This is a genomic window from Saonia flava, assembly GCF_011927795.1.
Lineage (GTDB): Bacteria > Bacteroidota > Bacteroidia > Flavobacteriales > Flavobacteriaceae > Saonia > Saonia flava.
In genome coordinates this window covers 692,056-922,741 of the sequence record NZ_JAATJJ010000002.1, presented here as the reverse complement: position 1 = coordinate 922,741, position 230,686 = coordinate 692,056, and the positions used below count along the sequence as shown (strand labels likewise).

216 protein-coding genes, 1 tRNA gene and 1 other RNA gene (2 of these 218 running past the window's edge) are annotated in these 230,686 nt (G+C 35.8%); 147 read left to right on the top strand and 71 right to left on the bottom strand.

The features are described 5' to 3' along the window. The 8 genes from GGR42_RS16315 to GGR42_RS16280 all read right to left on the bottom strand — a co-directional run. On the bottom strand, positions 1-789 hold the 5' portion of the coding sequence (locus tag GGR42_RS16315) for an alginate export family protein (RefSeq protein ID WP_167966324.1). 501 nt of this gene lie to the left of the window's left edge; the window shows 789 of its 1,290 coding nt (coding positions 1-789); it begins with the start codon at positions 787-789; its stop codon lies beyond the left edge, outside the window. Between the two features lie 38 nt (positions 790-827). Beyond that, positions 828-1,661 (bottom strand): ABC transporter ATP-binding protein, encoded by an 834-nt coding sequence (locus tag GGR42_RS16310; RefSeq protein WP_167966322.1) that lies wholly within the window; start codon positions 1,659-1,661, stop codon positions 828-830. Positions 1,662-1,679: 18 nt separating this feature from the next. Beyond that, positions 1,680-2,519 (bottom strand): ABC transporter ATP-binding protein, encoded by an 840-nt coding sequence (locus tag GGR42_RS16305; RefSeq protein WP_167966320.1) that lies wholly within the window; start codon positions 2,517-2,519, stop codon positions 1,680-1,682. 20 nt (positions 2,520-2,539) lie between these two features. Next, positions 2,540-3,646 carry an ABC transporter permease gene (locus GGR42_RS16300; RefSeq protein WP_167966318.1) on the bottom strand — a complete coding sequence of 369 codons (1,107 nt, stop codon included), beginning with the start codon at positions 3,644-3,646 and terminating at the stop codon, positions 2,540-2,542. A 23-nt stretch (positions 3,647-3,669) separates the two neighbouring features. After that, positions 3,670-5,046 (bottom strand): CmpA/NrtA family ABC transporter substrate-binding protein, encoded by a 1,377-nt coding sequence (locus GGR42_RS16295; RefSeq protein WP_167966316.1) that lies wholly within the window; start codon positions 5,044-5,046, stop codon positions 3,670-3,672. 244 nt (positions 5,047-5,290) lie between these two features. Next, positions 5,291-5,956 carry a Crp/Fnr family transcriptional regulator gene (locus GGR42_RS16290; protein WP_245201491.1) on the bottom strand — a complete coding sequence of 222 codons (666 nt, stop codon included), beginning with the start codon at positions 5,954-5,956 and terminating at the stop codon, positions 5,291-5,293. A 107-nt stretch (positions 5,957-6,063) separates the two neighbouring features. Next, the gene (locus tag GGR42_RS16285) at positions 6,064-7,479 is read right to left on the bottom strand and encodes an MFS transporter (protein ID WP_167966312.1); all 1,416 of its coding nucleotides are present in this window, start codon (positions 7,477-7,479) and stop codon (positions 6,064-6,066) included. Between the two features lie 234 nt (positions 7,480-7,713). Then, positions 7,714-8,079 carry a group I truncated hemoglobin gene (locus GGR42_RS16280; RefSeq protein WP_167966310.1) on the bottom strand — a complete coding sequence of 122 codons (366 nt, stop codon included), beginning with the start codon at positions 8,077-8,079 and terminating at the stop codon, positions 7,714-7,716. A 462-nt stretch (positions 8,080-8,541) separates the two neighbouring features. Here GGR42_RS16280 and nirB point away from each other — a divergent pair, with 462 nt between their 5' ends. From nirB to moaC, 7 genes are read left to right on the top strand one after another with little or no spacing between them, the layout of a single operon-like run. After that, positions 8,542-11,058, top strand: a complete 2,517-nt coding sequence (gene nirB, locus GGR42_RS16275) for a nitrite reductase large subunit NirB (RefSeq protein WP_167966308.1) — start codon at positions 8,542-8,544, stop codon at positions 11,056-11,058. 20 nt (positions 11,059-11,078) lie between these two features. After that, positions 11,079-11,456: a nitrite reductase small subunit NirD gene (gene nirD, locus GGR42_RS16270; protein ID WP_167966306.1), complete on the top strand. Its 378-nt coding sequence runs from the start codon at positions 11,079-11,081 to the stop codon at positions 11,454-11,456. A 24-nt stretch (positions 11,457-11,480) separates the two neighbouring features. Continuing rightward, positions 11,481-12,071, top strand: coding sequence for a DUF4202 domain-containing protein (locus tag GGR42_RS16265; protein WP_167966304.1), 591 nt, complete (start codon positions 11,481-11,483; stop codon positions 12,069-12,071). 30 nt (positions 12,072-12,101) lie between these two features. Next, positions 12,102-13,937 (top strand): sensor histidine kinase, encoded by a 1,836-nt coding sequence (locus GGR42_RS16260; RefSeq protein ID WP_167966302.1) that lies wholly within the window; start codon positions 12,102-12,104, stop codon positions 13,935-13,937. Next, the gene (locus GGR42_RS16255) at positions 13,924-14,508 is read left to right on the top strand and encodes a precorrin-2 dehydrogenase/sirohydrochlorin ferrochelatase family protein (RefSeq protein WP_167966299.1); all 585 of its coding nucleotides are present in this window, start codon (positions 13,924-13,926) and stop codon (positions 14,506-14,508) included. Before GGR42_RS16260 ends, GGR42_RS16255 begins: the two co-directional genes overlap by 14 nt. After that, complete coding sequence (locus GGR42_RS16250; RefSeq protein WP_167966297.1) at positions 14,509-14,874, top strand: DUF7009 family protein; 366 nt, start codon at positions 14,509-14,511, stop codon at positions 14,872-14,874. A gap of 6 nt (positions 14,875-14,880) precedes the next feature. After that, the gene (gene moaC / locus GGR42_RS16245) at positions 14,881-15,306 is read left to right on the top strand and encodes a cyclic pyranopterin monophosphate synthase MoaC (protein ID WP_167966295.1); all 426 of its coding nucleotides are present in this window, start codon (positions 14,881-14,883) and stop codon (positions 15,304-15,306) included. 41 nt (positions 15,307-15,347) lie between these two features. Here the strand turns inward: moaC and GGR42_RS16240 are convergent, their stop codons facing one another. From GGR42_RS16240 to GGR42_RS16220, 5 genes are read right to left on the bottom strand one after another with little or no spacing between them, the layout of a single operon-like run. Next, positions 15,348-16,913: a glycosyl hydrolase gene (locus GGR42_RS16240; RefSeq protein ID WP_167966293.1), complete on the bottom strand. Its 1,566-nt coding sequence runs from the start codon at positions 16,911-16,913 to the stop codon at positions 15,348-15,350. A 1-nt stretch (position 16,914) separates the two neighbouring features. Then, positions 16,915-18,099 carry an AGE family epimerase/isomerase gene (locus tag GGR42_RS16235; protein ID WP_167966291.1) on the bottom strand — a complete coding sequence of 395 codons (1,185 nt, stop codon included), beginning with the start codon at positions 18,097-18,099 and terminating at the stop codon, positions 16,915-16,917. Further along, entirely contained in the window at positions 18,099-19,298 is a 1,200-nt protein-coding gene (locus GGR42_RS16230) for a glycoside hydrolase family 130 protein (RefSeq protein ID WP_167966289.1), read from the bottom strand. The genes GGR42_RS16235 and GGR42_RS16230 overlap by 1 nt, the downstream gene beginning before the upstream one ends. Then, positions 19,289-21,121, bottom strand: coding sequence for a sodium:solute symporter family protein (locus tag GGR42_RS16225; RefSeq protein WP_167966286.1), 1,833 nt, complete (start codon positions 21,119-21,121; stop codon positions 19,289-19,291). Before GGR42_RS16225 ends, GGR42_RS16230 begins: the two co-directional genes overlap by 10 nt. A 6-nt stretch (positions 21,122-21,127) precedes the next feature. Then, entirely contained in the window at positions 21,128-22,246 is a 1,119-nt protein-coding gene (locus GGR42_RS16220) for a glycoside hydrolase family 26 protein (protein ID WP_167966284.1), read from the bottom strand. Between the two features lie 545 nt (positions 22,247-22,791). Here GGR42_RS16220 and GGR42_RS16215 point away from each other — a divergent pair. The 6 genes from GGR42_RS16215 to GGR42_RS16190 all read left to right on the top strand — a co-directional run bounded on the left by GGR42_RS16215 (position 22,792) and on the right by GGR42_RS16190 (position 31,975). Next, complete coding sequence (locus GGR42_RS16215) at positions 22,792-25,890, top strand: SusC/RagA family TonB-linked outer membrane protein (RefSeq protein ID WP_167966282.1); 3,099 nt, start codon at positions 22,792-22,794, stop codon at positions 25,888-25,890. Between the two features lie 11 nt (positions 25,891-25,901). Next, positions 25,902-27,467 carry a RagB/SusD family nutrient uptake outer membrane protein gene (locus GGR42_RS16210; RefSeq protein ID WP_167966280.1) on the top strand — a complete coding sequence of 522 codons (1,566 nt, stop codon included), beginning with the start codon at positions 25,902-25,904 and terminating at the stop codon, positions 27,465-27,467. An 18-nt stretch (positions 27,468-27,485) separates the two neighbouring features. Beyond that, entirely contained in the window at positions 27,486-28,571 is a 1,086-nt protein-coding gene (locus GGR42_RS16205; RefSeq protein WP_167966278.1) for a hypothetical protein, read from the top strand. A gap of 46 nt (positions 28,572-28,617) precedes the next feature. Further along, positions 28,618-31,122, top strand: a complete 2,505-nt coding sequence (locus GGR42_RS16200; protein ID WP_167966276.1) for a glycan-binding surface protein — start codon at positions 28,618-28,620, stop codon at positions 31,120-31,122. A 137-nt stretch (positions 31,123-31,259) separates the two neighbouring features. Continuing rightward, positions 31,260-31,334: transfer RNA gene (locus GGR42_RS16195), tRNA-Val, on the top strand. A gap of 227 nt (positions 31,335-31,561) precedes the next feature. Next, positions 31,562-31,975, top strand: coding sequence for a hypothetical protein (locus tag GGR42_RS16190; RefSeq protein ID WP_167966274.1), 414 nt, complete (start codon positions 31,562-31,564; stop codon positions 31,973-31,975). A gap of 16 nt (positions 31,976-31,991) precedes the next feature. Here GGR42_RS16190 and GGR42_RS16185 read toward each other — a convergent pair whose 3' ends face one another. Continuing rightward, positions 31,992-33,266: a UDP-N-acetylmuramoyl-tripeptide--D-alanyl-D-alanine ligase gene (locus GGR42_RS16185; RefSeq protein WP_167966272.1), complete on the bottom strand. Its 1,275-nt coding sequence runs from the start codon at positions 33,264-33,266 to the stop codon at positions 31,992-31,994. A 62-nt stretch (positions 33,267-33,328) separates the two neighbouring features. Then, positions 33,329-34,999: a gliding motility lipoprotein GldJ gene (gene gldJ, locus GGR42_RS16180; RefSeq protein WP_167966270.1), complete on the bottom strand. Its 1,671-nt coding sequence runs from the start codon at positions 34,997-34,999 to the stop codon at positions 33,329-33,331. Between the two features lie 377 nt (positions 35,000-35,376). On the opposite strand from gldJ, the gene porV reads away from it, so the two are divergent. The 9 genes from porV (at position 35,377) to GGR42_RS16135 (ending at position 44,825) form a co-directional block, all read left to right on the top strand. After that, positions 35,377-36,519 (top strand): type IX secretion system outer membrane channel protein PorV, encoded by a 1,143-nt coding sequence (gene porV, locus GGR42_RS16175; protein ID WP_167966265.1) that lies wholly within the window; start codon positions 35,377-35,379, stop codon positions 36,517-36,519. A gap of 73 nt (positions 36,520-36,592) precedes the next feature. Further along, positions 36,593-37,078: a cytidine deaminase gene (gene cdd, locus GGR42_RS16170; protein ID WP_167966263.1), complete on the top strand. Its 486-nt coding sequence runs from the start codon at positions 36,593-36,595 to the stop codon at positions 37,076-37,078. A gap of 163 nt (positions 37,079-37,241) precedes the next feature. Continuing rightward, on the top strand, positions 37,242-38,240 hold the full coding sequence (gene pdhA, locus GGR42_RS16165) for a pyruvate dehydrogenase (acetyl-transferring) E1 component subunit alpha (protein WP_167966261.1): 999 nt from the start codon (positions 37,242-37,244) through the stop codon (positions 38,238-38,240). Between the two features lie 4 nt (positions 38,241-38,244). After that, positions 38,245-39,864, top strand: coding sequence for a pyruvate dehydrogenase complex dihydrolipoamide acetyltransferase (locus GGR42_RS16160; RefSeq protein ID WP_167966259.1), 1,620 nt, complete (start codon positions 38,245-38,247; stop codon positions 39,862-39,864). A gap of 90 nt (positions 39,865-39,954) precedes the next feature. Next, positions 39,955-41,007 (top strand): M28 family metallopeptidase, encoded by a 1,053-nt coding sequence (locus GGR42_RS16155; RefSeq protein WP_167966257.1) that lies wholly within the window; start codon positions 39,955-39,957, stop codon positions 41,005-41,007. Then, complete coding sequence (locus GGR42_RS16150; protein ID WP_167966255.1) at positions 41,007-41,687, top strand: SDR family NAD(P)-dependent oxidoreductase; 681 nt, start codon at positions 41,007-41,009, stop codon at positions 41,685-41,687. The genes GGR42_RS16155 and GGR42_RS16150 overlap by 1 nt, the downstream gene beginning before the upstream one ends. Then, complete coding sequence (locus GGR42_RS16145; RefSeq protein ID WP_167966253.1) at positions 41,688-42,290, top strand: SprT-like domain-containing protein; 603 nt, start codon at positions 41,688-41,690, stop codon at positions 42,288-42,290. Positions 42,291-42,299: 9 nt separating this feature from the next. Then, positions 42,300-43,379, top strand: a complete 1,080-nt coding sequence (locus GGR42_RS16140; protein WP_167966439.1) for a mannose-1-phosphate guanylyltransferase — start codon at positions 42,300-42,302, stop codon at positions 43,377-43,379. Positions 43,380-43,382: 3 nt separating this feature from the next. Then, positions 43,383-44,825 carry a DUF389 domain-containing protein gene (locus tag GGR42_RS16135; RefSeq protein ID WP_167966251.1) on the top strand — a complete coding sequence of 481 codons (1,443 nt, stop codon included), beginning with the start codon at positions 43,383-43,385 and terminating at the stop codon, positions 44,823-44,825. A 1-nt stretch (position 44,826) separates the two neighbouring features. On the opposite strand, the gene GGR42_RS16130 is transcribed toward GGR42_RS16135, so the two are convergent. Then, positions 44,827-45,594 carry an ABC transporter ATP-binding protein gene (locus GGR42_RS16130; protein ID WP_167966249.1) on the bottom strand — a complete coding sequence of 256 codons (768 nt, stop codon included), beginning with the start codon at positions 45,592-45,594 and terminating at the stop codon, positions 44,827-44,829. Further along, positions 45,594-46,331: an MlaE family ABC transporter permease gene (locus GGR42_RS16125; RefSeq protein WP_167966238.1), complete on the bottom strand. Its 738-nt coding sequence runs from the start codon at positions 46,329-46,331 to the stop codon at positions 45,594-45,596. The genes GGR42_RS16130 and GGR42_RS16125 overlap by 1 nt, the downstream gene beginning before the upstream one ends. Before the next feature lie 112 nt (positions 46,332-46,443). On the opposite strand from GGR42_RS16125, the gene pafA reads away from it, so the two are divergent. Together pafA and GGR42_RS16115 are read left to right on the top strand one after the other, a co-directional pair. Continuing rightward, positions 46,444-48,132, top strand: a complete 1,689-nt coding sequence (pafA, locus tag GGR42_RS16120) for an alkaline phosphatase PafA (RefSeq protein ID WP_394352769.1) — start codon at positions 46,444-46,446, stop codon at positions 48,130-48,132. Positions 48,133-48,267: 135 nt separating this feature from the next. Next, positions 48,268-49,374, top strand: a complete 1,107-nt coding sequence (locus GGR42_RS16115) for a serine hydrolase domain-containing protein (RefSeq protein WP_167966233.1) — start codon at positions 48,268-48,270, stop codon at positions 49,372-49,374. On the opposite strand, the gene GGR42_RS16110 is transcribed toward GGR42_RS16115, so the two are convergent. From GGR42_RS16110 to gcvP, 4 genes are all read right to left on the bottom strand, one after another. Next, positions 49,375-50,220: a glycosyltransferase gene (locus GGR42_RS16110; protein WP_167966229.1), complete on the bottom strand. Its 846-nt coding sequence runs from the start codon at positions 50,218-50,220 to the stop codon at positions 49,375-49,377. It lies immediately after the preceding gene. Positions 50,221-50,231: 11 nt separating this feature from the next. Next, a complete protein-coding gene (locus GGR42_RS16105) occupies positions 50,232-50,756 on the bottom strand; it encodes a class I SAM-dependent methyltransferase (protein WP_167966227.1) in 525 nt (174 codons plus the stop codon). Position 50,757: 1 nt separating this feature from the next. Further along, on the bottom strand, positions 50,758-51,813 hold the full coding sequence (locus tag GGR42_RS16100; protein ID WP_167966225.1) for a 3-oxoacyl-ACP synthase III family protein: 1,056 nt from the start codon (positions 51,811-51,813) through the stop codon (positions 50,758-50,760). A gap of 163 nt (positions 51,814-51,976) precedes the next feature. Further along, positions 51,977-54,928 carry an aminomethyl-transferring glycine dehydrogenase gene (gcvP, locus tag GGR42_RS16095; protein WP_167966223.1) on the bottom strand — a complete coding sequence of 984 codons (2,952 nt, stop codon included), beginning with the start codon at positions 54,926-54,928 and terminating at the stop codon, positions 51,977-51,979. A 129-nt stretch (positions 54,929-55,057) separates the two neighbouring features. Here gcvP and GGR42_RS16090 point away from each other — a divergent pair, with 129 nt between their 5' ends. Beyond that, positions 55,058-55,885: a UbiA prenyltransferase family protein gene (locus tag GGR42_RS16090; protein WP_167966221.1), complete on the top strand. Its 828-nt coding sequence runs from the start codon at positions 55,058-55,060 to the stop codon at positions 55,883-55,885. A gap of 226 nt (positions 55,886-56,111) precedes the next feature. On the opposite strand, the gene GGR42_RS16085 is transcribed toward GGR42_RS16090, so the two are convergent. After that, positions 56,112-56,666 (bottom strand): sigma-70 family RNA polymerase sigma factor, encoded by a 555-nt coding sequence (locus tag GGR42_RS16085; protein WP_167966219.1) that lies wholly within the window; start codon positions 56,664-56,666, stop codon positions 56,112-56,114. 71 nt (positions 56,667-56,737) lie between these two features. Between GGR42_RS16085 and GGR42_RS16080 the strand changes: the two genes are divergently transcribed. Next, positions 56,738-57,085 carry a rhodanese-like domain-containing protein gene (locus GGR42_RS16080; protein ID WP_167966216.1) on the top strand — a complete coding sequence of 116 codons (348 nt, stop codon included), beginning with the start codon at positions 56,738-56,740 and terminating at the stop codon, positions 57,083-57,085. Here GGR42_RS16080 and GGR42_RS16075 read toward each other — a convergent pair whose 3' ends face one another. Genes GGR42_RS16075 through GGR42_RS16060 form a run of 4 tightly spaced genes read right to left on the bottom strand, consistent with a single transcriptional unit; the run spans position 57,086 to position 61,185 of the window. After that, positions 57,086-59,116 (bottom strand): M3 family metallopeptidase, encoded by a 2,031-nt coding sequence (locus tag GGR42_RS16075; protein ID WP_167966214.1) that lies wholly within the window; start codon positions 59,114-59,116, stop codon positions 57,086-57,088. Then, positions 59,113-59,514 carry a hypothetical protein gene (locus tag GGR42_RS16070; protein ID WP_167966212.1) on the bottom strand — a complete coding sequence of 134 codons (402 nt, stop codon included), beginning with the start codon at positions 59,512-59,514 and terminating at the stop codon, positions 59,113-59,115. The genes GGR42_RS16075 and GGR42_RS16070 overlap by 4 nt, the downstream gene beginning before the upstream one ends. Positions 59,515-59,537: 23 nt before the next feature. Further along, positions 59,538-60,026 carry a 5-(carboxyamino)imidazole ribonucleotide mutase gene (gene purE / locus GGR42_RS16065; protein WP_167966210.1) on the bottom strand — a complete coding sequence of 163 codons (489 nt, stop codon included), beginning with the start codon at positions 60,024-60,026 and terminating at the stop codon, positions 59,538-59,540. 4 nt (positions 60,027-60,030) lie between these two features. Then, positions 60,031-61,185, bottom strand: a complete 1,155-nt coding sequence (locus tag GGR42_RS16060) for a 5-(carboxyamino)imidazole ribonucleotide synthase (RefSeq protein ID WP_167966208.1) — start codon at positions 61,183-61,185, stop codon at positions 60,031-60,033. A 131-nt stretch (positions 61,186-61,316) separates the two neighbouring features. Here GGR42_RS16060 and GGR42_RS16055 point away from each other — a divergent pair, with 131 nt between their 5' ends. Genes GGR42_RS16055 through GGR42_RS16045 form a run of 3 tightly spaced genes read left to right on the top strand, consistent with a single transcriptional unit; the run spans position 61,317 to position 64,058 of the window. Continuing rightward, positions 61,317-62,426 (top strand): adenylate kinase, encoded by a 1,110-nt coding sequence (locus GGR42_RS16055; protein ID WP_167966206.1) that lies wholly within the window; start codon positions 61,317-61,319, stop codon positions 62,424-62,426. Positions 62,427-62,473: 47 nt separating this feature from the next. Continuing rightward, positions 62,474-63,475: a GTPase ObgE gene (gene obgE / locus GGR42_RS16050; RefSeq protein WP_167966204.1), complete on the top strand. Its 1,002-nt coding sequence runs from the start codon at positions 62,474-62,476 to the stop codon at positions 63,473-63,475. Between the two features lie 58 nt (positions 63,476-63,533). Beyond that, the gene (locus GGR42_RS16045; RefSeq protein WP_167966202.1) at positions 63,534-64,058 is read left to right on the top strand and encodes a DUF4136 domain-containing protein; all 525 of its coding nucleotides are present in this window, start codon (positions 63,534-63,536) and stop codon (positions 64,056-64,058) included. 13 nt (positions 64,059-64,071) lie between these two features. On the opposite strand, the gene GGR42_RS16040 is transcribed toward GGR42_RS16045, so the two are convergent. The 3 genes from GGR42_RS16040 to GGR42_RS16030 all read right to left on the bottom strand — a co-directional run bounded on the left by GGR42_RS16040 (position 64,072) and on the right by GGR42_RS16030 (position 66,142). Beyond that, on the bottom strand, positions 64,072-64,908 hold the full coding sequence (locus tag GGR42_RS16040) for an endonuclease/exonuclease/phosphatase family protein (RefSeq protein WP_245201489.1): 837 nt from the start codon (positions 64,906-64,908) through the stop codon (positions 64,072-64,074). 96 nt (positions 64,909-65,004) lie between these two features. Then, positions 65,005-65,790, bottom strand: a complete 786-nt coding sequence (locus GGR42_RS16035; RefSeq protein ID WP_167966200.1) for an SDR family oxidoreductase — start codon at positions 65,788-65,790, stop codon at positions 65,005-65,007. Positions 65,791-65,824: 34 nt separating this feature from the next. Then, entirely contained in the window at positions 65,825-66,142 is a 318-nt protein-coding gene (locus GGR42_RS16030) for a cupin domain-containing protein (RefSeq protein WP_167966197.1), read from the bottom strand. Positions 66,143-66,247: 105 nt separating this feature from the next. On the opposite strand from GGR42_RS16030, the gene GGR42_RS16025 reads away from it, so the two are divergent. Both GGR42_RS16025 and GGR42_RS16020 read left to right on the top strand, forming a co-directional pair. Continuing rightward, the gene (locus GGR42_RS16025) at positions 66,248-67,606 is read left to right on the top strand and encodes a UDP-N-acetylmuramate--L-alanine ligase (RefSeq protein WP_167966195.1); all 1,359 of its coding nucleotides are present in this window, start codon (positions 66,248-66,250) and stop codon (positions 67,604-67,606) included. Between the two features lie 58 nt (positions 67,607-67,664). Beyond that, positions 67,665-67,829: a hypothetical protein gene (locus GGR42_RS16020; protein WP_167966193.1), complete on the top strand. Its 165-nt coding sequence runs from the start codon at positions 67,665-67,667 to the stop codon at positions 67,827-67,829. Positions 67,830-67,834: 5 nt separating this feature from the next. On the opposite strand, the gene GGR42_RS16015 is transcribed toward GGR42_RS16020, so the two are convergent. After that, positions 67,835-68,278, bottom strand: coding sequence for a DUF1569 domain-containing protein (locus tag GGR42_RS16015; protein ID WP_167966191.1), 444 nt, complete (start codon positions 68,276-68,278; stop codon positions 67,835-67,837). Positions 68,279-68,341: 63 nt separating this feature from the next. Between GGR42_RS16015 and radC the strand changes: the two genes are divergently transcribed. From radC to GGR42_RS15985, 6 genes are read left to right on the top strand one after another with little or no spacing between them, the layout of a single operon-like run. Continuing rightward, positions 68,342-69,040: a RadC family protein gene (gene radC / locus GGR42_RS16010; RefSeq protein ID WP_167966189.1), complete on the top strand. Its 699-nt coding sequence runs from the start codon at positions 68,342-68,344 to the stop codon at positions 69,038-69,040. After that, a complete protein-coding gene (locus GGR42_RS16005; protein WP_245201488.1) occupies positions 69,040-70,359 on the top strand; it encodes a polysaccharide deacetylase family protein in 1,320 nt (439 codons plus the stop codon). The genes radC and GGR42_RS16005 overlap by 1 nt, the downstream gene beginning before the upstream one ends. Beyond that, a complete protein-coding gene (locus GGR42_RS16000; protein WP_167966187.1) occupies positions 70,352-71,041 on the top strand; it encodes a YjjG family noncanonical pyrimidine nucleotidase in 690 nt (229 codons plus the stop codon). The genes GGR42_RS16005 and GGR42_RS16000 overlap by 8 nt, the downstream gene beginning before the upstream one ends. 56 nt (positions 71,042-71,097) lie before the next feature. Continuing rightward, entirely contained in the window at positions 71,098-71,643 is a 546-nt protein-coding gene (locus GGR42_RS15995) for a hypothetical protein (RefSeq protein WP_167966185.1), read from the top strand. 2 nt (positions 71,644-71,645) lie between these two features. Beyond that, positions 71,646-73,067 carry a DUF5723 family protein gene (locus GGR42_RS15990; RefSeq protein ID WP_167966183.1) on the top strand — a complete coding sequence of 474 codons (1,422 nt, stop codon included), beginning with the start codon at positions 71,646-71,648 and terminating at the stop codon, positions 73,065-73,067. 10 nt (positions 73,068-73,077) lie between these two features. After that, positions 73,078-73,932, top strand: a complete 855-nt coding sequence (locus tag GGR42_RS15985) for a hypothetical protein (RefSeq protein WP_167966181.1) — start codon at positions 73,078-73,080, stop codon at positions 73,930-73,932. Here GGR42_RS15985 and GGR42_RS15980 read toward each other — a convergent pair. Beyond that, positions 73,929-75,206 (bottom strand): replication-associated recombination protein A, encoded by a 1,278-nt coding sequence (locus tag GGR42_RS15980; protein WP_167966179.1) that lies wholly within the window; start codon positions 75,204-75,206, stop codon positions 73,929-73,931. The genes GGR42_RS15985 and GGR42_RS15980 overlap by 4 nt on opposite strands. A 91-nt stretch (positions 75,207-75,297) precedes the next feature. Here GGR42_RS15980 and GGR42_RS15975 point away from each other — a divergent pair, with 91 nt between their 5' ends. Then, on the top strand, positions 75,298-76,050 hold the full coding sequence (locus GGR42_RS15975; protein ID WP_167966177.1) for a rhomboid family intramembrane serine protease: 753 nt from the start codon (positions 75,298-75,300) through the stop codon (positions 76,048-76,050). Here the strand turns inward: GGR42_RS15975 and rlmB are convergent. The 9 genes from rlmB to GGR42_RS15930 form a co-directional block, all read right to left on the bottom strand. After that, entirely contained in the window at positions 76,047-76,784 is a 738-nt protein-coding gene (gene rlmB / locus GGR42_RS15970) for a 23S rRNA (guanosine(2251)-2'-O)-methyltransferase RlmB (RefSeq protein WP_167966175.1), read from the bottom strand. The genes GGR42_RS15975 and rlmB overlap by 4 nt on opposite strands. A gap of 67 nt (positions 76,785-76,851) precedes the next feature. Next, positions 76,852-77,604 (bottom strand): hypothetical protein, encoded by a 753-nt coding sequence (locus tag GGR42_RS15965; RefSeq protein ID WP_167966173.1) that lies wholly within the window; start codon positions 77,602-77,604, stop codon positions 76,852-76,854. Between the two features lie 141 nt (positions 77,605-77,745). Then, complete coding sequence (locus GGR42_RS15960) at positions 77,746-78,495, bottom strand: hypothetical protein (RefSeq protein ID WP_167966171.1); 750 nt, start codon at positions 78,493-78,495, stop codon at positions 77,746-77,748. Between the two features lie 68 nt (positions 78,496-78,563). After that, on the bottom strand, positions 78,564-81,920 hold the full coding sequence (locus tag GGR42_RS15955) for a VCBS repeat-containing protein (protein ID WP_167966169.1): 3,357 nt from the start codon (positions 81,918-81,920) through the stop codon (positions 78,564-78,566). Between the two features lie 85 nt (positions 81,921-82,005). Continuing rightward, entirely contained in the window at positions 82,006-83,370 is a 1,365-nt protein-coding gene (locus GGR42_RS15950) for an aryl-sulfate sulfotransferase (RefSeq protein ID WP_245201487.1), read from the bottom strand. Positions 83,371-83,697: 327 nt separating this feature from the next. Next, positions 83,698-84,594, bottom strand: a complete 897-nt coding sequence (locus GGR42_RS15945) for a hypothetical protein (protein WP_167966167.1) — start codon at positions 84,592-84,594, stop codon at positions 83,698-83,700. A gap of 105 nt (positions 84,595-84,699) precedes the next feature. Further along, a complete protein-coding gene (locus GGR42_RS15940) occupies positions 84,700-85,671 on the bottom strand; it encodes a hypothetical protein (protein WP_167966165.1) in 972 nt (323 codons plus the stop codon). Positions 85,672-85,680: 9 nt separating this feature from the next. Further along, positions 85,681-87,366 carry a SusD/RagB family nutrient-binding outer membrane lipoprotein gene (locus GGR42_RS15935; protein ID WP_167966163.1) on the bottom strand — a complete coding sequence of 562 codons (1,686 nt, stop codon included), beginning with the start codon at positions 87,364-87,366 and terminating at the stop codon, positions 85,681-85,683. A gap of 26 nt (positions 87,367-87,392) precedes the next feature. Continuing rightward, on the bottom strand, positions 87,393-90,635 hold the full coding sequence (locus GGR42_RS15930) for a SusC/RagA family TonB-linked outer membrane protein (protein ID WP_167966161.1): 3,243 nt from the start codon (positions 90,633-90,635) through the stop codon (positions 87,393-87,395). Between the two features lie 436 nt (positions 90,636-91,071). Here GGR42_RS15930 and rpsL point away from each other — a divergent pair, with 436 nt between their 5' ends. The 39 genes from rpsL (at position 91,072) to GGR42_RS15735 (ending at position 116,122) form a co-directional block, all read left to right on the top strand. Next, complete coding sequence (gene rpsL, locus GGR42_RS15925) at positions 91,072-91,446, top strand: 30S ribosomal protein S12 (RefSeq protein ID WP_013305196.1); 375 nt, start codon at positions 91,072-91,074, stop codon at positions 91,444-91,446. A 22-nt stretch (positions 91,447-91,468) separates the two neighbouring features. Next, complete coding sequence (gene rpsG, locus GGR42_RS15920) at positions 91,469-91,945, top strand: 30S ribosomal protein S7 (protein WP_167966159.1); 477 nt, start codon at positions 91,469-91,471, stop codon at positions 91,943-91,945. 12 nt (positions 91,946-91,957) lie between these two features. Next, a complete protein-coding gene (gene fusA / locus GGR42_RS15915) occupies positions 91,958-94,084 on the top strand; it encodes an elongation factor G (protein WP_167966157.1) in 2,127 nt (708 codons plus the stop codon). 13 nt (positions 94,085-94,097) lie between these two features. Next, entirely contained in the window at positions 94,098-94,403 is a 306-nt protein-coding gene (gene rpsJ, locus GGR42_RS15910) for a 30S ribosomal protein S10 (protein ID WP_007094989.1), read from the top strand. A gap of 162 nt (positions 94,404-94,565) precedes the next feature. After that, entirely contained in the window at positions 94,566-95,183 is a 618-nt protein-coding gene (gene rplC, locus GGR42_RS15905) for a 50S ribosomal protein L3 (RefSeq protein WP_167966155.1), read from the top strand. Beyond that, positions 95,183-95,812: a 50S ribosomal protein L4 gene (gene rplD / locus GGR42_RS15900; RefSeq protein WP_167966153.1), complete on the top strand. Its 630-nt coding sequence runs from the start codon at positions 95,183-95,185 to the stop codon at positions 95,810-95,812. The genes rplC and rplD overlap by 1 nt, the downstream gene beginning before the upstream one ends. 7 nt (positions 95,813-95,819) lie before the next feature. After that, the gene (gene rplW / locus GGR42_RS15895; protein ID WP_167966151.1) at positions 95,820-96,110 is read left to right on the top strand and encodes a 50S ribosomal protein L23; all 291 of its coding nucleotides are present in this window, start codon (positions 95,820-95,822) and stop codon (positions 96,108-96,110) included. A 9-nt stretch (positions 96,111-96,119) separates the two neighbouring features. Further along, a complete protein-coding gene (gene rplB / locus GGR42_RS15890; protein WP_167966149.1) occupies positions 96,120-96,944 on the top strand; it encodes a 50S ribosomal protein L2 in 825 nt (274 codons plus the stop codon). A gap of 13 nt (positions 96,945-96,957) precedes the next feature. Continuing rightward, positions 96,958-97,236, top strand: coding sequence for a 30S ribosomal protein S19 (gene rpsS / locus GGR42_RS15885; protein ID WP_167966147.1), 279 nt, complete (start codon positions 96,958-96,960; stop codon positions 97,234-97,236). Between the two features lie 3 nt (positions 97,237-97,239). After that, the gene (gene rplV / locus GGR42_RS15880) at positions 97,240-97,647 is read left to right on the top strand and encodes a 50S ribosomal protein L22 (protein ID WP_167966145.1); all 408 of its coding nucleotides are present in this window, start codon (positions 97,240-97,242) and stop codon (positions 97,645-97,647) included. A 9-nt stretch (positions 97,648-97,656) separates the two neighbouring features. Next, a complete protein-coding gene (gene rpsC, locus GGR42_RS15875; RefSeq protein ID WP_167966132.1) occupies positions 97,657-98,376 on the top strand; it encodes a 30S ribosomal protein S3 in 720 nt (239 codons plus the stop codon). A 19-nt stretch (positions 98,377-98,395) separates the two neighbouring features. Continuing rightward, complete coding sequence (gene rplP, locus GGR42_RS15870; protein WP_167966130.1) at positions 98,396-98,815, top strand: 50S ribosomal protein L16; 420 nt, start codon at positions 98,396-98,398, stop codon at positions 98,813-98,815. A 19-nt stretch (positions 98,816-98,834) separates the two neighbouring features. Next, on the top strand, positions 98,835-99,026 hold the full coding sequence (gene rpmC, locus GGR42_RS15865; protein ID WP_167966128.1) for a 50S ribosomal protein L29: 192 nt from the start codon (positions 98,835-98,837) through the stop codon (positions 99,024-99,026). Positions 99,027-99,039: 13 nt separating this feature from the next. Further along, the gene (gene rpsQ / locus GGR42_RS15860; protein ID WP_167966126.1) at positions 99,040-99,297 is read left to right on the top strand and encodes a 30S ribosomal protein S17; all 258 of its coding nucleotides are present in this window, start codon (positions 99,040-99,042) and stop codon (positions 99,295-99,297) included. A gap of 2 nt (positions 99,298-99,299) precedes the next feature. Continuing rightward, positions 99,300-99,668: a 50S ribosomal protein L14 gene (gene rplN / locus GGR42_RS15855; RefSeq protein WP_167966124.1), complete on the top strand. Its 369-nt coding sequence runs from the start codon at positions 99,300-99,302 to the stop codon at positions 99,666-99,668. A gap of 18 nt (positions 99,669-99,686) precedes the next feature. Beyond that, positions 99,687-99,998 carry a 50S ribosomal protein L24 gene (gene rplX, locus GGR42_RS15850; RefSeq protein ID WP_167966122.1) on the top strand — a complete coding sequence of 104 codons (312 nt, stop codon included), beginning with the start codon at positions 99,687-99,689 and terminating at the stop codon, positions 99,996-99,998. Between the two features lie 2 nt (positions 99,999-100,000). After that, positions 100,001-100,552 (top strand): 50S ribosomal protein L5, encoded by a 552-nt coding sequence (rplE, locus tag GGR42_RS15845; protein ID WP_167966120.1) that lies wholly within the window; start codon positions 100,001-100,003, stop codon positions 100,550-100,552. 1 nt (position 100,553) lies between these two features. After that, positions 100,554-100,823: a 30S ribosomal protein S14 gene (rpsN, locus tag GGR42_RS15840; protein ID WP_167966118.1), complete on the top strand. Its 270-nt coding sequence runs from the start codon at positions 100,554-100,556 to the stop codon at positions 100,821-100,823. Between the two features lie 20 nt (positions 100,824-100,843). Continuing rightward, positions 100,844-101,242 carry a 30S ribosomal protein S8 gene (rpsH, locus tag GGR42_RS15835; protein ID WP_167966113.1) on the top strand — a complete coding sequence of 133 codons (399 nt, stop codon included), beginning with the start codon at positions 100,844-100,846 and terminating at the stop codon, positions 101,240-101,242. Positions 101,243-101,262: 20 nt separating this feature from the next. Beyond that, positions 101,263-101,805 carry a 50S ribosomal protein L6 gene (gene rplF / locus GGR42_RS15830; protein WP_167966086.1) on the top strand — a complete coding sequence of 181 codons (543 nt, stop codon included), beginning with the start codon at positions 101,263-101,265 and terminating at the stop codon, positions 101,803-101,805. 10 nt (positions 101,806-101,815) lie between these two features. Next, entirely contained in the window at positions 101,816-102,172 is a 357-nt protein-coding gene (gene rplR / locus GGR42_RS15825; RefSeq protein WP_167966082.1) for a 50S ribosomal protein L18, read from the top strand. 9 nt (positions 102,173-102,181) lie between these two features. Continuing rightward, a complete protein-coding gene (gene rpsE / locus GGR42_RS15820; protein WP_167966079.1) occupies positions 102,182-102,706 on the top strand; it encodes a 30S ribosomal protein S5 in 525 nt (174 codons plus the stop codon). A 6-nt stretch (positions 102,707-102,712) separates the two neighbouring features. Continuing rightward, positions 102,713-102,892, top strand: coding sequence for a 50S ribosomal protein L30 (rpmD, locus tag GGR42_RS15815; RefSeq protein WP_167966077.1), 180 nt, complete (start codon positions 102,713-102,715; stop codon positions 102,890-102,892). 14 nt (positions 102,893-102,906) lie between these two features. After that, the gene (rplO, locus tag GGR42_RS15810; RefSeq protein WP_167966075.1) at positions 102,907-103,359 is read left to right on the top strand and encodes a 50S ribosomal protein L15; all 453 of its coding nucleotides are present in this window, start codon (positions 102,907-102,909) and stop codon (positions 103,357-103,359) included. A 14-nt stretch (positions 103,360-103,373) separates the two neighbouring features. After that, on the top strand, positions 103,374-104,717 hold the full coding sequence (secY, locus tag GGR42_RS15805; RefSeq protein ID WP_167966072.1) for a preprotein translocase subunit SecY: 1,344 nt from the start codon (positions 103,374-103,376) through the stop codon (positions 104,715-104,717). Positions 104,718-104,720: 3 nt separating this feature from the next. Further along, positions 104,721-104,936: a translation initiation factor IF-1 gene (gene infA / locus GGR42_RS15800; protein WP_011710675.1), complete on the top strand. Its 216-nt coding sequence runs from the start codon at positions 104,721-104,723 to the stop codon at positions 104,934-104,936. A 1-nt stretch (position 104,937) separates the two neighbouring features. Next, the gene (ykgO, locus tag GGR42_RS15795; protein WP_013621733.1) at positions 104,938-105,054 is read left to right on the top strand and encodes a type B 50S ribosomal protein L36; all 117 of its coding nucleotides are present in this window, start codon (positions 104,938-104,940) and stop codon (positions 105,052-105,054) included. Positions 105,055-105,056: 2 nt separating this feature from the next. Then, positions 105,057-105,431 (top strand): 30S ribosomal protein S13, encoded by a 375-nt coding sequence (gene rpsM / locus GGR42_RS15790; protein ID WP_167966070.1) that lies wholly within the window; start codon positions 105,057-105,059, stop codon positions 105,429-105,431. A 12-nt stretch (positions 105,432-105,443) separates the two neighbouring features. Beyond that, on the top strand, positions 105,444-105,836 hold the full coding sequence (gene rpsK / locus GGR42_RS15785) for a 30S ribosomal protein S11 (RefSeq protein ID WP_167966068.1): 393 nt from the start codon (positions 105,444-105,446) through the stop codon (positions 105,834-105,836). Between the two features lie 96 nt (positions 105,837-105,932). Next, a complete protein-coding gene (gene rpsD / locus GGR42_RS15780; RefSeq protein ID WP_167966058.1) occupies positions 105,933-106,538 on the top strand; it encodes a 30S ribosomal protein S4 in 606 nt (201 codons plus the stop codon). 15 nt (positions 106,539-106,553) lie between these two features. Further along, positions 106,554-107,546: a DNA-directed RNA polymerase subunit alpha gene (locus tag GGR42_RS15775; RefSeq protein WP_167966046.1), complete on the top strand. Its 993-nt coding sequence runs from the start codon at positions 106,554-106,556 to the stop codon at positions 107,544-107,546. 59 nt (positions 107,547-107,605) lie between these two features. Beyond that, positions 107,606-108,106 carry a 50S ribosomal protein L17 gene (rplQ, locus tag GGR42_RS15770; RefSeq protein WP_167966044.1) on the top strand — a complete coding sequence of 167 codons (501 nt, stop codon included), beginning with the start codon at positions 107,606-107,608 and terminating at the stop codon, positions 108,104-108,106. Positions 108,107-108,202: 96 nt separating this feature from the next. After that, positions 108,203-109,315, top strand: coding sequence for a glutamine-hydrolyzing carbamoyl-phosphate synthase small subunit (carA, locus tag GGR42_RS15765; RefSeq protein WP_167966042.1), 1,113 nt, complete (start codon positions 108,203-108,205; stop codon positions 109,313-109,315). Positions 109,316-109,435: 120 nt separating this feature from the next. Beyond that, positions 109,436-110,728, top strand: a complete 1,293-nt coding sequence (gene eno / locus GGR42_RS15760) for a phosphopyruvate hydratase (RefSeq protein WP_167966032.1) — start codon at positions 109,436-109,438, stop codon at positions 110,726-110,728. Between the two features lie 114 nt (positions 110,729-110,842). Then, positions 110,843-112,384 carry a glycogen synthase gene (locus GGR42_RS15755; RefSeq protein ID WP_167966029.1) on the top strand — a complete coding sequence of 514 codons (1,542 nt, stop codon included), beginning with the start codon at positions 110,843-110,845 and terminating at the stop codon, positions 112,382-112,384. A gap of 110 nt (positions 112,385-112,494) precedes the next feature. Continuing rightward, on the top strand, positions 112,495-113,778 hold the full coding sequence (locus tag GGR42_RS15750) for a citrate synthase (protein ID WP_167966027.1): 1,284 nt from the start codon (positions 112,495-112,497) through the stop codon (positions 113,776-113,778). A gap of 87 nt (positions 113,779-113,865) precedes the next feature. Further along, on the top strand, positions 113,866-114,780 hold the full coding sequence (locus tag GGR42_RS15745) for a dimethylarginine dimethylaminohydrolase family protein (RefSeq protein ID WP_167966016.1): 915 nt from the start codon (positions 113,866-113,868) through the stop codon (positions 114,778-114,780). 1 nt (position 114,781) lies between these two features. Then, positions 114,782-115,714: a citrulline utilization hydrolase CtlX gene (ctlX, locus tag GGR42_RS15740; protein WP_167966014.1), complete on the top strand. Its 933-nt coding sequence runs from the start codon at positions 114,782-114,784 to the stop codon at positions 115,712-115,714. 12 nt (positions 115,715-115,726) lie between these two features. Further along, positions 115,727-116,122 carry an ACT domain-containing protein gene (locus tag GGR42_RS15735; RefSeq protein WP_167966012.1) on the top strand — a complete coding sequence of 132 codons (396 nt, stop codon included), beginning with the start codon at positions 115,727-115,729 and terminating at the stop codon, positions 116,120-116,122. A gap of 40 nt (positions 116,123-116,162) precedes the next feature. Here the strand turns inward: GGR42_RS15735 and GGR42_RS15730 are convergent, their stop codons facing one another. Beyond that, positions 116,163-117,653, bottom strand: a complete 1,491-nt coding sequence (locus GGR42_RS15730) for a BCCT family transporter (RefSeq protein WP_167966010.1) — start codon at positions 117,651-117,653, stop codon at positions 116,163-116,165. A gap of 124 nt (positions 117,654-117,777) precedes the next feature. Between GGR42_RS15730 and argS the strand changes: the two genes are divergently transcribed. Further along, a complete protein-coding gene (argS, locus tag GGR42_RS15725; RefSeq protein ID WP_167966008.1) occupies positions 117,778-119,565 on the top strand; it encodes an arginine--tRNA ligase in 1,788 nt (595 codons plus the stop codon). Here the strand turns inward: argS and GGR42_RS15720 are convergent, their stop codons facing one another. The 3 genes from GGR42_RS15720 to GGR42_RS15710 all read right to left on the bottom strand — a co-directional run bounded on the left by GGR42_RS15720 (position 119,566) and on the right by GGR42_RS15710 (position 123,676). After that, positions 119,566-122,127 (bottom strand): TonB-dependent receptor, encoded by a 2,562-nt coding sequence (locus GGR42_RS15720; RefSeq protein WP_167966006.1) that lies wholly within the window; start codon positions 122,125-122,127, stop codon positions 119,566-119,568. Then, the gene (locus GGR42_RS15715) at positions 122,108-123,019 is read right to left on the bottom strand and encodes a FecR family protein (RefSeq protein WP_167966004.1); all 912 of its coding nucleotides are present in this window, start codon (positions 123,017-123,019) and stop codon (positions 122,108-122,110) included. Before GGR42_RS15715 ends, GGR42_RS15720 begins: the two co-directional genes overlap by 20 nt. A 159-nt stretch (positions 123,020-123,178) precedes the next feature. After that, the gene (locus GGR42_RS15710; RefSeq protein ID WP_167966431.1) at positions 123,179-123,676 is read right to left on the bottom strand and encodes an RNA polymerase sigma factor; all 498 of its coding nucleotides are present in this window, start codon (positions 123,674-123,676) and stop codon (positions 123,179-123,181) included. Positions 123,677-123,800: 124 nt separating this feature from the next. Here GGR42_RS15710 and GGR42_RS15705 point away from each other — a divergent pair, with 124 nt between their 5' ends. From GGR42_RS15705 to GGR42_RS15695, 3 genes are all read left to right on the top strand, one after another. Continuing rightward, positions 123,801-125,555, top strand: coding sequence for a hypothetical protein (locus GGR42_RS15705; RefSeq protein WP_167966002.1), 1,755 nt, complete (start codon positions 123,801-123,803; stop codon positions 125,553-125,555). A 140-nt stretch (positions 125,556-125,695) separates the two neighbouring features. Continuing rightward, a complete protein-coding gene (gene ffh, locus GGR42_RS15700) occupies positions 125,696-127,024 on the top strand; it encodes a signal recognition particle protein (RefSeq protein ID WP_167966000.1) in 1,329 nt (442 codons plus the stop codon). A gap of 34 nt (positions 127,025-127,058) precedes the next feature. Next, positions 127,059-127,943 carry a bifunctional 5,10-methylenetetrahydrofolate dehydrogenase/5,10-methenyltetrahydrofolate cyclohydrolase gene (locus tag GGR42_RS15695; protein ID WP_167965998.1) on the top strand — a complete coding sequence of 295 codons (885 nt, stop codon included), beginning with the start codon at positions 127,059-127,061 and terminating at the stop codon, positions 127,941-127,943. Between the two features lie 6 nt (positions 127,944-127,949). Here GGR42_RS15695 and GGR42_RS15690 read toward each other — a convergent pair whose 3' ends face one another. Continuing rightward, on the bottom strand, positions 127,950-128,090 hold the full coding sequence (locus tag GGR42_RS15690; RefSeq protein WP_167965996.1) for a hypothetical protein: 141 nt from the start codon (positions 128,088-128,090) through the stop codon (positions 127,950-127,952). A 125-nt stretch (positions 128,091-128,215) separates the two neighbouring features. Between GGR42_RS15690 and GGR42_RS15685 the strand changes: the two genes are divergently transcribed. The 4 genes from GGR42_RS15685 to GGR42_RS15670 all read left to right on the top strand — a co-directional run bounded on the left by GGR42_RS15685 (position 128,216) and on the right by GGR42_RS15670 (position 132,133). Continuing rightward, positions 128,216-128,584 carry a VOC family protein gene (locus tag GGR42_RS15685; protein WP_167965994.1) on the top strand — a complete coding sequence of 123 codons (369 nt, stop codon included), beginning with the start codon at positions 128,216-128,218 and terminating at the stop codon, positions 128,582-128,584. Between the two features lie 124 nt (positions 128,585-128,708). Continuing rightward, entirely contained in the window at positions 128,709-129,464 is a 756-nt protein-coding gene (locus tag GGR42_RS15680) for a DJ-1/PfpI family protein (protein ID WP_167965992.1), read from the top strand. A gap of 198 nt (positions 129,465-129,662) precedes the next feature. Beyond that, positions 129,663-131,090 carry an MFS transporter gene (locus tag GGR42_RS15675; RefSeq protein WP_167965990.1) on the top strand — a complete coding sequence of 476 codons (1,428 nt, stop codon included), beginning with the start codon at positions 129,663-129,665 and terminating at the stop codon, positions 131,088-131,090. A gap of 8 nt (positions 131,091-131,098) precedes the next feature. Next, positions 131,099-132,133: a glycoside hydrolase family 43 protein gene (locus GGR42_RS15670; protein ID WP_167965988.1), complete on the top strand. Its 1,035-nt coding sequence runs from the start codon at positions 131,099-131,101 to the stop codon at positions 132,131-132,133. A gap of 7 nt (positions 132,134-132,140) precedes the next feature. Here GGR42_RS15670 and GGR42_RS16860 read toward each other — a convergent pair whose 3' ends face one another. The 6 genes from GGR42_RS16860 to GGR42_RS15640 all read right to left on the bottom strand — a co-directional run bounded on the left by GGR42_RS16860 (position 132,141) and on the right by GGR42_RS15640 (position 138,373). Then, positions 132,141-132,563: a VOC family protein gene (locus GGR42_RS16860; RefSeq protein WP_209024003.1), complete on the bottom strand. Its 423-nt coding sequence runs from the start codon at positions 132,561-132,563 to the stop codon at positions 132,141-132,143. A 74-nt stretch (positions 132,564-132,637) separates the two neighbouring features. Continuing rightward, positions 132,638-132,985, bottom strand: coding sequence for a hypothetical protein (locus tag GGR42_RS15660; protein WP_167965986.1), 348 nt, complete (start codon positions 132,983-132,985; stop codon positions 132,638-132,640). A 10-nt stretch (positions 132,986-132,995) separates the two neighbouring features. Next, positions 132,996-134,564: a PepSY-associated TM helix domain-containing protein gene (locus GGR42_RS15655; RefSeq protein ID WP_167965984.1), complete on the bottom strand. Its 1,569-nt coding sequence runs from the start codon at positions 134,562-134,564 to the stop codon at positions 132,996-132,998. Positions 134,565-134,566: 2 nt separating this feature from the next. Beyond that, positions 134,567-134,869 carry a hypothetical protein gene (locus GGR42_RS15650; RefSeq protein ID WP_167965982.1) on the bottom strand — a complete coding sequence of 101 codons (303 nt, stop codon included), beginning with the start codon at positions 134,867-134,869 and terminating at the stop codon, positions 134,567-134,569. A 355-nt stretch (positions 134,870-135,224) separates the two neighbouring features. Beyond that, complete coding sequence (locus GGR42_RS15645) at positions 135,225-135,941, bottom strand: DUF4198 domain-containing protein (protein WP_167965980.1); 717 nt, start codon at positions 135,939-135,941, stop codon at positions 135,225-135,227. A 95-nt stretch (positions 135,942-136,036) separates the two neighbouring features. Further along, on the bottom strand, positions 136,037-138,373 hold the full coding sequence (locus tag GGR42_RS15640; protein ID WP_167965978.1) for a TonB-dependent receptor: 2,337 nt from the start codon (positions 138,371-138,373) through the stop codon (positions 136,037-136,039). A gap of 80 nt (positions 138,374-138,453) precedes the next feature. Here GGR42_RS15640 and GGR42_RS15635 point away from each other — a divergent pair, with 80 nt between their 5' ends. Further along, a complete protein-coding gene (locus GGR42_RS15635; RefSeq protein WP_167965976.1) occupies positions 138,454-139,440 on the top strand; it encodes a helix-turn-helix domain-containing protein in 987 nt (328 codons plus the stop codon). A 2-nt stretch (positions 139,441-139,442) separates the two neighbouring features. Here GGR42_RS15635 and GGR42_RS15630 read toward each other — a convergent pair whose 3' ends face one another. Continuing rightward, positions 139,443-140,279: an alpha/beta fold hydrolase gene (locus GGR42_RS15630; RefSeq protein ID WP_167965974.1), complete on the bottom strand. Its 837-nt coding sequence runs from the start codon at positions 140,277-140,279 to the stop codon at positions 139,443-139,445. Positions 140,280-140,378: 99 nt separating this feature from the next. Here GGR42_RS15630 and GGR42_RS15625 point away from each other — a divergent pair, with 99 nt between their 5' ends. Beyond that, a complete protein-coding gene (locus GGR42_RS15625) occupies positions 140,379-140,807 on the top strand; it encodes a winged helix-turn-helix transcriptional regulator (protein ID WP_167965972.1) in 429 nt (142 codons plus the stop codon). 62 nt (positions 140,808-140,869) lie between these two features. On the opposite strand, the gene GGR42_RS15620 is transcribed toward GGR42_RS15625, so the two are convergent. The 7 genes from GGR42_RS15620 to corA all read right to left on the bottom strand — a co-directional run bounded on the left by GGR42_RS15620 (position 140,870) and on the right by corA (position 148,163). Then, positions 140,870-142,387, bottom strand: coding sequence for a TolB family protein (locus tag GGR42_RS15620; RefSeq protein WP_167965970.1), 1,518 nt, complete (start codon positions 142,385-142,387; stop codon positions 140,870-140,872). 108 nt (positions 142,388-142,495) lie between these two features. After that, positions 142,496-143,455 (bottom strand): YybH family protein, encoded by a 960-nt coding sequence (locus GGR42_RS15615; RefSeq protein WP_167965968.1) that lies wholly within the window; start codon positions 143,453-143,455, stop codon positions 142,496-142,498. 77 nt (positions 143,456-143,532) lie between these two features. Then, entirely contained in the window at positions 143,533-144,510 is a 978-nt protein-coding gene (locus GGR42_RS15610; RefSeq protein ID WP_167965966.1) for a YitT family protein, read from the bottom strand. Between the two features lie 59 nt (positions 144,511-144,569). After that, complete coding sequence (locus tag GGR42_RS15605; protein WP_167965964.1) at positions 144,570-145,124, bottom strand: hypothetical protein; 555 nt, start codon at positions 145,122-145,124, stop codon at positions 144,570-144,572. 98 nt (positions 145,125-145,222) lie between these two features. Next, complete coding sequence (locus tag GGR42_RS15600) at positions 145,223-146,728, bottom strand: helicase HerA-like domain-containing protein (protein ID WP_167965962.1); 1,506 nt, start codon at positions 146,726-146,728, stop codon at positions 145,223-145,225. A gap of 120 nt (positions 146,729-146,848) precedes the next feature. Then, positions 146,849-147,043 (bottom strand): cold-shock protein, encoded by a 195-nt coding sequence (locus GGR42_RS15595; RefSeq protein WP_167965960.1) that lies wholly within the window; start codon positions 147,041-147,043, stop codon positions 146,849-146,851. A 55-nt stretch (positions 147,044-147,098) separates the two neighbouring features. Beyond that, positions 147,099-148,163, bottom strand: a complete 1,065-nt coding sequence (gene corA, locus GGR42_RS15590) for a magnesium/cobalt transporter CorA (RefSeq protein ID WP_167965958.1) — start codon at positions 148,161-148,163, stop codon at positions 147,099-147,101. Between the two features lie 129 nt (positions 148,164-148,292). On the opposite strand from corA, the gene GGR42_RS15585 reads away from it, so the two are divergent. Continuing rightward, positions 148,293-148,925, top strand: coding sequence for a 7-carboxy-7-deazaguanine synthase QueE (locus tag GGR42_RS15585; protein ID WP_167965956.1), 633 nt, complete (start codon positions 148,293-148,295; stop codon positions 148,923-148,925). Between the two features lie 47 nt (positions 148,926-148,972). On the opposite strand, the gene GGR42_RS15580 is transcribed toward GGR42_RS15585, so the two are convergent. Then, positions 148,973-149,860: a hypothetical protein gene (locus GGR42_RS15580; protein ID WP_167965954.1), complete on the bottom strand. Its 888-nt coding sequence runs from the start codon at positions 149,858-149,860 to the stop codon at positions 148,973-148,975. A 43-nt stretch (positions 149,861-149,903) separates the two neighbouring features. Continuing rightward, the gene (locus tag GGR42_RS15575) at positions 149,904-150,617 is read right to left on the bottom strand and encodes a class I SAM-dependent methyltransferase (RefSeq protein ID WP_167966429.1); all 714 of its coding nucleotides are present in this window, start codon (positions 150,615-150,617) and stop codon (positions 149,904-149,906) included. 53 nt (positions 150,618-150,670) lie between these two features. Here GGR42_RS15575 and GGR42_RS15570 point away from each other — a divergent pair, with 53 nt between their 5' ends. The 3 genes from GGR42_RS15570 to GGR42_RS15560 are packed head-to-tail and all read left to right on the top strand — an operon-like array spanning position 150,671 to position 152,532. Continuing rightward, entirely contained in the window at positions 150,671-151,186 is a 516-nt protein-coding gene (locus tag GGR42_RS15570) for a DUF2059 domain-containing protein (protein ID WP_167965952.1), read from the top strand. Between the two features lie 2 nt (positions 151,187-151,188). Then, positions 151,189-151,680, top strand: a complete 492-nt coding sequence (locus GGR42_RS15565; RefSeq protein WP_167965950.1) for a YkgJ family cysteine cluster protein — start codon at positions 151,189-151,191, stop codon at positions 151,678-151,680. Positions 151,681-151,704: 24 nt separating this feature from the next. Next, entirely contained in the window at positions 151,705-152,532 is an 828-nt protein-coding gene (locus tag GGR42_RS15560) for a sterol desaturase family protein (RefSeq protein ID WP_167965948.1), read from the top strand. A 98-nt stretch (positions 152,533-152,630) separates the two neighbouring features. Here the strand turns inward: GGR42_RS15560 and GGR42_RS15555 are convergent, their stop codons facing one another. After that, entirely contained in the window at positions 152,631-153,872 is a 1,242-nt protein-coding gene (locus GGR42_RS15555) for an exo-beta-N-acetylmuramidase NamZ family protein (protein ID WP_167965946.1), read from the bottom strand. A 3-nt stretch (positions 153,873-153,875) separates the two neighbouring features. Between GGR42_RS15555 and GGR42_RS15550 the strand changes: the two genes are divergently transcribed. From GGR42_RS15550 to GGR42_RS15450, 21 genes are all read left to right on the top strand, one after another. Continuing rightward, positions 153,876-155,117, top strand: a complete 1,242-nt coding sequence (locus tag GGR42_RS15550; RefSeq protein WP_167965944.1) for an ABC transporter permease — start codon at positions 153,876-153,878, stop codon at positions 155,115-155,117. Between the two features lie 20 nt (positions 155,118-155,137). Further along, positions 155,138-156,430 carry a M20/M25/M40 family metallo-hydrolase gene (locus GGR42_RS15545; protein WP_167965942.1) on the top strand — a complete coding sequence of 431 codons (1,293 nt, stop codon included), beginning with the start codon at positions 155,138-155,140 and terminating at the stop codon, positions 156,428-156,430. Positions 156,431-156,433: 3 nt separating this feature from the next. After that, positions 156,434-157,213: an aldose epimerase family protein gene (locus GGR42_RS15540; protein WP_167965940.1), complete on the top strand. Its 780-nt coding sequence runs from the start codon at positions 156,434-156,436 to the stop codon at positions 157,211-157,213. A 2-nt stretch (positions 157,214-157,215) separates the two neighbouring features. Beyond that, positions 157,216-157,857 (top strand): Crp/Fnr family transcriptional regulator, encoded by a 642-nt coding sequence (locus tag GGR42_RS15535; RefSeq protein ID WP_167965937.1) that lies wholly within the window; start codon positions 157,216-157,218, stop codon positions 157,855-157,857. 19 nt (positions 157,858-157,876) lie between these two features. Then, a complete protein-coding gene (locus tag GGR42_RS15530; RefSeq protein WP_167965935.1) occupies positions 157,877-158,335 on the top strand; it encodes a tRNA (cytidine(34)-2'-O)-methyltransferase in 459 nt (152 codons plus the stop codon). A gap of 23 nt (positions 158,336-158,358) precedes the next feature. After that, a complete protein-coding gene (locus GGR42_RS15525; RefSeq protein ID WP_167965932.1) occupies positions 158,359-159,471 on the top strand; it encodes an MBL fold metallo-hydrolase in 1,113 nt (370 codons plus the stop codon). Between the two features lie 55 nt (positions 159,472-159,526). Next, positions 159,527-161,257, top strand: a complete 1,731-nt coding sequence (locus GGR42_RS15520; RefSeq protein ID WP_167965930.1) for a SulP family inorganic anion transporter — start codon at positions 159,527-159,529, stop codon at positions 161,255-161,257. 66 nt (positions 161,258-161,323) lie between these two features. Continuing rightward, positions 161,324-162,733 carry an MBL fold metallo-hydrolase gene (locus tag GGR42_RS15515; protein ID WP_167965928.1) on the top strand — a complete coding sequence of 470 codons (1,410 nt, stop codon included), beginning with the start codon at positions 161,324-161,326 and terminating at the stop codon, positions 162,731-162,733. A gap of 171 nt (positions 162,734-162,904) precedes the next feature. After that, on the top strand, positions 162,905-163,111 hold the full coding sequence (locus tag GGR42_RS15510) for a YgaP family membrane protein (RefSeq protein ID WP_167965924.1): 207 nt from the start codon (positions 162,905-162,907) through the stop codon (positions 163,109-163,111). A 10-nt stretch (positions 163,112-163,121) separates the two neighbouring features. Further along, entirely contained in the window at positions 163,122-163,637 is a 516-nt protein-coding gene (locus GGR42_RS15505) for a GNAT family N-acetyltransferase (protein WP_167965922.1), read from the top strand. 233 nt (positions 163,638-163,870) lie between these two features. Beyond that, positions 163,871-165,169, top strand: coding sequence for an L-fuconate dehydratase (locus tag GGR42_RS15500; RefSeq protein WP_167965920.1), 1,299 nt, complete (start codon positions 163,871-163,873; stop codon positions 165,167-165,169). Positions 165,170-165,197: 28 nt separating this feature from the next. Then, complete coding sequence (locus tag GGR42_RS15495) at positions 165,198-166,526, top strand: alpha-L-fucosidase (RefSeq protein WP_167965918.1); 1,329 nt, start codon at positions 165,198-165,200, stop codon at positions 166,524-166,526. Between the two features lie 4 nt (positions 166,527-166,530). Further along, complete coding sequence (locus GGR42_RS15490) at positions 166,531-167,307, top strand: SDR family NAD(P)-dependent oxidoreductase (RefSeq protein ID WP_167965916.1); 777 nt, start codon at positions 166,531-166,533, stop codon at positions 167,305-167,307. Positions 167,308-167,376: 69 nt separating this feature from the next. After that, positions 167,377-168,231, top strand: coding sequence for a fumarylacetoacetate hydrolase family protein (locus GGR42_RS15485; protein ID WP_167965914.1), 855 nt, complete (start codon positions 167,377-167,379; stop codon positions 168,229-168,231). Next, on the top strand, positions 168,232-169,059 hold the full coding sequence (locus GGR42_RS15480) for an amidohydrolase family protein (RefSeq protein ID WP_167965912.1): 828 nt from the start codon (positions 168,232-168,234) through the stop codon (positions 169,057-169,059). It abuts the gene before it with no gap. Then, complete coding sequence (locus GGR42_RS15475; RefSeq protein WP_167965910.1) at positions 169,056-171,413, top strand: glycoside hydrolase family 95 protein; 2,358 nt, start codon at positions 169,056-169,058, stop codon at positions 171,411-171,413. The genes GGR42_RS15480 and GGR42_RS15475 overlap by 4 nt, the downstream gene beginning before the upstream one ends. 28 nt (positions 171,414-171,441) lie before the next feature. Continuing rightward, complete coding sequence (locus tag GGR42_RS15470; RefSeq protein ID WP_167965908.1) at positions 171,442-172,221, top strand: L-fucose dehydrogenase; 780 nt, start codon at positions 171,442-171,444, stop codon at positions 172,219-172,221. A 16-nt stretch (positions 172,222-172,237) separates the two neighbouring features. Beyond that, positions 172,238-173,557, top strand: a complete 1,320-nt coding sequence (gene fucP, locus GGR42_RS15465; RefSeq protein ID WP_167965906.1) for an L-fucose:H+ symporter permease — start codon at positions 172,238-172,240, stop codon at positions 173,555-173,557. Between the two features lie 59 nt (positions 173,558-173,616). Next, positions 173,617-173,952 (top strand): L-rhamnose mutarotase, encoded by a 336-nt coding sequence (locus GGR42_RS15460; protein ID WP_167965904.1) that lies wholly within the window; start codon positions 173,617-173,619, stop codon positions 173,950-173,952. Between the two features lie 35 nt (positions 173,953-173,987). Continuing rightward, positions 173,988-175,115 carry a lactonase family protein gene (locus GGR42_RS15455; protein WP_167965902.1) on the top strand — a complete coding sequence of 376 codons (1,128 nt, stop codon included), beginning with the start codon at positions 173,988-173,990 and terminating at the stop codon, positions 175,113-175,115. Positions 175,116-175,124: 9 nt separating this feature from the next. Next, on the top strand, positions 175,125-177,416 hold the full coding sequence (locus tag GGR42_RS15450) for an FdhF/YdeP family oxidoreductase (RefSeq protein WP_167965900.1): 2,292 nt from the start codon (positions 175,125-175,127) through the stop codon (positions 177,414-177,416). Positions 177,417-177,472: 56 nt separating this feature from the next. Here GGR42_RS15450 and GGR42_RS16980 read toward each other — a convergent pair whose 3' ends face one another. Continuing rightward, complete coding sequence (locus GGR42_RS16980; protein ID WP_317169701.1) at positions 177,473-177,643, bottom strand: DUF6747 family protein; 171 nt, start codon at positions 177,641-177,643, stop codon at positions 177,473-177,475. A 581-nt stretch (positions 177,644-178,224) separates the two neighbouring features. On the opposite strand from GGR42_RS16980, the gene GGR42_RS15445 reads away from it, so the two are divergent. The 29 genes from GGR42_RS15445 to glsA all read left to right on the top strand — a co-directional run bounded on the left by GGR42_RS15445 (position 178,225) and on the right by glsA (position 215,969). Then, entirely contained in the window at positions 178,225-179,538 is a 1,314-nt protein-coding gene (locus tag GGR42_RS15445) for an MraY family glycosyltransferase (protein ID WP_167965898.1), read from the top strand. Between the two features lie 90 nt (positions 179,539-179,628). Then, positions 179,629-180,684 carry a dTDP-glucose 4,6-dehydratase gene (rfbB, locus tag GGR42_RS15440; protein ID WP_167965896.1) on the top strand — a complete coding sequence of 352 codons (1,056 nt, stop codon included), beginning with the start codon at positions 179,629-179,631 and terminating at the stop codon, positions 180,682-180,684. 3 nt (positions 180,685-180,687) lie between these two features. After that, positions 180,688-181,572, top strand: a complete 885-nt coding sequence (rfbA, locus tag GGR42_RS15435) for a glucose-1-phosphate thymidylyltransferase RfbA (protein ID WP_167965894.1) — start codon at positions 180,688-180,690, stop codon at positions 181,570-181,572. Further along, positions 181,569-182,132 carry a dTDP-4-dehydrorhamnose 3,5-epimerase gene (rfbC, locus tag GGR42_RS15430; RefSeq protein ID WP_167965892.1) on the top strand — a complete coding sequence of 188 codons (564 nt, stop codon included), beginning with the start codon at positions 181,569-181,571 and terminating at the stop codon, positions 182,130-182,132. The genes rfbA and rfbC overlap by 4 nt, the downstream gene beginning before the upstream one ends. A 2-nt stretch (positions 182,133-182,134) precedes the next feature. Then, the gene (gene rfbD, locus GGR42_RS15425) at positions 182,135-182,998 is read left to right on the top strand and encodes a dTDP-4-dehydrorhamnose reductase (RefSeq protein ID WP_167965890.1); all 864 of its coding nucleotides are present in this window, start codon (positions 182,135-182,137) and stop codon (positions 182,996-182,998) included. Between the two features lie 36 nt (positions 182,999-183,034). After that, positions 183,035-184,351 carry a flippase gene (locus GGR42_RS15420; RefSeq protein WP_167965888.1) on the top strand — a complete coding sequence of 439 codons (1,317 nt, stop codon included), beginning with the start codon at positions 183,035-183,037 and terminating at the stop codon, positions 184,349-184,351. A 7-nt stretch (positions 184,352-184,358) separates the two neighbouring features. Further along, the gene (locus GGR42_RS15415) at positions 184,359-185,465 is read left to right on the top strand and encodes a glycosyltransferase (protein WP_167965886.1); all 1,107 of its coding nucleotides are present in this window, start codon (positions 184,359-184,361) and stop codon (positions 185,463-185,465) included. A 35-nt stretch (positions 185,466-185,500) separates the two neighbouring features. After that, positions 185,501-186,940 (top strand): lipopolysaccharide biosynthesis protein, encoded by a 1,440-nt coding sequence (locus tag GGR42_RS15410; RefSeq protein WP_167965884.1) that lies wholly within the window; start codon positions 185,501-185,503, stop codon positions 186,938-186,940. Further along, the gene (locus tag GGR42_RS15405; RefSeq protein ID WP_167965882.1) at positions 186,937-188,022 is read left to right on the top strand and encodes a DegT/DnrJ/EryC1/StrS family aminotransferase; all 1,086 of its coding nucleotides are present in this window, start codon (positions 186,937-186,939) and stop codon (positions 188,020-188,022) included. Before GGR42_RS15410 ends, GGR42_RS15405 begins: the two co-directional genes overlap by 4 nt. After that, complete coding sequence (locus tag GGR42_RS15400) at positions 188,022-188,723, top strand: WbqC family protein (protein ID WP_167965880.1); 702 nt, start codon at positions 188,022-188,024, stop codon at positions 188,721-188,723. The genes GGR42_RS15405 and GGR42_RS15400 overlap by 1 nt, the downstream gene beginning before the upstream one ends. Further along, positions 188,720-189,133 (top strand): GNAT family N-acetyltransferase, encoded by a 414-nt coding sequence (locus tag GGR42_RS15395; protein ID WP_167965878.1) that lies wholly within the window; start codon positions 188,720-188,722, stop codon positions 189,131-189,133. Before GGR42_RS15400 ends, GGR42_RS15395 begins: the two co-directional genes overlap by 4 nt. Continuing rightward, on the top strand, positions 189,130-190,080 hold the full coding sequence (locus GGR42_RS15390) for a glycosyltransferase family 2 protein (RefSeq protein ID WP_167965876.1): 951 nt from the start codon (positions 189,130-189,132) through the stop codon (positions 190,078-190,080). Before GGR42_RS15395 ends, GGR42_RS15390 begins: the two co-directional genes overlap by 4 nt. 494 nt (positions 190,081-190,574) lie before the next feature. After that, positions 190,575-191,393: a hypothetical protein gene (locus GGR42_RS15385; RefSeq protein ID WP_167965874.1), complete on the top strand. Its 819-nt coding sequence runs from the start codon at positions 190,575-190,577 to the stop codon at positions 191,391-191,393. Then, positions 191,383-192,312: a glycosyltransferase family 2 protein gene (locus GGR42_RS15380; protein ID WP_167965872.1), complete on the top strand. Its 930-nt coding sequence runs from the start codon at positions 191,383-191,385 to the stop codon at positions 192,310-192,312. The genes GGR42_RS15385 and GGR42_RS15380 overlap by 11 nt, the downstream gene beginning before the upstream one ends. A gap of 8 nt (positions 192,313-192,320) precedes the next feature. Then, the gene (locus tag GGR42_RS15375) at positions 192,321-193,427 is read left to right on the top strand and encodes a glycosyltransferase family 4 protein (protein WP_167965870.1); all 1,107 of its coding nucleotides are present in this window, start codon (positions 192,321-192,323) and stop codon (positions 193,425-193,427) included. Then, a complete protein-coding gene (locus tag GGR42_RS15370; protein WP_167965868.1) occupies positions 193,424-194,494 on the top strand; it encodes a DUF1972 domain-containing protein in 1,071 nt (356 codons plus the stop codon). Before GGR42_RS15375 ends, GGR42_RS15370 begins: the two co-directional genes overlap by 4 nt. A 164-nt stretch (positions 194,495-194,658) precedes the next feature. After that, positions 194,659-195,786, top strand: coding sequence for a glycoside hydrolase family 5 protein (locus GGR42_RS15365; protein WP_167965866.1), 1,128 nt, complete (start codon positions 194,659-194,661; stop codon positions 195,784-195,786). A gap of 125 nt (positions 195,787-195,911) precedes the next feature. Further along, the gene (locus tag GGR42_RS15360; RefSeq protein ID WP_167965864.1) at positions 195,912-198,248 is read left to right on the top strand and encodes a GumC family protein; all 2,337 of its coding nucleotides are present in this window, start codon (positions 195,912-195,914) and stop codon (positions 198,246-198,248) included. Positions 198,249-198,545: 297 nt separating this feature from the next. Continuing rightward, positions 198,546-199,091, top strand: coding sequence for a carboxymuconolactone decarboxylase family protein (locus GGR42_RS15355; RefSeq protein ID WP_167965862.1), 546 nt, complete (start codon positions 198,546-198,548; stop codon positions 199,089-199,091). Positions 199,092-199,163: 72 nt separating this feature from the next. Continuing rightward, positions 199,164-199,616 carry a DUF2938 domain-containing protein gene (locus tag GGR42_RS15350; protein ID WP_167965860.1) on the top strand — a complete coding sequence of 151 codons (453 nt, stop codon included), beginning with the start codon at positions 199,164-199,166 and terminating at the stop codon, positions 199,614-199,616. A gap of 102 nt (positions 199,617-199,718) precedes the next feature. Continuing rightward, positions 199,719-200,138 (top strand): nuclear transport factor 2 family protein, encoded by a 420-nt coding sequence (locus GGR42_RS15345; protein WP_167965858.1) that lies wholly within the window; start codon positions 199,719-199,721, stop codon positions 200,136-200,138. A 7-nt stretch (positions 200,139-200,145) separates the two neighbouring features. Next, on the top strand, positions 200,146-201,027 hold the full coding sequence (locus GGR42_RS15340) for a helix-turn-helix domain-containing protein (RefSeq protein WP_167965856.1): 882 nt from the start codon (positions 200,146-200,148) through the stop codon (positions 201,025-201,027). 528 nt (positions 201,028-201,555) lie between these two features. After that, positions 201,556-203,967, top strand: a complete 2,412-nt coding sequence (locus tag GGR42_RS15335; protein ID WP_167965854.1) for a thrombospondin type 3 repeat-containing protein — start codon at positions 201,556-201,558, stop codon at positions 203,965-203,967. Next, positions 203,964-205,838, top strand: a complete 1,875-nt coding sequence (locus GGR42_RS15330; RefSeq protein ID WP_167965852.1) for a hypothetical protein — start codon at positions 203,964-203,966, stop codon at positions 205,836-205,838. The genes GGR42_RS15335 and GGR42_RS15330 overlap by 4 nt, the downstream gene beginning before the upstream one ends. An 11-nt stretch (positions 205,839-205,849) precedes the next feature. Beyond that, positions 205,850-210,901 (top strand): YCF48-related protein, encoded by a 5,052-nt coding sequence (locus GGR42_RS15325; RefSeq protein WP_167965849.1) that lies wholly within the window; start codon positions 205,850-205,852, stop codon positions 210,899-210,901. Then, positions 210,898-211,626, top strand: coding sequence for a hypothetical protein (locus GGR42_RS15320; RefSeq protein WP_167965847.1), 729 nt, complete (start codon positions 210,898-210,900; stop codon positions 211,624-211,626). The genes GGR42_RS15325 and GGR42_RS15320 overlap by 4 nt, the downstream gene beginning before the upstream one ends. 192 nt (positions 211,627-211,818) lie before the next feature. Continuing rightward, a complete protein-coding gene (locus GGR42_RS15315) occupies positions 211,819-213,492 on the top strand; it encodes an alpha/beta fold hydrolase (RefSeq protein WP_167965845.1) in 1,674 nt (557 codons plus the stop codon). A gap of 154 nt (positions 213,493-213,646) precedes the next feature. Next, positions 213,647-213,982, top strand: a complete 336-nt coding sequence (locus tag GGR42_RS15310; RefSeq protein WP_167965843.1) for a hypothetical protein — start codon at positions 213,647-213,649, stop codon at positions 213,980-213,982. A 406-nt stretch (positions 213,983-214,388) separates the two neighbouring features. Next, on the top strand, positions 214,389-215,969 hold the full coding sequence (glsA, locus tag GGR42_RS15305) for a glutaminase A (protein ID WP_167965841.1): 1,581 nt from the start codon (positions 214,389-214,391) through the stop codon (positions 215,967-215,969). 229 nt (positions 215,970-216,198) lie between these two features. On the opposite strand, the gene ssrA is transcribed toward glsA, so the two are convergent. Then, positions 216,199-216,594: a transfer-messenger RNA gene (ssrA, locus tag GGR42_RS15300) on the bottom strand. A gap of 269 nt (positions 216,595-216,863) precedes the next feature. On the opposite strand from ssrA, the gene GGR42_RS15295 reads away from it, so the two are divergent. Together GGR42_RS15295 and GGR42_RS15290 are read left to right on the top strand one after the other, a co-directional pair. Beyond that, entirely contained in the window at positions 216,864-218,069 is a 1,206-nt protein-coding gene (locus GGR42_RS15295) for an NAD(P)-dependent oxidoreductase (RefSeq protein WP_167965827.1), read from the top strand. Positions 218,070-218,154: 85 nt separating this feature from the next. Then, positions 218,155-218,418 (top strand): hypothetical protein, encoded by a 264-nt coding sequence (locus GGR42_RS15290; RefSeq protein ID WP_167965825.1) that lies wholly within the window; start codon positions 218,155-218,157, stop codon positions 218,416-218,418. Positions 218,419-218,421: 3 nt separating this feature from the next. Here the strand turns inward: GGR42_RS15290 and GGR42_RS15285 are convergent, their stop codons facing one another. Continuing rightward, positions 218,422-219,534, bottom strand: a complete 1,113-nt coding sequence (locus tag GGR42_RS15285) for an Sb-PDE family phosphodiesterase (protein ID WP_167965822.1) — start codon at positions 219,532-219,534, stop codon at positions 218,422-218,424. A gap of 90 nt (positions 219,535-219,624) precedes the next feature. On the opposite strand from GGR42_RS15285, the gene GGR42_RS15280 reads away from it, so the two are divergent. Next, the gene (locus GGR42_RS15280) at positions 219,625-219,999 is read left to right on the top strand and encodes a DUF1801 domain-containing protein (protein ID WP_317169700.1); all 375 of its coding nucleotides are present in this window, start codon (positions 219,625-219,627) and stop codon (positions 219,997-219,999) included. Positions 220,000-220,008: 9 nt separating this feature from the next. On the opposite strand, the gene GGR42_RS15275 is transcribed toward GGR42_RS15280, so the two are convergent. From GGR42_RS15275 to kdsA, 3 genes are all read right to left on the bottom strand, one after another. Next, on the bottom strand, positions 220,009-221,958 hold the full coding sequence (locus GGR42_RS15275) for a DUF3857 domain-containing protein (RefSeq protein WP_167965820.1): 1,950 nt from the start codon (positions 221,956-221,958) through the stop codon (positions 220,009-220,011). 246 nt (positions 221,959-222,204) lie between these two features. Further along, the gene (locus GGR42_RS15270) at positions 222,205-223,386 is read right to left on the bottom strand and encodes a serine hydrolase domain-containing protein (protein ID WP_167965819.1); all 1,182 of its coding nucleotides are present in this window, start codon (positions 223,384-223,386) and stop codon (positions 222,205-222,207) included. Positions 223,387-223,507: 121 nt separating this feature from the next. Next, positions 223,508-224,326, bottom strand: coding sequence for a 3-deoxy-8-phosphooctulonate synthase (gene kdsA / locus GGR42_RS15265; protein WP_167965818.1), 819 nt, complete (start codon positions 224,324-224,326; stop codon positions 223,508-223,510). Between the two features lie 74 nt (positions 224,327-224,400). Here kdsA and GGR42_RS15260 point away from each other — a divergent pair, with 74 nt between their 5' ends. Beyond that, entirely contained in the window at positions 224,401-224,991 is a 591-nt protein-coding gene (locus GGR42_RS15260) for a hypothetical protein (protein ID WP_167965815.1), read from the top strand. Positions 224,992-225,104: 113 nt separating this feature from the next. Then, on the top strand, positions 225,105-226,904 hold the full coding sequence (gene typA / locus GGR42_RS15255) for a translational GTPase TypA (RefSeq protein ID WP_167965813.1): 1,800 nt from the start codon (positions 225,105-225,107) through the stop codon (positions 226,902-226,904). A 95-nt stretch (positions 226,905-226,999) separates the two neighbouring features. Here typA and ppgK read toward each other — a convergent pair whose 3' ends face one another. The 3 genes from ppgK to GGR42_RS15240 all read right to left on the bottom strand — a co-directional run bounded on the left by ppgK (position 227,000) and on the right by GGR42_RS15240 (position 229,308). Further along, on the bottom strand, positions 227,000-227,749 hold the full coding sequence (ppgK, locus tag GGR42_RS15250) for a polyphosphate--glucose phosphotransferase (RefSeq protein WP_167965811.1): 750 nt from the start codon (positions 227,747-227,749) through the stop codon (positions 227,000-227,002). Between the two features lie 63 nt (positions 227,750-227,812). Continuing rightward, a complete protein-coding gene (locus GGR42_RS16975) occupies positions 227,813-228,628 on the bottom strand; it encodes an NUDIX hydrolase (protein WP_209024002.1) in 816 nt (271 codons plus the stop codon). Further along, the gene (locus GGR42_RS15240) at positions 228,625-229,308 is read right to left on the bottom strand and encodes a cell division ATP-binding protein FtsE (protein WP_167965809.1); all 684 of its coding nucleotides are present in this window, start codon (positions 229,306-229,308) and stop codon (positions 228,625-228,627) included. Before GGR42_RS15240 ends, GGR42_RS16975 begins: the two co-directional genes overlap by 4 nt. 153 nt (positions 229,309-229,461) lie before the next feature. Here GGR42_RS15240 and GGR42_RS15235 point away from each other — a divergent pair, with 153 nt between their 5' ends. Then, a protein-coding gene (locus GGR42_RS15235) for a tetratricopeptide repeat protein (protein ID WP_167965807.1) crosses the window boundary here: on the top strand, positions 229,462-230,686 show its start. 1,796 nt of this gene lie beyond the right edge of the window; 1,225 of the gene's 3,021 nt are visible here — the first part of the coding sequence; it begins with the start codon at positions 229,462-229,464; its stop codon lies beyond the right edge, outside the window.

The window sequence follows — 230,686 nt, the reverse complement described above, 5'->3', positions numbered from 1 at the left end:
ATAGGCGCCGCCAACATCTACACTTCCTTGCCTTTCGCCCATTTGCAAATAGGCATTGGCATCCAATCCAAAACTGCCTTTTTTGTACCCTAAATGGGTTCCCAGTGTTTGCAGGTTGCTAAGACCATCTGGAATTGTGGTGTCTGTTGCATCAAAGTTTTGGAATCCATTGTTCAAGAATAACAAGCTTCCCGAAAAATTTGACCAAGCTTGTTTTAAGTATAAGTACTGCATTGTTTTATAGGAAAAGAAACCTGTGGTGTTATAGGCCGTTCCAACAGAGTTGAAACCCGTAGGATGGCTAAAGTCTTGGTTGAATGCCAAACCAAAATCTATCATAAACTTGTCCTTGGTGTATTTTAAAAGAGCTGCATCATGGCTTCTTGCCTGTTGTGCCCATCCTACAGAACCCATAATGCGTTGGTCGTCATATACCAATGTTTGTCTACCAAGTTTTGTTGAAAAGCCCTCTCCCAAGTTAAGGCTGGCCCATGCTTCAAAAATTGAAAAGGAATTGTTACTGTCTTCCGGTTTTAATTGCCTGTTCTCTCCCCATACCATGACATCTTGAAGGCTAACATGAAATTTATAGGCATCAACTGCATAGCCAGCATTAATTCTTACCCTTGTAGATGTGGCAAAACCCGCATCCGCATCCTCGGGAATTAGGTTGCCAAATCCGTTTCTATATTCTGTCCGTGGACGAAATTCCCCATCTAAGGTGAATTGGGCAAATGACAAGTGAACAAAGAATAATGCCATGCCTACTAGTAAATACTGCTTTTTCATAATTGTAATTGTTTAAGTAATAATTGGTTTTTGAGTTGTTAGTGTTCTAAAAAATCTATTAGGTGTTTTCTATATTTGTAATAATCTGGGTGCTCTAAAACAGTTTTTCTTGTTCTGGGCCGTTCAAAATCTATTGATAGGGTATCTCCAATTTTTGCTCTAGGGCCACTGGTCATCATAACTACCCGGTCTGCAAGGAAAATTGCCTCATCTACATCATGGGTAATCATGACTGCGGTAATTTTTTCCTTATTCCAAATTTCTATAAGGGTGTCTTGGAGTTCTCCTCTGGTAAGTGAATCCAACATGCCAAAAGGTTCGTCCAATAAAAGTACTTGTGGCTTTATGGCAAACGCTCTAGCAATGCCAACACGTTGTTGCATTCCTTGGGAAAGTTCCGTGGCTTTTTTGTTGAATGCTCCTTCTAAACCTACTTTTTGCAAGTAATATTTGGCAATATCCTTACGTTGTGCTTTTGTCGCATGTGGAAACACTTGGTTTACTCCTAGCATTACGTTCTGTAACGCTGTCATCCATGGCATAAGACTTGGGGATTGAAAAATGACTCCTCTATCTGGTCCAGGTCCTTTTACGGGATTTCCCAGAACAGCAATGTTTCCTCCAGAAATAGGATTAAGCCCTGCTATCATGGACAGCATGGTAGTTTTTCCGCAGCCAGAGTGGCCAATAATGGTAACAAATTCCTCTTTCATAATCTGAAGGTTCAAATGTTCCAGGACAACATAATCACCTTTGGGTGTAGGATACACTTTCTTTAGGTCGTGAAGGTCCAGCATTACCTTAGAAGGAAAAAGGATTCCATTTTCTAGTTCGTCGGACTGTGGCTTTTGAGTTATGGTTTGTGTGCTCATATTTAGTATTTTAAGTGATTATGCCACAAAACTTTTGGGACTTAAATCTGGTAATACATACTCCGTTTTAGCTTCGGATTTTCTTTCATTTCCTATATCCATCAAATATTCTATAATAGCATTTCTGGTCTTCTTATAATTTGGATTATCGTTTAAGGCAGTTTTGTCCCTCGGACGGTCAATATCAATTTTAAATTCTGGACCTAATGTTGCATTGGGCCCTGGTCTTAGGGGAATAATTCTATCGGCCATATAAATACCTTCATCTACATCATTGGTTATAAGAAGGGCGGTTCTTTTATCAACGCTCCAAATATTTAATATTTCGTCCTGTAAATTTCCACGGGTCAAAGCATCCAAGGCACCGAGTGGCTCATCCATTATAATCATCTCAGGTTTCATGGCTAGGGCACGGGCAACTGCCACACGCTGTCTCATTCCTCCAGAAAGTTCTTTAGGTCTTTTATTGATAGCGGGAGTAAGCCCCACCATTTCTACATAATTGTTTACTCTTTTGGAAATTTCACCCTTTTTTTCTTTTGGAAAGGCCTCTTTTACTGCCATTTGTACATTTTGACCTACCGTTAGCCATGGTAAAAGGGAATAGTTTTGAAAGATTACACCCCTTTCATGGCTTGTGCCCACAACTGGATTTCCTTTGAACAAAACTTCACCACTTGTTGGTTGTAAAAGACCATTGATTAGATTTACCAAAGTGGTTTTCCCACTTCCAGTAAAGCCGACTATGGCGACAAATTCCCCCTCTTCTATTTTTAGGTTGATGTTGGATAGTACTTTAGTGCTTCCAGCTCCCTGTCCATAGGTCTTACATATATTTCGAAGTTCTAAATATGACATCTCTAATTTGCTTTTAGGGTTTATAATCCTTCATTTTTATTGAACGAAACCATTTTTTGGATGGTCAGCATAATTCTATCCAAGAGAAATCCAATAAGCCCAATCACGAACATGGCCACTATTATTTTGGAGTTTGAATCATTGGCTCCATTTTGAAATTCTTCCCACACGAATGACCCCAATCCTGGGCTTTGGGCCAATAGTTCTATTGCGATAAGGACCATCCATGCCACAGACAATGTTATTCTTAGACCTGTAAAGATTAGAGGCAAAGAGGAGGGCAGGATTACCTTAAAAACTTTTTGAAAGGCCCCTAGTTTTAAAACTTTGGCCACATTTATATAATCCTTGTCCACGGATGAAACTCCCATTGCCGTATTTACCAATGTGGCCCACATAGAACACAGCCCCACACTTATGAAAGAAATAATAAAGGCACTGTCTTGGTTGGAGTCTTTGGTCATTGTTTTTACAATCATAAAGACCAACAATAGCCATACCACCGGAGACACGGGCTTAAATATTTGTATCAACCAGTTAAAGGAGCTTCTTAAAGTTTCGCTTAACCCAATAACAATCCCTATCGGTACAGCAATTAACAATGCCAGTAAGAAGCCTGCAAATACTGTTTTTAAACTTGTGAAAATTTGGTCTACAAAAGAAGGTCTTCCTGTATAGGTTATTGGGTCCTGACCAGCCGCAACTCGTTTTTCATTCATGGCAGCGGTTTTCTCTTTAAAAGCTAGTTTGTCGGCACTTATAACTTTATGGTCCTTTAATAATGTTTGAAAAGATGCCCAAACCTGTGTTGGTGATGGTAGCGTATTTGGTTGACAACTTATATCACCAGATGCAATACAGGCTTTCATTTCATTTGCTGCCTTTTGGCCTTGGTCGGTAAGTGCCTTTTCAATTTTATAGTCCGCTTCCATGTTAAAAAGCGCCCTAGAACCAGCATGCCATAATCCGATAAATAAGAGGATAGATGCTATTGGAACGATAAACTTTTTAAGAATGGTGAGTATGTCTTCTTTTTGCACTTTTCCAGTAAAAAGGGCGGTGAAAGGTTTAAGGGTTCCAAAACCCATAAACCTTGTTACTTTGTTCAATGTTAAACTTTGCTTCATTTTTTTGGATTTAACAGTGTTGATTAATCTTTGTTTCCTATTGAAAAGCTATTTATATACCCAATAGGGTCTTTAGCGTCATAGGTGTTTCCGTCAATAAAATCTGCAGTTACAGGCTTGTATCCGTCAGTGGCTGGAATATCCGTAGCTGGAATATGTCCTTCAGATACTAGAAGATCAGCAGCTTTTTTCCATATGTCTGGTCTGTAAATGTCTTTAATGGTTGTGTCATACCAGTCAGCAGTTTTCGCTTCAGGGATTTGTCCCCATCTTCTCATTTGGGTCAAGAACCAAACGCCATCAGAATAAAAGGGATAGGTTGCATTATACTTGTAGAATACATTAAAGTCGGGCATAGAACGTTTGTCTCCCTTTTCAAATTCAAAGGTCCCAGTCATTGAGTTCGCCAAAACCACTTCATCTGCGCCAACATATTGGGGCATAGAAAGAATTTTTACTGCTTCGGGTCTATTCCCAGGCTCATCCAACCATTTTCCTGCTCTTATTAAAGCTTTGGTGACCGCAATGGCCGTGTTTGGATTTTCCTCAACAAACTTTTTAGTCATAACAAATACTTTTTCAGGATTGTTTTTCCAGATGTCGTAGTTTGTGGTTACGGGAACTCCAATTCCTTTGAAAACAGCTTGCTGGTTCCATGGTTCACCTACACAATATCCATATATGGTTCCGGCCTCCAGAGTTGCTGGCATTTGTGGTGGTGGAGTAACGGATAACAAAACTTCTGCATCAATTTGACCTTGTACATTGTCTGCTGTATACATCCCTGGGTGGATACCAGCGGCAGCCAGCCAGTACCTTATTTCATAGTTATGGGTGGATACTGGAAAAACCATGCCCATTTTAAATGCATTCCCATTATTTTTATACTCTGTGATTACAGGTTTTAGAGCATCAGCTTTTATAGGATGAATGGTTTTTCCATCTGCATCTTTTGGCACATTTGGTTTCATTTTGGACCAAACATCATTGGATACTGTGATGCCGTTTCCATTTAGGTCCATTGAAAATGGCGTTACAAGTTCGGCTTGTCTTCCGAAACCTGCGCCGGCGGCAATTGGCTGACCGGCTAACATATGGGAGCCATCCAATTGACCGTCTATTACTCTATCCAGTATATTCTTCCAGTTGGATTGGGCTTCTACAGAAACAAAAAGACCCTCTTCCTCAAAAAAACCTTTTTCTTTGGCAATAGCTAATGGAGCCATGTCTGTAAGCTTTATAAAACCGAATGTTAGCTGCGGTTTTTCTATGGCTAAAACGGCAGTTGCTATTTCAGCTTCTTCAGACCCTGAAGTGGATTTTTTTTCTTTGCCGCCACATGAGGTAATTATTATGGAAAGCAGTGTTAAAATTGAAATTTTAAAAAGTTGTGGTTTCATATCATATTGGTTTTAATATTCTACGTATTAATACTTATTTTAAGCAAATATATACGTATGTGAATGAAACTTTTATGACAATCAACATCTTGAAAACTCTTTTTCATCATGTTAAAACATGCCAAATAACAGGAAATGACTGTAAGTTTTTAATAATCAATAGCATATAATTACGTAGAGTGTGTGGAGAAGTACGTAGAAGTGTAAAATTGTTGGGCAGTTTGGTCTAAGTGCTAAAGACTCTTTATGAGTCCAGATAGAAGTTATGTTCTGAGATTTCTTTTTTTAATAATTGAACATCTCTGATTCCAATAAGTTTTGCTTTTGCAATAATGAGTTTCTCTTTTTTAAGAGTTGAAAAAACACGGATTACTTGTTCTTCTGTGGTCCCGGCATAATCGGCATATTCTTTTCTTGTTAAAGGAAGATTAATATAGCCGTTCCTATCACCAAATTTTCTATGCACAAACAGGAGTGTGTCTATTACACGTTCTCGAACGGTCATTTGGGAAAGTAATTTTACCTTGGCCTCGCTATTATTTAATTCATTGGCATAAAAAAGCATTAAATCATAAGTAAAGGTTGGGTCCGATCGTAAAACCTGTTGCAGGGCGTTTTTGGAAAAATAACATAAAATAGTATCCTCAATGGCAATCGCAGCTATGGAATAGTATTCTTCACTGCCAAATCCTCGATGGCCAATTATCTCACCATTTTTAGCGAAGCGGACTATCTGCTCTCGGCCATTAATACCAGTTCTAAAGACTTTTACTTTACCGTTTAATATAAAGAATAAACCATTTACTGGAGCACCTTCAATAATGAACTGTTGTCCTTTTTTACACTTAATCTCACTTTTCTTGGCAGTTAGTTTTGAAACAATCTCAGATTTTAAATTTCGTTGAATCAAACACTTTGTATTTGTACATAGGTTACAAGCAATTTTTGAGGGTGTTATTCTCCTATTCTTGCTGGAATATATGCTGTGATTAAAAGATGTCATCTATCTGAAGTTTTTTATTTGTCTGCGATGGTCAAATTGGTTTTAGGATTTAAAATAGCATTCTTTTTTTCATCTACTGTAACAAATTTTATTGTTAATGATAATAATGCGGCGGCAACTACAAAACCTCCAATTAGGAAATAACCACTGGATACAGCGCCTGAAGCAGCGACCGTTTGCGCTGTTTTAACAGCTTCTTCACCTAATGTTTTGGAGGATTCAATAGCGGCACTTTCTGCAGTAGCTGATTTGGTCTTTAATAATAAGGCAGCTAAAAATGCCCCAACATTACCGCCAGCGCCAACTATACCGGATATAGATCCTATAGCTTTCTTATTGATAAATGGTACGACTGAGAAAGTTGCTCCTTCTGCCATTTGTACCGTAATACTAAAGGCTACTAAAAAGAAAATTCCAATAGCCAAACTTGTGGTCAAGGAGAACACGGATAGCATAACACCCTCTGCAGCAAGAATACAGGCAAGGAAAAGCACCCTTCCACGTAAACCTTTTAATTTTCCAAATTTGTCTCCAAAAAAGCCTCCCAATGTTCTGGCGAAAATGTTCATTAATGCGAATGATAAAACTAAGTTTCCTGCCGTAGACCTTTCTAGGCCAAATCTATTTTGAAGATAATCGTCCATTGTTCCATATACGGTCAATTCCATTCCAAAACTTGCCGCATAGACTAAGAATAATATCCATACCCTATAATCCTTCAAAGTACTTAGGAAGGAAACTTCATCTTTTTTGAAAACGGGCATTGCGCCTCGTTCTTTTAATTCCTTATAGTTTCCTTGTGGTGTGTCTTTCGTGAAAAAGTAATAGACAAGGCCCATGGTAAAACAAATTATACCTGCAATGACCATAGAGTATCTCCAGGCAATCTCATCGGCAACACCAAAACTTACCACAGCCGCGGCAATTAATGGCATTCCTAATCGGTTAGCACCTCCTCCTAGATTTCCCCAGCCGGCAGAGGTTGCATTGGCTGTTCCTACAATATTGGGTGCAAACATGATAGAGGTGTGGAACTGTGTAATAACAAAAGATGCTCCAATGAATCCTATAAACAATCTACAAATAAGAAATTGTAAGGGTGTTTGCACAAAACCTATTAGGATAACAGGGATTGCCCCCAAAACCAATAAATAGGTATAGCATAGTCTGGGTCCATACTTGTCACACAATTTTCCTATTAATAATCTTGCAAAAACAGTCCCTGTTACCGCAAGTATAATGGAGTTCCATTTTTGCGATGGGGTAAGCCCTAAATCCTTTACCACATCGGGCATGAAGGGTACAATTCCAAACCATGCAAAAAAACAGGTGAAAAAGGCGATTGAGGTTATCCAAAAAGTGCGCATAGGCACACTTTTGAAATCTTTTAAATTAAGCTTAGTTGCTTGGGGAGTTGTTAATGTGCTCATTGTGATATGTTTTGCTTCGTTGAACAAACAAAACTAGGTATAAATACGTAGCATAAATACGTATCACATGTATTTAGCATATTTTTACGGTATTCTAGGAATGTTACGGGCGCAAATATGATATTTTAAAAAAGCGGGTTATTTTTTTAATGATATGATAAAGATGCTTACTGTTTAGAATACGCAATGGGTTGGTAAAATGCTTTTCTTAATATTGTGTGGGTTTACCCTAAGTTAAGAATTTACAATGTCATTCTTCGTGCTCAAAGCTATTTCTATGACCTCATCTATTTGATCTTGTTTAACGTTAATATCCCTGAGTGTGTCAATTAAGTGTCCAGCAATGGCATTAAAATGCTCTTCGGTAATTTTCATGCTTGCATGGGCGTCTTTCATATTTTTTCCAGAATAATTTAATGGTGCTCCAAAAGCATAGGCTAAAAAAGCTTTTAATTTACCCGCTTGTGTATCCATATCTATTGATTCAAAGAAATGATTAACACTAGTGTCAGTAAGGACTTTGTCGTAAAAAATGGTAACAGCTATATCTACAGCTTCCATTCCTCCAATGCGGTCAAATAAACTTTCTTCTTTTTCCATTTGTCATGTATTTAGTTGGGTTAGTAGTGGTTCAGGTAATTCTAAATGTAGAAATACTTTGGCTTCTTAAGTACAATTCAAGGGATTAGAGATTCATTTTTACGAAGGCGGGTAAATTGAAGAGTGAAAACTAAGGGATTGAAAAAAAATGATAGGCGCATTTGCTAATTTATAAATGGGATTATAAGATGTAATAGTCATTTATTCATTGATGCACAGTGTTTTGTTTTTGAAAATGAAGGTGTTGAGAATTGTATAGGCCTTTAGATATTTGCAAGAATATATTTTGATATTTCACATTCTTGCAAATCCTCTTTTTGGAGCTTAATCCAAATGGAAAACTTACGTTTATAATATGAAAATTGCTAAATCCACAATTTAACTACGTATTTATTTTGATATAGTCATATAAAAATTACGTAATTATACGTAATTTTGATTCTTATTCTAAGGATTATAGATATGAAAACCATAATAGTTGTTGGAAATGGAATGGTCGGATATAAGTTTTGTGAAAAATTTATTTCAAAGAAAGGAAGTGAAAATTACAAACTTATTGTCTTTGGTGAAGAGCCAAGACCTGCCTATGACCGTGTTCATTTAAGTGAGTTTTTCGAAAATGAAGATGCGAAAGCATTAGAACTTGCCCCAGTAAGTTGGTATGTTGATAATAACATTGATTTAATAACCAATGAGAGAGTAACTGACATTCATAGGAGTGGAAAAACCATTACTACCGCAAAAGAAAGAGAGTTTTCCTATGACTATCTAGTTTTGGCTACGGGATCTGTTCCTTTTGTACCTCCGATAAAAGGGGTTGAAAAAGAAGGGGTGTTTGTTTATAGGACTATTGAGGACTTAGAAGGAATGCTTGCGTACGCGGCTAAACTCAAAAAAACTAAGCCAAATGCAAAGGCAGCTGTTCTGGGGGGTGGATTATTGGGTTTAGAAGCTGGAAAGGCGGTAATGGATATGGGATTGGAACCACATGTGGTGGAATTTGCCCCTAAACTTATGCCAAGACAGTTAGACTCTAGAAGTAGTAAGGTGCTCCAATTAAAATTGGAATCAATTGGAATCAATATTCATTTAAGTAAAGCTACCAATCAGATATTAGGTAATGGAACAATTACTGGAATGGAGTTTGGTGAGGATGATACATTGAATGTGGATATGTTGGTCGTTTCAGCAGGAATAAGACCGAGAGATGAAATTGCGAAAACCTGTGACTTGGAAATGGGTGTTCGTGGAGGAATTGTTGTTAACAATAAAATGCAGACTTCCGATGAGGCCATATACGCCATTGGGGAAGTTGCATTATACAATCAAATGATTTATGGACTGGTTGCGCCTGGATATGAAATGGCAGAAGTGGCTGCTGAACACATACTTGGAAAAGATACCGTGATGAGCTCCGAAATTGATATGTCGACAAAATTAAAATTAATAGGCGTGGATGTAGCAAGTTTTGGCGAGCCTTTTATGCCTGCGGCAAAGGGTCATTCCATTTTATTTGAGGATAAGACCAAGAGCCTGTACAAGAGAATTAATGTGAGTCATGACGGGAAAAAATTGTTAGGAGGTATTTTGGTAGGTGATGCAACAGATTATAATATGCTACATCAAATTTATCTCAATGGAATGGCAATTCCAGAAAACCCAGAGGATTTGATCATTGGTGCTCGTGGTGAAGGTGGGGCTTCATTTGGTAGCGCCATGGATTTACCGGATACTGCCCAAATCTGTTCTTGTGAAAATGTAACCAAAGGAACAATTTGTGGTGTTATTGAAAATGGAAGTTGCGAAAATTTTGCCGAAGTTGCTAAATGCACCAAAGCAAGTACCAGTTGCGGTGGTTGCAAGCCAATGGTGGTTGACTTAGTGAACGAAACGCTAAAATCATTAGGTAAAGAAGTTAAAAATAGTGTTTGTGAGCACTTTGATTATACGCGTCAAGAACTGTATGGTATTATTAAGGTAAAAAGATTGACCTCTTTTGATGAAACATTGGATGCCTGTGGAAAAGGTGATGGTTGTGAGGTGTGTAAACCAGTTGTTGCAGCAATTTTTGCAAGCTTATACATGGATACTGCCAATAAAGAAGATGTTATACAGGATTCCAACGATAAATTCTTGGCGAATATTCAGCGAAATGGAACCTATTCTGTTGTTCCAAGAATTCCGGGAGGTGAAATTACCCCAGAAAAATTGATTATAATCGGCGAGGTCGGAAAGAAATATAATTTGTATACCAAAATCACTGGGGGACAGCGAATAGATTTATTTGGAGCTGAGTTAAATGATTTACCTGCAATTTGGAAGGAGCTTATTGATGGTGGTTTTGAAAGCGGACATGCCTATGGAAAAGCATTGCGTACCGTCAAAAGTTGCGTTGGCTCCACTTGGTGCCGTTATGGATTGGACGAAAGTGTAAGTTTTGCAATAGAGCTAGAAGAAAGATATAAAGGACTGCGTTCTCCCCATAAACTAAAAGGAGGGGTTTCGGGGTGTATACGTGAATGTGCCGAAGCACGAGGAAAGGATTTTGGAGTAATTGCAGTTGAAGGAGGTTGGAATCTTTATGTATGCGGCAATGGTGGAGCCACTCCAAAACACGCTCTGCTTCTTACTGAAAAAGTGGATAATGAAACATGCATCAAATATTTGGATCGGTTTTTAATGTATTATATACGAACCGCGGCACCCCTTATGCGCACTGCCGCATGGTTGGATAAATTGGAAGGTGGTATGGAACAATTAAAAAAGATTGTTGTTAAGGATAGTTTGAATATTGCCGATGAATTGGAAAGAGAAATGCAATTTTTGGTCGATGCCTATGAATGCGAATGGAAGCAGGCCATTGAAAATGAGAACACAAAAAAACGGTTCAATCATTTTGTAAATTCTGATGATAGGGATGATAATTTGGTATTTGTGCCAATGAGGGAACAAAAAATGCCAGAACATTGGGGAAATTAGAAATTACTAAGAAAAAGTCTATGGAGTCAATCTTATCAAAATATATAAAGGTATCACCAAATGAAGTAAAAGTATGGTTCAAGGCAGCCTCAGTTGGTGATTTTCATGAAAATGGTGGCGCCTGTGTAAAGTATAGGGACAAGCAAATAGCTGTTTTCAATTTTAAAAGAAAAGGACAATGGTTTGCCTGTCAAAATCTATGTCCACATAAAATGGAAATGGTTTTGTCAAGAGGAATGTTGGGGGATGAAAATGGAATACCTAAAATTGCATGTCCCATGCACAAGAAAACATTTTCTCTAGAAACTGGGGAAAACCTAAACGGGGATTTGGATGCCATTGCTACCTATCCGGTAAAAATTGAGAACGACTTTGTTTATATTGGGTTTTCTGAATAGCTTTGGTAAAAACTACATATAGCTATGGAAGCTTCCGAAAAATTAGTTGCTGCATTTAAATATTTTGATGAGGCAAATAGCAAAGACCCCAATAAAGAAACATATTTAGGAAAGGAATATCCAAAAGAGTTACTGTATGCCATAAGAATGACGCAAAAGTTACAGGATTTTGTTCCAAATGCGTCAGAAGCACTTCAACTAACTGCCCGTTGCCAACATATTTGTAGATGGGAAATTCCTAGGGATTCGTATCCAATGGATAGAGTTGGATACTTAAAATGGCGTCAGGATTTAAAAAAATTCCATGCAAAAAAGGCATCAGAAATTTTAGAAAAGGTTGGCTACGATGATGAAATTATTAATAAAGTAGCTTTTTTATTGGAAAAGAAGCAACTAAAAAAGAACCATGAAACCCAAACTTTGGAAGATATCATCTGCCTAGTTTTCTTAGAGTTTTATTTTGAAGATTTTGCTAAGAAGTATTCGGAGGAAAAAATGATAGATATTGTGCAGAAAACATGGAGAAAAATGTCTAATAATGGCCAAGAAGCTGCTTTAAAATTACCCTTGTCCAAAGATTCCCTAGACCTTATTTCCAAGGCGGTTGTGGGTTGATGACTTATCTTTACCTTGTAATGGCATATTATGACAAATAGTAAAAGGCAACAACCTCTGGACACCTCTGCTTTTCAAAGGATGCGAAAATGGTATCTCTTTGCCTTGGCAGCCATTGCCATTGCCATTATTGTTGCCCAAATACTTATCCAACTACATTTAAATTCGCAATTGGACGATTCTAGGGTAATTAATGTTGCGGGAAGACAGCGTGCATATAGCCAAAAATTGGTCAAGGAGGCTCTATTGCTCAAAACAGCAAATTCTGAAGGGGAAAAAAAAATCATAGTATCAGAGATTGATAATACGTTGCGAATATGGAAAGAATCGCACGACGGCTTGCAGTATGGAAATATGCCACAGGGTTTACCAATCGAAGATGATAAGGAAATTGTTGAATTGTTCAAGCAAATTACCCCACACCACAATGCCATGGTTGCTGCTGTAGAAAGCATTGTAAAAGATGGTTTGTCTGAAACTTATGAAGAGAATATTACTGTTCTATTACAAAATGAGCGCACTTTTCTAGAGTTGATGGATAACATTGTTAATGAATATGATGAGCGTAGCAAGGAGCAATTACAAAAATTGAAGTTTAAGGAATATTTGCTTTTGGCCATTTCTTTGGGAATACTTTTGCTAGAAATGTTTTTCATTTTTAGGCCCTTGTCCATACACATAAGAAATACCATAAAGGACTTACTCAAAAGCCGACAGAGGTCAGATCAGAATGCAAATGAAATTAAAAGACTTTATGCCGAGAAGGAGAAGTCACTAGAAGAACTTAAAGAACTTAATTTTGTGATAGACAATGCAGCACTTTTTGCCAGTGCCAAAAATGATGGGAGTATTGTTTTTATAAGTAAAAAATTTAAGGAGCTTTTAGGGCTTACCAATTCTGACTTAAGTTTGCCCTTGGCAGAAGCCTTAACAGTAGAAGAAGGTGAACGGCAATATTTAAGAGAGGTTTTAAGGGCGCGCAGGAAACATATTCGCAATGAGGAAATCAATGTTAAAACAAAGACAGGAGAGAATCTATGGTTAGATATGTCCATAGTGCCAATGCATATGAGCAGTATGCAACAAAGCATTTTGATCTTATGTTCGGATATTACCCAAAGAAAAATAACACAACTTAAAATAGAGCAGTTAAGTAAAGAAAAATATGAGGAAAGTTTGCGCCAGAAACAAGAACAGGCAGGCCAGATAGTAGAAGGGCAAGAAGAAGAGAGAAAACGAATTGCAAAAGATATCCATGATGGAATAGGGCAAATGCTTACAGCGCTCAAGTTTAATATTGAGTCCATTAATTTAGATCAAAAGGATAAAACCGTTGAAAAAATTGCTTATATAAAACAACTTACATCAGACTTAATAAAAGGAGTGCGTACGGCCACTTTTAATTTAACTCCACCAGAGCTTAGTGATCATGGTATTTTTCCGGCACTACAGAAAATGACATCGGAACTGGCAAAGTTAACAGGTAAGAATATTTTGTTTGAGAACAAGGCGAAAGAAAATATTAGATTTGATTCTTTGGCAGAAACCAATATATATAGAGTATCACAAGAGGCCATTAACAATGCAATAAAATATGCTGATTCCAATTATATTTTGCTCACAATAAACTATTCGGATAATATTTTGAGCATAGTAGTGGATGATGATGGAAAAGGTTTTGATGATTCAATTTTGAACCAATTACCTACAAATACAAGTGAAGGTGGAATGGGACTCTTTTTTATGAAAGAACGTATGGGTTATATTAATGGTAGGTTGTTTATTAACTCTGAACCTGGAAAGGGAACAAGGGTTACCATAAATTATCAAACTAAAAATGCAAAAGTGCTACATGGAACGGAATAATTTATATCCTATTTTTTTAAAAACCTCCCAATTGAATATTTTAATTGTAGGTGGGGGAAATGTTGGGCTGGAGAAAATGACATTTTTACTTAAATCCAGTCCGGATGCTACAGTGCAAATGGTGGCGAAAGATTTTTTGGAGGAGACTTTAATGTTGGCCAAAACAGGAAATGTGAAAATAGTTCGAGATGCATATGATAAAAAATATTTAGAAGGAAAACATATGGTTATTGCTTGCACTGATGATGTTCCTATTAATGAACAGGTCTATCATGATTGTAGGGAAAGGAATATTTTGGTTAATGTTGCTGACAACCCACCTTTTTGTGATTTTTATATGGGAGGTATTGTAACTAAAGGGAATGTAAAAGTGGCCATTTCTACAAATGGAAAATCACCTACAACCGCGAAACGTTTGCGTCAATTTTTTGAAGAGGTACTTCCTGAGAACATAGATGACTTGGTTAAAAACCTAAACGAATACCGTAAGACAATTAAAGGAGATTTTGAAGAAAAAGTGGAAACCCTAAACAAAGTTACACAAGGGTTGATCAATAAAAGAGAAGATTAAATGAAGATTAGAATAAAAGGTAATTATGTAAGGTTTAGACTTACTAAAACAGAGGTTGAAGCCTTTTGTGAGAATGGTTATTTTGAAGAAACAACACAGTTTAGAGAAAAAAAGCTCATTTATGCAATAAAGGCTAAAGATGGATTAAACGGATTGGATGTGGAGTTTATTAATGATGCTATTATCTTATTGGTGCCTTCTAAAGAACGGAATACATGGGCAACAAGTGATCTTGTCGGGTATGAGAATACAGTTAGTCTTGGAAAAGGGAAAGATATTAAACTACTTTTGGAAAAGGATTTTGTTTGCTTGGATGAGGTAGAAGAAGATCAATCAGATAATTATCCCAATCCTAGAGTTAAATAATAAGATATGGTTGATATTACACATAAAAAATCCACATTAAGAACAGCAATTGCGCAGGCAGTGGTATTGGTAAGCTCTCAAAATACTGTGGAGGCCATTAAAAATGATGAGGTTCCAAAAGGAAATGTATTTTCTATGAGTAAGGCTGCGGGTTTGCTGGGTGTAAAAAAAACACCGGAACTTCTACCGGATTGCCACCCATTACCCATTGAATATACAGACATATCCTATAAAATTACTGGATTGCAGATAACTGTTCTTGTAACAGTCAAGACGAACTATAAAACTGGAGTAGAGGTAGAGGCTATGCACGGTGCCAGTGTGGTCGCTTTAAATATGTACGATATGTTAAAACCTATTGACAAAGGCATTGAAATACAGAACATAAGACTTCTAAAGAAGACAGGGGGAAAATCAGATATTGGCGAGTAAAAAATCCGCAAAATATATTGGTTCTGCGGATTGTGATTTTTTTAGTCGCTCGGCAATATGTACATATTTGGAATCTCATCTTGTAATAGAATCCCTGGCTTCTCTACAAATGTATTAAAATCTTGTGCTGCTGTTGATTCACTTGGAGGAGGTGTACAGTAAGTATCGCCATAATTGTTCCAAAACATAAGAAAACCAAGTTCTACATCATTATTGGTTATTGCATTATACATGTTTTCAGCATAGAAGTCTGGAATGGCATTGTTTTGTCCTGGGGTAACAAAATAGCCTGTTTCTGTAAGTGCGGCAATTTTTCGACGCTCTTTTGCAAGATTGGAAATAATCTCCAATTTGTTGTTGGCATTGTTTACTCCAGTTTGCCCTTGATTGTTGAAATCCCCATAATTGTCCATTCCCAAGATGTCAACATAATTGTCTCCTGGGTACCGACTTAAATAACCAGCCTCGGTTGAATAACTGTTATCTGGGGAAAATGCAAAAAGAATATTGTTTACACCTTTAGTGTCCCTTAGATATTCAACAGTGAACTGCCATAGGGTCTTAAATTCTTCGGGAGTACAATATGCAGCCCCCCACCAGAACCAGCTGCCATCAAACTCATGGAAAGGCCTAAAAATGAAGGGAATTAATTTGCCATCTGTTCCAATAAGGTTACCCGCCACTTCCACAACTTTATCTAATTTTTCCAAATAATAATCATGATTGGCACCTCCCGGCAAAATACTCTTGAAGGCATTTTCCCTTTGGAACTGGGTCATATCCTCCGCATAAAAGTGCTCACCATCATATGGCTCCCTAAAATGCCATGCAAAAGTGTTGATCATTCCTTTGTCATAAGCTTCAATTACATCTTCAATGACCATTTGTTCTTGTTGATAAAACCAGTTAGTGGAGGTTCCATCATTTTGATTGTCAGTTATAAAAATAAAGTCAGAACCCAAAAGACCTGGGTCACTGCCTGTTGTCTTTTTTATGTCGGAATCCCCAATTTGATCATTATAAAAAACGCTAAAAGCATCTTGTTGCCCCACTACAATACTTGTTTCTGATAATATTTTTAAGTTATAAAATAAAGCGACTGTTTCTTCAGTTGAATTTGGGTTTGTCATATAAGAGGCTGCTTCGGATGGAAGGAATGACATGGACTCTGGTTCATCTTCAATAGTCACCGTTGCCGTATTGGATGTGCTTATTTTGACATTGCTGCTACTACTGGCAGTTAAGGTTATTATTACTGTTTCTGTCTCTTCAACCTCGAAATCTGATAGTACAACTACGGGTATTGTTACACTGGCCGTATTTGCCGGAATATTAACAGATGTTGCTACAGTTTCATAATCCGTGCCATTTGTTGCAGTTCCAGTTATTATGTAGTCTATGGTCACATCACTGCTTATAGCTTTGTTTAATGCTATTGTGAATTGACCATTTGTTCCCGGTTCTGCCGCTGAACGGGAGGTAGCTGAAATACTAACAGCAAAGGATTCGGGTTCTGGCGTTGGTGGAGTAGAAGTATCGTCTTTGGAACATCCTACAATCAAAAACATAAAAAACAAAATTTTATAACCTACAAATGTCTTTTTCATATCAATTTTCATTTAATAAAATGCATGCCCTAACCGCATGGTAAGGTGCTTTCCACATACTAACTTTGTCCTCTTCTGTGTATGCATTTCCGTTTCTATTAACTCTAAAATGCCATTCACCATTTTTTTTATCTATTAAGTTTTTCTTGGTGTAATCCCAAATGGCAAGGGAACTTTTTATGTATTCTTTTTGTGGTTCTATTTTATATGCATATTTAAGGCCGATCAGAGCTTCTACCTGTGGCCACCAATGTCTGTCATAATCAATTTCATTGGTAGTGAGGTTTTTTTCATTAATAACCGATCCATCATTATCTATTGCTTCTTCCAAAAAGGTATTTGCAACTTTTATAGCGATATTTTGTGCGTTTTTTAATAATTCCACATCCTCTATTGCTTTGGCGGCCTCTATGACCAACCAAGCCGTTTCAATATCATGGCCATATGAAATAGAATTGCTCATTAGATTCCAATCTTCATCAAAAAAAAGATGGTAATGGTTATTTGGAGTAAGGAATTTTTTTAGAAAAATTTCTACTAAATCCCTAAGGGATTTCTTTAACTCATTGTTTTTGTATATTTTAAGTAGTGAAGTATATGCCTCAAGAACATGTAAATGTGTATTCATAGTTTTGGCCGCATTCATATCTTTCTCACTTAATCTCATGTCCGCAATAACATCCCAATTTTCACTAAAGGCTTCTAAATACCCTAATTTTACTTTGTCTTTTGCATGTTTTTCCAAAAGTTCAAAAAGCTCTATTGCCCATGTTTTGGCATCTTTGTTTTTACTGAACAAATAATATTCTACTAGGGCGTATATGGCAAAAGAATGTGCATATACTTGTTTTCTTACGCTAATGGGCTTGCCGGAAAAACTTAGTTCCCAATAAACGCCTCCATAGATTTTGTCCCTAAAATAACTCTCTAAATAATGGTATGCCCTATCACATTCTAACTTATAAGCATTGGATTTTAAGTGATTTGAAGCGGCGGAATAAGACCAAAGAATTCTGGCATTTAAAATAATTCCTTTTGAAGCTTTATGGACCACTTCATTATAATGGTTTCTTTTTCCTAAAAAACCACCATGCTCATAATCCAAGGTGTTTTCGGACCAATACTTTAAAATATTAATTAATTCAGAGCCAAGTTCAGATTTTAACTCCTGGTAATCATTCGTCATTAATACAATCCCTTATTTTTTTCAACAAGATCAATAATAGTTTGCACGGAACCAGCAGATGTAAATGTATCCTCAGGGGAATTTGTGACATAATCCACCAACCTTTCAACCGATGAAACGGCAACGTGCATGCGCGTATCTGAAGAAGCGTAATAGATAAAAACAGTGCCATCCTTATCCTCAATCCACCCATTTGTAAACAGAACATTCGACACATCACCTACTCTTTCATCATTGAATGGGGCCATAAAATAACCAGCCGGCTGGTGTATTACTTTAGATATATCTTTTAAATCTGTCATGAACATATATAGAGTGTAACGAAGACCGGCAGCAGTATTCCTTACCCCATGTGCAAGATGCAACCATCCTATTCTTGTTTTAATAGGTGCAGGTCCTAAACCATTTTTTAACTCATAAACTGTGTGGTATGCTTTGTTGCTCATAATCCTTTCATCATTAACAACTGGATTGGTCATATCATCTACATAACCTAAACCAATTCCACCACCATTGCCAACACTTATAAAGCCATCTTGTGGACGAGTGTATACCGCATATTTACCATTTACAAATTCAGAATGCAATACTACATTTCGTTGTTGGCCTGTATTTGAGATTAAATCTGGGAGGCGTTCAAAATTTACCAAGTCCTTTGTTCTAACAATTCCCGCATTTGCTATAGCAGAGCTAGTGTCACCAGCAGGGGCATTGGGGTCTTTACGTTCTGTGCAGAAGATACCATATATCCAGCCATCTTCGTGCTGTACTAAGCGCATGTCGTATACATTAGTATCTGGATTACCTTCTATTTGTGGGATAATACATGGCTTGTCCCAAAATTCAAAATTATCCACACCATTAGGGCTTTCTGCAATAGCAAAGAAAGATTTTCTGTCGTTTCCTTCCACACGCACACAGAGAACATAATTCTCTCCCCATTTCATTGCTCCAGCATTAAATGCAGCATTAATACCAATCCTCTCCATTTCATTGGGATTGGAGGCCTTGTTTAAATCGTATCTCCAATGCACTGGTGCATGTTCTGCAGTTATAACTGGATATGTATATCTTTGATAAACACCATTGGATTTTGATTCAGGACTGTTTTTTCTATGAATTAATTGATTGTATTCTTCTTTAACCTTCTCAAGATTGTGAAGTGCCATTTTTGCTTCGTTGGTTAGTGTTAATTCCATTTTTCGTTTAATTTGTTCCACCAGAACTTTTTTAATAAGAATATGCATACTACCAATACTATTACAGATATATATGCAGGAGTACTTTGTCTAAATATTATATACATAGGAAGAATTACCAATGTTGTCTGTGCAACTATACCGATGGCAACATTGAACATATCCATGCCAAAACTTTCATTTTTCTTGAAACTGGAATCTTCAGCCACTAATTTGTCATGGACTGGTTTCCAGAATCCCCATGGTCTTACATTTTTATAAAAATCTTTTAATACAGCTTCATCGGTTGGAGGTGCCGAATAGGTACCTACTATACTTCCTATTAATGAAACAACCAATAGAATGGGGAATAAGTAGAGCTCGTTTACATTTGGAAAAATATAGGATGGAACAATCCAGGCCGTTAATAGTCCAGCAACCATTCCCCAGAAAAATCCTTCTCCATTAAATCTCCACCAGTGCCACTTTAAGATGTTGGCCCCCACATAACTTCCATAGAGGACGGATACAATAATGTTCAATACAGAATTTACGTCTTCGGCAAAAATTCCGAGCACAATACTCACCAGTACAACAGTAATACCGGTTAGATAATTCATATTTTTTATTTGCTTTGTAGATGCATTTGGTTTCGTGTACTTCAAATATATATCGTTTACCAAATAGGCTTGTGCGGCATTCAAAGTTCCTGCGAAGGTGGACATAAAGGCAGCGATTAACCCAGCCAATAATAAACCTAACAGGCCTACGGGTACAAATTCTCTGATTGCCGCTGGAAGAATCAGTTCAAAATCGATACTTCCTGTCGCGGTAAGTAAATCTAACTTATCATAATAGATTAATGCTAAGGCAGCAAAACCAGCGATCATTAAATACCTGATTGGCATTAATATTACTGAAACAAATCCACTCATTTTGGAAGCCTCAGCTGGTGATTTAGTAGATAAAATTTTCTGCATGTCATATGTTGGTGCTGGCCCAGCGACACTTACAAGAATTCCTTTGAACAACATCATGGATAGGAAAATGGTGAACAACCCATAGCCATCACTTTTTATTTTTTCCGTGACTTCCGGAATAATTCTGCTCCAATCCATATCCAATCCTCCTTTGAAAGGATTCATCCATCCATCAGGAACATTCACTCCAGAAATTCCAACGGCTTGCCATCCCAAATAACCAATTACCAATGCAGCTATGGTCATAATGCTAAATTGGAGTACATCTGCCCAGACAATGCCGGACATACCGCCCAATAAAGAATAAAATACCGCGAAACAGGTGAATACAGTCCCATAAAAATGAGGCACGTATTCTGGAGAAATTTCAAAAGGGATATAGGTACTAATCGATTCCCAGGGTATAAATATTTCGATGAATTTTCCTAACCCAATAAAACCATAAGCCAAATAACCTAAGCAAACAACCAAAGCAAATACTACTACAATGATATGCGACATTTTTGCTCCCTTGCCAAATCCAAAACGAGTTCCTATCCATTCCGCACCAGTTGTGGCATTGGAACGTCTTAACCATTTGGAAAGATAAACCATTAAAAATATCTGATTAAAAACAGGCCACAACCAAGGAATCCAGGCACTTTTAATACCATAAACAAACATTAGGGTAACTAACCAAATGGTTCCAGAAATATCAAACATTCCTGAAGCATTGGACAATCCTAACATATACCATGGAATTGATTTGCCTCCTAACAAATAATCATCTTTACTGCGCTGGGCTCTTTTTCTCATGACCAAACCTATCAATATGGTCGAAAGCAAATAGACTAAGATTATTGCGATATCTATGGATGTCAACATACGGGTTTAATATTTTAAGTTATTCATATCCTTTTGGAACAGTGTTTGGGGCAGTTCTTTAAATTTTTTAAAATCCTCCTCGCTTATATGTCCTCTGTAAGACATATAATGATGGTCTAAACGGGCATTTCTCCAAAATAAAACCCAAGCAATGCCTGAGTTTGCAATGTTTGGGTATATCACTTCCGTGAACCAGTTGGGTGTTTGTATTTTTTCTATCCCAGTTTCTGTAAAAGCATATAGTTTATTTTTTTCTTTTGCTATTTCTCTTACCAAATTTAAATCGTGGTTCAGAGATTTTATATAATCTTCTGCATTGTTAAAATCATATATATCTATTCCTAATATATCCACATAGTCATCTCCAGGATAATACTTTAGATAATCATCATTGGGGTTTAGTTTGTTGGGGGAATAAGCATACATAATATTATGCAATTTATGTTTATCTCTTAATAAATGGACTGTTTCTTTCCATAAAGTTTTGTAATCCTCTGCGGAGCAATTAGACTCTCCCCACCAAAACCATGCGCCATTCATTTCATGAAAAGGTCTGAATATGACTGGAATTTTTTTTCCTTTATAACTTAAAGATTTAATAAACTGGGCCAACCTGGAAATCCATAAGTTATACTTTTCTTTTTCTGATCCGCCACTAATGATGGATGAAACAGCCGAAGTGGGATCCCAAGAATCTCCACCAGTTACCGGATTGTCTAAATGCCAGCTTAAAGTAATGATGCTTCCATTTTTATGGGCTTCAATGATTAATTTTCGCATGGTATCAAAATCAACATCATCTAAATTTGCTTTATGTGCAAGCTCTATATGTCCAATGTCATACCCATAAACAGCAGGGAAGTCACCCACAAGGTCATTGACATCGCTTCTTATTTTATTAGGATTGTCAGAATAGTTCCACCCAATTCCATAAGATGTTGCATCTTGGTGTCCTATAGCAAATCCATTAGTTGAGGTGTAATAAAGCTTTTTATGCAATTTTTTTACAGATAAGGATACTTTATCATCTGTCAAATCTGGTTTAAAGTATTCTTTGTTGTAAAGGGATTTACAAGAACTGAGAGCAATAACAGAACACAGCACCAAAACATATTTTTTTTTCATGTTTAAATTAATAATATGTTAAATGTCCACATTTCGATAATTAATGATTTGTTTTGTTGTGCATAATTCAAAAAACAAATCAAATAAATATAAAATATGCAATCAACAAAATTAAGAATACACTCCCTAGGCAAATAATCTTATTTTGTCATTAAGCAATAGTATTCTAACAATATTTTAACATTAAGGTTGCTGCTGTATTAAGTATTGATTTTTAATTGATTTGTAGTAGTATTTCTAGGTAAACCTTAATTGATGCAACTTCAACTAACAATAATGGTTCTAAATTGAATGATTATAATTATTTGCCAATTATTTTGCTTTTATGCAAGATAAATGTCTATTTTTTAGTAGAAAAGGAAATATTCTTCATTATATATTAATATTTTGTTAGGAAATGACAAAATAAGATTAACGTTTGGTTAACTCTTCGCATAACTTTGAAACCTTGAAAAATATGTATGCTTTTTTGTGTATATGTTAATTAAAGCAACTTAATAATGTTATATAATTAAAAACTAACTAGTTCAAACTCACCAAAAAGTATGCGAAATTTTAAAATTAAGAATAGTTGTCGTGGTGTAAAACACTGCTATTTACTGCTGCTCTTTTGTTTTGTCGGTCAAAGCATTTGGGCTCAAAATCAAGTAAGTGGTGTTGTAAATGACTCCAATGGGACACCACTTCCAGGAGTTAACATTGTAGAGAAAGGGACCAGCAATGGGGTGGTTTCCGATTTTGATGGAAATTATAATATCTCAGCTCCAAGTAATGCTACTCTAGTATTTAGTTACTTGGGGTTTCAAACATCAGAAATAGCTGTAAATGGTAGATCTACCCTCAATGTATCCTTAACCGAAGATACTCAGCAATTGGATGAGGTAGTGGTCATTGGTTATGGTTCACAATTAAAAGAAGATATAAGTGGTGCAGTGGCATCGGTCAATACAGAGGCTTTGGAGACCATTCCCCAAGTAAGTGTTGATCAGATGATACAAGGTCGAGCTGCTGGTGTAAGTGTAACAACCAACTCAGGTAGGCCGGGTAGTTCTGTTTCTGTAAGGATTCGTGGTGTTAATACCATATCTGGATCAAGTGAGCCATTATATATCATAGATGGAGTTCCTGTTTCTGGTGATGGAGGAGGAGGAGTAAGTCCTTTGGCTTCCATTAATCCAAATGACATTGAATCAGTGGATATTCTCAAAGATGCCTCAGCAACGGCAATCTATGGGTCTAGAGGTTCTAATGGGGTTGTACTGATTACAACCAAAAAAGGTAAAAAAAATGATAAGGGTACACTTTCATATAATTCTTATATAGCCGTTCAGCAGCCTACTAATATTATTGATGTAATGAACTTACAGGAATATGCGGTGCTTCAGAATGAAATCAATGAAATATATGGATTACAGGAAAATTTGGCTTTTTTACGACCAGAACTTTTGGGTGAAGGCACTAACTGGCAAAAGGAGATTTTTGATACTGCTTTGCTAGAAAGCCATCAAGTTTCCTTTGCAGGAAATAAAGAAGGAACCAATTTTTATTTATCTGCCGGTATCTTAAATCAAGATGGAACGGTCATTGCTTCAGATTTTAAAAGAGCTACTGTCCGTGCGAATGTAGATTCTAGATTAAACGATTGGCTAGATGTTGGACTTACATTGACTGCAAGTAGAACAAAGCAAAATGTTACATTGAATGGTAATAGTGGTGGTCTTATAGGATTGTCATTATTGAACAACCCTGCAACGGCTGTATACAACCCGGATGGTACATTTGCGGGTCCTACAAATGATGATTTTAGAAATCAAAATCCAATAGCCAACGCATTGAGCTTAAAAAATGAGCAAACCAATAACCGTTTGTTGGGCAATATTTTTGTCAATTTTAAATTGGGTAATAACCTTAGCTTTAGAACAGAGTTTGGTGGCGATTTTGGTTTCGGACTTACCGATCAATTTACACCTACTTATCAATATGGAGATGATGGAATAGATGTTAATACAGCTAGAGTCACTAGAACTAATAATGATTTCTGGATAATTAAAAATTTATTGACCTATCAAAATAATTTTAATGACCAACATAATGTAACCGTACTTTTAGGGCAAGAATCTCAAGAAGCAAAATATGGAGGTATAACAGCTTCGGATGGTGCTTTTGTAGGTAATGAGGTGCCAATTCTGGGCACAGGTGATGCTGATGACAATGTTAGTCAATTTAAGGGCAGTAATTCTTTAAGCTCTTATTTTGGAAGGTTGATATATTCATTAAATGACAAATATAATCTCACTGCTTCGTTTAGAGCAGATGGTTCTTCACGATTTGCCGAAGGAAATAAATGGGGTTATTTTCCATCTGCTTCTGTTTCGTGGAAACTTTTTAAAGAGGATTTTATGGATGGGTCTCCAATAGAGAATCTTAGAATTTATGGAGGTTATGGAGAAGTGGGTAATCAAAACATACCCAATTTTGCCTATGGGGCAAGATTAACTCCAGCAGCAACAGGGTTGGGTACCGGTTTCTTGGTTGCAAATTTTGCAAACCCCGATTTGACTTGGGAATCTTCGACACAAACAAACCTGGGGCTGGACTTCACCATATTGGACTCAAGGTTAAAAACAACAGTGGAAGTATATAATAAAGTGTCCAAGGACTTTTTGTTTCAGTTTGCGGCAACCGACTTTATTACCGGTGGTAGCTCAGTGGGTGCCATCCAAGCTCCATGGGTTAACTTGGGTGAAATGGTCAACAAAGGTATTGATGTGAACATAGGGTATAGAACTTTGGGTAATACGGATTTTTCTTGGGAATCTAACTTAACAGTGTCCCATTACAAAAATAAGGTGACCCAATTAAATGAAGTTCCACAAATTTTTGGAACCATGAACGTGAATTATGACGGTGAGCAAAATATTTCCATAACACGTGAGGGTCAACCAATAGGGTTATTTTATGGTTATGAAGCTGAAGGTTTGTTCCGAACCCTAGATGATATTCAAGGAGCACCAGTGCAGTTTGACCTTCCTTTTGAAGATAATTTGTTTGCGGCAACCTGGCTGGGAGATGTTAAATACAAAGATCAAAATAATGACGGGGTTATTGATGAAAATGATTTAACCGTCATTGGAAATCCCCATCCAGACTTTACTTTTGGGTGGCAAAATACTTTTGGATACAAGAACTGGGATTTAGCAGTATTTGTGCAGGGTTCTTACGGTAATGATGCTTTTAATGCAATTGGAAGACTTTTGACCGCAGGGAATAGAACATACACAAATCAATTACCTGAAATTTTAGATTTTTGGTCTATTGACAACCCCGACGCTACCTACCCTAGATTTTCTAGAAACGATACTAGGAACCTTGAAATTTCAGATAGATATGTAGAAGATGCATCCTATCTAAGGATTCAGAATGTAACTCTGGGATATTCATTGCCCGGGGAACTAATGGATAAAATAGGTATCAGTAGAGTCAAGCTTTATGGAAGTATTCAGAACCTGTATACTTTTACAAAATATAGTGGTTATGACCCAGAGATTGGGGTTTTCCAACAGACACCTACGTTGATGGGTATTGATGCGGGTAGATATCCTTCCCCGAGAACATTTACATTAGGTGTTAATATAGATTTATAAAAAAATTAGCTATGAGTATTAATTTATTAAGAACACGATTTATTTTAAGTGCAGTAGTTACACTGGCATTGTTTTCATGTAGTGATGAGTTTTTAGATCGTCCTACTGAAGATTCATACAACGTTGACGATTTTTTTAAGACAACCGATCAGGTGGTTGCAAGTACAAATTCTTTGTACTCCAATCCATGGTTTAATTTTAACGCAAACACCATCTGGACTATTGGAGAGCTAAGTTCGGGAAATGGACGTACTTGGGATCCCAGAAATGCGGATTTTACAAATTTTGCTATAAACGGAAACCACTCCACACTAACACAGGCTTGGGAATCTTTATACTCTGTAGTGGGTCAATCTAATACGGTAATTAATACCTTGCCAGAAGCTGTTGGTGAAGAGGTGCCTACATCTGTAGTCAACAATGCAATTGGCGAAGCAAGATTTATTAGAGCTACGGCATATTTTTATTTGGTTCGCATTTTTGGTTCTGTTCCTATTATTGATGATAATAACAAATATGTATTGGAGCCTATTGTTCCACGAAATACGGTATCAGATATTTATAGGTTTATTTCTGAAGACCTTGAATATGCTGTTGATAACCTTACAAGTACTAAAGCTTCAGATCCAGGTAGAGTTTCATCAAACGGGGCAAAAGCAATGTTGGCCAAAGTCAATTTGTATTTGGGTAACAATAATGAGGCTTTTCAGATGGCGAGTGAGGTAATCAATAGTGGAGAATTTATGCTCTATGGTGGAGATTCGAAGTTTGCAGACAGTGATGCTTCAGGAAGTTATTATGATTTGTTCAAGGGTGAAAACGACAACAATACGGAGTCAATTTTTGCATTGCAGTGGACGGCTTCACCAAGTTATGGAGAGGGGAATGGTCTTCAGTCACTTTTTGGTCCATCAAGTTTTACAGGTGGAGGAGACGGTTGGTCTGCAATTGGCCCATCACCAGATATTTTAGCTGCTTATGAGGATCAAGATGAGGATGTACGCTATTATGCAACCTTTATGAGAAGAGGGGCAGAATATCCAGATGTAAATGGGGGGTATGTTGTGCCGGACAATGCGGACGCTCAGGGCAGTGACCATTTTGTTAAGAAATATGTGGTTGGCTCTGCTGAAGCTACTTTACGTGATGACGGAAGTGGACAAACAACCACTTTTGGTAATACATATATATTAAGATATGCAGACTTGTTGTTGATACATGCTGAAGCTGCCCTTAAAGGTGGAGGTTCTATTGCTGATGGTGTGGATTCATACAATAAAGTTAGGTTAAGAGCTGGTCTTGATGAAGACCCTAGCCCAGATTTGGATGATATTTTTAGAGAAAGAAGGCTGGAATTGGCTTTTGAGTTTGAATTCTGGTATGATGTTGTAAGACTAGGGCCAGCTGCGGCAGTTGAATTCTTGAGCAATAGTGATCGTGGAACTATTGACAATGACACTGGTGAGGTAGTTTCGGAGTTATTTACGGCAACTGAGGCTGATTTGTTGTTTCCCTACCCAACAACAGAGACACAAAACAATCCTGCATTGTTAGAAGCACCTGTCCCATTTTATTAATTCAAAAAATTATTGATTATGAAAAATAATAGTACAATAAAAATTAACTTGAATAAGGTTTTTATGTCCCTATTGGGATTGGCTTTGTTAATTTCTTGTGGAAGTGAATTTAATGATGTGGATCCAATACTTAGGGGAGATGCAGGTCCTCCAAAAATTAACAGTGTTAGTGAAGCAAGAGAAGATCAAGCGGTTACACAAGGAACTTTAGAAGGAACTTATATCATTAGGGGTGAAAACCTGGAAACAATTAAATCAATTACTTTTAATGGTTTTCCAGGATTTTTTCAACCAGCTTTATCAACCAATACGGTTGCCTTTGTATCTATTTCAAGGGAAACACCTTTTTTAGGCCAGAACAATATTATGAGATTGGAGACCGAGGGGGGTATAATAAACTACCCCTTCTCAATCTTGACCATTGAGACCTTTGAGGAATTGACCTATGAAGGGCAGAAGGCGGTTAAATTAATTGGAGGTGATTTTACCAACACAACAGATGTAAGTTTTAATACTGGAAATGAAGAAGATGGTAATTTAGTCGAAAGACCTGCGGACATATTGGATATAACTGCCGGCGAGGTTATCGTTGCAGTACCTGCCGGAGTGGAACAGGCTTTTATTTTTTTAACTACCTCTGGTGGCGCAACTGCTCAGTCAGAATCTTACGGGTTTAACTATTCAATCTATATTGATGGACTAAATGCAGATTGGAGTACTGGAGAATGGGGAGGAACACATGATTTGCTTTCAACAGAACAAGCCACAGGTACTACATCTATTAAAAGTATAAGAGAACCGTGGTCTGGATTGACTTTTTACCCACCAGCAGGATTTGCTTTTGATGATTATGATTCAATTACGGTTTCTATTTATGGAACTGGAGCACCGGGAGATTCAGTGAACTTGGCATTAAATGATTTTGATGCAACTGTTAATTTAGTATTAGTGCCTGGGGAATGGACAAAATTTGTAATTCCTTTATCGGAATTTTATCCTAGCGGCGGCGCTCCGGATAATATTACAAGAATGGATTTTCAAGAATCATCTAATACTGGCTTGCCACAATATATTTTCTACGTTGATGATTTTGGATTCCTATAAAACTTATATGTAGTAAATAAAAATATAACTAACTATTAAAAAAAATATGATGAAAATATCCAAAATTATATATGGGTTTTTATTTGTGGCGGCAATAGGATTCTTTGTTACTGCTTGTAATGAAGATGACGAAGCTTTTTTCGCCCCCACAGGTGAAATTAACCCCTTGACAATTGCAGAATTGACAGCCGAAAATACTCAGCTATCTAATTTGTCCGGAGCATTGGGTCAATCAGGTGTTGATTCCATACTAAGGACAACAACAACATATACATTTTTTGCTCCTCAGAATGAGGCCTTTAATGGTGTAGATGTTTCAGGTATGAGTGAGGCTGAGCTTGATAATTTTTTGATGAATCATGTTGTGCCTACGGTAACCGCCGACTTTGTTGCCTCTATGGCAACAGGATATGTGACAACAATGGCTATTGGTCCAGATGAAACCAACCTTAGTATGTTTGTAAATGTTGATTCTGGTCTGTTGGTTAATGGTGTTGCCTCAGGTGTGGATGGTATGACCGACATTGGCGCCACCAATGGTGTTTTACATGTTGTGAACGGCCTTTTGGCACCTGCAACGGTTGTTGATCATGCCATGGCCAACCCAGATTTTTCCAGTTTTGCTGAAGCATTGGAGCTTTCTGGTATTGATGAAACCTTGAACGGAGCAGGACCATTTACTCTTTTTGCTCCCAACAATGCAGCTTTTGAATCTTTCATGGCCATTGTAAATGGAGCATTTGGTTGGGCAAGTCTTAGTGACGTGCCAACGGAAGTTTTGGAACGAGTAGTTATGTACCATGCCCTAACAGGTGAGAATATGTTGGCCGAATTGGTTGATGGTGACCTTACAACTATGCAAGGTGAAATGTTTAATGTTACAGATGGTACAATAGACGATGCTTCCTATGATAATGGAAGTATTGTCTTAACAGATGTCCAAGGAGTAAACGGTGTTGTACATGGTATTGATAAGGTATTACTGCCTGAGGCCGTTTTCCAATCTGTATTGAGTGCTAATTTGAATTTGGTCGAAAGGTCAGAAGATAGGGGTTTCTCCACCTTTGTAGAGGCTGCTGAACTTGCAGGTTTAACGGATGTATTAGCAGCGGAAGATGCCGATTTAACAGTTTTTGCACCAAATAATGATGGTTTTGTTGCTCTTTTTGCATTGATTGGTAATTTTGAAAGTTTAGCTGACTTTGATACTCCAGAGGAGATAGCATTGCTAAAAGACTTATTGGAATATCAAATGGTTTCAGGACAGTTAATGTCAAGTAATTTAATTGATGGAGGTGTTGTGACCACAATATATGGGGATGGATTTACCGTAGATTTAAGCGGAGATGAACCAAGATTAAAACCCTCTTTTGAAGAAGCAATTCCTTCGGGTTTGGTAAATGCTAATATTGGTGCTTCCAATGGTATTATCCATGAAATTAATAGAGTTATGGTTCCAGATGCACTGGTAAGTGCCCTTGGAATTGAAACTGATAGTTGTAGCGGTCCTCATCCTGTAGGTGATCCAGATTTAGTATTCTTCGATTGGGATGCCAATGGTGCATGGTGGGGTGCAGTTGCTGCTGAGAGTGATGCATCTATAAGTATAGATGGGTCAAGTTATGGTAGGGCTAATTTAACCACATCAGGTGGTGGATGGAACGACATGTTCTGGAGGAATGATGCAGGTACATTTAATGGTGCGAGCACAGTAGGTTCTAACTTGGATGATTATGTATTGAAATTTGACATCAATACATTGACTCCAATTTCTGAAGGAACTTTTAAATTAAGATTTCATAGCGATGCTGTAGACGCATTCTATGACTGGGCTCCATGGAGTGATACTGGTGAAGCTTTGGATACAGAAGGTAATTGGATTACCGTTGAAATTCCTTTATCTGTTCTCGGTCAACCAGATTTCAGCCAAGTTAATCAGGAGTTTGGTATGGCTTTCGATGATGGTGAAGCTCCAATATTGTTGAATTTTGCCATTGACAATGTAAGGTTTGATGCTCCAGGTTATAGTTGTGGAGGTCCTGACCCTGTTGCAGATACAGATTTGGTATTTTTTGATTGGGATGCCAATGGCGCATGGTGGGGAGCAGTTGCTGCGGAAAACGATGCATCAATAAGTTTGGATGGATCATCTTATGGTAGAGCTAACCTTACTTCATCCGGAGGGGGATGGAATGATATGTTCTGGAGAAATGATGCTGGAACATTCAACGGAGCTAGCACAGTGGGTACAAACATAGATGATTATTCATTGAAGTTTGATATATATACACTGGAACCGATATCTGCAGGCACTTTTAAAATAAGGTTCCATAGCGATGCTGTGGATGCTTTTTACGATTGGGCGCCTTGGAATGACACCGGGGAGCCATATGATACAGGTGGTTGGACCACGGTTACTATTCCCCTATCTGTACTTGGACAACCAGATTTTGGTGCTGTCAATCAAGAGTTTGGTATGGCATTCGATGATGGTGAAGTGGCAATGTTATTAAATTTTGCAATCGATAATGTAAGATTTGAGGCTAACTAGTTAAGCACAACTTTAAATAATAAATTTAATCCCTGTAGGAATTCCTACAGGGATTTTTGGTCTAAGATTTCATTTATTAATATATAATTGGGATATTAGCCAAGTCGGTTGTTAGACAACTAAATTAAGTTTTGTTTGGAGTGTTAGCTCAGTTGGTTTAGAGCACCGCCTTGACAGGGCGGGGGTCGTTGGTTCGAATCCAATACACTCCACTAAGAGGCATGATTATGCCAAGGTTGAGGTCATTAGTTCGAATTCATTTTCTTTTCTTCAAAATTTTAAAATGACATCCCTAAACTCTTAAAAGTCATTTTTTTTATAAAAAAAGCTTTTTAAGGACTTTCTTTGTTGTATTTTTGCGCCCTCAAAATAATAAATCGATACGCTTGTATTTAGTTTAAATTCAATTGATTAAAGCGTTGGTTTAAAAATTTTATCAATGAAAAGTGTAGAGTTGAATCCAGTAGGAAATTTTGATCCGTGGGAAGTAAGTAGGCTTAACGAGCTTCGAAAAAGTTATTTAAGTATATCACTTGGGCAGAAACTTTTATTTGAAGATGACTGTTTTAAACTTTGGAGTATAAACCTTTATCCTGGTGAGAGACTTCCTTTTAGAATTCAGAATTTAAATTATAGTTGGGCATGTTTAAATGGTGGTATGGCAATTTCCAGAATTGCCAATGGTTGTATTAAGTTTTTTAATTTAGAAAAAGGAGATACGGGTTACTTTGAATTTGAGGGGAAAAATTTTATATGTGATTTTGAGAATGTTGGCGAAGATGTTCTAGAATTGAATGCTGTAGAATACAAAAAAAATCTAAATAATAAAGCGACAAAAGAGTTAGCATATTAGTATAATATTCACTGTTCTAAAGAAAGTCCAAAATTCTCTCCAAAGCCATTCCACGTGAACCTTTAATAAGAATGGTGTTGTTTTTTAAAATAATGCTTTTCAAGGCCTCCCTTAAATCATCATAGGATTTAAGTTTTGTGAAAGTAGAGTTGGTCTTGTGAAAATTCTCTCCTATTAAAAATACTTTTTCAAATTTTAGTTTGGTAATTAAATCTACTATAGCTTGATGTTCTACTTCTGCATATTTACCAAGTTCGAACATGTCTCCTAAAAACAATATTTTATTTTCCCTATCTATATTGTAAAAATTTTCTAATGCAACCTTCATGCTGGATGGATTGGCATTATATGCATCTAAAATAACATGATGCCCATTCTTGTTGATTATTTGTGATCGATTATTTTTTGGATTATACTCTTCGATTGCACTTCTAATATCATTAAGGGGGATGTTAAAATATTTACCAATTAAAATAGCGGCACAACAATTGGTGAAATTATAGTTTCCAATTAGTTGGGTATTAACTATGGTGTTTTCAAATTGTAAGGATATAAATGGACTGGAATCCTGTAAAGTTATAATGTAGTATTTCTGATTATGGGCGCTGAACCCAATTTTTTTAATATAATTTCCTAGCTTTTCTTTCTGAATAGGATCATCTCCATTTAAGAAGATATTTTTCTTGCCAGATATTAAATGATTATATAATTCACTTTTCCCTTTTATTACACCCTCTATGCCTCCAAAGCCTTCTAAGTGTGCCTTTCCAAAATTTGTGATATAACCATAGTCAGGCTTTGCTATTTTACATAAAAATTCTATTTCCCCCAAATGATTTGCACCCATTTCCACAATGGCGATTTCTGTATTGGGAGTAATTTTAAGTAGCGTCAATGGTACTCCAATATGGTTGTTTAAATTGCCTTCTGTAGCTATTGTTTGGTACTTTTTTGAAAGTACGGAGTTAATCAACTCCTTGGTAGTTGTTTTTCCATTGCTACCGGTCAAGGCAATTATTTTGGCTGTACAATGATTTCTATGATACTCCGATAGTTCTTGAAGGGTTTTTAATACATTGTTCACTAATATGGTTTTGTCTGAAACCATGTATTCCTCCTCATCTATAATTGCGTATTCAGCGCCGTTTTCAATGGCTTTTAAGGCAAATTTGTTTCCATTGAAGTTCTCACCAGTGAGAGCAAAAAAAATGCTGTTTTTCTTTATTTTTCTCGTGTCCGTACAAACGGTTGGATATTCTAAAAAAAGGTTGTGCAGATTATCTATAGTCATAAATCTAAGATATAAAAAAAGCCCTTTTAGAAAAGGGCTTTTTATTCTTATGTTAAAAAACTTTATTTAGCTTTTTTTCCTCTTACTGTTTTGTTTTTTGTTTTGGATTTTGAGCCTACCCTAGACATGGCACATCTAAAACCTATATAATCTGTTGCCATATATTGTGGTAAATATCTTCTTTGTGCTGGGTCTAGCCAATATGCTCTATCTCTCCATGAACCACCTTTGAAGACTCTTACTTCATCGTTTATCAATGTAGTTCTATTGTTAGATTTGTCATATTCACGTATTAAATTACCCAAGGAATCCTTTTCAACTCTATGGCTTGGAGAATTGTACATTTTTCTTTGGTTCTGAGGGTCTTCATCTTCATCATTAAATCGATCATAAAATCTAGAAGAACCAGGCTCACCATCTCTATATCCTCTGTTGTCACTGGAAGAGAAATTAGTTCTAAGGTAAGTCTCTTCTTCGCCTACGGGAACCATTTTAATTTCACCAGGTAGGTTTAAGGCAACTATCTTGCCATTGGGCAAAGTGTCATATACAATATTATCCTTTAGAACATCAACTTTACCATCTTCGCCAATGGCTGTTTTCATATAAACATTTCCTCTGTAGTAGTTAAAGTCACTTACTTCGTCATCAACAATAGGTCTGTATACATCGGCAACCCATTCCGAAACATTTCCAGCCATATCATATAAGCCTAAATCATTTGGTTTGTACGACTTTACTTCGGCAGTAATATCCGCTCCATCATCAGACCATCCCGCAATTCCACCATAATCTCCTTTTCCTTGTTTAAAATTGGCCAATTGGTCCCCTCGGCCAACACGTTGACCATTACGGGTGTAATCACCTTCCCATGGATATTTTTTTCTACCTCTATAGTTGTTATATTCTCTTGAGCCAACTTGTGCTTGAGCTGAGTATTCCCACTCAGTTTCTGTTGGAAGTCTATATTCTGGTAAAATAACACCACTACTTCTTTTTGCATAAACAGATAAAGAATCTTTTTTCTGTTTTCCTTGGAGGGAATCAATCATTCCGCCATAAACGGCATCTGGCCTATTCAAATAAGTTTCAGTGTTAAAAGCAATATCAGTTTCACCACCCAAAGCTTTGTATTTTGCATCAGAGGTTAAATATCCTTCTCTTTCTAACATGACCTCATTGACACGATCTGTACGCCATTCGGCAAATTGGGTTGCTTGAATCCAATTAACCCCAACAACTGGATATTCGGCGTATGCGGGGTGTCTTAAGTAATTATTGGTCATGGTTTCGTTGAATCCCAATCGGTTTCTCCATACTAAGGTGTCAGGAAGAGCTCCTTTGTATATATTGGCATATTTTGGGTTATCTGGAGGATATACCGCTTTCAAGTAATCCAAATATTCCAAATACATTACATTGGTCACCTCAGTTTCATCCATATAAAAGGATTGAACATGTTGAGATGTAGCCGTGTTGTTCCAATCGTGCATTACATCATCTTGTACTTTACCTTTTGTAAATGTACCTCCCTCAATAAAAACAAGGCCTGGTGCAGTTTCTTGTTCTTTGAAGTCAGAATTATACTGAAAACCGCCTTCTTTGGCATTGATTTTCCAACCTGTGGCTCTTGAGACATTTTTAGACGATCCTGAAGAGGAGTTTTTACAACTTGTAAAACTCGCAGTAATCACTGCACAAGAAAGTATAACTTTAATAAATGGTTTTTTCATAATTAGGACTTGAGTTCAATATGTTTACTGCCCAATGGCTAGCTTGATTTTTATTTATTTATAACACTTTCGGCATATAAAACGACTATTTAGGCATAATATTTTATCAATTAAAAAAATATTTTGGTAAATAATCATGCACAATAGCACATCATTTCTAAAAACATAACGGCATAAGATGTTTTCTAGTATGGACAGGGTAGTTAAAATGAAAAAATCATCAAAGATCAAGGGTATTATATCGAGTTTTTGAAAATATATTCGCCTTACACATAAGATAATGTTAAAAACGTCGTTTACTGGTAATACATCTAAATTATTTGATTTATAATCATTAGTTTATGTTTTTTGCATAACAAATTTTTTTAAGACCATACATGAAAAAAATATTGACATTGGCTTTATTGGTTATCGCTTGCAAGATAACGGCCCAAGAAGATAGAGTAATCACAACGGCAGTCCCTTTTTTAACTATAGCTGCTGACGCCAGATCTGCAGGTATGGGAGATATGGGGGTGGCTACATCAATGGATGCATTTTCCCAACAATGGAACCCAGCCAAGTTTGCTTTTGCTGAAAGTAAAATGGGTGTAGGCGTTAGTTATACACCTTATTTGGAAAGTATAGTGACAGATATTTCCTTATTGAATGCTAATTATTTCAATAAATTAAATGATAGAAGTGCTTTTGCTGTGAGTCTTAGGTATTTTGGTCTTGGTGAGATTGAATTGAGGCAGACAGTGGATGAGACTGCTAGAATAGTAAAGCCAAACGAATTTGCATTGGATGGTTCTTACTCCTTAAAATTAAGCCCAACATTTTCTATGGCTGTTGCCGGTAGATTCATTAGTTCTAATCTTAAGTTTCAAGAAAGTGCTAGTGATTCTCAAGCGGCAAACGCTTTTGCTGTGGATGTGGCAGGTTTTTATCGTTCTAGGGAAATAGCGTATAATAGCTTTGATGGTCGCTGGAGAGCTGGTTTTAATCTTTCTAATTTGGGAGGTAAAATTCAATATGACGAAGGAGGGCAACAAAACTTTTTGCCAACCAATTTAAAATTTGGAGGAGGGTTTGATTTTATTTTTGACCCCGATAATAAATTGGGATTGACTACTGAGTTCAATAAACTTTTGGTGCCCACTCCAAGAGATTTTGATGGTGATGGTGATATAGATTCTGAAGATAACACAGAGTATCAAAATATAGGGTTCTTGAATGGTGTTTTTGAATCTTTTGGGGATGCCCCAGATGGATTTAGTGAAGAATTAAAAGAATTTACATGGGCTTTTGGTGCGGAATATTCTTATCAAGATGCATTTATGCTTAGAACAGGGTATTTTAATGAAAGCGAAGAAAAGGGCTCTAGGAAGTTTTTTACTTTGGGAGCTGGATTTAAGTTTAAAGCTGCGCAAGTGGATTTATCATACTTGTTCTCAACATCACAAGTTAGGAACCCCTTGGAGAATACACTAAGATTTTCCCTTACTTTTAATTTAGGAGAAGAATTTATAAATGATTAATTCACTTAATAATATACAATAACAAAACCTGCCAATTGGCAGGTTTTGTTATTTTTGGAAACTAATCATTGATATGAAAAAAGTAAAATCAGTTTTTGAGTATATAATTTTTAATTCATTGAATGAACTACCAATTGGTAATCAAGAATTAATGAATACTGCGGTGAAAGCAAGAGAAAGTGCATACGCCCCCTATTCAAATTTTAAAGTCGGTGCGGCTGTCCTATTGGAAAATGGAAAGGTGGTGATTGGCAGCAATCAAGAAAATGCATCTTATCCATCAGGTCTTTGTGCAGAACGGGTTGCCATTTTTCAAGCAGGAGCTTTATATCCAGGAGTAAGGATTGATTCATTGGCAATAACAGCTACATCTGTAAATTATGTTGTGGATAGGCCAGCGGCTCCTTGTGGTAATTGTAGACAATCTATTGCTGAGTATGAACAAAAACAAAAAAGCTCGATATCTATTTTTATGATGGGTGAGACAGGTGAAATTATAAAATGTAATTCTCTTTCAGATATCCTTCCTTTTGCCTTTGATAATTCCTTTTTGAAATAGACAATATACTTCATATTTCACAAAATTTTTAGAATATTTTATTTTTTTTTAGAGGGCTGATTTAGAATAAAAGCTTTTCAATCAATTTTTTTTCGCTATTGATTTAATGTGTATTTTTGTTTTTCGTTTCAGCAAATATTCTACAAAATAAATTTAAAGATTAATGGAAAAAATCACCAAAGAAGTTTATCTAAAGTGGTATGAGGATATGTTGTTCTGGAGGAAGTTTGAAGATAAACTTGCCGCAGTGTACATACAACAGAAGGTTAGAGGATTTCTTCACTTGTATAATGGACAAGAAGCTGTTTTGGCTGGTGCATTACACGCTATGGACTTATCCAAAGATAAAATGATTACGGCATATAGAAACCATGTACAGCCTATCGGTATGGGTGTGGACCCTAAAAGAGTTATGGCCGAACTGTATGGAAAGGTTACCGGAACATCACAGGGAATGGGAGGTTCCATGCATATTTTTTCTAAGGAGAAAGGTTTTTATGGAGGCCATGGTATTGTTGGTGGGCAAATTCCCTTAGGTGCGGGATTGGCATTTGCCGATAAATACTTTAAACGAGATGGAGTAACTATTTGTTATATGGGTGATGGTGCTGTTAGACAGGGTTCTTTACATGAAACTTTTAACTTGGCAATGTTATGGCAATTGCCTGTGGTTTTTGTTTGTGAGAATAATGGTTATGCAATGGGAACATCAGTTGCACGAACTTCATATTCAACTGAAATATGGAAATTGGGATTAGGGTATGAAATGCCTTGCGGACCTGTTGACGGGATGGATCCAGTGACAGTTGCAAAAGAGATGAGTAAAGCTATAGAAAGAGCAAGAAGTGGTGGCGGACCTACTTTCTTGGAAATGAAAACCTATAGGTATAGAGGTCATTCCATGTCGGATGCTCAACATTATAGAACAAAAGATGAGGTTGAGGAATACAAAAAAATAGATCCTATAACTCAAGTTTTGGATATCATTAAAGAAAAGGAATATGCTTCTGATGATGAAATCAAGACAATTAATAAAAGGGTCAAAGATAAAGTTTCTGAGTGTGAGAAGTTTGCCGAAGAATCAGAATATCCGCCAATAAGCCAACTTTATGATATGGTTTATGAACAAGAGGACTATCCATTTTTACAACATAAATTATAAGTAGATGGCTGAAGTAATAAATATGCCGAGACTTAGTGATACCATGGAAGAAGGTACTGTGGCTAAGTGGTTAAAAAATGTTGGAGATAAGGTTGAAGAGGGAGATATATTGGCCGAAATTGAAACTGATAAAGCTACAATGGAATTTGAGTCATTCCATGAAGGAACCCTATTGCATATTGGTATCCAAGAGGGGGATGGGGCACCGGTAGATTCTCTTTTAGCAATTATTGGTGATGAAGGAGAAGATATTTCTGGGCTTTTAAATGGTTCGGCTTCAGTTGAAACCAAAGAGGAAACTCTAAAAGAAGTTGAAGTTGCCGAGGAAAAATCTGAAAGCGCAAATTCTACTGTTATTCCCGAAGGTGTGGAGATTATAAAAATGCCACGTTTGAGCGATACCATGGAAGAAGGTACGGTTGCTTCATGGCTAAAAAAAGTGGGTGATGCGGTTGAAGAAGGAGATATATTGGCCGAAATAGAAACGGACAAAGCAACAATGGAGTTTGAATCTTTTTATTCTGGAACTTTGTTGTACATAGGAATACAAGAAGGGGAATCTGCTCCGGTTGATTCTGTATTGGCTGTGATTGGTCCTGAAGGGACAGATGTGGATAGAGTATTAAGTGCAAAACCATCTGAAGGCAAGAAGGAAATTTCATCTAATGAAACTCCTGCAGCAGTTGCGGAAACAAAACCAGAAGCTCCGGTTGCTGTTGTTGCAACATCTAGTAGTGGAGGTCGTATTTTGGCATCACCATTGGCCAAGAAAATAGCTCAGGAGAAAGGAGTGGACCTATCTAAAGTTAATGGAACAGGTGACCATGGAAGAATAATCAAAAAAGACATTGAAAATTATCAGCCTTCGAAAGCAGTTGCTGTTTCAGAAAGTAAGGAAAATGTAAGTGCTGCAATAGCACCAATATCTTTGCCTGTTGGTGAAGAAATCACCGAAGAAGTTAAAAATTCACAAATGCGTAAGGTGATAGCCAAACGATTGAGTGAATCAAAGTTCAGTGCACCCCATTACTATTTGACTATTGAGGTGGATATGGACAATGCAAAAGCATCAAGGGCTCAAATAAATAGTTTGCCAGACACCAAGGTGTCTTTTAATGATATGGTCTTAAAAGCCTGTGCAATGGCTCTTAAAAAACACCCCCAGGTAAATACTACATGGAGTGCTGATGCCATGATATACAATCGCCATATACATATGGGTGTGGCCGTGGCTGTGCCGGATGGTTTAGTTGTACCAGTAGTGAAATTTGCGGATCAATTGGGATTAATGCAAATTGGTGCTACTGTGAAGGATATGGCAGGAAGGGCAAGAAATAAAAAATTGACTCCAGCGGAAATGGAAGGCAGTACATTTACTGTGTCCAATTTAGGAATGTTTGGAATTTTAGAATTCACTTCAATTATCAATCAACCTAATTCGGCAATTTTATCTGTTGGAGCTATAGTGGAAAAACCAGTAGTGAAAAATGGGGAAATTGTTGTTGGTAGTACTATGAAAGTTACTTTGGCTTGTGATCATAGAACGGTAGATGGTGCCACCGGCGCTCAATTTTTGCAAACATTAAGGGCATTTTTGGAGAACCCGGTAACGATGTTGGCCTAGTTGTTTATATAGAAGATTATAGTATATTTAAAAAAGCATCTCATTGGGTTTGAGATGCTTTTTTTATCTTTAAAAACTAAAATTTAGTAGATGAAAAAAATAATAGGAATATGGGCCTTGACGGTTTTAATGTCTTGTGGCTCGTCTAACATGGTTAAAACCGATGTAGAGAATATAGCAGCTGAACCGAATCCCACGATGACAGTTCAGGAGCAAAAGGCGGAAAGTTTTATTCCTGTCACTTCAAAGTATAAAAAGGGTACACCTTCTGTTTTGGAATTTTCAAATAAGGCAAAAGTCAGTGAAATTATTGGCTTTTTGGCTTCAGATGAATTAAAAGGAAGGGATTCTGGAAGCGAAGGGATAGAAAAAGCCGCAAGTTTTATAGAAGGTGTTTTCAAAACCAATCATATTGCACCTTATTTTTTGTCTTACAGAGACACGTTGTCAAATTTTGAAAAAACGGCTTTCAATGTTGTTGGTGTGGTCGAAGGGAATGACGAAGAGCTAAAGAAAGAATTCATAATTATTGGAGCACATTACGACCATATTGGAGAGATAGGTGCAGAAAATGGAGATACTATTGCCAATGGCGCAAATGATAATGCATCTGGAACCACAACAGTTCTGGAATTAGCAAGATATTTTGGAAATGCCAAAAGTAATAAGCGAAGTATTATTTTTGCTTTGTTCAGTGCAGAAGAGAAAGGTCTATTGGGCTCCAAGCATCTCGCACAAAAGCTAAAGAAACAAAATCTTGATTTGTATGCCATGCTCAATTTTGAAATGGTCGGTGTTCCTTTGGTTGACAAAGATTATTTTATGTACGTAACGGGCTATGAAAATTCGAATTTAGCAGAGGTTAGCAATAAGTATGCAGAAAGCAAACTGGTTGGATTTTTGCCTACGGCAAAGGAGTTCAATTTATTTCAACGTTCAGATAATTATCCTTTTCATCAAGAATTTGGAGTTCCTTCACAAACATATTGCACTTTTGATTTTACAAATTTTGACCATTACCATAAAGTGGGTGATGAAGTTTCCTTAATGGATTTTAGGCATATAGCCGAACTAGTAAACAAAGCTGTTCCTGTGATTGAAGGAATAGTCAATTCTAAAATTAAAGAAGTAAAATATTACTAATGGCTAACATCGTAATAACGGGGACCAGTAGAGGGATTGGTTTTGAGCTCACTAAACTTTTGGCAAATGATGGGCATAAAGTATTGGCACTATCCAGAAATGAAGAACCTATAAAAAATTTAAAGGATCCTAACATTGTGAGCTTTCCTTTTGATTTGTCCGTTCCCGAACATTTGGAAAAATTGAGTGATTTTTTGGAAACGTTTATGCCTACTGTGGATGTACTAATTAATAATGCTGGTAAGTTAACTAGCAAACCTTTTTCTGAAACCTCTTTGGAGGATTTTATGAGGGTATATGAAGTGAATGTTTTTGGAGTAGCCGAAATCACCAAAAGGGTATTGCCTAAAATGGGAGAAAACGGACATGTTGTAAATATAAGTTCTATGGGTGGTGTGCAAGGAAGTTTAAAATTTTCTGGATTGTCCGCTTATAGCTCTAGTAAAGGAGCTTTAATAACGCTTACGGAGTTATTGGCAGAAGAATACAAAAGTACGGGCCCATCATTTAATGTACTGGCACTTGGAGCAGTACAAACAGAAATGTTGGAAGAGGCTTTTCCAGGGTATCAGGCGCCAACGACGGCATTGCAAATGGCAGAATATATAAAAGAATTTGCCTTAACAGGGCATAAACTTTATAATGGAAAATTGCTACAGGTAAGTAATAGTACACCTTAAATGGAGGGAACCCTTCAAAAATATATTCCAGAAAGAGCAGTGGAACCATGTTTTGGACTCATTAAGCAGTATGAGGTCAATCTTAAGATTGTGAACCAAAGGGTTACTAGACATGGTGATTATAGAAGGTTGCCCAATGGACTTCACCAAATAACAGTAAATGCGACTTCCAATAAATATAGTTTTCTAATTACATTGATTCATGAAATTGCACATTTGGTGGCATTTGAGAAATATGGAAGAAAAATAAAGCCCCATGGATTGGAATGGAAACGGACGTTTCAATATTTAATGCTGCCATTTATAAGACCAGAGGTCTTTCCATCCAAGTTATTGCCCATTTTGGCAAATCATTTTAGAAATCCTAAGGCAAGTAGCGGAACAGATGCCAATTTATCTTTAGCTTTGAAACAGTTCGATGTACAACATAAAGAAAAATCCTACGTTTTTGAATTGCCTTTTGGAAGTATATTTCGAATTTATAATGGGAAAACATTCAAAAAAGGAAATAAGAGGGTTAAAAGATATGAGTGTATGGAACTGGCGACGGGAAAATTATATTTATTTCAACCCAATGCAGAAGTGGAATTAATATCAGATTAAAATAAAATGATGAATAAAAATTATTATGCAGTTCTAATGGCCGGGGGCGTTGGCTCAAGATTTTGGCCTGTAAGCACATCAGAAAACCCTAAACAGTTCCATGATATGTTGGGAACTGGCGACACCTTAATTCAAAAAACATTTAAAAGGCTCAATAAATTTGTTCCGTCAGAAAATATATTGATTCTAACCAATGAACGATACAACGAATTGGTATTGGAACAATTACCTATGGTGGAACAGAGACAAGTGGTTTTGGAGCCTGCCATGAGAAACACAGCGCCTTGTATATTGTATGCAGCCTTAAAAATTCAAAAAGAAAACCCAAATGCAGTGATGATTGTGGCACCAAGTGATCATTGGATTGAAGATGAGGATGCCTTTGCCAAAGATGTAATTACTTGTTTTGCCAAATGTGAAAATGAGGAAGTTATATGTACACTGGGAATTAAACCAACTTTTCCGAACACAGGATTTGGTTATATAGAGTTTGAAAAGGAAAGTGCCTCTGAATTAAAAAAAGTAAATCAGTTTAGAGAAAAGCCGAATTATGAAACCGCAAAAGATTTTTTGGCCCAAGGTAATTTTTTATGGAATGCAGGGATTTTTATGTGGAGTGTAAATTCTATCGTAAATGCATTTAAAGAATATCAACCAGAACAATTTAGGCTATTTGAAAAAGGAATGGCTTATTATAATACATCTGAGGAACAGGTTTTTATAAATGAAAATTACCCTAAAGCAGAGAATATTTCCATAGATTATGCTATCTTGGAACAGTCCAAATCAATTTATGTACTACCTGCAACTTTTGACTGGAACGACTTGGGAACTTGGGGCTCTTTGTACGATAAATTGGATAAGGACAAAAGCAACAATGCGGTTGTAAACTGTAAAGTCTTATGTGAAGATGCCCAAGGGAACATGATTCGTTCTCCAAAGGGGAAAGTAGTAGTGGTAGATGGGTTAAATGACTATATTATTGTTGATAAAGAAGAAGTATTGTTGATTTATCCCAAGTCTAAAGAGCAAGACATTAAAAAAGTGTTGGGTAAAGTCAAAGACACATTTGGTGACCAGTATGCGTAATATATGAGTGAAGGTTTAAACAAAAGTTTCACTAATCCGGAAGATAGTGGAGAGGAAGTAAAAAAAGATTTTGAAGGATTGTTGGGGAGTTCCAGGAAATTTCTAACGGAACTTTTGGACATAAGAAAAAATACGGATCAGGATACTACCAAAGAATCCATTATTGCCGATATTCCCTTTAAAGGTCACACCTCATGGATTCTGATTTGTTCCATTTTTATTGCCTCAATAGGGTTAAATGCCAACTCAACAGCTGTAGTTATTGGTGCTATGTTAATTTCCCCTCTCATGGGACCTATTTTGGGAATGGGAATGTCCCTTGCTATAAATGATATTGATACTCTTAGACGGTCATTAAAAAACTTTACGGTTATGGTTGTTCTGAGTGTTATTACGGCCTATTTGTTTTTTGCTTTATTTCCTTTGAGGGATGAGTCATCGGAACTATTGGCACGTACCGCACCAGATATAAGAGACGTATTGATTGCCTTTTTTGGTGGATTGGCCTTGGTAATTGCTAGGGCAAAAAAAGGAACCATTGCCAGTGTTATTTTTGGTGTAGCCATTGCTACTGCATTGATGCCACCTTTATGTACAGTAGGTTTTGGATTGGCAATAGGAAATTGGGAATATGCCCTTGGAGCCATGTACCTCTTTACTATAAATACCATTTTTATTGGTTTGGCCACTTTTTTGGTCATTAAGTTTTTACGATTTCCAATGGTGCGTTATGCTAACTCCAAAAGAAGAAGATTAATAGGGAGATTAGCTTCTTTATTGGCAATATTGGTAATGGTTCCAGCTGGTGTAACTTTTTATCAGGTATTTCAGCAATCAAGATATATGGCTCAGGCGCGTCAATTAATTAACGAAACAATAGGGGTGTATCAATTTAAAGATAGGGGTAGATATATGGACAATCTTACACAGATTGACTATAATGAAAATGGAGATTCTGTTATAGAATTGGTTTGCATGGGGGATGAATTGATTCCAGAAAATGTTATAGATACGTGGAGGGCTCAAAAAGCAAATTATTCTAAACTGGTAAATACTGAGTTAAAAGTTGTTCAAGGAGGCAGGGATGATTCTGAGGAGAAGTTTAATTACGTGAATGAACTGTACGAGTCCAAAAAAGCCGAATTGCTCAACAAGGATGAAAGAATTCGCTTGTTGGAGGAGGAATTGTCTGGATTGAGCAAATTGGCATCAAGCCAGATTCCATTTCCAGAAATTAGTGCAGAGGCAAAAGTGAATTATGAAAACCTGGAATCTTTAGGGTTTTCCAGAACTATTAAAACTGATTTTAAAAAAATTGATACAGTTCCTGTCTTTGAGGTTAAGTGGAAAAATATATCAAATAATAAAAAACTAAGTGAGGATACAAAAAAACTAAGTGATTGGTTAAAACTACGTTTAAAAGACAGTACTATACAGGTTAAATAAACTAATTACGCTCCTCAATGTACATTTGGCGAACTTTTTTAAAGAGCTCAGATGAGTACACAAAATTCGTCACAGCTTCGTTATCGGTTTTAAAAATTTCATTTTTAGAGCCTTCCCATTCCTTTATGCCATTTTTTAGGAATACAATCTTTTCCCCAATTTCCATGACAGAATTCATATCATGAGTATTGATGACCGTAGTAATGTCATATTCTTCTGTGATTTCTTTGATTAGGTTGTCAATAAGAATAGCAGTTTTTGGGTCTAAGCCAGAATTGGGTTCGTCACAAAATAGGTATTTTGGGTTCATTACAATGGCTCTGGCAATGGCCACCCTTTTTTGCATTCCACCTGATATTTCGGAAGGGTATTTATGATGTGCGTCAATAAGATTTACCCTTTTTAAGACAAAGCCCACCCTATCTTGCATTTCAGATTTAGACTGTTTGGTAAACATTCCCAAAGGGAACATAACATTGCCTTCAACAGTCATAGAATCAAATAGGGCACTACCTTGGAAAACCATGCCCATTTCTTGTCTTAAATCCCTTTTTTCCGCACTTGTAAGTTCAGAATAGGTTTTTCCATCATAATCTATACTTCCCTCCTCTGGGGTAAAAAGCCCCAACAGACATTTTAAGAAAACTGTTTTTCCAGAACCGCTTTGACCAATGATTAGGTTGGTTTTTCCAGTGTCAAAAGTTGTAGATATTCCCTTGAGAACATGGGTGTCTCCAAAAGTCTTGTGTATGTTTTCTACCGTTATCATTAGCCTAAAAGGAGTTGTGTTAGAATATAATTTAGAATAATAATCACCACGCTGGTCCATACAAAGGCAGTAGTACTTGCTTTACCAACTTCCAAAGCTCCGCCTTTCATGTAATAACCATGAAAAGAAGGTACAGTTGCAATGACCAAGGCAAACAAAATGGTTTTGATGAAGGAGTATACCACGTGGTAGGGAATAAAATCTAGTTGTAGCCCCTCAACAAAATCTGCACTAGAACTAAATCCTCCAAAAACCCCTGCGATCCATCCTCCCAAAATACCCACATACATGGCAATTGCAATGGCAAAAGGGTACATAAGCATGGCAATAATTTTAGGAAATACTAAATAATTTAGGGAATTGACACCCATTACTTCCAAAGCGTCAATTTGCTCTGTAACCCTCATGGTGCCTATGCTTGATGTGATATAGGAGCCTACCTTTCCTGCCATAATAATGGACGTGAAGGTTGGTGCAAATTCAAGAATTACAGATTGTCTTGTCGCAAAGCCAATTAGGTTTCGCGGTATTAAAGGATTTGTAATATTTAATGCAGTTTGTATGGAAACAACACCTCCAATGAAGAAGGAAATAAAAATAATGATGCCCAAAGAACCATATATAAGCTCATCTATTTCCTTCAATATCAATGACCTCATTATTGGCCATTTTGTGGGTTTTTTAAAAACCTCCCATATCATTATAAAATAGCTGCCTATAGATGCTATATAACTCATTTAGTAAAAATATACTTCTTGGCGTAAAAATAACAATAATGGGTGGTATTTAACCTTCATTTAAACTTTTAAACTTTTATTTAATTAATTTTACTTCGATAAGAATTCTATGATGACAAAACACAAATTCCTTGTATATTTATTGGCTTTTTTCTTGACCATTTCAACGAATGAAGTCACGGGGCAAAGAAAATCAAAGAACAAGACTAAGCCCATAATTGAAACTAAGACAACTTTAGTGGCTTCTCCAAAATTGGTCGTTGGTATTGTTGTGGACCAAATGAGGTATGATTACCTAACTAGATTTTGGAGCCACTATGGAGAAGGCGGATTCAAGCGAATGGTAAATGAAGGGTTTATCTGCAAAAACAACCATTTTAATTATGCTCCAACAAGTACCGGTCCTGGACATACATCTGTTTATACCGGGACCACTCCTGCCACGCATGGAATTATAGGTAATAATTGGTATGATAAGGAAATTGATAAAGAGGTGTATTGCGCTTCGGATGATAGTTATACTTCCATTGGTACAATGACAAATGCGGGGCAAATGTCTCCCCATAGAATGAATGTAACAACTATTACCGATCAACTTAGGTTGCATACCCAAATGCGGGGCAAAACCATTGCCATTGCTTTAAAAGATAGGGGAGCGGTATTGCCAGGTGGACATACAGCAAATGCAGCCTATTGGTTTTATGGAGAAAATGAGGGGAATTGGATTACCAGTTCTTACTATATGAATGAATTGCCCAAATGGGTCAAAGATTTTAATGCCAAGCGAAGTGTTGATGAGTATAAAAAACCTTGGACTACTTTAAAAGATATTAATACCTATTTAGAAAGTGGAGTTGATGCCAATAGGTATGAAGGTTTGTTTGAAGGAGAGACTAAATCCACCTTTCCCCATGACGTGTCGAGTTTGTGGGATAAAAATGACGGGTATGATATGTTAAAGGCTACAGCATACGGAAACAGTATTACGGCGGATTTTGCTTTGGAAGCATTAAAATCTGAAAGCTTGGGAATTGATGGTATAACAGATTTTTTAGCTGTGAGTTTTTCTAGTACGGATTATGTTGGTCATAAGTTTGGAGTGAATTCAAAGGAGGTCCAGGATACCTATTTAAGATTGGATAAGGACTTGGAGCGACTTTTTAATGCCCTGGATGCCCGAGTGGGGGAAGGGGAATATACCGTATTTTTAACGGCTGACCATGGGGCTATAGATGTTCCAAACTACTTAAAAGATAATAAGATACCAACCAGCAATACAGGTATGGGCTCTATGAAGGATACCTTTATGGAGTTTCTAAAGTTTAAGTTTGGAACTACGGATGTTGTAAAAAACATTTCTAATGGGCAAGTTTTCTTGGACCATAAAGTAGTGGATAATTTGGATATGGATTTGGATGATGCCCAGGAAACTATAGCCATGGAACTTTTGAATTATGAGGCGGTGGACAGGGTATACACAGCGGAACAAATGTGGGCAAACCAATATACAAGTGGAATTCCTTATATATTACAAAATGGTTATAATCAAAAACGCTCTGGAGATGTTCTAATGGTTTTAAAACCAGGTTATATAGACTATTCAGAGACAGGGTCCACACACGGATCAGCACAAATATATGATACCCATGTACCCCTATTGTTCTTTGGGAAAGGAATTAAAAGTGGCAGTACTGTAGCGCGTACGGAAATTCCTGATATTGCCCCAACCATAGCAGCTCTATTGGGTATTGCTTTTCCAAATGGAACCACCGGGAAACCCATTGTTGAGGTCTTGGAATAAGAACAAATTCTATAAGGTATTACAATACTCCTCCTATCGGAATTTGAGAACCACTTTATCATTTAAAGTGGTTTTTTGTAACCATAACTTTTATATTGACGTCTTACTTTAGAATCCTAAAGAAGATAATCAAATATGAAAGTATTTCTTTTTTCAAAACCCTTTGTAATTGTAGCGACAATACTTTTTTTTCAATTCTGTCATACAGCTAATTCACAATTTTTAGAATCTAAAATAGATAGTTTATTAGAATCAAAATACAGATCAACAGCTCCTGGAGCTGCTTTTTTAGTTGCAAAAAATGGAATTCCTATATATAGAAAAGCTTTTGGTAAAGCCAATCTAGAGTTAAATGTTCCAATGAGGCCAGAGAATGTTTTTGAAATAGGTTCAATGACAAAACAATTTACGGCAATAGCTATTCTAGTGCTTGTGGAAAAGGGCATGTTGGATTTGGATGATGAAATTTTAAAATTTATTCCAGACTATCCATCTCATGGAAAAAAAATAACAATACATCATTTGCTGACTCATACTTCTGGAATAAAAAATTTTACGAACATGAAAGCTCTCCGGGATATTTCAAAAAAAGATTTAACGCCTTTAGAGCTTATCGATTTTTTTAAAAATGAACCAATGGATTTTAATCCTGGGGAAAAGTTTAAGTATACTAATTCAGGATATTTTATTTTGGGGTATATAATAGAGTCAGTTTCTGGGATTACTTATAAAGATTATATTGAGAAAAATATTTTTCAAAAAATTGGCATGGAATCATCACTATATGCCAGTCACAGCAAGGTAATCAAAAACAGAGCCTCAGGGTATCACTATAGAGATGATTATATCAATAAAATGTATATCAGTTTGACCTTGCCTTACGCATCAGGCTCAATCATGTCTACAGTAGATGACCTGTTAAAATGGCAAGAAGCATTGAACCAGAATGTGTTGGTAAGTCAAAATACGATAAATAAGGCATACACCAACTACACTTTAAATGACGGGGAATACATAGATTATGGTTATGGATGGCATCTAAAAAAAATTAATGGAGTTTTAAGTATGGAACATGGGGGCAGTATATTTGGTTTTAAATCAATGGGGGTGTATATACCAAGTGAAGATGTCTATGTTATTGGTTTGAGCAATTGCGATTGTAATTCACCTACAAAGATTACTAAGGAAATAGCAGCATTAGTTATTAATGAAATCTATTTAAATAATGGGAATAAAAATTAATTAAAGCAGCTTTTTCCATATCCCTTTCCATCTATGCTTTCTAATAAATGAACCCTCTTCTTTTGTGATAAATCTTGGAGTTTTTTTTAGGCAGGCATTTACATACCCAAAAACCGTATAAAAATAAAGTGAGGGACTTTTGGCCTGCCAGGCCATTTTAAGGGCGGCCAGTTTAGCTAAAGGAAGATTATATCTCATTTTGTATAAAGCTTCCCCTTTAGCATATTTGTTTTTATTGGAATAGGATTGCCCAGTAGGTCGGAGGTGTTTTACATGTAGCGAAGTATCAGTTAGGGTTTCAAAGCCATGGTACTTGGCCAAAAGTATGTCTACAGTATCCCAACCTACTGCAGGCCGCAGGCCCCCTATTTTATTAAAACAGGCTTTGTGGTATAGCTTTATGGGACCACGGATATGGTTTTTATCGGCAATATTTTCATAGACCCAATCATTGTCTTTTTTTATATACAAAAGACCAGAACACATCCCCAATTTCCAATTGCTTTGAAAATGATTTCGCATAATTTCAAAATAATTGGGCGGGAGAATAATATCGGCATCAAATTTTCCCAATAAATCATATTCAGAGGCATATTTCAAACCAAAATTAAAGGTGTCAACCACTTTTTTCCCTGGAATATGTTCATTGGTAGAATTGTTTTGCAGAACCTTGATCCAATTATATTTTTCTGCAAATTTTGTAGCAATGGTGAACGTGGAGTCATTGGAATTATCATCGACTACAATAAGTTCATTTGGAGGAGTCGTTTGGGACACAAAGGAATCCAAACAAGCTTTTAGATATACTTCTTCATTATGAGCAGGAATGATAATGGTTATTTTCATCTAGAAAAATTTCAATTTTTCTTGCGCTCGGCATATACAATGTAATATCTAGGTGTAAAAAACCTTAATAAAGGTCTTATTCCTATTTTCTTAACAGGATTGGTCCATTTATGGGTTGCTTTAATTTCCCAACCAGCTTTTTCCAATAGCCAATCAAACTGCCAATCTTCAAATTCATGGTAATGCCTGTCCCACATATCAGTTTTACTTCTATAGGCGGTTGAAAACCATAATCGCATAGGGATACTGGCCACTAACTTATTAGCTTTTACTTCTTTTAAAACATTTAACGGAGCTAACAGGTGTTCAAAAATTTCAAAAGCGGTAATTACTTGTGCATTGGATGAAGTAACAGAGGAAAAATTAACATCTAAGTCCTCACCTTTTGTATTGGTAACAGAATATCCCTCTTCTTTCATGATTCTAGAAAAAGGATTTTCAACCCCCAAATCCAATATGGATTGATCCTTGGGGATGTGTTTTTTAAGAAATTCTAAGGTGTTTTTATATCTTTTGCTCGGGTATACTTTATACATGCTAGTATCTATAGACAATGGCGTTGATGTTCATCCCAGCGCCAACACTGGCAAAGATAACAACATCTCCCTTTTGCACGTCTTGATTTTCTAACTTTCCACGCCTTACCATATCAAAAAGTGTCGGAATGGTCGCTACAGAATTATTACCCATTTTGCTGATGTTCATGGGCATTATGCCTTTTGGAACTTCTTTTTCGTACAATTTGTAAAAACGTTTTACAATGGCTTCATCCATTTTTTCATTTGCCTGATGAATGAATATTTTTTTTACATCGTCTATACCAATACCACTGCCATCCAAACATTCCTTTAATGCCTGGGGTACATAGGTTACTGCAAACTCATAAATTTTTCTACCAAACATTTTAATGTATTTGGTGTCTTCTTTAGTATCTTGATTGTAGGTTTCGCCAAAATAAAGGTAATATGCTTCCCCATTGGCATATGTGGCTGAGGTATGATTGAGAATGTTTCCATCACTGTTTGCCTCCACTATGGTAGCCCCAGCACCATCAGAATAGATCATACTATCTCTATCATGTGGATCGGTAACTCTGGATAAAGTTTCTCCCCCGATAACGAGACATTTTTTTGCCATGCCACTCTTAATAAATGCTTGCGCTTGTATTACACCCTCTACCCATCCTGGACAGCCAAATAATATATCATAGGCCACACATTTGGGGTTTTTTATACGTAGGTTGTGTTTTACCCTTGTGGCAAGGCTTGGTAGCATATCGCCTTGTATTGTGCCATAGACAATATCGCCAAAATTATGTGCAAAAATTATATAATCTAGGTCTTCTTTATTAATCTTGGCATCCTCAATAGCCTTTTCTGCAGCCAGTGAGCCTAAATCTGAAGTTTTTAAATCTTTCTCAGCATATCTTCTTTCAGCAATCCCAGTAATAGATTTGAATTTCTCAATAATGACCTCATTGGAGTTGCCAAAAGCAGTGCCATCTGCATTTAAAAACTCATTTTTGTTAAAATCTGTATTATCAATTTTAATGGAGGGAACGTAACAACCAGTCCCAGTAATGCCAATATTCATATAGTTGTATTATATCTCTTAAAATTATCGAAAAAATAATTTAGGCGACTAAAATTTGCATAATCAATACGATGTTCAACAAGAAAACAATGCCTATTTTTTCATTTAGAAATGGGAAACTAAAAATGGGAAAACACCTATTTTTTGTATGTTTTGAGATCTTTTAAACTTCTGCATAAGCCTCAATAGGCGTGCATGTGCAAATTAAATTACGGTCTCCATAGGCATCATCCACTCTTCTTACACTCGGCCAAAATTTGTTTTCAGAAACATAGGGCAATGGAAAAGCAGCCTCTTGTCGACTATAGGGAAAATCCCAGTGGTCATTGGTTAACATATCCATTGTGTGTGGTGCATTTTTTAATACATTATTGTTGTTCTCTGTTGCGTTTTCAATTTCTTTTCTAATAGAAAGCATGGCATCGCAGAAGCGATCTAATTCTGCCAAACTTTCACTTTCTGTGGGTTCTATCATTAAAGTTCCAGCAACGGGGAATGATACAGTTGGAGCATGGAAGCCATAATCCATTAAACGTTTAGCAATATCCGTCACCTCAATCCCATTTTCCTTAAATGGTCGACAATCAATAATCATTTCATGTGCGGCCCTGCCCTTTTCTCCAGTATAGAGAACATTATAACCACTACTTAACCGATTTTTTATATAGTTGGCATTTAGAATGGCAATTTTAGTGGATTGGGACAAACCATATTCACCAAGCATTTTTATATAGGCATAGGAGATTAAGCACACCAAGGAACTTCCCCAAGGAGCGGCGGAAATTGCTGTAATAGCATTTTCGCCTCCAGTTTTGATTACAGGATTGGTCGGAAGAAACGGCACCAGTTGTTCTGCCACGCATATGGGACCAACTCCAGGACCACCACCACCATGTGGAATGGCAAAAGTTTTATGAAGGTTTAAGTGACAAACATCAGCTCCAATAGTGGCAGGATTGGTAAGGCCAACTTGCGCATTCATATTAGCACCGTCCATATATACTTGTCCACCATTGTCATGGATGATTTTTGTTATTTGCTTAATGGATGATTCAAAAACCCCATGTGTTGATGGATAAGTGACCATTAACGCGGATAAATTTTCTTTATGTAGAAGTGCTTTTTCTTCTAAATCGGCCACATCAATATTTCCTTTTTCATCTGTTTTTGTAACAACTACCTTCATTCCGGCCATAACAGCTGAGGCGGGGTTGGTGCCATGTGCGGAAGCGGGAATCAAACAGATATTTCTATAACCTTCTCCTCTTGACTCATGATAAGCCCGTATTACCATTAATCCTGCAAATTCTCCTTGCGCACCCGAATTGGGCTGTAAAGAAGTGCCGGCAAACCCAGTGATTGTATTTAGGTCTTTTTCGAGCTCTTTGAGGATTGTTTGGTAGCCTTCAGCTTGCTCAATTGGAGCAAAAGGATGAATATTTCCCCATTTAGGGGAGCTTAAAGGCAACATTTCGGTTGCGGCATTCAATTTCATGGTACAGGAACCTAATGAAATCATGGAATGATTGAGTGCCAAATCTTTACGCTCCAATTTTTTGATATAACGCATCAACTCAGTTTCAGAATGATAGGAATTGAAAACTTCAGCTTCTAAAAAAGGAGTGTTTCTTTGGAGGGAATTGGGGATCAATTTTTCATCAGGGATTTTAATGAAAGATTCTTTTAAAATTTGAGTAAATCCTTCAGAATCTTTAACCATTGATTTATCGGTATCGGTATCGGTATCGGTATCGGAATCAGAATGCTTTCTGATGGGCAGACCATCTTCATTATAATTGCTCAATGAATGAAAACATCTTGAAAGGTCGCAGATGTCTTTTGAGGTTACTGCTTCGTTTAAAGAAATTGAAACAGTAGTTTCATCAATATAGTTAAGGTTTATTTTTAAAGAAGCAGCTATTTTTTTTAAAAAATCAATATTATCGATGGAAAGTCTAATTGTATCAAAGTAACATGAATTTAATTGCTTAATTCCATATTCTTTTGCAACTTCGGCTATTAATCTAGCAGAATCATGTATTTTTTCCGCCACATACTTTAACCCTTTCGGCCCATGATAAACGGTATACATGCCAGCCATAACTGCCAATAAGACTTGTGCTGTGCAAATGTTGGAAGTGGCTTTATCCCTTTTTATATGTTGTTCCCTTGTCTGTAATGCCATACGTAGGGCACTTTTACCGTCCATGTCTTTGGTGACACCAATAATTCTTCCCGGAATGTTTCTTTTATATTCTTCTTTGGTGGCGAAAAAAGCAGCATGTGGCCCACCATATCCCAATGGAATTCCAAAACGCTGCGTGGTGCCTACTACAACATCAACCCCAAATTCACCGGGAGCTTTTAATAGCACTAGGCTAAGAATATCGGCTGCAACTGCTACTTTAATACCATTTTCTTTTGCATTGGCAACAAAACCTGAATAGTCATAAACCTGACCATGTTTCCCTGGGTATTGTATAAGGGCACCATAGAAGTCATCATTAAAACCAAATTCTTCATGGTTGCCCACGACCAATACAATTCCCAAAGGGATGGAACGGGTTTGTAACAACGATAATGTTTGAGGTAAGACTTCTTCCGAAACAAAGAACTTTACTACGTCATTTTTCTTTTGTTCTCTACTTCTAACATTAAAAAGCATGGTCATAGCTTCAGCCGCTGCCGTACTTTCATCTAAAAGCGAGGCATTTGCAAGTTCCATTCCTGTGAGATCGGTTACCATTGTTTGGAAGTTCAAGAGGGCCTCTAGGCGACCTTGTGCGATTTCCGCTTGGTAGGGTGTGTAGGCAGTATACCAACCTGGATTTTCCAAAATATTTCTTTGTATAACAGATGGAACTATGGCCTCATGGTATCCCAATCCAATATAGGATTTAAAGACTTTATTTTTTTCGGATAGATTTTGAATATGGGTGAGGAACTCATGCTCACTTAGCGCTTTAGAAAGTTTTAAGGGTTCTTTTAACCGAATATCATTGGGAATGGTCTCCTGTATTAACTGCTCCAAATTCTCGGCACCAATGGTTTTAAGCATGTGTTCTTTATCTTCCCAAACACCTATATGGCGTAGTGCAAATACATCTGTCATCATAAATATCGTATAAAAAAGTGCATCAAAAATAGCCAATTATTATGTCAAATTTCATCCAGAACAAGTCTCTATGGACTAAAGTTTTTAACCAAAACGTTACCTTATTAACAGTTTGGCTATTTTTGCTTGATGAAATGGCCAAAAATACTTTTTGACTTTTATCTGGATGCCAGTATCCATGTAGCTTTTTCTGTATTGGCCCTTTTTCACATCACTCATTATTTTTTGGAGCTACCGTTACATATCCATCTTTCTTTTTTTGTTTTTTTTAGCACAATAGCATGTTATAATTTTATCAAATATGGGGTAGAGGCGGAGAAATATATATTGGTGGCAAATAGGTATCACAAGAATATTCAGTTTGCCAGTTTTATCGCTGTTTTGTTAGCTTTATATCATGCATATTTTTTACCTATCGAAATATGGAAGGTTCTGGGAATCATGGCTATATTAACTGGGCTTTATGCATTACCAGTTTTTCCGAAGGCAAAAAATCTTAGAAGTTTAGGTGTGCTAAAGGTATTTTTGGTTGCTCTTGTATGGGCAGGTACAACCGTAATTTTGCCAGTTGTGGCTGCTCAGAAGACTGCTCTGAATTGGGATGTGTGGATAGAAACAATTCAGCGGTTTGTTTTGGTGCTTATATTATTGTTGCCCTTTGAAATTAGGGATTTACAATATGATTCTCCTAATTTAAAAACGTTGCCCCAACGTTTTGGAGTTGCAAAAACTAAAATTTTGGGCTCATTTGCAACAGTGCTTTTTTTTGCTCTTACTTTCTTTATTGATAGTCTTTCCATTTTGGAAACAATTGCTAAAGGAATATTGTTTCTGACCTTGGGAATAATGATGTATACCACTAAAAGAATTCAAAAAAAATATTTTGCTTCATTTTGGTTAGAAGCCGTCCCCATATTTTGGTGGGGGATAATTTGGGGATTGAATAACTGGATTTAAAGCTCAGGCTTTATTTTTTCTTTCATTTCCACTTTTTCAGACTCAGATAGACAACGAAGATCTGCTTTGTCACAAAGTGATGTGAGTTGTGTATTCTTTTTACTAAACTTAGAACATGTGTTACAAAATAAAATGTGAAGTTTAAGTCTCAACTTCTCCAGCAAGGGAGCTTCGTTGTACTGCGCTTTGTTACATATTTTTGCCGCTTCTTCGCAAGAAATCATATTTAAAACCAATTTTCATTAAGGCAACCCATAAGAGCAGTTCTAGCTCTATGGACCATTACCCAAAGGTTAGACGGATTAATTCCAAGCTCTTTACAAATATCTTCTGTACTTACACCTTGGATAGTTTTCATGTTAAAGACCAACGATTGCTTTTTAGGAAGTTTGGATATACATTCTTGTATCGCAAGTCCCAGTTCCTCATTTTCTATAAAATCATTTTCTAAAGTGCTAAATGGATCGGCTACCTGCTCCTCTAGCCAATCCCCATCCGAATCGGAATTGGAGCTATAATTGATACGAACTTCTGCCTTTCCCTTTTTAGAATTTATTTTTCTATAATGGTCAATCACCTTCCTTTTTAAAATAGCAATGAGCCATGTACGCTCTGTGGCGTCGCCTTTATAGTTTTTGGCAGATTTTAACCCTGCAAAAAAGGTTTCTTGTACCAAATCCTTGGCAGTTTCTGCATCGCTCACTCGAGCTACTGCATAATTAAAAAGGTAGTCAGCATAAAGATCTACCCATTTATCTGGATGTAATAGATTTGTTGTCATTTTTCTTCGATATCAAAAGTAATGGAATTTTTATCATTAAATATGATTAGCTTTGGTAAAAACAAGTATTTATGAAACGGTTTCTTCTTCTTTTTTTATTGATTATTGGTCAGGTGGGGTGTTCACAAAAAAAGGAAATTCCTATCACAGAACTATCACAAAAGGATATCGACAAAGGTATTTTGGTTGATGTTAGAACGCCCGAGGAATATAACATGGGGCATTTGGACAGTGCTATGAACATTAATTGGTTTGACGAAGATTTTGCAAAGCAATTTGAATCCATTGATAAAAACAAGACGCTTTACCTCTATTGTAAAATGGGGGGCAGGAGCGCTAAAGCCAGTGAATTACTGGAATCCAAAGGTTATAAAACAGTAAATCTTCTCGGAGGTTACGATGCCTGGAAGGAAAACTAGCTAGACTACTTTCTTAATCAGTCCCGCCCTTTCCAATAAGGGCTCAATTTTGGGTTCTGCACCTCTAAAGCGTTTGTAGAGTTCCATTGGGTCCTCGGTACCTCCTTTAGAAAGTATATTTTCTTTAAACTTTGTGGCTACCTCTTTGTTAAAAACCCCTTTTTCCTTAAAATAGGCAAAAGCGTCCGCATCCAAAACCTCGGCCCATTTATAGCTATAATAACCAGAAGAATACCCGCCTTGGAAAATATGTGCAAACGCAGTGCTCATACAAGTCTCAGGAGTATCTGGATATAAGTTGGTACCTTTAAAAGCTTTCGTTTCATGAGCTTTCACATCTTTAATGTTGGACGGGTCTGCACCATGCCATGACATATCCAATAAACCAAAACTCAGTTGTCTTAGGGTAGCCATTCCTTCCTGAAAGGTAGAGGACTCCTTTATTTTTTGTACCAGTTCCATAGGAATTACCTCTCCCGTTTTATAATGGGTTGCAAACAGCTCCAAGGCCTCTTTTTCATAACACCAGTTTTCCAATATTTGACTTGGTAACTCCACAAAATCCCAATAAACAGAAGTTCCAGACAAGCTTGGATAGATTGTGTTGGCCAACATACCATGCAATCCATGTCCAAATTCATGGAATAGAGTAGTAACTTCATTAAAAGTTAATAAGGAAGGTTTGCTTTCTGTGGGTTTGGTAAAATTGCAAACATTGGAAATATGTGGGCGTATATTATTTCCATTTTGCACATACTGTGTTTTGTAAGAAGTCATCCATGCTCCACCACGTTTTCCGGGCCTAGGATGAAAATCCGCATAAAAAAGAGAGATAAAATCGCCTTTTTTGTCATAAATCCTATATGTTTTTACATCTTCATGGTACTTGTCAATATCAAAAACCTCTTTAAAGTTTAACCCATATAATTTTTCTGCTACCTTGAAAACACCTGTAATAACATTCTCTAATTTAAAATAGGGCTTTAGTTTTTCATCATCCAGGTCAAAGAGTTTTTGCTTTAATTTTTCTGAATAAAAACTTCCATCCCATTTTTGTAATTGGTCAATTCCATCTAACTCTTTTGCATAATCTTGCAATTGTTTAAATTCTCTTTCAGCGGCTGGTTTTGCTTTTTCCAACAATTCATTTAGAAAATCATATACTTTTTCAGGGGTTTTTGCCATTCGCTCTTCCAAAACAAAATGGGCGTGGGTTTTATATCCCAGTAAATTTGCCCTTTCATGCCTTAAGTTGGCAATCTTTATTACATTTTCTTGATTGTCCAGTTCATCTCCCTTAAAACCCTTACTTCCAAAAGCTAGAGACAACTCTTTGCGCAGTTCTCTGTTTGTGGCATATTTCATAAAGGGAATGTAACTAGGGTAGTCCAAAGTAATTAGCCAACCCTTTAATTCCTTTGATTTTGCCAATTGGGCAGCAGCTTCTTTTGCCCCGTCAGGCAATCCATCCAAGTCTGCTTCATTGGTTAAATGCATTTGGTATTTATTGGTCTCAGCCAATATGTTTTCACCAAAAGTGAGTTTTAGCTTGGCTGACTCTGCATCAATCTCCCTTAAGCGTTTCTTTTTGCCTTCATCTAAATTGGCACCATTACGACTAAAACTCTTGTATTTTTTATCTAAAAGTGTTTCTTGTTCAACAGTTAGGTCTAATGAATCTTTACCATCATAAACCAATTTTATTCTTTTGAACAGTTCCTCATTTAAGGTAATATCATTTCCAAATTCAGAAAGAAGGGGAGAAACTTCCTGGGCTATTTTTTGGATTTCTTCATTGGTCTCAGCAGAATTTAAATTAAAAAACACACTGGAAATCCTATCCAATTGTTGGCCGGAAAAATCCAAAGCTTCAATGGTATTTTCAAAAGTAGGTGCCTCAATGTTGCTGGTAATGGCATCAATTTCTGCACGGGCCATTTCAATGGCCTTAAAAAAAGCAGGTTTAAAATGCTCGTTTCTAATTTTAGAAAAAGGAGCGATATCAAAAGGAGAAAGAAGTGGGTTGTTCATTTTTTAAACAGTATTTTTTTTAGTTTTAAACGTGTTTGAATTAAATCAACTAGTAGAATCAAACTAGAAATAATCAAAGAAAAAACGGCTCCTGTAAGAAATGCAAAATTTCTTGCTGTATCACTAATGAATCTTTGACTTGCAATTTTATATTCTTCGGTGTATTCATTCCATTCCATATTGCCATTGCTATTTAAATCATAGGCAAGAATTTGATTTTCAAGATAGTTCCATCGAAGCGCAACAGTGGTTAAAATCAAAATATATAGTACAAAGAAGGTGAGGGAACTTCTCCAAAGACATTTTAAGTACGGATTATGAATCTTAGTTTTAAATATTAATAAGAGTACTATTCCAAGAACGCTTAAAATGCAACCAATGATTGAAGGGTAATTCATTTTAATTATTTAGAAATAGGAGGTTATTTATTTTTCATTTTCTCTGCTCCTTTAATCACTTTTTCTTTAAGTCCTTCTTTGTAGAATATAATTTTATCCAAAACACATTTATCCGAGCTTCCAATAATTTGGGCAGCAAGAATCCCTGCATTTTTGGCGCCATTTAAAGCTACCGTTGCAACAGGTACTCCTCCAGGCATTTGAAGAATGGAAAGGATAGAATCCCAGCCATCTATGGAATTGCTGCTCTTTACGGGTACCCCAATTACGGGCAATGGAGATAAGGATGCCACCATTCCCGGTAAGTGTGCTGCACCACCCGCACCAGCAATAATAACCGAGTAGCCATTTGTATGGGCATTTTTACTAAAATCGAATAATTTTTCCGGGGTACGGTGTGCAGAAACAATGTCCACATCTACCTCAATATCAAAACCCTTTAGAATATCAATGGCTTCCTGCATTACTGGGAGGTCGCTTGTGCTGCCCATAACTACTGCTACTTTGCTCATAGTTTTATTTACTTATTACCTTTATTGTTTCTTTTACTCGTTGTGCAATTTTTCTTGCCGTATCAATATCCTTGTTGACTATGGTTACATGGCCCATTTTCCTGAAAGGGCGGGTTTGTTTTTTACCATAAACATGTGGTGTAACTCCATTCAATTTCAAGATATCTTCTATGTTTTCATAGACTACATCGCCTGTATGGCCTTCCGCACCTACCAAATTTACCATAATTCCCGCAACTTTACTTTCTGTATTTCCCAATGGGAGGTTAAGAATAGCTCTAATATGCTGCTCAAATTGATTGGTATAACTAGATTCTATAGTATGGTGTCCACTATTGTGTGGTCTTGGAGCCACTTCGTTCACCAAAATTTTATCCTCCTTGGTTTGGAACATTTCTACGGCCAAAAGTCCCACATGTTTCATTTCATTGGATACTTTTAAGGCAATTTCCGTTGCCTTTTTGGCTACGGCCTCATCTATGCGAGCTGGGCAGATGACATATTCCACTTGGTTGGCTTCTGGATGAAATTCCATTTCTACCACAGGATATGTAACCACATCGCCATTTAGATTTCTTGCGACAATAACAGCCAATTCGTTTTTAAAAGGAATCATATCCTCTGCAATACATTCGCCGTTAGGTAAATCATCTAAATCTTTAACGGAGCGTACTACTTTTACGCCTTGTCCATCATAGCCAAATTGGGCGGCTTTCCAAACAAAAGGGAATTGTAGCCCGCCATTGGCAATGCTATCCTCAATTTCACTTTTGTAGGCAAAACGAGAAAAAGGAGCCGTTGGAATATTATGGTCTGTATAGAATAATTTTTGCGTGGCTTTGTTTTGTATAGTTCTTAAGGCCTTGGTAGGTGGATAAACCTGTACGCCCTCATCTTCCAACTTTTCTAGGGCTTCAATGTTTACATTTTCGATTTCTATAGTTAAAATATCAACATTTTTTCCAAATTTATATACCGTATCAAAATCCAATAAATCACCTTTGAAAAATTTATTACATGCAATCTTACAGGGAGCTTCATTTGATGGGTCTAGAACATGTGTGTAGATGTCTAATTTCCGAGTTTCGTATAACAGCATTTTTCCCAATTGTCCGCCACCAAGGATTCCTAGTATGAAATCAGAAGAAAAGTAGTTCATATAAAAATTTATTTCAAAGTAAAATACCTTGATTTTACAACAAAAATACAGCTAAATCTCAAAACCAATGTCTTAAATACAAAAACAGCGTTCAAAATGTTATCTTTGCCAACCTATTAATCTTTTGAGACTTGATAAAGCTTCACGATACATACTTTAAACCATTTCTTAGTGAGGAAGAAATTCTGTCTGCAGTACAAAATATTGCAGATAAAATTGCTATCGATTATAAGGATGAAACTCCTGTTTTTGTGGGGGTGTTAAATGGTGCTTTTATGTTTGTTTCGGATTTTTTGAAAGCCTATCAACATCCATGTGAGGTATCTTTTGTAAAACTAAGCTCATATCGGGGGTTAACTTCTACAGGCATTGTTGAGACCTTGTTGGATGTGCCAGAAAATATTGATGGGAAAAGTGTAATTATTTTGGAGGATATCATTGATACTGGTCGCACTTTGCAGGAACTGGTGCATTTATTTTCCAACACCAATGTAAAAGAATTTAAAATAGCTTCTTTATTTTACAAACCGGATATTTATAATGGGGAATATACCATTGACTATGTAGGAATGGAAATCCCAAATAAATTTATTGTGGGTTATGGCCTAGATTACAAAGAACTGGGTAGAAATTTAAAAGAGGTATACCAATTAAACCAACGCCATATGATCAACCTTGTCCTTTTTGGAAAACCAGGTGCCGGAAAAGGTACCCAAGCTTCATTTTTAAAAGAAAAATATAATTTAAAGCATATTTCTACCGGAGATGTATTTCGTTATAACATTAAAAATGGAACGGAGCTTGGAACTTTAGCAAAATCTTATATTGATAGAGGGGAATTGGTTCCCGATGAGGTTACCATTAAAATGTTACAGGAGGAAGTTGAAAAAAACCCAGAAGCAAGTGGTTTTATTTTTGATGGTTTTCCTAGGACTACAGCTCAGGCAGAGGCTTTGGACACATTTTTGGAATCTAGGGATATGGAGATCAATGCAACCATAGCCTTGGAGGCCAATGATGAGGTGTTGATTGAACGTCTTTTAGAGAGGGGTAAAGTCAGTGGACGGTCTGATGACCAAGACGAAGCAAAAATTCGAAATCGTTTTGATGAGTACAATGAAAAAACCGCTCCTTTAAAAGATTTTTATGAAGACATGGGCAAATTCCATAGTGTAAATGGAATTGGAACTATAGAAGAAATTACAGAGCGTTTAAAGAAGGTGATAGAAGAGTTAGATTAAAATAAATCTAATCTTTAGCCCAAATACGTTTAACCCAAAACTTAAAAATGACCGAAGGCAACTTTGTAGATTATGTAAAAATGCATGTTTCTTCAGGAAATGGGGGCAAGGGTTCTGTGCATTTACATCGTGAAAAATATATTACCAAAGGAGGGCCAGACGGGGGTGATGGTGGTCGTGGCGGCCACGTTATTGTAAAAGGGAACAAAAATCTTTGGACACTAGTCACCTTTAAACATAGAAGACATTTTAAGGCAGAGCATGGCGCACACGGTAGTAAGAGTCGCAGTACGGGTGCAGATGGTGCGGATGTTTATATGGAAGTTCCTTTGGGTACCGTGGTCAGGGATACGGAAACCAATAACATTCTATTTGAAATTACAGAGGATGGCGAAGAAAAAATTGTAGCCAAGGGTGGAATGGGTGGCCGGGGTAATTGGCATTTTAAAAGCTCTACCAACCAAACGCCAAGATATGCACAGCCGGGGATTCCAGGTGAAGAGCTTCATATTACATTGGAGTTAAAAGTTTTGGCCGATGTTGGCCTAGTTGGCTTTCCCAATGCAGGAAAATCTACTCTATTGTCTGTGATGACATCTGCTAAACCAAAAATTGCGGATTATGAATTCACGACCATGAAACCTAATTTAGGGATTGTGGAATATCGCGATTTTAAGAGCTTTGTAATGGCAGATATTCCTGGAATTATTGAAGGAGCTGCTGAAGGCAAGGGTCTGGGACATTATTTTTTAAGGCATATTGAGCGCAATGCAACTCTTTTATTCTTGATTCCGGCGGATAGTAAGGATATCAGTCAGGAATATGAGATTTTATTGAATGAACTGCGCAGGTATAATGCTGAACTTTTGGACAAAGAGCGATTAATCCTTATTTCCAAGGCTGATATGTTGGATGATGAATTGATGGACGAAATGAGAATTGAACTTGACAAGGATTTTAAGGGCACCCCATATATGTTTGTGTCCTCAGTAGCACAACTAGGATTACAAGAGCTAAAAGATAGGCTTTGGGCGATGTTGAACGAATAAATCTTTCTTTCCCACTAGCATACCTCAAAATTTGTTATTTTTATTTAAATAGATAACAATGAATAGGTTAGTAATTTTTGTATTCGTTTTATTTTTAACTGCATGTGGTGCAGTACATGTTAATTATGACTATGATAGGGAAACAAATTTCTCTAACTACACTACCTATAACTATTATCCTGATATAGAAACTGGATTAAGTGAATTGGATGCCAAACGTTTGATTAAAGCAATTGATTCTAAACTATTGGGAAAAGGGTTTTTACTTTCTGAAGAACCAGAATTTTACATCAATATTTTGAGTGATGCGTATAGAAACCCAAGTGGAAATGCTGTTGGGGTAGGAGTTGGTGGTACAGGGGGTAATATCGGTGGTGGGGTTTCCATAGGATTGCCTATTGGTCGTTCTGGTATAGAGCGTCAAATTCAGTTCGATTTTATAGATAGCCAAAAGGACTTCCTTTTTTGGCAAGCCGTCAGTGAAAGTGCCTATAGAGATAATGCCTCGCCAAATGATAGGGAAGCTATATTACGGCAAGTTGTGGAGAAGGTTTTTTCTAAATATCCGCCAAGGAATAAATAATAGATATACGTATTTAAAACTCCAATTTAGCAAATACGGGTAGATGATCAGAAATAAAAAAACCATCCTTTCTTCTATCATTTACGTGTGTATGGGAAGTAACCTTTATATCCTTAACAAAAACATAATCAATTCGGTTATCCAGCTCCCTTTCAGGGTCAAATCCATTAAATGTTCCAATGGGCCCTTCATGTACTTTTTCAAGAATAGCAAAAGTATCTTCCAATTCAGGTAAAATAGTCTGTATAGGTTCGCTATTGGGAGTACTATTTAAATCACCCATCAAGACAACGGGAAATCCTTCTTCGTTTAATTCCTTTATTTTAGAAAGAATAAGCTTTGAAGACATTATTCTTGCCATTGGACCAATATGATCATAGTGGGCATTGAACACCCATATTTTGTTTCCCAACTCTTTATGTTCAAACAATCCGTAAGTGCATATTCGTTCCATAGATGCATCCCACCCTACAGAGGGCTTGTTACTTTTCTCTGATAGCCAAAAAGTGGATTGATCCAACAATGTGTATTTGGTTACATTATAAAAAATAGCACTGTACTCTCCTTTTGTTTTGCCATTGTCCCTGCCAACACCAATATATTGGTATTGGGACAAAGAATCATCTAGGTATTCCACCTGATGGTGTAGACCTTCCTGAATTCCAAAAATTTCTGGTTGGTAGGTATTTATTAAATCTTCGACCGATTCCTTTCGATTTTCCCACCAATTGGCACCATCCTTTGGATTGTCATATCTAATATTGTAAGACATTACAGAAGTGGTTTGTCCAAATGAAAAAAAGGAAACCAACATCATCAATAGAAAAGGAAATTTATGATAAATTTTCATGTTCAAGAATTTGCATTACTAAAGTACCAAATCTTCAAAACATGGATAGACAACTTAAAAATTAATAATCAAAAGATAACTTAAGGGTAATATTTTTTATAATGATTTTAGCAAACCACCATCAATTGGGATATTGGTTCCAGTAATGTATGCTGCCCTGTCCGAAGCTAAAAAAGCAACTAGGTAACCATATTCCTCAGGTTTTCCAATCCGCTTTGCAGGAACTTGTTCTTCCATGTTTGATTTTACTTCTTCAATAGGAATACCCAGTTTTTTGGCCTTGGTCTCATTAAGGTCATGTATGCGTTCCGTATCAAAATAACCAGTGAGAATACTGTTGACAGTAATTTGATGTTGTGCTACATCAGTGGCCAATGATTTTGCCCATGTAACCACAGCTGCTCTAATAGTATTGGACAATGCCAAATAGGAAAGAGGCTCTTTTACAGATACCGAGGCTATGTTGATAATGCGACCCCATTCATTTTTTATCATTTGCTCTAGAGCAAGTTCAGTTGTGAAAACAACAGATTTAAATAGAAGGTCAAAAGCATTCTGGTAGTCATCTACTTTTTTTTCCAATGCTCCACCTGCCGATGGACCTTGGGTATTATTAACAAGAATATCAACACTGTTTTTTTTAAAGTAGTCCAAGATTGTACTTTTATACTTTTTAAAATCAGTAAAATCTACTAAAAGATATTGGTGTTTTTGTCCAGATTCAACAGGAAGTTCATCTATGACATTCTTTAATTTATCCTCACTGCGAGCCATAAGGGTAACACTGGCACCACTATTTGCCAATTGCTGGGCAATAGCTTTGCCAATGCCACGACTACTGCCTCCAACCAATGCTTTTTTTCCTTTGAGCGATATATTCATTTTTTTAGTTGTTATCTCCAATGGAGTTGAGAGATCATTTGTATTCTTCCCTTACAGGGCTAAAAACGTCCAATAACTTGCAAGCAGTCAAAGCCTTTCCGCTATGGGTTGCAAAGGAGGGGATTATAACTAAATCACCAGCTTCATATATTTTTGTTTCTCCGTCCAAAGTAAATTCAAACGTACCTTCCACAACATGCATTATTTGTTCGTGCATATGGGAATGTACTGGTACCTCAGCACCTTTTTTTACATCCCAGAAAGCTAAGCTCATATTTTTGCCATGAACCATTTTGGCCAAATATCCTGGCATAATTTCCTTGGGGTCAATATTGGATAAGTTAAGGGTCATTGTTAAATGTTTTTAATTATTTAAATATATAAATATCCTTTGGGTTATATCTTTGATTGGGAAAGCTTTTTTCAATCCCTATCTTTACCCTATAATTAATACTACATGAAAATTCACTTTATTGCCATTGGTGGTAGCGCTATGCACAATTTAGCCTTGGCATTGGAACATAAAGGGTATGCAGTTACTGGAAGTGATGATGTTATCTATGAACCATCAAAAGGAAGATTGCTAGCAAAAGGACTTTTACCTAAAGAATTTGGTTGGTTTCAAGAAAAAATAACTCTTGATTTAGATGCAGTTATTTTGGGTATGCATGCCAAACCAGATAATCCTGAACTTTTGAAAGCCCAGGAATTGGGATTAAAGATATATTCCTATCCAGAATTTCTATATGAGCAATCCAAAAATAAAACTAGGGTAGTGATAGGGGGAAGCCATGGAAAAACGACCATTACTTCCATGATTTTGCACGTGCTAAATTATCATAATATACAGGTAGATTATATGGTTGGGGCCCAGCTTGATGGTTTTGACCGCATGGTTCATCTTACAGAAGAAAATGATTTTATAGTCTTGGAGGGGGATGAGTATTTATCTTCACCTATTGATAGACGACCTAAATTTCATCTATACAAGCCCAATATTGCGTTGTTGAGTGGTATTGCTTGGGACCATATTAATGTATTTCCCACTTTTGACAATTATCTGGAGCAATTTCAAATTTTTGTAGATAGTATAATAAAAGGGGGGAGTATTAGCTATAATGAGGAAGATATTGAGGTCAAAAAGGTAGTGGAAGCATCCGAAAATCCCATTAGAAAATTAGCTTATAAAACACCAGAATATATAGTTGAAGATGGGCAAACATTGTTGTTAACTCCAGAAGGTCCCATGCCAATAGAGGTTTTTGGAAAGCATAATCTAAGTAATTTGTCAGGAGCCAAATGGATTTGCCAAAATGTGGGTGTGGATGAGGATGATTTTTACGAGGCCATTGGTACTTTTAAAGGAGCATCAAAAAGGCTCGAAAAAATAGCTGAAGGAAAAACAACTGTGGCTTACAAAGATTTTGCGCATTCACCAAGTAAAGTTGAGGCTACCACCAATGCTGTTAAAGAGCAATACCCCAATAGAAAATTAATTGCCTGTTTGGAATTGCATACATATAGCAGTCTTAACGCAGATTTTCTTAAAGAATATAAAGGCGCCTTGAATAAGGCAGATGAAGCCGTTGTTTTTTATTCCCCACACGCTATAAAAATTAAACAATTGGAGGAAGTTTCCGAAAAGCAAATTGCGGAAGCCTTTGGCAGGGATGATTTACAGATTTATACCAATCCAGATAGTTTCAAAGAAAATTTATTCAACAAGAATTTTTCAAACTCCGCGTTGCTTCTTATGAGCTCTGGGAATTATGGGGGATTAAATTTTGATAGTATTAAAGAAGTGATTGGTAATTAATTAGAGGAAAATTTGTCAGTTATTTTATAATTGGAATGCTATTTGAAATATGGAAAATATGTTTCTGAAAAGATTTTTTAAATTTCTAAAAAGAAGAGCATCAATTCTTATGATAGCGTTTATGTTGGGTATTTCCAACGTTATTTTGGAAGAAACCAGAATGGTAAATGATACCAAGGCAAAAATTGAACATCAAGAAATTCAATCAGAAGAAACAGAATAGTTGGTCTAAACCCCAAATTGTCTTAAATGATGGTCTAAATGCTTGTATTGCATTTGGCCCCATTGTTCTCTAGTAAGATGCCCAAAGAGAGGGTGAGGGTTCCATTCCTTTCTCTCTTTAACAGCGTGACACTTATTAACCAATTCTTGTAATTTTTGTACTTCATAGGTAAAGTTTTTTTCTTCTGAAGTTTTTAATTGTGGTGCAGTGGGCAGGTTTTTTTTCCAATGTTTGTCATTGTACATGGATTTTTTAAAGAACCATCTAAAAATGGGGTTTCCCTTTACCTTTTTTGATTTGTTCTCAACAGCAATTTTTAGTGGATATTGGCAGTGCCATGCCATTTGTCCTACCGACATTTTTCCCCAACCTCTTTTAGAATTTTCATTTAGCTTTCCCAAGCGTTCCGTAATTTCATTATAGGAAGATTCATCAAAAATTGACTTCATAGAGTTGTGCTAAAAGTTAAACATTGAAATTTACAATATTTTTTTGTTTGTTATCTTTAGCAAATGCAAGAAAACTCCACTTCTTTTTCTATTAAAAACTGGTCAGATGATGATAAGCCCAGAGAAAAATTAATCAATAAGGGGAAGTCCGTTTTGTCCGATGCGGAGCTTATAGCCATTCTTATTGGTTCCGGTAATAGAAATGAAAGTGCGGTGGAACTTTCTAAACGTATTTTGGCATCTGTAAACAATAATTTAAATGAACTTGGTAAGCTTTCAATAAAACAATTAATGCAATTTAAGGGTATAGGGGAGGCAAAAGCCGTGACCATTGCAGCTGCTCTGGAAGTGGGAAGGAGGCGTAGAGGTGAAAATGCAGTCAAAATCACTAAAATTTCTTCTAGTAAGGACGGTTTTGAGCTATTGCAGCCCATTATTGGGGAATTACCTCATGAGGAATTTTGGATAGTTTATGTAAATAATTCCAACAAGGTGATACATAGGGCACAATTGAGTAAAGGGGGTATTACGGGAACTTTGGTAGATGTGCGTTTGGTATTGAGACAGGCCTTGGAACTAGGTGCTGTTGGTCTTATTTTAGCCCACAACCACCCTTCTGGAGGCTTAAACCCCAGTTCTGCAGATAAGCAAATAACTACTAAATTAAAGAAAGCTGCAGAGGCTTTGGATATTAGGGTTTTAGATCATCTGATTATTACACAGATGAATTACTTTAGTTTTGCAGACGAAAACATTTTGTAATGGAGGCAATTGAAAATGAACATAACTTATTGGTCTATACCCATAAAATAACCCCTCGCTTCACATATATCATGAAGCATATTTTTATTCGAATTTTGGGGATAGAAGTTGCCTTTACTATTAAAATAGAGGATTTTATTAAGCATTCTGGACCAAAAATCACATATACCAAACAGCCCCTGCAAAATGAATTTTTTATCAGAAGCAATGACCTTTTGTTTGAACAGGGAATAAATGACCTTCAAATTAAAGTTTCTAACTGGGATGATATCCCCTGTTTTTTTGATGCCGGTGAGCGTAGCAATATTCCTTTTGATATTTTTTCTGCCAGTTTTTTTCTTTTGAGCCGTTATGAGGAATATTTACCTCATGTTAAAGATTCTCATGGAAGATTTCAAGCAAAAGACAGCTTGGCCTATAAAAACAAATTTCTGGAAAAGCCGGTAGTGGATATTTGGGCCTTTAAGCTCTTGGAAGGTTTAAAAGAAAGGTTTCCAGAAATAATTGAAAAAAAAAGAAATTATAAATTTACTTCAATAATAGATGTTACTACATCCCATTGCTATTCACATAGGGGAGTGGTAAGAAGTCTGTCAGGTTTACTGTTGGATATTGGTTCCTTAAAGTTTAGGAGATTTGGTCAAAGAATTTTAGTGGGCTTAAAATTTAAAAAAGATCCCTATGATAATTTTTCTGAGCTTATAGAAATACATAAAAAGTACAATTATAGGAGTATGTTCTTTTTTCAGTTTGCGGAATATTCAAACTATGATAAGAATATATCCACGAACAATAATAAATTTAAGTATCTCATAAAATCAGTAGCAGATTATAGTATTGTTTCATTGAGTGCTTCTTACAGTTCTTTTAATGATCTGGAATTGTTAAAAGAAGAGAAAGAAAGGCTTGCGGGTGTTATCAATCGACCAATTACCTATTCCCGAACCAGATACAATCGTATCAATGTTCCAGAAACATATCGTAATCTACTAGAGGCAGAATTCACAGATGATTATACAATGGGGTATTCTCATGATATTGGTTTTAGGGCAAGTACGTGCATTCCTTTTTATTTTTACGATATAAATTTGGAAGTGCAGCAACCTATTAAAGTTCATCCATTTGCAGTGCACGATTATTCGTTGATCTCCTTAAAGACAAAAAAAGAAATATTGGAGAGATTGAACAAACTGTACAATGAAGTAAAAAAAGTAAATGGGGATTTAACTATAATTTTTTCCAATGAGCTTCTGGGTGGTGAAAGCAGGTTAAATTGGTTGAAATTATACAATACAGTTATTAAGAAATATTATGTTTAGGGATATTATAACAGATGTGTTTTTTGATTTGGACCATACCTTGTGGGATTTTGAAAAAAACTCTGCCCTTACTTTTGGTAAAATCCTTTCAGAGAATAGAATTAATGTAGATTTAGCTTCTTTTTTAGAAGTATATGTCCCCACCAATTTGGCTTATTGGAAATTGTACAGAGAAGAAAAAGTAACCAAAGAAGAACTTCGTTACCAAAGGCTTAAAATAACTTTTGATTCTCTAAATTGTTCAGTTTCGGACGGAGATATTAATTTATTGGCCGAAGAATATATTATTCATTTATCGTCCTATAATCATGTATTTGATGGCACACTTGAAATATTGGAGTACTTAAAGCCAAAGTACTCCCTGCATATTATTACGAATGGATTTCAAGAGATTCAGGAAAAGAAGATGAAGAATTCCAAAATACATGCCTATTTTGATCAAATTATAGATTCTGAAATGGCAGGAGTTAAAAAACCAAACCCAATTATCTTCAAACTAGCTTTGGACAAATCAGGTGCAAATGTTAGTAAATCACTTATGATTGGGGATAATTTAGAAGCAGATATTCTTGGAGCTAGAGCGGTGGGCTTCCATACTTTACATTTTAATGCCCATAAAGAACCTAATCATGGACATTGTGAAATGATTCATGAATTAAGGGAAATAAAATCTTTTTTATAGAGTTATATTAAGCAAGTGGAGTAGGGTTTGTACTACTTTGGGTTGTTAATGTATACATGAAAAAGCATATATTTTATATTTTTTTAGGAGTTTTTCTTTTGTTTATGACTTCCTGTATGGAAGAACAGAACTTTGATCAGATTGATGATTTAAGTATTACCCCAACCATAGAGTCCAGTATTATTTATGTTGAATCCCCAGAAAGACTTATCAACTTAGCTTCTGGAATAAGCTTTTATACGGCTGCATTTAATTTTGATGCTTTTAGTCAGGCTTATTTTGCTGAAAGAGTTTTGGACGGTTCCATTACATATGAGTTGGAAAATACAACCAGCAAGGAAATGGAAATTTTGTTCGAGTTTCTTGATGAAGGCGGTAATAGTTTGGACAGTGAACAATTTTTTCTGGAACCCGAATCTACGGCTGTTCTACAAAGAGAGGTTTTTTACGGCGGTACTGGACGTAGTTTGGACATTATTGCGAATACATCCAGTTTAAGCGTAAGTGTTAGAAACTTAGGTAATAGCACTTCAATTTCTTCCATTCCTAGTCCTAAAATTGTTTTAAGGTCCAGTGCTAAATTTAGGGTTAGATTAAAATGAGAATGGTTAAAATATTTTTTGCTATTCTTTTTTTTGGTAATCTGTTGAATGCCCAAAATAAACAATTGCTTTATGATTTCATAGAAATCCCACAGGCATTGATTGTAAACCCTGGAATGGAAACGGGTTTTCAATGGCATGCCGGGATTCCCATGCTTTCTGGACTATCTTTTCATACGGGAACCAGTGGAGTGTCTGTAAATGACTTATTTGCGAATGATGGGTTGGATTTTACACAAAAATTTACAGAAAGAGTTTTGGATGGTTTGAGCCATAGAGATGAAATAAGCACTAATTTTCAAATTGAAGTATTCAGTGGTGGTTTTAGAATTGCCAATAAACCGGACCAATATTACTCATTTGGTATGTATGTAGAATCCGATTTTATAAATTATTGGCCCAAGGATTTAGCTATTTTAGGTTTTGAGGGGAATGCGGATAATCTAAATAGGGAATTTGATCTTGGACACTTAAAAACGAGGGGGGAATTATTGAGTGTCTTTCATATAGGTATAAATAAAAAAATAGATCGAAACTTAACAATAGGAGCTAGGGCTAAATTGTATTCCAGTATTTTTAACCTAAATTCAACTAGAAATAAAGGGTATTTTGTGACCACAGAGGGGCAGAATAATATTTATTCAAATACCTTGGATGCCGATATGGAATTAAGGTCCTCTGGAATACAGGAAATTTTGGATGATGATTCCCTTGACCTTTCAAGAACACTTACCAAACGAGCCCTTTTTGGAGGAAATTTAGGTTTGGGACTGGATATTGGTTTTACTTATAGCTTAACGGATCAAACCGTTTTTACCGGAAGTATTTTGGATATTGGTTTTGTATACCATAATAAAGATATTAAGAACTACACACTTAATGGTAGGGCAACTGTTGAGGGTATAGAGATTATTCTTCCACAGGCATTGGCAAATCCCAATGCTGACTTTTGGCAGGATTTAGTTGATGAAATAGAAGAAATAGTTCCCTTTGACAACAATGAAAATGGTTTTGTCACTTTTAGGCCAACCAAATTAAATGCATCTATAAGATATAATTTTGGTGAGCCGTCCTTATCTACTGAGGATTGTAATTGTGGACCAGATACTTACCTAAATGATTCAAGAATTAAGTATGTGAACAGTATTGGAGGTCAGATTTTCGTTATAAATAGACCACGAGGTCCGCAGGCTGCTTTAACTGCTTTCTATCAAAGAAGGTTTGGAAAATCATTGGCATTAAAAACCACTTATACAATAGACAAGTTTTCTTTTTCCAATATTGGTGTAGGGATTAATAGTCAGATTGGACCAGTCAATTTTTATATTATGGCAGATAATCTATTGGCATATAATAATATAGCGGACACACATTACGCTTCTTTTCAATTAGGATTAAATATCATATCTTGGGAGAAGAAATGATATGATTACTATGAAAAAATTAAGTTTCCTGTTCCTTTTGATTATGTGTTCCTCAATTTATGGCCAGAATCAACTAAATGAATATAAATATATTATTGTACCTGTAAAGTTTGAAAGCTTTAAAGAAAACAATCAATATCAAACCAGTACTTTGTTGAAACATCTTTTTGACCAAAAGGGGTTCAATGTGGTTTATAGTGACAACTTGCCAAAAGATTTATCCAATAACATGTGTCTGGGTTTACTGGCGGATATTAAGGATGATTCCAACATGTTCACAACTAAAACAGTCATAGTTTTAAGGGACTGTACTTTTAAAGAAATTTTTACTTCGCAGGAAGGTAGGAGTAGACTAAAGCAGTATAGACCTGCTTACGCCGAGGCAATCACAAATTCATTTAAATCTTTTGCTGGGATGAATTATGATTACATGCCCAAATCGGAAAGTAAAGAGCCAATTACAGTAAGTTTTAAGAATGATGTAAAAAAACTTGAGGAAGAGGTTGTTGAAATTGAAAAGGATAAAGAAAAGGTAGAAGCACTGGAAGTTGAAGAAAAAAAGAGTGAAACTGTTAACGAAATAGCTCCAATTGTTGAGGTTAAGGAAGAACAATTGGCAGAGACTAAGCCTGTTGTAATGGAATCACCGAACATTTTGTATGCTCAGGAAATAGCAGAGGGGTATCAATTGGTAAATAGTAAACCCAGTATTAGGTTAAAAATGTATAAAAGCTCTTTGCCCAATGTGTACCATGCCAATGATGATGGCATTAATGGATTGGTTTTAAACAAAAATGGAAAATGGTTTTTTGAGTATTACAAGGATAACAAATTAACAGTTAAGGAACTAAATATTAAATTCTAGGTGCTATACTTGTTTTTCCACCTATTCTTTAAGAATTCTTCTATGGACTTTTCTCTTGGATTTTTTCCTGGGGTATAAAAAGAAGTTCCAGATAACTCATCTGGTAGAAATTCCTGATTTACAAAATTATTTTGATAATCATGGGCATATTTATAATCCTCTCCATAGCCTAAATCCTTCATTAATTTCGTAGGTGCATTTCGTAAATGAAGCGGAATGGACAAGTCCCCTGTTTCCCTCACTTTTTGCTGTGCATTTTTTATGGCCATATAGCTGGCATTGCTTTTGGCTGAGGTTGCCAAATAAATGGCACATTCACTTAGGATAATCCTCGCCTCTGGATAACCTATGGTAGTTACGGCTTGGAAAGTTGTGTTGGCAATGACCAATGCCGTTGGGTTTGCTAAACCAATATCCTCTGATGCAGAAATCAACATTCTACGGGCAATGAACTTTACATCTTCTCCACCTTCTATCATTCTTGCTAACCAATAGACCGCTCCATTGGGATCACTTCCCCTAATCGATTTTATAAAGGCAGAAATAATATCATAATGCTGTTCACCGGTCTTGTCGTAAAGTACCGTATTTTTTTGTACTTTACTCATTACCAATTCATCGGTAACCGTAATTACATCTTTCTCTTCAGAAAATATGACCAATTCAAAGATATTAAGCAGTTTTCTTCCATCTCCGCCAGATAGGTGCAACAACGCCTCAGTTTCTTTTAATTTTATTTTTTTGGCTTGGAGTAAAGAATCTTCTTTTATGGCCCTTTTCAATAAAGCTTCCAAATCCTCTTTTCCAAAAGGATTTAATATATACACTTGGCATCTAGATAAAAGAGCAGGAATTACCTCAAAACTGGGATTCTCTGTAGTAGCTCCAATAAGTGTTACCCAACCCTTTTCTACTGCTCCCAAAAGGGAATCTTGCTGCGATTTGCTAAAACGGTGAATTTCATCAATAAAAAGAATGGGGTTTTTAGCCGTGAACAACCCCCCACTTTGTTTTGCTTTTTCTATGACTTCCCTTACCTCTTTAACACCACTGCTAATAGCACTTAATACATAGAATGGTCTATCACTTTCATTTGCAATGATATGTGCCAAGGTTGTTTTTCCAGTTCCAGGCGGTCCCCATAAAATTAATGAAGGAATAATTCCTTTTTTTATTTGATGTGTCAATGAACCTTTTTCACCCACCAAGTGGTGCTGACTAATATAATCTTCCAATGTTTTTGGGCGCACCCTTTCTGCCAAAGGTTCATTCATTTTATAAAAGTAAAACAAAATTTAGGATGACAATTTGTACTATTTTAGAAAAGTGGTAAATATTTTGTAGATAAAGGATTAAATTCAGTTTATGTCGGATTCAAATTATTTTAAATTTTCCAATAAAGTGTTGGTAGCACCTATGCTTTTGGTAATTTTTATATGGACTATTTTTTTAATTGAAGTTAGATTAGGTTTGAATTTTAATAACCACGGTATATATCCTAGAACATTTTCCGGTCTACAGGGCATTGTGTTTTCTCCTTTTATTCATGGGTCAATGGAACATTTGTATAATAATACCATCCCTATAGCCATCCTTACCGCTTCCTTGTTTTATTTTTATAACAAGATTGCTTTAAAAGTATTGTTATTGGGTGTTTTGCTTTCGGGATTGTTTACTTGGTTTATTGGTAGACCATCATATCACATAGGTATTAGCGGTCTTATTTATGTTCTTGCCAGCTTTATTTTTTTTAAAGGTATTTTTACTAAACATTACAGGCTCATAGCACTATCTCTATTTGTTGTTTTTATATATGGTAGTTTGTTATGGTATATTTTTCCTATTAAGGACGGTATTTCTTGGGAGGGACATTTGTCAGGTTTGATAACGGGATTAATTTTAGCAATTCTGATACAAACAAAAATACCGATACTTAAAAAATACAAGTGGGAAAGGGAAGACTATAATGAGGAAGAAGATGATTTTTTAAAACATTTTGATGAAAATGGGAATTTTATAGAAAACAAAGAAACCCCAATTGAGAAACCGGAAAATATATCCTTTAAGATTAACTATCATTATACAAATAAAGAGAAGGGGGATAATTCTTTGGATTAACTAAGCCTTTGTCTTACCACTTCATATAAAAAGACCCCACAGGCAACAGATACGTTTAGAGAACTTATTTCTCCCAATAAAGGCAACTTGGCTTTATAATCCACTGCTTTAAGAACCGAAGGGGATATTCCTATATCTTCGGACCCCATAACAATAGCAATAGGACCTAGTAGTGGAACCTGATATATTGTGTCTTCTGTTTTTTCAGTTGCTCCTATTACTTTTACACCACAAGCTTGCATATAAAAAACGGCATCTTTAATATGGTCTACTTTTGCAATAGGTATTTTAAATGCAGCGCCTGCTGAAGTTTTTATCGTGTCTGCCGTTACCGGAGCTGCTCCTTTTTTTGGTATAATAATACCGTCTACACCTGTACATTCAGCAGTTCTTATAATAGCTCCAAAATTTCGAACATCGGATAATTGATCTAATAAAAGAAAAAGGGGATTCTCTTTCTCTTGGATGATTGGTTCCACTAATTCCTCAATTGTGTGAAATTTAATGGGAGAGATACTTGCAATGGCACCTTGGTGATTATTTTTGGTAAGCCTATTGAGTTTTTCAATGGGTACATAGGATGATGAGATTCCTTTTTTGCGAATGAGGGTTTCCAGCTCTTTGGAAAGACTTCCCTGCAATCCTTTTTGTAGGAATACTTTATCGACTGTTTCATCGGAATTTATGGCTTCAATGATTGCCCTTATGCCATAAACCTGATTTTTCTTTTCCATCGGACAAAGGTAAATAAAAAACCATCCACAATTGGTGGATGGTTTTTATATAAGTATCAGTTTTATTTTAAGTCTTATTCACAAATTCAAAAACTTTTATTAAGTCTTTCTCTTTCTTAAGGTTCAATTTATTTTCTTTTATGAAGTTCTTTACCCTTACTTTTTCATCACCATTGAAAAGATTAATAATTTTTCCATTGTTTAAGGTTATTTCATCAATTCTACTAGCACCATTTGGCTGATAATAGTATTCGGTGAACTGGGTAAATTTATTTGGTACAGCTTTTACAAAAGAATTTTGGGCTTTTTGACCTTCTTTATAAGTTACCTTAATTCTGCGATAAAGGTTGTATTTGTCATTTTCCACTAGTGAGGTAAGATAGCCGTTGAGAGTTTTTCCCTTACGATCAATAAAAGTCTTAAACCCCATCTTTGAACCATCTATAAGAATACTTATAGATTTGTCTTTTCTTAGCCCTTTAAGGGTTTCGCCTGGAATAGTAGTTTGTTTTGTTTCAACTTCTTCATTATAAGCATTATATCTATAATAGACTTCTCCAATTTTATCATTCTCATAAAACATTACGGCTGGTTTAAACTCATTTGAAGTATAAGGGGAGCCTTGGAAATCATCAACTACGGCTTTATCAGATAGTTTTGCATAATGTCCTTCAATATTGCCTATAGCTTTATCTATAAAAGCTTGACTGACTCCTGCGCCACCTCCTTTGGATGAGGCTACTGCAACTTGACCAGCGTACTGCGCCATAGATATATTTGTCAAAAATGCGGTAATTGTAAATAATAGGATTTTTTTCATAATGTTTATATTTAAAACTGAGAGCATATACATTTACCATCAGTTAATTTTATTTATAAAAATGTAATGTATTGACATAAAGTTATATAAAAAAAGCCACCCTTTCAAAAGGATGGCTTTTTTTAGTATTAAATTATAAAATTACACTTTGTTCAAAAACTCAAAAACTTTTATCAAGTCGTTTTCATCCTTAATATTTAAATCATTTTCTTTTAAAAATACTTTTAACTTTTCCTTATCCTCTTCCTTTACCAATTTTAAAAGCTTTCCATTTTTTAATGATATTTCATCCATTCTGTTAACACCCTTTTGTTGAAAATAGTATTCTGTAAAATGTGAAAATCTATTTGGGATTGCTTTTATAAAAGAGTTCTGGGCTTTTTGACCTTCGGTATACTTTACATTAATCCTTCTATATAAATCATAGGTTTCTCCTTGGACTAATTCGGTAAGATAACCGTTAAGTGTCCGCCCTTTTACATCTATAAACGTTTTGAATCCCATTTTTTTACCATCAACTAAAATTTTCAGAGCTTTGTCCCTTCCTAAACTTTTAATTTTTTCTTCAGGTAGAATGGTTTTTTTGATTTCCACTTCTTCATTAAAGGCATTGTACCGATAATATACCTTGCCTAAGAATTCATCACCATAAAACATGGAGGTTGGAGCAAAATCATTTGAAGTATATGGAGATCCATGAAACTCTTTTATACTCGAGTTCATTCTTCTTGTACCCATTTCATTAATTGATCCATCTAAGGTGGCAATAGCTCCTGCACTGGCTGTTTGTGCTCCTGCACCAGCCATATTGCTAGCAACTTGACCAGCATATTGAGCTATTGAAAAATTAAAAAATAAACCTAGCGTAAAAAATAAAAGTACTTTTTTCATTGTAAAAATTTATAAGAGTCTAAGATACTGATTATATAACATTGTCAAATATTTTTGTGTTAATCTATTCAATTATTACGACCTGTGAATTTATGAACCACTATTTTTTCATTATTTGCCGTATTCAATACTAAAATTTCATTTTTTGTTTTCAGCACTTCAATGTCTTTAACGTTCCCATCTAGATATAATCCACTTTCTTGATGCATTTTGGGATAATAACCATCCTTGCCATTGGATATAAGAACCAATCCAGAAATTGCATCCAAGCGAGGTGTTTCCACTTCTGTGTCATATATATTGCCAGCAATAATGCAATCTTGATACCCATCATCATTTAGATCATAAAATACTAAATCCATAATGGGTGAATATTGTGCTTCTATAGGTAGTATTTTTTTTTCAAAATTGCCATTTCCTCTATTGATCAGCATTATTGATCTAAATTCCGTTACCTCGTTTTGATATGACTGACTAAGTTTTTCGCCATAGACATCGGTCAAAGTTGCATTTGCAAAATCATTGTATGTTGGGAATTTTTCTTGTATAAATGGCATTTGTTGAGAGGAACATTCTCTTCCCCTAACAGGTACATATTCTCCATGGTATTTTTTAGTTAAAACAATATCCGGTGTGCCATTATTATCAAAATCGTTTGCATAAATTTTAAGGGGTTTGTCAGCACTAGCCTTAAATTTTAAGTTCAAACCTACATTTCCAACCAAATAATCTTTTAAGCCATCATTGTTTATGTCAGTTTCACGAATTGTGTACCACCATCCCTTTTCATTTAATTCTGGAATATCATTAGATATGTTGGTAAAACTTCCTTTTTTGTTTTCATAAAAACCAATGGTAGTCCATTCTCCCACTGCTATGAAGTCGTCCCAACCATCATTGTTAAAGTCTGTTGTGATTATACTGTTTATTATTCCAAAATCTAATAGTCCTTTTGCCTTTTCTTGTGTTACATCTTTTAATATGCCATTTGTGTTTTCATATAAAGTAGATGTAGTTGGTTTGGGGTAATTCTTTGGAACAATGCGATTCCCAATTAGTATATCATTATCACCATCTTTATCAAAATCTAGAATGGCTATTGATTTTCCACTTTTTGGATTTTCCTCTAATGCCTGGCTTTTTAGTTTGGTAAACTCCCCGTGTCCATTATTAATGTATAATCTGTCAGTATAATAGGATGAATTTTCATCAAATTCGTTACCTCCGCTGACCACATAAAGATCTAAATCATTGTCACCGTCAAAATCAAAGAATTTTGATTCCATATCTTCATGGCCTTTATCATTTTCCAAAATGGGAGAAATCATTTTTTTGAATCCGTAGGAGGTCTGAACATATAATTCACCTGCCTGTCCAGATGCGCCACCTATATATATATCTTCCAACATATCGCCATTTATATCACCTTTTGATATAAAAGGTCCTATTGTGGATTGTTTATATGGCAAAAGAATTTCTTTTTCAAAATCATCATAGAAATTTTCTTTATGTGAATAACTGATGTTATAATTTGATGGATTTATTTTGGAAAATAGAGCCTTCGTTATTTTGGATTTTCTTTTCTGGGCTGTGGCATTTTTTTCTTCAAAAGTCAAAAATGAATTTGCAGGGACATTATATTTTTCTTCAATTTTACCACTTGGCCATTCAATAGCAATTGTATCCACTTTTTTCTCATCTCCTAGTCCGAAGTAGGCAATATCATCTTGTGAAGACCTATAACCACGTACTCTTCTACATTCCACGAACTGGGATTTACCGTTGTAGGATATTTTAATTTTGGGGTAGGACTCAGAAAGATTTCCAATTCCTTTTACTTTTAAATAATTGCCCAAATTATTTTCTACGGATAGATTTTTGTAGAGAAATGAATTTTCGTCCATGTTGTTGACTACTAAGTCCAAATCACCATCATTGTCAAAATCCCCTTGCGCAGCACCATTACTAAAGGAAAAGTCATCCAAGCCCCAATTAGATGCAGTGTTAGAAAATTCTAATCCTTTTTTATTTTCATAAAGTATATTTGGTAACTTTTCCGATGGCATTTCTGCATAAAGCTGTTTTTTTACTTCTAAAGGAATGTTGCCCCCATAGCTTGTTTTGGCATCAAATACTTTGTTCTGTAAATCATTATCCAATGCATATTTTCTATAGCCATTGGTAATATAAATGTCTTTATCTTCATCTAAATCATAGTCAGACATCAATACGGACCAACTCCAATCGGTATTTGCAGTTTCTGTTAATTGGGCAACATTATTGAATTTATTGTTACCAATATTTAATTGTAACGAGTTGTACATGTACTGATAGTGAAAATTTGCTTTGTTTACCAAATAATCAAATCTTGATGTGCTCATGGAGGCCATTAATGTTTTGGACCTAACATGATCATTGGCGGCCATATCCAAAACAAAAATATCTTGTTTGTTATCATTGTTTATATCAGCTACATCCAGGCCCATGCCATAATATGATATTTGATTGGTGAACGTTTTAATTTGGTCTGAAAAGGTTCCATTTCCATTGTTAATAAATAGGGCATCTGGAATATAATAGTCACTGGCAATATAAAAATCCAATAATCCATCTTCATTAATATCAGTTATTGATAATCCAAGGCCAAAAATGGGCCGCTCTATACCTGCTTGTTTTGTTACATTTTTAAATATGCCATTTTCATTACGATATAGGTGAGAACTGTTAAAATGCATGGTTTCCTGATTGCCTTCAACCAATTTGTAAAGACTAATAGGGTCTACACCATATAATTCATTTTCGTTCATAACTATACAATCCAAATCTCCATCATTGTCATAATCAAAAAATGCAGATTGTGTACTTATGCCCATATCTGCTAAACCGTAGGATTCTGCTTTTTCACTAAAAGTTCCATTTTTGTTATTGATGAAAAGTAGATTTTTTCTATTTAATCTTTGATTTGGACCTCCTTGTGAGATATAAATATCTTTCCAGCCATCATTGTTAATATCTACAAATGTTATACCATTGGACCAGTTTTTACCATCATTGATATTGGCAGTTTCGCTTATATCTTCAAATACAAAATCTCCCTTATTTATATATAGTTTGTTGTTGACCTGGTTTCCACAAAAAAATATATCCAGTAACCCATCATTGTTAATATCCTCTACACCTACGCCAGCACCATTATAGAAATAATCAAAGTTGAATAAATTATCCAGCGTTTCCACATTCTCTGTGATAGTATTTGAGAAAATCAGATTACTCTTATCAATTCCTACTTTTTCAAATACTTTTGAAGATGATGATAGAAGGGTATTGTCTTGCTGAGCTGCACTTTTGTCATCAGGCTTATTTTTATTAATACATGAAAAAGTAAGAGAAGCAATTATTAATGGAAAAAAAATATTTTTTTTCATTGAATTAATTATGTAGAAGGCAACTTCTGATTTCATATATAGGTTTGAAAATGTTCTTTAAGTATTTTGAAATCAAATATTAGGATTAAAGCCCTAATGTTTTTATCTCAGGAGAATCCTTACTATGATGATATCCTCTCCAGAAAAAGCCTTGAGAATTACACTTCCAAACCACTTCCTTATCGCGTGTTACTTCCCAAAATCCAAAATCTCCTTCGGTTATTAGAATATTACCGTTGGGAAGCTCTACCGCGCCCGAGACTTTAGGAGAATAGAGATCGGGATCAGTAAAACTCCATGTCACTTTCAGTTCATTATTAGTATTGGGCTTTAAATCATATACCTCTGGAAGCTCTAGCTCGTAAACGGTTGATTGATTTAGACCATTTCCATTGGAAAAAATAAGTAATTTCCCTTGATTATCACCTTTGAGTAAGTTGGGAAAATGATTATTATGGAATATACGGTTTCCTTGAGTGTTCCTATAGGTTTCAGGATTTCCAAAACGATATATTAAATCTCCTCCTTTACCATAATTTCCACCAGTATTGGAAGAAGCTTCTTGTGTTGTTGTACTGTGGTCTATTACCCATACTTCTGAATAAAAGTTTACACTTAACAACATAACATCATTTTCTTCGTCATAGGCGATTGCATTGGCATGCATAATATCTCCTTTAACATCTGATAGGGTCCCAGATATAGGAAGGTAATTAATGTCTATTAGCTCAGGATGGTCTACAACTTGGCCATAATTTTCTTTGGTATTGTCATAATCTTGGATTAGATGATCCCATGAATGCCATTCCCATACTATTTCACTTGTAGTTGGGTTTATCTCTATTATTGATTCGGGAAATATATCTTCATCCAACATAAATCCAGCCTGGGCAGCCTCTGCAGCAGATACTCTCTGCCAAACCATGGCAATTATATTACCGTTGGGCAACAACTCAACATCATGATGGGTTTCTCCCTCCAACGTAGAATAAATAAAATCCCATTCAACAGTTTCATCTGGTGATACTATTTGAAGTCTTCCACCTTTTCCTCCTAATTTAATTGTGGGGTCATCGGATTCTAGGGATGCTAATAAATTTCCATTTGGTAATAATAATACATCATTGCCAATGTTATTTGTTAAACTCCATTCATGCAGTAAACGGGCTTCTTTATCCATAAGATAAACGCGGTTTCCTCCTGCATCATTGACTAGTATGTAATTGTCATCTATTTTTTCGGCATTAAATACCTCAACTATTCCTTCGGGAGTAAAATCAGGTGTCTCTTCAATTTCAGGCTCTTCTTCAGTTTCTTCTGGAACTAATTCATCAATGATTACTTGAGTCTCCTCCGCAACCACATTGTCACTTGTACAAGAGGACAAGAATATTGTTAATGTCCATAATATTGTCATCAAAGAAATGGCCCAACTTAATTTATTTTTCATTGATTATTTTTTTGGAATTCCCATTAGTTATTTGAGTAATGGACTATTATTCTAATAATCCAATGTCTTTTTTTAATAAAATTACTAATGTCTATAAATACTTTTTTTTTTCAAAATATTAAACAAATTTAACATTGTATTTTGGGTATTATAAAGGAATTGGGGCTAGATGGTATTAGGTTGTTTAAGGAACCAACCTGGATTTCTTTATTCAGTCATATGAGGACTATGATATGTAATTCTTGAAAGCCCACGGGTTGCAAAGATTATTATATAAAAAAGGCCCAAATTTAAATTGGGCCCTTTTTTTAAAAAATCTATAAACTATTAATAGTTCTTTACGCAATAATTTATGAGTTCCACCCCAGGAGTGGGAGTAGTATCCGCATAGGCCTCTTGTGTAAGTATTACATTGCCATTGGCAGAAGTAATAGTATAGCCTATTTCCCCATCCCAATTACCAGAAGTAAATCTAATAGAGATTACCTCAGCATCAGTCGGTACTGTAAGCGTTTCTAAAGAAGCACCACCTTCTGATCCATCTACGAGGAATTCCATTTCCTCACCATCCAAGGTTACCGTCAATGAAGCTCCATTCCATCCATCGCCATAGGCATCAGTCATGTCAAAAATCCAATCACCAGCTGCTGGAGGAGAAGGAGGGCAAACAATAGTCGCCCCGTACAAGAAAGGAGAACTAAAGAAAGAACCCGTTAAAGTACCAGAATTATCAGCAAAAGAAAATCTTCTACCATCAGAAAGAACTAATTCGAAACGAACTCGAAACTCATCACCACCATCAATATCACTTTCAGAAACACCGGTGATAGCCAAAAGTTCTGGTAAGGTTATTTGATAGGTGAATCTAGGTAAATCAAATTCGCCAATAGTAAATGTTGAACTGGCAATATTCTCAACAAAAGATTCAGGAGTGGTTGCGCCAACACCATTGTCCGGCGTGTTATCTTGAAAATTGGCGAATACATCAATAGATTGAACCAGCGCTCCATTTTCAGAATCTTGTACCTCTAAGTCAACTCCAAAAAATCCATCTGCCTCCCCAATAGGCAATTCATTGGAAACAACATTTACTGTTCTTAAAATAGCACCTCTTGTTGTATTGTCCACAACATCGTCCACAATTGCATCACCTTCATCACAGCTAGTTGAAGCTAACAAAAGCATTACAGGAATAATTAAATAAGATTTAAAATTTAATTTCATGTTAATCATATTTTATATAAGAAGTTATTGTAATGTTAAACTGCATTAAAGTTCAATGAAATGTATTTAAACCACCCGTTTAACGGGTGGTTTATAATAACCTTCTTATTGTTTAACTAATTCGGCAATAACATTTGCACCGCCTCCACAATCATCGGCTTCATCTTCAAAGAAAGCAAATGTTAAAACACTATCATCAGTGATAGCTACATCATATGTGCCATTGGGCTCACCTTTTGGAGGTCCAAAGCTAATGCCAGCAACACACTGTAATCCACTACTTTGCCCTGTTGGTATAATGATTTCACCACAAACTAAATCCATTACGAACTCAGCAGGGCCATTTCCAATTGCAAATTGTGGTAAATAAGTGGCAGAGAAAACTCTCTGTGTACTTACTTCACCAACAGACAAAGTAACTTCTGTACCTTGGCCCCAAGTGGTTCCAAAGGGTCCACCGGTAACATTGCTTAAGATGTAGGTCCCAACAAATTTATCTTCAGGAACCAAACAAACCACTGTTGGAGTGTATAAAAATGGTGAGCTGAAGAAAGAACCTGTTAAGGTACCAGAATTGTCAGCAAAAGAAAACCTTCTACCATCAGTCAGTACCAATTCAAATCTTACGGTAAATTGATCTCCACCATCGATATCGGTATCACTTAATCCCAAAGAGGACAGCATATCGGTCAACGGTATTGAATAAGATGTTCTTGGTAGATCAAATTCACCAATGGTAAAACTTGAACTAGGCAATGTTGTTGCCAGTATTTCATCTTTATCCAAATCAGGACCTCCATCATCTGAATTATCCCTGAACCCTAAGTAAACTTCGATATTGTCAACTAATGCACCGTTTTCTTCATCTTGAACCTCAAGCTCAACTGAAAATTCGGCATCTGCAACTCCAATAGGTAATTCATTGGAAATTAAGTTTACCGTCCTCAATATGGCTCCTCTTGTTGTATTGGCAACCACATCATCTACTACTGCATCCCCCTCATCACATGCATTAAATAGCATGGTAACAAAGGCAAGCATTGTTAGAATAAGTTTATTATTAATACTTTTCATCATCTTACTTTTTTAGTTAGCTACTGGAAAAGTAGGACTTGAAGGATTGGTATCCCAAAATACTTGCTGTGTCAAATCCGTTTTTTGATCCAAATTTGGGTTAGTGATAACCTCATTTTGTGGATACAAAAATGTTCTTGGAAATGCTCCTGGATTAGGCTCCCAGTTTGGCATTAAAGTCGTTGGGAACCCTGTTCTTCTATAAAAATTATAGGCTTCCGTTGCACCACCAAATAATGTTACAAAGTATTGCTCGGCTAGAACATTCATTTTATCATCACCAGTTGATGATGTAAATGCAGCAACTTGCGCATCAATGAATGCTGTTACCTCTGTTGCAGTTGCTCCAACTGATAAATCTGCTGAACCATCCAAGTCACCAAAACTTTGAACTTTGGCTATTGATTTAACCAAACCATCTTCCATGTGACCGCTTACTACTGCATCAGCTGCTCCGGTTGCCATAGCTACTTCCGCTTCCCAAAAGTCTACATAGGAAGCCAATAGGATAGGCTCTATACCAGCACCACCACCACCAAGTCCAAGACCAACTACATCAAAGCTGTCATCATCAAAACGTCCACCTGCAGGATAAACACCGTTAGCTGTTCTTTGGAAACCATCTGGAGGAGTACCTTCATCATTTCCGTGAGATCTACCCCAGTAACCGTTGGTAACACTACAGTATGTAAAACCACCATCTATATAATGCTGTGGAGGAACTACTAAAGAACAAGCCAATAATTCCTCGTCTGGAGCGGCATCTGCGCCTGGAGTGGCATCTTCCTGTCTGTAGAAATAATATCTAATTCTAGGATCGCCATTAAGCAACATTTGCTCCATTAACCAGTTTGACTGGTATATATTGGCACCACTTGTTGTATAATCAGTGGCATAATCTGGATGTCTGGTATCTGGAGATAATTCTCTAGTTCCATACTGCCATTGAAAATCATCAGCACTATCTGCTATGTAGTTTCCACCGGAAATAATATTGTTGAATGCAGCGGTGTTTCCTGTCGTTACATAGGCCTTTAAGCGAATGGTATTGATTAATTTGATCCATTTAGAAGTGTCACCTCCATAGAAGAAATCAGCGGCGCCATTTGTTGAAGGTCCTGAAGCAAGCAAACTTTGCGCTTCATCCAACAATGCCAATGCACCAGCATATACCGTTGCCCCATCATCTAATAAAGGTGCAGGGAACTCAGATGGATTTCCTGCTTGGGTCAATGCTGCTTCACCTAAATAATCCACTAACAATAAGAGCATATGTGCCTTTAAAGTTTGCCCAACACCAATATGAAAAGAGTAATCCACATCGGTAACAGCATCGATTTGTTTTAGGTTTTCAACATTGGTAAACATACCTACGTTAACATTGCCATCACCATTACCATTTAATCCACTACTATAGGTTCTTGACCATATGGTATTGAATGTTGTACCCGCATAATTGTTGAAATAATCCCTACCGTTCATATAATCTATACGAGTCAACTCTGCTCCTCTATCACTTATTACTGACATATTGGTTGAATAAGCCAATTGTATTGAATTCAATAACAAGTTAGGATCTGCTTGATCAGAAGCAAGGTCGTTTGGACTAACAAGTAAGTCCAAGTCCGTTGTTTCGCATGAGTTGAAAAAACCACCCACTAAAAAAACAACTGTTAAATATTTTACTATTTTTTTCATAATATCTATGCAATTATTTATTTATCTTAAAATGTAGCCTTAACACTTAAACCATATCTTTTTGAACTAGGTCCATTAAGGAAATCAAATCCTTGGCTATTTCCTACACCTACACCTTGAACGTTAGGATCAAAATTAGCTCCATCAGGCGTATTGTAAGCGTTATACCATAGGTTGTTACCTTGTAAGGTAAATGTCAATGAACCAAAAGGCGTCTTGTCCAAAAATTTAGATGGGAAAGAATATGCCAAAGAAACTTCCTGTAAACGAACTACGGATGCATCATATATTTTTGCCTCAGCAGGACCAAACAATAAGTTGCTGAAGAAGTACGTAGAGTTGTTCAACTGAATGTTATTAGGCTCACCAGTACTTTGTCTAACACCTGGAAGGATAAAAGTATTTTCCCTATCCTGAGTTTCTACGATCAAACCTCTTCCTAGAAGTGTAGCAATTGTACTAGACATAATATCCCCTCCTTTTATGTGGTTGAATTGAAAGCCTAAATTCCAGTTTTTATATGAAATGCTATTAATTAAGTTCATCGTATAGTCAGGATTTGGATCACCAATAACTGGTACATTTCCATCTATATCTTGCTCAGTACTTATATAGTTACCAGCATCATTTATTAATAGATTGCCTGCTTCATCTCTTTGGAACGCAGTACCTACAATTGAACCTAGTGGCTTGCCTTCTATTGCAGCGTTACCACCAACAAAAAGTGCTGTACTTCCTGCATAGATAATGATATCTTGCTCTTGCTCAGTCACAACAGGATTGTATGTAGAGAAATTAACCCTAGTGTTCCAATTAAAGCCATCCGATTCATTGCTTCTAAACCAATCAATAGCTGCATCAACTTCAATACCATCTCCTTCAATTTTACCTACATTACTTTGCGTAAATGTAAAACCTGTGGATGGTGAAAGGGGTTCACGAACAATCAAATCCTTGGTTGTACGGTCAAAATAGGTAAAGTCAAGAGAAACTCTATTGTCCAAGAACCTAGATTCAAACCCAACTTCAAATTCTGATAACAATTCTGGCTTTAAGTTTGGATTTGCTTTAAATCCAGCAACTTGGTTCGTTGTAACCTCACCACCTTCTCCGTTCACCTGCGTGCTTTGTTCAACAATACTAACAGTTGGGTATGCCGATGGGAATGTAGCTGATTGTCCTACACCTGCTCTCAATTTTAAGAAATTAAGTCCATTCTGTGATTGCAATCCACGGAAAGCGGTAGTTGGCAAAAATGACAAACTAGCACTTGGATAGGTCTTACTGTTATTCTCTGTAATAAGGTTAGATACCCAGTCAGTTCTTGTTGATGCTGTTAAAAACAACATGTTGTCATAATCAAAGGTTGCTTGACCCAATACACCTGCAATATTTCTTCTCTCCGTATATTGAATAGGTGATTGATTGGAATAGTTAAAGTGTCTTGCAACACCATAAACTATTTGTCCTGTACTTGCCACACCTTGTTGGTCAAAAGTTGTTGACCTTGTTGTAGCACCAACATTAAAGGACATTCCCAATTTTTCTGATAGGTCATAATTACCATTCAAGGCTAAATAATGATCCCATATTGTATTGGTATTATCATAAGTATTCAAGAAACCAAAAATTGCGGCATTAAAGTTTACACCACCTTTATTGGAATACTGAACGTTTCTTTCATTATAAAAGTCCATACCTGCACGGTAGGTAAGGTCTATGTTGTCGTTTAATTCATATGTCATGGATGCATTCCAAAAGAACCTGTTGGTCAACTGCGAATTTTTAACATTTTTTTCAATCCATCTAGGGTTGATAATGTCATTTCCATTTCTATAATATACACTGGACTTATCGATAGGATTTTCAAAAGGAAGTCCCATTAAATCAACACTACGAGGCGTAAAGAATACGTTTGCAAAAAGAGAAAGCCCTAAGGTTCCGTTACCTCTACTTGCTGCAATAGGTGGTGTTCTGTAATCGGTTCTCGCATAGTTCATAGTTGCGGCAACTGTAAACTTATTAGATAGTCGAGAACGACCACCAACAGAAACAGTGGCTCTGTTTAATGAGTTGCCCGGAACAAAACTATCCTCATCCAAGTAACCAAAGTTTACATTGTAAGAAGTATTTCCATCGGCAGTACCTCCATTGATGTTTACGGATGTATTGCTGATACCTGCTGGTCTAAAAAAGTCTCCAACTGAATTGTATGGCTTCCAATCATATCTGGCACCTTGCAATTCAGGAAAAGCATCTCGTGTTGCTGCCACGGCAGTTGTGGAATATGGGTGTTCCAAAGTTCCTTGGTCATCAATGGCAGCTTGATTGCCCCATCCAGAAACTCCACCACGATCAAAACTGGGACCCCAGTTACTAAAGAACCAACCAAATGATTGGTCAAAACCGTTACCATATTGATTTTGGTAGTCTGGCATTGATGCAAAAGCATTGACAAAGTATGATTGGTTAACGGTAATTTCACTCTTTTTAGCTCCACCAGTACCTGCTGCAGCTTTCGTAGTGATTAAAATAACACCATTTTTACCTTGCGTACCATATAAGGTAGCAGCTGCCAAACCTTTAAGCACCTCTACATTGGCAATATTGTTTGGATCTAAATCCAAGAAACGTGAAGAACCAGTATTTCCATCCAAGAAGCTGGAAGCATTTCCACTCTGGGATTCTGCATTGGTATCACTACTAAAAGGCACACCATCTACGACAAACAAAGCTTGGTTACTGCCACTAAATGAACTTAGACCCCTGATTACCACATTGGTACCAGAACCAGACATACCACCTGCGGAAGTAATATTTACACCAGACGCTTTACCGGACAAGACTCTGGCGATATCACCTTCAGCTCTTTGTTCCAGGTCTTCTTCACCAACAGAAGATACTGCATACCCTAAGGCTTTCTTTTCACGCTTAATACCTTGGGCGGTTACAATAACCTCTTCCAAAGCCTGGGCATCTTCTTCCATTTGGACATTCATGGTGCTACTAGCCCCAACTACACTTCTAATGTCTTTTTGTCCTATGTAAGAAAAAAGTAGGGTTTGACCTTCACTAGCACTTATGGCGTAGTTTCCGTCAAAATCGGTTTGAGTACCTGTAGTAGTACCCTCTACAACGATGTTAACTCCAGGCAAGGGAAGACCGTCTTGGTCTGTAACGTTACCTGAAATCGTTTTTTCTTGTGCAAAAGACAAATGCACAATAAACGCCAATAACAGCGTTAAGATTCCATTTGATTTTGTTCTCATTTTTTAAATTATTTGAATTAGCTATCGGCAAAAGTGATAATTTCACCTTAATATTCCAAACGAATTTTAATAAAACTTTAAGAGTATGTAAAATAATATAACTTTCCCATTAGCCTTTGTTAAAAAATCGAATATGCGCAGTTTTCCATATTTATATTAAAGAATCCTCAAATTTTAGATGTTTTTTAACATTTTAAAATTGGGGGAAAATTTTAAATTGAAACATAATATTAAGTTGTATATAGGTAAAGATAATCCAAACTTTGGGCATTGTGCAATTATGGGAATCTTGCAAAATAATTGATGTTCAACAGGGTCGTATTCCCATTCTTAAAAAAAAAGTAAAAAATTAATCCCCTAGTGTTTGAAATACTGTGAATTATTACTACATTTGCCAGCCCTTAAAAGAGGGTAAGTTTATACATTTATATATAGTATGCCAACAATTTCACAATTAGTACGAAAAGGAAGGGCCACAATTACTAAGAAGAGTAAATCGGCTGCTTTGGATTCGTGTCCTCAAAGAAGAGGTGTTTGTACGCGTGTTTACACAACTACTCCAAAGAAACCAAACTCAGCAATGCGTAAAGTTGCAAGGGTTAGGTTAACTAATGGAAAAGAAGTGAACGCTTACATACCTGGTGAAGGACACAATTTGCAAGAGCACTCGATAGTATTAGTAAGAGGCGGAAGGGTAAAAGATTTGCCAGGAGTGCGATATCATATTGTTAGAGGGGCTTTGGACACAGCAGGTGTTGCAGGCAGAACTCAGCGAAGATCTAAGTACGGAGCAAAACGACCTAAAAAGTAATTAAAACTTTTAAAGAGAAGACATGAGAAAAAAACAAGCGAAAAAAAGACCGCTTTTACCAGATCCAAGATTTAATGATCAGCTGGTAACTCGTTTTGTGAACATGATGATGTGGGATGGAAAGAAATCGATCGCTTTTAAAGTATTCTACGATGCAATAGATATTGTTGAGGAGAAAAAGACCGATGACGAGAAAACAGCTTTGGAAATATGGAAAGATGCATTGTCGAATGTAATGCCCCATGTGGAAGTAAGAAGTAGAAGAGTGGGTGGAGCTACATTTCAAATTCCAATGCAGATTAGACCAGATAGAAAAATATCTACTGCTATGAAATGGCTTATCAGTTTTTCAAGAAAGAGAAATGAAAAGTCTATGGCGCAAAAATTAGCTTCAGAAATATTGGCTGCTTCCAAAGAAGAAGGCGCTGCAGTTAAGAAAAGAGTGGATACCCACAAAATGGCCGAAGCAAATAAAGCATTCTCTCACTTTAGATTTTAATCAGATATAGAAATGGGAAGAGATTTAAAGTACACAAGAAATATAGGTATTGCTGCGCATATTGATGCTGGTAAGACAACAACAACAGAGCGTATACTTTTTTATACAGGAGTGAGTCATAAAATTGGGGAGGTGCATGATGGTGCTGCAACAATGGACTGGATGGAGCAAGAACAGGAGCGTGGTATTACTATTACTTCTGCTGCTACAACTTGTACATGGCAATTTCCTTTAAAAAATGCACTGCCTACTCCAGAAACTAAAGGATACCATTTTAATATTATTGATACTCCCGGTCACGTTGATTTTACAGTCGAGGTGAACCGTTCTTTAAGAGTTCTTGATGGATTGGTTTTCTTATTTAGTGCGGTTGATGGTGTTGAGCCTCAATCTGAAACTAACTGGAGATTGGCCGATAACTACAAAGTGCCAAGAATTGGGTTTGTTAACAAAATGGATAGACAGGGAGCTAACTTTCTTATGGTAAATAAGCAGGTTAAGGAAATGTTGGGGTCTAATGCGGTGCCAATTGTTTTGCCTATTGGTGATGAAGCTGATTTTAAAGGTATTGTAGATTTAGTTAAGAATAGAGCCATTGTTTGGCACGATGATAATTTTGGGGCAACTTTTGATGTGGTTGATATTCCAGAGGAAATGAAGGATGAAGTTAAGGAGTACAGGGCTGCTTTAATTGAAGCTGTGGCGGAGTACGATGAAAACTTGATGGAAAAATTCTTTGAGGATGAAGATTCTATAACAGAAGATGAAGTGCATGCTGCACTAAGGGCTGCTGTTATGGATATGAGTATCATACCAATGATATGTGGTTCCTCATTTAAGAATAAAGGTGTTCAATTTTTATTGGATGCTGTTTGTAGATATTTACCTTCTCCGACTGATAAGGATGCAATTGTTGGGATTAATCCTGATACAGAGGAGGAAATTTCAAGAAAACCAGATGTAAAAGAGCCATTTGCTGCTTTGGCATTTAAGATTGCCACGGATCCTTTTGTTGGTCGCTTGGCATTTTTCCGTGCATATTCTGGTAGGTTGGATGCTGGGTCATATATATTGAATAACAGATCTGGTAAAAAAGAACGTATTTCTCGTATCTATCAAATGCACTCCAATAAACAAAATGCTATTGATTATATTGAGGCAGGTGATATTGGTGCAGCAGTTGGGTTTAAAGATATTAAGACTGGAGATACCATGTCTGATGAAAAACATCCAATTGTTCTGGAGTCTATGGATTTTCCTGATCCAGTAATAGGTATTGCAGTTGAGCCAAAAACAAAGGCAGATGTGGATAAATTAGGTATGTCTTTGGCTAAATTGGCTGAAGAAGATCCTACTTTTCAGGTTAAAACGGATGAGGCGTCTGGCCAGACTATTATCTCTGGTATGGGTGAGCTTCACTTGGATATAATTGTTGACCGATTAAGACGTGAGTTTAAGGTGGAGGTAAACCAAGGTCAACCTCAGGTTGAATATAAAGAAGCTCTTACAGCAACTGCTAATCATAGGGAGACTTATAAGAAGCAATCTGGTGGTCGTGGTAAATTTGCTGACATCGTATTTACTATGGAACCTGCAGAGGAAGGTAAGTCTGGGTTGGAGTTTGTGAATATAATTAAAGGGGGTAATATCCCTAAAGAATATATTCCTTCTGTGGAAAAAGGGTTTAAAGAGGCTATGAAAAATGGTCCTTTGGCTGGATTTGAAATGGATAGTATGAAGATTACCTTAAAGGATGGTTCTTTCCATGCGGTGGATTCTGATTCATTGTCTTTTGAATTGGCTGCCAAAATGGGATACAAGGCGGCGGCTAAAGCAGCACGTGCTGTACTTATGGAGCCTATCATGAAATTGGAGGTTATAACACCAGAAGAAAACATGGGTGATATTGTAGGTGATTTGAACCGAAGAAGAGGTCAAGTTAACGATATGTCAGATAGAGCTGGAGCCAAAGTTGTTAAAGGTGAAGTGCCGCTTTCAGAAATGTTCGGTTATGTTACATCATTAAGAACGTTGTCTTCAGGTAGGGCAACTTCTACAATGGAATTTTCACATTATGCTGAAACTCCTTCCAATATTGCGGAAGAAGTTATTAAGGCAGCTAAAGGTGTAACCGCTTAAACTAATTAGTAAGATGAGTCAAAAAATTAGAATAAAACTAAAATCATACGATCACAATTTGGTGGATAAATCCGCTGAGAAGATTGTAAAGACAGTAAAGACTACTGGTGCGGTGGTTACGGGTCCAATTCCTTTACCAACACACAAAAAGATATTTACAGTATTGCGTTCACCGCACGTAAATAAAAAGTCTAGAGAGCAATTCCAGTTAAGTTCGTATAAGAGATTATTGGATATATATAGCTCTTCATCTAAAACAATCGATGCTTTAATGAAGCTTGAATTGCCAAGTGGAGTAGAAGTAGAGATTAAGGTGTAGTGCTTTAATGTTGAGGGCTTAGCCTTCAAATACATGTCCGGAGCGTTTCGCAAAGGAAAAATGGAAAAAAAATATATTCGGGGTCGAATTATTTTTGGCCCTGTTTTTTTGTCTAAAAATTGACAATTTAGAAAAAAGTTTTAGTAATTAATAAATATAAATATGTCTGGGTTAATAGGAAAAAAAGTAGGTATGACCAGCATTTTCGATGAAAATGGGAAAAATGTCCCATGTACAGTAATCGAAGCTGGACCATGCGTAGTTACCCAAGTCAGAACCGAAGAGGTAGACGGGTACAGTGCCCTTCAACTTGGTTTCGATGACAAGGCAGAAAAACGTGCTAATAAACCCGAATCGGGTCATTTTAAAAAGGCAGGTACTTCTCCTAAAAAGAAAGTCGTAGAATTCCAAGGTTTTGAAGGTGAATACAAATTAGGTGATTCCATAGGGGTTGATCTTTTTGTAGAAGGAGAATTTGTAGATGTTGTTGGAACATCTAAAGGAAAAGGTTTTCAAGGTGTTGTTAAAAGACATGGCTTTGGAGGTGTAGGACAGTCAACGCACGGTCAGCACAATAGATTAAGAGCTCCAGGTTCCATTGGTGCCGCATCTTATCCTGCGAGAGTATTCAAAGGTATGAGGATGGCCGGTAGAATGGGCGGTGAACGTGTATCTGTTCAAAACCTAAGAGTTTTAAAAGTAGTTCCAGAAAAGAACCTTCTAGTTGTTAAAGGTTGTGTTCCTGGTCATAAAAACGCTTACATAACTATTGAGAAGTAATGAAAGTAGCAGTTTTAGATATTAAAGGAAAAGAAACAGGTAGAAAGGCAGACCTTTCTGACGATGTTTTCGGAATAGAGCCAAATACTCATGCTATTTATTTAGACGTAAAGCAGTATCAGGCACATCAGAGACAAGGTACTCATAAGTCGAAGGAAAGAGCTGAGATTGTAGGGAGTACTAGAAAGATTAAAAAGCAAAAAGGTACGGGTACTGCTCGTGCTGGTAGTATCAAATCTCCGGTTTTTAGGGGTGGTGGTAGAATCTTTGGCCCAAGACCTAAAGATTATACGCAAAAGCTTAACAAAAATGTGAAGCGCTTGGCTAGAAAATCAGCTTTGAGCATTAAGACAAAAGAGAAGGCAGTTTTGGTGGTTGAAGACTTCAATTTTGAAGCTCCAAAAACACAGGATTTTATCCAGGTTTTGAAGTCTTTGGGATTGGAAAACAAAAAATCTTTATTTGTGTTGGGCGATTCAAATAATAATGTATATTTGTCGTCACGCAATTTAAAGCGTTCCGAAGTTGTAAACAACTCAGAATTAAGTACTTACAAAATATTAAATGCAAATAATATTGTGCTTTTAGAAGGGTCTTTGGAAGGAATAGAAGCGAACTTAAAAAAGTAGGTAAATCATGAGTGTGTTGATAAAGCCAATTATTACAGAAAAAATGACAGCGGATAGCGAACTTTATAATCGTTATGGCTTCATGGTGGATCCAAAAGCAAACAAGCTTCAGATTAAAGAAGCGGTAGAGGCTGCTTATGGTGTTTCTGTTGAGAAAGTTCGTACCATGAATTATGGGCCAAGTCGTAAATCCCGATACACTAAAACAGGTGTGCAACATGGGAAGACAAATGCTATTAAAAAGGCAATTGTGGATGTGGCAGAAGGAGATATTATTGATTTTTACAGTAATCTATAAAGACAAAAAATGTCAGTTAGAAAATTAAAACCAATCACTCCTGGACAGCGTTTTAGAGTAGTAAACGGATTTGACTCGGTTACTACTGATAAGCCGGAGAAAAGCTTGCTTGCTCCGTTAAAAAAGTCCGGAGGTAGAAACAGTCAAGGAAAAATGACCATGCGCCATAGAGGTGGAGGTCATAAAAGAAGGTATCGTATTGTTGATTTTAAACGTGAGAAGCAAGATGTTGCTGCCGAAGTTAAATCTATACAATACGATCCAAATAGAACAGCTTTCATTGCTATGGTAGAATATGCCGATGGTGAAAAGAGGTATGTTGTTGCGCAAAATGGATTGCAGGTTGGGCAAAAAGTATCTTCTGGGGAAAATGCAGCGCCGGAAATAGGAAATGCACTTCCATTATCTAACATTCCTTTAGGGACAATTATATCCTGTATAGAATTGCGTCCAGGTCAAGGAGCTGTTATGGCAAGAAGTGCTGGTACATTTGCTCAGTTAATGGCTAGGGAAGGAAAATTTGCCACGGTAAAATTACCTTCTGGTGAGACCAGGTTGGTTTTGGTGAACTGTTTGGCTACCATTGGTGCAGTTTCTAATTCTGATCATCAGTTATTGGTGTCTGGTAAAGCTGGTAGAAGTAGATGGTTGGGTAGAAGGCCAAGAACTAGGCCGGTAGCTATGAACCCTGTTGATCACCCAATGGGTGGTGGAGAAGGTAGAGCTTCTGGTGGTCATCCAAGATCTAAAAATGGTATACCTGCTAAAGGCTTTAGAACTCGTTCTAAGACTAAGAGCACTAATAGATATATAATAGAACGTAGAAAGAAATAAAAAGTAGAAAGAAATGGCACGTTCACTAAAAAAAGGACCTTTTGTTCATCACAGTTTAGATAAAAAAATTCAGCAAAATGTTGAGTCTGGAAAGAAAACTGTCATCAAAACATGGTCTAGAGCATCAATGATAACTCCAGATTTTGTAGGGCTTACAATTGCAGTTCATAATGGAAGACAGTTTGTTCCTGTGTATGTAACTGAAAATATGGTAGGTCACAAATTGGGTGAGTTTTCACCAACCAGATCTTTTAGAGGTCATGCTGGTGCAAAAAACAAAGGTAAAAAGTAAGCTATGGGAGTTCGAAAAAGACAGATGGCCGAAAAGATTAAGGCTGAAAAGAAGCAAATTGCTTTTGCTAAGTTGAATAACTGCCCAACCTCACCAAGAAAAATGCGTTTGGTTGCAGATCAAGTAAGAGGAGAGCAAATTGAAAAAGCGTTGGCTATTTTAAAGTTTAGTCCTAAAGAAGCTTCTCGTAGACTGGAGAAATTATTGCTTTCCGCAATAGCTAACTGGCAGTCTAAAAATGAGGAGGCTAATATAGAAGATGCAGATCTTTTTGTAAAGGAGATAATGGTAGATAGCGGTAGTATGTTGAAAAGACTAAGACCAGCTCCTCAAGGTAGAGCACATAGAATAAGAAAACGTTCCAACCATGTTACATTGGTTTTGGGATCTAACAATAACATCGAAAGCTAGAGCAATAGTATGGGACAGAAAACAAATCCAATCGGCAATCGTCTAGGTATTATCAGAGGGTGGGAATCCAACTGGTATGGAGGAAATGACTATGGTGATAAATTGGCTGAAGATGATAAGATAAGAAAATATGTTCATGCTCGTTTGGCTAAGGCCAGTGTTTCTAGAGTAATTATTGAGCGTACCTTAAAGCTTATAACTATCACAATTACCACTGCAAGACCAGGTATTATTATTGGTAAAGGTGGTCAAGAGGTGGATAAGTTAAAAGAGGAGCTTAAAAAGATAACCGATAAAGAAGTTCAAATCAACATCTTTGAAATTAAGAGGCCAGAGTTGGATGCTAATCTTGTAGCGGCTAGTGTTGCCCGTCAAATAGAGAGTAGAATTTCTTTTAGACGTGCTATTAAAATGGCTATCGCAGCAGCAATGAGAATGAATGCTGAAGGAATTAAAATTCAAATTTCTGGGCGTTTGAACGGTGCTGAAATGGCGCGCTCTGAGTCTTATAAAGATGGTAGAATTCCATTGTCAACTTTTAGAGCGGATATAGATTATGCGTTGCATGAGGCTCATACCACTTATGGTAGATTAGGAATTAAAGTGTGGATCATGAAAGGCGAGGTTTATGGTAAGAGAGAGCTTTCCCCATTAGTTGGAATGACTAAAGGTCAAGGAAAAGGTGGTGGAAAACAAGATGGAGGTAGAAAACCACGTCGTAGAAAGTAATTTGTTAAAGTAGAGAAAAATGTTACAGCCGAAAAGAACAAAATTTCGTAAAGCCCAGAAGGGACGTATGAAGGGTAATTCCCAGAGAGGACACCAACTTTCCAATGGTATGTTCGGTATAAAATCATTGGATTCGCACTTCATTACTGCTCGTCAAATAGAAGCAGCTCGTATTGCTGCTACCAGATATATGAAAAGGCAAGGACAAATGTGGATTAAAATTTTCCCGGACAAGCCCATTACAAAGAAACCTCTTGAGGTGCGTATGGGTAAAGGTAAGGGTGCTCCAGAATATTTTGTGGCCGTTGTTAAGCCGGGAAGAATTATGTTTGAGGTTGCTGGTGTGCCAATGGATGTGGCTAAAGAAGCATTGCGTTTGGCTGCACAAAAATTACCAGTGAAAACTAAGTTTATTGTTGCAAGAGATTATTCGGCTTAATTTTTAAGGTTTTAAAATTATGAAACAGACAGAAGTAAAAGAATTATCGATTGAGGAGCTTAAAAGTAAATTAGCTGAATTTAAGAAGCAACATGCGGATTTGAAGATTGCCCATTCAGTTACACCATTGGAGAATCCTCTTCAAGTAAGAAAAGTAAGAAGAACTGTGGCAAGATTGGCAACAGAATTAACAAAAAGGGAATTACAATAATTGATTCTGCCTTATGGAAAATAGAAATTTAAGAAAAGAAAGAATAGGCGTTGTCACCAGCAACAAAATGGAGAAATCAATTGTGGTTTCCGAAGTAAAACGAGTTAAACATCCTATGTATGGTAAGTTCGTTTTAAAAACAAAGAAATACGTTGCTCACGATGAAAAGAATGATTGCAACGAAGGTGATACCGTTAAAATTATGGAAACAAGACCATTGAGTAGGACTAAATGTTGGAGATTGGTTGAAATCCTGGAAAGAGCTAAATAATTATGTTACAGCAAGAATCTAGATTAAAGGTAGCGGACAATACAGGTGCAAAGGAAGTTTTAACTATCCGTGTGCTTGGAGGTACAAAAAGAAGATACGCATCTATTGGTGATAAAATAGTAGTTACAGTAAAAGAAGCTACTCCTAATGGAGCCATTAAAAAAGGAGCTGTATCAACTGCAGTTGTCGTTAGAACAAAAAAGGAAGTAAGGAGGCCAGATGGTTCTTACATCAGGTTTGATGATAACGCATGTGTACTTCTTAACCCAACAGGGGAAATGAGAGGAACAAGGGTTTTTGGACCAGTTGCTAGAGAACTTAGGGATAAACAATTTATGAAAATTGTATCTCTTGCGCCTGAAGTACTTTAATATTTATTTGGTAAGAAGATGAAATTAAAAATAAAAACAGGAGATACGGTAAGAATTGTTGCAGGTGACCATAAAGGTGCCGAAGGTAAGGTAATGACTGTTGACCGTGAAAAGAACAAAGCGATAGTAGAAGGTGCTAACATGGTTTCTAAACATGAGAAACCAAGTGCAAAGAACCCTCAAGGAGGTATCGTTAAGAAAGAAGCTCCCATCCATATTTCCAACTTGGCATTGATAGATTCCAAATCTGGTGATACAACAAGGGTTGGGTATGAGACAAGAGATGGAAAAAAAGTAAGATTTTCCAAAAAATCCAATGAAGTAATTTAGTTATGGGGTACGTTCCAAGATTAAAAGAAGAATATAAAGAGCGCATAGTGACTGCTCTTAAGGATGAGTTTGGTTACAAAAATGTAATGCAAGTTCCTAAACTGCAAAAAATTGTGGTTAGTAGAGGTGTTGGTGCTGCCGTTGCCGATAAAAAATTGATTGACCATGCTGTTGATGAGTTGACCAATATTACAGGGCAAAAGGCGGTTTCAACTATGTCTAAAAAGGATGTTGCTGCATTTAAATTACGTAAGGGAATGCCAATTGGTGCAAAAGTGACCTTGCGAGGAGAAAGAATGTATGAATTTCTTGATAGATTAATAACTTCTGCTTTACCAAGGGTTAGAGATTTTCAAGGGATTAGGGCTACAGGTTTTGATGGTAGGGGTAATTATAGTCTGGGTGTTACAGAGCAGATTATCTTTCCTGAAATAAATATAGACAAGATAAACCGTATCAATGGAATGGATATTACGTTTGTAACTTCCGCTGAAACGGATAAGGAGGCAAAATCATTATTAACAGAATTAGGATTACCTTTTAAAAAGAACTAGTATGGCTAAAGAATCAATGAAAGCCCGCGAGGTTAAAAGAGCTAAAACTGTAGCTAAATATGCTGAGAAAAGAAAGGCTTTGAAAGAAGCTGGTGATTATGAAGCATTACAGAAATTGCCAAAAAATGCATCACCTATACGTATGCACAATCGTTGTAAATTAACGGGTAGACCAAAAGGTTATATGAGAACTTTTGGAATTTCTAGGGTAATGTTCAGAGAGATGGCGAATAAAGGTTTGATTCCTGGAGTTAAAAAAGCAAGTTGGTAAGACTTTAAAAGGTAAAAAAAATGGTTACAGATCCTATAGCAGATTACTTAACAAGAGTTAGAAATGCCAGCAGCGCGGGGCATAGAGTAGTAGAAATACCTTCTTCTAATTTAAAAAAGGAAGTTACTAAAATATTATTTGATCAAGGATATATTTTAAGTTACAAATTTGAAGAAGCAGAAGTACAGGGAACAATTAAGATAGCTTTAAAATATGATAAAGTTACCAAAGAACCTGTGATTAGAAAAATACAACGAATTAGTAAGCCAGGTTTGCGTAAGTATGCTGCTTCTGATGAGTTGCCAAGAGTTCTTAATGGTTTGGGAATAGCTATTGTGTCCACTTCACATGGAGTAATGACCAGTAAACAAGCTAAAAAGGACAATGTTGGTGGCGAAGTTTTGTGTTACGTTTATTAATAAGAGCAAAGAGTTAAGAAATGTCTAGAATAGGTAATAATCCAGTAGCAATCCCAGAGGGTGTAAACGTTGATGTAAAAGACAATGTTGTAACCGTTAAAGGTAAATTAGGGGAGTTAACCCAAGAATTTTCTGGAGTGGCAATAAAGGTTGAAGATGGACAGATTTCTGTTGCGAGACCTTCAGATTCCAAAGAACATAAAGCGAAGCATGGTCTATATAGATCATTGGTGACCAATATGGTTGAAGGAGTTTCCAAAGGATGGACAAAGGAATTAGAATTGGTTGGTGTAGGATATAGGGCCAGCAATCAAGGTCAAAAATTAGAATTGGCACTTGGTTTTTCCCATAACATTGTAATTGATATTGCTCCAGAGGTTAAAGTGGAAACTACCTCTGAAAAAGGAAAGAATCCTACAGTTAAATTAACATCACACGATAAGCAATTGGTGGGACAAGTTGCTGCCAAGATTAGGTCTTATCGTAAGCCAGAACCTTATAAAGGAAAAGGTGTGAAGTTTGTAGGTGAACAATTAAGAAGAAAAGCAGGTAAATCAGCTTAATATTAGTAGTATGGCATTATCGAAGATAGAAAGAAGACAGAGAATAAGAAATAGGATTAGAAAAGTTTCCTTTGGAACGGCTGATAGGCCAAGACTATCTGTTTTTAGAAGTAATAAAGAGATTTATGTTCAATTAATAGATGATAATTCTGGAGCCACATTGGTATCAGCATCATCTAGGGATAAAGAACTTAGTTCTTTAAAAGGAACGAAAATAGAGATTGCCAATGCTGTTGGAAAGGCAATAGCTGAAAAGGCTAACAAAGCGGGTATTGAAACGGTTGCTTTTGATAGGGGCGGTAATCTTTACCATGGAAGAATAAAATCATTGGCTGAAGGAGCAAGGGAAGCAGGGCTTAAATTCTAAAATAAAAGTATGTACCAAAAATATAGAAACGTAGAAACTGTTAAACCTGGAGGTTTAGATTTGAAAGACCGTTTGGTTGGTGTTCAACGTGTTACCAAAGTAACAAAAGGGGGTAGAGCATTTGGTTTTTCTGCCATAGTTGTTGTAGGTGATGAAAATGGGGTTGTAGGACATGGATTGGGTAAATCCAAAGAAGTGGCAACGGCTATTGCTAAAGCTATTGAAGATGCCAAAAAGCATTTAATAAGAATACCTTTGAACAAAGGTACTTTACCTCATGAGCAAAAAGGAAAATTTGGTGGAGCTAGGGTATATGTTCAACCTGCATCACATGGTACAGGAGTAATAGCTGGTGGTGCTGTGAGAGCAGTATTGGAGGCTGTGGGAGTTCATGATGTATTGTCTAAATCTCAAGGCTCATCTAACCCTCACAATGTAGTAAAGGCTACTTTTGATGCTCTATTGCAATTAAGAGATGCTAAAACTGTAGCAAATCAAAGAGGTGTTTCTTTGGAAAAAGTTTTTAAAGGATAAGAGATTATGACAAAGATTAAAGTTAAACAGGTTAAGAGTGGAATTAAAAGACCTCAAAACCAAAAGAGAACATTGGAAGCTTTAGGTTTAAAAAAGATTGGTCAGGTCGTTGAGCATGACAATACACCTAGTATCCTTGGAATGATAGATAAAGTAAAACACTTAGTTTCTACGGAAGAGGCTTAAAATAATTTAGTGTAATGAATTTAAGTAATTTAAAACCAGCAGAAGGTTCTGTTAAAAAGGCGGGAAAGACAATCGGAAGAGGTCAAGGTTCTGGAAAAGGTGGTACAGCTACCAGAGGTCATAAAGGAGCTAAGTCTAGATCTGGATACTCTAAGAAAATTGGTTTTGAAGGTGGTCAAATGCCTTTGCAGAGACGTGTTCCTAAGTTTGGATTTACGAACATTAATAGAAAAGAGTACACAGGTATCAATTTAGATAAATTACAAGAATTGGTTGATAATGGAACTGTAAAAGATACTGTGACATTAGAGACTCTTGTTGAGAACAGATTGGCCGGTAAAAATGATTTGGTTAAGATTTTAGGAGGAGGAGAATTAAAAGCTTCTCTAAAAATATCTGTACATAAATTTACTGCAACTGCTAAATCAGCAATAGAGGCAGCAGGAGGAGAAGCAATAAGCTTATAAGCGTAACGTAGATTATGAAGAAATTTTTTGAGACAATATCCAATATTTGGAAGATAGATGAGCTTAAGGGTAGAATTTTAGTTACCCTTGGGTTGCTTTTGGTATACCGTTTTGGCGCACAGGTAGTACTTCCAGGTATAGACACTGCTCAATTGGGAGGTTTGTCCGATAGTACGGACCAGGGTATCTTGGGTATTCTTAATGCTTTCACTGGTGGAGCCTTTTCAAATGCTTCAGTTTTTGCATTAGGTATTATGCCTTATATCTCTGCATCCATTGTGGTTCAATTAATGGGTATTGCCATACCTTATCTTCAAAAATTGCAAAAAGAAGGGGAAAGTGGTAGAAAGACCATTAACCAGATAACAAGATGGTTAACTATTGGTATTTGTATTGTACAGGCTCCAGCTTATTTGTATAGTTTAAGTGCTTTGGGTGTTCCAGAGAGTGCTTTCTTGTTAGGTAAAGGATTAAACTTTATTGTTCCTTCGGTAATCATTTTGGTTACGGGGTGTGTATTTGCAATGTGGTTGGGAGAAAAAATTACCGACAAGGGTATTGGAAATGGTATTTCATTGTTGATTATGGTAGGTATTATAGCTACCATGCCTCAATCCTTTCTTCAAGAATTTGTTTCAAGAACATCCAACAATAATGGAGGGTTAATGTTTATCCTTATTGAAGTGATTATCTGGTTTGTTGTAATTCTATTAAGTGTTCTATTGGTTATGGCAACACGTCAGATACCAGTTCAATATGCGCGTAGAACTGCATCTGGAGGATATGAAAAAAATGTTATGGGGTCTAGACAATATATTCCATTAAAATTAAACGCTTCGGGTGTAATGCCAATTATCTTTGCGCAGGCAATTATGTTTGCTCCTGGATTGATAGGCAAAACATTTAATGATACTGCTTTTGGTCAATGGATGGAAGTTCAGTTTGCTGATATATTTGGTTTGGCATATAATATTTTATTTGCTTTATTAATTATCATCTTTACCTACTTCTATACGGCTATTACTGTGCCCACTAATAAAATGGCCGATGATTTAAAAAGAAGTGGTGGTTTTATTCCAGGTATTAGACCAGGAAAAGAAACAGGAGATTATCTAGACAAGATTATGTCATTGATTACATTACCAGGTTCAATTTTCTTGGCACTGTTGGCTGTTTTACCTGCAATAGTTGTTAAGTTGATGGATGTGCAGGCGGGATGGGCATTATTTTATGGAGGTACCTCCCTATTGATTATGGTGGGAGTGGCAATAGACACTGTACAACAAGTAAATTCTTATTTGTTGAACAGACATTATGATGGATTAATGAAATCTGGTAAAAACAGAAAAGTAGCTTAATTTATGGCAAAGCAAGCAGCAATAGAGCAAGACGGAACCATAATAGAGGCATTGTCCAATGCAATGTTCAGGGTAGAATTAGAGAACGGTCACGTAGTAACGGCCCATATATCTGGAAAGATGCGTATGCATTATATTAAATTACTTCCAGGTGACAAGGTTAAACTGGAAATGAGTCCTTATGACTTGACCAAAGCAAGAATTACATATAGATACTAAGATGAAAGTTAGAGCATCAATAAAGAAAAGAAGTGCCGAGTGCAAGATTGTGCGTAGAAAAGGCAGATTGTACGTAATTAATAAAAAGAATCCTAGATTTAAACAAAGACAAGGGTAATTATGGCAAGAATTGCAGGTGTAGATATACCAAAACAGAAAAGAGGCGTAATAGCCCTTACCTATATCTTTGGTATTGGTAAAAGTAGAGCTAAAGAGATTTTAGAAATAGCTCAAGTGAGTGAAGATACCAAAGTATCGGATTGGAACGATGATGAAATAGGTCGCATTCGTGATGCTGTTTCTTCCTTTACAATTGAAGGAGAATTGCGTTCTGAAACCCAATTGAACATCAAACGTCTTATGGACATTGGATGTTACAGGGGAATTCGTCATAGGTCTGGTTTGCCACTTAGAGGTCAAAGAACTAAGAACAACTCCAGGACTCGTAAAGGAAAAAGAAAAACTGTTGCTAACAAGAAAAAGGCAACTAAGTAATAAGTAAGGATTATGGCAAAGACAAGCGCAAAAGCAGCAAAGAAGCGTAAAGTTATTGTAGAGTCTGTTGGGGAAGCCCATGTAACAGCCTCTTTCAACAACATTATTATTTCTTTGACCAATAAAAAGGGAGATGTTATTTCTTGGTCATCAGCTGGAAAAATGGGTTTTAGAGGTTCTAAAAAGAACACACCTTATGCAGCCCAAGTTGCATCTGAAGACTGTGCTAAAGTAGCACATGAAGCAGGTTTAAGAAAAGTAAAGGTTTATGTTAAAGGCCCAGGTAATGGTAGGGAATCTGCAATACGTTCCATACACAATGCTGGAATAGAAGTAACAGAAATTATTGATGTTACTCCAATGCCACATAACGGGTGTAGACCTCCAAAAAGAAGAAGAGTTTAATCAATTTATATATTAATTTTCACGAAAGTGTAGTTACGATTATCGAAGGATAAGCCTTAATTCATAATCTCACTTTCAAATTTTTTTAAGAAGGAAATGGCAAGATACACAGGACCAAAAAGTAAAATTGCACGTAAGTTTGGAGAGGCAATTTTTGGAGACGATAAGTCTTTTGAAAAGAAAAGTTATCCTCCAGGACAACACGGACAAAACAGAAGAAGAGGAAAACAATCTGAATATTCTGTACAGTTAATGGAAAAACAAAAAGCCAAATATACCTATGGTATTTTGGAAAAACAATTTAGAAACATATTCGCCAAAGCAAAACGTAAAGAAGGTGTTACCGGTGAAATTTTGCTTCAATTGTGTGAATGTAGATTGGACAATGTAGTTTATAGAATGGGAGTTTCCCCTTCTAGAAGCGGAGCTAGACAATTGGTTTCCCATAGACACATTACAGTTAATGGTGAGGTTGTTGGAATCCCATCATATTCCTTAAAGCCAGGAGATGTCGTAGGTGTTAGGGAGAAGTCCAAATCTTTGCAAACAATACAAGATTCACTTGCTTCTAGTAGCAATGTATATGAGTGGATTACTTGGAACTCTGAGAAGAAGGAAGGAACGTTTGTTTCTGTGCCAGAAAGACTTCAGATACCAGAAAATATAAAGGAACAATTAATCGTCGAGTTATACTCTAAATAAACAACCTAATCCAATATGGCATTATTTAATTTTCAGAAACCCGATAAAGTAATAATGATAGATTCCTCAGATTTCGAAGGGAAGTTCGAATTTCGCCCTTTGGAACCTGGTTATGGACTTACTGTTGGGAACGCATTAAGAAGAGTATTGCTTTCAGCTTTGGAAGGTTTTGCTATTACTTCAGTTAGAATAGATAAAGTTGAGCATGAGTTTTCTGTAATCCCAGGAGTCGTAGAAGATGTTACCGAGATTATCCTAAACTTAAAACAAGTACGTTTTAAAAGACAGATAGACGATGTTGATGCAGAAGTGGTTTCTATTTCTGTTAGCGGAAAAGACCAATTGACTGCGGGTGATTTTCAAAAATTCATCTCTGGTTACCAAGTATTGAATCCAGATTTAGTAATCTGTAACATGGATTCTAAGGTGGCCATCAACATGGAAATAGTTATTGACAAAGGTAGAGGGTATGTTCCTGCAGAGGAAAATAAAAAATCCAATGCTGCATTGGGAACCATTGCTGTGGATTCTATTTTTACGCCTGTTAAGAATGTAAAATATAGCATAGAAAACTTTAGGGTTGAGCAAAAAACCGATTATGAAAAATTGGTTTTTGAAATAGTTACCGATGGCTCTATTCATCCAAAAGATGCTTTAACAGAAGCTGCAAAAGTTTTGATACATCACTTTATGTTGTTCTCTGATGAACGTATTACGCTTGAGGCCGATGAGATTGCACAAACTGAGACTTATGATGAGGAGTCATTACATATGAGGCAGTTGTTGAAAACTAAGTTGGTTGATATGGATCTTTCTGTTCGGGCATTGAACTGTTTAAAGGCTGCCGAAGTAGATACTTTGGGTGATTTAGTTTCTTTTAATAAGAACGATTTAATGAAATTCAGAAACTTTGGAAAGAAGTCATTGACCGAACTTGAAGAGTTAGTGATCAACAAGGGCTTAAGTTTTGGAATGGATTTATCAAAATATAAATTAGATAAGGATTAATTAATCATATTTTGCTCCTCGTTCTTACGGGTTTGGTAGCAAGATGATAATAAGTAAATATGAGACACGGTAAGAAAGTTAATCATTTAGGAAGAAAGACGGCGCATAGAAAAGCTATGCTTGCAAATATGGCCTGTTCTTTAATAGAGCATAAGAGAATCAATACTACAGTTGCAAAAGCTAAAGCTTTAAAACAGTTTGTTGAGCCTCTAATTACAAGGTCCAAGGCAGAAAATAATCAAACTGTAGAAAAGGGAACTCATAACAGACGTATTGTATTTAAGAGTCTTAGAGACAAATATGCTGTTACAGAATTATTCGGTGAAGTTGCTGAGAAAATTGGAGATAGACCAGGAGGCTATACAAGGATTATAAAGTTAGGAAATCGTTTGGGTGATAATGCCGATATGGCCATGATTGAGCTTGTGGATTTTAATGAACTCTATAATGCAGGAAAGCCTAAGAAGAAGACAACTAGGAGAAGCAGAAGAGGTGGTGGTGCCAAAAAGGAAGTTGCACCGGTGACTACTGAAAACAAAACTGATGATTCTGAGGAATAAGATGTTTATAACAACTTAATAATTGTAAAAGGATAGGCTTGAAAGCTTATCCTTTTTTTGTGTTTATTTGTGAAACGAAAATTTTGAAAAAAATATATGAAGTATCAATCTAAAAAGAAGGCACTGTTATTATTAGCTGATGGTACTATTTTTTATGGAAAAGCTGTCGGAGGAAAAGAGGGTACTGCCTACGGAGAAGTATGTTTTAATACTGGAATGACAGGCTATCAGGAAATTTTTACAGACCCATCTTATTTTGGCCAGTTAATGGTGACAACCAATGCCCATATTGGAAATTATGGAACAAATGGGGAGGAAATAGAATCTGATTCTGTTAAGATTTCGGGTTTAATCTGTAAAAATTTTAGTTACGAATATTCTAGACCTAATTCTGATGCAAGCTTATTGGATTTTTTAAATGACAACAATCTTTTTGCTATATCAGATGTAGATACAAGGGCTTTGGTAAGTTATATTAGAGATAACGGAGCAATGAATGCAGTAATTTCTACCGATGTTGATAACGTAGATTCATTAAAGGAAAAATTGGCAGTTGTGCCAAGTATGGAAGGTCTTGAATTGGCTTCTAAGGTTTCCACAACAAAACCTTATTTTTATGGAAACGAAAATGCGACCTATAAGATTTCTGCTTTAGATATAGGGATTAAGAAAAATATCCTTAGAAATCTGGCCAAAAGGGATGCGTATATAAAAGTATTTCCATACAATACCTCCTATGAAGAAATGAAAGAATGGAATCCAGATGGGTATTTTATATCAAATGGACCAGGAGATCCAGAGCCATTACATGACTCTATTTCTACAGCTAAAGATATCATAGCAAATGGCAAACCCCTTTTTGGCATTTGTTTGGGGCATCAAGTTATTGCATTGGCCAATGGGGTTTCTACCTATAAGATGTATAATGGACATAGGGGAATTAATCATCCAGTAATAAATTTGGAAACAGGAAAAGGGGAAATTACTTCTCAAAACCATGGATTTGCTATCAATCGAGAAGAGACTGAGGCGCACAAGGAATTGGAGATTACGCATACCCATTTAAACGATAACACTGTAGCGGGAATCAGAATGAAGAACAAAAATGTTTTTTCTGTTCAATATCACCCGGAAGCTAGTCCTGGCCCACATGATGCCGATTATCTTTTTGATGACTTTTTCAAAATGATAAAGGTTAGTTCCAATTAAAACGTTTTAGGTTAAATTATAGTTATTTTCAACACAATATTGCATTGTGCAGAAAAGCAATGACAATGCGCTTTTGTATCTTTGCAAAAATAAAATCAACACTAAAAAAATATAATAAATATGAGTATCATCATTAATGTTCATGCAAGACAAATTTTAGACTCACGTGGTAATCCTACGGTAGAAGTAGATGTAGTTACGGAAAATGGAATACTGGGTAGGGCTGCGGTTCCTTCGGGAGCTTCAACTGGTGAGCATGAGGCTGTAGAGCTTCGTGATGGTGGTAGCTCATTTATGGGAAAAGGTGTTAAAAAGGCTGTTGAAAATGTAAATGTTACTATTGCAGAGGAAGTGATAGGGATGTCGGTTTTTGAACAAAATTTGATTGACCAAACCATGATGGATTTGGATGGCACGCCGAACAAATCAAAATTAGGTGCTAATGCAATTTTAGGTGTTTCCTTGGCTGTTGCCAAAGCAGCGGCAAATGAGTTGGGAATGCCCTTGTATAGATATATTGGAGGAGTAAGTGCCAATACATTACCAGTGCCTATGATGAACATTATCAATGGCGGCTCGCACTCGGATGCTCCAATTGCTTTTCAAGAGTTTATGGTAATGCCAGTTAAGGCAAAGGATTTTTCACATGCTATGCAAATGGGAACGGAAATTTTCCATAACCTTAAAAAAGTGTTGCATGATAGAGGGTTAAGTACGGCAGTAGGTGATGAAGGTGGTTTTGCCCCTACTTTGGAAGGTGGTACCGAAGATGCTTTGGATACTATTGCGAAGGCTGTTGATAAGGCTGGGTATAAATTAGGTGATGATGTGATGATTGCCTTAGATTGTGCTTCTGCTGAATTTTTTGTGGATGGAAAATATGATTATACTAAGTTTGAAGGTGATAAAGGAAAAGTAAGAACCTCAGAAGAACAAGCTCAATACTTAGCTGATCTGTGCAACAAATACCCAATTATATCCATTGAAGATGGTATGGATGAAAATGACTGGGACGGATGGAAAATGTTAACAGATAAAGTTGGCGATAAAGTACAATTGGTTGGAGATGATTTATTTGTAACCAATGTTGAACGTTTGTCAAGAGGTATTGAAAATGGAATTGCTAATTCTATTCTAATAAAGGTAAACCAAATTGGAACATTAACAGAAACTATTGCAGCCGTAAATATGGCCAAGAATGCCGGGTATACTTCTGTAATGTCCCACCGTTCTGGTGAAACGGAGGATAACACTATTGCCGATTTGGCCGTGGCGTTGAATACTGGTCAGATTAAAACGGGTTCTGCTTCTAGATCAGACAGAATGGCAAAATATAATCAACTGTTGAGGATAGAGGAAGAACTGGGTAGTATGGCTTACTATCCCAAAGAGAAAGCATTCAAAATAAAATAACAAACTGTTGAAAAAATCCTTTTTAATTCTAAAAAGGATTTTTTTTTTGAAACTCCATCAAATTAATATTAATTTATTGATATATTGGCAATATAACCTTGTATCTAAATCTTCATGAATAACTTTCTTTTTGCTGCTGCAGAAAATGATGCCATTGCCAATTGTAAAGCTGGTGGTATGGGGGATGTAGTACGTGACGTTCCCCGAAAAATTTCGGAAAAAGGAGATAAGGTCCATGTTGTAGTTCCGTCTTATGGCAGGCTTCATAAAAATGGGATATTAAAAACCAACTTAAATTTTCAATTAAGAAACACAACATACATTGCTGAACTTTATGAAGTAGTTCCAAAAAAGGAATTCAAAAATATTCATCATTATGTTATTCATCATCCGGAGATTGAAGCAGGGGATATTGCCCATATATACCATAATGACCCTAAAGAACCTTTTTTTACAGATGCAATTAAATACTTCATTTTTTGCACGGCTGTTGCAGAAGCAATTAAAAAAGAGGCCTTTGGAAAACTTGATGTGGTTCATTTACATGATTGGCACTCTAGTTTATTGCTATATCTAAGACAATATCATGGCTTGTACACGTCCTTAAAAAAAACTCGGTTTGTTTACAGTATTCATAATTTGGCCATTCAGGGAATTCGCCCTTTTGAGAATAATTATTCATCCTTAAGAAATTGGTTTCCAGATATTCCTATAGATTATAAGGGTCTTATGGATTATAGGTATCAGGACTGTATTAATCTAATGGCCGTAGGAATTCGGTTGGCAGATGCCGTACATACCGTATCGCCTTCTTATAAAGAGGATGTGCTTTTACCGAGTAGACCTCCTGAGTTTATTGGAGGTGAAGGCTTAGAAGAGGATTTAAAAAAAGCAGATAATGAAGGTCGGCTCTTTGGTATTCTTAATGGATGTAATTATAAAAATATACGAGCGGCGGGCAGTGGTTTTATATATAGAAATACGGTAAAGGCGCTTTTTAGATGGTTGCAAGAGGAGTCTAAAAAATATAAGGCTGATTTCTTGGCGCATACTGGTGAAAAAGTAATGGAATACGTTGGGAATCGCCCTAAATTTATCGTATCGAGTGTGGCGAGGTTAACAGAGCAAAAATTTTACTTTTTTAAACGTTCGCCAGAGGCTTTTGTGGAAATATTAAAGAAATTGGAGAAAGTAGATGGCATTTTTATGCTCCTGGGCACTGGAGCTCCAGACTATGAAGAGCTTTTTAGGGATTTTAGTTATAACTATAAAAATTTCATTTTCACCAATGGACAATCAGAAGATTTAATTGATTCAATTTACCTGGAATCAGATTTATATTTTATGCCCAGTCTTTTTGAGCCATGTGGAATAAGCCAAATGCTGTCAATGAGAAATGGTAATCCATGTTTAGTGCACCATACGGGAGGATTGAAGGATACGGTTGAGCATATGAAAACGGGTTTTAGTTTTGACGGTGAAACATATGATGATAAGATTAGGAATATGCTCAAAAGTTTTGATATTGCATTGGATGTTTTTCAGAATGATAAAACCACTTGGAAAAAAATTAAATCCAATGCAAAAAAAATGAAGTTTACCTGGGAGAAGTCAGTAGATCTATACTATGATAAGCTTTATTTGTTAAAATATTAAAAGATTGTCCAAAACAAATAAATTATTTGCATTAAGGGGATATCAAATTGTTAAGATGGTGTCTTTTTCGTAAATTTACTTCCTTATTTTTAAAACACTAAAAAGCATCAATGTCAGATAAAGCTATATTAGAATTTCAAGGCAAAAAATATGAGTTTCCAGTTATTAAAGGAACAGAAGATGAGGTTGCAATTGATATCAAAACATTAAGGGGCACAGCCAATATTATAACAATAGATCCCGGCTATAAAAATACTGGGTCATGTGAAAGCGCCATTACTTTTTTGGATGGTGAGAAAGGAGTATTGAGATATAGGGGGTATTCCATCGAGGAACTAGCAGAAAAAGCGGATTTTTTGGAAGTGGCCTATTTGTTAATTTTTGGAGAATTGCCAGATAAGGCAAAACTTAAAAAATTCCACAACGATATTAAAGCCGAATCCCATGTGGATGAAGAGATGAAGAAAATTTTGGATGGTTTTCCAAAATCTGCACACCCTATGGGTGTTTTGTCTTCATTGACAAGTGCTTTAATTGCTTTTAATCCGTCAACAGTAGATGTTTCATCGGAGAACGATATGTATCATGCTATTGTTAGATTATTGGCAAAATTTCCTGTTTTGGTAGCTTGGGCCTTGAGAAAGAAAAAGGGACTGCCATTAGATTACGGAGATGACACATTGGGCTATGTGGAGAACATACATAAAATGATGTTCAAGAGACCCAACCAGGCATACAAAACCAATAAAGTGGTAATTGACGCCTTGGATCAGTTATTAATTTTGCATGCAGACCACGAACAGAATTGTTCCACTTCAACAGTTCGTATAGTTGGATCCTCCCATGCGGGTCTTTTTGCTTCCATTTCGGCTGGTATTTCTGCATTGTGGGGCCCTCTTCATGGTGGCGCCAACCAAGCGGTACTGGAAATGTTGGAAGCCATTGAAGCAGATGGTGGTGACACTAAAAAGTATATGGCCAAAGCAAAAGATAAAAGTGATCCATTTAGATTAATGGGTTTTGGACATAGAGTGTATAAAAACTTTGATCCAAGGGCAAAAATCATTAAGAAAGCTGCAGATGAGGTTTTAGCTGATTTGGGTATAGATGACCCTATTCTTGCTATAGCAAAAGGATTGGAAAAAGAGGCTTTGGAAGATGAATACTTTGTAAAGCGCAAATTGTATCCCAATGTGGATTTCTATTCGGGTATTATTTATAGGGCCTTGGGCATTCCTACAGAAATGTTTACAGTAATGTTTGCTTTGGGAAGATTGCCAGGGTGGATTGCCCAATGGAGAGAAATGCGCTTGAGAGGAGAACCAATAGGTCGTCCAAGACAAATCTATATTGGTGAAAAGGCTAGACCTTTTGTTGAATTGGATATAAGATAAACCATAGACATAAAAATTTTAAGATTGCCCTTTCTGTTCTATACGGTAAAGGGCAATTTTATTTCTAAATTTGACCAAAATTAATATATGCTCCATTTAAAAATAAATGATGAAACATCAACCCTTAAGGCAGTAGTCCTAGGTATAGCGGAAAGTTGCGGCCCAATACCAAAGGTAGAGGAGGCCTACGATCCTAAATCGGTTGAACATATCTTAGCTGGCACTTATCCAAAGGAAGAGGATATGATTAAAGAAATGGATGCTTTTGCAGCGGTTTTGGAAAAATATAATGTTCAGGTAATTAGGCCAGAAATCCTTAAAGATTGCAACCAAATATTTTCTCGCGATATTGCTTTTGTGATCGAAGACAAAATTATCCATGCCAATATTTTGCCCCATAGAGAAGCAGAGTTTGAAGCAATCTTACATGTATTGGATAGAATTGCTCCTGAAAAAAATATACGACCACCAGATGAGGTGCATATTGAGGGTGGTGATGTAATGCCATGGAACGATTATATTTTTATTGGGACATATACAGGCAGTGACTATGCCGATTATATTACAGCAAGAACCAATAAAGAAGCAGTGGAGTTTATGGCCGCTGAATTTCCACACAAGAAGGTAAAATCTTTTGAACTTAGAAAATCCAACACCAATGCAATGGAAAATGCATTGCATTTGGATTGTTGTTTTCAGCCCGTGGGAAGAAATAAGGCCATTCTACACAAAAATGGATTTTTAATTGAGGAAGAATATCAATGGTTGGTTGATTTTTTTGGAAAAGAGAACATTTTTGAAATCACAAAAGAAGAGATGTATAATATGAACAGCAATATTTTCTCTATTTCTCCGGAGGTGGTAGTCTCTGAGCAGAATTTTACCAGATTAAATTCATGGCTACGAACGCAAGGTTTTACTGTGGAGGAAATTCCTTATGCAGAAATTGCAAAACAGGAAGGATTGTTGCGTTGCAGTACATTACCATTAATTCGTGAATAAAATGAAGCAAATCACCAATACGATTTTAATGATTCGTCCTATCGGTTTTAGAATGAACGAACAGACAGCTGTAAATAATTATTTTCAGGAAGACCTTAATCTTAAAAACGTTGATATTAATAAGAAAGCCCAGGACGAGTTTGATGGTTTTGTTTCTACTTTAAGGGGAAAGGGAGTAAATGTGATAGTCGTAGAGGATATCATGGAATCTGATACCCCGGACTCTATTTTTCCTAACAATTGGGTGTCTTTTCATGCCGATGGGACGATAGGTTTGTATCCTATGTTTGCCGAAAATAGAAGAAAGGAAAGACGCGAGGATATTTTGAATTTATTGGAGACAAAAGGCTTTATTATAGAGCAAGTTGTGGATTATACTTCTGCCGAGAAAAAAGAGTTTTTTTTGGAGGGTACAGGCAGTATTGCATTGGATAGGGTGAACAAAAAAGCCTATTGTGCCATATCGCCAAGAGCAGACGAAGAGTTGTTTATTGAGTTCTGTGAAGATTTTGACTACGCACCAATAATTTTCAACGCCTATCAATCAGTGGAAAATAAACGCGTTCCAATATACCATACCAATGTGATGATGTGTTTGGCCGAAGATTTTGCTGTAATTTGTTTGGACACAATTGATGATAAGAAAGAGAAGAAAAATGTGTCCCGTCATTTGAAAGAAAGTGGAAAAGAAATTATTACCATTACGGAAGAACAGATGCATCAATTTGCAGGAAATATGCTTCAGGTTTTGGGAAAAGGTGATGAAAAATTTTTGGTAATGAGTTCTTCAGCATATAAAAGTTTAACCTCAATCCAGCTAAGTACTATTAAAAAGTATTGTGATATTATACATAGCCCCTTGGATACTATTGAAACTTGTGGTGGTGGAAGTGCCCGATGTATGATGGCCGAAGTTTTCTTGCCTAAAGAATAAAGCGCACCTATAATGAGTGGAGAGAAAAATCTTGAAAAATTGGTTAAGGAAATGAAACCTGAACTAAATGCAGGTACCTATGTTTTTGTTTCTGTAGCAACCACTGTGGGTATTGAAAGAAAGTATATCCTATGTCAATTCAATGAAAAGGAAGGAATTACTCTTGTTTTGGAACAAAAACACGCTGACACCTATAAATTGAGCTACGATTATGTTGCCTCTTGGATTAGGTTGAATGTGCACTCTTCGTTAGATGCGGTAGGACTTACGGCTCTCTTCTCTTCTGAATTGGCAAAACATGAAATTAGCTGTAATGTAATTTCAGGTTATTATCATGATCATATTTTTGTAAATAACAAAGATGGACAAAAGGCAATAAATGTTTTATTAGAATTAACTAAGAAGTAACCAACTCATACCAATGTAAAGCCAAGACTTTCAACTTTGCTCAAGATAGGCTCCGATAATTTTTCAATATATTCTTAAAAAAAACAAAAGTCATTACGACCATAAAAAACGCAAAGGGTAGTGAGGTTATAATCAGTAATTTTTGAACAGCCACAAGAATATCTATATCGGGTTTGGCATTCCCCAAGAGCAGTAGGGAAATAGTAGCCAAAAGAATAAAGACCGACCAGATTAAACGGTGTTTCTTTTTAGGGTTCTTTTTGCCTTTGTCCGTGAACATACTTAATACAAATACAGCAGAATCTACTGAGGTGACTAAAAAACCGATTAGTAATACTAACGTAATACTATTTAGTACGGTGGCCATAGGGTAGTGTTCAAAAAAGACGAAAATAGAGGAGAAAACATTTCCAAATTCGTTGTTGTAGGTTCCCCAATCATTAATCAACTGAAAAGCTGAGGTGCCAAAAACCGAAAACCAAAAGAAAGTCCCTAAAGAGGGAATAATAAGTACTCCCAAAAGTAATTGGCGCAAAGTTCTTCCTTTAGAGATTCTTGCAATGAAGATTCCTGTAAAAGGTGCCCATGCCAGCCAAAAAGCCCAATAATAAAAGGTCCAGTCGGTAAGAAAGTCTATTCCTGGATTGTAACTGCCAAGAGCCAGACTCATAGGAATAAAATCAATTAAATAATGATAGATAGTCTTTACAAAAGAAACTAGAATAGCTCTTATATCACTTGTAAAAAAAATGAACAACAGTAGGAGGAGTGTAATAATAATGTTGAGTTTGGAAAGTTGTTTTATTCCTTTATTGACACCTTTCCAAGCTGAAATGAAAGCTAGGGTAGAAACTAAAAAGGCCAAAATAATGTTGGTTTCTATTCCCATATTAGCCGAAAACACATGATTAAGCCCCCCATTTATTTGGGCCGTTCCCAATCCTATGGCAGCAATGAGCCCAAAAACGGTGGTAATAATGGTCATGATGTCGATTCCCATTCTTGCCGGCTTATTATATATATTATCTTCAATTGTGGCACTCACTTTTACCTTTTTCTTTTGAACAAAAAGTGCGTAGCCTACTACCATGGCAAAAAGGCCATAGAATGCCCAAGCAGTAAACCCCCATTGGTAAAAAGTATATTCAAGAGCCAATGTTTCTGCGGGCAAATTAGAGGAATAGGGAGGGTTCTGTTGCATAAAAATAGGTTCTTGTACCGCTCGCAGTAATATTCCAGCTCCCATTCCCGCACTGTAGAGCATAGCTATCCATGCCCAAAGAGAATGTTCAGGTTTTTGGCTTCTCTTTCCTAATTTTAATTTTCCTAATGGTGAAAATGCAATTCCCAAAAGCAATAAAACACAACCAAGGCCTAAATACAAGTAGAAATGCCCAAAGTGATTGCGAACCCAAATAGAGGTTAGTTCTATGGTATTATAGCTTTCTTCTGTCCAAATAAAGACAAATAAAGAACATAGAAATAGTATTGAAATAGATAAAGAGAGGAGAAGATTTTTTTTTGCAAACAAGAGGAAGAATTATATGTGTAAGCTTTAAAGTTAGCCAAATTTTAAAACCTTAAGAAGCGTTTTGTTCCTTTTAGGGTATTAGCTTAAAATTTCCGTAATTTTGCGGCCTTATATGTCCAAATTAATGAATGTTCAAGAAGTACTTATAGCCAAAGTAAAGGAAGCCGTTAATTCCATTTTCAATGTAGAGCTTCCATCCGTGGAGTTTCAACCTACGCGTAAAGATTTTGAAGGTGATATTACTGCAGTAATATTTCCAATGCTCAGATTTGTAAAGGGCAATCCTGAATTAATTGGCAAACAAATAGGCGAATTTTTACAAGAAAATGTAAAGGAAGTTACCAGCTATAATGTGGTAAAGGGCTTTTTAAACATTGTCATTAGTGATGCTTTTTATTTGGACTTTTTTAGTGTAGTAAGTAGCAAGGTAGACTTCGGTTTTGTAAAAACAAGCAATGCTGGTGCAGTGATGGTGGAGTATTCATCACCTAATACTAATAAACCTTTGCATTTAGGCCATATTAGGAACAACTTATTGGGATATTCTGTTGCCGAAATTTTAAAGGCTTCCGGTAAAAAAGTATACAAAACCCAGATTATAAATGATAGGGGAATCCACATATGTAAAAGTATGTTGGCTTGGCAGAAGTTTGGAAATGGTGAAACCCCTGAAAATACAGACTTAAAAGGGGATAAGCTTGTAGGGAATTACTATGTGGCTTTTGACAAAGCTTATAAAGCTGAAATTGCTCAATTGGTTGCTAGGGGTAAAGAACAAAAGGAGGCAGAGAAAGAAGCACCTTTGTTATTAGAAGCTCAAGAAATGCTTCGTAAATGGGAAGCTGGTGATGAAGAGGTTGTAGCTCTTTGGAAAACCATGAATGGCTGGGTTTATAAAGGTTTTGAAGAAACCTATAAAAACTTGGGAGTAGATTTTGATAAACTTTATTATGAAAGCGACACTTATTTATTAGGGAAGGATGTAGTTGCAGACGGACTTAAAAAAGGTGTTTTTTATAAAAAAGAGGATGGTAGTGTTTGGATAGACCTTACCGACGAAGGGTTGGATGAGAAAATAGTGTTGCGTTCCGACGGGACCGCTGTATACATGACTCAAGATATTGGTACTGCTATACAGCGTGTAAAGGATTATCCTGATGTAAATGGAATGGTCTACACCGTTGGGAACGAACAGGATTATCATTTTAAGGTATTGTTTTTGATTCTTAAAAAACTTGGTTTTTCATGGGCCGAACAATTACATCATTTAAGCTATGGAATGGTGGATTTGCCAAGTGGCAAAATGAAAAGTAGGGAAGGCACTGTTGTAGATGCAGATGATTTAATGGTGGATATGACCCAAACTGCCAAGGAGATATCAGAGGAATTGGGCAAATTGGACGAATACTCCAATGAAGAGAAGCACGAGTTGTATAAAATGATTGGTTTGGGTGCCCTTAAGTATTTTATTTTAAAGGTAGACCCTAAAAAACGTATTTTGTTTGACCCAAAAGAATCAGTTGATTTTCAAGGGAATACAGGACCTTTTATTCAATATACCTATGCTAGGATTCAGTCTATATTGAGAAAAGCTGAAAGCACCAATGTTGTCACTTCGAGCGGAGTCGAGAAGTCTCTATCACTTCACCCTAAAGAAAAAGAACTGCTAAAGCAAATACAGCTGTTCCCAGAAACCATTCAATTGGCGGCGGAAAATTATAGTCCGGCCTTGATTGCCAATTACACGTACGATTTGGTAAAGGAATTTAATTCGTTCTATCAACAGGTATCCATATTGGGAGAAACGGATGAAGATAAGAAAATTCTGAGAGTACAACTTTCTAGGAAAGTAGGAGAGGTTATACAATCTGCTTTTAAACTATTGGGGATTAATGTACCGGAGAGGATGTAGTTAAAACTTAACTCTAAAGCTTATATTTGGCGTTATGCCCAGAGAAGCGCTTTCAACAGTTTCTACTTGATCATCTTCATTAAGTCTATAATAAATGTTCAAAATATTTTTTCTGTTTAAAATATTAATAACAGAAGCACCTATCGTTGCCTTTACTTTATCACCCATTCTAAAGTTATAAGTAGAAGACGCGTCAGCTCTAATATAACTGGGCAGCCTATTGCTATTGGGTTCTTTATAATTAATGGTACTTGGGAAAGTAGAGGTATTTATAGCCTCATTTCCATCCAGTGGCTCTGTAAACGGTTTTCCGCTTCTATAGTTAAGTCCAACTCCCAATTTTAAACCTTTTAACGTATAAATCCCGGCAAAAGTGATATGATGGCGAATGTCTAAATTATTAGGAAATCTATTGGGGGTTATATCTTCAAAAGTATAATTGTTTACATTGTAAGTGTAGCTTAGCCACGTGCTGTAATGGGCTGTTTTTTTATTGATTAGAAACTCGGCGCCCACAACATCGTACTTTCCTATTTCACCATTAAACTGATTTTCGTTTTGAAAGCCTTGTGTGATGGTGCTTACACCATTTACTGTTTTGTAGAATCCCTCTATTCCTATGTACAAGTTTTGTTTGTCATAATTAAGGCCTACGGAAGCCTGTTTGCTTTTAGTGATTGGGATGGAGTCATTGTCAGATAATATCCATCTTCGTTTTTCTATTCCCAAAAAATTTTGCTCCAAATCTATTTTTTGGTTGGTCGTTTGGTTTTTAAATTCACCTTGAATTTCAGTTTTAATGTGTTCTGAAAGTGAGTAACTAATATTTAATCTAGGTTCTGGAATAACTTTCTTAAAAGTGTTGAGGTTTTCAATATAATTGATTCGGGCACCTCCTCTTACCTTTAGTTTTTCGTTTAAAGATGTAAAATTTAACTCAGAATATAGGGAATGGGTGTGTATTACACTTTTACTGTCCTTAAAATATGGGGGTAGGGTAACGTCTGCTGAATTGGTAATACCAACTTCATTAAATTGATATCCATTGAGCCATTGCAATTGGTCTGAAAAAATATAGCTGGTGTTTAACTTTATTGCTCTTTCGTAAACCTCATTTCTTTGAAAAAGTTGCTGGACCTGATTTTCCAGGACGTTCTTGGCATCTAGATTGTAACGTGTATAATAAGCATTGAAATAAGATGAAAAATTCCTTGTCCATTGACTTTCCAAACTTCCACCAAAGGAGATGTTGGTCTGGTTTAAGGTACTTTGTGTGGTGTTGTCGTCTTCAATGGTTTCCAGATAATTTAAATGGTTGTTGATATTGATAAAACTCAATCTCACTTTTTGATATTCATTAATGTCATACAATACTTTAGCAGTAAAATCATAGAAATAAAAATCTTCTTCTCTTAGTATGTCTCTTTCTGCTGATGGATTATTTCCATTCTTTACTTCGCTATCTTGAAAGGCCTTGTCAAAAAACCTATTATAGGTTGGTGTGTTTAAAAAATCCGTAGTGGAACGCCTAGCGGAAAATTGAAAAGCCAAATCTTTTGTCAAAGGAACTTGCCCATAAATGTCTCCACTAATTAAATTAAAACCTGCTCCGCCAAAAAAATAATCTTTTAGCTCATTCTTGGTTTCCATACTTATAACACTACTTATACCATCTCCGTATTCAGCACTTGTGCCATTTTTTATGATGGTGACTTTATCTGTTAGGTAAGGATTAAAAGCGGAGATTAAACCAAAGAAGTGCCCAGATTGATACATTTTTATACCATCCCATAAAATTAGATTTTGGTCATTGGTGCCACCACGTACATTAATGTCCGATACAGTTTCATCAATACTTTTAATTCCTGGCAATGCTTGTATGGTTTGTAAAACATCCGGCTCAATTAGCCCAGGAAGTATTCCCAGATCTTCTGTGTTTATTTGTATACTGGCATCAGCTTGTTTGGATAGTCCTGTGGTTAAAAACTCATAAAGGATAACTTCATCCAAAACTTCATAATTTAAACCTAATGGAATGGTGGAACAAGGGTTTTTACCGGTTAGCTCTCCAGCGTTAATATATTTTGTTCTATATCCTAAGTGACGAATTCGGATGGTGGCATCTTTTGGAATGTTTTCCAATAAAAAATTGCCATCAAAATCAGTTAGTATGGCTATGTCACTGTTTAGGACCTCTACAGTTGCTCCGCTGGATAAAACCTTTTTATAATTATCCACCACATTACCACATATGGTAATGGTATTATCTTTAAAAAGTGAATAATAGCGCTCATTTATTTTTTGAACCTTAAGTTGAGTTTGATTTTGAATGTCATTCAAAATTTCCTCAAGGATTTCACTTTTGGATTGCGAGATGGTTAACGGTTGAATATCGTTGTCAACAAAGGAAAACTTAACATCAAATTCCTTTTCAAGTTCTTGTAGATAAGAGGCAAGGTTTACAGATGCAGTAGTTGTCTCCTGTGCCCTACCAAAGAATAGGGTAAGGAGGAAAAGCAAACAAAAAATATAACGTATGTAATTACTTTGCGTCTTCCGCATAGAAGAGTACTTTATTCCCCTCTAATTTAAACTTTATTTGAGAGGGAACACTAATACTTTCTAACGCTAATTTTGCGTCTGTGTTGCTAAAAGTGCCTGTAAATAATTTATTTTTATCAATGTTCCTTGTTTCAACCCTTATGTTGTGCTGTCTTTCAAATTCGGCCAATACATAGTGCAATGGCGTACTTTTAAAAGAACTTTCTTTGTTGATCCATGAAGGTTGTGCATTTTTTTGTACTTCGGTATTTGTTATTTTACCATTGATGGCCATAAATGAACTACCTGCCGGTACTTTTGTTTCTTTTCCTTTATAGGTCACGCTAACCAAACCTTCATAACAAGAAACTTCAAAATAACCTTTTCTGTTCTCTACATTAAATTGAGTTCCCAATACTGCAACTAATCCATCTTCTGTGGCAACTGTGAAACGTTCACCTTTTGCCACTTTAAAAAATGCTTCACCTTCCAATGAAACACTACGTTTTTCGTCCCATTTCTTTTCATTATAAGAAATTTTGGAGTCTGCATTAAGGGCAACTTCTGAGTTGTCCGGTAAAATAACCTGAGTATTTTCCGCATACTGTGTAGCAATACTTTCATTAAGAGAGCTAAGATAAATATAGGAGCCAACTGCAATGACTGCGATAGCCGCAGCAATTCTCATGAGCTTTCTCATTGGATTCAACTGAACAACTTTAACTTCCTTGTCTAAGTTGTTGGTCTTGAAGTTGGTCAAGGCTCTTTCAATATTGAATTCTGGAGCTTCCATAGTTTTGGAAACTTCAGCTATTTTCTGGTAAGAAGTATACTCGGCGGACTTTTTAAAATCCTCGAGCTCCTTTCCAGAGAGTTCATTGTTGAGCCATTTTGCTAAATAATTTTCTTGCATGATTTCTATGCTTTATATCTTAATAACAATTCAAAAAGTAAAAACCCTACTTCTTTTTTTAAATTGATTTATATATCAAGGTGGAGAACATAATTTTCTAATTCAGAAAAATCTTCTCCTTATTCTCTTTAATAGAGATAAGCTGTGTTAAATATATCATTATATACCGTCTATATGTTCCCTCAAGCTTTTTAAAGCCAAATGCATTCTCTTTTCTATTGCCTTAACACTTACACCTTCCATTTCTGCTATCTCGGCATATTTTTTCCCATCAATTCTATTTAGTAAAAAAGTGGTTCGTTGGTTTTCGGGCAAACTGTTCAGTGCCTTATCCAGCTTTTCCTTGAACTCTTGTTCTTCCAATATAAATTCTGGGGATTCATTGGTACGGTCGTTGGAGGTATCTGCATACTTCATCCGTACTTTTTCAGCCTTCAATACATTAAGGTATAAATTGTTGGCAACGGTATAAACATAGGATTTTGCTTTGTCTGGAGTTACCTTGGTACAGTTTTCCCAAAGTTTTACAAAAGCTTCTTGTACGGCGTCATAAGCTTTTTCTTCATTGCCAAATTTATAATATATATAGTTGAAAACCGTTTTGGAATTGGTCTCAAAGAGAGAGCTAAACACCTTCTCTTCACATACGTTGTCCATATTTGTACTCTTCACAGGGGTTGGTTTCTTCAAAGATATTTTAAAAAAAATTAAAAAAGAGGGTAGGGTTTTTTAAAAGTTGGTTGTTTTAGAATTATAAGAATTATAAATAATCCAAATCGTTATGAAAAAGTTTATTAGTTACTTAATGTTTGCCAGCCTATTTATAGTGGCTCTTAGTTTTACTTCTTGTCAAGAAGAGTTTGAAAAATTACCTGATGGTGATGAACAAGAAACAATTTCTGCTAGTTCTTCTACTGCGTTACTTATGGAGAAAACATCATCCAATGATGGTTCTTATGACAATATAGTGGATGGTACTAGCTGTTTTGCAGTTCAATTTCCTTATACAGTTGAAGTAAACGGAATAGAATTAACTATAGATTCCATTGAAGACTTAAAATTGATTGAAGAAATCATTGATTCTGTTGACTCTGATGATGATATTCTGGAAATTCTTTTTCCTATTACTGTTACATCCGCCAATTTTGATGAAATAGTAATCAATAGCAAAGAAGAATTACGTGCTATTGCTGAAGAATGTAAAGAAGGTGGGGATGATGATGATATAGAATGTATAGACTTTGTATATCCTATCACATTGTACACTTTTGATGCCAATTTGGAAAAAACTGGTAGTGTAACTGTTAACAGTGATATGGAATTAAGAAAGTTCTTCCATGAAAGAGGAGAGAACGATTTGATTAGTATAGACTTTCCTATAGCATTGGTTCTTTATGATGAAACGGAAGTTGTAGTGAATACAAATGCAGAATTGGCCCATGCTATAGAAACAGCTAAAGAAGCGTGTGATGAGGATGATGATAATGATCATAATGATGATGACTTTACACAAGAGCGTTTAAATGAGTACTTGGTAAAATGTCCATGGTTGATTCATGAGGTCAAAAGAGACGGAGAGTACCAAACTGAGCAGTATATTGATTATGCCATGAACTTTAAAGAAGATGGTTCTGTAGTGCTTAAAGATAGGTTAGGTGCATCTTTGGAAGGTACTTGGTCTACTAGGGTTGGAGAAGAAAGGATAATGTTGAACCTTGAATTTGATGTATTGGTTGATTTTAGTCTGGAATGGGCTGTATACGAACTTGAAGAAGGTAAAATTAAATTATATGCAGGTGATGGTGATAAGATTATTATGCATAAAGCATGTGACATAATTAATGATACCCCAGATACTTTAAGAGGTATATTAAAGGAATGTAGTTGGGTCATTAAAAAAGTACAGGCACAAGGTGAGGATATAGATAGATTGCTTGGATATGAATTCAACTTCATGGCCGAAGGAATGGTAACATTGAGCAATGGTACTACAACTTCAGAAGGAACATGGGAAATTACTACCAATTCCGAGGGAGTTTTTGTAATGGCGATTACAATGGGTGATGAGCCTGGGGTTAGCTTTGAATGGCCTGTTAGAGAATTAGGGAACAAACGTTTAAAGTTTGAAGTATCTGAAATAGGTTATGAGTTGATATTGGAAAGGGTTTGTAATAACAATTCTGATGACGGAGATGTGTTGGAAATTAGAAATGCTATGATGGGTGGTGACTGGATTGTTGCTCTTCACTCAGAAGGCGATATGAACAATACATCTGATTTTGAAGGATATGATTTCTCTTTCTCAGCAGAACATAAGGTAACTGTATCTACCAATGCAGACCCACTTTTGGATGGTCTGTGGAGGGTCATTAGAAATAGTGAAGGAAAGTTGAAGTTTTATTTAAACCTTGGTGATGGTGAACTATTTGGTGATTTGACAGAGGTTTGGGAATTTGTTTCTCTTACGGATGGAAGGTTAGAATTAAAAAGTATAAGCGGTGACGGAACAATAGAAGTGTTGGTTTTCGAAAAATAATAGCCTTTTTTGCCCTCAATCTTGATAGAGAGCATCCATTTTCGAATGGGTGCTCTTTTGTTTTGTATTATTTCCAAGGTCAAACTTCCCACTTCCCATTGTTATTCTTAAATTTGCCTTCCTGTTAATAATGGAAGATTATGTTTGATAATTTAAGCGAAAAGTTAGATAAAGCCCTTCACGTCCTAAAAGGACATGGTCAGATTACAGAGATTAATGTTGCAGAGACCGTTAAGGAGGTTAGAAGAGCCTTGTTGGATGCGGATGTCAATTTTAAAATAGCCAAGGAATTTACCAATAGAGTTAGGGAAAAAGCATTGGGTCAGAATGTATTGACAACGTTGCAGCCTGGACAATTGATGGTTAAAATTGTAAAGGATGAGCTGACAGAGTTGATGGGCGGGGATGCAGAGGGTATTGATCTTTCTGGAAATCCTTCAGTAATTTTAATGTCTGGTCTGCAGGGGTCTGGTAAAACTACATTTTCTGGGAAGTTGGCCAATTATCTTAAAACAAAAAAGACAAAGAAACCTTTATTGGTAGCCTGTGATGTTTACAGGCCTGCAGCGATTGATCAGTTACATATTGTTGGTGAACAAGTAGGTGTTGAGGTATATTCCGATAGAGGCAATAATGACCCTGTTGCCATTGCAAAAGCAGGTATTTCCCAAGCAAAGTCCTTGGGTTGTAATGTGGTGATAATAGATACCGCAGGTCGTTTGGCTGTGGATCAGGAAATGATGGATGAAATTGCCAACATCCACAAAGCAGTAAAACCGCAGGAAACATTATTTGTAGTGGATTCCATGACTGGTCAAGATGCCGTAAACACGGCAAAGGCCTTTAATGATATTTTGAATTTTGACGGGGTAATCCTTACCAAATTGGATGGTGATACTCGCGGTGGTGCTGCCATTTCCATTAAATCGGTAGTTGATAAGCCAATCAAATTTATTGGTACTGGGGAAAAAATGGAGGCCATTGATGTCTTTCATCCTTCACGTATGGCAGACCGTATTTTGGGAATGGGAGATGTTATTTCCCTAGTTGAGCGAGCGCAAGAACAGTTTGATGAGGAAGAGGCTCGTAAAATTCAGAAGAAAATTGCCAAGAACAAGTTTGGTTTTGATGACTTTTTAAGTCAGATACAGCAAATCAAGAAAATGGGCAACATGAAGGATTTAATGGGGATGATTCCCGGGGCCGGTAAAGCCTTAAAAGGATTGGATGTAGATGATGATGCTTTTAAACATATTGAGGCCATAATCCATTCCATGACACCAGACGAACGCTCTACGCCTTCTAAATTAAATGCAAGTAGAAAAAAACGAATCGCCAAAGGAAGTGGAAGAACAATCCAAGAAGTGAACCAGCTATTAAAGCAGTTCGATCAAATGGGTAAGATGATGAAAATGATGCAAGGTGGGGGCGGTAAAAAAATGATGCAGATGATGCAGAATATGAGATAACTACTAAGGCATACTATCACTAGATACTAAAAGAATGGAAATACTAGACGGGAAAAAAATATCGAACCAAATTAAGGAAGAAATTGCCATTGAGGTGAACAAAATGAAGGCAAAAGGGGAAAAAGTCCCTCATTTGGCAGCTATTATTGTTGGGAACGATGGTGCCAGTCTAACATATGTTGGGAGTAAGGTAAGATCATGTGAACGTGTAGGATTTGAGTCTACCTTGATTAAAATGCCGGCTACAACTAGCGAGGTGGAGCTTTTAAACAAGATTGAAGAGCTAAATAATGATGAAGAAATAGACGGCTTTATAGTCCAATTGCCATTGCCTCCGCAAATTGATACACAAAAAGTAATTTTGGCTGTAGACCCTGATAAAGATGTAGATGGTTTTCACCCAACCAACTTTGGTAAAATGGCCTTGGACATGAGTACTTTTATTCCTGCTACTCCTTTTGGTATTCTAGAACTTTTGGAAAGGTACAACGTAGAAACCCAGGGTAAACATACTGTAGTAATTGGGAGAAGCCATATTGTGGGCAGGCCTATGAGCATTTTAATGGGTAGAAAAGGATGGCCAGGAAACTCTACTGTAACATTGACCCATAGCCGTACCAAAAACATTACTCAAATCATATCTCAAGCGGACATTGTTATTTCGGCACTAGGGGTGCCACATTTTTTAAAGGCAGAAATGGTAAAGGATGACGCTGTCATAATCGATGTGGGTATAACCCGTGTGCCAGATGAAACCAAGGAGAGGGGATACTACTTAACTGGTGATGTTGATTTTGAAAATGTTAGCAAAAAAGCATCCTATATAACACCGGTCCCAGGAGGAGTTGGTCCTATGACCATTGCCATGTTGTTAAAAAACACACTATTGGCAAGAGAGCGCCATAGAAGTAAAGCTTAAAAACTTTTATGTTATAGAATCTTTTGCCATTTCCTTTTCATCATTTGGATTAAGCAGGTCTAAATCTTCACTACCTTCGTCATTCGTGCAACTAATGCTTATAGAGGACGTAAGTAAAAGAAATATAATAAGGAATATCTTTTTCATAATCAGTAATTTAGTAGGTGTAATTACCAAGTTTGCTATGGTAGTATAACGCAGAAAATGAATTTTTGTTATAGTCCTTTATTTTATGAAATAGAATTTAAATATCTAATTCTAACAACTGATGTATGGAGCAAAAAACTACTTTCCTAGGTATTGAACCAGTTTTGCCCTCATCAGATATAAAAAGGGATGTTATATGGTATAAAAAGAACGCTGGTTTTAAAATTGTATCTGCTAACGCCATGTACGCCGTATTAAAAAGGGAAAATCTATGTGTGCATTTACAATGGCATGCGGATACCGAGGACGACCCCTTATTGGGAGGTTCTGTAATAAAATTTTTCGTAAAAAATATTCTTCCCATTTTTAATGAATTTGTAGGGAAAGGAATGATTGCAAAAAGCGAATTAAGAATGGGAACACCATGGAACACCAACGAATTTGGGTTTTATGACTTAAACAAGAATGCCATTTTCTTTGTTGAGGATACTTGATATAAAATATCTAAAAGCTGAACAAAATTAAATTATATTGATAGAAATGCAACGGCAGTTTAGCATTAAAACTGCATCCTTGGTTGTATATTTAAGCAATAATAACGTTCTAAAAGTTAGATGAATGAATCGTATTTTTTTTAAAACCATTTTGTTTTCAATAGCCCTAATATTCTTGAGTTGTAAAGATTCACAACCTGTGAATATTGAGGCTGATTATGAAACGAATAAAGCTATTGTTGTTGACATAGCCGAAAAAGAAATAAAAACGGGTTTGCCAACTGTGGGGTTATTAGTTTACGAAGGTTTTCTTACTATGGAAATGACCGCTCCACTTAATGTTTTTGCAAAATTTGATGCCGATGGAAATCAGGTTTTTAATTTAGTTATAGTTGGCGAGGAGCTAAAGGAGTATATAAGTGAAGAAGGACTACGTGTAACTCCGGATTTTACATTTGGAAATGTGCCAAAGTTGGATGCTCTTATTGTTCCTAGTGCTATGAATATGGAGTCTGCTATAGCGAATGAAGACATTTTGAACTTTATAAGAAAACAAAAGGAAACTACCCAGTATATGGCTAGTAATTGCGCTGGAGCTTTTTTGTTAGGAGCTTCTGGTGTTGCAAATGGGAAGAAAATAGTAACCTATGTCACTGGGGGTAAATTGTTACAAGAAACTTTTCCAGAATTAAAGGTTCAAGATGATGCAGTTGTGAGTTATATGGAAGACGGTAAAATAATTTCATCCAACGGCAATTTTTCCAGTTATATCTCTGCTTTTGAGTTATTGGAGAAGATGTCCACAGTTGAGCATAGAAATTACGTTGAAGAATACCTTTATTTAAACAGGCTAAAAAAATGGCCAAGTAGTTCCAATTAAAAGAACCTATTCAAAGTAGACGCCTAAAGACTTCAATTTCTATATTGTGATATCCGTAAAATATCATAAAATCGCAATCGATTTCCATGAATATTTATTAATGAATCATTCCAAAAATTGCTTTATATTTACCATTGGCAACATTTTAATACATTTTTTAAATATTTTGCTGACCATTAACCAATTAAATAAATAAGAATGAGTAATACCAGTCAAAAGCTATCTATTGGTGAGAAAATAGGATATAGTTTAGGAGATCTTGCCGCCAATCTAGTTTTTCAAACGCTAGTAACATATTTAGCATATTTCTATACGGATATATATGGTCTTGAAAATAATCATGCTTCGGCAATTATTTTAACGGTAGGTCTAATTGCTGGGTTTGGGTTTAATCCAATAATTGGTGCTATTGCTGATAGGACGAACTCAAAATGGGGAAAATTTAGACCTTGGATTCTATGGACGGCTGTTCCTTTGGGAGTTGTTGCTTTATTAGCATTTAGTACGCCAGATTTTGAGTACAAGGGAAAAGTAATTTATGCCATTGTTACATATACACTTCTTTTACTATTATATGCTGCCAACAATTTGCCCTATTCAGCATTAAGTGGTGTAATTACGGGTGATATGGGAGAGCGAAACAGTATGTCTTCATATCGCTTTGTAGCGGTGATGTTTGCACAGTTTTTTGTACAAGTTTTCATGTTGCCAATTATCGAAACAGCAGGGGGGGGAGATAAAGCTATTGGTATAGAGAAAGTTATGACTTGGTTGGCAATAATAGGAACTATAATGTTATTAATTACCTTTTTTACAACCCGAGAACGTATAGTACCAAAGGCTGAACAAAAGTCAAGCTTAAAAGAAGACTTAAGCGATTTAGTAAAAAATAAGCCATGGATAATCATGTTAACACTTACGACTTTAGTGTTCGTCACCTTAGCAATGAAAGGAGGTTCATATGTCTATTACTTTGAAAATTATGTGGACAAAGATGCCTTGGCAAAATTTTTAAGTCCAATATTAGATAGTAATATAGGAACAACATTGTTTGGGGAAAATCCTATATCTGCTGGTTTTGGTCTGTTTAATGCAGGCGGAATAATTTTTATGATTGTTGGAATTGGACTATCAAAAAGGTTGGCCGATAAATATGGGAAAAGGGATATTTTTGGAATATTTCTGTTCATTTCCACATTGTTTATTATGTTGTTCTATTTCTTTCCCTCAGAATCTGTAGGATTAATGTTTATATCACAAATATTGCATGGTTTCTTTTACGGAATAACTATTCCAATTCTGTGGGCGATGATAGCGGATGTTGCAGACTTTTCAGAATGGAAAACAAATCATAGGGCTACGGCAATAATTTTTTCTGCGATGATGGTTGGTTTAAAAATAGGATTGAGTATTGGCGGTGCTTTAGTGGCATCAATATTAAATCGGTATGGATATGATGCGAGTTTGGAAATGCAATCTGCCACGGCAATAAATGGAACAAAAATGTTAGTTAGTATATATCCGGCTATTCCATTTTTAATTGGCGCAGGATTATTGTTCTTCTATGAGATTAATAAGGAAATGGAAGTGCAAATAGAAAACGATTTAAAAGAAAGACGTAAATAAAGTAGAAAATGCCAGAAGAAAGTATTGACCATATTGATTTTGATGAATTAAAAAAAAGAGCCATTTCAAAGCCCTTAGTAGAACACATATACACAGCAGATCCGTCGGCTCATTATTTTAATGGAAAAATATATATTTATCCTTCCCATGATATAGATGCTGGTGAAGCTTTTGATGATTTGGGAAGTCATTTTGCAATGGAGGATTATCATGTATTATCTATGGATAATATAGAAAGTGAAGCTGTGGACCATGGCGTTGCTCTACATGTAAAAGATGTGCCATGGGCAGAAAAACAAATGTGGGCACCCGATGCTGCACATAAAAATGGGAAATACTATTTGTATTTTCCAGCAAAAGCACATGATGGAATATTTAGAATTGGAGTAGCGGTAAGTAATACCCCTGTTGGGCCCTTTATACCACAGCCAGAAGCCATAAAAGGAAGTTTTACAATAGACCCTGCCGTTTTTGAAGATGAAGATGGCAGCTATTATATGTATTTTGGAGGTCTTTGGGGCGGGCAGCTTCAGCGTTGGAGAACAGGTAAATTTAATGCGGAACACCCAGAAAGCCCTACGGCTCATATTCCAGAAGACAATGAGCCTGCATTATTGCCAATTGTTGCAAAAATGACTGATGATATGTTGGAGTTTGCCGAAGAACCTAAAGAGGTGCAAATTTTAGACGAAAATGGAAATTTACTATTGGCAGGTGACAATGAACGTCGTTTCTTTGAAGCTTCTTGGCTTCATAAGTACAATGGAAAATATTATTTCTCCTATTCTACGGGAGACACACACTTCATTTGCTATGGGGTAGGAGACAGTCCTTATGGGCCATTTACTTATGGTGGAAAAATATTAAATCCTGTAGTAGGCTGGACATCACATCATTCAATTTGTGAAGTGGAAGGAAAATGGTATTTATTCTATCACGATTCTTCCTTATCTAAAGGAGTAACTCATTTGCGTTCTGTAAAAGTTGCGGAGATTTCATATCGTGAAGATGGTTCCATTATTACACTAAATCCTTACAATTAATCAATTGTTATTTGGCAAATAGCTGATCTATATCCTTAAAGGCTTTAAATTCTAAGGCATTGCCAGCAGGGTCCAAAAAAAACATAGTAGCTTGTTCACCTACTTGCCCTTTAAATCGAATATAGGGTTCAATGATGAATTCTATGTTTTTGGATTGAAGTTTTTTGGAAAATGCTTCAAAGGTGTTCCAAGGTAAAACGACACCAAAGTGCGGAACAGGAACGTCTTTGCCATCAACTGGGTTAGAATATAGGTCTTCTTGGGTTTTTGGTTTGAAATGGATCACCAATTGATGCCCAAATAGATTAAAATCAACCCAATGATCACTGCTCCGTCCTTCTTCACAGCCCAATACTTCTCTGTAGAAAATTCTGCATTCTTTTAAATTATGGACCGGTATAGCCAGATGAAAAGGAGCGATTGTGGACATAAAAGTAGTTTTAATAAAATTACTTCTTTTTTCCGATTTCTAGCAAAATTGTGATGAACTAAGAATTTGTAGATCTATTCCCCTGTCCTTAAACGATGCTCGTCTAATGTTTCATCAATATTAAGCATAAACTGAGTGCCTTTTATAAGGTCTTCCAATAAATCCAAAGTGGGCTCATTTACTTTTAGACAAATGTCTACCAATGGATTTGCACACCATATCTTGTTGCACGCCTTTCCCCCACAATCATTACAATAACAAGGTTCATAGGACCTCTGTACTATTCCCAATAAATTCTGTAAGTCTTCTTTGCACATAAAAAGACCAATTGTGTCTATAATTAGTTGAATTTTGCAATTGGGATTTGGAGCATTGTTCAACATATAAGCAGCTCCATATTTGTTTTGATATAATAGTGTCATACTTTTTTTATTAGGGTGTTTTGACTAAAGTTTTGACTTTTTCATTTTTATTTAGTTTAATAATAACTAGAAGACCCATTAGGGATAAAACAATCCAAAAAACATCTACGAACAGGATTTGCGAAAACCCTTGGGTGTAACTTGTCCATATCCAATTTCCGGTCACATAGCCATTGGTGATAGGAACTAATAAGCCTAAAATACTGCCAGATAATAAAGTATATTTATTGGTGAAGTTGTTATCATTTTTAACAATGAAGAAGGTGGACAGGAGTAACCAGCTTATAAAATAGGTTCTGTAAATAAAGGGCATACCTCCAGACGGATTAAATTTTACCAAAATAAAGGCCAACGCCGTAATTGGATACATACTTAAACAAATTGCCAAGTAATATCGTACCACATTTTCATTAAAACGTCTTCGTTTTTCAGGAATGTGCTTTTTATTCCGGGCCACCAACCATATCATAACGCCAGAGATGATTACAAAACAGGAAATAAGACCAAGGATAAAAGAAATAATCTTGAGACCATAACCGGCATAATCACCCAAATGGAGTCGATAAAGAGTATTCTTTACACCATCTAGATAGCTACTGGTTTTAAGCGGCTTTTTTTGCTGTACAATACTTTGGTCTGCGACTTTATAAATGACATATCCCAGGCCATTAAATTTTGATGTGTAATCCATATTTCCACTTATGGAAAGATGCATGTTGGTATCACCATAGTTAAAAATATGAACTTCTGTTATCTTAAAACCAGGCCATTCCGTTTTTGTTTTCTCAACATAAGTATTAATGTTTATTGGATTTTGTAGAGGTTTGTTCTCAAATTTAAAAACGGGATGGTTGTATTCCAATTCTTCATAAAGTTTGCTTTGGTCTCCATCATATAGAAATATACTTGTTGGGGCAACCAGTATAAGTTTTAACATGAAGAATGCTCCTGTAACGGCATATACAAACTGAAAGGGAAACCCGATAACACCCAGTGCCGTATGAGCATCCGTCCAAAGAGTTTTTATTTTTGCCCATGGTCTAAAGACATAAAAATTGGATACTATTTTTTTCCAATGCACAAGAATTCCTGTAAAAATGGCAAACAAGAAGAAGAAGGCTACAAAACCGGAAAGGTAATATCCAAAGGGGTAGGGTATTTGTGCAAAAAAATGCAAACGATATAAAAATTCGCCTAATCCATACATTTCAGTATAATTGGCGGTGGTTTTGTCTTTTGTATCCAAATAGAAAAACGCTCCATTCTTGTCTTTTTCAATCGCCAGGGAGTCTTTGGATGCACTTAGGCTTACATTTACCTTTCTTTCATTGTAATAGTGGGTCAATTCTATATCCCTGCCATATAGAGAATAATCTTTGCCTAGTTCCTCAATGGAGGAATTAAAATCTATTGATAATTCATCAAGTATTTCAACAGTATGTCCACGTTCCCAATTCGTTATTTCATCCCTAAAAAAGGAAAAAGAACCAGCAAAGAAAATAACATAAAGTGCCACACTAATTACAATACCACTAACGGTGTGGGTATGAAAAAGGATATTATATGTTCGTTGCCCCATGATTACTGAATAATTGGATTAGTAAGTTTTCCCAAGTAGACAATCACTCCAAAAATGATAGTAATTAAAAGATAGAGGCCCCAAATTTTCCAACCATTTTTTGCTAGAAAGGCCAAAATCATAAGGATTGTCCATAGAATAAAAACAGAGTAGGTACTAGTAATAATTACGTTTACGCGACCAACCCAACTGGCAATGCCCAAATGAATGGCAATAGCCATGATGTACCCACCTAGAATACCAGCGGATATTTTGGCAAACCGTTGCCATGGAGATTTTGTAAGATATTTAGGATTTGCTGGCATTCGTTTTGGTAAATAAGGGAAATAAAAGAACAATCAAACTCCCTATGGTCATAAGTAAAATAAGGGCTGTGAAAATGCCAGCTCCCAAACCGAATATTGCTATAGAAAGGACGAGAGATAGGACAAGTGATATGCTACCCAACACTTTTGAAGATGTAGGGTGTTTTTGTAACCAAACGCTTTTTGGTGCTGTACTCAATTTTACCCTTTTAGAGGTGTTGTAGAGACAATAAAATCCCAAAAAAGTTAATAATGTAATTGAAAAAATCATGGTCTTATGTTTTAACCCAATAAACCTAACAAGTGTTCTATACCTGTTAGGTTTAAAATTTGAATGGTTAGAGTTGGTACTGTTTTAGTTGATACATGTTGTTACACAATGCCATACAAATTCATATGCTTCACCTTTGTAGGTTCCAGCTACTTCTTCCTTGATGGTTGTTTCCACAATATATTTTGTCTTCCATGGTAGTTTAAAGGATACAAACCCCTCTTCATCTGTTTCCAGTGTTTTGGACCATAAATCTGAGACATAAACTTTTAATTCATTATTTGCCAAAAATTTGTTCTTATAGAGAACCTGAAGTTTTACTTCACCTGAAGAGGAGGGAATATATTTTAGTGTAATACCCTTATCATTTTGAGCCAATGTTTCTGATTGGGTTGAACCTACTTGAAAAGTAGTGACGGAATGATAATGTGTTTTAAAAATCCCAAAATCATATTGGGTGTAATCAATAACATCAATATTGTCATTATTCAATAGTACCGTGTAGGTGCCGCTAAGTTCTGGTGTATAGTGGGCTACATAATAATTTTCTTTGGCTTTAGTTTTTAAAACAGTTTTTTTACCATTGGTATTTAGTACCCAAAGGGTAAAATTGCTGACTGGGGGAAAGGCCTCTCCTTCTACTTCCTCAATGACTCCATATGTGTATTCACCAAAATAAACTCTTATTTCTTGTTCTTGACCCAATTTTCCAGTAGGCGAAGTTTCTACCCATAAATAATGGGCAAAACTTTGCATAGATGCCATAACGGTTAATAGGGTTGTAAAGACTATTTTTTTCATATTTCTAATTTTTATTAAAACAGCCCCTAGATCAATTGCTAAGGACTGTTTAGTTACTAACTTCAAAAAACTTAAATCAACTATTTATAACTACTTTAAAAATTATAGGTTAATGTAATTCTACCATTGATACCAGGTTCTGATTGCCAATAAAGGTAATCGGCATAATTGCCGCCAGAATAGAGGTATTCGTTTAAAATATTATTAACATTTAATTGTACTCGAAAACTGTCATTGTGCCATGATAAAGCACCGTCCAACCTAAAATAGTCGGGTAAAAAAGATTCGTTGTCCGCTCCCCAATCCCAAGTAGAGCGATCTATTTGGTACTGATAGCCCAATGAGGCTCCAAAACCTTTGAAGGCAGATTCCTGATTAAAATTGTAGTTTAACCACCCATTGGTTATATGCTTGGCATGGCCGGCCACTCTGTTGCCAATATTTTCCTCATCGGAGTCATTTGTAATTTCAACATTGGTATTTGCATAGTTCAATATTATGTTCAGTTCAGGTGTTATTTGCCCTTGCGCATCGAACTCTATTCCTTTAGATTGTACTTCTCCCAACTGAATAGAGAAGTTTGGGTCTTCTGGATCCGTTACCAGAACATTTTGTTTTGTAATGAGATAGGCTCCCAAAGAGGTATTTAGCTTTCCGTCAAAAAAGGATTTTTTAATACCTCCTTCAAGGTCATCTGCCTCGACTGGGTCAAATGCATTGCCCTCTTTGTTTGCGCCGTTCTGTGGCAAGAAGGACTGGTCATATAGGGCATAGACGCTTAGTGTTGGCAAAATATCAGCACTTATGCCTACCCTTGGTGACCATTTGCTATCTGTTTCTTCTTTACCGTTAGTAAAAAGATGGGTGTACCTTGCGGCAAGGGTAAGTCTAATTTTGTTGTCCAAAAATCCAATTTCATCCTGCAGATAATAACTCCTAAGCGTATTCCCGTAGTTATAGGCATCATCTCGGTTTCTAACTTTTATAGAACGGTCAAACTCTGGTGCTGCTGTGTTGCCGTAAACAGGATTGTAAATGTTAAAGGGGACAGTGGTATCCAAAACCGCTAATTGACTCCAGTCGGCCCAATACTCTTTATAACTATAGTCAAAACCACCTAGGATATTATGTTTAATATTTCCTGTATTAAAGCTTCCATAAAGATATGTTTGAAAATATTTTCCTATAGATAGTGCATCCCATAAACTTGCGTATCTGACTGCATCGCCTGTTGTTTCGTCAAAAGACCATAACCATGTTGAATTTCCTTCTTGATTGTATCTTAAATAGGCAAATTGTGTCTCAAGTCCCCAGTTCTTTGAAAAGTCGTGCTTTAAGCTTGTAAAAAATGTTAGTTCCTGAATATTGGATACAGGGTAGTTTGTGTCTGTATATTTAAAATCCCTGTCCAAGCTGCCATAACCATTGCCTAAAGGAGCAAAGACATAGGCAGAACCAATATAACTTTCGGCTTGTTGTAGGTTCAGCTCTGTTCTTATTTGGGTTTTGTCGGAGAACTTGTAGGTCAAGACAGGTGCAACTCCCCAACGTTCGGCATCTTCATTGCCCCTATGACTGTCTCCTGTTTGGTACATTGCATTAAAACGGTACAATAACTTTCCATTATCAGAAAGTTTCCCACCCAAATCAAAAGTGCCTCTATAAAAATCGAAACTACCTGCGCTCAGGGACACATTCGCAATAAATTCTTCTTTTGGTTTTTTTGTCACAACATTGTAAAAACCTCCCGGTTCACCGGCAGACATCATAAAGCCAGCGGGACCTTTAACAAATTCTATTTGGTCAACAAAAGCCATATCTTCCGAGAGGGGTCCCCAAGTATCTTGTACATTAAAACCGTTCCTAAATGCGGGCAATCTAAAACCTCGCATATTTATCCGTGCAAAATGTCCCCAGTGCTCCAACATGGTAACTCCACTAACATTTCTAATAACCCCATCCATTATGCTGGTGGCTTGTTGGTCTTGCAGGAGTTCACTGCTTATTACCTGAATGTTCTGGGGAAGTTTAACAATTTCAGTTTTTAATCGAAGCGTGGATGATGGTTTTTTTACACTGTATTTGTTTTTATGCCCCTCCACTACAACTTCGTTCAGTTGTTCTTCTTGTTCTTTTAGTACAAATTGGGGAATTGTAGTTACTTCATTGTTCACAACATTTATGTTAATAGTCTGTGGAGCGAACCCAATAAAAGTGGCTTTAAGTTTATATGAACCAGCCTTGATTTCATTTAATTGATATTCTCCGCTGGTATCGGTCATGACTCCTAAATTGGTATTTACAACCATGATGTTGGCATTAACGATAGGGTTGTTTTGTTCCGTGACAACTTTTCCTTTTATGCCACCGGTTTGGCCATGCAGGGTTACTGAGATAAGAAAGATGGTTAGAATCGTGGAAAGTTTTTTCATTCTATATTTGTTATTTTTAATTAGTCTAAATAAATTTGAAACAAAAATAGAAAGGATTATCCTTAGGTAAATGACGAGTTATGATAAAAAAAAGACGCGATTTAAACCAGATAGAGGTAATCGATTTAGGCGATTCGGGCAATACAATAAGTGATAGGATATCCATTAAAACCAGTACTAGTTCATTTGATGGAGCCACGACCGAGCAGTTTCATGTACTGCCGAGATATGGAATGGGATGTATCAACAGTTTTGTTACTTCTAATATGAATATTTCAATTAGTAATTACAATCTACACCATGACTTGGTATATGATCAATCATCAAAAAATGACTATCTGCAGATAGCTTTTTTATTAAAGGGCGAGAAGATTATAGATGTGGAGGATGGAAATGAAATATTATTTGAAAACCGAGAATCCTTTATGGCCAATATCAAGGAGTTTAATGGCAGGATTCGAATTTTGGGAAAAAGTAATTTTAAGGAGGTTAAAATAAAACTTCCCATATCATTTTTGATTGATCATGTTTTTATAAATAGCTACGAACTTAAAAAGCTTACAGATACCAATTTGATTTTACCTATTACAGATGAACTTTATTCTATTCTTGAGAATTTGGAGAGTAAAGTAGTATCAGGGAGTATAAATAGGATTTATATTAAAGCCAAAGTATTAGAATTAATAGCGATTCAATTGGAAAATTATAAAACCAAGGCCACTAATGATTTAAAAATGGGAAATGATAAAACTTTGAAAAAGCTATATCAAATACAGCTTGTTATTAAATCCAATCTTCATAAAAACTTTTCTCTATTGGAGTTGGCAAGTGAAGTTGGAATTAATAGTGGCACATTGAACAAAGAATTTATTAGAATCTTTGGTTACTCTGTTAAGGAATTTGGTACTTCAGAAAAAATGACCCAAGCCAAATTTATGTTGGACAACTCGGAAAGAATGATTTATCAAATAGCAGAAGAAGTAGGTTACAAAAATTCCACCCATTTTACGGCAGCATTCAAAAGAAAGTTTGGTATAACTCCGAAGAGATATAGAAATAAGAATTAATTCTACTTTAGAAACTCAATTATTGCATTGTTTATTTCTTCCTGATGCATTGAATGTCCAAGTCCTTTGGTTTTTAGGAGTTTACTATCCTTCCAGTTTCCATGTACTTTTTCAGATGATTTAAAGGGAACAACCATATCCAACACATCATGTATCACAAATCCTTTTTTAGTATTGGTCTTTACAAATTCTGAAGTTGAAAATTCCGTGGTTCTAAAGCCAAATCTATTCATAAAATAATCTTCGAGAGCTCTTTCTACCCGAGTGTTATATTTCACGGTGGTTTTATATTGATTCATTATTTCTGAAAGCTCAGAAGGTGATCCTATCGTTACAATTTTTTTTATCGAAGAATCTGGATATTTATATTGACTGTAGAGGGCGTTCATACCTCCAACAGAGTGGGCTATTATGTGTTGTGGACGGTATTTTTCAATGTAATATTGAGTGCATTCTGTATATAGGGGCACATTTAATTCTTTGCCACTAGAATATCCATGAGCGGGTGCATCAAAAGCTACCACGTTGTAATCAGCTTCCTTGAGTTTTGCAATTAGGTTTCTCCATCTAAAAGTATTGCTTTCCCAGCCATGCAATAATAGAACGGTATCTTTTTTACCTTTCCATGTGTAGGATTGCAATGTATGCCCCAAAACTTCGTCGGTTTCATTTTTTGCAGCATCTAAATATTCTTTTTGATTTGGGAGTACTTTGCCATTTCTAACTGTACAGAACAAACTAAAGGCTTTTGCCACAGTTTTTTGCTTTGCAAATAGAATGGATACATTAAAATATGCTCCGTAGGCCAGAGGAATATATTTATTGAGTAATTTTTTCATTTTTAAAAGTAGGTAACTTTATGTAACTTGCTCTTTATTATATATCAAAAGTACACATTCATTTTAATAAATAATGATGTTTCAAAATATGGAGTAAGTATGGAAGTAGAAACTGTTACTGATTATCAGAAGGTTAAGGTGGCCAAAAAAATAAAAAAAATGTTTGGCCATATAAACCCCCAAACATCTATTGAGCTATGCCCAATACGGGATATTATGGCCTTGGCATCAGATAAATGGAGCATTCTTATAATTCTATATCTTGGATTTTTTCCAGTCTTAAGATTTAATCAGCTCAAGAAAAAAGTATTTGGAATATCCAACAAAGTATTAAGTGAAAGGTTAAAAACATTGGAAAGGGATGGATACCTTTCTAGAAAAGCTTATGCAGAGGTTCCTATTAGGGTAGAATACCAATTAACGAATTTTGGTCATTCCTATCTTCAAAAACTTTTGGATTTAACGGAGTGGGTGGACACCTACAAGGATATTATTAGGGAAAACCGATTAAAATATGGAGCGTTATAGTTAATATAAAATCCCTAAACCACAGGGTCTAGGGATTTTATGAACTAATGTAATTTTAGATTTTAATTTACAGTGCCAGTATTGGTTACAAAAGCAACATACTTACTGTCTGGAGACCAGCTAGGAACATTTATAGTCCCTTGCCCACCATATATATAACCAATTATTTTAGGTTCACCTCCTTTGATGGGCATAATTCTTAGTAAACAATGTTGATAAAACGGATGTTGGTCAGATTCAATGGTATCAGGAAAAGAAATAATGAATATTCTCTTTTCATTTGGTGAAATATGTGGGAACCAATCATAATGCTTTTTATTAAAAGTCATTTGCGTTTGGTCTTTTCCATTTGCTTTCATTCGCCAAATTTGCATGGCGCCCGTTCGGTTAGAGTTAAAATAAATGAACTTTCCATCTGGAGAATATTCAGAACCATCATCTAAGGTGGATTCATTGGTTAATTGTTTTTCTTCACCAGTGGAAACATCGACTTCATAAATATCATATTGATCATTTCTATTGGCCGTAAAAATCATTTTTTTTCCATTGGGAGACCAACCATGTAAATAAGATGCACCCACACCATCTTTTGTTACTTTTGTAGGATTATCACTCCCTTCTATTGGCAAATAATATATGGATGATGTTCCACCATCATCATCATTGTGATGACTGATGGCAATTTTGGTTCCATCAGCATTTAAAATGTGATCGTTATTGTTCCTGTTTGCAAACCCAGTATTTAACATAGATACTTTACCACTTTCCAAATCATATTTGTAAAGCACACCATTAGAGTTATAAATAAGGGTTTTCCCATCAGGAGTCCAGTTTGGTGCTTGAATACTATGGGCGGAGCTCATCAATATTTTGCGATCTCCTGTTTCTACATTCATAACCTCTAGATGGCTCCCAATATAATCCCTGTATGGTTGATAATCTTCGGGTGTTGGTTTTATGATTCTAACATTTTTAACAATAGCTTTTTCCACGACATCTGGATTGTGGGAGCACATGGAAATACCTACAAACACCTCATTTCTTAAATCCATTTCTACTTGTACACTAGTGAAAGGCTCACCAAATTTGGCTGTACTCATGATATAGGTGTTTCCCCTTCGTTCCAATTGTACAACATCCGATCCAGCCGCAGGAGACTCCACCTGTTCCGTTTCTCCACCAATAGTTCTCCTATATTGTAAGGATGTAAGCCCGTCTCCATGAATTGTTGCATTTACATGCTTGCCATTGGAATGAAAATTATCTCTCACTGTCCATCCGATTTTTCTATGTGGATCTACTCCTTCGCCTACGAAGGACATTTGAGCCCTAAGGATGAAATCTCCTTGGATGGATTTCCACATGTAATGGAACTCATCTTCACCAAACCACATATTAGTGCCAGAACCGGTTATGGTATATTCCTGCGTATCTTCGTTATAGATGGCAGACCCTTCATGTTTAACATTTCCTATATCGTGGTGATTTTCAAAAATCCCGACTTTTTGAGCTTGTGTCATAGTTATGGTTAGTAGTATGGTAAAAATTAAAATTGAAGAGTTTTTAGCTGTGAGTGCCATTTTCTGAAGTTTAGGTTGGTAGAATTACGAATTTATTACGAAATCGATTTCGAAGTTATTGAAAACTTAAATTAATAGTTAAAAATTAAGTTTTGTTTAACAGAAAAATTAATCTACGACGCTATTCCAGATGTCTAGATACATTTTCCATTCTTCGTTTACTTTTTTCCAAATAATTACATATTTTCCTTTCCAACTTACTTCGGATTTGTCCTTCCTTTGCGTTGTGCCATTATAATACCCATAATCGTACGCAAAATTACCAATGATATTAATTTCGTTAGATTCTGTTTTATGGTTAAGTATTTTTACTCCTTCGGGGAGTATCCATCTATCTTTTATGTCTGTATGACCTTCAATGATTTTCGTATTATTTGGAAATAGTTTTGCATCCTTTGTATAAATACTTGTCATGGTCTCATAGTCTCCATTTATATATGCTTTTGAAAACGTTGTGGCCTTGGCCATAATTTTTTCTTCATCCGATTTGGATACCTTGTTGGTTCTTAGACAATTAATTTTCCATGTGGGATAAATTATGGATTTATCTTTGGATACCCATTCGCCTATCCAATTATAACCTTCACTGGAAATATTTGAAAAGGTTAATCTATAAAATCCATCCGTACCATTTGGAGCTTTTTGTTCTTTGTAAAGTACAATTTCCCCGTCTTTATTTTTGTTTCCTTCCCAAACAGGCAATATTGTTGTTGGAGCACCAGAACTATAATAATGTACGTACCATTTAGTACTATCTGGAATAAATTGTCTTATGCTACCGGAATGTTTTCCATCTGCTTTAAGGGTTTCATCCTGGACAGCCATACCGTTCATGATAAATTTAAAGCGCCATATCATATCCACTGGTTCGGCCCAGGTTTGATCTGCTTTTCTAGCAATGGATTTACAATTGCATTCCCCTATCAAGGCTGTGTAATCTAATACTTCTTGAGGTGCCTCAGGGTTTGGAATTCCATATGGATGTTCTATGGATGGTTCAAAATTATATTGGGCTGAAGAACCAGTGTATACCAACATAGAAACTAAAAATGAATATAGGGTTCTCATAGGGGTGGATTTAATGTGTTTAATCAAGAATTTTGCTGAACTTTCAAGATAAATAAACTTTAATTAAAGTAGTGCTGCTAATCTTTTAAAGGCTTTTTCTTGATCATACCTCCTTTAATATCTTTTACCACAGACATTATTATAAACGCTTTTTTATCAATTTTATCTATTTCTGTACTTAATCTGGCCAGTTCAAGGCGTGTTATAACCGTATATACAATTTCCTTAGAATTTTTCTCTTCTCCATATTTTTGATATCCACTTTTGCCCACATATATGGTACAAGCTCTATTCAGTTGTTCTGTGAGCATGATTCTTATTTCTTCATTTTTTTCAGAAATAATGGTTATCCCCATGTATTCCTCTACACCATCTACTATATAATCCACCGTTTTGGCAGCCACCAAATATGTAAGAATGGCATATAATGCGATTTCTAATGAAAGTAAATATGCACCTGTAGAAAATATAATTATGTTAATAATAAGGAGGGAATCGCCTACTGTAATATTCCATTTTCGACTCAAATATATTGCTAAGACCTCCGTGCCATCTATTACACCGCCTCCTCGCATGGTCATTCCTATACCCAGACCTAGGAAAAAACCACCAAAAAAGGCAATCAATAATTTGTCTGAGGTAATAGTTGGATAAGGCACATAATGAACAACTAAAGCCAACGCAATTATGGCAAAAATACTTTTGACCGCAAATTTTCTACTAATTGTTTTGGCGCCTAAAATAATGAAGGGAATATTTACTATAATAAGTAGTACACCTAAGGAACTGTTTAATGTAACTTGCAGTAACAGTGATACTCCCGTTGCTCCACCATCAATAAATTCATTGGGCAATAAAAACCCATTCAACCCAAATCCTGCAGAACAAACACCTATAACAATAAAAAAGATTTCCTTAATTAAGTGACTAAATTCTACTTCAGTGGATCTAACTTCTGAAACCAATTGTCTTTTGGAAAACTCCCTATTCTTTTTCTTGGATTTTAGTTTGTTTTCCGCACGTTTTACTACTAGATATTGCCATATTGGATTCATAATACCATTGTTTATGAACACAAGATATTTAAAATAAAAATATAGTTGAGACTAATTAATTATTCCCAACCAATCATTAAATATTTTATAGTGGCTTCATCTGGTATTTGTACAGCTTCTATATTAGAAACCCCATATCTTAGGCTAGATGGCAATTCCTGCTTGTCTATGGTAAAATACACAGGGCTATCTTTGATTAAAATAACCAAATTGTTAATGGAAACAATTATTTTTTGAATGGTGTACTTGTCTTTAATGTCCTTGAAAGTACTATTGAGGCCTATTCCGTTTTCAGTAACAAATCTTGGGTCGTACACTCTAATATTTTCAATAGTTGGCACACTATCTTTGTTGGGAGTAAGGGTCAATAAATGTTTCCCACCTTTTTCATAGACCTGTATCTTGTCCACCAATGTTCCAATACTAATAGATGTTGTATCCTTAATAATGGAATCCAAAGCATAAATGGTTTCTAAATCACTTACCAAAGAAGTCTTATTGATTTTTCCCACACTCTCTTGGGTAATTAAAAATGTTGTGTCTTTTTCTTTTTGGCAATTTGTTAAAAGGAAAGTTATTAATATAACCCCAATTAGATATTCTATCTTTTTCATTTATTTTTATTTTGTAACAGCCTATTATAATAAGTAATTTAGTTTATAGGCAGGCCAATCTTTTTAGTGAAATAACATCACGGGCTTTCAAATCAATTTTAACGGATAACTTTCTTTAAAACTCCTAATACGCCTCTGATAAAGGTAGCACTAGTTAAGACCTTTACTACCGGGTTCATACGGGTGCTTCTCCTTGTGCTTGTTTTTCTTGCAGCTGGCTTGTTCTTCTCTTTTTCAGCCACTTGTTCTGCCTTTTCTATCTTCTCGTTCAAAATTTCATAGGCACTTTCCCTATCAATGGTCTCATTGTATTTTTTTACCATTTTAGAACTGGAAATAACATCCTTTAGTTCACCATCTGTCAATACATCCATCCTGCTCATGGGCGCACGTAACATAGTGGCTGCCAAAGGTGTTGGTCTACCTTTTTCATCCAATGCGGATATCAATGCTTCTCCAATTCCCAACGAGGTCAATACTTCTTTGGTGTCATAATATTCCGATTCAGGATAGTTCTCCGCGGTTAATTTAATGGCTTTTCTATCCTTTGCCGTAAACGCCCTCAAGGCATGTTGAACTTTAAGACCCAATTGTGCCAGAACATCATCAGGGACATCCGTTGGATTTTGCGTTACAAAGTAAAGCCCAATTCCTTTAGAACGAATCAATTTAACAATACTTTCTATCTGATTTAACAAAGCTTTAGAAGCTTCCTTAAAAATAAGGTGGGCTTCATCAATAAAAAGAATCAATTCTGGTCTATCACTATCCCCTTGTTCTGGAAAAGTGGAATATATTTCTGCCAGCAGGCTCAACATAAAAGTGGAGAACAGCTTGGGTCTGTCTTGAATGTCTGTTAGTCTAATGATATTTATGTACCCCCTGCCATTTTCATCTATCCTAGTAAGGTCATCCACCTCAAAAGATTTTTCTCCAAAGAACAGGTCAGCACCTTGCTGCTCCAATTCTATAATTTTTCTTAGAATGGTACCTGTTGAACTTGTAGAAATCCTGCCATAACTTTCTTGGAATTCCTTTTTTCCTTCACCGGTAGCATATTGCAATACCTTTTTAAAATCTTTTAAATCCAGCAAGGGTAATTTGTTGTCATCACAATACTTAAAGACTACAGCTACAATACCTTCCTGGGTAACGGTTAAATCCAATATCCTTGATAATAACACAGGCCCAAATTCTGAAACTGTGGCCCGTAATTTTACACCATCTTGCTCGGATAGGGACAGAATTTCTACAGGAAAACTCTTAGCCTCAAAAGGAAGGCCAATTTTTTCATGGCGCTCATCAATTTTAGGGTGTCCTGGGCTGGGTTGTGCAATTCCACTTAAATCCCCTTTTAAGTCCATTAGTAGAACGGGAATTCCTTTATCCGATAAATTTTCTGCAATAACCTGCAATGTCTTTGTTTTACCGGTCCCAGTTGCACCGGCAATTAATCCATGCCTGTTCAATGTTTTAAGGGGTACTTTTACATGGGCGCCCGTTACAGTTTCCCCATTTAACATGGCTGCACCCATGGTAATAAAATCTCCTTTTGTGGTATATCCTTTTTCTATATGTGCAAAGAACTCTTCTTTGGAACTCATCTGGTAAATTTTTTGATAAAAATAAGGGATTTTTAATTCACCCAAAAATACACGCCCAGTTTAGGGTTGGCATAAAAAAGCCTATCGATAGATAGGCTTTCCACTAGAAATATAAAAGTGTTATTCTATAACTTCCACGTTTACCGCGTTTAATCCTTTTTTTCCTTGTTGTAATTCAAATTGTACTTGATCACCTTCATGAATTTCATCTACTAAACCAGAGATGTGTACAAAATGTTCTGTGTTTGAACCTTCTTCAGTGATGAATCCAAATCCTTTAGCATCATTGAAAAATTTTACTGTTCCTTTGTTCATTATAAAAATTTAAAATTAATTACTTTGTCTAGTGCAAGTATAGTGCCAGAAATTTTTAAAACCATTTTCTTTTCTTAAAATAAAACAACATAAGTATAGCAATGACCAGCATAACTCCTAACATAATGAAATAACTGTATTTGTAGTGCAGTTCTGGAAGAAAATCGAAATTGGTCCCATAGATTCCTGCAATGAAGGTCAATGGAATAAAGATGACAGAAAAAATGGTAAGGAATTTAATGATGTCATTAAGCTTGGTGCTAATGGTGGTATGGTAGATATTTAGTTGATCAGATAAAATTTCTCTGTAACTATCCGTTAATTCGCTGGCATGGTTAATGTTGTCCATGAGCTCCTTTATATGGATATGGGTGCTTTTTTTTATAAATTCTGACTCAATCTTGGAGAAAGCCAAAATCATTTCTTTGGCCGGCTTTATATTCTTTCTTAAAAAATTTAATTCTTGCTTGTAAAAAATAATATCCTCCATAACACTTTGGGTAGGGTTGGTTAGGAGGCGGTCTTCCAGTTCTTCAACTTCTTGGCCTAGAACGCTTATACTGTAAATGTAGTTGTCAATGACAATATCCAATAGCGCAAATGCCAAATAATCGGGGCCAGAATTCACAATTCTTCTTTTCTGTTTACGTATACGGTCCCTGACTGGCTCAAAAACATCACCTGTTCTTTCTTGGAAGGAGATAAGTATGGATTTGTTGAATACTATACTGAGATTTTCAACAAGAATTTCATCATCTTCGGAATCTTGTCTTAGCATTTTAATGGAAATAAAAATACCATTGTCATACTCTTGGACTTTTGGCCTTGCCTCTGTATTCATTACATCGGAGAGTATTAAACTTTCAAGTTCAAACTTTGTTCCAATGTCTGCCACAATTTGGGTGTTGTGTAAGCCATCAATATTAAACCAAGTAACTGAATCTTTTGTATAATATTTTACAGCATCATCAATATCTGTTATGGAGATTTCCTCAAGATTATTAGAATCAAAATCAATTATCTTTAATTCTACTTCCTTAACTTTTTGTTCTCCCCTAAAGAATAAATCATCAGGAGCCACTCCAATTTCGTGCTTTTGCTTTTTTATAAATCTTGCCATGCTTTATTATATTGACCAAAAGTCAAAATAAACTATTTTTTTATTTATTGAAATATAATGAAATTATAGATTGATTACTTTGGCATTGGTTTGGATTTATAACTCAAATTGAAACCTTATCTTTGCCAAATGGCAAAAACGGAGGTCTTGACATTGGTGGAAAAAGGTGAAATGCTTCCCCTGATGGAGGAATTTTATACCATCCAAGGAGAGGGTTATCATAAAGGAACCGCAGCCTATTTCATTCGTGTGGGTGGTTGTGATGTAGGATGTCATTGGTGCGATGTTAAGGAAAGTTGGAATGCAGAGACGCATCCACCAACTTCAATTGAAAATATTGCTGAAAATGCAGCCAAATATTCTGATACGATTGTAGTGACCGGGGGTGAACCCTTGACATGGAATATGGTTCCATTAACGGAGGCATTAAAAGAGAGAAACCTACAGACTCATATTGAAACTTCTGGGGCTTATCCCTTGACAGGGGTATGGGATTGGATTTGTCTTTCCCCAAAAAAGAACAAATTGCCAGTAACTCCCGTTTATGATAAGGCCCACGAACTAAAAGTGATAGTATATAATAAGCACGACCTTATTTTTGCAGAGGAACAAGCCGCTCTAACAAACAGTAACTGTATTTTATATTTGCAACCCGAGTGGAGTGTACGGGATAAAGTGGTCCCAATGATTGTGGATTATGTTATGAAAAATCCTAAGTGGAAAGTTTCTTTACAGACCCATAAATATTTAAATATCCCTTAATCAATGTTCGATAAGCCAATTGGTGTAGAAGTTATTGTACATTGAAATTACTTTCCTCCATTAGATTGTAAATCCAAAATACACTCGGCATCCAAGTCTACAGTAGGCATGTTCTTTGAAGTTTTGTGCTCCAATATCTTTAAGACACTGTTGCCACTTAAGGTGCAACCGGGGACCAATATATTATCTTTACTGTCCAACTGATGGCTTTTTCCAGCAATGCCACCAAATTGAAGTTCGGCGCGCATAAGGCACCCCTCTACCGAACAATGATTTTCCGCTTCTGGGTCCTCATGGTCATTTACTGGGGTTAGTCCTAAATTAACCAATCCAAACAAATGTCCAAATTCGTGGTTTAGCGTGGCAATTTCCACATCAGCAGTGGTGATGGTAAGACTTCTTCCAGCCAATGATTTTATGGTTTTTTCGTAGATGACCATGGAAGTATTTCGGTAAACAGCACCTAATGTGACCAAACCTTCTTCTTCATCATCATCATCAGATGGGGCATCAGCAAAGTAAATGTAAATAGCAAGAGTGTTTCCATCATTATATACGGTTCTATTCTCGCTTTCCAAATCTGCAATTTCCTGTAATGTCAGGGTTTCTTCATCTGGACTTTCCAACTGTTTATACTGGATGGAGATATTTTGTTTAAAAGTTCTTTCCGATAAAAACGTTACAAACTCATCCATTGCTTCCGCTGTTGGTCTAAAACCTTCCACAAACGCGGCTTCAATCAATAAATTATCAAAATTGGCATTGCCTAAAATATCACTGGAAGAGGCTCCTGTCGCCAATAGGTTTGCAGATTTATCCACCGTTTGGTTATCTGGCGTAGGGTTGTTATTTCCCCCATCATCTGTACTACTTTTGGAACAATTTAGAAGTAGGATTGAAATTAAAATAAGAAATAATTTATTATATTTTTTCATACTGTAATTTTATTCGTTTATATAAAACGACCGGGAATCTTTTCTATTGTTTTGCATTGGTAAGCTTTGCCAAATAATCATAATGGTCTCCTTCACTTATCAATTCACATTCAAGTCCATTTGCTAAAGCTGCCCTTTGCAATGTATTATAATCTATATATAACCAAGAAAACGGCTTTCCTTTATTTCCTTTGTATTCCATTGTAAATTCAACTTCACCGTAATATTCTTTATTATCAGGAATCCAATAACCTCCATCGTCATCTTCTTCATACATATAGATGATGTCACTGGAATCCAGTAAAACCTGTCCATTTGGCTTCATCAACAACTTTAAATGTGATAAAAATAGGTTTAAGTTGGTTAGCTTTCCAACAATACCTATGCCGTTCATAAGCATAAGAAGAGTATCAAATTTCGTTCCATTATAATCAAGAATATTGGAATGTACCACCTTTTCTATGCCACGAAGTTTGCATACATCAGTGGCTCCCTGCGAGAAATCCAAAGCGGTTATATCAAACCCCTTTTCTTGTAAATACAGACTATGGCTACCGGCACCACAACCAATATCCAAAATAGTTCCCCTGCATAGGCTTAATGCCTTCTGTTCTAATTTTGGCAATTCATCATAGGTTCTAAAAAAATAAGGTATAGGGATTTTATCCTGCTCGTCCAGTGAAGAATAGGTAATGATATCATCTGTATACTTCTTGTTTTGAAAATCTTGCAATGCGCTGCCCAGAATATCCTTCATCACTTTATTTGTACTTTTGTTGCAAAAGTGACTATTTTATTAATTGGAACAAGATGAAAAAGATTAAAATTATACTAACCATTAGTTTGTTAACCCTTCTTGGAGCGTGTGCACAGGATGATTATTCTGAAAATGTAGCACAATATTTGGAAAGTAACGGTACAAAAGAACAGTATGAATATGCGTATGACGAATTGCTTAAAATGCTGAAAACTCAATACCCTAAGACGGAAGAGAATAAAAAAGGATGGGATTTTTTGGAAGAGAATAAAGAGAAATCGGTTTCCGATATGCTAACCGTATTAGTGCCTATCTATACGTCTCATTTTACCAAGGATGAGGTTAAGACAATGCTTAATTTTTACCAAAGTGCTGCTGGGAAACAACTTGTATTGGACCGGTCTAAAATGACAGAAAGTCAAAAATCGGCCTTTACTACATATAATAGTACAGAGTTAGGTAAAAAAATAGCAGAAAAACAAGGTGTTTTATCTACAGAGATTTCTACTGCTTCTGAAGGTTGGAGTAGAGATTTGTACGAAACAGCCGTAAGTCTATTAAAACAATAGTAATGAACGAGTTACTTAAGGAGCTTCCAAAACTTGCCAAATCGAAGCATGCAGAAAGCTCTAAATTTTTTAATAAACTTAAAAAAAGGCCTCCCAAGAATTTAGACTATATCATGCAAGAATTGCATGAATCTGAATTTAAGCGTACCGATTGCTTAAAATGTGCCAACTGTTGTAAAACCACCGGTCCTTTGTTTACAAAAGCTGATATAGAAAGAATTTCCAAATTCTTTAAAACAAAGCCTCAAAAATTTATTGAACAATATTTAAGGATTGATGATGATAATGATTATGTCTTAAAAGAAGTGCCCTGCACTTTTTTAGGGGAAGATAATTATTGTTCCATTTATGATGTAAGACCCAAGGCTTGTCGAGAATTTCCACATACGGACAGAAAAAAATTTCAGCAAATATCAAACTTAACCTTAAAGAATGTGGCCATATGCCCGGCTGCATTTAATATTGTTGAGGAGATGAAAAGAAGACTTCCATAAATATAAAAAGTATTATTTTTAAGCATGGAAGAACTAATAAAATATTTTGAAAACATTCCGTCTGCACACCGTTCACTAATTTTAATAGGTGGCTTAACTTTTTTTTGGCTTTTGGAAGGAGGAATCCCTCTTTTTAAGTTTAAGTACAAAAAATGGAAGCATGCCCTGCCCAATATTTTTTTCACACTAACAACAATCCTTATAAATTTTGGATTGGCATTTTTGCTCTTGAACACTAGTGACTGGGTGATTGCCAATGATTTTGGAATAATTAACTGGATACCAGGGCTGCCATTATGGGCATATGTTATTTTGGGAGTAATGTTACTGGATTTTTTTGGCGCTTATTTATCCCATTTTGTGGAACATAAGGTAAAACCTTTGTGGATGGTTCATTTAGTTCACCATACGGACCATAAAGTAGATACGACAACGGCAAACAGGCATCATCCAATAGAGAGTGTCATTAGATTTGGGTTTACACTTTTGGGTGTGTTTGTAATTGGAGCACCTATTGGTATTGTAATGCTTTATCAATCCCTGTCACTGGTTGCCACTCAGTTTAGCCATGCCAACATTAAGATGCCTAAAAAGGTTGATAAGGCCATTAGTTATATTCTAGTTTCGCCAGATATGCACAAAGTACATCATCATTATAAATTGCCTTACACAGACAGTAACTATGGGAATATTTTCTCTATTTGGGATCGAATTTTTGGCACCTATATGGAGATGGAAAGGGAAACTATTGTGTATGGGGTGGATACGTTTCCAGATGAAGTCGGAAATGGACAAATAGGAACTTTGTTAAAACAGCCTTTCCATAAATATAGAAAACCTACTACGGAATAATATTCTTTTACCCATCATTTTGAAAAAGTGAAACAACAGAGAAATTTAAAAAATAGGGATTTCTCACTTTGTTCGAAATGACCAAAGACCCGAAAAGGCTAGTTATATAGTAAATACTTCTTCCTTATTTTTTTAAAAGTCTCTAGGTCTGGCTGCCAACTTGCTTTAATTTCTTCTTCGGATATTCCAGCTTCAATCTGTTGTTGTAGTTTTTCTGTGCCAGCATGTTTTGTAAATCCAGCTGTGAGAAAATATTTATTTTTATCAGGACAATTTTGATACGCATCAATCACCCAGCGTAAGGACATTTCACTCATTTTTGGTGTTTCAGACAAATCATTTCCAAAACAAATTTTATCTTGTTCTTTGGGATGTTTAGATCCAAAATTGGGTTGAGGTGTATATGTAAAATTGTACTTGGTGCTGTCTAAAAAAGAAGCTCCGTAGCGTTGAAATTGAGATTCTGTACCACGACCAGCATTTACATTAGTGCCTTCAAACAAACCAAGACTAGGATACAGATTTATACTAGTATCATTGGGTAGGTTAGGGGAAGGCCTAATAGGCAAGTGATATTCGCTTTTATGGGTATAATTTTTCAAAGGAATTACAGTTAAGTTGGCTTTATTCTCATTTTCTAACCATTTTTCTCCATTGAGCATTTTTGCATATTCCCCAATGGTCATTCCATAAACAAGAGGAATAGTTGTCATTCCTAAAAAGGAAGTGTGTTGGGCTTCCATTGTTGGACCATCTATATAATGCGCATTGGGATTGGGTCTATCTAAAACAATAATAGGGATGTTATTTTCAGCGCAGGCTTCCATGACCAATTGTAAGGTTGCTATGTACGTGTAAAAGCGCACGCCCACATCTTGAATATCAAATAAAACTACGTCTATACCTTTTAAGGCTTCTGCCGTTGGTTTTCTATTTTTCCCATGAAGGGAAATGAGCGGGAGTCCCGTTTTAGTATCAATATCATCTTTTACCGCTTCACCAGCATCGGCTTTACCACGAAACCCATGTTCTGGGGCAAACACTTTTTTTACATCAACCTTTAAAGAAAGTAATGAATCTACCAAGTGGGTATAAGTGTTATTCCCTTTAAAAACAACACTGGTTTGGTTGGCAACTACACCCACTTTTTTTCCTTGTAATATAGGGAGGTAGGCATCAGTTCTATTTGCACCAACAAGGATTGGGGAGTTTTCTTTGGATTCTGGTCCAGAAAGCTTTCCTTCCTCCAGGTTTTTATTCATTTTTACTTGGTTTCCACATGCAGCGAGCATTAAAACCCAGATGAAAACTGTATTTTTGAAACTGTATAAAAATGTCATGGATTGAATTTAGAGTTTTTTATTGCCAAACGTCTTATCACGGGCAAGGAGCATAAAATTAGCATTTCCGCACCAATAATAAAAATAGCTATTGCCGCCATAGCAATTGGTCTGGTTATGATGTTGATTGCCATTGCTTCCGGTGTGGGCTTAAAGCATAAAATTCGTGAAAAGGTAGCAGCGTTCAATGGTCATATACAGATATACAATTACGACAACAATACTTCAGAAGTTTCAGTTGTCCCAGTTTCATTGGAACAAGATTTTTACCCAAAATTTACTACAATAGACGGTATTTCACATGTTCAGGCTGTCGCAAGTAAAGGAGGGGTAATTAGGACAGAGGAGACCTTTGAAGGAGTTATTGCAAAAGGAGTAGGTAAGGATTATAACTGGGTTGCGTTCAATGAATATTTGGTGGAAGGTAGATTGCCCAATTATTTGGATGAGTTGAATGAAGAGGTGCTTGTTTCCAGAATTTTATCAAGCAAGTTAAAATTAAAGATTGATGATACATTCTTTACGTTCTTTTTAAAAAATGGCAGTACTACTGAAACTCCCAATCAAAGAAGATTTAAGGTTGTGGGTATTTACGATAGTGGTTTTGAAGAGTTTGATGCCAAATATCTTTTTGTGGACATCCGCCATATCCAAAGAATGAATAAATGGGAGGAAACCCAAGTGGGGAAATTCGAGGTTTTTTTGGACAATTTTGATGACCTAGAAGAAAAAAGTAATGAGATTTATAACAAAACGTTGTCCTCATTGGATTCCCAAAACATTAAAAGCAAATACTATAAAATTTTTGAATGGATTGGTCTGTTCGATTTTAACATAGCACTCATAATAGGAATTATGATTATTGTGGGCGGTATTAATATGATTACGGCATTGTTGGTCTTAATATTGGAACGCACCCAAATGATTGGCATTCTAAAGGCACTTGGTTCTGCCAATTGGAGCATAAGAAAAGTATTTTTGTACAATGCGGTTTATTTAATTGGTGTGGGGTTGTTTTGGGGAAATGTAATTGGACTTGGTATATTATGGTTACAACATAAGTTCAAGCTTTTCAAATTTCCCAATCCAAAAGAATATTACATAGATTATATTCCTGTACATATAGATTTTTGGATGGTACTTGTATTAAATATTGGTGTTTTGGTACTATGCCTACTAATGTTATTGATTCCGTCTTTTATTATCACCAAAATAACTCCTGTAAAAGCTATTAAATTTGAATAAACTCTTTAAAAGTTAGAAAAATGAAAAAGATTTTTGTGTTGCTCCTTTTACTTTGTTCAGTAGTCTCTATAAATGCTCAAAAACTTTCGAGGGTAGAGAAAAAACTGGTAAAATCCATTGAAAATAATAATACGGAAGCCATTGCATTTTTAGAGAAGGTTGTGAATATTAATAGTGGTACTTTAAATGCCAAGGGAGTTAAAGAAGTTGGGATGGTTTTTAAGGATGCCTTTGATGACATTAACTTTAAGACCAACTGGATTGAAATGCCGGAAGAACTCAATAGAGCTGGGCACCTTTTTGCTGAAACTTCTGGAAATAAAGGAAAAAAGTTATTGTTGATAGGACATTTGGACACTGTTTTTGAGGAAGATAGTCCCTTTCAAAAATTTGAAATGGTCAATGATAGTATTGCACATGCCCCTGGAGGGAATGATATGAAAGGCGGTGATGTTATAGTATTGTACGCTTTAAAGGCCTTACAGGAAAATGGATTGCTGAAAAATGCGCAAATTATAGTTGCCTTTACCGGTGATGAAGAAAGTACGGGAAAGCCTTTGGACATCAGTCGTAAAGATTTAATTGATGCAGCTAAACGAAGTGATATAGCTTTGGGTTTTGAAACCTCTACAGGTTTTAATTATGCAACGGTTGCTAGGAGAGGTTCATCTGGGTGGGAGGTAAATGTGGAAGGGAAACGTGCCCACTCTTCAGGCATTTTTAGCGAAAGGACAGGTGCTGGGGCTATTTTTGAAATCTCCCGTATTCTTAATACATTTTATAATGAAGTAAGGGGTGAAGAACTCCTAACATTTAATCCGGGTGTGTTATTGGGGGGTACCTTTGTTGATTTTGATAAGCAGACCAGTAAAGGCAGTGCCTTTGGGAAAACCAATGTGGTTTCTCAGACCGCCATGGTCAAAGGGGGGTTAAGATTCATATCAGAAGAGCAAAAGGAAAATGCACGGGCAAAGATGAGAGAAATTGTTGCCAATAATCTACCACAAACATCGGCGGAAATACATTTTACGGATAGTTACCCTGCAATGGGACCTACCGAAGGCAACAAAAAATTGCTGGAAGAATTAAATGGTGTAAGCTTAAGTTTAGGCCAAGGAGAAGTATTGGCATATGATCCAGGAAGAAGAGGTGCGGCTGATGTTTCCTTTGTGGCAAAATATGTAGATTGTTTGGACGGACTTGGTACTATGGGAACGGGTGCTCACACTCCAGAAGAAACAGTAAACTTAAACACCATTGAAGCTCTGACCAAGAGAACCGCAGTTTTAATATATAGACTTATTAATCAGTAATTCATGAAAGAACTTTCATTAAATAATCAAACAATAAAAATTGATGCTGGCGAACTGGTAAGCTATTTGGTAGATGGACATCAATATATCCATCAAAAAGGAAGTCCTGGCTGGCGAAGTTCGGATGCTGAAATGTTTCCTATTATTGGCCCAACGAATGAAACTGATTTTATGGTACAAGTCTCCAGAGGAAATGCCATACAGGATCAGCATGGTCTATTGCGTGAGTTGGAGTACGAAATAGTTTTTGATAATGAAGTTTCTGCGACCTATAAAAAAGTATACAAGGCGGGAACAGTAGTCAAAAATTCAAAATTCCCTGAAAAATCCACCAAATCAATGTTAATGTGGCCTTTTGGTTTTGAATTTCAAAAAAAGTATGAGCTAAAAGAAGATGGTCTGTATATTACTTTTGATGTGTCAGGAGAAAGGGATATGCCTTTTATGTTGGGATATCACCCAGCTTTTAAGTTGCATTCGGAGAGCCCAATAATAGTCTCCAATGGTAATGAGATTACTTTGGGTGAAGTTCTGGAAGTGGGGGATAGGGCATTCCATATTGCGGAATGTGAATCAGTAATCTTAAAAGATGAGAAAAGCCTTCAGATTTCAACCCAGGGATTTGGCCATTTTATGCTTTGGACTCCAGTGCCTACCATGATGTGCATTGAACCTATTACTTTTTACCCATATGAAGTTGCGCAAAGAGATCTTTATAAAGGGTTTCAATATTTGGATACGGATAAAAAGGAGTTTAAAGTATGTATTAAACCTATAAACTAAGTATGTTGTCAGTAAAAGAGATGTTGGAACAGAGTTATGGTTATCTTTTTGAGGCCGAGCTCATAGATGAAATTGAAGAAGTTGGGACTTATAAAGAAGTGCCACAAGGTGAGCGGCTTATAGAAATTGGAGATTATATAAAAATGATGCCGTTGGTTTTGGAAGGCGCAATAAAAATACTTAGGGAAGATGAGAATGGGGATGAATTATTGCTCTATTTCATTGAAAAAAGTGATACTTGCGCTATGACTTTCTCATGTTGTTTAGGAAATAAAAAAAGTGAAATCCGAGCTGTGGCAGAAACGGACACAAAATTACTTTTTATTCCTGTACAGCAAATGGATATATGGATGTCCAAATACAAAAGCTGGCAGCGATATATTTTGGACAGTTACCATATTCGAATGATGGAATTATTGGAAACTGTTGACACATTGGCTTTTCTAAGAATGGACGAGCGCTTGTTAAAACATTTACAGGACAAGGCCAAAGTGAGCCACGATGATGTTATCCATACAACCCACCAAGATATTGCCTATGACCTACATACCTCTAGGGTAGTTGTGTCCAGGCTTTTAAAACAGTTAGAGAAAGAGGGGAAAATAGAAATGCACCGAAATAAAATTAAGGTGCTAGAGTTGTAAGTGCTTTGAAAATAAAACAATGACTCAAAATATTGTTCTTATAGAACCCGAAATTCCCACCAATACAGGTAATATTGGCCGATTGAGTTTGGCCTCTGGTTGTAATTTGCACTTAGTAAAACCTTTTGGGTTTGAAATTGATGACAAACGCCTAAAAAGGGCAGGATTAGATTATTGGCAGCACATATCTTTGTTTATTTATGAAAGCATAGACGATTTCTTTAAAAAAAATAGAGAAGCGGAAATGGTTTTTTTGTCAAGTCACGGAGAAAAGGATTATTACGATATTGATTTTAAGGATAATCTATTTTTTGTTTTTGGAAAGGAATCTGTTGGGCTGCCCAAAAACATCATTCAAGAAAATAAAGACAAAGTCTATAAAATTCCACTGTTAAGCCCTCATATTAGAAGCCTGAATTTAGCCAATGCGGTAAGTATTGTTGTTTATGAGGGAATAAGAAATAGTAAATTAGTGTAGCAGATAGAATCAGATTAAAAAGAATGTTTAAGAAAATTCTTGTACGGCTAATAAGTGGTTTTTTAATGTTAGGTTTAATCACTGTCTTGTTTGTAAATTTTCATCCAGTATTTGGTGGGGAATCAAAAGGAGAAATTTTAGAAAAAATGAAAGAAACACCTAATTATTCCAATGGTAAATTCACCAATTTATACCCAACTAAAAATGATTTTAGTTGGGACGATTATAAAAAAATATTTGGAAAAATGTTTAAGGGAAATCCAAATAAAAAGCCAAGTAAATCATTGCCCGTTATTAAATGGGATAAGTCTCAATTGGACGAATTAAGGGATTCGGAAACCAGTCTGGTTTGGTATGGACATTCAGCATTTTATTTAAAAATGAATGGTAAAAATATATTGATAGACCCTATGTTTGGGGATTATCCTTCACCAGTTCCCTACATTATGCCAAAGAGGTTTAATGACACACTACCTATTGCCATTGAGGATCTACCAGAGATTGATATAATCATATTTTCACATGACCATTATGACCATTTGGATTATGGTTCCATTAAAAGATTAAAAGGAAAAACAAAGAAGTTCATTGTGCCACTTGGTTTGGGGGCACATTTAAAAAAATGGGGTGTTGAAGAAAGTAAAATTTCCGAGTTGTATTGGGAGGATAGTATTACGGTAGCGGATATTACATTTACCTGTACGCCTGCTCAGCATTTCTCAGGCAGAGGATTGTTAGATAAAATGTCAACTTTATGGTGTTCCTGGGTGATTGATGGAAAACACAAACTTTTTTTTAGTGGAGATTCTGGTTACTTTGAGGGGTTTAAAAAAATTGGGAAGGAACACGGCCCTTTTGATGTTTGCATGATGGAATGTGGTCAGTACGATGAACTTTGGAAAGACATTCATATGATGCCGGAAGAAACAGCACAAGCACATTTAGATTTAAAAGGAAATATGCTTATTCCAATACATTGGGGAGGATTTACGTTGTCTAATCATGATTGGGATGATCCTGTTCAAAGGTTATACAAAGCAAGTATGGAGAAAAATATTAATTTATCAACCCCTATTATCGGGGAGAAAATTATTGTGGGCAAAGAACAACAATTTTCTGATTGGTGGAAGCAATAACTTTTCGGTAACCCAAGTTACGTTCAATCTCTATATTAAATAGTAAATTTGCCCCATGAAAGGATTTTTTCCGTTTCTGGAATGGCTGCAAAACTATAAAAGAAGTTTTTTTTCGAAAGACTTATTGGCGGGAGTAACAGTAGGTATTATTTTGGTGCCTCAAGGTATGGCTTATGCCATGATTGCAGGGTTACCTCCTGTATATGGTCTGTATGCGTCCCTTTTTCCTATTGTTGTTTACGCTTTGTTGGGCACGTCTAGACAATTAGCTATTGGCCCTGTTGCCATGGATTCTCTTTTAGTAGCTGCTGGCTTGGGTACATTGGCAATTTCTGGTATTGAAAATTATATTGCTATGGCAATGCTACTTGCGTTTTTGGTGGGTGCTATGCAATTACTTTTAGGTTTTTTTAGAATGGGCTTTCTGGTCAATTTTATGTCCAAACCCGTTATTAGTGGCTTTACTTCTGCAGCAGCATTTATTATTATGTTTAGTCAATTAAAGCACCTATTGGGTACAAATATTCCTGGAAGTAATCAATTTCATATCCTCATAAGAAATGCTTTTCGGAATATAGGAGAGGCTAATCCATATGACGTTATGATTGGTGTTTTGGGAATTCTTTTTATTATTTTGTTGAGAAAATTCAATAAAAAAATCTTAGCAATTTTATTGGTTGTAGTACTTGGGGTTATAGCGGTTTTTGCTTTTAATTTGGAAAGTAAAGGAGTTAAATTAGTTGGGAATGTGCCAAAAGGCTTGCCTTCTTTTAAGATACATGCTTTTAATTTGGAAAGTATTAAAGCGTTATGGCCCATAGCGCTTGCAGTTGCTTTTGTTGGTTATCTTGAGGCTATTTCTATTGGTAAAGGAATAGAGGAAAAAAACAATACAGATACCATAAGACCCAACCAAGAATTAATAGCATTGGGAACTACAAATATTGTAGGCTCATTTTTTCAGTCATTACCTGTAACAGCGAGTTTTTCTAGATCAGCCATTAATAATGAATTGGGTGCTAAAACTCAGATTAGCTCAATTGTAAGTGTGCTGTTGGTCCTGATAACCCTTTTGTTTTTAACACCCTTATTCTACTATTTGCCGAATGCTGTCTTAGCATCCATAATTATGGTTTCTGTATTTAGTTTAATTGATTTTAGCTATGCAAGGAGTTTATGGGAAAACCGTAAGGATGAGTTTATGGTATTATTGGCTACATTTTGTATTACGCTGTTTATTGGTATAAAAGAAGGAATTCTAATAGGAATTTTAATTTCATTACTTCTTATGGTCTATAGAACTTCAAAACCGCACTTTGCAGTTTTGGGAAGAATAAAAGGCACCGACTATTTTAAAAATATAAATCGTTTTTCGGAAGATATTGAAATTGAGGATGAAGTGCTTGCTCTACGTTTCGATTCACAATTGTATTTCGGAAATAAAGGTTTTTTTAAAACGGAATTATATCGGCAAATAGAAAAAAAAGGACCAAAGTTAAAATACATCATTTTAAATGCCGAGGCTATTAATTATATGGATAGTACAGCGACGCATATGCTACGCAATGTGGTGGCAGATTTAAAAGATAGGGGATTGGAATTTAAGTTAGCAAGAGTAAATGGGCCTCTGCGAGATTTGTTATACAAGTCTGGTTTAATCAATGACATAGGTGAAGAAAATATCTTTGTAAGAACATTCGAGGCCTGTGATAATTGTAAAAATCACGGTGGAAAAACACAAATGCAGAATAAAATTGCACTGCAATCTAAAAACCACCCTATATAATCCAAATAACGGTTTTTAGTTAAGAAAAAATACTTTAGTAAATCTTAAATTTAAGAAAAATTAAAAATGAAAATAGAACAAATTTATACAGGATGTTTGGCTCAAGGAGCTTATTATATAGAAAGTAAAGGGGAAGTGGCTATAATTGATCCACTTAGGGAAGTGCATCCATATATTAAAAGGGCGAAACTGGATGATGCCAAAATAAAATTCATTTTGGAGACGCATTTTCATGCAGATTTTGTGAGCGGTCATGTAACCTTATCCAAAGAAACAGGTGCTCCCATTATTTATGGGCCAAATGCCAATCCTTCGTTTGATGCTATAATAGCGAAAGATGGACAAGAATTTAAGTTAGGAGACATTTCCCTAAAAGTTTTGCACACACCAGGTCATACCATGGAAAGCACAACCTTTCTATTAAGGGATGAAAAAGGAAGGGATCATGCTATTTTCTCAGGAGATACCTTGTTTCTGGGTGATGTTGGAAGACCGGATTTGGCCCAAAAAGCCGCCGATATGACTCAAGAGGACTTGGCAGGTCTTCTGTTCGAAAGTCTCCGCAATAAAATTATGCCTTTGGCAAATGATATTATTGTATACCCTGCACACGGCGCAGGTTCGGCCTGTGGTAAGAACATGATGAAGGAAACAGTGGATACTTTGGGCAATCAAAAGAAAGTGAACTATGCGTTACGCACAGATATGACCAAAGAAGAGTTTATAAAAGAAGTGACCCATGGCTTGTTGCCGCCACCAAAATATTTTCCTCTCAATGTGAAAATGAATAAAGAAGGCTATAAGGATATTGCTGAGGTTTTGGAGAAAGGTACATCTTTATTGTCGCCAGATGCTTTTGAAACGGCTGCTAATGAAACAGGGGCCATTGTTTTGGATGTACGTCATCAAGATGAATTTGTAAAAGCACATGTGCCACGCTCCATTTTTATTGGATTAAACGGTGATTTTGCACCTTGGGTAGGTGCGTTGATTGCTGATGTCCAGCAACCACTTCTATTGATAACACCAAAAGGGCTGGAAGAAGAAACTGTAACTCGTTTATCCAGAGTTGGTTTTGATAATACTCTAGGTATTTTGGACGGGGGTATAGAAGCATGGAAAAAAGCGGGCAAGGAAGTTGATACTATAGTTTCGCTTTCTGTTAATGATGTTAAAGACGCTGTTGAGGAAAATAAATCGCCGGTTTTTGATGTTCGTAAAGAGAGCGAATATCTGTCCGAACATCTGATTAACGCAAGCAATACACCACTAAGTGAATTGAATAGCCATTTGGCCGAATTTCCATCCAATGAACCTTTTTATGTCCATTGTGCTGGGGGCTACCGTTCAGTAATTGCCGCTTCAATTTTAAAGAGTAGGGGAATTCACAATTTAATTGATGTTCAAGGGGGTTATGCTGCAATTAAAAATGCTGGTTTTAAGGTAACGGACTATGTATGTCCCACAACATTATAAGAAGTTTAAAGTATGACAAATCTCATGTATTCTTTTTAAAGGACATATTATTTTTACTGTTATGAAACCAAGTAAGGGAATAAAACTGGTGTTGATTTGCATGATTTGTGTTGGATTGGTTACCAGTGTTGTTGTTCTGATTGAATATTATAACCAATAAAAACTAGAATCATGAAAAAAAATATGGGAAGTGCCGATAAAATTATACGCATCATTTTGGCAATAGTAGTAGTCGCATTGTATTATTTTAATGTAATAGAAGGAACCTTTGCCTATATATTACTGGCTTTGGCGGCTATTTTTGTATTGACAAGTTTAGTAAGCTTTTGTCCACTATATGCTCCTTTTGGTCTAAGTACTTGTAAGATGAAAAAATAGTGTCTTTTTTATGATTAACATTGTTAAAGGGAGAATTCAGGATAGTGAATTATTGGCTAAGATTAGTAAGCAAGCATTTTTGGACTCTCATGGCAACAGTGCCAACAAATCTGAAATTGATACATATATAGCCGAAAATTTTAGTATAGAACGCTTTGAAAAGGAATTGATCGACCCAAATATTGACTACCGTATAATCTTTTGTAAAAGTAAAGAGGCTGGATATTCAAAAATTGTTTTAAACAAGGATAATGAAGCTGTAGAAAAGTCAAACAATACCAAATTGGATCGACTCTATTTGTTGAAGGAATTTTATGGGCAAAACCTTGGAAGCAAACTAATGGGTTTTAACATTGAATCATCAAAAAATAGTGGACAAAATGGAATGTGGTTGTTTGTTTGGATAGAAAACCAACGAGCCATAAATTTTTACACAAAAATTGGATTCAAGATAGTCGGTAGTTATGACTTTAAAATTTCTGAGACGCATTCAAATCCCAATCATATTATGTATTTAAGCTATTAAGGTTATTTCTGATATTTTGGAATGTAATCATAAACTGGAACAGTAAGGTTTTCAATATTCTTAATCAGGGATAATACAATCTCTTTAATTGTAAAAAAATAATCGACTACAAAGCTTAGTCTTTCATACTCACAACAATCGTAACATAAAACCTCTTGTTTATTAATTCAAGTTGATGTATTTTCAAGGATTGGGAAGTGTTTTAAGCTTCACAACCGACTAACTACCTGAAAATGCCAACAACGATTACCAGAATTGATGTCAAAGACATTCGGTTTCCTACCAGCAAATCTTTGGATGGCTCTGATGCCATGAACCCAGACCCAGACTATTCTGCTGCTTATGTGATTCTTAAGACAGATCATCCAAATGGCCATGAAGGGCATGGAATTACTTTTACCATAGGTAGGGGAAATGAACTCTGTGTTGCCGCTGTTGAATCCCTTTCCTATTTATTAAAAGGTAAAACATTGGAAAGTTTTACCCAAAACATGGGAGCTTTCTGGAAAATGATGACGGGAGATAGTCAACTCCGCTGGGTAGGACCTGAAAAAGGGGTCATACATTTGGCTACCGCTGCTCTAGTTAATGCGGTTTGGGATTTGTATGCAAAAGTAGCGGGTAAACCTCTTTGGAAACCGTTAACGGACATGTCACCAGAAGAATTGGTTTCCTGTGTGGATTTTACATATATCACGGATGCTTTAACACAGGAGGAAGCTCTTGAGATTTTGAAAAAACAGCAATCCACCAAACAAAAGCGTATTGCGGAGCTAATGGAAACAGGTTATCCTGCTTACACCACTTCTGCAGGTTGGTTGGGATATTCAGATGATAAAATGAGACGCCTTTGCCAAGAAGCAAAAGAACAGGGTTTTGATCATTTAAAAATAAAGGTGGGATCGGATTTAAGAGATGATGTACGCAGGGCCACCATTATCAGGGAAGAAATTGGACCCAACTTACGTCTAATGATGGATGCCAACCAAAAATGGGATGTAGATGAGGCCATTGCCAATATGGAGGTCCTAAAACAATTTGACCCATGGTGGATAGAAGAACCTACAAGTCCAGATGATATTCTTGGACATGCCAAAATTGCCAAGGCTGTGGCACCTATTCATGTAGCGACAGGGGAACATTGTCATAACCGCATAATGTTTAAGCAACTGATGCAGGCAAATGCTATTGGTATTTGCCAGATAGATAGTTGTAGATTGGGTGGTGTTAATGAAATTATAGCAGTATTGCTCATGGCAGCCAAGTTTAAAATTCCGGTTTGTCCACATGCAGGCGGAGTTGGACTGTGTGAGTATGTACAGCATCTTTCCATGTTGGATTATGTATCAATAACCGGTTCACTGGAAGATAGGATCATAGAATATGTAGACCACTTACACGAACATTTTTTGGACCCAGTTGTAATTAAAAATGGGGCCTATATGCCACCAACAATGGCTGGTTATAGTATTGAAATAAAAGAACAATCTTTGAAAGCGTATGAATTTCCAAACGGTAGTATTTGGCAATAGAAAATTAAATTTTATAAAAAAATAGTGTATGAAGCGAACTTTCATTTCTCTAGTAATTATACTTCTGTCTCAATTCACAATTGCCCAGGAGTATGTGCCAACAAAGGAAAATTTGGAGGCACGTCAATGGTTTCAGGAAGCAAAATTCGGATTGTTTATCCATTGGGGTGTATACAGTCAATTGGGAGATGGTGAATGGGTGATGAACAATCAAAACATACCTATAGATGCCTATGAAAAACTGCCTTCATTTTTCAATCCTATAGCATATGATGCGGAGGAGTGGGTGAAAATGGCAAAAGACGCTGGAATGAAATACATTACAATTACCAGCCGCCATCATGATGGATTTTCCATGTTCGATTCCCAAGTCACAGATTATAATATAGTGAAGAAAACACCTTATGGAAAGGATGTGCTAAAACAGTTGGCAGAAGCATGTAGGAAGGCCGACATAAAACTGTTTTTTTATTACTCATTGCTAGATTGGCATAATGATGATTATTTTCCACGAGGCAGGACAGGTACAGAAATTGATGGCCGAAAGGAAGGCACGTGGGAGAAGTACATAGCCTTTATGAAGGCACAGCTTACAGAATTGCTAACCAATTATGGAGATATAGCGGGTATTTGGTTTGATGGCCATTGGGACCAAAAAGAATGGGATGGCAAAAAGTTTGGCAAACTAAAGGTAGATTGGCATTATGATGAAATATATAAATTGATTCATGAGCTGCAACCTCAATGTTTAATTGGAAATAATCACCACATCGCACCTATATCTGGAGAGGATTTTCAAATGTTCGAAAAAGACTTACCTGGGCATAATACCACAGGTTGGGGTACAAGCGCTTCCGATGTTGGGCAATTGCCTATGGAAGTGTGCGAAACTATCAACAATTCATGGGGTTTTAATATTCAGGATAGAAAGCACAAATCGGAGAAAGAATTGATTCAGTTGATGGTAAAATCAGCTGGCTATGGGAGTAACTTGTTGCTTAATGTGGGACCTATGCCAAATGGAGAAATTCAACCAGAGCACAAAGAATCTCTTAAAAACATGGGTGAATGGATGCGTGCAAATGGAGAAACTATATATGGCACAAGTCAAGGCCCAGTTTCACCAAACGAGGAAATGGCATCGACAAGAAAGGGAAAAACAGTGTACTTGCATCTTTTTAACGACAAAAAAGAATTATACTTTTTAGAAAATTTTGATGTACCCTTTAGGGACATCAAACTATACAATAAAAATAAAAAAGTAACTCATAAGGTGAATGAGTACGGGCTCTTTTTAGAGATTGAGAAGGAGGATAGGGATGAGGTTGACACCATTGTAGAAATTACTTTAAAATAGAGGTATGTCCAGTTTTAGATTAGATGGAAAAACAGCAATAATTACAGGAGGTGCCAGTGGTATTGGTAAAGCCATTGCATTGAAATTTGCTGAAAGGGGAGCCGAAGTTTGTATTTTGGAAATCAATGGGGATTTGGCAAAGGAAACCATCCATGATATTAAAAAACTTGGAGGCAGTGTTGAGGTATATACCTGTGATGTTTCAAATCATGCAGAGGTTAACAAAACCATTGCTAAAATTACACAAAAGCAAGAAATTGATATACTCGTCAATAATGCAGGTGTTGCACAAATTGGTAATTTGGAAAACACTTCGGAATCAGATTTAGATAGAGTATATAATGTAAACATCAAAGGAGTCTATAACTGTATGCATGCGGCTTTGGGACATATGAAGAAAAAGGGAGGAATTATTTTGAATATGGCATCAGTGGCGGGTTCTGTAGCCGTTGCAGACCGTTTTGCATATTCCATGTCCAAAGGTGCGGTGCTTACAATGACATATTCGGTTGCCAAGGATTATATAGAGTATGGTATTCGTTGCAATAGTATTTCTCCTGCAAGGATACACACCCCTTTTGTGGATGGCTTTATAAAAAAGAACTATCCAGGGAAAGAATCGGAAATGTTCGAGAAATTATCGCAAACACAACCTATTGGGCGTATGGGAAAACCAGAAGAGGTAGCCAACTTGGCATTGTACCTATGTTCTGATGAGGCATCCTTTATAACAGGGACAGATTTCCCTATTGATGGTGGGTTTATTAAATTGAATTCTTGACGTAAATCATAAGAACATAATATAATGTATCACAAATAAATAAGTATTAGACCAACAAAAAACAAACAGATGAAATTAATACGATTCGGTAGCACGGGAAAGGAAAAACCAGGGGTTCAATTAGATAATGGAAACAGGTTGGATGTTTCTGTTTTTGGAGAAGATTACAATGAAGCATTCTTTGAGACCAATGGATTGGAACGACTAAAAAAATGGTTAGAAACTAATCAGGAAAGTTGCCCAAAAGTGAGTGGCGAAGTTCGTTTGGGGTCACCTATTGGCCGCCCATCAAAGATTATATGTGTAGGCCTTAATTATGCCAAGCATGCTGAAGAAAGTGGTATGGCACTCCCTACGGAACCGGTATTGTTTTTTAAGGCAACTTCTGCAATTGTTGGTCCCAATGATGATGTAATTATTCCCAAAAACAGTAAAAAAACCGATTGGGAAGTGGAATTGGGAGTGGTCATAGGTAAAAAGGCGTCTTATGTATCCGAAGCTAACGCATTGGATTATGTAGCGGGTTATGTCCTGCACAATGACTATAGTGAACGTGAGTTTCAATTGGAAAAATTAGGACAATGGGTCAAGGGAAAAAGCTGTGACACTTTTGCACCTTTAGGTCCTTTTATGGCTACAAAAGAAGAAATAAAAAACCCAAATAATCTAAATCTGTGGTTAAAACTAAATGGGGAAATGCTTCAAAATAGTAATACTTCAGATTTTGTTTTTAATATTCAAGAAGTGATTAGTTATATAAGTCAATTTATGACGTTGTTACCTGGTGATGTTATTTCTACAGGTACTCCTTCTGGAGTGGGCCTTGGTTTTGATCCACCTAGATTTTTAAAAGCCGGTGATGTGGTAGAACTGGGAATTGAAGGTCTGGGAAGTTCAAAACAGCATGCAAAAGCTTATGGGTAGATGAGAATTGATAGCCATCAACATTTTTGGAAGTACGACCCGGAAAGACATAGTTGGTTAGATGAATCCATGCGGAGCATTAGGAAAGATTTTATGCCTTCGGATTTGGGGCCTATTCTTCAAAAAAATGGAATAGAAGGCTGTGTATTGGTACAAGTGGACCAAACCGAAGCTGAAACTGAACTTTTATTGCAATTGGCGTGTGATAACTATTTTATAAAAGGAGTCGTTGGCTGGGTAGATTTGTTGGCGGATAATGTGGTGGAGCGACTGGAGTATTTTTCTAGAAACCCTTTGTTTAAAGGAGTACGCCATATTGTACAGGGAGAAGCGGATGATTTTATGCTCAGAGGAGATTTTCAAAAAGGTATTGGTGCACTATCCCAATTTAATTTGACATATGATATTTTAATTTATCCTAGTCAGTTGCCATCGGCATTATCATTGGTCCAGAAATTTCCCAAGCAGAAGTTTGTTATAGACCATATTGCCAAGCCTGCAATTTCCAATGGGTTGGATGAATATTGGATACATGGTATGCAAGCATTAAGTACCTGTAAAAATGTATATTGTAAGGTATCTGGTATGGTGACAGAAACAAGGAATTATAAATGGCACAAGGATGATTTTATACCCTTTATGGATATTGTTGTCAATGCATTTGGGATAGATAGAATTTTATTTGGTTCCGATTGGCCTGTATGCTTGGTAGCAGCAGAATATGATGAGGTTGTAAGTATTGTAGAGGATTATTTTGGCAGGTTTAAAAAGGGAGATCAGGATAAAGTGATGGGAATTAACACCAAGGAATTTTATAATATAAGATGAGCAAATACTATTTTATTTTTCTAAGCGTACTATCACTTTTTTCTTGTCAAGAGCAAGAAAAAGAAACGGTTGCCAATAGAATTTGGTATGACCAACCTGCAGAGGAATGGATGGAGGCCTTACCTGTTGGCAATGGTAGGTTAGGGGCAATGATTTATGGTGACCCCCAACATGAGCATTTGCAATTAAATGAGGATTCCATGTGGCCCGGTGGTCCAGAATGGGGAAATTCTAAAGGAACAAAAGAGGATTTAGACCTTATTCGGAAAATGTTGAGAGAGGATAAGCCCCATGAAGCAGACAAATTGATTGTTGATAGATTCTCTTATAAAGGTGTTTCACGTTCTCATCAAACCATGGGGGATTTATATATTGATTTTCAAAAAGAAAGAAAAATAGAGAATTACTCTCGTTCCTTGGACTTGGAAAATGCAGTGGTTACTGTGAAATATTCCTATGAAGGCCATGATTATGTGGAAAAAGTTTTTGCCTCGGCGGTTGATGATGTTCTAGTAGTAGAAATATCTACCACAGCACAGGAAGGCATGGATTTTAATTTAAAATTGGATAGGGCAAAGGATGAAGGTCATGCTACTGTCAGTACTTCTAATCCATCCAACAATGAAATAAGTATGGAGGGGATGGTTACGCAATTTGCTGGAGCCGTACATTCAACTCCAACCAAAATAGATTATGGAGTTAAGTTCCAAACAAGGTTAAAGGTCAAGAATACTTCAGGAACTGTAGAGTCAAAAAAAGGAGAATTACAATTAAGGGGTGTGCAGAAGGCTACAATGCTAATTGTATGCAGCACTTCTTTTTACCACAAAAATTTTCATCAAAATAACCATAAAACCCTTTCATTAGTAGAGAATAAGTCTTTCGATGAATTATTGAAAGAACATATACAGGATTATCAAAAATTATATAAAAGGGTAGATTTTGATTTGGGGGGGTATGAATTGGATTCATTGCCCATAAATAAAAGATTACAGAGAATTAAAGATAGTTTGCCAGATACGGATTTGGCGGCCAAACTCTTTCAATATGGACGCTATTTGTTAATTTCCTCATCAAGACCCGGAACAAACCCTGCGAACCTTCAAGGTATTTGGAATGAGCACATACAGGCCCCTTGGAATGCAGATTATCATTTGAACATTAATATTCAAATGAACTATTGGCCAGCTGAGGTTACCAATCTAAGTGAGTGCCACATGCCTCTTTTGGATTTTTCCGATAAATTACTGGAACGTGGTCGCATCATTGCCAAAGAGCAGTATGGTATAAATCGTGGAGCTATGGTTCACCATACTACGGATTTATGGCTCACCCCATGGATGCGCGCAGAACGGCCATATTGGGGTTCATGGATTCATGGAGGCGGTTGGCTTGGGCAACACTATTGGGAACATTATAAATATACCAACGACAAAGATTTTTTAAAGGAAAGAGGATATCCCTATCTAAAGGCCGTTTCAGAATTTTATTTGGATTGGCTAATAATGGATGAGCGAGATGGCACATGGGTTTCTGCACCAGAAACATCCCCAGAGAACTCATATATAGCAAGTGATGGGGAGCCAGCCGCAGTCTCTTATGGAAATGCTATGGGGCACCAAATCATAAAAGAAGTTTTTGATAATGTTCTTGAGGCCGCTGATCTATTGGAAATTGATGATAGCTTTACAAAAGAGGTTATAGAAAAAAGAAGAAAGCTACATCCTGCCATTGTTATTGGGGATGATGGTAGGATATTGGAGTGGGACCGACCTTATGAAGAAGCGGAAAAAGGGCATCGCCATATGTCACACTTATATGCCCTACACCCCGGAAATGATATTACAAGTAAGGATAATAAGGCTTTTGAGGCAGCAAAAAAGACCATTGCCCACCGCTTGCAACATGGTGGTGCTGGAACGGGTTGGAGCCGTGCTTGGATGATTAATTTTGATGCTAGATTAATGGATAAAGAGTCTGCCGAGGAAAATATCACAAAGTTTTTTCAAATTTCTTTGGCCGACAATCTTTTTGATATGCATCCGCCTTTTCAGATAGATGGCAATTTTGGATACACTGCTGGAGTAGCAGAATTGTTAATGCAATCGCATGAAGGTTTTCTTAGAGTTTTACCCACTTTACCGAATAATTGGGAAACAGGTAATATTAAAGGCTTGATTGCAAGAGGAAATATTGAAGTGGATATTGCGTGGGAAAATGGTAAATTAGTGGAATTGGTTCTTACATCAAGGGAAGGCAAGAAAATTAAGATAGTTTACAATGGAATGGAAATTGAAGCCAATTTGCCAAAAAACACTCCTATAAAGTTAGATGGACAACTTCAAATAATGTAAGAACAGAATACTTTGAAAGGTTTGTGAAATGGATTTAAAACTTGCTAATAAAGTAATTATAGTTACAGGAGGTGATAAAGGCATAGGCTACGGCATAAGCTCTGTCTTGGCCGATGAAGGTGCCATTCCAGTAATTGTGGGAAGAAAAGAGAAGGATGTTTTAAAAGCTGTTCAAGAAATTGAAACAAAAGGCGGAAAGGCTTTTTACGCTCTAGCCGAATTAACAGATCCGGAACAATGTAAAAAAGCTGTGGAAAAGGTGATTGAAAATTTTGGCCGAATAAATGGCTTGGTGAATAATGCAGGGGTAAACGATGGGGTCAGTCTGGAAAATGGAAATTACAAGGATTTTGTTTCATCGATCAACAAAAATTTGACTCACTATTTTATGATGGCAAAATATATAGTGCCCGAGCTAAAAAAGAACAAAGGGGCCATTGTAAATATTGGTTCAAAAGTATCAGTCACGGGGCAAGGGGGAACATCTGGCTATGCTGCTGCCAATGGTGGACGCAATTCCTTGACTAGGGAGTGGGCCGTTGAATTATTGCCCTATGGGATTAGGACCAACGAGGTGTTGGTTGCAGAATGTTATACGCCCATGTATGATAATTGGATAAAAACCCTGCCTAATCCAAAGGAAAAATTAAAAGAGATTACAGATAGGATACCTTTGGAAAAGAGAATGACAACTGCAGAGGAAATAGCAAATACCGTGGCATTTTTACTTTCCGAAAAGTCTAGCCATACCACTGGACAATTAATTTATGTGGATGGTGGGTACACACATCTGGATAGATCAATTTAACACTACAATTAAGCAAATGAGTACAACCAATCAACCCGTAGTAGCCAAAAAAATATTATTTCCTTTTATTTTGATTACTTCTTTGTTTGCTCTTTGGGGTTTTGCCAATGACATAACCAATCCAATGGTATCCGCATTTAAAAAAATATTGGAGTTAAACAATACACAAGCCTCCTGGGTGCAAGCAGCATTCTATGGGGGATATTTCACTATGGCCTTGCCAGCAGCATTTTTGGTTAAAAAATATTCCTATAAAGTTGGAATTTTAGTGGGATTGGGATTGTACGCAATTGGTGCTTTACTATTTTTTCCGGCCGCCGCTATGGAAAACTATTTTTTCTTTTTAGTGGCCCTATATGTGTTAACGTTTGGGTTGGCATTTTTGGAAACCACAGCAAACCCATACATCATGAGTATGGGAAGTGAAGAAACGGCAACGCAGCGATTAAACTTGGCACAAGCCTTTAATCCCATAGGAGCCTTATCTGGCTTATTTGTAGCCCAAACTTTTGTATTGGGAGCACTGCAATCTGATAATTTGGATGCCAACGGCAATAGTATTTATGAAACTTTAACGGGAACTGCCAAAGCAGTTGTAAAAACTTCCGATTTGTTGGTAATACGCAATCCTTATGTGGCTTTGGGATTGTTCGTAATTTTTATGTTGATCCTTATTGCCTTTGCGAAAATGCCTGAAAAAAAAGAAGTTAAAGGAGGAACAAGTATGTGGAAATCCATAAAGCGTATCTTTAAAAAAGAACGATTTGTAGGGGGTGTAATAGCCCAGACTTTTTACGTAGGAGCACAGATTATGTGTTGGACCTATGTTTATCAATATGCAGAAAATTTGGGAATTAACAATCAGAATGCGGTGAACTATGCCTACGCTGCATTGGGCTTGTTTTTGGTAGCGCGGTTTTTGTTTACCTACCTTTTAAAATTTATTGATTCGGGAAAGTTATTAATGCTATTGGCCGTTTTGGCCATTGTGTTTTGTTTGGGAACAATTTTCATCCAAGGAATGGGAGGTTTATATTGTTTGGTCTGTGTGTCTTTTTGTATGTCCTTGATGTTCCCAACTATTTATGGAATTGCATTGAATGGATTGGGAGAGGATGCCAAACCAGCTTCTGCATTTTTGGTAATGGCGATAGTTGGCGGGGCCTTTATGCCAATTTTTCAGGGAATGCTTTTGGATATTGGTGGCACGGGGTATGCCGATACAACCATTTTGGGAGTTCCTGAGGTTAATTTTTCCTTTATTCTACCCTTAGTTTGTTTTTTGGTTGTTGCTACTTATGGCTATAGAACTTATAAAGTGTATGCCGAAAATTAAGTAAAAGTCATTTCGACCCCAAGATTTTGGGGGAGAAATCCCATCAAAAAAGTAAAGAAATGAAACAATACTGCCTCGCCTTAGACTTAAAAAACGACCCGGTTTTAATAGCTGAATATGAAGCCTATCACAAGAAAATATGGCCGGAAATTGAGAAAACTATTTTTGATTCTGGAATCACCAAAATGGAAATTTATAGGGTAGGAACAAGGATGACGATGATTATGGAGACGGATGATTCTTTTTCTTTTAGTAAAAAAGCGGTTGTGGATAAAAACAATCCAAAAGTACAGGAATGGGAAGATTTAATGTGGAAATATCAACAGGCATTGCCACATGCTAAAGCAGGGGAAAAGTGGATGTTGATGGAAAAAATATTTTCACTTACTAAATAATTTATTTAAGTATCTTGAAAACATAATTCGAACAAATGAAAATTAAAATACTAGTATTAGCTCTTGTGGCAGTAGTAAGCTGTAAGGAAAAGAAAAAAGAAGCAATCACAGAAGTTGAGGAAATGGCTCCAGTACAAAAATTTTATGTAGGCACCTATACCGGTGGAGATAGTGAGGGAATCTATAGATATGCCTTGCACGCAGATGGTAGTTTGGAACAAGTTGCTTTTTCAGGAGCATCCAATAATCCTTCTTTCTTGATCAAAAGTCCCAATGGTAAATTCTTGGTATCGGTGAATGAACAGAATGAGGAAGGAACGGGCTATGTTGAGTCTTTTGCAATCAAAGGTGACAGTTTACAGTCATTGAGCAAGAGGATTTCAGACGGAGCGCACCCTTGCCATTTAAGTATGAATAAGGATGGTTTTGTTGTTGTTTCCAACTATACCGGAGGCAATCTAGGTTTATTGAAATTGGATAATGCAGGAGAACTTTCGGAATTGCTATACACGGAGAACCATGAAGGACAAGGAAGCGGAAAAAATCAAGATAAGCCTCATGCACATTCTGCCTGGTTTTACGGTGATGGTAATGATTTGGTATCAGCAGATTTGGGAACCAATGAACTTTGGTTTTCACGTTTGGATATAGAATCTAAAAAACTTGTTCCTGCAAGTCCACAAAAATTGTTATTTGATGATGGTGCAGGGCCACGTCATATGGTCTTTCATCCAAATAAAAAATGGCTGTATGTCGTGAATGAATTGAACGCTACGGTAACAAGAGTAGTTAAAAATGAAAAGGGTGTTTTTGAAAAAAAAGAATCTGTTTCGACTTTGCCAGAAGGGTATAACGAAGACAGCTTTTGTGCTGATATCCATATTTCATTGGATGGTAAATTTGTTTATGCCTCCAACCGGGGTCATAATAGTATTGTGATATATGGTGTAGACGAGACAACGGGAGAACTTAAAACTTTAGGATATGAGCCTACAAAAGGGAATTGGCCTCGTAATTTTTCACTATCCCCAGACGGAGAATTCCTGATAGTGGCAAATCAAGAAAGTAATAACCTTGTTTCATTTAAACGAGATGTAGAAACAGGAGAATTGACCTTTGTTTCGGAAATTGAGGCACCAACCCCAGTATGTATATTATTCTAAGGTTTATTTATGAGTAAAAAGGCCATAAAGCGAAACGTTTCTGTATTGGGGCCAACGGAATTTACTGGAATTCAATTAAAACAACCAGCGAAGTATGCAGCTGGACTTCCAGCCGTAAAGGTTGCGTTGCAACATGTTTTTAAAGAAATGGGAGTGGTAAAAGGGATTAAATCCCTTTCCCATATGAACCAAAAGGAGGGTTTTGATTGCCCAGGATGTGCGTGGCCAGACCCGGAGAAACCTTCCAAATTGGGAGAGTATTGTGAAAATGGTGCTAAGGCACTGGCTGAAGAAGCTACGAGAGAACGGGTAGGTGCAGATTTTTTTTCTAGGCATTCCGTTGAAGAATTAAGTAATTGGTCAGATTATAAAATAGGAAAAAGTGGGCGACTTACAGAGCCTATGGTCTTGCGTCCGAACAGTGTTCATTATGAACCCATTTCATGGAAAGATGCCTATGGACTGATAGCCAAGGAGCTTCATAAATTGGATTCCCCTGATGAGGGCATATTTTATACTTCAGGTCGTTCTAGTAACGAGGCCGCTTTTTTGTACGGGCTTTTTGTACGGGCTTTGGGCACTAATAATATGCCCGATTGTTCTAATATGTGCCATGAATCCAGTGGTGTGGCTTTAAGTGAAACTTTGGGAATAGGAAAGGGCTCTGTAAAGCTTGAGGATTTTGATAAGGCTGAAGTTGTGATGGTCATTGGTCAGAATCCTGGCACCAATCACCCTAGAATGCTATCGGCCTTGCAAAAATGTAAAGAAAATGGTGGTAAGGTAATCAGTATAAATCCACTTGCCGAAGCGGGACTCATCCGTTTTAAAAACCCACAAGTAGTAAAAGGTTTTTTGCTTTCTGGTGAAGCGATAACTGATATTCATTTACAAGTAAAAATAAATCAGGATGTTGCTTTATTAAAGCTTATCATGAAGAAACTTGCGAAGCTGGATAAGGAAGTTGGAAATGTTTTTGACCATGAGTTCATAAAAACCTATACCCAAGGTTATGATGAAGTGCTAAAGGACTTGGAGCGCTATTCTGAGGAAGAATTAGTACAGATTTGCGGAGTAGAGGAAAGACTAATTGATGAAGCGGTACAAGTTTTAACAGAAAGGAACAAGATTATTATTTGTTGGGCCATGGGGCTTACCCAACATAAAAATGGAGTGGAAAACATAAAAGAGTGTGTAAATCTACTATTGTTAAAAGGTAGCTTGGGAAAACCTGGGGCGGGTACCTGCCCTGTTCGTGGACATAGCAATGTACAAGGAGATAGGACAGTAGGGATAATGCACCATGTTTCTCCTGCATTAAATAAAGCTATTAAAAAGGAATTTGGATTTAATCCGCCAGACAAAGAAGGACTGGATACGGTACATGCCATAAGAGCAATGCATTCTGGTAAAGCCAAGGTTTTTGTTGCTCTGGGGGGTAATTTTATTTCTGCGGCATCAGATACTCAATATACTGCGAAAGCATTACAGAATTGTAATCTTACAGTTCAGATAAGTACAAAATTAAATCGTAGTCATTTAATTACGGGGGATACTGCTGTGATTTTACCCACCTTAGGACGTTCAGAACAGGATGACAAAGGTTTTTTGACTGTTGAGAATAGCATGGGAAAGGTTCATAGAACTAAAGGGATGCTTCAACCCGTATCTAGTAAATTAAAAAGTGAGCCTGAAATAGTTGCAGGTATTGCCAATGCTTATTTCAAAGAAAACCATATTGTGGACTGGAAGGTTTTGGGCTCTGATTACAACTTAATCAGAAACAAGATTGAAGCTGTTTTGAATGGTTTTGAAAATCTGGACCAAAAATCTAGTGGTTCAGGTTTTTACTTGCCAAATAATGTTCGGGATTTGGATTTTAGTAAACTTCCCAATCAGAAAGCACAATTAAGTATTTGTAGTTTACCAAAACATCAATTAAAGGAAAATGAATTTTTATTAATGACTATTCGGTCCCATGACCAATTTAACACAACTATTTACGGTCTTAATGACCGGTATAGAGGTGTTTATAATGAGCGTAGGGTAGTTTTTATGAATGAGATAGATATATACAAGCTTGGGCTAAAACCCAATGAAAAGGTAGATTTAGTTAGTAAATATGAGGGCAAGGAACGTCTTGCGGAAAACTTTTTGATAGTTACTTATAATATACCGCAAGGAAATTTGGCCTCCTATTTTCCAGAAACCAATGTCTTGGTTCCGATAAATTACTATGCAGATAAAAGTAATACCCCTGTAAGTAAATCAATAGTGGTTTTTGTTGAGAAAAGAGCATAAAAAAAGCTCTAGAACATGGCACGCCTAGAGCTCAACTTAAATAAACCTGTTCTTTCCTAATCGAAAATGAATCCTGTAGAAATTCTAAAAATGAAAGCATATAAAACAACAAAAATTAATGCTATACACATCCATGAGTATATTTTAAATGAATTTCGAATAATAATATTTCCGAAATTTTTGAATGCTTCAATATAAAGTTCTCTAATAAGTAGTAGTTTTTTCATGTCCTTTTGAATTAGTGTGATTTGTTATTTCAAATATCTACCATGTGTATTTTATTTGTTCAATGAAATAGATAAGGAGAAGATTTTTAGGGTAAACGGTATGGCCCATCGTTTAACTGTATATTAATATAGATGAGTTTCTCCTACTATATAAATGATGAATCGGTGAAATGCAGATATGTTATGACCAAATTGTTAATAGATTTAATAATAAAATTTATCACTACCAATTCACGAGATATTTTTTTGAAGTAATTTTAACTTGTTAGTCCAAGTGTGAGAAATATACTCCCCCTCTCACAAGGATTCACTATATAATGCTAGGGCTTATGGTTCGTTAATAACAGGTTTCTGTATTTTAAACATAATCTTAATATTATACATGTGCCTTTTTAATTGGATTTTATAATTCCACCTTTTGGTAAATTTTATAACTGTTTGTTAATGATTTCACAATATATAAAAGGCTTTTTTTATGAATCCTAATATAACTTGCAATATCTTTTTTATTAAATATCTATATGGTATTTTCATAATGTTTGATGGTATGGCCATCGTAAAATAAATTAACAACCAATCTTATGACTTACTTTCAAGATTTGTTTTCTAATTTATATGTTTTAGGGTTGTTTTCTTTATTAGGGGCCTTGTTTTTGTCACTTAAAATATATCCTGCCATCATTAACATTGTTCATATTAAAAATTTGATGGATGACCCGAGCAAGGGTCATAGTATTCATAAAAATAAGACTCCAACGCTTGGTGGGGTAGGGTTGTTTATTGCTTTTGCATTATTGCTTATATTATTTGGATTGTTCATGCAATTGGAACAAGAACACTTGTCTAAAATACTTGGATTGGTTGCGGCCACCATGATTTTAATGTTTTTGGGTGCTAAAGATGACCTTGTAGATTTAGCGCCAAAGAAAAAATTTATTGCACAACTTATTTCCGCATCCATTGTGATTTTTTTAACAGATGCTAGAATAACAAATTTTTACGGTCTTTTAGGGATACATGAATTGTCTTACATTGCATCAATAGTCTTTACCCTTTTTGTTTTCCTTTTAGTTGTTAACTCATATAACTTGATTGATGGAATAGATGGATTAGCTGGATCTATAGCAATAATATGCAGTTTGTCTTTTGGTATCTACTTTCTTTTGAATAAAAGCCATATAATGGTTTTGATTTCTTTTGTCTTGATTGGAGCAATAATTGGTTTTTTAAGATATAATCTATCTCATGAAAAAAAGATGTTCATGGGTGATTCTGGCTCTTTGTTCATTGGGTTCCTTCTTACATATCAAGGCATTATTTTTTTAACAGAAAATAGTCTTGAAACTACTCAATATTATATTTCTAATGCCCCAATAATGTTATTGGTGGTTTTATCATTTCCATTATTGGATACTCTTCGAGTTTTTATTATTCGGGCAAAAAAGGGATTAAGCCCATTTACTGCAGATCGAAATCATATTCATCATCGCCTGTTGGATTTGGGGTTTAAGCATGGAAGGGCCTCATTGTTGATTTCCATAATCAATATTCTAATCATGACATTGAGTTTTTTAGTTAGGGACTACAATATAAATATCCAATTGTTGATATGTGTGGGCATGGGATCTCTACTATATCTTTCACCATTTTTAATATCTTATAAAAAAGAAACACTTTTTAAAGAAGAAGATGTGCTAATGGTAACCAATAAGACTAAAATCACACAAGAAATTCCTTTTGTGCCGGTTCAGAGAGAGTATAACATAGCAACAGATTTACCTAATCATGAGGAAGTAAGGGAAGAGGTGGAAAACAAAAGAATGAAAAAAATCTTCGCAAAAAGATTGGCCGAATTAAAAAAAATGGCATCAAAACAAAAAAGGCAACAGTTTTAAATCCATTTGGCATGTTGAAAATTCCATGTGGATATTTAAGGGGAACTTTTTTTATGTTTTATTACCTTTAAAAATTAAAAATTAAAAATTATGAGTTTCGCAAAAAATATTCTAATTACTGGAGGTGCCGGTTTTATTGGATCGCATACCGTTAGAAGATTTGTGAACACATATCCTGATTACCATATCTATAATTTGGATGCATTGACATATGCAGGGAACCTAGAAAATCTAATAGATATTGAGGATAAAAAAAATTATACTTTTATTCAAGGTGATATTCGGAATGAAAAATATATAAATGATATTTTTAATGAATATAGATTTGATAGCGTTATTCATCTGGCAGCGGAGTCCCATGTTGATAGATCCATAAATGACCCTTTAGCATTTGCTAAGACCAATGTTTTGGGAACTATGGTTCTTTTGAATGCATTTTTGTCCTTGTGGAAAGGAGACTGGGAAGAAAAACGGTTTTATCATATTAGTACAGATGAAGTGTATGGGTCATTAGGGGAAACTGGTCAGTTTACTGAAATTACAGCATACGATCCAAATTCTCCTTATTCAGCTTCTAAGGCAAGTTCAGATCATTTTGTAAGAGCTTATGGGGAAACTTATGGATTGCCATACGTTATTACCAATTGTTCCAATAATTATGGCCCAAATCAATTTCCAGAAAAATTAATTCCATTATTTATAAATAATATTATTCACAATAAACCATTGCCTGTATATGGAGAAGGCATTAATACAAGGGATTGGTTGTATGTGATAGATCATGCAATGGCCATAGATTTGGTTTTTCATAAAGGCATGATTAAGGAAACATATAACATAGGTGGATTCAATGAGTGGAAAAATATTGATTTGGTGAAAATGTTATGTAAACAAATGGATGAAAAATTAGGAAGAAAAAAAGGTAGAGGTGAAGAATTGATTACCTATATAAAAGACAGACCAGGTCATGATTTGCGATATGCCATTGATGCAACAAAAATAAATAAAGAATTGGGATGGAGTCCAACTGTTACTTTTGAGGAAGGACTTTCTCAGACGATAGATTGGTATTTGAACAATACAGATTGGTTAAAAAATGTAACCTCAGGAGCCTATCAAAATTATTACAAAGCCCAATATCATTAGCTTATGAAAGGAATTGTTTTAGCTGGAGGCTCAGGTACTAGATTGTACCCGTTGACCAAAGGTACGTCCAAACAGTTGTTGCCCATCAACGACAAACCCATGATTTATTATCCCTTGTCCACGCTAATGTTGGCAGGAATAAGAGAGGTCCTTATTATCTCTACTCCAAGAGACTTGCCTCGATTTAAACAGTTATTGGGAGATGGGTCAGACATCGGCATGCAATTTTCTTACAAGGAGCAACCTTCGCCAGATGGTTTGGCACAAGCCTTTATAATAGGGGAAGAGTTTATAGGTAGTGATGATGTGTGTTTGGTTTTGGGGGACAACATTTTTCACGGACAGGGGTTTACAAAGCTATTGACCAAAGTAGTGGGAGAAGTTAAGGAAAAGAAAAACGCCACTATTTTTGGGTACTATGTTTTGGATCCGGAACGGTATGGGGTAGTGGAGTTCAATGCAAATGGAGATGCGATTAGTATAGAAGAAAAACCTTTAAAACCAAAAAGCCACTATGCCGTTGTAGGCTTATATTTTTATCCGAACAGCGTAGTGGAAATTGCCAAGAAAGTAAGGCCCAGTAAAAGGGGAGAATTGGAGATTACGGCCATTAACCAAGAATACCTCACACAGAAAAACCTAAAAGTTGAGCAATTGGGAAGGGGCTTTGCATGGCTGGATACAGGTACACATGAATCTCTTTTGGAAGCATCTAATTATATACAGACCATTGAGAACAGACAGGGCTTGAAAGTGGCTTGTTTAGAGGAAATTGCCTATGAAAAAGGATATATAACAAAAAGTCAACTGTTAGAACTTGCAGAACCTCTTAGGAAAAATAATTACGGCCAATATTTAATCCAAAGAGCAAATGAAATTCCTTTATGAATTTTAAAAAATTAAATATACCCGAGGTTATCTTATGTGAACCAAAAGTTATTGGGGATGAACGTGGGTATTTTTTTGAAACCTTTAGGGAGGATAAGTTTACCGCATTTTTGGGGAAGAAAATTAATTTTTGCCAAGACAACGAATCCAAATCGTCTTATGGGGTTTTAAGGGGCCTTCATTACCAATCACCACCCTTTGCACAGGCTAAGTTGGTACGCGTAATAGAAGGAAGTGTTTTGGATGTGGTAGTAGATCTTCGCATGGGTTCTCCAACATTTGGTCAGCATGTGGCCGTAGAGTTAAATTCTGAGCTTAAGAACCAATTGTTTATACCTAAAGGCTTTGCCCATGGTTTTGTTGTGCTGAGCAAAGAGGCCATATTTGCCTATAAAGCAGATAATTATTATAATTATAAAAGTGAAAAGGGAATTTTGTTTAATGATCCGGAACTTGCAATAGATTGGAAGTTAAACGGGAATAACTTAAAATTATCAGAAAAGGACGCCCAACTTCCTTTGTTCAGGAATGCAGAATATTTTGAAACAAAAAACCAATAAGGATGAGAACTATATTGGTAACGGGTGGAAATGGGCAATTGGGGTCAGAAATACAAGAGTTACAGCCTTTTTATACAAACTATAATTTTTTTTTCACAGATATAGCGGAGCTAGATATTACAGACCATATTGCCGTTGAAAAGTTTGTGGAAGCAAATAAGATTAACATTATAATCAATTGTGCGGCATATACGGTTGTGGATAATGCAGAAAAAGACTATGAACGTGCCAATGCAATAAACCATTTATCAGCTAAAAATTTTGCCCAAATTGCAAAGACCAAAAAAATAGAATTGGTACATATTTCCACTGATTATGTTTTTGATGGAAGCTCTAAGAAGCCATATACCGAAAAAGATGTCCCCAGCCCCCAAAGCGTTTATGGCAGGACAAAATTGGATGGTGAAAACGCTATTCTAAAAAGGAACCCTAAAAATTCTGTTATTATTAGGACCTCATGGGTGTATTCTTCTTATGGCTCTAATTTTGTAAAGACCATGTTGCGGTTGGGGAAAGAGGGGCACGAACTGAGTGTGGTTGGCGATCAAATGGGTTCACCTACATACGCAAGGGATTTGGCAAAAACCATTCTGGAAATACTCCCAAAAATAAAAAATACCGGTGTAGAGCTATATCATTATACCAATGAAGGGGCCTGTAGTTGGTATGATTTTGCTAAAACAATATTCAGAATAAAAGGAATGCCCATTAAGGTAAATTCCATTCAAACTTGGCAATACCCAACACCTGCAAAACGACCAAATTATAGTGTCTTGGACAGTAGTAAAATAAAAAATACATTTGCTTTAGACATTCGGTATTGGAAAGATGCGTTAGAAGAGTGTTTGGAAAAAATAGGTAGCTAATTACATGTTTTATTTTGTAGAAAGGGAGTTAAATCTATGAGAAAACAAATAAGTGACTTATTGGGAAAGGAAGAAAACAAAAAAATCTTTTCTAATTTTGTATCATTATTTTTTTTGCAAGGTGTAAGCCTGTTGTTGCCCCTTATTACATTCCCATACTTGGTTAGAGTGTTAGGTATAGAAAAATATGGACTTGTCTTTTTTGCACAAGCATTTATAGCCTATTTCTCTACATTAACAGAATACGGTTTTAATTTAACGGGAACTAGAGAAATATCTCTTCATAAAAATGATTCTAATAAGCTAATTAAAATCTATAATTCTATTTTAGGGGCTAGGCTTATGTTAGTGAGCTTAGGTTTTGTAATAATGTCCATTGTAGTTTTAAGCTTTGAAAAGTTTTCCATTGATTGGAAATTATATTTTCTAACATATGGAGTGGTTGTTGGAACAGCTTTGTTTCCAACTTGGTTTTTTCAGGGAATGGAAAAAATGAAGTTCATTACCATATTAACTGTGATATCTAAAACAATATTTACAGTACTAATATTTGTATTGGTCAAATCTTCTGAGGATTATTTATGGGTTCCTTCATTGTATTCAATTGGTAATATTTTTGTTGGTATAATTTCATTGATAATAATAAACAAACAATTTGATATTCCTTTTAGACTGCAAAAAGCTAATTCTGTTTTTCAACAGCTAAAAAATGGATGGTATGTTTTCATTTCAAATGTCTCCATAAATTTGTATTCTGCAACAACAACCTTTGTTTTGGGATTGGTAACCAATGCTTCAATGGTGGGTTACTACGCGATTGCTGTTAAAATGATAAAAATAATTGCAACACTGTTCGCGCCATTAAATCAATCAGTTTACCCTCATATTGTTCAGCTAACAAAAAAATCGCCCAAAGAGGCCGCATCATTTGTTAGAAAAATTATGAAGTACACAATAATTATTTCAATAGGAATACTACTGATTGGGATTTTCTTTACCCGGCCACTGTTTTATTTGGTGTTTGGACATGATGTTGAACACTCCATATTATTATTTAGATTATTATCTCCACTTATTATCATTTTACCTATTGCTTCGATTTTGTTTAATATAGCCTTGTTGTCATTTAAAATGGATACACACTTTTTCAAAATATATAGAACTGGAGCTATTTTGAATGTTATTTTACTGGGATTATTACTTTTTGTGGTTAAATTGTCAACCATTGGAGCTGGAATTTCATTGCTAATATGTGAAACTACTTTAACAGTTTATGCCGGAATACTATTGTATAAAAGCGGTATATATGTATTTCCATTTTTTATGAAAAATAAAATAATTAATCACCAATAGTTTTTGTATGAATATAAAAACAGATAAAATTTATATTTTTCATGAATACGGAGATAAAGGTCATTATAGGGCATTAGATTGGTTTGCTAATTCTCACGAAAACTTAAAAATAAAATATATAGAATTTTCTATTACCAGGAAGTTGATAAAGTCGTTCATTAAATTGGATGTTAATTTATTTGTAAAACAATTTATCAATTTAAGTTTCATCATTGATTCGATTTTTTCAAGAAATAAAATAATTATAGTTGGTATAGCTCCATATGATTGGAGATTGATTTTCTATTATCCTTTTTTAAGAAAAAACAAATATTATTATCATACTTCAAATACTTCATGGCGTTATAAATACCCAAAAAAAATTTTAGCAGAAACAGATATTTCAAAATCAAGCTGGAGGAAATTCATTAATAATTCAAATGGAGTTTTTTGCGCAACTAATAAAACAGCAAAGGAAATTTCGCTTTATTATAATGTTTCAGAAATATCAATTGTTAACCACTCTATTGTTTCATCGTATTTCCTTAATGGTATTGCCACCCCCTATTCTAAAAAGTTAAAAACCATTAATTGTTTGTTTGTTGGAAGGCTTACAGAATGTAAAGGCTTAAAGCTAATATTTAATTTAATAGACAGACTTTCTTCAGATAATTTTACATTTTCTTTTGTAGGAAAAGGAAATATGGAAGAAGAAGTAAGAGAATATATTGCAAATAACAAAAACTGTGTTTTCTATGGATATATAAAAAATCAAGATTTGAAAGCAATATATGATAAAGCTGATATTTTATTAGCACCATCAATTAAAACAGATTCTTGGGAAGAGTTGTTTGGAATGAGTATTATAGAGTCAATGGCTTGTTTTACAGTGCCAATAGCTACAAATCATTCCGGACCAAGCGAGATAATTAATAGTGGTTTTTCTGGATTTTTATTTTCAGAGAAAAATTATGTGCAAAATTCATTCGAAATTTTACAAAATTTTTCAAATAATATTTCAGGATTAATAGAAATTAAGAACAATGCTTATAATGAAAGTATTAAATATAGTGTAGAGAATGTTTTTAAAAAATGGAATCAAGTTTTAAAACTGGAAATGAATGAAGCTTTATAATAATATATTTTCTTGAGGTTTTTAAATTATCATTAATGTCCTTAAAGCAAAAAACAGTATATGGGATTTTGTGGACTTTTGCCGATGCATTTTTGGTGAAGGGACTTTCCTTTGTGTCTATGCTTTTATTGGCCCGTTGGTTGGGACCCAATGATTTTGGATTAATTGGAATGCTGGCATTGTTTATAGGTATAGGTACTTCATTGGTTGAGAGTGGTTTGCCCGCATCTTTAATTAGAACAAAAAAAACTGATAATATTGATTTTTCTACGGTTTTTTATATGAACATGGCCATGAGCTTGGTAGTATATACGCTACTCTTTTTTATAGCCCCTTATATAGCAGATTTTTATGGACAACAAATTTTGGTCAATATTATAAGAGTTTATTGTATAAGTTTTATTATTTCTGCCTTTTCAACCGTGCAATTGACCATTTTACAAAAAGAAATGAAATTTAAAAAAATTACATTGTTGAATGTTCCCAGTACCATTCTTGGAGTTTTGGTAGGTTTGTGTTTGGGATATAATGATTATGGTGTATGGAGCATTGTGGCAATGTACCTTACCACACAAGTTATATTATCTTTTCTTTTGTGGTCAACTACAAATTGGCGACCTAGTTTCACTTTTTCAATAGAGAAATTACAATATCACTATAAATTTGGGTATAAACTAATGCTTTCTGGTTTGCTAAACATTGTTTTTAATAATAGTTATCATGTGTTGATTGGAAAGTATTTTCCCTTGCAAACATTGGGCTACTATGAAAGGGCACAACGATTTAACGAGTATCCGTCTATAACAATAACGGGCATTGTAGAAAAAGTAACATATCCTATGATGGCCAAGTTGCAAGACGACAAACAAAAACTGTCAGTTATTTATAGAAAAATGTTACGGCTGGCTTTTTTTATAACGGCTCCATTAATGTTAGGTGTGGCCGCTATGGCCCAACCTATTTTTGAAATTGTTTTGGGAGAGGAATGGTTGCCGGCCGTTCCTTACTTTCAAATACTTAGTATTGCTTATATGTTTTACCCCATACATGCTTTTAATATAAATGTTTTGAAAGTGTTTGGACGGAGTGACCTTTTCTTAAAATTGGAAATCATAAAAAAAATAATTATTGTAGTGGGTATAGTGGTTGGTTTTCAATTTGGAATATTGGGATTGGTATGGAGTGGAGTGCTCACTTCCTTTTTGGCTTTACTGGTTAATACATATTACAGTAGTCAATTAATTGATTACAGTACAAAGAAACAGTTATTGGATATGGTTCCAATTTTAGTGTTGGCAGTAAGTGCTTGCTTATTAATGTATTGTGTGGTAGATGGATTCAATAATTACCAAAATGGAGTGCAAATACTAAGCGCAACTTTTTTAGGGACCTTATTTTATCTATCTATTCATTCTTTAATTAAAAAAAGTCCTATGTATGATTTATTAGCAATTATTAAAGACAGAAATATATGATTCCTATTACTAAACCTTTTTTACCCCCTAAAAAAGTGTACAATGCATTATTAAATGGAATCTGGAAACGTAATTGGGTCACTAATATGGGACCTTTGGTCAGCGAATTGGAAACAAAGCTCAAGGAAAATTTGGGATTGGAGAATGCTTTGTTTGTTACAAACGGCACGATTGCTCTTCAATTGGCTATTAAAGCTTTGGAATTAAAGGGAGAGATAATTACAACACCCTATACATATGTAGCCACTACAAGTAGCATAGTTTGGGAAGGCTGTTCTCCAGTGTTTGTTGATATTGATAAAGAAAATCTTAATATAGATCCAACTAAAATAGAAGCTGCCATTACCAAAAAAACATCTGCAATTTTGGCGACCCATTTATTTGGAAACCCGTGTGATGTGGTGGCTATTCAAAAAATTGCAGATAAATACAATCTTAAAGTGGTATATGACGGAGCTCATGCTTTTGGGGTAAAAGTGAATGGAAATTCCATATTTAACTATGGTGATGTTTCTACCTGTAGTTTCCATGCTACCAAACTATTTCATACGGTAGAAGGAGGGTTAGTGGTAACCAAAGACCCAGAGCTAATAAAAAGTATGGCCTATTCCCATAATTTTGGACATGATGGTCCTGAAAAATTTAAAAACTTAGGAATAAATGGAAAAAATTCTGAATTTCATGCAGCTATGGGATTGGCCAATATAAATTATGTGCAAACCGTTCATAATCAAGCTAAGTCGTTGACTTCTAGGTATGATAAAAAATTAAAAACATTAAAGGCAACCAAGCCTAAATGGCATAAAGATTCTAAACCCAATTATTCCTATTATCCCATTGTTTTTGAGAGTGAAGCTTTGCTTATTAAATGTATAAAGACACTTATGTTAAATGAAATTTTTGGAAGACGCTATTTTTATCCTTCCTTAGCAGATAGTTTGCCTTATGTAGACTATAAAAAACTGGAATTTACGGATGATATATCCAAAAGGGTATTTTGTTTACCCTTATACTACGATTTAACCTTAGAGGAAGTAAATTTAATTTGTCGTTTATTGCTAAGAGCACAAAACAGTAAGTAATGAGAATTGCCATAATGCAACCTTATATTTTTCCCTACCTTGGATATTTTCAATTGATAAGCGCTGTAGATACTTTTGTGTTTTGTGATGATGTAAACTTTATTAAAGGAGGATGGATTCATAGAAACAGAATCTTGGTAGACGGTAAACCTCAATATATTTCATTTCCATGTATAAAAAAAAGTCAGAATAAATTGATTAATGAATTGGAATTAAAATTGGATTCTAAAGAATTTTATAAAATTCTGCCCACTATTCATAGAGCATATAAATTTGCTCCTTATTATGATATTGTATTTCCGATTTTAGAGGGGTTGATTAATTCCAATATTAAAAATTTATCCAAATTTGCTAGCAATACAGTAATGGTTATTTCAGAATATTTGGAAATTGATACGGAGTTTCTGTATACCTCAGAGGAGTTCGGCCATACAAAAGGTCAGGAAAGGTCAAATAGACTAATAAATATTACCAAGCAATTGAATAGTGCCCACTATATAAACCTAATAGGGGGTCAGGAAATTTACGATAAGTCTTATTTTAATGATCAGGGTGTGGCACTTAATTTTATAAAATCTGAAAATGAAATTTATAAGCAATTGGGTAATGATTTTGTTCCGTATTTGTCAATAGTGGATGTACTCATGTTTAACTCGGTAACAGAAATACAACAGATGTTAAAAAGTTATAGGTTGATATGAGAAAAAAAATTGAATATCTCTTATCTAACCTTAATAATAAGCTGGAAGGCAATTTTCTTAAAATGCAAGAAAAAAGTATTGCAGAATATGCTAATAAAATTGTTTCCAATGCAAATATAGTGCCCATTTTAGAGCAAGATAAATTAGAAGCTTTTATTGCTTTTTATGACAATGACCCTAAGAAGGAAATTGCATATTTAAGCATGTTGGCCGTAGATTATGGTTCTTTGGGAAAATCTTATGGCAAAGTACTTATGGAAACGGCTATAAATATTTTAAGAAAAAAAGGGTTTAGGTATTTTGATATTGATATCGATGTGGATAATAGTATTGCCATAGATTTTGCTAAAAGGTATGGGTTTAAGATTATGGAAAGAGGCGAAAAGATAAGGGTAAGAAGGGTGCTATGATTACGGTAAGTATTATTATGACCACCTATGGTCACGAAAAATATATTGCAGATGCCATAAACGGTGTTTTAATGCAAGAATGTACTTTTAATGTAGAACTTATTGTTGCAGATGATAACTCTCCAGATAAAACGGAGGATGTGGTAAAGGACCTTATAAAAAACCATCCTAAAAAAGAATGGGTTAAATACACAAAACATAAAGAAAATAAAGGAATGATCCCTAATGGAATATGGGCATATGAACAAACAAAGGGGGAATATATTGCCTTATGTGAAGGGGATGACTATTGGACAGACCCACTAAAACTGCAAAAACAGGTAGATTTTCTTAATGCTAATAAAGAGTTTGGGTTGGTTTTTACGGATTTGGACTTTTATCATAATGAGACCAATGTTTTTTTAAAAGATGTTTTTAAAAGCAAATCCATGCCTTTGTATTTTTCTTTTGAAGAACATTTGGAAAATGCAGGTTATTTGGCACCCTGCACTTGGTTGTGCAGAAAGGAATTGGTCTCTTTTATTGATGAGCATTATGTGGATGGGACATTTCCCTGGATGTTGAATGTTATGGCAAACTCAAAAATTAAATTTTTAGAAGACAATACAACGGTATATAGAGTGTTGAGGGAAAGTGCCAGCAAGTCCACTTCTATGGACAAAAGATTTAATTTTGCTCATGGGGTGTTTAAGATACAAAAGGATTTCTTGGATGAATACCCACAATCAAAGGAATTGGTAGATAAAATTTATAGAAAAGCATATGTCGCAATTTTCCCCATGGCCTCCGCCCTAGGGAATAATTCTTTTGTAGAAGAGGCCAGGCAATACTGGAAAAAAAATCGAAAGTCATTAAAAGAACGGTTGTTTTATAAGGTGGGATTTTTTAGGATATCCAAACATCTTTTTAAAATTTTATATAAAGGAAAGAGTATTTTACATTTTTAAATACTTCATTGTCTATTTTACTTGAAAAGGCATTTATGATATATTAAAAGCGAGGGTATCAATTTTAATATTAAAGATTTAGGATTTAACTCATGATAAATAAGAAAAAGTGGATTTTAATAATATTACTTTTAATATCAATTTGTGTTTTTGGAGTTTTTAATCTTACACCGTTAAACAAAATATTTATCTACCTGTCATTAATTTTCAGTACTGTGGGACATGGAATATTTTTTTTAAAAAGAAAAGTATTTCCTAGAAACATTAGAATTTGGTATTACATTGGAATTTCCTTAATGATAATATCAATATTAACTGCTTATACTTATTACAATCAGTCATTTGTATCTGGATTTGTTGCAAATGTTGATTTTTATAGAGTGGGCAGTATTGTTTTATTCATATATATACTTGTTAAGTATCGCGTTTCGTTCCCACTATTTTTCAGTTTAATATCAAAGCTTGGTTGGATTTTATTGTTTTTAATGATTCTCATGGCAATTACTGGCTTTGAATTCATAAATGAATCTGAGTTAACAGGCAAAGTAATCATTGTTAATGTGGAAATCGTATCAAAAAATTTAATCAATTTTATTGCAATTTTTTGGCTTGCCAAATTTTTGCAGCTAACCTCTTATAAGTACTTACTATATTCTTTATTATTCTTTAGTGCGAATCATTATGGGGAAATACAAAGATTTGTTCTTTTGGTAACCATGTTAATAATGGGTGTTGGGCTGTTCAAATATGGAAGTAAGAAGGTTAATTTAAAATTCATTATACCTGGTATTTTTACTCTATTCTTTATAGGGGTATTTCTTTTCAATACTTCAGGCGGTGAGTCAATTTTGGAAAGGTTTTATGAAGCCTCAAAAATTTTTACAAATAGAGAGGATAATATCAATGATATTTCAACTTCTATTAGAATTTCTGAAACAGAATTTGCAATTGAAAGATTTAAGTTGCACCCCTTATTTGGAAATGGTTATGCAAGGGCTAGTGAAGTCGATAAAATATATGGGGAGGATACCTATTTTCATGTTAGTGATATAGGCCTATTTGGTATTCTATATGTTTTTGGTATAATAGGAATTATTGTCATTATGGGTCAATTAAATCTATTGATACACTTTTTAAAATTGAGATTAAAGAACTATTATCAATTTACTTTTGTCTTGTCCTTGTTTTTTATGATGGTATTTACATTATTGACGGGGTCAAGTATTAATGGTTTCAGTACTTTTTTCTTTTATATAAGTTTAATGAGGCTAACATATATTCCTATTAAAAAAAGTCAAATCAGTGGGTTCTAAACATAAAGTAATTATAGTTTTAGTTAATTACAATAGTTTTAATGATACTTCGGCATGTATAAAAAGTATAAATGAGGTAAATGGAGAAAAACCATTCGTGGTTTTGGTGGACAATAACTCCAGGGACAAGGAAAATTTAAAAAACTTACCATCTGTTTATAAAAATATAAAAATACTATTTAATGAAGCGAACATTGGATTTGGCAGAGCTAACAATATGGGAATTAAGTGGGCACTCAAGAATTTAAATTTTGAATATATACTGCTATTGAACAATGACACATTAATTGAGCCAAATACAATATCATGGCTTATAGAGCCATATTTAGAAGATTCATCAATTGGGATTACCACTGGGAAAACTTTTTATGAAGCGAACAGGGAGATTGTTTGGTATGGTGGTGGAGAAATCAACTATTTGCGAGGTTGGCCCAAAATAGCCAATTATAATCAATTACCATCAGATGAAGGGGCCAATCAGTCCAGATATGTAAGTTTCATTTCTGGATGCACAATGATGTTTTCTAAAAATTCAATAAATAAAATTAAAGGTTTTGATGATGATTATTTTATGTATTGTGAAGACTTGGAGTTATGTATTAGAGCAAAAAAAATGGGGTATAAACTATTTTATGAAAGTAATGCCATAATTTATCATAAAGTACAGGGTAGTACTAAGATGGGTAATAATGAATTTACTGGGGACCATCCCAAAAACCCAAACCTTGCTTTTTTATTCTATCATATGAAAACAAACCAGTATTTGACTTTCAAAAAGCATTTAAAAGGATACAAAAGATTTAAGTTTAAAATCGTTTATTGGATGGAATTTACCTATAAAGCTTTAAGATATCTTTTGTGCCAACGGTTTGATATGTTAGAAACATATAAAAAAGTACTAATTAAAAATTTGAAATAGTCTTTTTGATGAATGTAAAAAAAATTAGCATTATTGAACCCATTGGTGCATATGGGGGAATGGACTATTATGATTATGGCTTAAGTTATGGGTTGGGTCAAAATAAGTTGGCGGTGCTTTACTTTACTTGTGCTAATATCCAAGACAGAGATTTTAAAAATGTAATCTTATTTAAATCATTTGGTGATGTATGGAGTACCAAAGGTTTTATGAGAGGATTTATTTTCTTAAAAGGATATTTTACTTCATTTTTAATTTCCAAAAAACAAAAAAGTGATATATTCCACTTTCACTTTTTTAGCCTGGGAATCCTAAATTTAATTGTACTCTTAATGGCTTCTCTTTTTAAACAAAAGAAAGTCGTCACTTTACATGATATTGATCCCTTTTATGGAAATTCTATTGGTTTAATAGAGAAACTGTCCTTACGTCTTGTAAATGGGGTTATTGTTCATAACCAAGCCTCTAAAGAGGAATTGTTAAGTAAGGGTGTAAAATTGCCGGACTTGGCAATTATACCTCATGGCAATTATTTGCCATTTGTAGAAATACTACCTAGGCCAGAAAGAAGTAAAACTATTAACATATTGTTTTTTGGACAGATTAAAGAGGTAAAAGGTTTGGAGGTGTTGCTCAATGCCATGAAAATAGTTGTAGAAGAAAATAAAAATTATAGGCTGACTATTGTTGGAAGACCATGGAAAACTGATGGGGCTATGTATGAAAGGATGATTTTGGACTTAGATTTATCAGATTTTGTAGAAAGACATTTTCGGTTTATTAAAGATGAAGAAGTGGCATCATTTTATAAGAATGCACATGTAGTAGTATTGCCTTATAAAAAAATATACCAAAGTGGAGTGCTATTGCTAACATTGTCCTATGGGAGGACTGTAATTACGTCTAATCTGGAGCCTTTTAGGGAAATTATAACAGACAATGAAAATGGGTTTATTTTTGAATCTGAGAATTCGAAAGATTTGGCAAGTTGCATTTTAAAATTGAATTATAATAGTATAATAGAGACCACCTCTAATTCAAAAAAGCTTATTGAGAAAAATTTTAATTGGATAAATATTGGTCATAAAACACTAAATTTTTATAGCTCCTTATGAAGCTTGCAATTATAGGAACAGTAGGCTTGCCTGCCAAATATGGGGGTTTTGAAACCCTTACAGAATATTTAACCAAACATTTAGGGGGTAAATATGCTATTACGGTATATTGTAGTAGTAAAGTGTATGCAAAAAAGTTAAAAACATACAATGGAGCGCGGTTAAAATATATACCCTTGCAAGCCAATGGGGTACAAAGTATTTTGTATGATTTAGTTTCTTTGTTCAGTGCCTTGCGCTATGTGGATACGATACTAATTTTAGGGGTGTCTGGCTGCATAGTTCTTCCTTTGGTAAAAGCAATATCCAATAAAAAAATTATTGTAAATATTGATGGCTTGGAATGGAAACGAGCCAAATGGGGAAAATTTGCCAAATGGTTTTTAAAGTATTCCGAAAAATTAGCGGTGAACTATGCTGACACGGTCATTTCTGACAATAAGGTAATTCAACAATACGTAAGGAATGTATATAGTGTTGACTGCGAATTAATTGCCTATGGGGCCAATCACACTAATAAAGAAAAGTTTACCGATGAGGTATTTAAGCAATACTCTTTTTTAAAAGATCGCTATGCCTTTAAAGTATGTAGAATAGAGCCAGAAAACAATGTTCACATGATATTGGAGGCTTTTTCAAGGTATCCCGATGTAAACCTAGTGATGGTTGGTAATTGGCAGAAAAGTAAGTATGGACAAGATTTAAAAGGTAAATATGCAATAGTAAAAAATATTCATTTATTAAACCCAATTTATGACCAGCATATATTAAATCAAATACGAAGTAACTGCTATCTCTATATACATGGGCATAGTGCCGGAGGGACTAATCCTTCTTTGGTAGAGGCCATGTATTTGGAGTTGCCCATTTTTGCCTATAAAGTAAACTATAACAAAGAAACAACTGCATGTAGTGCTTTGTATTTTAAGGATGAAAAAGAACTAATTGATATGTTGGCAAATACAAAAGAAGAGGATTTATCAAAAGTAGCTAGAAAGATGAAAGATATTGCAGATGAAAAATATTCTTGGGAAGTAATCACAAATCAATATGCCTCCTTGTTTTAGTGGTAGTTGGCTACTAGAGGAGTAATAATATGCCAATTTTAGGGCAGGGACAACTATTTTTGTGGTCTTTTCGTAAATACAAAATATTCTAGTGTAACATTTATACTCTTAATGCAACAATGTTATACTAAAAATTAGTTTTTGGCCGAAAAATGATTTACAAAATGAGAACACTCTTAATACTTTTTTTTGGATTGTTATTACTTCAGTGCAGTGCTGATCAAGATTTGGAAAAAGTCTTGGCAATGGAAAATGCATCCAATGATTTGCAAAGAGGAAGTTACGATAATTCAGGGACTCCTTTAAATTGGCCTTGGCGAGGCATTAATATAACAAGTAAGGACACTATTGGCGTTAATGAAAACAGAATTAAAGAGGTTAAGGATTTAGGGGTTAATACTATTAGAATTGTAATAGATGCAAGAACTTTTAGCATTAATTATGACTTAGATATTGAGGAAGGGATTGACCAGAATTTGATTTGGTGTGAGAACATTATTAAATGGTGTGCTAAAGAGGGTATTGTAGTTATTATCGAATCTCTTGATTATACCCATAATCAAGAAAAAGTTAATATTACCTCTCCTGAATTCTGGGAATCGGAAGTTGCTCTTAATGAAGCCATAAATTATATTGAGGAATTGGTAATACGACTTGATAAATATGAAAATGTGGTTGCCTATGACTTCTTTTCTGAACCAACAGCTGTTTCTTTAGATGGTGTGGGAGTGAGACCTCCGAATTGGTATGGTTTTTTTGATAAATTATTACAAACTGTTAGAAACAATTCAAATAAATATGTTGTTTTTACTCCAGGGGCATGGGGTTTGCCAAATGGCTATCATGATTTTAAAACCCCTATTGATGATGAAAAAATAATTTATGGTTTTCATTATTATAACCCCCATACTTATACCCATCAGGGAATCAATAACTGGGCGGGAATTTTTAATTATCCAGATGTTATAAATGATAAGCATTGGAATGAAAATGCTATTAGAAATGATATTGAATATGTGTCAAAATGGGCAAAAGAAAATGATAAATTATTATATGTTGGGGAATTTAGTGTGGTACGTTGGGCAGAAGGCAAAGAGCAATACATTGAGGATGTTTTAAATGTATTTGAAGAAAATAACATTAGCTATACCTATTGGGTTTTAAATGAGTGGGTTGGGTGGAATATGGATTACGAACCCATAGAAAAGAATAGTACCATTCTTAATAAAACCCCTGAAAAGACAAAAACCCGACAAATACTGGAAAATTTCTGGAGCAAAAATAATCAGTGATAAAATAAATGTTGTTTCAAGATTTATTTTTACTAGAAATTATATGGAGCATTAGGTTGTTTTGTAATGTTATCCATTAATGTTTCCTTATTTTTACCTACCTGTATTTAATTATTTGCTTAGAAATGAAAGAATCACCCTTTATTGTAGATTTTAATGAGGACGAGGAATCTTTTAACCTTAAGGAAACACTTTTAAAGTACCTTCCCTATTGGCCATGGTTTTTAGTATCTATTATTGTGTGTATTGGTTTGGGGTACTTCTATACATGGTATAAACCAGTGGCCTACGAATCTGTGGCCAAAATAAAAATTATAGATGATACCAAAGAAGTAAATGTGGCCTCGGAGGCACTGTCTTTTCTTAATGGAAGTAGTGCTATTAATCTGGACAATGAAATAGAGGTTTTAAAATCCTATAGGTTGTTAAGACAGGTTGTTACAGATCTGGACTTGGACATTTCTTATTATAGGAAAGATGGTTTTTTTACTAAAAGAGAATGGAACCCCCCATTTAAAGTAGAAAAGAAATTTTTTGGTGATAGCATACAGGAGCCCTTAGCCAATACCTTGTCTTATAGGATTAAATTAAACCCCTCTGCCTTTACTGTTGTTGATGATTATGACCAAGCGGTTACTTTAGGCTTAAACCTACCGGATTCTGTTATAACAATGTTGCCATTCACCATTAAACTAAAAGATAGCGTTACCCAAGCCAATTATCAAAACATAGAGTATTCTGTTGTACTCAATCCAGTAAAAGAAGCGGTGTTGGAACTTTCCGAAGATTTAAAAGTAGAGTCAACCAATAAGACCAGTGAAATCTTATCATTATCATTGATTAGGGGTAATATGAATCATTCCGAGGCAATTTTGAATACCCTTATTCAGAAATTTGATCAAGATGGGATATTGGACAGGCAATTAATTTCTAAACGGACTTTGGATGTTATAGACAAACGCTTTGTTTTTTTATCCGGGGAGTTGGATTCTATAGAAATTGGAAAACAGGATTTTAAACAATCTAACAACCTTTCTTATATTGAAGCTGATGCAGGTCTGACCCTGCAACGAAAATCCAATACAGAGGACGAAGTATTTAATTTAAGGACTCAGGTGTCATTATCCGACCTGTTAAAGAAAACAGTGGTCAATCAACCAGACTATAGTTTGTTGCCCGCCGATATTGGGTTGGAAAATAATAATTTGAACAACCTTGTAAATACCTATAATGAAATGGCATTGCAAAGGGATAAATTATTATTTAATGTTGGTAGAAACCATCCAACATTGGTGGCTCTAACAGAACAATTGGAAAGGGGAAAGGTAAATATTCTTAAAACCATAAATGTATATCAAGCGCAGCTGCGAGTATTCTTAAAACAGTTAAATCAAGAAAAAGCAATTGCGGGAGCTATATTTTCTGGGCTTCCAGAAAAGGAAAAAGCATTGAGGGCCATTGAACGGCAACAAAGTATAAAAGAAAATTTGTTCCTTGTCTTGTTGCAAAAAAGGGAAGAGGCTGCCATAAGTCTAGCGGCCACCACACCATCCATAAAAGTAGTGGATTACGGCCTTACAAATAGTATTCCTGTGTCACCTAAAAAAAGAATCATATACCCACTGTCTTTGTTGTTGGGGATGTTGCTTCCATTTGGATTCTTGTACACTCGTTTTTTGTTTGACACCAAAATTTATAATAGAGGGGAAATTGAGAAGTTAAATCCAGAGCTGGATGTATTGGGCGAGATTCCATTTATAAAGGGAAATAAAAATTTTAAAGGAGCTAACGATCGTTCTATTTTGGCAGAATCATTCAGAATATTGAGTACCAATGTTAACTATCTTCTACCTGAGAAAAGCAAAGAGGAAGGGCAGGTAATTTTTGTGACCTCAGCTATAAAAGGAGAGGGAAAAACTTTAGTAGCATATAACTTGTCCTTGTCATATGCCAGTATTAAAAAAAGAGTGTTATTGATTGGTGCCGATTTACGAAACCCCCAACTAAATGACTACTTTGATAATAATAAAAAAGTAAAAGGACTTTCTGACTTTCTAAGCAATCCAAATATGAGCTGGCAAGAATGTATTCATGACGGAGGATTTAGTAAAGATGAGTTTCACAAGGTATGCTTTAGTGGAGCAATACGGCCCAATGCAACAGAATTATTGGCTGGAAAGGGGTTTGGGAAATTAATTAGCCATGCTAAAAAAGAGTATGACTATATAATTGTAGATACGGCTCCTACTATTTTGGTTACTGATACTATGCTTATTTCAAATTATGCGGATATTACCTTGTTTGTTGTAAGAGCAGGTTTGACTGATAAAAAACTTATGGAGTTTAGCGCTTCTCTAAATAAAAGGAAGAAATTAAAAAATATGGCTTATGTACTTAATGACATTGGCCATGGAAAAGCCAAGGACTATAATTATGGGCGTGAGTACGGATATGGTGCTTAAAATTTATTGCTAAACCTTGGAGTTTTATGAGTCTCTTATCGGAACCGAAGGTTCCTTGACTTTTAATTTTTTATTTATTTTCTGATCTAATCTGCAATTTTTTGTCAATTACATGGCTGTGGTATTAATTCTTGTTATCAGTGAGGTTAGGCTTATTGTATTATATAGAATAACATAAGAATTACCAAAAACCTTTAAGTAAGAAAATTGTCCATCCATTGGCGTAATACATCCATTTTATAGTGGCTTGTTACGGGGCATCTTTGTACCGTAATAATTTTTAAACAGAAAAATAAAATGGAAACAGTAAAAAAAATTGAATTTAATGTGCCAACCAAAGGGGAGGTATCAACAGTGAATCAAGCAATTTTTGATAATTTAAACAATGCCTTGGGGTTTGTTCCCAATCTCTATGCTACCATAGCATATTCGGATAATGGTCTTGAGAGATATTTAAATTTTCAAAATGCCAAAACTTCTTTCTCCAATAAAGAAAAAGAAGCCATCAACTTAATCGTGAGTGAGGTAAATGGCTGTGTATATTGCCAAAGTGCCCATACTGTAATAGGGAAAATGAATGGTTTTCGTGATGATCAGTTATTGGATATTAGAAGAGGAAAAAGCGAGAACACCAAATTGAATGCTTTGGTGAAACTGGCAGCCGATATAACTAAGAACAAAGGGAATGCCAGTGAAGAAAACATACAAAATTTCTTTGCCCAAGGCCATACCAAAGAGAACTTGGTTGACTTGATCCTTCAAGTGAGTGACAAAACAGCAATGAACTATTTGCACAATCTTACCAAAATTCCAGTGGATTTTCCAGTGGCCAAAACCGTATAAAAAATATTCAAAAAAAAGCACTCCTCAATTGGAGGAGTGCCTTGTTGTTAATCAATTAAAAAATAGAAAGAAATGAATTCAAATAAAATAAATTGGAGGAACGCCATATTGGCCGGTATAATAGGCACTTTGGCTTTTGACCTTGTAGGGCTTATGTTTACGGGAACTTGGTGGGATATTGCCGGAATTATTGGAGAAAAAACAGGTTTGGGATTAGTCTATGGTGTTTTTGGACATTATTCCAACGGAATCCTTTTAGCTATTTTGTATGCGGGCATTGCGCCCTCATTGGCCGGCCCCAATTGGCTGAAGGCACAAATTTTTGTAATTGCCGAAACTATAGCCTTGGTCTGGTTTTTTATGTTCCCGCTTTTGGGAGCAGGTGTGGCCGGTGTTAAAGCCGATGCAATGTTGCCTGTTTTGTCCATGGTTAGGCATCTGGCATACGGTGTGCCCTTATGGTTCTTTGTGCATGTCTTTCAGCAGAATATGGCAAGCAGTAGCGCTACTTTAAAGACAAGATAATGCTGTCATATTAAGAACTAAAAACCAAAATTTAACAACCTTCTTCACCTTATTTCGATAGGTGAAGAAAGTTGTTTAAACAAAATTATTAAATTGGAAATAATGTCAACGGAGATAAAACATCCACTTCCTCCTTTTACCATGGAAACCGCTTTGCAAAAAGTACAAATGGCAGAAGATGCATGGAACAGTAAAGATTCTAAAAAAGTGTCCAGGGCCTATACTAAGGATTCTGAATGGAGGAACAGAACAAAATTTATTATTGGCCGAAAGGAAATTGAACAATTCTTGACCAATAAATGGGAAAAAGAGAAACAGTATACCCTAAAAAAAGAGTTATGGGGCTTTCGGAACAATAGAATTGCAGTAAAGTTTACATATGAGTACCACAACGAGCAGGGTCAATGGTTTAGGGCGTATGGGAATGAGTTGTGGGAATTTAATGAAAACGGACTTATGCAAAGACGTTATGCAAGTATCAATGACCTGGAAATAGAAGAGAAAGATAGATTATTAAAATAGAACAACCATGATGGCAAATTCGGACTATACCTTAATTGATTCCAAAACTGGGAATCTGGCTTTAAAAATTTATTCTATAAAGAAGGATAATCCTTTTAATGAAGTTCAAAGGTTAAGCTATTATTCCCTCATTTGGATAAAAAAGGGTGGTGGCATTGCTAAATCCGATTTTGCCGAACATGGTTTTGGTGAAAACACCCTCTTCTCTTTTTCTCCTTATCAACCTTTTACATTGGATGCCCCTGATTTGGAGGCTGAAGTCATTCATTTTCACCCAGATTTTTTCTGTATCCATAAGCACCAGAAAGAAGTGGCCTGTGATGGTGTGCTGTTTAATAATATCTATAACCCGCCCATGGTTAAGATAGATATGGACAGTATTGTAAAGTTGGGTATGGTAGTGGATCAAATGAGGGGCGAAATGCAGCAACCAGAGTTGGCGCAATATGAGTTGCTGGTATCCTACCTTAAGATTTTCTTGATTACTGCCTCACGTTTGAAAAATGAACAGCGGGAGGAGATAGAGGGAAAGGTAAACCAGAATGAAGAACCGTTTGTGCTTCAAAAATTAAAAGACTATATCAACCAGCATTACAAGACAAAGCATTCGGCAAGCGATTATGCAGATATGTTGACCATAAGCCCCAAAGCCTTGGCCAAGTTGACCAAATCGTATTTCAATAAAACCTTGACGGATCTTATTTCTGAACGAATCATCATAGAGGCTAAAAGAGAACTTTACCTTACCGATAAGACTGTAAAGGAAATAGCCTATGAATTGGGATATGATGATGAGTATTACTTTAGTCGGTTTTTTAAAAAGAAGGCTGAGGTTTCCCCACTGATATACAGGAAAAATGTGGGTTTTGCAAAGGCAACCATGGCGTAACAGTTGAAAAATTCGTTGGAAGACTCTTTATATCATCAAAAAATGAACATTTAATACACAAAATCCCAATTAATAAATAATTGGGATTTTTTTTATGGAGAGCAGAAGATCTTAAAAAGATAGTTTTAGAAAATGAATAAATGTGGTTGTTTACACTTTTCCGAATTGCTATACCTTTGAAACATTCATATCTGCACACTTGAAAAAATTGTAAAATGATATATCGTTAAAGAACTTGAATCGGTTTGGATATTCATGTTAAATGGTACTTTGTTTGTTGTAGTGAAGACTATTATACTAAAATGTATGATTCATGTTATATTTCATAAAATTTATCGTACTTCTTTTTGAAGAACTTAAATAGTATTTTGAAGCCAATTTTGTGTGAAAATATGGTATGAATCCCCATATGACAGAAAAAAGAGCTCTTTGTCGATGCGTACGAAATTTCGTTATTTTTTTAATATATTGTAGCATGTAATTATGATTCTTCCCAAGAAGGGAATACCAACTTAAACCAAAAAAACCTTGTTAAATTTCAAGAATAACTTAATTCCTTGTGTCACCTTCTTTTTTATTTTCTCAATACATTTTATTAATTCTCAAGAACTGAATTGGGCATTTTCCAATGGTGGACATTTAACTGAACTAGCTTGGGATGTCCAGAAAGTTCCTGATGGGATAGTGTTTCTTTCAAGCGAAGGTTTGGAAAAGAGAAATGAGTCAGGTGAGCAATTATGGAAATTCGATTTCTTTGAACTTGATGAATATAGATATTCTGGAAAACCTGCACTGGGCGCTATAACTGTAGATGAATCTGGAAATATCTATGCACAGTTAACTTTTCCATCCAAAGAAGTGGGCTATACTACAATTTCAAATATAGACATTCCTCATGGTGATTCCTTGATAAAAATAAGTGCCGTAGGGAAAATGCTTTGGGCCCGTAATCTTACGGGTGCGCGCAACACACATCTTTTGTATGATAATGGCCACATATATGCCATAGGAGAGTTTAATGATACCATCAATATTGACAATAATTATATTTTTGAGAATACAGAAAATACGGAATGCAATATTAATGACGCTGAAAATATATTCGCTAGAGATATCTATATAGCCAAATTTAATACCATTGGTCAAATTAAGGATGCTATCGTTTTTGGAGGTATGGCAAGCGAAGATCTTAGAGCAGTTTCCAAAGATAAAAAAGGTAATATATTTTTAACTGTAAACTATGGAGTAGGAAGTTGTACCGTTGACGAAACTCAAATACATAAACTTACTCCAGAACTTAAAACCGTATGGTCCAAAACAATAAGCAGATCTTATGAAGAGGGAAATGGCCCTGCCATATTAGTTCCTTCAAATCTATTTGTTGGGTCAAATGATAAACTATATGTTTGGGTATATGCATCCAATACTGTTATTTCCAATGATTTTAGATTTATAAAAAACCGGCAATATGGATATACCGGAGGTCTCATAGAATATAACTCGCTAAGTGGTTCTTTTTTGAACTATCATTCTTTTGATGGTTTAAGTATTAATGGTCGAAGTGGATTCATGGTTGATTATAAATCTCATCTATTAATTGCAACTACTTTTAGAGATTCTTTGGAGTTTGAAAATAAAACTCTAAACGCATTGGGCATGGGTGAAGAGCCAGTGATGCTCACAGTGGATTTGAACAGTTTTCATTTTAACTATATTATGCATCTAACGGGAGTTCCCCAACCTTATCATACTTCTGTAAAGGATTGGTCTGGGCCCATAGTTACAAAGGGAGATGATTTATATTATTCTGGAAGTTTTTCATCTGATACGCTTCACTTGGCACCCAATGTTAGTTTGTATAATAATAGTGGCAATAATGACCAAGATTATTTCCTTGCAAAATTTAATCTTAAATCCCTTGATTTTTCCCAAGCGGAATTGGATGATGACGGTGATGGGGTTTCTAATGCTTTAGATTTATGTCCGAACACTATAGTGGGAGTGGAGGTAAACAGTTCAGGATGTTCTATAGTCGAAAGAGATTCAGATAACGATGGGGTCATGGATGATTTGGATATTTGTCCAAATACTGCAATTGGATATCAAGTTGACGAAAATGGGTGTTCAGAAACTCAAATAGATACTGATGGTGATGGAGTTCCTGATATTCATGATAATTGTCCTAGTACCCCACAAGGTCGTCAAGTTAATGAAGAAGGTTGTGAAGTTGTAATTCTAGACCCAAATCTTTTTGAGATAGAAACTGTAAGTGAAGCCTGTAGAGGGTCTTCCAATGGCAAAGTCAAAATAAATGTAAGGGATTCAACCAGGGAATATAAAGCTATTTTAAGTGATGGTGAAGAAATAGTGTTTGTTGGGGAAACCGAGTTTGAAGACTTGAAGGCGGGACAATATGAAATTTGCCTATTTGCCCATGAAGTCGATTCTGATATGTTGTGTTATAACTTAAGTATTGAAGAGGGGGAAGAAGTTTCATTAAGTGGAAAGGTAAATTATTCTGCCAGGACCCTAAAAATTGAACTATCTGGAGGAGATGTTTATTCTGTAAATTATAACGGAAATGTTTTTGAGACAAACAGTACTGCTTTGGAATTGGATTTAAGGGAGGGAATTAATGAAGCTTATGTGTCAACAAAAGATTCTTGCAAGGGAGTCGCCTCCTTCAAAGTTTTTATGGGTTCCCATTTACAAGTGGCTCCAAATCCATTTAAGAATCAGATTAACTTGTCCCATTTGATGGTTGATGAACCTTTAGATGTATCAATATATAACCAAACTGGTCAAAAGATTTATTCTAAAAAATATAATCCAAAGGATGAACTTGTTTTAAGGAATCTAACAGATATTCCTGCAGGGATATATCTATTGGAATTATCTTGGGGTAATACACGCCATTCTCAAAAACTAATTAAAAAATGAAAAAGGGCTGGTGCATTCTCATAATTGCAGTTTTGGTAAACAGTTGTTCAAAAAACAATGATTCTTCAACTCCTGAAACCGTTAATGACCCGGTAGCTGTAAAACTGGAATTTCCCCTAAAGAATTCGGAATGTACGCTAGGTGTGGATCAAGGCTTAGATAAAACATTGATTGAATTTAAATGGGCCAATGCTGAAAATGATTCGTACGAATTGGTCCTAGAAAACCTTTCATCTAACCAAGTAACAAGGACTACGACGGAGGAGCACTTTATAGAGATTCAATTGGACAAAAACACTCCTTATAAGTGGTATGTTGTTTCTAAAACGAATTCTTCTGTTTCTGAAAAAGAAAGTGAGCACTGGAGCTTTTATTCAGCCGGAACGGGAGTATCTAATTATGCGCCATTTCCTGCTGATTTAATAAGTCCCAAACAGAGCGCTCAATTTGACGGTAGTTCGGAACAAATAAAATTAGAATGGAATAGTATTGATATAGATGGAGATGTTGTTACCTATGATATATATGTAGGTAATGAAAGCCCGCCCAGTGAAAAAGTGGCAGAAGATATAACAGAAACTGTTTACTATATGAATTCTCATACAATAGGTCAATTATATTGGATGGTAGTTGCAAAAGATGAGAAAAACAACAGTTCCAATTCCAAAATAGGAAATTTTATTGTTGGGCAAGAAACAGGTATTATATCTTTTGAAATTCAAAATGAGGGTGAAGGTTTTGAAGCTTTTATTGATGAAGAAAAAAAGGAGATCCAACTTACATTGGGGAATTTTGCATATGAAAAACTCACTCCAGAAATTTTAATGAAAGATGGTTATAGTATAAGTCCAGAAAGTGGTGAAACATTTAATTTCCATGATGACCTATTTTATACAGTTAAGGACCCAAATGGAATTGAGACCATTTTTAAGGTACTTGTCAAAAGTGGTCAGCATATGGTAAAGTCATTTATTGTAAAAAATGGGAATGAAAAATACTATGCCAAGATTGATGAGGACAGTGCTACTATTACTATTCAGTTGGGCAACTTTAGTTATGCGAGTATTACACCTGAAATTGAAGTCTCGTCCAAGGCTACTGTTGAGTCCTCTGAAGTAACCCAAATGGATTTAACCGAAAAATCCACCTTTATGGTAACTTCAGAAATAGGTACTACCAAAGAGTATTCGGTCGTTACTCCAATAACTATATCACATCTATATTCATATTTTAAAAATCCTGGATTTAATTTTACAACATCAAATATTGATACTGGTTACAAAGTATTTGCAGGTTCAACACAATATTTAAATGCTTACAATATTCAAAATCAAGATAATATTTTAATTGAACTCTTAAATTTGAATGGAGATGTTTTTGCTGCTGAAGTGTTTAGGTCTTCGTATTCCCACCAACACAGTTACGAAGAATCTTTGTCAAGTAATCGTTTAACAGTTGTAATTCCTTATGATTTACCAGAAGGTTCTTACAGTTTAAGAATTTCTGAAGGAGAACGTAGTACATCCTATCCACATCATTTTGAAGTTATTAATGATGACCGTTTAGTTAGAATTACAGAAATCAACAAAACAGATTTTAGTAGGGGTGACACTTTGAAACTTAAAGGGGTTAATTTAAGAAAGGAATTTGCTATTAAATCCGACGGCAGTATTTATGGGTTCAATGAATATGTTAATGGTCTTAGCGTAAATCAAGAGGGTACAGAATTAGAGTTGATTTTTACCACCAACACCTATGGGCATTTAAAGTCATGGACAGGTAACAACGAAAAACCAATGGCTATTCAAACATTAATAGAAGGGTACGAACATAAGCTCAATTCTAACATTGTTTATTTTAATGTAAACTAAAGTTTATATTTATGAAAATATTAACACTTGGTAAAAGAAACTATTTTATTGTTTTAAGTATACTACTTGTCTTTTCATATGCTTCTTCCCAAACGTATATGGAAAATTTTGGTACCATAGGTGAGGAATTCATAAAAATGGGGAATGATTCTTATTTTTTTGCTGCTTCTGAAAGAGGTATGGGCTTATGGAAAACCGATGGTACCCAAAAGGGTACAACTCTGGTAAGTTCGTTTTCCGTAAATGAATACGATGTTGGGAGGGAGATGATTGTATATAATCAATCTTTGTATTTTTCAGCTAAACAATCGACCGAAGAAGGTGTAGAACTATGGAAATCTGATGGAACATCTGAAGGTACTTATCGACTTAAGAACATTAACCCAAGTGGTTATGGAGACTCTCGCCCCGCTGATTTTATAGTATACAAAGGATTACTTTATTTTTCAGCGGTAGATTATTATACTACTGGAGGAAAACGGAGAATATTTAGGACGGACGGAACCCAAGAAGGTACAGTACTGGCGGATAATATTGTTGATGATTACTCCAGTTTTAACAGTCCTGTAATAAGGGATGAGAAATTATATTTTAGCTCTGGGTCGTTGTTATATGAAACTGATGGTGCCCCTGAGGGAACCAGTAGTGTTACTATTGATGGTCTTCAAAACATCAGTTCCTTAAAGTCTTTTGACAGTGGGTTGTATTTTATTACCCATAATTCTAACAACACTTACATTAGATTATATCGGTTATCAGGATTGGATAACTATGAAATGTTGAAGGAGTTTTCAACCGAGAATTATGGTGGTTTAGAGTTTTACGGCCTAAGTGAAGTTGGGGGAAAAGTGGTTTTCTCAGTTGTTTCCGGTCAAACCTATAAGGATGTCAAAGATACTTTATGGTCCACGGACGGGACTCCAGATGGAACAGTTGAACTAATGAGTCAGGGAGGAGATGATTCTTTGTGGTTTCAACCCCACTTTTATGGCTTTGTAGAATATAACGGTGACCTTTATTTTAATGCGGGTCCGGCTGCCAACAGTACATTGTGGAAAACCAATGGAACCACACAGGGCACTATGGAGGTTTTAGGGAATGTAAGCATTTGGGAAGATGCACCAATGATAGTCTTGGGCGATAAATTGTTTTTCCTTTCTTTCGGTGGTCATTTAACAGAATTTGATTTTTTTACCCAGGAGTCCAAACCTGTATGGCCATTAAAATCATATAGACGGAGTACGGCAGACATTTTTTTTATTAAAACAGATGGTCAATTTATTTACGCTGCGGTACAAAATGAGCGAGAGGACATTGGGAATAATTTCGACTTATTTCATACTAAAGCAAATCCCTTAATAAACGTTATAACACCACAGGAGATAAAAAATAATGAATCCTTAAGTTTTTCCAGTAAAGTGGATAGCCTAATTGTAAGGGAAATCAATATTCAAAATTTGGGAAATTCTAATTTGGTGTTTTCAGATGTTTTTGTGAGTGGAGAAGGATTTTATATTAATGGGGATGTAGAGGTTGCGTGGGGTCATCAAGAAAACCAGACCCAATTTCCTAGGAGAATTTTACCTAAGGAAAGGGGGCTTTTTGAGGTAGGCTTTTTACCATCTTTCCCTGGTAATTATAATGGGTATCTTGTTTTGAGGTCCAATGACACCTCCCAGCCAGAGTTCAAAATAAAGCTAAAGGGATACGCATCCGAGTTTCCAGCGGATTCTCTTAGTTCAGCATTTTCTTTAAATAAGGAACTAATGTGGGATGTTCCCGATGCAAAAATTGAACTGGACAATAATAAGATATCCAAAGGAGTTTTGCCGGGATCAGCGGTAGGGGCTTTTAGCACTAATTCTTCAGATACAAATTATAGATATGAATTTGTGGAGGGACCTGGTGGAGAAGACAATGTAATTTTTACAATTGATAATAATCAATTAATAGTTGGTGAAAGATTTGGTGAGAACAAACAGAATAGCTATTCAATTCATGTTAAATCAATTGATAATGTTGGAGTCGAAGTGGACGGTTTTTTCGTGCTTGAGGTAACTGAGGTGTCAATCGATGTGGAACTTCAGGCTTGTGAAATGATTGCTATTTCTTTGACTAGTGATATATACGATGTTGATTTTATCAACGAGACCGATGCCATTGCGGCTGGCAATAATGGAACCGTGTTAAAAACCTATGACAAGGGATTGAATTGGGAACAGATTCAGGTCATGGAAAGGTCAAATCTTTTAGGTAATTCTCCATACCCTTCAACATTATATCGCGTTGATTTTGTTGATGAAAATACAGGTTTTATTCTTGGTGAAGAGACAATACTGCGGACCGATGATGCTGGTATGAGTTGGAAGCCCTTGAGTCTTGACGGAATAAGGCCAAATAGAGATTCTTTCATTAAAGCACTGAGCACTGAAAAAATATTAATTACTGTTAACAATTTTTCATCAAGTAATTACTTGTATGAAAGTAACGATGGGGGAAAGACTTGGGCACAGGCTAAGAATTTTGGTTATTATGATTTGATTTCTCTCTATTTTTATGATGATAACTTTGGTATGGTTAGTGACGATTATGAAAACTATTATATCACTCAGGATGGGGGAATTACATGGGAAATCCATAAATTGGAAGTAGATGGTCTTAACAATGAGGATATAACAAGTTTTTCATTTATAGATTCAACCACTGGATATGCATCAACATCGGGGCGGGATATAATAAAAACCGAAGATGGAGGGATAACATGGAACCTTATAAATTCGGATTATAGAAGTTGGATAGATGAAATTCATTTTTTAGATGAAAACCAAGGGTTTATTGTAGGGGGGGCTTTATGGGAGACCTCTGATGGTGGGATTACTTGGAATACAGCTGAATTAAGTTTATGCTCTGATATATCAGGTTTTTCTTCAAATAATCAAGAAGATATTTTAGTTGTTGGGGGAGGGTGTTATACAGGTAACGGCCGTTCAATACATTATAATTCATTTGGTGGTGAATGGACTGAAGTTAGTTCCCTTATAGGAACAAGAGAAGTACGAAGTATTATTTTTGATGGGGATGAGGGATATTTGTTTTCAACAAGTCAGACCAGAAAATCATATGATCAGGGTACAACATGGAATGAAATTACCATGCCAACTGAAGAAGAAAAGTACAACGGGGAAAAAATAGGTAGTACTCTTTTTGTATACAATAATCTAAATAATTATTACAAGAGTATAGATAGCGGAGAAAATTGGACAGAGATTTTAAAAGACGAGTCTATCAATTTTGATATAAATGATATAATTAGTGATAGTTTAATAATGGGTAGGGGCGCAGATGGAAGAGTATTAAAATCTGAAAATGGGGGAGATACTTGGGTGATAATTGATGGGTCTTCTTATTTTCCACATGTATTTACAAGATTTATTAATGAAAATATTGGTTTTTCATTAGGTTTGGCTTGGAGAAAAACTGAGGATGGAGGGGTAACTTGGGTTGAAATAGATAGTGACCCAAGTGCTTCATATATTTCTAAGATTAAGTTTATCGGCAATGTAGGATTAATGTCAACTGACGATGGTTTTTATAGAACTGTTGACGAAGGTGATACATGGGTAAGGGTAGATAGGAATTTTACTAGTACTCGAAACATAATTGCCTTGAGTGAATTGGAATGGTATATTGGTATTGGGCGAACAATTTACCAATCCAATGATGGAGGCTTAACTTGGGATGTTTTTTTTCAAGGTCAATATAGTATTTCGGATATGGATTTTGACAATGGCAATTTGTATATCTCCAATGATGATGGGGAAGTTCTCAAATTAATTGAAGATCCAAGTCCTTTGAATGCAGGATATATTCAAGGTGACCAAATTGTAAGAGTGGGTGATCAAGAGATATATGAAGTGTTGAAACATAGTGATAACAAATATGTTTGGACCGTTACCGAACCGAATAGCTTAGTTTCAGAAGATAATTTTGCCCGTATTACATGGGAAGCCCCTGGAACTTACGTTCTAGAGGTAACTCCATATGCAACATGTTCTACTGGTGCCCCAACCCAAATAACGGTTCAAGTTCTTAAAGAAATGACGGCACCAGAAATTATTGGTCCATCTGAAGTGATTGAAAATAGTAAGGAAATTGTATACTCAACTCCGAATGATGAACAGGCTAGGTATATTTGGTCCGTAAGTGGCGATGTTTCGTATTACACTAGAGGGAATGAACTTATTGTGGATTGGGATACAGTTGGTGAGTTTGAAATAGGTTTAATAAAGACAGATTTGATATCAGGTGTTCGTGCCGATAACCAGGTGTTTGTTGTTGTGGTGCCTACAGACCCTTTTACTTTGTTGCAGTCTGACGCAAGTTGTAGGGGAATGTCTAATGGAAGTTTACAAATAACCTCGCGTTTGGAACAGGTTACTTACTATGCCATTTTATCTAATGATGAAAATACGTTTACCTACGAATTTACCGGTGAAACTATTTTAGAAGATTTAGCAATAGGAACATACAATCTTTGTATAGAAGAAATAGATGGTGAAAAAAAATATTGTTATCAATTTATCATAGGGGAGCCTGAACCTTTTGAAGTATCGTCAAAAAAAGGAACGAAATCCTCAAAGGAAGTTAAATTAGAGTTTAAGGGAGGATTGTCCCCTTATACTATTCTGCTAAATGGTCATCAAATTGCAGAAACCAGCCAATCTACATACAATTTAAGGGCTGAGAACGGTGATAAAATAGAAGTTCTATCTTCGAGCAATTGTTCCTTTTCACATACTGAGATTGTTTACTTTTCTAATGAACCCTTTATAAGCCCAAACCCAGTGAAAGATTCTTTTACAGTGGTATTTAATGACAACCCTGTAAAGGAAAAACAGGTAAGTATTAACATTTTTACATTGGGGGGGCAGTTAGTGTCCGAGTCTACGGTAGTTGTTGTTAACAATTCCTTTCACTATGATATATCTTCATATCCACCTGGGATGTACATTGTTGAGATTGGTAATAGCCAACAAACCTTACTTAAGATTGTCAAAAAATGAAAAAGATATACTATTTAGTACTTTGCTTTTTAGTTCTGGCTTGCTCTAAAGGTGATAGAACTGATTCGTTAACGCCAGAACCAGAAGAAGAAATTAACGAAGAAAATAATGAAAGTTCTGAAAATGAAAATTTTGCACCTACCGTTCCTAGTTTGGTCTTTCCCGAAAAGGACCAATTATGCCTAAAACAAGAAATCACATTTAATTGGTCTGAGGCCGTGGATCCAGAAGGAGGACCCTTGACCTATCAAATGCAAATTTCTACTAACAGAGCCTTTACAGAATTTGTGGAGAATCAGGTCTTGGATGAAACAAGTATAATGTTGGTAATGGAAGATGGACAAGATTATTATTGGCGTGTACTCGCCATTGATGAGCAGGGTGTTAAAGGGGATTTTAGTAATTCTTCAGCTTTTTACGTGGAAGGCATACCAATTATTAATCATATACCTTTTAATCCAAGTTTGTATAGTCCAAAGCAAAACAGTACTGTTAATTCTGAGAACGTCATTCTTGAATGGGATACCTCCGATTTGGATGGCGACTTGCTGAGCTATGACATATATTTGGGCGCAGATACACCTCCAGAATTGTATGAAACAGGACGAAACTCCAAAAGTATTGAGCTAAGCTTGGAACCTAATCAAACATATTATTGGCAAATCCATGTTTCGGACGGACAATCTACAAGTATTGGGGATATATGGAGCTTTAGGACCAATTAATTTATTTTACAGATTCAATAATTAAAACATGATTAAGAAGGAATCTATTGGATAAAACCATAAAAATCTTATTATAAATTTGCTTAAAATTTTATGTCTTTATTATAATTTTGATATGAAAAGATTCTTCATATAGGTTAATTAACTAGTTGGAGTCAATTTGATAAGTAACTTATCAATTAGAACAAATTTATGAAACCCACGACCCAATATACAAAAAGCGGGAGTATCAATATTGCATACCAAGTTTTTGGTTCTGGCAAAATTGACTTGGTTTATATTCCGGGATGGGTGTCCAATATTGATTTGATGTGGGCTTGTCCGGAATTGGTGAATTTTTTATTGGAATTAGGTAAAATAGCCAGGGTTATTTTATTTGATAAAAGAGGCACTGGTCTATCCGATCGTATTGTAGAACTTTCTACTCTAGAGGAAAGAATGGATGATATAAGAGCGGTCATGGACGCAGTACAGTCGGAAAAGGCAGTTCTCTTTGGGCATTCAGAAGGAGGGTCGGTTTCTGCACTGTTTGCAGCAACCTATCCCAACCGCACTATTTCCTTGATTACATTTGGAATTTTCGCCAAACGAAGGTATGCAGAAAATTATCCATGGGCTCCAAAAGACGGGGAACGCCAAGCTGTTTACGATATGATCGAGAACAGCTGGGGAAGTGGAGAAATAGGTCTGGAATCTTTAGCTCCTTCCAAAACTAACGATAAGGAGTTCATGGATTGGCTCGCCAATTATTTTCGCTCAGGAGCTAGCCCTAGTGCAGCCCTTGTACTTACCAAAATGAACACTGAGGTGGATATCATTAACATTTTAGGTTCCATAAAAGTTCCGACACTTATTATGCAACGAACAAATGATATCGATGTGAAAATTGAGGAAGGAAGATTTATTGCTGACCGAATTGAAGGAGCAAAGTTTGTGGAACTGGATGGAAGTGACCATCTTTTTTGGGTCGGGAAGACAAAGGAAGTTCTTGATCAAATGAAGCTATTTGTTTTAAAAAAGAATCCGGATAAAAACTATGAGCAACAGCTTTTCACTATAGGAGCAGCACGGATTATTTCAAGTCAAAGACCCAATGATGATCAACAAGAGTTTTTTGCTCAATATGTTGGCCAATACCGTGGAAAGGTGATTCAAGGTGATGGGCAAACCTTTATTGCCAATTTTGAGGGGCCAAGTAAAGCGGTTAATTGTGCATTCGGTTTAATTGATACTGCCAAAAGTTTAAATGCACAAATAGTAATAGGTATTCATATCAAAGAAGGTGCAGTGGATGAGTCTCATTTTATAAGTAAAGAAACGGGTTTATTGATAGAGTCTATCTTTGGGCAGGCGGGTTCCAATCAAATTTTGGTGACACAGACTGTAAAATATCTTTTATCTGGGGCAGGCTTAAATTTTACACAAAATAAATCTGTAATTGAACCCTCAACAGGTGAATCACTTTTACTATATGGGGTTACGGATGACTCTAGATCCGATAACCAACCTAGCAATATAGTATTTCCCCACAAACTTCCTAAATACGATTCCATATTGGAGAATGTATTGCAATGCATTGATGCGCATCTGGATGATGAACTTTTTGGCGTTGAGGTGCTTTGCAAAGAAATTGGCATTAGTGAGCGTCAACTGCAGCGAAAACTTAAAGCTACCACTAATAAATCGCCAATTCAATTAATTTCTTCGGTGCGCTTGCACCGGGCAAAGGAACTGCTTCTTCAACAGCAGAACAATATAGCTGAAATTGCTTATCAGACAGGTTTTTCCAACCCGTCCTACTTCTCTAAATCTTTCAAAAAGGAGTTTGGATTAAGCCCTTCGTCTTTACTTCAGAAAAAGGAATAGGCCTTAAATAGCATTTGTCGGAATTGTTATAAGTGGTCGGTTTTGTACTATGAACAAGTCGGAAATGTTCACGAATTTTTCGGATTTGTGCTAACAATACACCTTCATTGCCCTATACTTTTGCATCCGTAAAACAATAAAAATAACAAATATCATGAAAAACAGAATTTTCATAACAATCGGACTCTGCCTATTATCAATTTGGTTCATGAGTGCCCAGCAAAACCAATTAACTGGTCCAGAGGCCAAAAATCGCAAACCATGGGAGAACCCTAGGGAATCTTCAATTGTAATGGTTAAAAATCACAACCACAAACCACTTACTGGCCCAAAGGCCAAAAATCTGAAACTTTGGGAAGATAAATGTGAAAGGATTGCTGTAGTATACGAACAACGAAAAATCATTACAGGACCGAAAGCCAAAAATACACGCCCTGAACATGATGATTATTGGGCGAGCATGGAAAGTAGTAGTGAAATAATCCAATAGAGTTTAATAAGGATAATTGACTATTCTATTTAATAAACTTAACAAAACAATATTTCTTGAAAAGGGATATGCAAAACAGTAAGAAATTTGAAAACAATACATCATAACACCCGTATAGAGAAACCAAAGAATACAATAGGTTATGTCTGGAATATTAAAAGGAGATACCGTCCAGCGTCTGTTCCAAGATTAAATTTTTAAGGAAGTCCATTAATTGGCCATCTATAAACATTCTTGAAGAGGATATTTAGATGATAAGTGTCAAATGCTGTCTATATGGATTACTTCAAAAATATAGAGAACAACACTGGTATAAACTTATAGGTATATAGGAGGAGAGTTAGTTGAAGAAAGGCCATCTAGCCATGGCTTTTCTTCCCTCTTTTTTTCAAAAAAAATAAACATTATGATAACTACTACACAAATTGATAACAGTGCAGCTGATTCGCTTTTTAAAATGTTGGATCATGGCAAGAAAAACACCATAGAATCCGATAAATTTTTGGTTCAATTGGCCCGAGCAGGTATTTTGTTGGATGACCCTAGAATACAGGAAGTACTCAATACATTCAATTTACGGGGAAAGGAAGAGAAAATATTTAAGGCCATAACACAAGTTGATTTCAATGAAATTCTTAAGCAGAATGCATTGATTAAAAAATCGCTTACAGAAAATTTGGTTATTCCAGATTTTGAATCCTTCTGTAAGGAGGTTGAAAAAATGTTTTTGGAAACATTAAAAAATAGAAAAGGTAATGTTGCCGATTATATTCCCCAACTAGCACGTGTAAATCCAAATCAATTTGCTATTTCCATTTGTACTGTGGACGGACAGCGATTCTCCTTGGGGGATGCCACTGTTAATTTTTGCCTGCAGTCTTCATGTAAGCCCGTTAATTATTGTCTTGCTCTGGAAGAACTTGGTGGAGAAAAAGTACATAGTCATGTAGGCCGTGAGCCTAGCGGACATTCCTTTAATGAACTAACATTAAATTCTCGCGGTCTGCCCCATAATCCTATGATCAATGCCGGAGCTATAATGAGTACTTCTTTAATAGATAGGGAAAATAATATTGCTGATCGTTTTGATAAAGTTAGTAAAACATGGCAAGCACTCTGCGGAGAGAAGCAGGTGAATTTTAATAATTCAGTGTATTTATCTGAGCGGCAAACAGCAGATAGAAATTTTGCTTTAGCATATTTTATGCGTGAGAAAAATGCTTTTCCCGAAAAGACCAACCTAACAGAAACTTTGGAATTCTATTTTCAGTGTTGCTCAATAGAATCTTGTACCACCAACCTTTCTGTTGCAGCCGCCACACTGGCCAATGCAGGTACCAATCCATTGACAGGGAATATGATTTTTCAGCCATCAACAGTTCAAAATTGTCTTTCATTGATGTTGAGTTGCGGTATGTATGATTTCTCGGGGGAGTTTGCATTTAAGATAGGTTTGCCAGCTAAAAGTGGAGTTTCAGGCGCTTTAATGCTAGTGATTCCAAATGTAATGGGAATCAGTATTTGGTCTCCAAGGTTGGACCATTTGGGAAACAGTGTTCGTGGGGTAGAGTTTTGTGAACGACTAGTGGAGCGTTTTAGTTTTCATCAATACGATTCACTTATAGGGCATTCAAATAAAATTAATCCCCGAAGAAAAGAAAGTGAGCTGCAGGCATCAAAAGTGATGGAATTAATTAGAGCAGCCAGTCATGGAGATATGGATGAAATATTTCGGTTAGAGGCAGAGGGCGTTAGTCCAAACATAGCAGATTATGATGGGCGTACACCCTTGCACTTGGCAGCATGTGAAGGACAAACAGATGTAGTTAGACATCTTGTTGGAATGAAGGTTAATCTAGCACCTAAAGATAGATGGGGAAACACACCTTTGGACGATGCCATAAAGTTTAAAAATAAGGAAATAAGGGAAATATTGGAGCAGGTAATTACATCTCAAAGTAAAGGTAACGCCAAAGCTCAAGTTTAAATTAATAACAAAAAAGGAAAATACTTTTAATTCAGGAGATGCCGCATGGGTACTCACAGCTACCTTACTCATTTGTAAAAAACTGCTTCCCTAAGCAGTGGAACAGGAGGGATGAAGAGGGACAGCGCTAAAAGGAATTAATATCGCCGTATCGTGATGAATGACTTTTTATAAATCTTTAATGAAATAAATCATACCCTATTTACTTTCAATAGGGTATGATTTTGTATGGTGGAGCCGGAGGGATTCGAACCCTCGTCCAAACAAGCAATTACAATGCTTTCTACGTGCTTAGTTTCTATTTAATTTTCGATGTGTACCTGATTAGAAACAACCTAATACACACTTAGCTTCTTTAGTTTTAAGATGCTATCAAAGCACTAACATCTCTATGTTGACATTTATGGTGCCCCAATATGAATCGCCGTCAACAAGGGCTATTCAGGGACATCTCGCTTCCCTACCTGGTAGGGACGAGGCTAATCTTACTATAATTCAGATTAAGCGGCAAGAGCGTAGTTATTATCGCCAATTAAAAGTGTGAAATATGAGATTTACGAGCTGTATATCAGCGCTCGGCATGCTTACATTCCAATTGGTCTCGCTGTCAAAACCAGTCGGCCCCTTAATGGGTTAGAAAAACTTGTTTTTCGTAAAGGAATTAATTCCGAGTTTATCCCGGGAACTCTTCTAACCTATTATTTTTTTCAATGAACAAATTTTTATGGCGTTACCCTAAAACAAGTTTAGGGTCGGGCTTTCGGCAGTACAAGGTACTTGCCTCTATCCCTAACGCGGGCAGCAAAGTTAACATTTATCCGTCAATGGCGAATAAAGTTTGTTCACTGCTGTAATTCGTCTTAATTTAGGCAAAAGTTATACCAAAATAAATTTATGAAATTCGGTATCATTAGAGAACGCAAAACCCCACCAGATAGGCGTGTGGTGCTGTCCCCAGTGGCTTGCCAAAAAGTCAGGTTAGACTTTCCAATGGCTGAAATTGTGGTAGAACCTTCCCGAATTCGGGTTTTTAAGGATGAAGAATATAAAGCAGCTGGGTTGCAATTAAGTCCAGATATGGAACAATGCGATGTACTTGTAGGAGTCAAAGAAGTTCCTATAGAGTTTTTAATTCCCAATAAAAAGTATTTTTTCTTTTCACATACCATTAAAAAACAACCCTACAATAGGGAATTGCTCAAGGCTATATTAGAAAAGAACATTGAACTCTATGACCATGAGGTTATTACTGCACCAAATGGACAACGGTTGGTTGCCTTTGGCCGGTATGCTGGTATTGTGGGTGCTTACAATGGGTTTAGGACCTATGGATTAAAATTTAACTTATATAAATTGCCAAAAGCAGAAACCTTGGCAGACCAACAAGCATTGATTACAGAGCTTAAAAAAATACAGCTTCCCAATATCAAAATATTTTTAACGGGTAAAGGCCGGGTTGGCAATGGAGCCAAGGAAATGTTGGATGCCATGAATATTAAACAGGTAGCTGTGCATGATTATTTGGAAAAGGATTATGATGAGCCTGTATATTGCCAAGAAGATGTATCAGAATATAATCTTAGAAAGGATGGGGTAAAAGGAAATATGCAAGACTTTTTTGATCATCCCGAGGAGTACAAGTCCAACTTTTTTAGGTTCGCCAAAGTCACCGATTTTTATATCGCAGGACATTTTTATGGAGATGGAGCACCTTATTTATATACCCGTGAAGATGTAAAACACCCTGATTTTAAAATAAAAGTGGTGGCGGATGTAAGTTGCGACATAGACGGTCCAGTGGCCACAACCCTTAGGGCTTCCACAATTGCAGATCCTATTTATGGTTATGACCCAGCAACCGAATCTGAGACAGATTACAAAAATCCAAATGCCATAGCGGTTATGGCAGTGGATAATTTACCTTGTGAACTTCCAAATGATGCAAGTGTTGGTTTTGGCGAGGCCTTTTCCCAGTATGTGATTCCCGCATTTTTCAATGGTGACAAGGATGGAGTGTTAGAGAGGGCAAGAATGACTCAAAATGGAAAACTTACGGCCAAATACAGTTACTTACAAGATTATGTAGATGGTCTCGATTAACTTGCCTTAATCGATTTATATTGAGCAAGAATTGGATTCTGCTAATAATTCCTTATTTTGATACTCTGTTTCTTAAATAAGGACTGTGAAATTTAAATATATTCTATCTCCCGGGAATAATAAGAAGGAAAAAAAGGTTTGTATTGATATGGAATACGAATTAAGGCCTAAAATAACCAAGTTCCTTCTTAATCGTTTGGAAAGTGATTGTGAAGGTGACTTTTCAAAGTTTTATTTTGATATTCATTTCAAAGGCAAACAGATTAAGATTTCCAGCAAAACACCACTTAAATACCGAAAAAAAATAGAAAAGGATTTTGAGTCGGAGTTCAATGGTGTTTGTTGTTGATTTTTAGTTCACAGGGATTTGCCATTCAATCACTGGATGTTGTTTGGGTGCTGTATAGGCTCCCAATGCTTTTAATTTTAAAGGTAAAGCATCAATCTTTTTCAATGTTTTTACCAAAAGTGTATAACTTTTTCCGGCAGGGATTTCAAATACGGGTGAACTGTTATAGAAGGTAAAGGGCATTTCATTCTCAAAAAGTAAGTCACTACTGGAAATATTTTCCAATTCTAGTTCAATTACTTCGGTCTTATTTATATAAGTTGCTTTTTTAATTTGTACACTAGCCTGTATCAAAGGCTTCAAGAAATCCGGTTTCCCTACCAAAAGCGAGTTGTAAATTGCAACCGTTCTGCCAGCAAACAAAGCTTCTCTTAAACTTTCTATACTTTTTTCCTTGGCAAAAACTAAGGTTACGGGCCTATGATTTCCTTTGTCAATATAATCCCAATCTATTAATCCATGGATATCACTCGTGCCCATAATGGTAAGATTGTTTTCAAGGGCAATTTTTAGGGATTCTTCAGAATAATCACCAGTATTAATCACTTCTATTCCATGTAGCTCTCCATTTTTAATACGCTCTTTTTGAAAATCACTCAGAATAGGATTTCCGGTTGAACTTTGTGCGTACCATGCGGGGTGGTTCCAAAAAACAAAAGCACCTTGTTTTTTTGCCTCTGCAAAGGAATCTTCAGCATTATCTACGAGAAGACTATTGGCGTTGGAGATAAATATGGCATTGTTATGACCAACGGGAGCAGAACGGGTAATCTCAGAACCATGTATAATTAACAAATCATGTTCTTTTGCCTCTTCCAAAGCCAAATGGTAACTTCTGTTACGGTCCGGATGGGGAATATCATCTTTGTGAGGCTGATATTCTATATGCTCCGTTAAGGAAATGGCATCCATATTTTCATGCAAAGCTTCCATTACCCGAATGGTGGGCCACACATTGCCATCCGAAAAAACAGTATGTTGGTGTAAATCCGTTTTTAAGGTAACGTAGCCTTCAATATTTGGGTAGGTAATAGGTTCTGCAACATGCGAATGGGATTGGGAGAAAAGGGTTGCTAAACAAAAACAAGTGGTTAAGGAAAGTAGTATTCTTTTCATGGTATGATTATTTCTTCAAATGTATTGGATTAATTGGTTTCAAAAGTTACCCAATTATTTCTTGAAGTTAAGAAATGTTTATTTTTAATATTGAAAGTAATAGATATGAATCCGGCAGAAGAATATATATTTAATCAACCTGAGCCTTTTAGAAGCATACTGATGCATTTAAAGGGGGTTATTGAACATACAATTCCGGAAGTTGAAATGAAATTTAAGTATAGGGTGCCTTATTTTTATATTGGGAAGACCCCTATTTGTTATATGAACCAAGCCAAGGATTATGTTGATTTGGGTTTTTGGAGTTCTGCTTACTTAACCAGGCATATTGAACTCATGTGTACGGAAGGAAGAAAAGTAGTAAAATCATTGCGCTATAAAACCCTGGAAGAAATAAATGATGATATTCTTATGGATGTCCTTAAAGAAGCATATTCTGTAAAAGATAAGGGATTTTGGAAATGAAGAACATGTTTACTTCTTTTTTAATACGATTACCGTGTTGTTTTGAACGGTTACCACATTGGCGAACAACTCTTTTAGCTCATTATAGTTTTCAGGAAGATAGTGGGTTTTGTTCAAGGACAGATTAAAATATACTGTGATATTGTTACCGGTCAATGAGGTTTCAAATTGTAACAGACCCATATTGTCAGATAATACTTTTTTGATTTTTTCTGGAAGCTGATCAACTGAATATCCATTAGGCACCTCAATGCTTATGCTAAATGTATAATTTCTTTTATAACCAAAGTCAATTGGGTAATTCCTTTCTTCTAATAGGAAAGGGTTTTTATCAAAAAACTTTGTAATAAATGGATTAAAGTAAACATTATCACTCTCTAGTACATTTTCAATTTCATATTCAATTCGTTCTGTAATTTTCTTATCGTCACTTCTCTCTTCTACAATTTTGTAAGATATAATATCAAAATTTCCAACAACACTATTTTCTAAGTCCTCAAAATATTCAGTTTCAGAATTATTGGATATCTTTTGTCTTTTGAAAACAGCATCGTACCCATAGTTCAATTCATCAAATATACCCAAAGCCTTCTTATTCACAGGGTCAAAGGTCAACTTGCCCCTTATCATTTTTTTGCTTTCAACAAAAGGTGTTATGTCATACCAATAACTTTTATTTTCAAAATCCATGACTCGTCCATAATGGTTAAGACACCTGAATGGGAGCATGCCAAAAGAAAGATTCTTATCCGATGCATCTAATAGGTAGTCCTTTTCACCAATTTTTAACTTAGCCACAAAATAGTTGAAATCATAAACTACTGGATGGATTTTCTTTGGTAAGCCATTTTCCCTCGTGGAAATTAACATTAAATCAGCCTTTATTCCTGCCGCATTTAAAAGATTTATGAGAGACATATTTATTTCAGAAACACTTCCTTTTTTTATCCTAAAAGCCTCTTTAACATTGCTATAGTTATAACTTCCAAACGTGTTGTTCCAGTTAAAATGTTCTTGAACAAACGAATAAATCATTTTTGCTTTATCCAATTGATTTACAGGATCAAATAGTTTGTCGGGAACTTTTCTTGCGAAAAAATTTTTCTTAGTTAATTGCTCCCCAATACTTTCCGCATTTTTGTAATCAGAATCTATTTCTTCCCATGTGGAAGAAACATCTTGCTTTTGGCCGTTGGTGTATACTATTTCTGCAAGCTCAAACTCTATTCGAGACATGTAATTACTTGCTGATAGCATAAAATTACTGTCCGAATTGAAGGCGGGAATATTTTTCATCACATATATTAGTTCTTCACAATCCCACTTTAAAAAAGTTGATTTGAAACAGCCTTTTTTAACTTTGGCGGAATTTTCATGTAAGCTCAAGGAACCATATAAGGCTCTGTTGTACACATACATGCCAGGAATTCGCGCATTATATTCACTATGTATTTTAGGAATGTGTGACTGAAATTCCCATCCGTTAAGCCTATATATGTACGGGGATTCTAGAGTATACTCATACTCTATAATACTTCCCACTTTGAGACTTGGATACGTAAATTTTAATTCATTCGTAAACTTATTCAGTTGTGTAGTGTAAATTTGAGACTCTGATACGGAAGTAAGGTCGTTGTCATTATGGATTAATGTCTTTATTTTTTTTATTTTTTCATCATTTAAATACTTAATTGAAATGGTGCCCTCATCAAATCCTTTTTCATCTAAGATTTTTATTTTAACATGGTATTTTTTTATTAGCCTTATGCTATTTCGAAATACATCAAAGTAATTATCTCCCCATTCATAAAGCACAACTGCATGTGCACTAGGATCTTTTATATAAACAGTCAATTCTTTTTCTACTGCTGTAAGCTCACCAAAAACATGACCTTTTTGAGCATTTGTGGGTAAAAGAATAAATAGGAAAAAAATAGAGATTAGGAAGGAATTCTTCATAATTTGTAGTTGGTCAATGAAAGAAAAACGAAGATTGACTTGTAAAAGTATAATAGATTAACAATTTTCCAAATTACCCAAATTTAGCATATTGTCCCTATTGCTTTTAGCAAAGAATGGGAAATCTATTATTTAAAAGAGGTGGAAATCAATGGAAAGATTAGACTTGCTTGGGGCACTGATCAGAGCTTGGAAGCTGAAAATGGCACCCCAATCTTCAAAGATTTTGCGTATGGCAACAAGCATTTAATTTTTGGGAAAAAAATTAAAAAGGTCAATACTTGGCCAACTTTCCCTATCGCTAATTTTTCGATCCATAAACCCTCTTATAATTTGAATCATTTCTTGGAAATTAGCATCACCTTTGTTCATTAATACAGTATAAGATACTGGACTACCAACATAAAGGACCGTTATTGTGCCGGGCAAGGCTCCATTGTGATTCCAGTGTCCAGATATAAGATAGTCTAGTCCTTCTCCTCTTCTAAATAAATCCGGATAAGCGGTACGGGTATCCGATTGTACAGCAAGAAGCGCCAGAGATTTAGCTGAGGCTATCCATCCCCCATGAGAATCCATTCTGGTAACATTCATGTCATAGGGAGAAAACCAGTTGGAATAATATACAACCTCTCCTTCTAAAGCCTCTTCTTTTGTATTGCCTCCAATCTTCATGTCTGTAATGCCCATTGGTTTCAATATTACGTTGTTTACATATTCTTCGTAGGTCATTCCGGTAACTTTTTCAATTATTCTCCCCAAAAGACTATAACCAAAGTTTGAATACTCATATTGCGTTCCTGGCTGGAAAGTCAAAGATCGTTCATCTAAAACCTTTCCTATTAAGTCTGTATGACTTAGAGCAACATCATCGAACATAATATCGTATGGGTCGTTGGTGAAACCACTTTTGTGTTCCAACAAATGGGAAATGTTAATGGACTCCTCCCATGCTTCATAAGGTAGCTTACCATATTCATTGCCTAAAATTGCACCATTCCCAAAGACAAACTCATTTAATTTCAACTTGTTTTCTAATACTAGCTTGGAAATTGCCATTAGGGTTATAGGTTTAGAGATGCTGGCAATTCTAAACAGGGATTTTTCATCTACTTTAATTTCATTCTCCAAATCTGCCATACCAAATGATTCCAAATAAACAAGCTTCTCATTTCTAGTGATTGCTATTTGGGCACCTGGAATGTTATAATCTGACATTAATGTTTTAAAATCCGAAGTAATATCATTTAAGCTGGTCTCAGAAATTTCTGTATTGGGGTCGTTTTCGCCGTTTGTTGTTACTTCGCCTTGGTCTAATTGTTCAGAAGTATTGGGAGTATTTCCTTTGGTATTGGTAAGGTCCCCTGCAGATTTACTACAGCTGGCAGTCAAAAGGAGTAAAATGAAAAGTGAAGAAATGTCTTTCATTCCTTGATGAATTAGAACAATAAATACCTGTAAATGAAAAGTTTAATATAGTTATATTATCTTAAGTAAACAAAGCAATCATTATTAATAGTTTAATAAAAATGGTTGTTTGTCTTAAGTTTTATAAACTATTCACAGTTTTCCTTATAGCCACCAAATTGGTCAACAATTTTTCCAAATGGTCTAAATGTAACATATTGGCCCCATCACTTTTGGCAATGGAAGGGTCAAAATGGGTTTCCATAAAAATACCATCCACTCCAGTTGCAATTCCGGCTCTAGCAATGGTTTCAATCATGTCTGGTCTTCCCCCTGTAACTCCAGTACTTTGATTAGGTTGTTGTAGGGAATGGGTAACATCTAATATGACTGGGGCATATTGTTTCATTGTTGGGATTCCCCTAAAATCTACTATCATATCTTGATACCCGAACATGGTGCCACGGTCTGTGATCATTACCTGTTCGTTTCCAGAATCTGTTACTTTTTTTGCAGCATGCTTCATGCTTTCAGGGCTCATAAACTGACCTTTTTTAAGATTAATGGTTTTGCCAGTTTTGGCTGCTGCGACTACCAAATCTGTCTGTCTCACCAAAAATGCAGGAATTTGTAATATATCCACATATTCAGCGGCCATGCCGGCATCGGAGATTTCATGGATATCCGTTACAGTGGGAACTTCAAAAGTTTCGGATACTTTTCTTAATATTTTCAATGCTTTTTCATCACCAATACCGGTGAAAGAATCTACCCTACTGCGATTGGCTTTTTTAAAGCTTCCTTTAAAAACGTAGGGAATTTTTAATTTATCAGTAACTGAAACAATTTTTTCTGCAATTCTTAAAGCCATTTCTTCCCCTTCTATGGCACATGGACCACAGAGAAGAAAAAAATTGTTGCTATTAGTATGTTTTATTTGGGGTAGTTTGGTTAGGTCCATATCATAAAATTTACACAAATATAGTATTAAACTGTGGCATCCTGTCTAGATTTATATAGGTCTAACCTATTTACATGAAGCATAAATTAATCTTTAGCTTGTTTATTTCCTTATTTTTTATGCCCCATATGGTGCATTGCCAAATGCATGAAAAAGGAAATGTTTTTGATTTGATTAACCTTGAAAGACATCAATTTAAGTTTAACTTGCTTAGTCCAGGATTAAGTTATGAATTGGGGTTGTTTAGAAATCAAAGTGTTTCATCTAGTTTGGGATTGGCAACGGCAACCTACCAAGAAGGCTACGCTTTTGGTTTGACTATGAACAATAGATATCGTTATTATCATAATTTTCAAAAGCGAATCTTTAAGGACAAGAATGTTTCAGGTAACTCGGGTAATTATGTTGCAGCCGCCCAGGCTATATTCTTTTCCCAAATGAGGTTTTCCACCAGTATCAGTGGTCCGGATGATTTTAACCTAGGTTTTTATGGACTTGTTTATGGTGTTCAAAGGACATATAATAGTGGATTTAATTTTAACGCAGAAATTGGAGGAGGACTGTACAAGGGAGATGGTGTTCCGGACGGCTTTGGTCCTTTAGTGAACTTTACCTTTGGCTGGGTGGTGACCAAAAGAAAATCTAGGAAACCCATTCTTGATTAAAATTGAATTGATTGGGCTTCGAACACTCTAAAAATCAATAAGATAAAAATAACATAAGTTTGTATTGAGAAGAGAAAAATAGAAGTATCTTTGCAGGCTTAAAATAAAAGAGGATGTCCAATACAAAGAACATTGCTATAATAGCACACGTTGATCATGGGAAGACAACCTTGGTAGATAAGATTATGTACCAATGTAGTTTGTTCCGTGAAAATGAAAATACGGGAGACCTTATTTTGGATAACAACGATTTGGAGCGTGAAAGAGGAATTACGATTACTTCTAAGAACGTTTCTGTTGTCTATAAGGATACTAAAATCAATATCATTGATACTCCTGGTCACGCCGATTTTGGTGGAGAAGTGGAGAGAGTCTTAAATATGGCCGATGGTGTTCTCTTATTGGTAGATGCTTTTGAGGGTCCTATGCCACAAACACGTTTTGTATTGCAAAAAGCGATTGATCTTGGTTTAAAGCCTTGTGTGGTTATCAATAAAGTGGATAAGGAAAACTGTACGCCGGAAGAAGTGCACGAAAAAGTATTCGACTTAATGTTTGAATTGGGAGCAGAGGAATGGCAATTGGATTTTCCAACAGTCTATGGTTCTGCTAAAAACAATTGGATGGGAGAAGATTGGAAGGTTCCTACAAATTCTATTGAGCCCCTATTGGACATGGTGATTGAGCATATCCCTACTTTTGAACCCAAAGAAGGAAATACCCAAATGCTGATTACTTCCTTGGATTTCTCATCTTTTACAGGTCGTATTGCCATTGGAAGATTAACAAGAGGTTCTTTAAAAGAAGGACAACAAGTTTCTTTGGTAAAAAGGGATGGTAGCATTGTAAAATCAAAAGTGAAAGAATTGTTTGTTTTTGAGGGCTTGGGCAGAAAGAAAGTACAGGAAGTTGCTACAGGAGATATTTGTGCCTTAGTTGGTTTGGAAGGTTTTGAAATTGGAGATACCATTGCCGATATAGAAAATCCTGAGGGATTAAAAACCATAGCAATAGATGAGCCTACTATGAGTATGCTTTTCACTATTAATGATAGTCCATTTTTTGGTCAGGATGGTAAATTTGTTACTTCTCGCCATATTAAGGAAAGACTGGAAAAAGAATTGGAAAAGAACCTTGCTCTTAGAGTAGAGGAGACAGATAGCGCAGATAAATTTATGGTTTTTGGAAGAGGGGTGTTGCACCTTTCTGTTTTGATTGAAACCATGCGTAGAGAGGGATATGAACTACAAATTGGTCAACCACAGGTTATTATAAAGGAAATAGATGGTGTAAAATGTGAGCCTGTTGAACATTTGACTATTGATTTGCCAGAAGAAGTATCTGGTAGAGCTGTAGAAATGGTTTCTATCCGTAAAGGGGAAATGACCAGTATGGAGGCTAAAGGGGAACGTATGTTGTGTGAGTTCATTATACCATCTAGAGGTATCATTGGCCTAAGAAATCAATTGTTGACCGCTACTGCTGGTGAAGCCATTATGGCACATAGATTTTTGGAATACCAACCTATGAAGGGAGATATTCCACAAAGACAGAATGGTTCTTTGGTATCCATGGAAAAAGGAAAAGCTATTCCTTATTCAATTGATAAGTTACAGGATAGAGGTAAGTTTTTTGTAGATCCAGGAGAAGATATTTATGAAGGTCAGGTTATTGGTGAAAATTCTCGTGGAGACGATATGACCATAAATATCACTAAAACAAAGAAGCTTTCTAATGTACGTTCTTCGGGAGCGGATGATAAGGCAAAAATTGTACCTGCTATAAAGTTTTCTTTGGAAGAAGCGTTGGAATATATTCAAAAGGATGAATATGTTGAGGTAACTCCCAAGCATTTGCGTTTAAGAAAAATTTACTTAACGGAAGTTGACCGTAAACGTAATAAGATTGCATAATAATTGAAGTCATTTCTTGTGAAATGGGAATTTAGATAAAACAAACCCCCAAGTGAAAACTTAGGGGTTTGTTTTTATTACTAAAGTCAATAGTTTTAATCCTTTGGCATTTGGTGCAGTGCCCCGGCCGCAGCACCAATGATTCCAGCATGATTTCTAAGTTCTGCTGGTATTACAGGTGTTTCTATAGTGATACATTCCTCGAATTCCTTAAAATCTTTTGAAGCACCCCCACCGATTATAATAAGGTCGGGAGCAATTAATAACTCCACATATTCAAGGAATTTATTGAAGCGTTTGCCCCATTTTTTATAGGAAAGATTTTCTCGCTCCATGGCAGAACCAGCCGCCCACAATTCAATTTTACTGTACTTTTTATAAGGTATTTGTCCAAGTTCAAAATTAGGTAGAAGTTCCCCGTCCATAAAGGCTCCACTTCCTAAACCTGTCCCTATAGTAATCATGACCACTAGGCCCATCTTTCCTTTGCCAACGCCATAGTTCATTGTGGCATAACCAGCTGCATCAGCATCATTTATTACTGTTACAGGGAGTCCAGTATATTCACTAAATAGCTCTTTGACATTGACCCCTAACCATTTTTTGTGCAGATTACCTGAGGATTTACAAACCCCATGTTTAACAAGTGTGGGAAACCCAACACCAACTGGGCCGTTATAGTTAAAATGCTTTACGATTTTATTGACAACCTTGGCCATTTCTTTTGGCTTTCTAGAAGGTGGTGTGGGGATACGGTACCTTTCCGAAATCATTTCTCCTGTTAAAGCGTTTACCAGTGCTCCTTTAATTCCAGAACCACCAATATCAATACCTAGGACTTCCATTTGTTTAATTTGTATTTAAGCGGGGTAAAAATAACAAAAAGTTTTTGGGGTAAGGAGTAACTTTCATAGAAGTTGTCCTTTTTGGTAGAGGTAATCAAATATGAGTTTGTCTACTTCGGAAACCATTTCTATATCCTTATAATTAAGCCAAACCATTTCCTCAATTTCCGAATCGGGCAATAAAGTTCCATGATAGTTTCCATAGTAACAGGTCATCTTAACTAACACACCTGGCTTATGACTATCTGCTTGAGCTTCAAAAACTCCCATAAATTGTAATGAAGAAACATCTAATTCAACACTTAATTCCTCTTTTATTTCTCTAATTAGGGCCTTGGCATCAGGTTCACCTAGTTCTCTTTTTCCACCTGGAATGTAATACTTTGTCTTACCCTTACTTCTTGTACTCAATATCTTGCCGTCTGCTAGATGTATCCACGCCAATTTGTCAATAATCTGTTTGGATGGCTCTATATAATAATCAATTGAGTCTAGAGAATGGTTATTGTCTATGATGTCCAAAATTTTATCAATGAATTGCCCAAAACTGGTCAATGTGTTCATTTTGTTATTTCTTCCCAAAGCACTGGATATGGTTTCATCTCTATTTCCAAACTTATAACCATCTTTCTTTATCCAAAGGAGGTTTAAAAGATGTTGCATTAATACGTTTCCAAGTTGGTCTATAGAAATGGCAATTTTCAAAAAAAACTCGCCAAGACCGGTAAATCCTTTTGCAAACAAAGAATGAAAAAGCCCATAAATAAACCCAAATGGGCCTGTAAGAACTAAAAGGACAATGGAGATCAGAAAAAGTAAAAACCCTATTAACGGATTTGTTTTCTTGTCTGGTTGATATACCTGTTTTTTAAATATCATACAGCTTTCTGTATGACTTCAAAGACTTTGCTTCCATCGCATTTCAATGTTTTGGATGGATATTTTAGAATAAGTGCGTAGTCATGGGTTGCCATAAGGATGGTACGACCTGTTTTATTAATATCCTGCAGTACCTTCATGACTTCTACACTGGTCTGTGGGTCAAGATTTCCAGTGGGCTCATCAGCAAGAATCAATTCTGGGTCGTTCAACAGTGCTCTAGCTATTGCCACACGTTGCTGTTCACCACCAGAAATTTCATGTGGAAATTTAAAGCCTTTTGTTTTCATGCCAACCTTGTCCAAGACTTCTTCCACCTTTAAGTTCATTTTTACAGGGTCTTTCCAACCAGTGGCTTTAAGTACAAAAATTAGATTGTTGTTTATATTTCTATCTGGCAAGAGTTTAAAATCCTGAAAAACAATGCCCAACTTTCTTCTTAGATAGGGAATGTCATTTTCTTTAAGTGTTTTTAGGTCAAAGTCTACTATGGAACCTGTCCCTTGTTTTAAGGGAAGGTCGCCATAAAGCATTTTCATGAAACTACTTTTTCCGCTACCGGTTTTTCCAATTAAATAAACAAACTCTCCTTTATGGACTTCCAAAGAAATATCGTTCAAAACAAGATTTTCTTTTTGGAAGACAGCTACATTAGCTAATTTTAAAATAGTTTCGGACATAATAGGGATTGTTGTCATAAAAGTAAGAAGTTCCCAAAGAATAGAGGTTATTGCAAATCAAAAATCTTTTTCTTTTAACCAAAAACATACTTAGGTACAATATTTGACGTTATGGGTAATAATATCGGTAATTCACAATAGTTAGAGAACGCTATGCATAAAAAAATCACCGCTCTACTTCCCATTTTTTTGGGAATGTTTCTATGGAGCATTTCCCAAGAAACCAAAATATATACACATTCTGAAAAAGAATACCAAGATGCTCTTGCACTCTATAATAATGAACAATATCAGGCGGCCCAGACTATTTTTGCCAAAGTAAAGTCCACTACAAAAGATATGGAAACTGAGGCCAATAGTGCCTACTATATGGCCAATGCGGCCATACGATTGAATCAGTTGGGTGCAGATAGGTTGATGGAAGATTTTGTGGAGCGTTACCCAACCTCCACAAAGAGAAATTCTGCTTTTATAGATGTGGCAGACTACTATTTTGAGACTGGAAAATATCCTTATGCCTTAAAGTGGTACAAAAAGGTAGATCAAAGTGCCATGTCCAGAAAAGATAAGGAACGTTTTAATTTCAATAATGGATATGCTTTATTTTCTTCCAAAAAACCAAAAGAGGCAGAACGATATTTGAGCAAAGTAGAAAATTCACCTACCTATGGTTCCCAAGCAAAGTATTACCTAGGGTATATAGCCTATCAACAGGACGATTATGAAGGTGCCAACGAGCGTTTTGATGAAATAACAGATCAAGATGTATTGGAGGAAAAGCTTTCCTATTTTCAGGCTGATATGAATTTTAAGCTGGGGAATTTTGAAGAAGCTATTGTATTGGCCAAAAAACAATTGCCAAAATCAGATAGGCGAGAGGTTTCCGAACTTAATAAAATTATTGGGGAAAGTTATTTTAATCTAGAACAATATGCCAATGCCATTCCCTATTTGGAGGAGTATAAAGGCAGAAGGGGTAAATGGAACAACACCGATTATTATTTTCTTGGGTACAGCTATTATAAGCAGGGAGACTATGCGAATGCCATTCAACAATTTAATAAAATTATTGGAGGAACAAATAGTGTTTCCCAAAATGCATACTATCATTTGGCGGAATGTTATTTAAAGTTGGATAAAAAACAAGAGGCTTTAAATGCTTTTAGGAATGCTTCCCAAATGGATTTTAGTCCAGAAATAGAAAAAGATTCCTATTTAAACTATGCCAGATTAAGTTACGAGATTGGGAATGCATACGAACCTGTACCCAATGTTCTTTCCAATTATTTAAAGAAATATCCCAATGATGAGCATCAGAATGAGATGCAGGAATTGTTGGTAGATTCCTATATAACTTCCAAAAATTTTGAAGGTGCCA

What these genes read in the sequence shown, in the direction of transcription:
- GGR42_RS15320 (WP_167965847.1), top strand. Translation starts at nt 210,898, where the DNA reads ATGAAAAAGATATACTATTTAGTACTTTGCTTTTTAGTTCTGGCTTGC.
- GGR42_RS15525 (WP_167965932.1), top strand. Translation starts at nt 158,359, where the DNA reads ATGTTTAAGAAAATTCTTGTACGGCTAATAAGTGGTTTTTTAATGTTA.
- GGR42_RS16310 (WP_167966322.1), bottom strand. Translation starts at nt 1,661, where the DNA reads ATGAGCACACAAACCATAACTCAAAAGCCACAGTCCGACGAACTAGAA.
- GGR42_RS15595 (WP_167965960.1), bottom strand. Translation starts at nt 147,043, where the DNA reads ATGAACAAAGGAACAGTAAAATTTTTCAATGATGCTAAAGGATTTGGA.
- GGR42_RS15995 (WP_167966185.1), top strand. Translation starts at nt 71,098, where the DNA reads ATGAAAAAGCATATATTTTATATTTTTTTAGGAGTTTTTCTTTTGTTT.
- ctlX (WP_167966014.1), top strand. Translation starts at nt 114,782, where the DNA reads ATGAAGCAAATCACCAATACGATTTTAATGATTCGTCCTATCGGTTTT.
- GGR42_RS15350 (WP_167965860.1), top strand. Translation starts at nt 199,164, where the DNA reads ATGAATTCAAATAAAATAAATTGGAGGAACGCCATATTGGCCGGTATA.
- GGR42_RS15505 (WP_167965922.1), top strand. Translation starts at nt 163,122, where the DNA reads ATGATTAACATTGTTAAAGGGAGAATTCAGGATAGTGAATTATTGGCT.
- GGR42_RS15605 (WP_167965964.1), bottom strand. Translation starts at nt 145,124, where the DNA reads ATGAAAAAGATAGAATATCTAATTGGGGTTATATTAATAACTTTCCTT.
- GGR42_RS16125 (WP_167966238.1), bottom strand. Translation starts at nt 46,331, where the DNA reads ATGAGTTATATAGCATCTATAGGCAGCTATTTTATAATGATATGGGAG.
- GGR42_RS15615 (WP_167965968.1), bottom strand. Translation starts at nt 143,455, where the DNA reads ATGAGAACCCTATATTCATTTTTAGTTTCTATGTTGGTATACACTGGT.
- GGR42_RS16255 (WP_167966299.1), top strand. Translation starts at nt 13,924, where the DNA reads ATGGAACGGAATAATTTATATCCTATTTTTTTAAAAACCTCCCAATTG.
- rlmB (WP_167966175.1), bottom strand. Translation starts at nt 76,784, where the DNA reads ATGGAAAAGAAAAATCAGGTTTATGGCATAAGGGCAATCATTGAAGCC.
- GGR42_RS15645 (WP_167965980.1), bottom strand. Translation starts at nt 135,941, where the DNA reads ATGAAAAAAATAGTCTTTACAACCCTATTAACCGTTATGGCATCTATG.
- moaC (WP_167966295.1), top strand. Translation starts at nt 14,881, where the DNA reads ATGGTTGATATTACACATAAAAAATCCACATTAAGAACAGCAATTGCG.
- rpsN (WP_167966118.1), top strand. Translation starts at nt 100,554, where the DNA reads ATGGCTAAAGAATCAATGAAAGCCCGCGAGGTTAAAAGAGCTAAAACT.
- GGR42_RS15330 (WP_167965852.1), top strand. Translation starts at nt 203,964, where the DNA reads ATGAAAAAGGGCTGGTGCATTCTCATAATTGCAGTTTTGGTAAACAGT.
- GGR42_RS15510 (WP_167965924.1), top strand. Translation starts at nt 162,905, where the DNA reads ATGAAAAAAAATATGGGAAGTGCCGATAAAATTATACGCATCATTTTG.
- rpsD (WP_167966058.1), top strand. Translation starts at nt 105,933, where the DNA reads ATGGCAAGATACACAGGACCAAAAAGTAAAATTGCACGTAAGTTTGGA.
- rpsM (WP_167966070.1), top strand. Translation starts at nt 105,057, where the DNA reads ATGGCAAGAATTGCAGGTGTAGATATACCAAAACAGAAAAGAGGCGTA.
- GGR42_RS15600 (WP_167965962.1), bottom strand. Translation starts at nt 146,728, where the DNA reads ATGAGTTCCAAAGAAGAGTTCTTTGCACATATAGAAAAAGGATATACC.
- GGR42_RS16225 (WP_167966286.1), bottom strand. Translation starts at nt 21,121, where the DNA reads ATGTTGACATCCATAGATATCGCAATAATCTTAGTCTATTTGCTTTCG.
- GGR42_RS15495 (WP_167965918.1), top strand. Translation starts at nt 165,198, where the DNA reads ATGAAGCGAACTTTCATTTCTCTAGTAATTATACTTCTGTCTCAATTC.
- GGR42_RS15370 (WP_167965868.1), top strand. Translation starts at nt 193,424, where the DNA reads ATGAAGCTTGCAATTATAGGAACAGTAGGCTTGCCTGCCAAATATGGG.
- rplR (WP_167966082.1), top strand. Translation starts at nt 101,816, where the DNA reads ATGGCATTATCGAAGATAGAAAGAAGACAGAGAATAAGAAATAGGATT.
- rplO (WP_167966075.1), top strand. Translation starts at nt 102,907, where the DNA reads ATGAATTTAAGTAATTTAAAACCAGCAGAAGGTTCTGTTAAAAAGGCG.
- GGR42_RS15360 (WP_167965864.1), top strand. Translation starts at nt 195,912, where the DNA reads ATGAAAGAATCACCCTTTATTGTAGATTTTAATGAGGACGAGGAATCT.
- rpsC (WP_167966132.1), top strand. Translation starts at nt 97,657, where the DNA reads ATGGGACAGAAAACAAATCCAATCGGCAATCGTCTAGGTATTATCAGA.
- GGR42_RS15755 (WP_167966029.1), top strand. Translation starts at nt 110,843, where the DNA reads ATGAATAACTTTCTTTTTGCTGCTGCAGAAAATGATGCCATTGCCAAT.
- GGR42_RS15965 (WP_167966173.1), bottom strand. Translation starts at nt 77,604, where the DNA reads ATGAAAAAAATCCTATTATTTACAATTACCGCATTTTTGACAAATATA.
- GGR42_RS16070 (WP_167966212.1), bottom strand. Translation starts at nt 59,514, where the DNA reads ATGAATTACCCTTCAATCATTGGTTGCATTTTAAGCGTTCTTGGAATA.
- GGR42_RS15405 (WP_167965882.1), top strand. Translation starts at nt 186,937, where the DNA reads ATGATTCCTATTACTAAACCTTTTTTACCCCCTAAAAAAGTGTACAAT.
- rfbC (WP_167965892.1), top strand. Translation starts at nt 181,569, where the DNA reads ATGAATTTTAAAAAATTAAATATACCCGAGGTTATCTTATGTGAACCA.
- GGR42_RS15445 (WP_167965898.1), top strand. Translation starts at nt 178,225, where the DNA reads ATGACTTACTTTCAAGATTTGTTTTCTAATTTATATGTTTTAGGGTTG.
- infA (WP_011710675.1), top strand. Translation starts at nt 104,721, where the DNA reads ATGGCAAAGCAAGCAGCAATAGAGCAAGACGGAACCATAATAGAGGCA.
- GGR42_RS15490 (WP_167965916.1), top strand. Translation starts at nt 166,531, where the DNA reads ATGTCCAGTTTTAGATTAGATGGAAAAACAGCAATAATTACAGGAGGT.
- GGR42_RS16035 (WP_167966200.1), bottom strand. Translation starts at nt 65,790, where the DNA reads ATGAATATATCGCTCAAAGGAAAAAAAGCATTGGTTGGAGGCAGTAGT.
- GGR42_RS15610 (WP_167965966.1), bottom strand. Translation starts at nt 144,510, where the DNA reads ATGAATCCAATATGGCAATATCTAGTAGTAAAACGTGCGGAAAACAAA.
- rfbD (WP_167965890.1), top strand. Translation starts at nt 182,135, where the DNA reads ATGAGAACTATATTGGTAACGGGTGGAAATGGGCAATTGGGGTCAGAA.
- GGR42_RS16305 (WP_167966320.1), bottom strand. Translation starts at nt 2,519, where the DNA reads ATGTCATATTTAGAACTTCGAAATATATGTAAGACCTATGGACAGGGA.
- GGR42_RS15315 (WP_167965845.1), top strand. Translation starts at nt 211,819, where the DNA reads ATGAAACCCACGACCCAATATACAAAAAGCGGGAGTATCAATATTGCA.
- GGR42_RS16030 (WP_167966197.1), bottom strand. Translation starts at nt 66,142, where the DNA reads ATGACCCTTAACTTATCCAATATTGACCCCAAGGAAATTATGCCAGGA.
- GGR42_RS15710 (WP_167966431.1), bottom strand. Translation starts at nt 123,676, where the DNA reads ATGGACAACGTATGTGAAGAGAAGGTGTTTAGCTCTCTCTTTGAGACC.
- GGR42_RS15695 (WP_167965998.1), top strand. Translation starts at nt 127,059, where the DNA reads ATGGAAATACTAGACGGGAAAAAAATATCGAACCAAATTAAGGAAGAA.
- GGR42_RS15715 (WP_167966004.1), bottom strand. Translation starts at nt 123,019, where the DNA reads ATGCAAGAAAATTATTTAGCAAAATGGCTCAACAATGAACTCTCTGGA.
- rpmD (WP_167966077.1), top strand. Translation starts at nt 102,713, where the DNA reads ATGACAAAGATTAAAGTTAAACAGGTTAAGAGTGGAATTAAAAGACCT.
- GGR42_RS16115 (WP_167966233.1), top strand. Translation starts at nt 48,268, where the DNA reads ATGAAAGTATTTCTTTTTTCAAAACCCTTTGTAATTGTAGCGACAATA.
- GGR42_RS15570 (WP_167965952.1), top strand. Translation starts at nt 150,671, where the DNA reads ATGAAAAAGATTAAAATTATACTAACCATTAGTTTGTTAACCCTTCTT.
- GGR42_RS15345 (WP_167965858.1), top strand. Translation starts at nt 199,719, where the DNA reads ATGTCAACGGAGATAAAACATCCACTTCCTCCTTTTACCATGGAAACC.
- GGR42_RS16025 (WP_167966195.1), top strand. Translation starts at nt 66,248, where the DNA reads ATGAAAATTCACTTTATTGCCATTGGTGGTAGCGCTATGCACAATTTA.
- GGR42_RS15415 (WP_167965886.1), top strand. Translation starts at nt 184,359, where the DNA reads ATGAATATAAAAACAGATAAAATTTATATTTTTCATGAATACGGAGAT.
- GGR42_RS15515 (WP_167965928.1), top strand. Translation starts at nt 161,324, where the DNA reads ATGAAAATAGAACAAATTTATACAGGATGTTTGGCTCAAGGAGCTTAT.
- GGR42_RS16075 (WP_167966214.1), bottom strand. Translation starts at nt 59,116, where the DNA reads ATGAACAACCCACTTCTTTCTCCTTTTGATATCGCTCCTTTTTCTAAA.
- GGR42_RS16260 (WP_167966302.1), top strand. Translation starts at nt 12,102, where the DNA reads ATGACAAATAGTAAAAGGCAACAACCTCTGGACACCTCTGCTTTTCAA.
- nirD (WP_167966306.1), top strand. Translation starts at nt 11,079, where the DNA reads ATGGAGTCAATCTTATCAAAATATATAAAGGTATCACCAAATGAAGTA.
- rpsQ (WP_167966126.1), top strand. Translation starts at nt 99,040, where the DNA reads ATGGAAAATAGAAATTTAAGAAAAGAAAGAATAGGCGTTGTCACCAGC.
- GGR42_RS15720 (WP_167966006.1), bottom strand. Translation starts at nt 122,127, where the DNA reads ATGCGGAAGACGCAAAGTAATTACATACGTTATATTTTTTGTTTGCTT.
- rpmC (WP_167966128.1), top strand. Translation starts at nt 98,835, where the DNA reads ATGAAACAGACAGAAGTAAAAGAATTATCGATTGAGGAGCTTAAAAGT.
- GGR42_RS15340 (WP_167965856.1), top strand. Translation starts at nt 200,146, where the DNA reads ATGATGGCAAATTCGGACTATACCTTAATTGATTCCAAAACTGGGAAT.
- GGR42_RS16295 (WP_167966316.1), bottom strand. Translation starts at nt 5,046, where the DNA reads ATGAAACCACAACTTTTTAAAATTTCAATTTTAACACTGCTTTCCATA.
- secY (WP_167966072.1), top strand. Translation starts at nt 103,374, where the DNA reads ATGAAGAAATTTTTTGAGACAATATCCAATATTTGGAAGATAGATGAG.
- GGR42_RS15385 (WP_167965874.1), top strand. Translation starts at nt 190,575, where the DNA reads ATGGCAATTACTGGCTTTGAATTCATAAATGAATCTGAGTTAACAGGC.
- GGR42_RS15630 (WP_167965974.1), bottom strand. Translation starts at nt 140,279, where the DNA reads ATGAAAAAATTACTCAATAAATATATTCCTCTGGCCTACGGAGCATAT.
- GGR42_RS15555 (WP_167965946.1), bottom strand. Translation starts at nt 153,872, where the DNA reads ATGACATTTTTATACAGTTTCAAAAATACAGTTTTCATCTGGGTTTTA.
- GGR42_RS15625 (WP_167965972.1), top strand. Translation starts at nt 140,379, where the DNA reads ATGGAAGTAGAAACTGTTACTGATTATCAGAAGGTTAAGGTGGCCAAA.
- rplN (WP_167966124.1), top strand. Translation starts at nt 99,300, where the DNA reads ATGTTACAGCAAGAATCTAGATTAAAGGTAGCGGACAATACAGGTGCA.
- porV (WP_167966265.1), top strand. Translation starts at nt 35,377, where the DNA reads ATGAAAAAAATATTGACATTGGCTTTATTGGTTATCGCTTGCAAGATA.
- GGR42_RS15275 (WP_167965820.1), bottom strand. Translation starts at nt 221,958, where the DNA reads ATGAAGAATTCCTTCCTAATCTCTATTTTTTTCCTATTTATTCTTTTA.
- GGR42_RS16240 (WP_167966293.1), bottom strand. Translation starts at nt 16,913, where the DNA reads ATGAAAAAGACATTTGTAGGTTATAAAATTTTGTTTTTTATGTTTTTG.
- rplP (WP_167966130.1), top strand. Translation starts at nt 98,396, where the DNA reads ATGTTACAGCCGAAAAGAACAAAATTTCGTAAAGCCCAGAAGGGACGT.
- GGR42_RS16205 (WP_167966278.1), top strand. Translation starts at nt 27,486, where the DNA reads ATGAAAAATAATAGTACAATAAAAATTAACTTGAATAAGGTTTTTATG.
- GGR42_RS15295 (WP_167965827.1), top strand. Translation starts at nt 216,864, where the DNA reads ATGAAATTCGGTATCATTAGAGAACGCAAAACCCCACCAGATAGGCGT.
- GGR42_RS15990 (WP_167966183.1), top strand. Translation starts at nt 71,646, where the DNA reads ATGGTTAAAATATTTTTTGCTATTCTTTTTTTTGGTAATCTGTTGAAT.
- GGR42_RS15375 (WP_167965870.1), top strand. Translation starts at nt 192,321, where the DNA reads ATGAATGTAAAAAAAATTAGCATTATTGAACCCATTGGTGCATATGGG.
- GGR42_RS15485 (WP_167965914.1), top strand. Translation starts at nt 167,377, where the DNA reads ATGAAATTAATACGATTCGGTAGCACGGGAAAGGAAAAACCAGGGGTT.
- GGR42_RS15400 (WP_167965880.1), top strand. Translation starts at nt 188,022, where the DNA reads ATGAGAATTGCCATAATGCAACCTTATATTTTTCCCTACCTTGGATAT.
- GGR42_RS15365 (WP_167965866.1), top strand. Translation starts at nt 194,659, where the DNA reads ATGAGAACACTCTTAATACTTTTTTTTGGATTGTTATTACTTCAGTGC.
- eno (WP_167966032.1), top strand. Translation starts at nt 109,436, where the DNA reads ATGAGTATCATCATTAATGTTCATGCAAGACAAATTTTAGACTCACGT.
- GGR42_RS15455 (WP_167965902.1), top strand. Translation starts at nt 173,988, where the DNA reads ATGAAAATTAAAATACTAGTATTAGCTCTTGTGGCAGTAGTAAGCTGT.
- GGR42_RS15540 (WP_167965940.1), top strand. Translation starts at nt 156,434, where the DNA reads ATGAAAGAACTTTCATTAAATAATCAAACAATAAAAATTGATGCTGGC.
- GGR42_RS15980 (WP_167966179.1), bottom strand. Translation starts at nt 75,206, where the DNA reads ATGAATGAACCTTTGGCAGAAAGGGTGCGCCCAAAAACATTGGAAGAT.
- GGR42_RS15685 (WP_167965994.1), top strand. Translation starts at nt 128,216, where the DNA reads ATGGAGCAAAAAACTACTTTCCTAGGTATTGAACCAGTTTTGCCCTCA.
- rpsH (WP_167966113.1), top strand. Translation starts at nt 100,844, where the DNA reads ATGGTTACAGATCCTATAGCAGATTACTTAACAAGAGTTAGAAATGCC.
- GGR42_RS15460 (WP_167965904.1), top strand. Translation starts at nt 173,617, where the DNA reads ATGAAACAATACTGCCTCGCCTTAGACTTAAAAAACGACCCGGTTTTA.
- GGR42_RS15985 (WP_167966181.1), top strand. Translation starts at nt 73,078, where the DNA reads ATGAAAAAATTAAGTTTCCTGTTCCTTTTGATTATGTGTTCCTCAATT.
- ppgK (WP_167965811.1), bottom strand. Translation starts at nt 227,749, where the DNA reads ATGGAAGTCCTAGGTATTGATATTGGTGGTTCTGGAATTAAAGGAGCA.
- rpsS (WP_167966147.1), top strand. Translation starts at nt 96,958, where the DNA reads ATGGCACGTTCACTAAAAAAAGGACCTTTTGTTCATCACAGTTTAGAT.
- obgE (WP_167966204.1), top strand. Translation starts at nt 62,474, where the DNA reads ATGACCGAAGGCAACTTTGTAGATTATGTAAAAATGCATGTTTCTTCA.
- rfbA (WP_167965894.1), top strand. Translation starts at nt 180,688, where the DNA reads ATGAAAGGAATTGTTTTAGCTGGAGGCTCAGGTACTAGATTGTACCCG.
- GGR42_RS16015 (WP_167966191.1), bottom strand. Translation starts at nt 68,278, where the DNA reads ATGAAGTCAATTTTTGATGAATCTTCCTATAATGAAATTACGGAACGC.
- GGR42_RS16975 (WP_209024002.1), bottom strand. Translation starts at nt 228,628, where the DNA reads ATGATATTTAAAAAACAGGTATATCAACCAGACAAGAAAACAAATCCG.
- GGR42_RS15325 (WP_167965849.1), top strand. Translation starts at nt 205,850, where the DNA reads ATGAAAATATTAACACTTGGTAAAAGAAACTATTTTATTGTTTTAAGT.
- GGR42_RS15975 (WP_167966177.1), top strand. Translation starts at nt 75,298, where the DNA reads ATGTCGGATTCAAATTATTTTAAATTTTCCAATAAAGTGTTGGTAGCA.
- GGR42_RS15935 (WP_167966163.1), bottom strand. Translation starts at nt 87,366, where the DNA reads ATGAAAAAAATAGTAAAATATTTAACAGTTGTTTTTTTAGTGGGTGGT.
- GGR42_RS15520 (WP_167965930.1), top strand. Translation starts at nt 159,527, where the DNA reads ATGAAAGGATTTTTTCCGTTTCTGGAATGGCTGCAAAACTATAAAAGA.
- GGR42_RS15480 (WP_167965912.1), top strand. Translation starts at nt 168,232, where the DNA reads ATGAGAATTGATAGCCATCAACATTTTTGGAAGTACGACCCGGAAAGA.
- rplF (WP_167966086.1), top strand. Translation starts at nt 101,263, where the DNA reads ATGTCTAGAATAGGTAATAATCCAGTAGCAATCCCAGAGGGTGTAAAC.
- nirB (WP_167966308.1), top strand. Translation starts at nt 8,542, where the DNA reads ATGAAAACCATAATAGTTGTTGGAAATGGAATGGTCGGATATAAGTTT.
- GGR42_RS16210 (WP_167966280.1), top strand. Translation starts at nt 25,902, where the DNA reads ATGAGTATTAATTTATTAAGAACACGATTTATTTTAAGTGCAGTAGTT.
- GGR42_RS16135 (WP_167966251.1), top strand. Translation starts at nt 43,383, where the DNA reads ATGAGTGAAGGTTTAAACAAAAGTTTCACTAATCCGGAAGATAGTGGA.
- GGR42_RS15390 (WP_167965876.1), top strand. Translation starts at nt 189,130, where the DNA reads ATGATTACGGTAAGTATTATTATGACCACCTATGGTCACGAAAAATAT.
- GGR42_RS16090 (WP_167966221.1), top strand. Translation starts at nt 55,058, where the DNA reads ATGAAATGGCCAAAAATACTTTTTGACTTTTATCTGGATGCCAGTATC.
- GGR42_RS16020 (WP_167966193.1), top strand. Translation starts at nt 67,665, where the DNA reads ATGTTTCTGAAAAGATTTTTTAAATTTCTAAAAAGAAGAGCATCAATT.
- GGR42_RS15655 (WP_167965984.1), bottom strand. Translation starts at nt 134,564, where the DNA reads ATGGGGCAACGAACATATAATATCCTTTTTCATACCCACACCGTTAGT.
- GGR42_RS16150 (WP_167966255.1), top strand. Translation starts at nt 41,007, where the DNA reads ATGGCTAACATCGTAATAACGGGGACCAGTAGAGGGATTGGTTTTGAG.
- GGR42_RS15775 (WP_167966046.1), top strand. Translation starts at nt 106,554, where the DNA reads ATGGCATTATTTAATTTTCAGAAACCCGATAAAGTAATAATGATAGAT.
- GGR42_RS15930 (WP_167966161.1), bottom strand. Translation starts at nt 90,635, where the DNA reads ATGAGAACAAAATCAAATGGAATCTTAACGCTGTTATTGGCGTTTATT.
- rplD (WP_167966153.1), top strand. Translation starts at nt 95,183, where the DNA reads ATGAAAGTAGCAGTTTTAGATATTAAAGGAAAAGAAACAGGTAGAAAG.
- GGR42_RS16105 (WP_167966227.1), bottom strand. Translation starts at nt 50,756, where the DNA reads ATGTATAAAGTATACCCGAGCAAAAGATATAAAAACACCTTAGAATTT.
- GGR42_RS15670 (WP_167965988.1), top strand. Translation starts at nt 131,099, where the DNA reads ATGCCAGAAGAAAGTATTGACCATATTGATTTTGATGAATTAAAAAAA.
- GGR42_RS15675 (WP_167965990.1), top strand. Translation starts at nt 129,663, where the DNA reads ATGAGTAATACCAGTCAAAAGCTATCTATTGGTGAGAAAATAGGATAT.
- rpsL (WP_013305196.1), top strand. Translation starts at nt 91,072, where the DNA reads ATGCCAACAATTTCACAATTAGTACGAAAAGGAAGGGCCACAATTACT.
- GGR42_RS15580 (WP_167965954.1), bottom strand. Translation starts at nt 149,860, where the DNA reads ATGAAAAAATATAATAAATTATTTCTTATTTTAATTTCAATCCTACTT.
- GGR42_RS16220 (WP_167966284.1), bottom strand. Translation starts at nt 22,246, where the DNA reads ATGAAAAAAAAATATGTTTTGGTGCTGTGTTCTGTTATTGCTCTCAGT.
- rplV (WP_167966145.1), top strand. Translation starts at nt 97,240, where the DNA reads ATGGGAGTTCGAAAAAGACAGATGGCCGAAAAGATTAAGGCTGAAAAG.
- GGR42_RS15750 (WP_167966027.1), top strand. Translation starts at nt 112,495, where the DNA reads ATGTCAGATAAAGCTATATTAGAATTTCAAGGCAAAAAATATGAGTTT.
- GGR42_RS16285 (WP_167966312.1), bottom strand. Translation starts at nt 7,479, where the DNA reads ATGAGCACATTAACAACTCCCCAAGCAACTAAGCTTAATTTAAAAGAT.
- GGR42_RS16280 (WP_167966310.1), bottom strand. Translation starts at nt 8,079, where the DNA reads ATGGAAAAAGAAGAAAGTTTATTTGACCGCATTGGAGGAATGGAAGCT.
- GGR42_RS15955 (WP_167966169.1), bottom strand. Translation starts at nt 81,920, where the DNA reads ATGAAAAAAAATATTTTTTTTCCATTAATAATTGCTTCTCTTACTTTT.
- GGR42_RS15735 (WP_167966012.1), top strand. Translation starts at nt 115,727, where the DNA reads ATGAGTGGAGAGAAAAATCTTGAAAAATTGGTTAAGGAAATGAAACCT.
- GGR42_RS15650 (WP_167965982.1), bottom strand. Translation starts at nt 134,869, where the DNA reads ATGCCAGCAAATCCTAAATATCTTACAAAATCTCCATGGCAACGGTTT.
- GGR42_RS15450 (WP_167965900.1), top strand. Translation starts at nt 175,125, where the DNA reads ATGAGTAAAAAGGCCATAAAGCGAAACGTTTCTGTATTGGGGCCAACG.
- corA (WP_167965958.1), bottom strand. Translation starts at nt 148,163, where the DNA reads ATGGCAAGATTTATAAAAAAGCAAAAGCACGAAATTGGAGTGGCTCCT.
- GGR42_RS16230 (WP_167966289.1), bottom strand. Translation starts at nt 19,298, where the DNA reads ATGGAATTAACACTAACCAACGAAGCAAAAATGGCACTTCACAATCTT.
- glsA (WP_167965841.1), top strand. Translation starts at nt 214,389, where the DNA reads ATGATAACTACTACACAAATTGATAACAGTGCAGCTGATTCGCTTTTT.
- rplQ (WP_167966044.1), top strand. Translation starts at nt 107,606, where the DNA reads ATGAGACACGGTAAGAAAGTTAATCATTTAGGAAGAAAGACGGCGCAT.
- GGR42_RS15270 (WP_167965819.1), bottom strand. Translation starts at nt 223,386, where the DNA reads ATGAAAGACATTTCTTCACTTTTCATTTTACTCCTTTTGACTGCCAGC.
- radC (WP_167966189.1), top strand. Translation starts at nt 68,342, where the DNA reads ATGCAAGAAAACTCCACTTCTTTTTCTATTAAAAACTGGTCAGATGAT.
- rplC (WP_167966155.1), top strand. Translation starts at nt 94,566, where the DNA reads ATGTCTGGGTTAATAGGAAAAAAAGTAGGTATGACCAGCATTTTCGAT.
- GGR42_RS15470 (WP_167965908.1), top strand. Translation starts at nt 171,442, where the DNA reads ATGGATTTAAAACTTGCTAATAAAGTAATTATAGTTACAGGAGGTGAT.
- GGR42_RS15310 (WP_167965843.1), top strand. Translation starts at nt 213,647, where the DNA reads ATGAAAAACAGAATTTTCATAACAATCGGACTCTGCCTATTATCAATT.
- GGR42_RS15575 (WP_167966429.1), bottom strand. Translation starts at nt 150,617, where the DNA reads ATGAAGGATATTCTGGGCAGCGCATTGCAAGATTTTCAAAACAAGAAG.
- GGR42_RS16145 (WP_167966253.1), top strand. Translation starts at nt 41,688, where the DNA reads ATGGAGGGAACCCTTCAAAAATATATTCCAGAAAGAGCAGTGGAACCA.
- GGR42_RS16110 (WP_167966229.1), bottom strand. Translation starts at nt 50,220, where the DNA reads ATGAAAATAACCATTATCATTCCTGCTCATAATGAAGAAGTATATCTA.
- GGR42_RS16160 (WP_167966259.1), top strand. Translation starts at nt 38,245, where the DNA reads ATGGCTGAAGTAATAAATATGCCGAGACTTAGTGATACCATGGAAGAA.
- GGR42_RS16045 (WP_167966202.1), top strand. Translation starts at nt 63,534, where the DNA reads ATGAATAGGTTAGTAATTTTTGTATTCGTTTTATTTTTAACTGCATGT.
- GGR42_RS15960 (WP_167966171.1), bottom strand. Translation starts at nt 78,495, where the DNA reads ATGAAAAAAGTACTTTTATTTTTTACGCTAGGTTTATTTTTTAATTTT.
- GGR42_RS15420 (WP_167965888.1), top strand. Translation starts at nt 183,035, where the DNA reads ATGAGAAAACAAATAAGTGACTTATTGGGAAAGGAAGAAAACAAAAAA.
- GGR42_RS16300 (WP_167966318.1), bottom strand. Translation starts at nt 3,646, where the DNA reads ATGAAGCAAAGTTTAACATTGAACAAAGTAACAAGGTTTATGGGTTTT.
- GGR42_RS15690 (WP_167965996.1), bottom strand. Translation starts at nt 128,090, where the DNA reads ATGAAAAAGATATTCCTTATTATATTTCTTTTACTTACGTCCTCTATA.
- GGR42_RS16130 (WP_167966249.1), bottom strand. Translation starts at nt 45,594, where the DNA reads ATGATAACGGTAGAAAACATACACAAGACTTTTGGAGACACCCATGTT.
- GGR42_RS16190 (WP_167966274.1), top strand. Translation starts at nt 31,562, where the DNA reads ATGAAAAGTGTAGAGTTGAATCCAGTAGGAAATTTTGATCCGTGGGAA.
- rplE (WP_167966120.1), top strand. Translation starts at nt 100,001, where the DNA reads ATGGGGTACGTTCCAAGATTAAAAGAAGAATATAAAGAGCGCATAGTG.
- pdhA (WP_167966261.1), top strand. Translation starts at nt 37,242, where the DNA reads ATGGAAAAAATCACCAAAGAAGTTTATCTAAAGTGGTATGAGGATATG.
- GGR42_RS16005 (WP_245201488.1), top strand. Translation starts at nt 69,040, where the DNA reads ATGGAGGCAATTGAAAATGAACATAACTTATTGGTCTATACCCATAAA.
- GGR42_RS15500 (WP_167965920.1), top strand. Translation starts at nt 163,871, where the DNA reads ATGCCAACAACGATTACCAGAATTGATGTCAAAGACATTCGGTTTCCT.
- GGR42_RS15565 (WP_167965950.1), top strand. Translation starts at nt 151,189, where the DNA reads ATGAACGAGTTACTTAAGGAGCTTCCAAAACTTGCCAAATCGAAGCAT.
- rpsE (WP_167966079.1), top strand. Translation starts at nt 102,182, where the DNA reads ATGTACCAAAAATATAGAAACGTAGAAACTGTTAAACCTGGAGGTTTA.
- gldJ (WP_167966270.1), bottom strand. Translation starts at nt 34,999, where the DNA reads ATGAAAAAACCATTTATTAAAGTTATACTTTCTTGTGCAGTGATTACT.
- GGR42_RS16235 (WP_167966291.1), bottom strand. Translation starts at nt 18,099, where the DNA reads ATGACGAATGATTACCAGGAGTTAAAATCTGAACTTGGCTCTGAATTA.
- rplX (WP_167966122.1), top strand. Translation starts at nt 99,687, where the DNA reads ATGAAATTAAAAATAAAAACAGGAGATACGGTAAGAATTGTTGCAGGT.
- GGR42_RS15260 (WP_167965815.1), top strand. Translation starts at nt 224,401, where the DNA reads ATGAAGCATAAATTAATCTTTAGCTTGTTTATTTCCTTATTTTTTATG.
- GGR42_RS16200 (WP_167966276.1), top strand. Translation starts at nt 28,618, where the DNA reads ATGATGAAAATATCCAAAATTATATATGGGTTTTTATTTGTGGCGGCA.
- argS (WP_167966008.1), top strand. Translation starts at nt 117,778, where the DNA reads ATGAATGTTCAAGAAGTACTTATAGCCAAAGTAAAGGAAGCCGTTAAT.
- GGR42_RS16250 (WP_167966297.1), top strand. Translation starts at nt 14,509, where the DNA reads ATGAAGATTAGAATAAAAGGTAATTATGTAAGGTTTAGACTTACTAAA.
- GGR42_RS15705 (WP_167966002.1), top strand. Translation starts at nt 123,801, where the DNA reads ATGAAAAAGTTTATTAGTTACTTAATGTTTGCCAGCCTATTTATAGTG.
- rpsJ (WP_007094989.1), top strand. Translation starts at nt 94,098, where the DNA reads ATGAGTCAAAAAATTAGAATAAAACTAAAATCATACGATCACAATTTG.
- ffh (WP_167966000.1), top strand. Translation starts at nt 125,696, where the DNA reads ATGTTTGATAATTTAAGCGAAAAGTTAGATAAAGCCCTTCACGTCCTA.
- GGR42_RS15395 (WP_167965878.1), top strand. Translation starts at nt 188,720, where the DNA reads ATGAGAAAAAAAATTGAATATCTCTTATCTAACCTTAATAATAAGCTG.
- GGR42_RS16060 (WP_167966208.1), bottom strand. Translation starts at nt 61,185, where the DNA reads ATGAACTACTTTTCTTCTGATTTCATACTAGGAATCCTTGGTGGCGGA.
- typA (WP_167965813.1), top strand. Translation starts at nt 225,105, where the DNA reads ATGTCCAATACAAAGAACATTGCTATAATAGCACACGTTGATCATGGG.
- rplW (WP_167966151.1), top strand. Translation starts at nt 95,820, where the DNA reads ATGAGTGTGTTGATAAAGCCAATTATTACAGAAAAAATGACAGCGGAT.
- GGR42_RS15535 (WP_167965937.1), top strand. Translation starts at nt 157,216, where the DNA reads ATGTTGTCAGTAAAAGAGATGTTGGAACAGAGTTATGGTTATCTTTTT.
- GGR42_RS16000 (WP_167966187.1), top strand. Translation starts at nt 70,352, where the DNA reads ATGTTTAGGGATATTATAACAGATGTGTTTTTTGATTTGGACCATACC.
- GGR42_RS16265 (WP_167966304.1), top strand. Translation starts at nt 11,481, where the DNA reads ATGGAAGCTTCCGAAAAATTAGTTGCTGCATTTAAATATTTTGATGAG.
- cdd (WP_167966263.1), top strand. Translation starts at nt 36,593, where the DNA reads ATGAAAAAAGTAAAATCAGTTTTTGAGTATATAATTTTTAATTCATTG.
- GGR42_RS15940 (WP_167966165.1), bottom strand. Translation starts at nt 85,671, where the DNA reads ATGATGAAAAGTATTAATAATAAACTTATTCTAACAATGCTTGCCTTT.
- rpsK (WP_167966068.1), top strand. Translation starts at nt 105,444, where the DNA reads ATGGCAAAGACAAGCGCAAAAGCAGCAAAGAAGCGTAAAGTTATTGTA.
- GGR42_RS15640 (WP_167965978.1), bottom strand. Translation starts at nt 138,373, where the DNA reads ATGAAAAAACTTTCCACGATTCTAACCATCTTTCTTATCTCAGTAACC.
- pafA (WP_394352769.1), top strand. Translation starts at nt 46,444, where the DNA reads ATGACAAAACACAAATTCCTTGTATATTTATTGGCTTTTTTCTTGACC.
- GGR42_RS16040 (WP_245201489.1), bottom strand. Translation starts at nt 64,908, where the DNA reads ATGAAAATTTATCATAAATTTCCTTTTCTATTGATGATGTTGGTTTCC.
- GGR42_RS16980 (WP_317169701.1), bottom strand. Translation starts at nt 177,643, where the DNA reads ATGAAAAAACTACTACTTATTAGAGAACTTTATATTGAAGCATTCAAA.
- fusA (WP_167966157.1), top strand. Translation starts at nt 91,958, where the DNA reads ATGGGAAGAGATTTAAAGTACACAAGAAATATAGGTATTGCTGCGCAT.
- GGR42_RS15620 (WP_167965970.1), bottom strand. Translation starts at nt 142,387, where the DNA reads ATGGCACTCACAGCTAAAAACTCTTCAATTTTAATTTTTACCATACTA.
- carA (WP_167966042.1), top strand. Translation starts at nt 108,203, where the DNA reads ATGAAGTATCAATCTAAAAAGAAGGCACTGTTATTATTAGCTGATGGT.
- GGR42_RS15560 (WP_167965948.1), top strand. Translation starts at nt 151,705, where the DNA reads ATGGAAGAACTAATAAAATATTTTGAAAACATTCCGTCTGCACACCGT.
- GGR42_RS15585 (WP_167965956.1), top strand. Translation starts at nt 148,293, where the DNA reads ATGGCAAAAACGGAGGTCTTGACATTGGTGGAAAAAGGTGAAATGCTT.
- GGR42_RS15410 (WP_167965884.1), top strand. Translation starts at nt 185,501, where the DNA reads ATGTCCTTAAAGCAAAAAACAGTATATGGGATTTTGTGGACTTTTGCC.
- rpsG (WP_167966159.1), top strand. Translation starts at nt 91,469, where the DNA reads ATGAGAAAAAAACAAGCGAAAAAAAGACCGCTTTTACCAGATCCAAGA.
- purE (WP_167966210.1), bottom strand. Translation starts at nt 60,026, where the DNA reads ATGAGCAAAGTAGCAGTAGTTATGGGCAGCACAAGCGACCTCCCAGTA.
- GGR42_RS15530 (WP_167965935.1), top strand. Translation starts at nt 157,877, where the DNA reads ATGACTCAAAATATTGTTCTTATAGAACCCGAAATTCCCACCAATACA.
- GGR42_RS15660 (WP_167965986.1), bottom strand. Translation starts at nt 132,985, where the DNA reads ATGACACTATTATATCAAAACAAATATGGAGCTGCTTATATGTTGAAC.
- GGR42_RS15240 (WP_167965809.1), bottom strand. Translation starts at nt 229,308, where the DNA reads ATGTCCGAAACTATTTTAAAATTAGCTAATGTAGCTGTCTTCCAAAAA.
- GGR42_RS16185 (WP_167966272.1), bottom strand. Translation starts at nt 33,266, where the DNA reads ATGACTATAGATAATCTGCACAACCTTTTTTTAGAATATCCAACCGTT.
- rfbB (WP_167965896.1), top strand. Translation starts at nt 179,629, where the DNA reads ATGAGTTTCGCAAAAAATATTCTAATTACTGGAGGTGCCGGTTTTATT.
- GGR42_RS15285 (WP_167965822.1), bottom strand. Translation starts at nt 219,534, where the DNA reads ATGAAAAGAATACTACTTTCCTTAACCACTTGTTTTTGTTTAGCAACC.
- GGR42_RS16860 (WP_209024003.1), bottom strand. Translation starts at nt 132,563, where the DNA reads ATGTCCACAATCGCTCCTTTTCATCTGGCTATACCGGTCCATAATTTA.
- GGR42_RS16215 (WP_167966282.1), top strand. Translation starts at nt 22,792, where the DNA reads ATGCGAAATTTTAAAATTAAGAATAGTTGTCGTGGTGTAAAACACTGC.
- ykgO (WP_013621733.1), top strand. Translation starts at nt 104,938, where the DNA reads ATGAAAGTTAGAGCATCAATAAAGAAAAGAAGTGCCGAGTGCAAGATT.
- GGR42_RS15680 (WP_167965992.1), top strand. Translation starts at nt 128,709, where the DNA reads ATGAATCGTATTTTTTTTAAAACCATTTTGTTTTCAATAGCCCTAATA.
- fucP (WP_167965906.1), top strand. Translation starts at nt 172,238, where the DNA reads ATGAGTACAACCAATCAACCCGTAGTAGCCAAAAAAATATTATTTCCT.
- GGR42_RS15950 (WP_245201487.1), bottom strand. Translation starts at nt 83,370, where the DNA reads ATGAAAAATAAATTAAGTTGGGCCATTTCTTTGATGACAATATTATGG.
- kdsA (WP_167965818.1), bottom strand. Translation starts at nt 224,326, where the DNA reads ATGGACCTAACCAAACTACCCCAAATAAAACATACTAATAGCAACAAT.
- GGR42_RS16155 (WP_167966257.1), top strand. Translation starts at nt 39,955, where the DNA reads ATGAAAAAAATAATAGGAATATGGGCCTTGACGGTTTTAATGTCTTGT.
- GGR42_RS15945 (WP_167966167.1), bottom strand. Translation starts at nt 84,594, where the DNA reads ATGAAATTAAATTTTAAATCTTATTTAATTATTCCTGTAATGCTTTTG.
- GGR42_RS15545 (WP_167965942.1), top strand. Translation starts at nt 155,138, where the DNA reads ATGAAAAAGATTTTTGTGTTGCTCCTTTTACTTTGTTCAGTAGTCTCT.
- GGR42_RS16085 (WP_167966219.1), bottom strand. Translation starts at nt 56,666, where the DNA reads ATGACAACAAATCTATTACATCCAGATAAATGGGTAGATCTTTATGCT.
- GGR42_RS15355 (WP_167965862.1), top strand. Translation starts at nt 198,546, where the DNA reads ATGGAAACAGTAAAAAAAATTGAATTTAATGTGCCAACCAAAGGGGAG.
- GGR42_RS15475 (WP_167965910.1), top strand. Translation starts at nt 169,056, where the DNA reads ATGAGCAAATACTATTTTATTTTTCTAAGCGTACTATCACTTTTTTCT.
- gcvP (WP_167966223.1), bottom strand. Translation starts at nt 54,928, where the DNA reads ATGATGACAGATGTATTTGCACTACGCCATATAGGTGTTTGGGAAGAT.
- GGR42_RS15745 (WP_167966016.1), top strand. Translation starts at nt 113,866, where the DNA reads ATGCTCCATTTAAAAATAAATGATGAAACATCAACCCTTAAGGCAGTA.
- GGR42_RS16080 (WP_167966216.1), top strand. Translation starts at nt 56,738, where the DNA reads ATGAAACGGTTTCTTCTTCTTTTTTTATTGATTATTGGTCAGGTGGGG.
- GGR42_RS16140 (WP_167966439.1), top strand. Translation starts at nt 42,300, where the DNA reads ATGAATAAAAATTATTATGCAGTTCTAATGGCCGGGGGCGTTGGCTCA.
- GGR42_RS16100 (WP_167966225.1), bottom strand. Translation starts at nt 51,813, where the DNA reads ATGAATATTGGCATTACTGGGACTGGTTGTTACGTTCCCTCCATTAAA.
- rplB (WP_167966149.1), top strand. Translation starts at nt 96,120, where the DNA reads ATGTCAGTTAGAAAATTAAAACCAATCACTCCTGGACAGCGTTTTAGA.
- GGR42_RS15635 (WP_167965976.1), top strand. Translation starts at nt 138,454, where the DNA reads ATGATAAAAAAAAGACGCGATTTAAACCAGATAGAGGTAATCGATTTA.